This window comes from Chromobacterium sp. ATCC 53434, from assembly GCF_002848345.1.
In the GTDB taxonomy this organism is placed as follows: Bacteria; Pseudomonadota; Gammaproteobacteria; order Burkholderiales; family Chromobacteriaceae; genus Chromobacterium.
On record NZ_CP025429.1, the window covers coordinates 4798787 to 5026346 of the forward strand.

The window sequence follows — 227560 nt, forward strand, 5'->3', positions numbered from 1 at the left end:
ATCGTCAGCGCCTTTTCCGACGAGGCGGCCGGGCGCCGCTACTGGGAACTGCCCGGCTTCGCCCGCGTGCCCTGCGGCGGCACCCATCTGAGGCGCAGCGGCGAGGTGGGGCGGATCGCCCTGAAGCGCCGCAACGTCGGCAAGGGCAAGGAGCGGGTGGAAATCTATTTACTGGATCAATGATGCTGTATGACCTGGCCGCAGTCGGCGCCGCCGGCTGCTGGGCGCTGGGCGGCTTGCTCGGCGCCTCGCCTTCCCGCCATTTCGGTCCCTTCGCCTTCACCCGGCTGCGGCTGACGCTGCTGACCGCGGTGCTCGGCGGCGTCAGCCTGTTGTTCGGCGGCTGGCATTCGATCAGCGCGGCCAGTCTGGGGCCGGCGCTGCTGTCCGGGCTGACCGGCATCTTCCTCGGCGACACGGTGATGTTCGCGTCGATGAACCGGCTGGGGCCGCGCCGCACCGGCTTGCTGTTCGCCACCCATTCGGTGTTCTCGGTGCTGTTGGGCGTGTTGCTGTTGTCGGAGCGCTTGAGCGCCGGCGCGATGCTGGGCAGCCTGCTGGTGTTCGGCGGCGTACTGCTGGCGGTGGCCTTCGGCCGGCGCGAGGTGGACGCCCATGTGTGGGAGCGCAACGACAAGCTGGCGTCCGGCGCCGCGCTCGGTCTCGCCGCCGCGCTGTGCCAGGCTTTGGGTACCTTCTTCGCCAAGCCGGCGATGGCGGCCGGCCTGGAGCCGGTGACCGCCTCGGCGCTGCGGATGGGCGTCAGTTGCGGCGCCCACTACCTGCTGTGGTTCAGCGGCTGGAAACTGGCGCAGAGCCGCGGCCCGTACACGCCGCGGATGCTGGGCCAGACCGCGCTGAACGGCCTGGTGGCGCTGGGCCTTGGCATGACGCTGATCATGCTGGCCTTGCAGCGCGCGAACGTCGCGACGGTGGGCATCCTGTCCGCGCTGAGCCCGGTGCTGATCCTGCCGATGCTGTGGGTGGTCCTGCGCCGCCCGCCGCCGCCGCTGGCCTGGCTGGGCGCGGCGGTCAGCTGCGCCGGCACCGCGCTGGTGGTGCTGCGCTGAGTCATGTAAAAACCGCGCCGATGGGCGCGGTTTCACGTGGAACGTTGATCGTTGTTAATTGGTAGTTCCAGTCGATGGGGGGGGGGCGGTGGTCTGCTGGCGCGGGGATATTGTCTTGTCCTTGCCACTCCAGATAGGCGCACCAATCGCGATTGGAGGTATCCTGTGGGACGAACAGATTCTGTTCGATCAGTTTCACACCATTTTGGGTCAGTTGGTACATGATTGATTTCTCCCGCTGTATTTAGAGTTCGGCATCCGCAGACCAGCTGTATTGCCAAAGCGTGGTTCCTACGGCTGGACTATCCGTGATGATCATGCCCAACGCATTGGTATCGCACTCCACTGCAATGACCTTCAATGGCGATAGTTCACCGGAATTCTCGATAAAACCTTGATCGCCGGTACTGGGGCGATAAATCGTGATGGAGGGCATGGCTCTCTTGGTGACTTTGAAAGTGGTGCCGGGAAACCAAATCAAACCAGGGTGTGAGCACACATTGGAATTGCCTCCATTGATATAAACAGTACCGGGTGCTTTTCCGATTGGATAGGATGTTTCATAGTAACGTTGGCAGAGTGACAAGTCGGTGTAATAAGGACGTGTTTCGAATTCGCTGGCTATCGTTCCCTTTTCCACTTGCACATCGCTAATGATGAAGCTGAAGAAGGGGCTGTTGCTATTAATCCGGCAGTCAAATACCGTACAGAAAGCTCATGCCGCGTAGCGGATTTTTTCATGCCGGAAGTACGACCGGATTCTGGCCGGCTGCTTCTGCAATGAGCGTAAATGGGACAGCACTTTCCCTTGAAGTTGACCGTCTGATCGAACCGGCTCACCTGCGCTCATTCTGGCCTTCAGGTCGCCGTTCAAGTATTCATCCGGGTTCAGTTCCGGTGAGTAGCTGGGCAGGAAGAACAACTCAATCGCCTTCTTGTTCTCTTCCTCCTCCAACCATGCTTGCACCAGCTTGCTGTGATGCACGCGCAAGTTGTCGAGGATCAAGAACACCTTCTTGCCGCCAGCATCACGGATCAGCCGCATCAGAAACTTGATCAGCACCCGGGCCGTCAAGGTCTCCCGGTACAGCATGAAGCGCATCTTGCCTTGGTTGGTAATGGCCGAAATCAAGTTGATGCGCGCTCTTTTCGATTGGGATAACACCAGAACTGGGGTTTGGCCTTTTGGGGCGTAGCCACGCGGAAAGTGCTCAACACTCGACACCGCCGATTCGTCGCCCCAGCTGATTTCAGCCATTTCCGCTTTGGCACGCGCGACGATAGCCGGGTATTCCTCCTTGAGCCATTTCTCGACTGCTGCCGGTCGCTGCTCATAAGCGCGTTTGAGCGGGCGCTGCGGCGTAAAGCCCCAGCGGGCCAAGTACAGACGGACAGTACGGATCGGCAGATCGATCAGAAACATCTGCTTGATTACAGCCTTGACCGCCTGAGCACTCCACAGGGCAAACCTCAGCTTCATCTGGTCTGGCGTGCGATCCACGATGTCCTGCTTGATCCGGGCTTCCTGCGCCTCGGTCAGCCGACGGCCGGTGCCTTCGGCGCGACCGCGCTTCTGTTCTTTGAATCCCTGCGCACCTAGTGCTGCCTCACGCACCACCCAGGCGGAAATGGTGGGGCGGCGCAGCCCGAGTTCTTCGGCAATACTGGCTTGAGACCGGCCTCGCTTGTACATCCGGATAGCGGTACGCCTCAGCTGCTCACGGGCGGCCAGTTCAAGCTTGCGCACATCGATTTTTTCCATGCCGGAAGTATACAATCTGTACGGATTATTACTGCCGAATTAATAGCCTGCTTTGGTGCAATTTTTAGCCCAACCATTGTTGGCGAGCATCGTTGAATTGATATTCGAGAGGAAGCCGTAGCTGGTGCAGTTCTTGCTGTAGCCATGTCCGCACACATCACGCCACCCCATTCGGCTTGATACCCAATGTCAACATTGCTTGCCTTGCTGCGCCTGCCCTGTGGCAGACTGGTGCGAGGAGTGGCACCGCCGCTCCAGCACACTCCGCCATATTGCGCATGGAAGCCAACGTCTGCCTGGTCCACAACTGTGCCGTCGCAGCCGATATACGCATTACGTACGCTGAAGCAACCCTTGTTTACATTGGAAATGCGGCTATCAACTGCCCAGACTTTGCCACCATCTTGGCAACCGAGGCCATAGGATGTGATCGGCCCCATGTCGGGATCGACAAAAGCCGGTGGTGTGGTCTGTACTATTTTGCCCAATCCGGTCAGCACGCACTTTTGCAATGAGACGTATGCTCCGCCGCTAATGATCGCTGCCCATCCCTTGCAATTCGAAATGCGAATCTGGTCAAAATTGGCACGGGCGTTTTGGTCCACCTCTAAACCGTTGCTGGCGCCTTCCAGCACAATGCTGCCGATTGTGGAGTAAACGACGGATCCTTCGTCGACCCGCAGGCAGCGGTAACTCCAATGGTTGGCATTGGCCTCGCCGACGATGTGAAAGCCGGAAAAGCTGACACCATGCACACGGGAAAAGACCACGCCGTAGCTAAGCTTCTTGCTGTCGGGTATCAGGATGATCTTGCATGCCGAAGGGTTGGCGACATTGCCCTGGATGCGGATGCGGCTGGCGAATGGTTGGTGGGTCAACGCAATGCCGCTGGTCGTGTACTGGCCGTCGGCCACCTGGATCAGCACGTCGGCCTGCAGCACCTTGCCGATCAGGCTGTTCCAGGCATCCTGGATATTGGCGAACGGTTGGCCGGGGCCGACCTGCAGCGTGGTATAGCCCTGTATTCCCCAGTCGCTGGTTTTCATCGCGTCGGCGATGCCGTAGCCGGTCAGCGTGGTGGCCTTGTCCGCCTTGCCGGCCAGCATCTTGGTGACCGATGCCGCGTAGCTGGCGTCGTTGCCCAGCGCCGCCGCCAGTTCCTGCAGCGTGTTCAGCGCGCCGGGCGCGCCGGCCACCAGATTGTTGACCGCGGTTTGCAGGTCGGTCTTGCTGGCGCCGTCGACGATGCCGTAGCCGGCCAGCGTGGTCGGCTTGTTGCTGCCGCCCCAGGCGATGTTCTGCACCGCCTGCTGCAACTGGTCCTTGCGCGAGGCATCCGGCGTCTGGCCGCTGTTCTTCAGCAGGGTCAGCACTTCCTGCTGCGTGGACTGCACGACGGTCTGCATGCCGTTCAGCCACTCAGAGGTGACTACCGTGCCGAGTTCGCCGGTATAGGGGTTGCCGTCGTGGAACAAGCCATCGGGGCTGTTGATTGGTTTGAGCTGGTCTTGCATGTGGGGTGCCTCCCGCTGGTAATGAGAAATCGGCCATTAGGCCGATGACAGATGTCGCTGATCTGGAATGACGGTGATTGTGCGGGAGCGCCTGTTTTGACGGCAGCGGACGCGTGTCAGTACTGACATGGCTGTCGGATGCCACGAAAAACCGCGCCGGAGCGCGGTTTTGTGCAGGCTGTCGGCCGGTTTACCGGGAGGGCGTTTCCCAGCGGATGGCCGAGAGCCGGGATGGCGCGTCCGGCGAGGCCAGGTCGACGGCGTCGAGCCTGTCCGCCAATGCCTGTTTGCGGCCGATGATCTTGCCGGCCTCGATGGCGTAGGCATCAGCCTTGGCGCGCACTCGGCCGGCCAGCTCCGTCACCGTCAGGCCGCGGGCCTGGGAGATGGCGCTCAGCAAGGGCGTGGACGCCGCCGGATTGGCCGCGATATCGCGTGCTTCGCGCTCCTGCTGCGGCCAGCTGTCCACTTCGCGTTCCGGGTAGGCCAGGCGCAGCGCGGCCAGTTCCTGGTCGCAGCCAGCGCGGATGGCGGCATGCCGGGCGGCTCGCAGCTGTTCCGGCGTCGCTTGCGGCGCGACATACGATTGCACGGCGCCGTCGCGCACCATCATCTCGCCCTGTGCTTGGGAGGTCCATTCGGCATCGCTGCACGAGTGCAGCAGGGCGGCGTCCGGCAGATTGCAGTTGTGGGCCTCGGTGTCTATCCATTGCAGGACGCGGCCGTCGACAGGGTTGAAATAGGCGAATTTGCTCATTATTTTCTCCTTACCATTCAATGAAGATCACGCCGGGGGCGCCGTTCGCGCCGGCGATGCCGCCGTCGACGCTGCCCGCGAAGCCGCCGCCGCCGCCGGAGCCGAAGCCGGAACCGTTTTGGGAGACGCCGCCAGCCCAGTACCACCAGCCTGTGCCGCCGCCGCCGCCGAACGGCGAATTGCCGCCCAGTCCGCCGGGGTAGCACATATTGGTCGTCGGTCCGCTCCAGCCTGTGGTGCCCGGTGCCATGCCCGGGCCGCCATTGCCCGGGCTGGCGCCATTCCCCCATGTCCCGTTGGTGTTGCCGGGGCCGCCGCCAGTGCCGCCAGGCAGATTCAAACCGATTTCGGCGATGGCGGTGGCGCCGCCATTGGTGCCGATGATGCCGGCGGAGCCGGTCGCGCCGTTGCCCGGGCCGCCCAGGCCGCCACTGCCTCCTCCGCCGATGACGATGTTGAGGATTTGTCCGGGTCTGACCGCGTAGTCCTGGCGCATGACATGATTGCCGGCGCCGCCGCCGCCGCCTGCCGCCATGACGCTGGCGCTGCTGGCGCCGCTGCCGCCGCCACCCCCGCCGCCGCCGCAGCCGGAGACATAGATGCGGGTTACGCCGTCGGGCACGGTGAACTGCCTGTTGCTGGTGAAGCGGGCCTGGCGTTGGAAATAACGGGCATCGCTTTGCGCTTTGGTCTGCGCGTCGCCGATGCCGTAGCCGGCCAGCGTGACGGCCTTGTCGGCTTTGTTCGACAGCTGCTTGGTGATAGTGGCGGCGTAGTTGGCATCGTTGCCCAATGCCGCCGCCAGTTCCTGCAGCGTGTTCAGCGCGCCGGGAGCGCCGGCCACCAGATTGCTGACGGCAGTTTGTAGATCGGTCTTGCTGGCGCCGTCGACGATGCCATAGCCGGCCAGCGTGGTGGGCTTGCTATTGCCGCCCCAGGCGATGTTCTGCACCGCCTGCAGCAATTGGTCCTGGCGTGTCGGGTCGGCTTTCTGGCCGCTGTTCGCGATCACCGACAGCATTTCCTGCTGGGTGGATTGCGTGGCGGATTGCAGGGTATTCAGCCAGTCGGCCGAGACGACAGTGCCCAGCTCGCCGGTGGCGGGGTTGCCGTCGTGAAACCGCTGGTCCGGCGTGGGCACGAGCTTGATGGGGTCTTGCATGAAGCGCTCCTGGGGGGATGACGAGAACTGCCGATCGACGATCAGCGTCGGGGAGGGGAAACGCGGGGGAGGCGCGTTCGGGGACGATTATGGCTGGTAGGCGAAGTAGACGAAGGTGTGGGCCGGCTTCAGATCGTTGAACAGTTCTTCCAGCTTGGGGTCGCCGAAAGTGGACAGGCGTTCGCCCGCCAGCGATTGGCCGGCGCGGAACTGGTAGGGGCGGACCTTGCTGCCGAACACCGTCACCAGCCACACCCAGGGAATGTCCGCGCTCCACAGTTGCTGGCCGGCGCGGTTGACGCCGGCGCGGAACGGCTGCGGCTCGGCGATCTGGATCTTGTAGCCCATGCCGGCCGCCAGCCGGGTGAAGTAGGGGATGGACAGGCCGCCGGTTTCGGCCAGCTTGGCCAGCACCGCCTGTTGGCGTTGCTGGTAGGGCGCGTCGGGCGGCGGCGTCAGGCCGCACACCCGTTCCCAGTCCGGCAGCAGGGCTTCGGCCTGCAAGGGCGTGACGGCGCCGGCCAGCTGGCGGGCCGAGTTCTGCGCGCGGTCCAGCGCCGCGCCCTCGCTGGCAAGCTCGGCTTGCAGCCGCGGGCCGTCCGGGCTGTAGCTGACCGGCGGCAGCAGCCGGGTCAGCAAGTCCTGATACGGTGGTTGTGGCGTCATTGCAGCGCCCTCATCGTCAGTTTGCCCAGCCGCAGCCATTCCACTTTGCTTTGATCGGATACCGGATCGATGTTGCCGGCGGGCGCGTTGAGCTGGCGGTCCTGCACGCCGGGCAGGTCGGAAATCAGCGCTTCGATCCGGCTCTTGACCAGCCGCTCGCCCGGCGCGAGGCCGGCGAAATAGGCCTGCAGCGTTTGCTGCAGCAACGGCGTGAAGGTGTCCGGGTTGGCGCCGCCCAGGTTCAGCGCGACGTCGATGTCGACTGGCCGCGGCGTCGGCGCCAGCACCAGGCAGCTCTTGGCGGTGATCGGGCGCAGGTCTTCGATGTGGCTCTGCACATTGCTGAGGATCTCCTGCGACGGCAGGTCGCCGTTGGCGGTGATCACCACGTCGACGGTGCCCAGGCCGCGGCGCAGCGGGTAGACGTAGGCGGCGGAGACGCCTTTCACTTCCATCGCCCAGCGGCGGTAGTCGTGCTTGTTGCCGCCGGCCGGCGGGCGGCGGATCAGTTCCAGCAGGCGGTCCAGCAAGGCAGCGTCGTCTTCGACGTCGACGCCGTTGCGCATGCTGAGCAGCAGCGCCTTGGCGGCTACGCCGGGCGGCGCCTGCATCAGTTCCACCGGCAGACTGTCCGGCTGGTTGGCGGCGGTGCCGGCCTGGCCGGCGAAGATGGGCAGCTCGGCCTGGCCGTTGGCGTCCAGCCTGGCCGCGTAGGGGCTGCCGTCGGGATTGGTGGCCGGCGTGGCGTACAACTGCTCGGCCACCCGCAGCTGTAGGCTGCCGGTGACGGTGGCGCCGGCGTTGCCGCTGATGCGCAATGTGCCGCTGGCGGCGGAGGCCGGCTTGCGCACGATGCCGCGCAGGCGGGCGTGCTGTTCCAGGTATTCGCTGTCGGCGGTGTCGGGGAAGATCTGGCGGGCGATCCAGCTCTGGTGCTGGTACAGGCCTTCCACCGCGCTGGCCACCGAGCTCGCGCGGACGAAGTAATCGCTGTCCGGCGCGATGTCGGCGTCGGCGCGCAGGTTCTGCAGGTCGCGCAGCAGCGCGTCGCGGATGCTGGCGAAATCGGGGGTGGGCAGGGGCATCAGGCTATCCTCACTTGATGTTGGAAATGGCGGATGTGGCCGCCGGTTTCGGCGACTTCGATGTTCAACAGCAGCCGGCCGGAGCCTTGCCGTTGCGACGACACCTGGACGCGGTTGGCGCGGCCGTCCTGCAACAGCGGCTGCAGCGCTTGTTCGGCGTATTGGCAGGCCAACAGGTCGATGCGCTTGCTGTCCTTGCTGCGGGACAATTCATGCAGGCGCGAGCCCAGCGTCGGGTCGGCCCACCAGCCGCCCAGCGGGGTCATCAGGCGCAGGTAGACGGCGTTGGCGATGGTGTCGGTGGAGGGGCCGGCGTAGTCGCCGGTGACGGGGTCCAGCAATGGGTCCATGGCGTTATTTTCCGGGTTTGGCGGTTGAGGGATCAGGGGACGGGAGTCAGGGGCCGCGCGGGGCGCGGCCTGGGCGGGATCAGCCCTTGGGCGGGCTGGTGACGCCGCCGGAGTCGCCGTTGTGGATGTGGCCCTGCAGGCTAATGCCGCCGGCCTTCACGTCGCCGCTGGCGCTGACGCTGCCGGTGACCTTGGCGCCGCCGCCGCCCTGGATGGCCAGGCCGCCATTGCCGCTGATCTGGCCCTGGGCGACGAACTGCGCGCTGGCGTTCAGCGTGGGCGTGGTGAAGCTGGCCTGTTCGCTGGCGTTGACCTGCCAGGTCTTGCAGTCAAGCAGGAAGGTGTCGCACTCGACGGCGATGATTTTGCCGCGTTTGAGCACGATTTTGCTGCCTTCGTCGCTGTATAGCGCTACTTCGCCGGCTTGCAGCGACTGCAGCCGGTAGCTGCCGTGCTCGGTGGCGATCACCACGCTGTGGCTGCTGCGGCCGCCCAATGGCAGCACCATGGCCATGCTGCCCGGCGGCGGGTTCGAGGTGTAGCCGTAATGCTGGAACAGCTCGGCGTCCTGCAGCCGCTCGCCGGCCAGCGCGTCGGCTTGGACGGCCTGCACGCCGCCATCGCTGTCGACGTGGGTCAGCACCGCGCGAAAGCCCTGGCGCACATTGCTGAAGGCGCGCCGTATCCGTTGATCTACTTCATGCCACATGTTTTTCTCCTTATTGCTTGCCGGCGCGCATCACCGGAATCCAGCACTTGTCTTCTTTCAGCGTCAGCCGGGTGACGCTGCCCTGGCCGCGGCCGCCTTCGAAGGTGCGAGCCATCAGGAAATAGGTGCCGTTGATGCCGTGCGGTTCGCTTTCCACCTCGATGCGCTGGCCCGGCGTCCACAGCTTGCCCTGGCTGTCGCGGTGGCCGGCCACGGTGGCGCTCAGCGTGTAGCCGGCCAGGCGGGCGTCGGCCAGCATCTTGTCGGCGCGGGCGGCCAGCTCGGCCGGGCTGGCGGCGTCCGGCTCCATCTGGATGTGCGGCTTGTGGTAGCAGACGTCGGAATCGAAGACCTGGTGTTTCATCGCGTGGCGGCCGGGCGTCAGCGACTGGCCGTGACCCTGGCCCAGCAGCGTCAGCTCGGAGTAGCGCTGCGCGTGGGAGCGGGTTTCGGCCAGGCTGATCACATTGTTGCCCTTGCCGTCGCGGCGCAGGATCAGCCGCGCGCCGGCCGGCCGGCTGTAGTCCGGGCCGCCGACCACCAGCGTGCCGTCCGGATCGAACCAGGCGGTCAGGCCGTTGGCCTGGGCGGCGCGGGTCAGCACGTCCCAGGCGCTGTTGCCGGGGTCGACATTGATCTTTTCGATCTGGCCCTTCGCCTTGGCGTCGACGCGGATATTGGCAATGCCCAGCGGTTTCACCACATTGTTCAGCACGTCCTGCAGCGTCATGCCCTTGCCGGTGAACAGCGGCGCGCTGCAATCGAGCAGCATGCCGGCCAGGTCGCGGCCGGACAGCGCCAGCTGGTGGTCGCCGGATGACACGCTGTGGCTGATGTCGTCGATGCGGCCCATCAGCACCGTTTCGTCGCCGACCCTCACCTTGATCATCGCGCCCGGTTCCACGTCGGGCGGGAAGACGCCGCCGGGCAGGCCCAGCGACACCTGCCAGGCGTCGGCGGCGACGACCAGGTCGGAGTCGATCGAATAATGGGTCCAGTCGCCGTGCTGACGGCCGCCTATCTGCAGGCTGACAGCGTGATTAGCGGGCGTAGCCATAGACCAGGGTCCCCGGAGTCAGATGGTTCGGTTGGGGCAATTGCGGATTCAGCCGCAACAGTTCGGCGGCGCGCTCGCTGTCGCTGTACCACAGGTGGGCCAGCTGGCGCAGATTGCAGGCGGATTCCACCTTGCGTTTCAGCAGCGGCGGGCGGGCGGCGATCAAGGCGGCGGCGCCCTGCTGTACTTGCAGGCCCAGTTCGCGCAGACCGTCCACCACCTTGTAGGCGTCCTCGGACGGCATGCCGGCGCGCCATTGGTCGATGGTGGTCTGCAGCGAGGCGCGCACATCGCCGGCGATCTGCTCCAGCGCCGGCGGCGTCAGCGTCGGCTTGGCCGACTCGCTGGCGAAGATGCCGGCGGCGGCGGAGGCGAGCTTGGTGGATACGTTCAGCTGCAGCAGCGCGTCGATGCGGCGCTGGTCGTCGCTCCACACCGACAGCGAGGCGCTGGCCGATACCGGCGTGATGCCCTGGCGCACCGCGTCCGGCAGGCCCTCAAGCCGGCGGCGCAGCGCCTTCCAGTCGGTCAGCGTGGCGGAGGCGCGTTCGGCGGCGGTTTTCAGCGCCGGCAGCGGGCCGAGGTCCACCTGCAGATCGAAGCGCCAGTCGGCGGCAGCGTCCACCAGTTGCTTGGCCTGGGCGACGAAGGCTTGCGGATAGGCGAGCAGGTCGGTCACCTGGGCCACCGCCTGGTTGGCCATCGCGGCCAGCTGCTTGACGGTGGCGGTCAGTTGCTGGCGCAGCGCGGCGACGCGGGCCAGCGCGCCTTTTGCGGCGGTCACCAGGCCCTGGGCCTTGGAAAAGGCCTCGCCGGCCGTCTGGCGCAGCTTGTCCACTTGGGACAAGATGGCGTCCACCTGCGGCAGCGTCTTCTTGGCGGCGAAGAACGGGTTGCCCGGCGTGGCTTCGATCCAGTTGATTTCCACGGTGCAGGAGTCGGACGAGTCGGCGTCGTGGCTGATCTGGTAATCCACCACCTGGGCCTGAGGCATGCTGCCGAAGACCGGATGGACCAGCTCGCCGGGGCCGGCGGCGTCCAGCGCGGCGACGAACTCGCGCAACCGGCGCTGGTAGTCCTGTCCCCAGAACATCGCCGACAGCGACACCTTGCGCGCCTTGCGGCCCAGGTCTTCGACATCGGCCCCGTCCTTGTACGGGTACTCGTGCATCGCCTGGTCGCGCTGCGCGCTGTCCACGCTCTTCAGGCAATCGAAGCGCACGCCGCGGAAGCTGGCATCCACCAGGGTGCCGGCGGACGAGCCGGCGAACACATTGAGGCTGAACATCAGCTCCTCCTTTGTTGTTTGCTGTTGGCGGCGTTGACGGCGGCGACGATGTTGCCGTTCTGCACGTCGACGACCACGCGGAGGGGTTGGTGAAGTTGGGTGACGGCTGCGGCGAACTGATTGACCAGCGCCTGCAATTGGGGCAGCAAGGCGGCGGCATTGTCGTTCTTGCCCTTGGCCGGTACCGGCGACGAAGGTGTCTGGGCGGCTTTACCGGCGATGACGGATGGTGCCGCTGGTGTTTTTGCCGCCGCTTTTGGACCGGGGCCGGTTCCTTGGGAGGGCTTGCCGTCAATTTTGTTTTCCAGCTTTGCCCCGGCCTTATCAGCCAGTTTTTCTCCCAGCAAGCCGCCCAGGGCGCGACCCGCCATGGCGCCCAACATGACGCCCACAGGGCCGCCGATTGCGCCGATGGTGCCGCCGATTGCCCCTCCGATCGCCGATCCGCCCAGATTCCCCAATTGGCCGCCGACGGCGCGTACCTTGTTGCCGATTGTCGACTTGGGGTCGGACAACACCTGATAGGCGCCGATAGCGCCGGCGGCGAGTCCCACAAGGCCGGAAGCCTTGCCGGCGATACGCAAGCCGCCTTTCAGAACGCCGCCCAGCGTGCTGCCCGTCTGCCTCAGCGCGCGGCCGCCTGAGCTGGCCATGCTGCGCAACTTGTTGGGCAGTCCTTTGCCGGATTGGGCGGTTTTCTGCAGCGTGTTCTTGGTTTTGGCGGCGAGCTGACTGAATAAGCCGGAGCTTTTCCCAGTCGAGCCTGCTCGACCTGGTCCAGAGGCGTATTGGCGCTCCAGGGACTTTTTAGGGGTAGCGCCGGATTTTTGCGATGCGTTTTTGCTTTTCGATGATCGATTCCCGCTTGCGCTCTTGCCCTGTTTGCCCCCGGATCTGGAGGGAAGGGACGGCGTGGATCCATCGGCGCCTTTGGCGATTTTGCCGGCGATGGCGACAACCCCTGCCAGCGCCGAGCCAAACGTCAGCAGGGCGGCGGCGCAATCCAGCAACGGCGAGACGATTTCGCTGTAGTTGGCTTTTTGGTCTCCCAGGACCTGACTGGCTCGTTTGTTCTGCTCGCTGTTCGCCAGCGCGCTTTGCTGGCTTTGATCCTTGAATTGGGCGCTTTCCCGCATCATCTGGACGTTGTTGTCGTAACGGGTCAGGTTTTCTTGGCTGACGCCGTTTTTCTCGACTTTTTTCAGCAGGTCCGGAAGCCACTTGTTCGCATCGTCCGGATGATAGTCCGCCGGTTTGGCGGCGGCTTCGGCCAAGGCCAGGCGCAGGTTCTTGTCGATCTTGCCGGCATCGGGTGCAGGCTGCGCCTGATCCTTGGCGTCTTTCTTGTCTTCCCCCTGTCCGACGGCGGCTTCCGCGAGCTTCTGCGCGCTGACGCCGAGCGCCTGCCCGCCGTTGACCAACTGCGGCAACAGTTTTTCGGCGTCGTTGAGTTTCACGCCGTTCTGCAACAGCGTGGTCAGCGCGGCGGCCGCGTCATCCCTGCCACCGCCAGCGGAAACGATGATCTTGTCCAATTGGGCCATGCCCTGTTTTCGCCCCGAGACATCGCGTTCGGGAAAGGCAAGATTGGCAAGCTGGCGCAGTTGATGATCGGCGGCATCGGCTTTGCGGGCCATGCTGACCATGCTGTCGCCGGCCTTCTTGACGTTTTCCGGTAGTTTGCCGAGCTGTTCCGCCGCGTCCTTGCTCGTTTCCCAGGCGCTTCCCTGTTCTTTTCCTGGCATCTCGTCTTCCTTTCAATCATGAAAAACAGGCGTCCCCGTCACCCCATCGAGGAGACGAGGGACGCCTGCATGCGGCTTGCGGCCTGCAGATAACCGTCCAGTTCAGACTCGGTCAGTTGGCTGATCTGGGGTTCAGTCAGTCCGTATTGGCCGAGAAGGAGGACGGCTTCGCGGTAGTCGGCGAGGCGCTTTTCGCGTTGATCCGCTTTTTTTTAAGCGCATTGCGCATGTCGATCAGCAGCTCGAAGTCATCGTCCACCAGGTTTTGCGACAGGAAGTCGGTGGTGATGGCTTCTACCGGCATGCCGCCCAGCTTGGTCAGGCAGCGCGCGGTGAGCGCCAGATTGAACAGCAGATTGGAGTCGGCGCCGACTTCGTCGATGGCGGCGATGCTGTCGGCAACCATCGGCAGGCGCAGGTCCACGTCGTAATGCATTTCGCCCTGATATTCCACGCCATAGCGCAGGCGTGCTTGCATGGCTTTCATCATTCCACCACCTTCCGCAGCGACATCAGCTTGATGTCACGGCGAGCTTCGTTTTCCACACCGTACTTCTCGCCGACTTCCAGCGTGAAGCAATCGAGGTAGCTGGTGCGCTTGCCGCCCGCGGCCAGCGGGAACTCGGTCAGCTTGGCGCCTTCGATCGCCTCCCAGTCCAGATCGCCGGTCAGCGGAATGGAGACGGTGACGGACAGGTCGTACTCGGTGATGCCGCGGGCGAAGCCCTTGGCGCGGCCGGTGGAGTTCATCGTCTTCACGACCTTGCGGCCGGTCTTGCTGCTGACGTTGAGGTCGATGACGTCGATTTCCTGGCCGTTCACTTCCAGGACGATGGAGCCTGCGTATTCTTTCAAAGCCATGAGACTTTCCTTTTCGATTCGGGATGGGGCGACCGGGCTACGGCCCGGCCGACTGGGATGTTGAAGAAAAGAAGGGAGGCGGAGCGGCCGCCGCGCGAAGCGGGATCAGCCGCCTTGCCGCGCGCGCTTACAGCAGCAGGTCGATGCGGCCGGCGAACACGTGCAGGCCGTTGACCACGTCCACCGGGATCTTGGCGTCCAGGCGGTTGGCGTCCTGCAGGTCGCGCTCGACGATCAGGCCGGCTTTGTTGGCTTCGACCTGCTCGATGATTTCCAGCTCTTCCAGCTTGTACAGCACGTCCAGCAGCTCGGAACGGACCTTGGACGGGGTGCGGTCGGACAGCTTTTCGCGCGGGAAGCGCAGCGCGATGCGTTCGCGGCAGGACTTGCGGACATAGTCCAGCGTGCGGATGGTGGTGATGTCCAGCAGCGACACGTCGTCCACGCCCTGGGCATCCTTGGTGTAGGTGCTGATCGCGCGGACGATCTGCACGCGGTTGCCGGCGGCCACTTCCAGCGGGGTCACGCCGTTGTACAGCGCGTTTTCCTGCTCGGTGCGGGTCGTGCGGGACGCCAGGTCCACCACGTCCAGGCCCGGCAGTTCCAGCGTGTTCAGCGGGCGGGCCGGATCTTCTTCGCTGGCGATCACGGCGGCGTAGGCGGCGGCGATGTCGCCGGACAGCTTGGCCGAGCCGCGGTACCAGGCGGCGGTGATGCGGCCGCTGTCCAGCTTGGCGGACAGCGCCGAGGCGTCGGCCAGCGCGCCGGTGGTGGCGATCACGCCGATGGCGCCGCGCTGTTCCAGCGGGCCGGAGACGAAGTCCAGGTGGGTGCGCAGCGCGGTCAGCGCGGCATCGTTGGTGAGCGGGCTGGCGATGATCTGATGACCGCCGCTGGCCACGGCGGCCAGTGCCGGCGCGATGTCCGGATCGCCGGCGCCGCCTTTCATCGGGGCGACGACGACGCCGAGGCCGGCGATCTGTTCCTGCGCCTTCAGCGCGATGCCGTTGCCGACGCTGCCTTTGTGGCGGGCGGTGACGGTCAGCACTTCCTTGGCTGCGGACGCGGTGACCGACAGGTCGGAGAGCTTGGCGAGGGCGGCCTGGGCGTTGGCGGAGATCTTGGTGGCGTCGTCGCCGGCGGCCACGGCCACATCGACGCGCACGGTGCCGATGAACAGGCTCAGTACGCCGGCGGCGGCGGCCGGGCCGCTGAAGGTGAAGGAACCGGCGGCGGCGGTGCCGGCGGCCGCGTCGTCCACGGCGATCACGGTCAGCTGCAGATAGGGGTTGGCGTTGATCGCGGCGCGGGCCATCAGGTGGGCGTTGGAGCCGCGGCCGAAGGCCTGGGCCGCCTGCTCGTCGCTGAATACGTCCAGCGCGGTCAGCGCCGGCTGGGCGGCGGTATCGGCCAGGCGCTGACCGATCATCAGCACGCGCTGCGGGTTGCCCGGCAAGGTGCGCACCGCCAGTTTGGTGTTGAATTCGAAATATTTGCCCGGTTTGCGGATCGAGGCCGGAATCTGGTCGAAGCTGATGTTGGCGCTAGCCATAAGGAAAGACTCCTGGTGTGGCGGTTGGAGAGGGGGCCGCGCCGGATGGCGCGGCGAGGGGAAAGCGTTTTACTTGGCGGACGGCGCCGGATTGGCGACGATGTCCTGGGCCTTGACGGCGGCGGAGCCGGCCAGGTTGTAGTTGAGCTGGGTGCTCTGCCAGGTCTTGGCCGGATCTTCCAGCCGGCCGCCGAAGGCGCGGAACAGCGCGTCGGGGTCGGCGTCGGCTTGCGGCGCCGGCCAGTGGCCGTTGTCCAGCGCCTCGTCCAGCCAGTAGGTGCTGAAGTCGCAGGCCACCAGGCTCCACGGCTGGCCATCGCGCGGCGCCTGGCCCAGCGGGCGGACTTTCTCCGGCAGCAGCGGATTGACCGCCAGGCCGAAATCCTGCGAGGCCAGCAGGCGGCGCGTCGCGTAGACCAGTTGCCAGACGCCGGCGCCGGCGTAGTTGGCGTCGGCCTGCAGCCGGTCGCCGACGATGACGGTGAACAGCGCGTTGGCTTTGTAGCGCAGCCGTTGGCTGGCTTGCGGCTGACTGGACGTGATGCCGCCGGCGACGGTCCACAGCGCCGGCAGCCTGGCCAGCGCCTGTGGATTGATGGTCGGGCTGGACTGGCCGGGCGTGAGCCGGCTGGCGTAGTCGCCGTGGGCCAGCTGCAGGCCGCACAGGGCGGTTTCGTCCAGATCCGCCGCCACTTCGCGCACCATCCGGCCCATGCCTTGGCGCAGGCGGTCGGCGATGGCGGTTTGCACGGAGATCAGCATGGACATGGTCATTCCTTGGAGCGGTGGAGAAGATGGGGTGATTGTGACGCCGGAGGGCGTGGCGGCTTAGCTGAGGGGTGTCAGTGCCGGATTGGGCTGGTCGAGGCGGCTGGGTTTGTCGCCGATGGCTTCGGTCGCCTTGATTTGCAGTTGGGTTTGATGCGCTGGATAGCCATGAGCATCCTTTGGCGCGAGGCGAGGAGGAACCGGCGAAACGTTCAGTGCACCATCCGTTTGAGCAGTTCGCCGGCCAACGTGACCAGCAGCGCGGACAGCGCGCCGGACAGCGCGCCGCTCTTGGCGGCCTGGACTTCGACGTCGCGCAGGCGGCCGTCCAGTTCTTCCAGCTTCTTGTCCTGTTTGGCGAGGTGGGCGACGATCATGTCAAGCTTGCCTTCTATGCGGCCCAGGGCCAGCAGGTTGTCGTGTTCCACGTGAAACCCTCACTTTTCGGTCAGTTGTTGGCACAGCACGCAACGGGTACAGCTGGGAATGGCCACGCGGCGGGAGTCGGGAATCGGATCGCCGCAGTCCTCGCAGTGGCTGAGGCCGCTTTGCTGCCATTGCTGGAAGTGGCGGGCCAGCGCCTGTTCGCGGAATTCGGTTTCCAGCTCGCTGGCGCGATCGAAGAAGTCGGTCATGGTGTGGGTTCCTGTGCGGGGTAGAGTTGTTTCAGGGCGACGAGACGCTGCTCCAGTTGCTGACACCAGGCGCCGTAGTCGGCGGCATGGGCGAGGAGGTCGGGCGCCGGTAGCCCGGCATCGGCGCCGGCGGCTTCGGCGGCAGCGCCAGCAGATAGGGGCTGGGCGCCGGGCAGCTCGGCGGAATAGCCGAGGAGCTGGCGGTAGAGGCGCAGGCTGTCAGGGCCAAGGCCAGTAAAGCGGTCGCCGTCGTGGCGTGTGGCATCGTCGATTCTCCGGGCTTGTTGGTTTTGCCATTGCTGCAGCGTCTGCTGCTGGACCAGCACGCGGCTTTCCAGCTGGTCGACGCGCTGCCGCCATGCTTGCTGGCTGGCCAGCGCGTCGGCCTGCTGCCGCTGGATTTCGATGGCGCGCGCGGTCTGCAACGCGCCGACGCGGGCCTGCAGCGCCGCCTGCCAGTAGCGCTCGCTTTGCGCGTGGCCGGCGGCATAGCCGGCGGCGGCTGTGACGACAGGCAGCAGCAGACAGGCGGTTAGCCGCAACGCGGGAAGGCTGATCATGGCTGGCTCCGGTTGCGATAGGCGGCGATCATCCGCAGCGAGGCGGAATAGCCGCCGACCACGCCCAGGTAGATCAGCCAGATGTCGGGCGTCAGGGTGCCGCGCCAGCCGTCGCGGATGAACATCGCGGTGGCGGCGGCGCAGGCCACGTTGGCCCACAGCCGGCTGTGGCTGAGGCGGCGGCTGTGCGGATTGCGCAGCAAGTCGGCGGGATGCATGTTCAGATCTCCAGCGGAAGTTGGAAGTGTGGGAGTTCGTGCGGCTGCGTTGCCGACCGGCCGTGCCAGCGTAGGCCGAGCGCTTCGGCGATTTCGCCCATCGCGTGCCAGTGGGGGTGTTCCGGATCGGTGACCGGTTTGCCGGCCAGCAGCGGCATCGCGTCGAAAGCGCGGGCTGCCGGGCTGCCATAGAGCATGGCGTTGTGGGCGGATTGGCCGGGGCGGGCATCGGTGGCGACGGCGCCGGGCTTGCCGCGGCCCAGCTGGTACAGCGCCTCCTGTTCTTCGGCCGAGCGCCAGGTGCAGAGGATCAGCGGGTCCAGGCCCTGGTCGCGGCAGCGGCGGAGAAAGGATTCGGCCAGCGGTTGCAGTTGCGGATGCAGATCGGAAATGGCGCGGCTGGCCATGCGGCGTTCTCCTGCGCGGGATGGAAGATCAGTGCACTTCGTTCGGCGCCGGCGGGGTTTTCAACACGCGCCAGATCATGCGATCGCTCAGGCGGTAGCGCATCGCCAGCAGGCCTACCGCCTCGTTGGCGCCCAGGCCTTCGATCAGCAACTCGTCGAAGTCGCGGATCAGCTGCTGATTGCGCGCCTGGCGCAGTGCCTGGCTGCAGCGCGGGATGTAGAGAATGTCGCCGCCGAAGTGGTGGGTCAGCTGTTCGGCCGCGTCCTGGCCGATGACTTCGACCAGCGCGGCGAAACGCAGCTGGCCGGCGCGGCTCTGGTTCTTGGAGAAGGGCAGCGTCGTGCCGCCCAGCGCCTGCACCAGTTGCAGCGTGCGCGGCATGCCGATCAGATTGGCCACCAGTTGCATGGTGGAGGGCAGGACGGGGAATTGCGCATTAGTGTTCATCACGGAGACTCCTGGGTTCCCAAATAGCCTTGGCAGACATCAAGTTCTAAATAAGTTATAATTCGCCAAAGCGGTTAGCGAGCAGCACGGTGGAAATTTTTGGAACTTTTTATATTTTCATTATGAATTTTAGTGCTAAATTGAGTAGTCCAACTAGATAGTAGAACTACTTATGCAGTTCGATTGCCATTCTATGCCTGTGTTTTGAACTTATCAAGCTAGCGGATGTCACTACCGATGTCAGTTGCAATCGCCGATATGACGAGAAAATGGTACTATCGACGGCCGCTGCAGCCGTACTTGCTTACTGAAGGAGTTCCAAATGGATGATTCTGTGCAGCATTCCGACTTCCGGCATCGCCTGGAACTGCTGATCGGTTCCGAAAAGCCTTATGCCTGGGCCGCGCGCATCGGCATCAACAAGGGCTCGTTCACCAATATGTGGTACAAGGGCGGCGTGCCAAGGACCGCGACCGCGCGCAAGATCGCCGACAGCTGCGGTTGCAGACTGGAATGGCTGTTGTACGGCGATGAGCCGGTATGGCTGGAGCCGGAAGACATCCACGCCGCGTCGCCGTCGAGTGCCGAGATGGATGCGCCGCTTGCCCCTCCGCTTCGGGCCGACGGCGACGACCATTTCGTACCGGCTGGCGTGCACGAGGAGTTCTGTTTCATACCGCGTTATAACTTGAAGGCGTCGGCCGGTTTTGGAACCAGCGCGAGCGCCGAGCAGCCGATGTTCTATATGGCGTTCCGCCGTTACTGGGTGAAGAACTATCTGAACGCGTCGCCGCGGGATCTGGCCGTGCTCAGCGTCAAGGGCGACAGCATGAGCGGCGTGCTGGAGGACAGGGACACCATTCTGGTCAACACCGCCGAGCGCAATCCGGGAGAGGGCCTGTTCGTGATCCGCATCGGCGACGATATTTTCGTCAAGCAGCTGCAGCGCCTGCCGGGCAGCGCGGTGCAGGTCAAAAGCGCCAATCCCTTGTATGAGACCTTTACCGTCGACCTGGTCCGGACCGCCGGCGAATTCGAGGTGATCGGGCGGGTGGTGTGGTTTGGCCGGCAGATCGCCTGAACGGGAACGTTTGGGCTGCGGTGTATACTAAGCAGCCAGACTTTCAGATATTCAGACAGGACAAGAAGCTATGCAGACCCACATCCGGACCAGCCTGACCGAAGCCAAGACCGCGCTCGACGCGCTGCTGGCGAACCCGCAGGGTCTGGCCGGCATCGAGGCGGCCGCCCAGACCATCATCGACGCGCTGGCGGCGGGCGGCAGGGTGTTCTCCTGCGGCAATGGCGGTTCGATGTGCGACGCGATGCATTTCGCCGAGGAGTTGACCGGCCGCTATCGCAACAACCGCCGCGGCATGGCGGCGATCGCGATCAGCGATCCCAGCCACATCAGCTGCGTCGGCAATGATTATGGCTATGACGAGATTTTCGCCCGCTACCTGGAAAGCCACGCCCGCGCCGGCGATGTGCTGCTGGGCCTGAGCACCAGCGGCAACAGCCGCAACATCATCCGCGCCGCGGAGACCGCGCGGGAAATGGGTGTCAAGGTGATCATCCTGACCGGTCGCGCCGGCACCAAGCTGGAGCCGCTGGCCGACGTCTACGTCAACACGCCGGGCGGCCAATACGCCGACCGCGTCCAGGAACTGCACATCAAGGTGCTGCACATCCTGATCGAACTGACCGAGCGCCATTTCTTCCCGGAAAACTACTGATCCGGTTTATGGTTTTTCGCGAGCAGAACGGCCCTTAGGGGCCGTTTTCCGTTGGCGCAGAGCCGGGAGGATGGTGCCGGCGTCGCGGGGCGCGCAGCCGTCCGGGAGCCGGTGGTGAGCCGGCTTCAGGCTCGATCATGCGCGGGGCGGCGCGCGTTCGCGAAGCTGACCGGCTTCAGCGCACCTGCGTCAGGCGGCGTTGAGAAAGGCGCCGATGCGGTGGTAGACCAGCGTGCAGACTTCCGGGACCAGCGCCTCCATGTTCAGGAAGGCGTGCATCTGGTCGTCCAGTCGCAGATGCTCGACCGCCACGCCTGCCGATTGCAGCCGGCCGGCGTAGAGCAGGCCTTCGTCGCGCAGCGGGTCCAGGCCAGCGGTGATCACCAGCGTGGCCGGCAGCCGCGGGCTGAAGTCCCAGTACAGCGGCGATGCCTCGCGGCGGTCCTCCGCGTGTTGGAAATATTGGTCGAAGTACCAGCTGGCGCGCGTGGCGGTCAGAAAATAGCCGTTGCCGTTTTCGGCCACCGACGGTTGGGTCAGCGTGTAGTCGACACAGGGATAGATCAGCACCTGGCGCATGATCGGCAATGAGGCGTCGTGCTGCGCCTTGCCGCTGACGCTGGCGCATAAAGCGCCGCCGGCCGAGTCGCCGGCCAGCGACAGCCGCTGCAAGTAGGGCAGCCGTCGTTCGTCCAGCGTTTTCCAGATTCCCTTCGCCACGCAAAAGGCGTCGTTGAGCCCGGCCGGATAGGGGTTCTCCGGTGCCAGCCGGTATTCGGCGGCCACCACGATGTGGCCGCTGGCCGCCGCCAGCCGGCGGTTGATGCCGTCGTAGACGCTGACGCCGCCGGCCATGTGGCCGCCGCCGTGCAGAAACACCAGTACCGGCAATGCCCGCGCCGGCGCCGGGTGATAAATACGTACCGGCACGCTGTAGTCGCGGCCGGGCACCAGGTCGTCGTTGACCCAGGCGATATCCGGACCCGGCGGCACCTGTTGGCGGCTCAGCTCAGCCAGCGCCTCGCGCGCGCCGATGGCGGTGGCCTTGTAGCCGGCATCGGCCTTCTGGCGGGCCGTGCGGTTGTACTCGTCCAGCCAGGGGCGCAGATTGGGGTGTAGCCTTTGCATGGTCTGTCTCTGTCGCTTGCCGTGCATCGTGATGATTTCAATCTATACCATTGACATTTCTTCGACAACGCCTCAGCCGAACAGCAGCTCGAGCAGGCCCGGTTTGCCGCGGCTGCGCAGCTGGCGGCTGTCGCGCAGCAACGACTCGATCAGCCTGTCGTCGGCGCGCGGCTGCCGCGCCTGCACCGGATCGCTGCGGCCGGTCGGGCTGAGCGACAGCGCGCCGGAGCCGCGGCTGAGTCGATAGCCGCCGGCGCAGCCGGGACAGAAGATGTCCTCGCCGTCCTCGGCGTCGCCGGGCACCGCGATGATGGGGCCGCAGCCTGGGCAGGATTGCATCGGCACGCCGGGCTGGCTGTGGCCCAGCACGTGGTCCAGCTTGCCGTTGTGGCCGAGCGCGATGAAGCGCTGCCCCAGCTCGCGGTCGAACTGGCTGCCCAGCCGGTCGCCGATGATGGCCAGCGCCTGGTCGCGCGGCATGCCCTGGCGGTACGGACGGGTGCTGGTCATCGCGTCGAAGGCGTCGGCGATGCCGACGACGCGCGCCGCCAGCGGGATGGCCTTGCCGGCCAGCCGCTGCGGATAGCCGTTGCCGTCCGGCGTCTCGTGGTGGCTCAGCACCGCGTCTATCACCAACTCGGCCAGCGGATGGTCGCGCAGCAGTTCGGCGCCGACGCGCGGGTGGGTCTTGATCACCGCGTACTCCTCGTCGCTGAGCTTGTCCGGCTTGTTCAGCACCGCGTCCGGCACGCCTATCTTGCCCAGATCGTGCAGAAAACCTCCCAGGGCGATTCTTTCCACCTCAGGCTGCGGCAGTTGCAGGTCTTCGGCCAACAGCTGGCTGTAGCGAGATACGCGCCATAAATGGCCGCCGGTATAGGCATCGCGGGCTTCCACCAGCATCGCCATCGTGTACAGGGTCTTCAGCAGGTCGCGGCTGGCTTGCATGGCGTCCTCGCGGCGGTCGGTGGGCAACACTTCACTATGGCATACGCGCCGGGCCGTGCCGGCGATGCTGCGCTGGCGATGGCGAGACAGTCATTCGAGCGTTTAATCTAATTTTTACCGTAACGTCATGATTTGCCATATACAAAATTCATATTCTCTTCCTAATGTAAACGAACACGTCATTACTAGGCGTGACGTCGTGTCATTACACACATCAAGGAGGAGAAAGAATGAAATCATGGTTGCTGTTGGGCCTCGCCCTGTCCTCGCTGGCCTATGCCGATGTCGGCCAGCCCGATCCGCGCTACGGCCACATCCTTTCGCCGTCCGGTCCGCTCAGCCGCGAAGCGCTGCTGAAGCAGGGCCTGCCCAAGGCCAAGCCTGCTACGGCGGCCACGGCGCGCATGGCCGCCGCCGCGACGCCCGGCGGCGCCACCTATACCTATCTGCGCTGTTACTACCGCACCGGCGCAGGCAATACCCAGCCGAGCACCGACTACGTGTGGGCGCTGGACCCGTCCAGCGGCGATTACTACCGCCTGAACGGCCATTGGTGGTCCAGCGGCGTTTTCGAATGGAAGAACATGTTTTACAGCGACGTGTCGCAGGACGCGTTGCGCGCGGCCTGCCAGAGCACGCTGACGGCCAAGGGCATCCAACAGCAGCCGGCGATGGTGTTCGCCGCCGACAACGCGATGTCGTACAACTACACGGTGTGGAGCAACGACGCCGCCGGCCAGGGACCGACGATCAACAAGATCATCGCTTTCGGCGACAGCCTGTCCGACAACCAGAACGTCTACAACGCCTCGCAATGGACGCTGCCGAACCGCAACAGCTGGTATATCGGCCATTTCAGCAATGGCCAGGTCTGGGTCGAATACCTGGCGTCGCGGCTGAAGCTGCCCTTGTACAACTGGGCGATCGGCGGCGCCGGCGTGTCGACGCAGAAACTGGTGATTCCGGGCGTGGTGCAGCAGGTGCAGTCGTGGCAGCAATACATGCAGCAGGCGCCTAACTACAATCCGGCCACCACCTTGTTCACGATGTGGATAGGCGGCAACGATCTGGTCAACTACGGCAGCACGCCGGACAAGGTCATCGCCGGCCAGCAGCAGGCGCTGAGCAATCTGCTCGGCGCCGGCGCCCGCAACATCCTGCTGTTGAAGCTGCCGGACGTGTCGCGCGCGCCGGTGTTCCAGCTGAGGAACGACGGCGCGACGGTGGCGGCGCAGGTGCAGGACTACAACCAGAAGCTTGACGCGCTGGCGGCCTCGCTGCGTCAGCAGTACGGCGCCAACATCCAGGTGTTCGACAGCTATGCGCTGTTCGGCGATGTGCTGAACAATCCGGCCAAGTATCAGGTCGGCAACACCACCCAGTCCTGCCTGAACATCAACACCGATTCGTCGCTGAACTATATGAAGAGCCAGTCGCCGCGTTCCAACTGCACCAACGCGGACAGCTTCGTGTTCTGGGACACGCTGCACCCGACCACCCACACCCATCTGCTGCTGGGCAACGCGGTGGCCGACTTCCTCGGCGCATCCGGCGCGATGCCGATGTTGAGGAGGGCGCGCTGACACGAGAACGGGCGGCGTTTGGCGTGCCGCCCGCCAGGGCTTACAATTCGGTTTTGATCCGGCCGCGGCGTTTCGCCGCGGCCCGGCCGAACCGTAATCGAAAGCCCCCATGTCCACCCTGACCGAACTCCTTCGCCGCGCCGACGCGGCGCGCGCCGCGCTGATCGAACGCCTGGCCGCCGAAGACACCAACTGTTACCGCCTGTTCCACGGCAGCGTGGAGGGCGTGTCCGGCCTCGCCATCGACCGTTATGGCGAACAGATCCTGGTGCAGACCTTCCACCAGCCGCTGACCGACGCCGAGCTGGAGGAAATCCGCGCGCATTACCGGCAGACGCTGCCGGAACTGGCCCTGGTGTACAACGACCGCAGCGAGGTGCATTCCCGCATCCGCAACGCCTTGCCGCTGGCTGAACAGGCGGTGGCGGAGCAGGACGTGGCCATTCGCGAGAACGGCGTGGCCTTCCATTACCAGGCGCGCCACAAGGGCCAGGACCCCTGGTTGTTCCTCGATCTGCGCGCCGCGCGCCGCCGCGTGATGCAGCTGGCCGAAGGCAAGAGCGTGCTCAATCTGTTCGCCTACACCTGCGGCGTCGGCGTGGCGGCGGCCAAGGGCGGCGCCAGCTTCGTGCTGAACGTCGACTTCGCCGAATCCAGCCTCAGCGTCGGCCGCGCCAACGCCAAGCTGAACCTGTTGGCCACCCGGCCGCGCTGCCTGCACAGCGATGTGTTCGCCGCCGTGCGCCAGCTGTCCGGCATCGGTCAGCCTGACCGCGTGCGCGGCAAGAAGATGCCGCCGTTTCCGAAGCTGGAGCCGCGCCAGTTCGATCTGGTGTTCCTGGATCCGCCGCGCTACTCGAAGAGCCTGTTCGGCGTGGTGGACCTGGTCAACGACTACCAGGCCTTGTTCAAGCCGGCGCTGCTCGCCACCGCGGCCGGCGGCATGCTGGTTTGTTGCAATAATGTTGCAGAAGTGGACGGTGAAGCCTGGCTGGAAAGTTTGAAGCGCAGCGCTGCCAAGGCCGGTCGCGAAGTGCGTTCCGCCGAGTGGATCGTACCCGACGAGGACTTCCCCAGCAGCGACGGCAAACCCCCGCTGAAGATTGTTCTGCTTAGTGTTTGAGACGCATTCTCAACAAAAAAGCCGCGACGAAGTCGCGGCTTTTTTCATGGTCGGCAGTAGGGGGATAGACATTGGATCTGGTTTAATTGTTTAAAATTAACAATTTATTTTAAATGTAAACGGCTGGTATTCTGTTTGACAGGAAGCCCTGGCCGGCGCGGAGCCTTAACCGCGACCGGATGGCAACGACGGGCATTCCACACATAACAAACAAGGTATCGGGTGAATACATGAAACAAACCATCGTTCTGTCCTTGCTGGCAGGCATGATGGCCTGCGCCCAGGCGCAGGCCCAGTCGGAGGCGCAGCCCAGCGACGAGCTGGACGGCGTGATTTCGGCCGGCAAACCGTTGTCCGAAAGCGAGACGCGCGCCGCTTCGGGCCAGGCCAAGCCGCAACCGGGCAGCGCCACTTACACCTATCTGCGCTGCTACTACCGCAAGAGTCCGGCGGCCAACCAGCCGCAAACCACCTATGTCTGGGCCACCGATCCGTCCAGCGGCGACTACTACCGGGTCAACGGCTACTGGTGGTCGGGCAGCTTCGTCGCGCTGAAGAACATGTTCTACAGCGACACCAGCCAGGACGCGTTGCGCTCGGTCTGCCAGCAGACGCTGGCGAAGCAGGGCATCAATCGCCCGCTGGCGCTGTTCGCCGCCGCCAACAACGCGATGTCGTACAACCATACGATCTGGACGCTGGACGGCGCCGGCCAGGGCAACGCGATCAATCGCATGGTGGTGTTCGGCGACAGCCTGTCCGACACCCAGAACATGTACGGCGCCTCGCAATGGCGGCTGCCGATCGCCAGCAGCTGGTATATCGGCCGCTTCAGCAACGGTCGGGTCTGGGTCGAGCACCTGGCCGATCAGCTGAAGCTGCCGCTGTACAACTGGGCGATAGGCGGTTCGGCCGCGGACAGCCACCTGGTGGTGCCGGGCCTGCTGCAGCAAGTGGATTCGTGGTCGCAGTACATGCAGAAGGCGCCGGGCTATCGCGCGGAGAACACCCTGTTCACGATGCTGATCGGCGGCAACGACCTGCTCAACTACGGCAGGGCCGTCGACCAGGTGATCGCCGATCAGGGCAAGGCGCTGGAGAAGGTGATCGCCGCCGGCGGCCGCAATATCGTGGTGCTGACCCTGCCCGATTTGTCGCGCACGCCGTCCGGCTCCGCCGGCGGCAAGGCGCCGCAACTGGCGCAGCAGGTCAAGGACTACAACGCCAAGCTGGCTACGCTGGTGTCCGGCCTGCAGCAGAAGCATGGCGCCGGGCTGAAGCTCAGGCTGTTCGACGCCTACGGCATGTTCAACGACTTGTTGAGCAATCCGGCCAAGTATCAGGTCAGCAACACCACGCAGCCGTGCCTGAACGTGGCGGCCAACGCCAGCCTGCCGTACGTCTTGCCGCAGACGCCGCGGCCTGAGTGTTCGAACGCCGACGCCTTCGTGTTCTGGGACAATCTGCACCCGACCACGCATACCCATCTGCTGCTGGGCCAGATGGTGGCCGACTTCCTGCGCAAGCAGGATCTGAACTTGTCGGCGCAGGCGCGCAAACGCTAAGCTTGACGCGAGCGGCGGCGAAGCCGCGATGATGGACGGAAAACGGGGCCCGGTCGGGCCCCGTCCGTTTGCGCGAAAGAGAGAATATGACCGAAATCCCGCCGGAGCGCGGCGCCCAGGCCGACAACAAGAAGGAAGCGATCCCGAACGGGAATCGCCTGCGTTGAATCTCCGCATCCGGCAGACGGGTGCTTATCGCTTCAGGAATTCCCCATGCCTCCCGCCGCATTCTGGCAGACGCCGCTGTTGCTGATTCTGTCCAATCTGTTCATGACTTTCGCCTGGTACGGCCATCTGAAGAATATGGCCGGCAGGCCGTGGTACCTCGCCGCGCTGCTCAGCTGGGGCATCGCCCTGTTCGAATACCTGCTGCAGGTGCCGGCCAACCGCATCGGCTACGGCCAGCTCAGCCTGTCCCAGCTGAAGATCATGCAGGAAGTGATCTCGCTGTCGGTATTCATCCCGTTCGCGATCTATTACATGGACCAGCCCTTCCGCTGGGACTACGTCTGGGCCGGCCTGTGCCTGGTCGGCGCGGTCTACTTCATGTTTCGCGGCTGATTACTGATTCGCGCGCACCCAGCGGTGCCACTGCGCGAACAGCTCCGGCGTGATCGCGGCCACCACCGAGCGTTTCCAGATCACGTCGTTCCAGTAATCGTCGGTGTTCAGGCTGGCCAGGCGGGCGCCGGCCTCCTCGGCGATGACGGCGCCGGCGGCATAGTCCCACAGCCGCTGGCCGCCGTGCAGATAGAGGTCGTAGCGGCCGGCGGCCAGGAAGCACCAGTCCAGCGTGCTGGAACCCATATTGCGCTGGCTGCCGCACGGCGCCACGCTGCCGATGCGGGCGGCCAGCTTGCCCGAGCGCAGGTATTTGACCTCGACGCTGGCGATGGCGTCGCCTATGCAGTTGTTGACGGTTTTCAGCGGCAGCCGCTGGCCGTTCAACCAGGCGCCCTGGCCGCGGCGGGCGTAGAACATCTCGTCCGACACCGGGTTGTAGATCACGCCCAGCTCGCTTCTGCCGTTCGCCATCAGGCCGACCGAGATCGCGAAATAGGGCAGGCCGTTGACGAAGTTGGTGGTGCCGTCTATCGGATCCACCACCCACAGGCCGTCGCGGTTGGCGTTCCACAGCGCGTCCTGCTCGTCGCGTTCCATTTCCTCGCCCAGCACCGGATGCGGCAGGATGTCCGGCAGGCTGCGCTGCAGCGCCTGCTGGCAGGCGAGATCGGCCTCGGTGAACAAGGTGCCGTCGTCCTTGCGGCTTTTGCCGACGCGCAGAAAGCGCGGCATCACCTCTTCGGCGGCCACGTCGCGTACCAGCTGCATCACCTGTTCGAGCACCTGCATCCTGTTTCTCCCTGTTTGCGCGGTTTCGGCGCGAAAGCGGTTTGCCGAATGGAGCAAACCTAGCAAAATACCGGTATCAACAGCGACTTTCAATATCCGATGCCAAGGTTTTATCTAGATGCCGAACTCGTGGTCGGCCAGCAACTGTCCCTGCCCGATGCTGTGGTGCGTCATATCCAAGTATTGCGGCTGAACGCCGGCGACGCCATCACCTTGTTCAATGGCCGCGGCGGCGAGTGGCAGGCTGCGCTCAGCGCGGTGATGAAGCGCGACGCCCACTGCGTGATCGAGCGCTTCGACGACGTTTCACGTGAAACGCCGTTGTGGCTGGGGCTGGCGCAGGGTATATCCAGCGGCGACAAGATGGAATTCACGCTGCAGAAGGGCGTGGAAATGGGCGTGGCGGTGTTTCAGCCCATCGCCGCCGGACGCTCGGTGGTCAAGCTCAGCGGCGAACGCGCCGACAAGCGGGTGGCGCGCTGGCAGGAGATCGTGGTCTCCGCCTGCGAACAGTGCGGCCGCAACACCGTGCCGCAGGTGCTGCCGATACTGACGTTGAACGAATGGCTGGCGCAGCGCCTGGAAGCCGACATCCGGCTGATCCTGTCGCCGCGCGGCGATAAGAGCTTGAGCGAACTGGCCGAACGGCCGGCGCGCAGCTGGCTGATGGCGGGGCCGGAGGGTGGCTTCTCCGCGCAGGAGGAGGACGCGGCCCTGGCCGCCGGCTGGACGCCGCTGAAGCTGGGACCGCGCATCCTGCGCACCGAAACGGCGGCGCTGGCAGCGGTGGCGGCGATGCAGGCGGTGTGGGGCGATTACAGGTAGGGTGCGTGTTGTGTGTACCGAGATGGCGGCGATGCGGACGGTATCAGCAGACAACCGTAGGGTGCGTCACCCCAACGGGGCGACGCACCGCCGATGTAGCCGTGGGCAAGTGATGGGTGCTCGATTGGAAACGCGGTGCGTCGCTGTTGCGGTGCGTCGCCCCTGCGGGGTGACGCACCCTACGAGTGGGGCCGCGCGTTGTGCGTGCCGAAATGGCGGCGATGCGGGCGGTATCAGCAGACAACCGTAGGGTGCGTCACCCCAACGGGGCGACGCACCGCCGATGTAGCCGTGGGCAGGCGATGGGTGCTCGATTGGAAACGCGGTGCGTCGTATTTGCGGTGCGTCGCCCCTGTGGGGTGACGCGCCCTACAGAAAGCGCAGCGGGTCGATGTGCCATTTCTCCGGCGACTCGTGCTTGACGATGCGGTCGCCGCCGCCGAAGCCCATCTTGCGCGACAGGTCTACGATTTCCGGCGGGATGTGGGTGTTGCTCTTGGTGCTGAAGAACACTTTCACCTTGGGCGAAACCAGGTTGTTGTCGTTCTGCTCGATCACCACGCCGAGCCGGCCGCTCTCCAGCCGCACCAGGGTGCCGATCGGATAGATGCCTATCACCCGCATGAAGGCCTGCACCAGTTCCGGGTTGAAGTGGAATTTCGACCACTCGTAAATCTTGCGCAGCGCGTCGGTCGGCGACATGCCCTGGTGATAGCAGCGTTCGGAGGTGAGGGCGTCGTAGACGTCGACGATGGCCGCCATCTGTCCCAGCTGTGAAATCTCCTCGCCCTTCAGCCCGGCCGGATAGCCGCTGCCGTCGTGGCGCTCGTGATGCTGGCCGGCCACCAGCACCGCCGTTTCCGAAATGCCCTTGGTGGCGTGCAGGATCTTCTGGCTTTCGACGACGTGGCACTTCATCACCTGGAATTCCTGCTCGGTCAGCTTGCCCGGCTTGTTGAGAATGTCGTCGGGCACCCGCATCTTGCCGATGTCGTGCAGCATGCCGCCGATGCCGGCGTGATGTATCACTTCCTTGCTCATGTTCAGCCCGTTGCAGAAACTGACCATCAACGCGCCTACGCTGACCGAATGCTGGAAGGTGTAGTTGTCCTTGTCCTTGATCCGGCACAGCGACAGCAGGGCGCCGCCGTTGCGTAGAATGGAACCGGTCAGTTTCTCCACCTGCGGCTCCATCTGTTCCAGCACCACCTGCTTGCCCAGCCTCACGTCCTGCAGCATGCCGCGCACGATCTGGTTGGCCTCGTTGTGGATCAACTGGGCGCGGCCGAATTCCTCGCTGGCCTCCACCTTGCGCTCCACGGTCCGGTTGCGGCTGGCGATCTCGATCAGTTCGCTCTCCAGCTGCTTGCGCACCTCGCCCTCGGTCGGCGCCGACGGCACATCCAGTCCCTTGCGGGTGTCGATATAGACTTCGTGGATGCCGGCGTCGATGATTTTCTGAATCTCGCCTTCCTTGCTGACAAGGAAACGGTTGACCAGAAAGGGATGGGACATCCAGTCGCAATTCAGATCGTGGATGTACATGCCGATCTTCAGATCATTGATATTGATGCACTTGATCATGGCCGGTGCTTCGGGCTGAGTTGCGGGTGAATGGGGAGGCCCTTTTCTACAAGCATCATCCGGCGAGCGGCGATTTGCAAGGACCGATCGCATGCGGAGCGGACATTCGGCCAGTGGGCGGCGGGCCGGAACCATGGGCCAGCCATCTTGTCGACTAGGGGGATATCAGGATATATTCCCGCAGTTTTGTTCGGGACAGCGGTAATGAAACAGATGGAACGACAGCGCAGCGGCATGGCCGGCACCCGTATGGGTGGCGCGGCGGCGTTCCCGTCCGTCGCCGTTCCCGACGTGCCCGCATTCCCGAAAAAAAAGCCCCTGCCGCCAGGGGCTTTTTTTTCGCCCGCAACCGCCAACACGAGGACAGCGACCATGGCCAATCCACTCTATCGGAAACACATCATCTCCATACCCGACTTCAGCCGCGAGGAACTGGAACTGGTGGTGGATACCGCCGCTCGCCTCAAGCAAAGCCCGCGCGGCGACCTGCTGAAGGACAAACTGGTCGCCAGCTGTTTCTTCGAGCCGTCCACCCGTACCCGGCTGTCGTTCGAAACCGCGGTGCAGCGCCTAGGCGGCAACATCATAGGCTTCGCCGACGGCGGCAATACCAGCGCGAAGAAGGGCGAGACGCTGGCCGACTCGATCAAGATCATCAGTTCCTACACCGACGCGGTTGTGATGCGCCATCCGAAGGAAGGCGCGGCGCGGCTGGCCAGCGAATTCTCGGCGGTGCCGGTGATCAACGGCGGCGACGGCTCCAATCAGCATCCGACCCAGACGCTGCTCGACCTGTTCACCATCCGCGAGACCCAGGGGCGCCTGGAGAATCTGACCGTCGCCTTCGCCGGCGATCTGAAGTACGGCCGCACCGTGCACTCGCTGGCGCAGGCCTTGTCGCTGTTCGGCGCGCGCTTCTACTTCGTCGCGCCGGAGGCGCTGGCGATGCCGGACTACATCTGCGAGGAGCTGGATGAGAAGGGCGTCTCGTACACGGTGGTCGACAGCCTGGAGGACGTGATTCCCGAGGTGGATGTCCTGTACATGACCCGGGTGCAGCGCGAGCGCTTCGACGAGGCCGAGTTCAAGAAGATCAGCGGCCAGTACGCGCTGCGCGCCGACATGCTGAAGCACGCCCGCCCGGGCATGAAGGTATTGCACCCGCTGCCGCGCGTCGACGAGATCGCCGCCGACGTCGACGCCACGCCGCACGCCTACTATTTCGAGCAGGCGAAGAACGGCGTCTACGCGCGCCAGGCGCTGCTGTCGCTGGTACTGAACGAGACCGTGTAATCAGGCAAGAAAAGGATAGAGACCATGCAATATACCCGCACCGTGGAAGCGCTGAAGCAAGGCACCGTGATCGACCACATCCCGGCCGGCCAGGGCGTGAAGATCCTGCGCCTGTTCAAGCTGGCAGAAAGCGGCGAGCGCGTCACCGTCGGCCTCAATCTGGTCAGCCGGCACATGGGCAACAAAGACCTGATCAAGGTGGAGAACGTGGCGCTGACCGAGGAGCAGGCCAACGAGCTGGCCCTGTTCGCGCCGAAAGCGACAGTCAATGTCATCGACAACTTCGAAGTGGTCAAAAAGCACAAATTGACCCTTCCGGACGCGGTCGAGGGCATTTTTTCCTGCCCTAATTCAAATTGCATTTCGCATAATGAGCCGGTGACAAGCTTTTTCTACGTGAAAACGCTGGCGCATGACACAAAAATGAAGTGCAAGTATTGCGAAAAGGTGTTCAGTAGAGATATTGTTGCAGAAGTGCGCTAAGTCGTACAAAGGGTGGGAATAGAGACATATCAAGAAAAACACTGCATTCGACAGTGGCAGTAACAAAACGGAGGAGCGCCGCAGGTGACTGCGGCGCTTTTCATTTGCTGCGAAGCCGCCGGAGCCATTCGCATTTTCTGAACCGCCTATCCCATGCATCCGCCGCCCACACGCCATTCCGCCCTGATCCATCTGCCGCTGGCCGCCTGTTGCGGCGTGCTGGGCGCCTTGCTGGTGCTGTGCTTCCAGACCGCGCTGCACGCGGCGGAGTCGTTGCTGGCGGGCCATGCCAGCGGCCTGGTGGAGATCGCCGGCCGGCTGGCGCCGTGGCAACGCGCGCTGATTCCGATAGTGGGCGGCCTGTTGGCCGGCGTGGCGCTGGAGCAGGGCCGTCGGCTGCTGCGCGGCGCCGCCGAGGGCGACTATCTGGAGGCGGTGCGCGTCGGCGACGGCCATCTCAGCCTGCGCCGCACGCTGGTCAACGGCCTGTCCTCGCTGATCACCGTCGCCAGCGGCGGTTCCATCGGCCGCGAGGGCGCAATGGTGGCGCTGTCGGCGCAGGGCGGTTCGCTGCTGACCCGCTTGTTACCGATGACGCTGCCGCGCCGGCGGCGGCTGGTGGCCTGCGGCATCGCCGCCGGCTGGGCCGCCGCCTACCACGCGCCATTGTCGGCGATCGCCTTCGTCTGCGAAGTGGTGTGGCGCCGGCCGGACTGGCGGGCGCTGCCGGCGCTGCTGCTGGCGGCCTTGACCGCCAGTCTCACCGTCGATCATCTATTCGGCCTCGCGCCCTTGTACCACCCTGCCGCGCTGGCCTCGCCCGATCATCTGGCGCTGGCCGGCTATTGCCTGCTGGCGTTGGTGCTGGGCGGCTGCTCGCCGCTGTTTCTCGGCCTGATGGAGTTGGGGCGGCACGCCTTCGGCCGACTGCCGCTGCGTCTGCCGTTCAGGATGGCGCTGGGGGGGGCGGTGGTCGGCGGCCTGGCCTGGTTCTGGCCGCAGATGTGGGGCAACGGCTATAGCACGGTGTCGTGGCTGCTGGTCAGCGAGCCGGCCTGGCAGCTGGTGCTGACGCTGCTGGTGTGCAAGCTGGTCGCCACCGCCGCGACCAGCGGTTCCGGCGCGGTAGGCGGCATTTTCACCCCGATGTTGTTCGCCGGCGCGGCCGGCGGCGCGCTGGCCGGTCAGCTGCTGAACCTGCTGTTGCCCGGCTGGCTGCCGGTCGGCGGGGCGGTGCTGGTGGGGATGGCGGCTTTCCTGGCGGCCACCGCGCGGGCGCCGTGGCTGGCGGTGCTGATGCTGATGGAGCTGACCGGCGCCTGGCGCATGCTGCTGCCGGTGGCGCTGGCGTCCTGGCTGGCGGCGCGCGTCGCCGCCAGGATGGGCGCGCGCGCCTTGTACCGGGACGAGTCGTAGAGCCGCTAACAAAACCTCGCAGCGTCCCTGAGCCAAGGCGCGCCGCCACAGGCAGCGCAGAGAGTACGACAGGGAGGCGCAACGCAGGATCAGGGGTTTTGTTAGCGGGTCTTAGGCCGCCGGGCCACCGCTGGCGCCGTCTATGAAGCGCTGCAGATAGATCAGGTCCAGCCAGCGGCCGAATTTGAAACCGACCTGGGGCAAGCGGCCGACCTGGACGAAGCCGAGCTTCTCGTGGAAGCGGACCGATCCCTCGTTGTCGGCGTCGACGGCGCCCAGCATCGTGTGCTTGCCCAGCGCCTGGGCGCGCGGAATCAGCGCCTGCACCAGCGCGGTGCCGATGCCCTTGCCGCGGGCGTCGGCGGTCAGATGCACGCTGTGTTCGACGGTGAAGCGGTAGCCGGGGCGGACGCGGAAGTCGCCGAAGCTGGAGAAGCCGAGCACGCGGCCGTTCTCCTCGGCCAGCAACACCGGGTAGCCGGCGGCGTCGCGGTCCTGGAACCATAGCGCGAACTCGCCCGGCGTCAGCGGATCGTCGTTGTAGACGGCGGTGGTGGTGGCGATCACTTCATTGTAGATATCGAGTATCGCGGCCAGGTCTTCCAGGGTGGCGTCACGAATCTGCATGTTCTGTCCTTGCTTGAGGTCGTTCGGGGCCTTGGAACAAGGCCTGAGCAATTAACGTACCAGTTTTCAACCGGTAGGAGCGGCTTTCTTGCGTGGACTGCGCTTCTTGCGCGGCGGCGCGGCGGCTTCCTCGGGCGCCGGCGGCGGCGTCTCGACCGGCGCGGGCGCTTCGGCCACGGCTGGTTCGCCGTCGTGGCGCAGCCGGATCTCGCTATGCAGCTTGGAGCCGTTGCGGCTCTCCTGCACCGTCAGGAATTCCAGCTTCTTCACCATTTGCGACAGCCGGCCGTGACCCCAGTTGCGCGGGTCGAACGACGGGTCGTTCTTGGCGAGATAGGAGCCCACCGCGGACAGCTCGGCCCAGCCGCTGTCGCGCGCCACCGCCTCGATCGCCGAGGTGAACATATCCTGCAGCGGGTGCTTTTCCTTATGCGGCGCGGCCTTGACGCGCGAGCGGCTGCTGCGGGTCTTGGGCTTGTCGGCTGTCGGCGCTTCCGGCCTGGGCTTGGCCGGCGGCGCCGGGCGCAGGATTTCGGTGAACACGAATTTGTCGCAGGCGGCGATGAACGGGCGGGGCGTCTTCGACTGCTCGCCCAGGCCGATGACGGTCAGGCCGCCTTCGCGCAGCCGGGTGGCCAGACGGGTGAAGTCGCTGTCCGACGAGACCAGGCAGAAACCGTCGAAATTGCCGGTGTACAGCAGGTCCATCGCGTCGATGATCAGCGCGGAGTCGGTGGAATTCTTGCCCTTGGTGTAGGCGAACTGCTGGATCGGCGAAATGGCGTATTGGTGCAGCACCTCTTTCCAGCCCTTCAGCTGGGTGGTGGTCCAGTCGCCGTAGGCGCGCTTGACGATGGCGGTGCCGTATTTGGCCACTTCGGCCAGCAGTTCTGCGATCAGCGCCGATTGGGCGTTGTCGGCGTCGATCAGGACCGCCAGTTTGCGGTTTTCCATTGATGCTTTCGTGAATGGAGACAGCACATGCTAAGCCGGGCTTTCCGGCGCTGTCAAAAAGGCGGCGTCGCGGGCGGACGTCCCGTCTGCAGCGCCTGCTCGACGATGCGGTCGATCTGGCCGCTGCGCTTCATCTCGGCCAGCGCCTGGTTCAGCTGCCGGATGAAGTCCTGCTTGTACGGGAAGCGGCCGCTGTCGCGGTCGGTGAAGCCGACAAATCCCTGCTCCTCGGACACGACGGCCGCCTCGACCAGCGTGCCCGGCGAATACAGGCCCTGCCACTGCAGGCGGGCCAGCTCTTGCCGGATCGCCAGCCTGTCGTTCAGATAGCAGTCCAGGTGGGCGCGGATCGCCTTCAGCAGATTGGTGCGGACGTCGGCCGCCTCTTCCAGCGCGATCCTGCCCTGGCCGACCCGCTGCCAGAACAGATCGCCGCCGGGCCGGAAACCGGCGTTGCTGCCGAAGCGCAGGCCGAGGTAATCGTCGGGCCAGCGCGGCCGCGGCTGCCGCATCACGGCGGCGCGGCAGTAGGCCACGACCTGTTCGTTCAGCATCGGCGCCGAATACGGCTGCATATAGGGGCGCTCGCGCGGCCGGTAGTACGGCGGCGACAGCGCCAGCGCGCGGCCGCTTTCCAGTTCAGCCAGCCCGCGTTTCCACGGCACCGGCCGCAGTTCTATCCGGTAATCGCGCAATTGCGTCGAGGCGGCGCGCAGGATGTCGTTGTAGATGCCGATCGCCTGGCCCGACGCCTCGTAGGAGTACGGCGGATAGCCGTTGTCGGTCAGGATGGTCACGGTCAGCGGCGCGGCGCCGCAGCAGGCGGGCAGCAGGGCGAGCAGCAGGCGGTAGGCGACGGATCGGCGGCGCATCATGGCATCGGCAACGGAGGGCGTGCTTCCGTTATAGCCATTGGCGCCGCCGCGAGGGGCATGTCTTCGGCATTGCCCGGCAAACGAGGCCGGGCGGCCGGAAGCTTACTTCTTGGCGATGCTCTTGCCGTAGGTCTCGGCGGCGGCCTGCATCTTCGGCAGCAGCGTCTTCTCGGCGCTCTTCAGCGTTTCGCCGGCGATGGCGTTGCCGATTTGCGGCTGCTGCTTCAGCAGTTTCTGGCCTGCCGGAGTCTTGTAGAAGGCGTTGATCTGTTTCAGTTCGTCGGCGCTGAACTGGGCGTTGAGATTCTTCACCACGGTCTGTTCGAACTGCTGTTTGACGGCGGCCGAGGCGAAGTAGTCGGTGGCCAGCTTGTGGATGCCGTCCATATAGCCCTTCAGGCCGGTCTGGGCCTTCTTCTGCTGGGCCGGCGTCAGCTGGATCTTGTTCTTGCCCAGGTAGTCCTGCAGCAGGATGGGGCCGCTGGCGGTCGTGCGGTCGACCAGCGCCGGCAGCATATTGTCGATATTCAGGGTGGCGGCCAGTTCCTTGGCCCCGGCGTCCTGGGCGGCGTCGGCATGCGCCAGCAACGGCAGCGACAGCATGGCGGCGAGCAGGCAGGCCTTGAGCGGGCGGGAAGCAAACATGGCAAATCCTTTGATCTGGTGAAAGATGTCGGTCCGGCAGTGTGACACCGCCCGCCGTCCAGGTCAAAGCGCCAGGCGCCTGTTTACAATCTTGTTCCAGCCAGGCCGGCCGCGCCTGTCAGCGGCTGCCCGATGGCGGCACCAGGCTTTGCCAGCCGTGGTAGTTGGCCAGATTGGCGCGGGTGACCAGCGCCACCGGCACCGTCACCAGCCGCTGGCCGCCGTCGCCGCGGCGCAGCCGCATGCCGAGCAGCACCGCCTCGCGGCCTATCAGGTACGGCGACTGGCTGGCCGAGGCGACGATGCGGCCGGGCAGCTTCAGCGCCCGCTCGATGTCGGGCGAGCCGTCCACCGCGCCGATCAGCACCTGCCGCAGTCCGGCCGCGTCCAGCGCCTTTTCGGTGCCCAGCGCCTGGCGGTCGTTGGTGGCGAACACCGCGTCGATGCGGGTGAAGCGCTGCAGATCCCGCTGCATCGCGCGCTGGCCGCCCAGACTGGAGCCGAGGCCGTTGGCGCCGTCGTTGATCGTCGTGATGCCGGGAAAGGTCGCCAGCGCGGCGCGGCAGCCGGCGATGCGTTCGCTGACCGAGGTGACCGGCGGTCCGCCCTGGATCAGCAGGCGGCCCTGGCCATGCAGGCGTTGCGCCAGATAGCGGCAGACGATCTCGCCGGCCTGACGGTTGTCCGATTTCACCGTGCCGTCGACATGGGGTGCATCGACGTCGACCGCCACCACGGTGATGCCGGCGGCGCGGGCGGCGCGGACCTGCGGCGCGATGGCGTGGCTGTCCACCGCCCCCAGCAGGATCAGGTCCACCTTCTGCGCGATCAATTCGCGCATCTGCCGCTGCTGCTGCGCCAGCGTGAAATTGGCCGACAGCGAGGTGACGCGCACCGCGGGATTGAGACTGTGGGCGGCTTGCACCGCGCCGCGCGCCAGCGCCTGGTAGAACGGGTTGTCCAGCGCGCCGACGGTGATGCCGATCCGCGCCGGTTCGGCCGCCTGGCACAGGCCGGCCAACAAATACAGGCAGGAAAACGGGACGAGGACGACGCGCATGGCGGGAGCCGGCGAGGGTGGCGACGCTTCCAGTCTAGACCATCGCGCCTCCCGGCTGCGATTCACGGTGGCGCTGGGCGCGCCAGGCCAGCTGGCGCAGCAGCGGCCAGCCTTCCTCCCATTGCTGGTGGCCGGAGTCGACATTGATGTGGCCGGCGTGTTGCAGCCAGGTGATCGGCGCCTGCCAGTAACCGGCCAGCCGCGCGGCGCGCGCGGTCTTGCAGAACGGATCGTTGCTGCTGGCGACGATCTTGGCCGGAAACGGCAGCGGTTTGCGCGGCACCGGCGCGAAATCCAGCAGCGCCGCCGGCGCGAAGGCGCGCTCGACATCGGCCGGCGCCACCAGCAAGGCGCCGGCGATGCGGTCAGGCTGGCGATCGGCGTAATGGGCGACGGCGATGCAGCCCAGGCTGTGGGCGATCACCAGGACCGGTTTGGCGCAGCGCGACAGCGCCGCATCCAGGCCGTCCAGCCAGTCGTCCAGCTGAGGCAGTTCCCAGTCGGCGTTGTCTACCCGGCGCGCGGCCAGCCTGCGCTGCCAGTGGCTCTGCCAATGGTGCGGGCCGGAGTTGTGCCAGCCGGGCTGGATGATCAGGTCGAACGGTTGCAGCGTGGCGAACATGGCGGGTTCCCGCGGATACGATGCCCTGACTGTAGCGCGCGCTGAATAGCGTTAAAAATAATATGGAATTGTTTTGTTATTCTTGCGAAGTATAAATGGCGGCGGCGCTCAGTCCGCGCCCTGCTCGCGCCAGTTCAGCCACAGTCTGAGATCGAATTCCAGCTGGTGGTAGTCCGGCTGCATGTGGAGGCACAACTGGTAGAAAGCCTTGTCGTGCTCGCGCTCGCGCAAATGGGCCAGCTCGTGCACCGCGATCATCTGCAAGAAAGGCTGCGGCAGTTCGCGGAACAGCGAGGCGATGCGGATTTCGCTCTTGCTTTTCAGCCGGCCGCCCTGGACCCGCGAAATGGTGGTGTTGGTGCCCAGCGTGCCCTTCAACGGGTGTTGGCGGCTGTCGTACAGCACTTTGGCCGGCAGCGGCGCGTTTTTCAGATGGCGTTGCTTCAGGGCGGCGACGAACTGGTACAGCGCCTTGTCGGTCTGCACGTCGTGGCCGTCCGGGTATTTGCCTTGCAGCCAGTGGCCGAGTTCGCCGGCATCGGACAGCGCCTGGGCCTCTTGGACCAGCGACGGCGGATACTGCAGCAGATATTTGAGAGCGGGCATGGCGTCATTGTAAGGGCGGCGGCGGCGGCCGGTGTTGCCGCCGCGCAAGCCGGCCGGTTTCACGTGGAACCTTGTCGGCGAGCGGAGTCTTTGCTGGATCTTGATGCCGGCGCAGGGAATCTTTAGCGGAAATTTAGCCGCGTCGGCCTAGCATGGGGACATGCCAAACATGTCGAGCGGAAAATGACCGTTCCCATCCGCACTTCGCTGCGCCGCAGTTGCCGCGAGGCCTCGGGCCTCGCCATCCTCAGCCGTTTGCCGGCGCCGCGCGCCAGCCACGCCGTCCGCCGCCGGCGACTGCCGCTGGCGCGGCCGTCTCCGCCGCCGTCAAGCGCGTGGCGGCGGCTGGCGGACTGGCTGGCACGTCACTTCAGCCGCAGCGGCGCGATCAGGATGTTCTGAGCGTCGTCGGCCAGCCACAGCTGGCCATCCTGTATCGTCGCGGTCAGCTGCATGCTGCGCTGGACGATGGCGGCCAGCGTCTGCAGCGCCTCGAAATCGATGCGATATACTTCCAGCTTGTCCAGGCGGGCGAGCTTGCCTTCGTTCTGGCTCCACCAGACTTCGCTGGCGCGGCCGCCGTAGCTGTACAGCACCGCGCGTTCGGAGCGGGAGCAGGCCTTCTTCAGCCGCTTTTCGTCCGGCTCGCCCAGGTCCACCCACAGCTCGATCTCGTCGGCGTAATTCTTCTGCCACAGTTCCGGCTCGTCGTCGGCGCTGAGGCCGCGGGTGAAGGCCAGCATTTCGCTGGCGTTGAGCGCGAAGGCGACGATGCGCAGCATCATCCGTTCCAGCGTTTCCGACGGGTGCTGGGCCAGCGTCAGCGCGTGGGTGGCGTAATAACCGCGATCCAGGTCGGACAGGGTCAGCGTGGCTTTGTAAATGGTGGCGTTCAGGGCCATGGCGGTCTTCGCTAATCGGGTTGCGCCCGGCGCGGGGCGCGGCGCGGGCGAGCCCGGATTCTAACCGCAGCGGCGGTTCAGGGCGAGGGCTGGCTGCTGCATTCCAGCGATTCGCCGCGCCAGTTGACGCTGGCGTCGCGGCCCTTGATCCAGAATTCGACGCCCTGGCCCTGGTAGCGGGCGCCGCTGCCGCTGATGCCCTGGTGGACGATCACCAGGGTGTTGCCGCGCTCCAGCTTGGCGGTGGCCGGATGGGTACGGTAAAAGGTGGCCAGGATGGTCGACGATGGCTGGCCGCGGCACAGATAGCGCAACGGCGTCAGCGACGACACCAGGTTCCACGCGGCCTGCAGTTGGGAGATGCGCAGGATGTAGGCGTCGCCGAGGCACATATGGGCGTCGTCGCCTTTCAGGCAGTCCTTCAGGCTTTTGACCCAACGCTTCTGTTCGGCGACCAGCTTGGCCTGGCCGCCGTTGCGCAGCTGTTCGGCCTGGCCCATCGCCTGGGCGTAGACCTTCTCCAGCCGGTTGTCGAGCCGGCTCAGGCTCTCGTCCTGGCAAACCATGCCCTCTATCGTGTTGGCCGGCTGATCGCAATTGAAGTCGGTGGCTGGCGGCGGCGCCGGCGTGGCCGCCGACTCGTCGGCCTGCGACGGCCGGCCGGGTCCGCCGGCGCTGTGGCCATGATCGGCCTTGGCGGCGGTGGCCAGGGCTGGGAGCAACAGCAGCAAGCCTATCAGCCTGCGCGCGGCTACGGACATATTCAATCCTTAAAAACGACTATCGTGTAAGCAGGCGGCCGGAGCCGCCCGGCCGGCGTCGACGGGGGCGGTGAGTTCCCATCCCCGGCGATTGCCTGTAAACTGCGGCGCTTCGCGCGAGTGCCAGTCCCGCGCGCCGCTCTCATTCTCGAGTTCAACTTTTTTTCTCGTCAGCCTGGATTGGTCGCAGTTCTGCGATGGGCCGTCGCAGGAGCATATTATGTCCGATCTTACCTTCGCCGACCTAGGCTTGGCCGACCCTTTGCTGCGCGCGGTGGCCGATACCGGTTATACCACGCCGACCCCAATTCAGGCGCAGGCGATTCCGCAGGTGCTGCAAGGCGGCGACCTGCTGGCCGCGGCCCAGACCGGCACCGGCAAGACCGCCGGTTTCACGCTGCCGCTGCTGCAACTGTTGATGCGCGCGCCCAGCCGCCAGCCGGGCCGTCCGCGCGCGCTGGTACTGACGCCGACCCGCGAATTGGCGGCCCAGGTGGAAGAGTCGGTACGTACTTATAGCAAATACCTGCCGCTGAAGTCGCTGGTGATGTTCGGCGGCGTCAACATCAATCCGCAGATCAAGGCGCTGCGCGCGCCGGTGGACATCCTGGTGGCGACGCCGGGCCGTCTGCTCGACCACGTCGGCCAGAAGACGGTGGATCTGTCCAGCGTCGAAATCCTGGTGCTGGACGAAGCCGACCGCATGCTGGACATGGGCTTCATCCACGACATCAAGAAGGTGTTGGCCAAGCTGCCGGCCAAGCGGCAGAACCTGTTGTTCTCGGCCACCTTCTCCGACGAGATCAAGACGCTGGCCGACAAGCTGCTGGACAATCCCAAGCTGGTGGAAGTGGCGCGACGCAACACCACCAACGAGCTGGTGAGCCAGAAAGTGCACCTGGTCGACCGCGACAGGAAGACCGATCTGCTGATCCACCTGATCCGCGAAAACAACTGGTTCCAGGTGCTGGTGTTCACCCGCACCAAGCACGGCGCCAACCGCCTGGCGGAGAAGCTGGACAAGATCGGCATCCCGGCCGCGGCCATCCACGGCAACAAGAGCCAGAACGCGCGGACCCGCGCTTTGGCCGACTTCAAGAGCGGCGAATTGCAGGTGCTGGTCGCCACCGACATCGCCGCGCGCGGCCTGGACATCGACCAGCTGCCGCACGTGGTCAATTTCGAATTGCCGAACGTGTCGGAAGACTACGTGCACCGCATCGGCCGCACCGGCCGCGCCGGCAGCCCGGGCGAGGCGCTGTCGCTGGTCTGCGTCGACGAATTCAGCTTCCTGCGCGACATCGAGAAACTGATCAAGATGTCGATCGAGCGCTTCACCGTGCCGGGTTTCGAGGCCGACCTCAACGTCAAGCCGGAACCGATCCCGATGGGCGGCGGCGCGCGCGGCCGCGGTCAGGGTCAGGGCCAGGGTCGTAGCCAGGGCCAGGGTCGCGGCCAGGGGCAGGGCCAGTCGCGCAACGCGCCGGCCAAGCCGCGCCATCAGACTGAAAGCAAGCCGGCCGGTCAAGGCCATCGCGGCGGTCCGCGCCAAGGGCAGGGCCAGGGTCAAGGCCAGTCGTCCGGCCAGGGCCGCCAGGACGGCAACCGTTCGGCCAAGCCGGCCGCGCCGCGCGCCGCGCTGTTCAACCCGCCGAAGAGCCGTTGATGCGCCGCGGGGCCGGATGTGAATTGCACCGGCCCCGATCACATTGAAGGACGCCGTTTTGCCGGTTATGCTCAGCACAAGACTGTCTGCAGCGCACAGAACAAAAGACGGCTTGCTGACTTTGCGGGAAACGGGAAAACAATGCGATACCACGGCTATCTGCTGGGTATCCTGAGCTGGGTCGCGCTGCTCGCGTCTCCGGTTGAGGCTGCCCCGCGCCTCAAGATCACGCTGTCGAATCAGGAATGGCCGCCGTATATGGGCCAGGATCTGCCGTACGACGGCATTTTGTCGCGGCTGGTGAAGGAAGCCTTCGCCCGCGGCGGCGTCGACGTCACCTATCGCTATTATCCGAACAACCGCACGCTGCAATCGGCCCGCAACGGGCAGGTGGACGGCAGTTTCGGCTGGGCGCCGACGCCGGAGCGCAAGCGCGACCTGCTGTACACGCAGCCGGTGCTGTCGGCGCGGATGGTGTTTTTCCAGCGCAAGGACCGCAAGCTGGAATGGAGCCGCTGGGCGGACCTGAAGGGCGCCCGCGTCGGCATCACCGTCGGCAATTTCTATTCCGACGAGTTCGACACCGAGGCCCACAGCGGCCTGATGGCGGTGGACAGCGCGCCGGACGACCTGATCAATCTGCGCAAGCTGCTGGCCGGCCGCATCGACCTGTTCCCGATTGACCAGGAAGTCGGCAAATACCTGATCGCCCACCATTTCAGCCCGGCCGTAGGCAGCCAGCTGGAGGCGCAGACCCGCTCGTTCTGGTCGGCGCCGCTGCATGTGGTGATCTGGCGCAAGCATGCGCGCGGCCCGGAACTGGTGGAGCGCTTCAACCGCGGCCTGAAGGTCTTGCAGGACAGCGGCGACTTCGACCGCTTGCTGCAGGAAACGCGCGAGGCCTGTCTCGCGCCCCGCAGCGTCTCGCCGTAGCGGCCGCTAACCGGCCAGCGCCGACAGCGCCTCGTCCAGCATTCTTTGCGATAGCGCCGGGTCGCTGACCGCCCGAGACAGCGTCAGCGCGCCCACCATCAACGCCAGCGCCACCGTCGGTCTCAAGCCCTTGCCGTCGCGGCGCCGGGCCTCTTCCAGCAGCGCCAGCAGCGGCAACAGGCCGTCGGAGAAGCGCTGCCGTACCGTCGGACCCTGGCGCGCCAATTCGCCGGCCAGCGCCGCCGCCACGCAGCCGGAATCGGGAAAGTCGCGATGGCCGGGGCTGAGATAGTCGCTGGCCAGCGTGGCGACGCAGGCGCCGTTGTCGGCCAGCGGCAGCTGTGTCCGCCAATGTCGGCGCATCTGCTCCAGCGCCTCGCCGCAAGCGGCGGCGACCAGCGCCTCCTTGCTGGGGAAATGGGCATAGAAACCGCCGTGGGTCAGGCCGAGATCGGCCATCAGATTGGCGATGCCGACATTGGCCAGCCCTTCGGCGCGAAAGCGCAGCGCGGCCATCGCGACGATGCGCCGGCGGGTCTGGGCCTTGTGCGAATCCGGATAGCGCATGGCTTTCCTTTCGACGGTGTCCGCTTTATATGATTGCCGTAATCCTAACAATATCAAGTTGAATCAGCGACATGTATAACGGTCGTGGCCATGATTTTGCAGTGCGGTCGCCGGCGGCCTGCGCTGACTCTCTGGACATGCCGCGGCCGATGCCGCCGGCCGACGATGGATTTGTCCGGCCGCTGCGGCTAATCTGGAATGCATCACGAATCGCCGGCCGCGCTTGCCGGTCTTTGGAATGGGGCGAGAGATGCCGTCTAGCACCGCTGCGTGGAGCAGCATCGGAGGATTCATCGGTCTGCAGGCCGGCGCGGCGCTGGTCTGCGCCGGCTGCGTGGCGGCTTTGCCGCCCGACTGGCTGCGGCCGGGCCTGCCTCTGCTCGGGCAGGCGGCGGCCTTGCTGGCCGGCGGGGCCTGGCTGGGCGGCCGTCGCCGCGAGGAGGCCCGCCTGCGGCGCGCCAACCGGGAACTGGCGGCGCGGATGGACGAACACAGCGGCCAGTTGGCCGAGAGCGAGGCCAGGCTGAGGCTGCTGGCCGATGCCGCGCCGTTTCCGCTGGCGATGAACCGTTTGGCCGGCGGCGAGCTGATCTATGCCAATGCCCGCGCCGAGCAGCTGTTCGCCACCCGGCTGCAGCCGGAGCGCGCGCTGCGGGTGCAGGACTTCTATGTCGATCCCGCCGAGCGCGAGGCGGTGTCGCAGTCGCTGCGCGCCGGCAAGCCGGTGCAGGACAGGGAGGTCAAGCTGAAAAGCGCGCAGGGGCGCGAGTTCTGGGCGCTGATCTCCTGCTCGGTGGTGAAGAACGAGCAGGTGTGGTACGTGATCAACGGCATCAACGACATCAGCGAGCGCAAGCGGCTGGAGCAGCGGCTGCACGACGCCAACGCCTCGCTGCGCCGCCATGTCGACGAGATCGAGCTGCTGCAGCAGGGCCTGCGCGAACAGGCGCTGCGCGATCCGCTGACCGGCCTGTTCAATCGCCGCCACCTGGACGAGATCCTGCCGCGGGTATTGGCGCACATGCTGGCGCTGCATCGCGGCGTGGCGGTGCTGATGGTGGACGCCGACCATTTCAAGCGCATCAACGACAGCTATGGCCACCGTTGCGGCGATGCCGTGCTGACGGCGCTGGGCGCCTATCTGAGCGACCACTTCCGCAGCGGCGACATCGTCTGCCGTTATGGCGGCGAGGAGTTTTTCGTCTTGCTGCCTGGCGCGTCGCTGGAGGCGGCGCACGCCAAGGCGGAGGGGCTGTGCCGGGCGGTGCGGACGATGCCTATCGACGCGCTGGGCCACTCCTTGTCGCTGACGCTGTCGATAGGGCTGGCGCTGAGCCCGCTGCACGGCGAAGACGCCGAAACCGTGGTGCGCGCCGCCGACGAGGCCTTGTACCGCGCCAAGCGGCAGGGGCGGGACCGGGTCTGCGTCGCCGATCAGTTTCAGCCGCTGCAGTCCTGAGCGCCTATGCGCGCTGCCGCAGGAACCAGGCTAGCGCCGCGAACAGCAGGGCGGCGATCAGCGTGTCCTCCACCCGTTCCAGCGCGCCGCGCGCCAGCTGATCCGGCGGCAGCAGCGACAGCACCAGCGCGGTGAGCAAGGCGACGAAGACGCGGAAGCTGTGCCGCATCGCGATCAGCACCGCCGTCTGCAGCAGCGCCAGCACCAGCACATGGACCAGCGGCGACGCGTCCAGCGCGCGCTGCGACCAGTACAGCGCGCCGCCCAGCAGCGCGCCGGCCAGCGTGCCTATCGTCCGTTCGCGGGCCAGCAGCAGCATTTGTTCCGGCGACGGGTCGGGGATGGCGACGGCGGCGATCGGCAGCCACCATGCGTGCGCGCCGCGCATCCAGCCGCTGGCCAGCCAGGCCAGCACGCCCCACGGCAGCAGGTGCCAGGCGTAGCGGCGCGCGTCGGCGGCACAGGCCGCCGGCAGCACGCGGAACCAGTCCTTCAGCCCCAGTCTGGCCAGCGCGCCGCCGTAGCCGGCGCCCAGCAGCATCCAGGCCGCCTCCTGCCATGGCGGAATCGCCGCCGCCGGCGTCATGTTTCCCAGCAGCAGCGCGAACAACCAGAATTGCACGCCCTTGTGCAGGCCGCGGCGCGCGCTCAGCGCCTGCAGCGCCAGAGCGGCCGCCAGCAGCGCCAGCATGAGAGCCGGGTGGCCGACGCACAGCCGGCCGGCCAGATAGAGTCCGGGGATGGCCAGCAGCGACAACGGCTGCAGCCGGCGCGCCAGCACCAGGCACAGCGCGCTGTAGTTGGCCGCCAGCGCGAACAGGAAGACGCCGGCGCCGTGCCCGGCCAGCGTCAGCGCCGCCGCCGGCGCGAACAGCAGCGCGCTGAACAGCGCCGCGCGCAGGATGCGCCGCCGCTGGTAGCGCACCCAGCCCAGGCTGTGCAGCGCGTATTTCTGGTACGGCATGCCGTCCCCTTCGTCGATCGGTCGTCCTGCTGACTATGGCGTCGCCCGCCGTCGCAGGCAAGCCGTCGGCGCGCGTGCTACCATCCGGCCATGGAACTCTATCGACTGTTGCAACAACAAGGCTTCGGCGGCCGCAAGGAGTGCCGCCAGCTGATCGAATACGGGCTGGTGGAAGTGGACGGCGAGGTGGTGGACGATTACCGGGCCCAGTTCGAGCTGGCCGGCATCTCCAGCCTGACGGTGGACGGCGAGCCGTGGCCGCTGGTGATCGGCCCGCTCTACCTCTTGCTGCACAAGCCGGCCAATTACGAGACCTCGCACAAGCCGCAGTGCCATCCCAGCATCTACCGGCTACTGCCGGACCAGTTCGCCAATCTGGACGTCAGCGCGGTGGGACGGCTGGATGTGGACACCACCGGGCTGATCCTGCTGTCCAACGACGGCCAGTTCATTCACGCGCTCAGTTCGCCGAAGAAGCTGGTGCCCAAGGTCTACCGCGTCACGCTGAAGCACGAGGCGACGCCGGAATTGATCGCCAAGCTGCAGAGCGGCGTCTATCTGAACGACGAGGCGCGCGAGTTCGCCGCCGACAGTGTGGAGCAGATCGACGCCCACACCATCGTGCTGACCATCACCGAGGGCAAGTACCATCAGGTGAAGCGCATGGTGGCGGCGGCCAGCAACCGGGTCGAGGCGCTGCACCGCGCAAGCCTGGGCGCGATCGCGCTTGGCGAGCTGCCGGTCGGCGAGTGGCGGCACCTGAGCGCCGAGGAGAAGGCCGCCTTCGGCTTCTGATCCGGGCGGGCAAGCACACGGAAGCGGCGGGGATCGATGATCCCCGCCGTTTTTCATTGTTCGGCGGTTTCCTCGGCCAGCGGCCGCGGCGCGTAACCCAGCGGCGGCGCCACGTGCGCCGATATGCCTTCGGCGTCCGGCGCGACATGCTCCGCCAGCTGGTGGCCGTCCGGATAGTCGCCGCCGTTCTGGCGGCGGAACGGAATCGGCGCCTCGTCGAACAGCCCGGCCAGCCGCTGCCGCCAGATGTCCAGCTGCCGTTCTATTTCTTCGCCGCCGAGACGGTTGACGCCGTATATCGCGTGAGTGGGCAGCACATCCATGCCGGGATAGAACAGGCAGCCATGGGTGACCGGGAACAGCAGCTCCTTCAGCGGGCCGTTGATGCCGCGAGGGCCGAAGTCGAGCTCTCCGCCGCCGGTCGTCGTCGCCAGCAAGGCGCGCTTGCCCTTCAGCAGGCCGTCGCCGTAGCGCAAGCGGTTGCCTTCGCCGCGGTAGCCGTAGCCGAAGCCGTAGGCGAACACCCGCTCGAACCAGCCTTTCAGGATGGCCGGCATGCCGTACCACCACAGCGGAAACAGGAAGATCACCGCGTCGGCGGCCAAGAGTTTGCGCTGCTCCTCCGCCACGTCGGGCGGCTGGCTGCCGTTGGCGTAGGCGTGGCCGGATTCGGCGATGAAGGACAGCCGCTTCGCATCGGCGCGGTCCGGGAAGTCGTCGGCGTCCAGCACCGCCTTCCAGCGCATGCCGTACAGGTCGGACTGCAGCACGGCGTGTCCTTGGAGCGTCAGCGCGTCGATGGCGGCATCGACCAGGCCGCGGGTCAGCGAGGTGGGTTCGGGCTGGGCGTAGACCAGCAGGACGGTACGGCTCATGGCGGCTCCGGAAGGGACGGATTGGGGTGGCGTCAGTGTGGATTGGTATGATAAATAAGTGAAATCGATAGATTTCTCACCAATTATTCATCACATGGATACCAGACGCCTCGATCTGAACCTGCTGCAAACGCTGGAAGCGCTGCTGGAGGAACGCAACGTCACTCGAGCCGCGGCGCGGCTGCACCTGAGCCAGCCAGCCGTCAGCGCCCAGCTGGCGAGGCTGCGCGATCTGTTCGGCGATCCGTTGCTGTTGCCGGCGCAGCGCGGCATGCGGCCGACCGCCAAGGCGGAACAGCTGCTGGCGCCGTTGCAGGCCTCGTTGCGGCAGGTGCGCGAAACGCTGTTGACGCATCAGGACTTCGACCCGGCGCAAGCCGCGATGACCTTGCAACTGGCGTGCACCGACTACACCCAGGCGGTGGCGGCGATTCCGCTGATCAAGCGTCTGCGCGAGGCGGCGCCGGGCATCCGGGTGGCGGTGCGCAATCTGGAGGCCGCCCGCCTGCAGCGCCAGATGGAGAGCGGCGAGGTGGATCTGGCCCTGGTCAGTCCCGATTGCGCGCCGTCCGGCCTGCATGCCCGCCCGCTGTTCGAAGACCGCTATGTGCTGATCAGCCGCCCGGATCATCCGGCCTGGCGGCAAGGCGTCACGCTGGCGTCTTATCTGGAGCAGGAGCATGTGGTGGTGTCGCTGGGCAGCGGCGATTTCAGCACGGCGGTGGACGTGGCGCTGGCCGAGCAGGGGGCGGCGCGGCGGGTGGCGTTGTCGGTGTCGTCCTTCTTGCTGGTGCCGGAGATCGTCTCACAGACCGATTTCATCGCGTTGATGCCGCAGCGGCTGGTGTCGTCGCGGCGCGTCGAGCTGGACGTGCGGCCATGCCCGTTTCCGGTGAGCGGCTTCGGCGTGGGGATGACGTGGCACCCGCGCAACCATGGCCATCCCGGACAGCGCTGGATACGCCGGCTGCTGGCCGACTTGATGGCGGGAACGGCTTGAACGCCGGTTGATGATCGCTTGCCGCTCCCGCCGCCGTCATTTCGCCGTCTTGCCCAGCCGCCGGTACAAGGTGGAGCGGCTGATGCCCAGCGCCCGCGCCGCGGCGCTGGCGTTGCCGCCGCAACGGCGCAGCAGCTCGGCGACGGCCTGATCCTCCACCATGTGCCCCTGCGCCGCCATGTCCTCGCGCAGCGAGGCGGGCAGATGCTCGAGGCCGAGCGCGGCGCCGTCGTCGGACAGCGCCAGCAAGGTGGACAGCAGATTGGACAGTTCGCGCAGATTGCCGGGCCAGCGATAGCCGCGGAAGGCCAGCGCCAGTTCCGGCGACAGCGCGATGCCGCGTTGGGCGGCGCCCATGCCGTCCAGCATCGTCTGGGCGATCGCCGCCACGTCGCCGCGCTCGCGCAGCGGCGGCAGTGTCAACGGATAGTGGCATAACCGGTAGTAGAGATCGGCGCGGAAGCTTCCGTCGGCGACGAGGCCGCGCAGCTCGCGGTGGGTGGCGCAGACCAGCCGGATGTCCAGCCGCTTGGCCGCCCCGCCGCCCAGCGGCGTCACCTCCCTCTCCTGCATGACCCTGAGCAGCCGGGCCTGCAGGCCGAGCGGCATGTCGCCGATCTCGTCCAGGAACAGCACGCCGCCGTCGGCCTCGCGCAGCCTGCCCTTGCTGCCGTGGCGGCTGGCGCCGGTGTAGGCGCCGGGCTGGTAGCCGAACAGCTCGGCCTCGATCAGTCCTTCCGGAATGGCGGCGCAGTTGACCGCGACGAAGGGGGCGGCGCGCCGGCTGCTGGCGGCGTGCAAGGCGCGCGCCAGCCTGTCTTTGCCGGTGCCGGTCTCGCCCAGCAGCAGTACCGGGATGTCGGCTTCCAGCAGTTTGACGGCGGTGGGGAACAGCGTTTCCGGCAGGCCGTCCGGCATCGGCGGCGTAGCGTCCGGCACCGACCTGCCGGCCTGCGCGACCGCGGCTGGGCGCCGTGGCGGCGGCCGCAGCCGGGCCGACAGCCGCCGCGCGCCGATTTCCAGCAGGCCGACGGCCTGGCCGTGGCGGCGCAGCCAGTGTTCCAGGCTCTGGCCGAACAGCGCGGCGAACTGACGCGCTTGCCAGCCATCCGGTTCCAGTCCGCACAGCGCGAGGCCGGCGCGGTTGGCGGCCAGCAGCCGGCCGTCGTCGTCGAAGGCCAGCCGGCAGGCGGCGGGACTGTCCAGCAGCCGCGGATCGTCGTGCAGATCGAAGCGCCAGCCGCGATGGGCGGCCGCTTCCAGCAGCTGCGCCTCGATCTGGCCGCGGGCGGCCAGCAGCGCTAGCCACTGCGCGTCGCCCAGCTTGCGGCCGGGGCCGCTGATGTCCAGCGCGCCCAGCAGTTGGCCCTGGGGGCCGAGCAGCGGGCTGGCGGCGCAGGACAGCGCGCGGTTGCGTTCCAGGTAGTGTTCGGCGCCGCGCACCCGCGCGCAGTCTGCGGCCGCCAGCGCGGTGCCTATCGCATTGGTGCCGCGCGCGGTCTCGCTCCAGTCCATGCCCGGCGCCAGCGCCAGCCGCTCGGCCTTGTCCAGGAAGGGAATGTCGCCGCTCTCGTCCAGAATCCATCCGCGCCGGTCGGCCACGATCAGCACCAGTCCGCTGGCCGACACGTGCTCGAACAGGCCGGCCAGCGCCGGCCGCGCCGCGCCCAGCCAGTCGGCGTTGGCCTCGCGCCTCTCCCGCAACTCACCGTCGGTCAGCCTTTCGCCGCCATGCCCGCCGACGGGCAGGCCCAGGCTGCGACAGCGTTGCCAGGAATGCAGGATGGACGGCGGCAAAGCCTGGCCGGGCAGCGGCTGGCCGGCGAAGAAGCGGCGCCGCAGTTCGTTCAGCGGCAGGCTGATGGTGGGACTCATGCGCCTCTCCAGCAGGCTGTGCCGCCGTCGCGCGACAGTTGTGCCAGCCTGAAACGGTTTCGGGAAGTCATGCGGCGATTATCTCCGCTTTTTCCCGACTGACAAGTGATTGATCCCATTCGAACTTTGTTGCGCCGCGCAAGAGGCGGCGTCCTTTCCCCGGCGCGTCAGGCGTGACGCGATGTTGCTATGCAATATGAATAATTCTGGCATGGCGCTTGCGGTAAGACATAGGACAGGGGGCAAGCCCCGCCAATCAGAGGAGAACGCGATGTCAAGCTTGAAGCCCGGATTTGAACTGAAGAGCCGCTACGCCAACTACATAGGCGGCCGCTGGGTGCCGCCGGTCAACGGCCGCTATTTCGAAAACGTCACGCCGATCACCGGCAAGCCGCTGTGCGAGATTCCGCGTTCGGACGAGCAGGACGTGGAGCTGGCGCTGGACGCCGCCCACGCGGCCCGTTACGCCTGGGGCCACACGCCGGTGACCGAGCGCGCCATCGTCCTGAACAAGATCGCCGAGCGGATGGAGGCCAATCTGGCCCTGCTGGCCGAGGTGGAGACCTGGGACAACGGCAAGCCCATCCGGGAAACCCGCGCCGCCGACATCCCGCTGGCGATCGATCACTTCCGCTACTTCGCCTCCTGCGTGCGCGCGCAGGAAGGCAGCCTTGGCGAGATCGACGCCAACACCATTTCCTACCATTTCCACGAGCCGCTGGGCGTGGTCGGCCAGATCATCCCGTGGAACTTCCCCATCCTGATGGCGGCGTGGAAGCTGGCGCCGGCGCTGGCCGCCGGCAACTGCGTGGTGTTGAAGCCGGCCGAGCAGACGCCGCTGTCCATCCTGGTGTTGATGGAGCTGATCGGCGATCTACTGCCGCCGGGCGTGCTCAATGTGGTCAACGGCTTCGGCGTCGAGGCCGGCAAGCCGCTGGCCAGCTCCAAGCGCATCGCCAAGATCGCCTTCACCGGCGAGACCGGCACCGGCCGGCTGATCATGCAGTACGCCAGCCAGAACCTGATCCCGGTGACGCTGGAGCTGGGCGGCAAGTCGCCGAACATCTTCTTCGGCGACGTCGCCGCGAAGGACGACGCCTTCCTCGACAAGGCGATCGAGGGTTTCGTCATGTTCGCGCTGAACCAGGGCGAGGTGTGCACCTGCCCCAGCCGCGCGCTGATCCACGAATCCATCTACGAGCGCTTCATGGAAAAGGCGCTGGCCCGCGTCGCCTGCATCAAGCAGGGCAATCCGCTGGACCCGGCGACGATGATAGGCGCGCAGGCGTCGCAGGAGCAGATGGACAAGATCCAGAGCTATCTGGCGATAGGCCGCGACGAAGGTGCCAAGGTGCTGGCCGGCGGCGCGCGCGCGCACCTGGACGGCGATCTGGCAGGCGGTTTCTACATCCAGCCCACCGTGTTCCACGGCCATAACAAGATGCGCATCTTCCAGGAGGAAATCTTCGGGCCGGTGGTGTCGGTGACCACGTTCAAGGACCGCGACGAGGCGCTGGCTATCGCCAACGACACCTTGTAGGGCCTGGGCGCCGGCGTGTGGACGCGCGACATGAACACCGCCTTCTTCATGGGCCGCCATATCGAAGCCGGCCGGGTGTGGACCAACTGCTACCACGCCTACCCGGCGCATGCGGCCTTCGGCGGCTACAAGCAGTCCGGCATCGGTCGGGAGACGCACAAGATGATGTTGGAGCATTACCAGCAAACCAAGAACCTGTTGGTCAGCTACGCTGAAGACAAGCTGGGATTCTTCTGATCGGCGGCCCGGCTGTGAAGAGCGCCCTGGGGGCAAATGGTCAACCGTATTTGACTATCGGGGTTTTGACGGTGATTTATTGATCCGGTCTGGGGTGTTGGCAAAATTATTATTTTTATAATGAAATACGTTATTTATTTACGTAAATTTAACCCTCTGCGACAGATGGACGGCGGTGGTATGCTGTTTGAGTTATAGGCCGGATCCGGCGGAGGGAGCATGCATTCAGACCAGGACATCCAGGGGCAGGGCGCCGAGCACGGCGATTATCGCGACGCGGTCTACGAACTGCCGGAGAGGGCGCTGGACCTGGCTTGGCTGCGCCGCTACCTGCCGTTGCAGTACGCCGGATGCCGGGCGCTGGAGCTTGGTTGCGGCAGCGGCTACTGGACGCAGTATCTGGCGCCGCTGGCCTCGCGCTATCTGGCGCTGGACCCGTCGCCCACCGCGCTCGAGCGGGCGAAATTGCGGCCCGGCGTCGAGCGGGTGGCGTTCCGGGCCGGCGGCGCCGAGGCGCTCCCGGCGGACGAACGCTTCGACGCGGTATTCGCCGGCCTCTACTTCTCGCACGTTCCCAAGCAGCATCGCGACGAGCTGCTGGCCCGGCTGCATGGCGGCCTGTCCGGCGGCGCGCGGGTGATCTTCATCGACAACAGCGAATTGCAGTGCCGCGAATATCCGCTGGTGGCGTACGACGATGCGGGCAACGGCTATCAGCAGCGGCCGACGGGCGACGGCGGCCAGCGCCGGGTGCTGAAGAACTTCCCGAACGAGACCGAGCTGCGGCTGTTGCTGGGCAGGCATGGCGTCGGCGAGATGGCCTTCCTGCGGCGCGAGCATTTCTGGTTGCTGGAATACCGCTTGCCGGACTGGCATTAGCGCGGTCGCGGTCGTTTTCCGGCGGCGGGCGCAAAAAAGGCCGGGCGAGGGCCCGGCCTTGACGGCGGAGTGAAGCGCGCGGCGCGTCTCAGGTTTCGACCAGTCGGTCCAAGCCCTGTTGCAGCCGCTGGCTGGCCTGCTCCGCCGCCTGCATCGCGGCGACGATGCCGGCCTCGTCCAGCTGGCCGCTGCGGCCGGCGGCGTGAACCGCCTCGTCCACCTGTCGCTGCAACAGGTCCAGCGGCGTGCGCAGCGAGTCCAGGCCGCTGCCGAACAGCTTGGCGCCGTCGCCGTCCATCCAGTCCGCCAGCGCCTGCGCCGGCGCTTGGGCCTGAGCCTCCTCGATCGCGTGGTAGGCGCTTTGCTTGTAGATCATGTGCCCGACCTTCTGCAGCGAGGTCTGGGATTTCTGCTGCACGTCGCTGACCTGCTGCAATACGTGGTCCGACTGCTCGGCCAGGCTGGAGAAGCGCTGGCGGAACGAATCCACCGAGGCCTGCACGTCGCCGGCCACGCTGCCGGCGGCGCTGGCCTGGGTCTGCATGTCGCCGATGCGGGCGGACAGCGACTCCAGCACGCCCTGTACCTGATTGGCGGTGCTCTTGCTGCGTTCGGCCAGCTTCCTGACCTCGTCGGCGACCACGGCGAAGCCGCGGCCGGTCTCGCCGGCGCGCGCCGCCTCGATCGCGGCGTTCAGGGCCAGTAGATTGGTCTGGTCGGCGATGGCGGAGATGTCGGCCAGAGAGCCTTCTATGCCTTGCCATTCCTGGGCCAGCATCTGGCTGGCGGTGTCCATGCTGGTCACGCTGCCGGCGATGGTGTCCAGGTGGCCGGACAGCTCGTTGGCGCTGTTCAGGCTGTCGCGCGCGCCGGCGGCGTTGTCGCGGGTGATGTGCGCGACGGCGTCCATCGCCTGGCTGATGGCGGACAGGTCGCGCTGGCTGCCGGCCAGATCCTGGCGCAGATGCGGGTTGTTCAGCGCCGCCAGTTGCGACGACAGCCGGTTGCGCCGCACGAAGCCGTCGTTGTCGGCCATGACCTGGATGGCGGTGTCGACGCTGCCCAGCGAGCTGGACAGGATGCCGGGCAGGCCCTGGCTCATCGGGCGGCGATTGAAGTTGTCGCGGCTGATCTCCTGGAAGCAGGTGTTGATTTCCTTGAAATAGGTTTCCACCAGATCGAGGAAGTCGTTCAGCTGCCAGGCCACCTGGCCGACTTCGCCCATTTCGCGGGTATTGGTGCTGCGATGGTGCAATTCGCCGCTGCAGGCCAGCGCCATCTGCTCGGTCAGCGTGTTCAGCAGCAGGAACATGCGGCTGCTCTTGCGCCACAGCCAGCCGGTCAGGCCCACGCTGCCCAGCAGCAGCAAGACGCTGACGGCGATTTGCGCCGCCGGCGGCATCAGGTAGTCGTCGACGATGGACAGCAGCACCAGCAGGTTGAAGCTGGCCAGCACCCAGACGAGGTGAGAGCGCAGGAAGGGGGTGGGTTTGCGCGGAGAGGTCATCCGGAGACTCCTTTGGCTCTGAGTACGTCGCGGTTCAGGTCCAGGATGAAATCCTGGTAAGCGCAGCCTTTTTCCGCCAGCAGCGCCAGCAGCCAGTCGCGCGAGGCGTCCGGCGCGGCGGCCTTGCCCTGGGCCGCCTCGATCTTGCGCATTTCGGCGTAGATCGGCTCGATGGCGGCGATGGCGGCGCGGCTGGGCGGTCGGCGCACCGAGTAATAGCCCTGCAGCTTGCCCCTCAGATCGTAGTCCGGCGTCACATTGGCCAGCACCCAGTAGTAGTTGCCGTCGGCGGTGGCGTTCTTCACCAGCGCGAAAAACTCCTGGCCGGCCTGCAGCGTCTGCCACATCAGCCGATAGGCGCCGCGAGGCATGTCGGGGTGGCGGATCAGATTGTGCGGTTTGCCCAGCAGCTGCTGCTCGGCGTAGCCGGCGATGCGCATGAACACGCGGTTGGCGTAGGTGATGTGGCCGGTCGGATCGGTCTTGGTCACGATCAGCTCGTGGGGGGCCAGCTGCACTTCGCGGCCCGGGCCCCGTCCCGTTGCGGTCTGTTCCATGGTTGGCGTCTCTATTGACCCTGCTTCTAACAGTATTGCTCGCAAATCGGCATTGTCATGTTCCTGGCATGACAGGGCAAGGATTTATTTTGTTTTGCTTAAAATAGTTCTGGTTTTATTTAAATGGTCTAATTGATGCCGAATGCAAAAACAGGGATGGCGGAACCATCCCTGTGCTTGGACGAAAACAGATTCTTTGCGCGGGTTCTTACAGCTTGAGAATCTGCCGCACCTGGGTGGCGCAGCCGCGCGCCTGGCGGCTGAGCTCGGCGAATTCCTGGCTGACGATGTCGTCGTGGCTCAGCCAGCGCACCTTGCGGCTCAGCCGGTACTGGTAGCGGATGCCGCCGGCGTCGGCGCGCTGGCTGAGATCCAGGTCGAACCAGCGCGAGCGCGCGTGGCAGCTCAGCGGCGGCTGGATGGCCTTGGCGCCTTTCAGCGTGACCGTGCGCTCCTGGATTTCCGGGTCGCCGAGGTAGACGTCGGCCTGGTTGTCGTTGCCGCGGTAGCTGTCGAAGTCGTTCCAGCGGCTTTCCAACTGCGGATCGTACAGGTAGAGGCCGGAGATTTTCTCCACCGCGCGCGCGTCCTGGCTGGCGATGCGCACCGGATAGCGCTCGGGTTGCAGGAAGCCGGTGGCGGCGCGTTCCACCTTGCAGTTCAGCGGCTGGCTGCCGACGCCGCGGCAGATGCTCTGGTCGGAGCTGCTGCTGCCCTGGTAGCGGTCCTGCATGGTCAGTTCGATCAATGGCCAGCCGGACAGCTCGCTGTCGCTGACGATGTCGGCGCTGCCGTCGCGGCGCAGCGTCTCCATCCGGCGGACGCGGCTGCTGACCGTCGGCGCCTGCAACGGGATGTTGTCGGCGCGGACTTGGCCGTCGGCGCCGATGCGGTAGGCGATGCGCTCCTGCAGGTCGGGCATGATGCGGTCGGCGGCGAAGAAGGGGTTGGTCGGGTCCAGCCACTCGGTTTTGCCGTCCACCGCGGCGCGCACGATCATGTGGTTGACGGTGCCGAGGCCGGGCAGCAACGGCGCCGGCGCGAAGTTGCCGCGGAATACCAGCACCGGCTCGGCGACGATGCCGGCGCGGCGCAGCATCGCGGTCAGCAAGGTGGCCAGATCCTTGCAGTCGCCGTAGCCGTGTTGCTCGATCTCGGCCAGCGTGAACGGCACCAGGCCGCGTTCGGCCAGCCGCTGGTCGTTCAGATAGCGGTAGCGGCTGTTGATGTGCTGCATGAAGGCCGCCACCTGCTCGGCGGCCGGCTTGCCCTGCTGGCGCGCGACTTCCGCGGCGGCGGCCGGCGGCAGCGGCGCCGCCAGAATCTGGTTGTAGCGTTCGGCGTAGACGCCGAAATGCTGTTGCGGCGAATCGCTGGTGGCGATGCTCAGCCGCGGCCAGCGCCGGATCGCGGCGTTGTTCCACTCATTGGTGAAGTTCAGGTAGCGCGTGCCCTGCTGTTCCACCGTTATGGCTTTGCCGTCGGCGGCGGCATGGACCCGGAAGCCCTCCATCGCCTCGCTGCGCCAGAGCAGCGGCCGCGGCGAGCTCAGTTCGAAACGGTAGCTGTCGTAGCGCACCGGTTCCGGATCGAAATCCAGCCGGTACAGCAATTCGCGGCTCAGCGGCGGCGCGGCGATGTGGTGGCGGACCTCGTAGCGGACCACGCTGCCGACCGCCAGTTCGGGAAAGGCGAGCCAGGTCTGCTTGTCGCGGCTGACGCCGGCGTAGGGATTGGGCGCGGCGCGGGTTTCCACCTGCGACTTGTCCAGCCGGATCACGCGGCCATCCTGCTGGCGCACCTCGCCGTCCAGCACTTCCAGGGTGTCGGTGTCCGGATAGGTGAAGTCTATCCGCGACAGATAGTCCTTGCCGGCCGGCTTCAGAATGGTGAACTGGTTGCGCGTGGTGCAATCCAGGCTGTTGTCGGCGTTGTGCTGGCAACGGATGCTGGATTGCAGCGCCAGCGGCGCTTCGGCAAGCGGTTGTCGGGAGGCGGAGGCGGCCTGGCCGGCGCAGGCGAGCGCGGCGGCCAGCGCCAATCGGGAAACGGTGGGACGCATTGTGTGGAGACCCTGGTGCGGCGGCCGCGCCAGGGGAGGCGGGCCGCCGGGTTGATCGGCGGCGAATGGCATCGATATTGCCATGGCGCGGGGCCGGGAGCCAAGCGGCGGCGGTCCCGGGAGGGATCAGGGCGCGGCGGTGACGAAGCCTATCTTGCCTACGCCGTTTTGTTGGGCGGCCGCCAGCGTCTTGGCCACCGTTTCGTAGCGTACCGCCTTGTCGGCCGACAGATGCAGCTCGACGTCCGGGTTGGCGGCGGCGGCGGCGGCGAAGCGTGCCGGCAGATCGGCCTCGGCCACCGGCTGGTCGTTCCAGAACAGCTTGCCGGCGGCGTCCACCGACAAGCGGATCTGCTCGGGCTTGGCCTGGTTCGCCGCCGCCTGGGCGCGCGGCAGATCGACCTGGACCGCATTGGTCAGCAGCGGGGTGGTGATGATGAAGACCACCAGCAGCACCAGCATCACGTCGACCAGCGGCGTGGTGTTGGGCTCGGCCATCGGCGCCGCGGGCCCCTGATTGAAACTACCGAAGGCCATGGCCGTCTCCGGACTGGGTCAGCAACTGGGCGTGCAGGTCGTGGGCGAAGTAATCCAGCTCCTGGGACATTACGCGCTGCGCGCGGGTCAGGGCGTTGTAGGCCAGCACCGCCGGAATCGCGGCGGCGAGGCCGGCGGCGGTGGCCACCAGGGCCTCGCCTATCGGGCCGGCGACCGCGCCTATGCTCATCTGGCCGGCCTGGCCGATATTGACCAGCGCGTGATAGATGCCCCATACGGTGCCGAACAGGCCGACGAAGGGCGCGGTGGAGCCTATCGAGGCCAGCACGGTCAGGCCAGCCTCCTGGCGCGCGTTCTCCTGCGCCAACACCTTGCGGATGGCTCGAGTCAGGAACTCGTCGATGCCGCAGGCCTGGCCCAGCGCGTGGCCGGCCTGACTCTGGTACTGCTTCAGCGCGGCGAGGCCGGCGCGAGCCAGATTGGCGACCTGGCCCTGGCTGCGCTGCAGGCTGGTCTCGGCCTGGCTCCAGTCGGCGGCGGCCCACAGCGTGGTTTCCGCCTCGCGGTTGGCGCGGCGCAGCAGCAGCGTCTGCGCGCCGCGGACGATGATCAGATACCAGGTCAGCACCGACATCAGGATCAGGATCACGAACACCGTGATCAGCACGGCGTCCCCTTGTTGAAATACGGTCAGTACGTTCATGTATTGGCAGACTTGAGTGAGAATTCTATGGGCACGATGAAGGGGTAGGCTATCGCTTCGCCGCCGCGCTTGGCCGGAATGAAGCGCCAGCGTTTGACGGCGGCCAGCGCCGCGCGGTCCAGTCGCGGGAAGCCGCTGCTGTCTTGCACCGACACCTCCTGCGGCGCGCCCTGGGCGCTGACGAGAACCCGCAGGCGCACGGTGCCTTCCTCGCCGCCCTCGCGCGACACCGTCGGGTAGCTTGGCTTCGGATTGTTCAGGTAGCCGCCGTTGACCTGGGGCTCGGTGAACGGTTGCTCGCGGCTGTCGGGCTTGCCGCCGCCGGCGGTTTTGGGCGCTTCGGCGGCGGGCGCCGGCGCGGCCGGAGCCGCCGCCACGCTGATCGCCTTGGCCGGGGCCGGCGCGTCGGACGGGGCCTTCACCGGCTGCAGGGCCGGTTTGGGCTGGACCACCGGCTTGCTTGGCGCAGGCTTTACCTGGGGTTTGACCTGCGGCTGCGGCTTGACCGGCTCGGGCGCGGGCGCGGCCTTGGGCGCGACGGCGGGCTTGTCGGCCGGCGCCAGCGAAATCATCTCCATCCGCAATTTTTGCGGCGGGATGATGGTCTGCTCGTGCGCGGACATGCCGTTCAACAGCGCCAGTGCCAGCGCATGAGCGGCCAGCACGCCGCCTATGGCGGAATATTGCAGGATGGGAGCCGGTTTCATTGTGCAAATGATAATACAAACAATTCTCATTTTCCAATCGAGCCTCATCCATGAGCCCGGCTTGCAATCGCCGTGATCGCCTGCATATTGTCGCCAGGGCCGGCACACCGCCGGCCGCCATTGATTGGAACACCAATATGCAGCAGTTCGACGGAACCACCATCGTGTCCGTCCGACGCGGCGAGCGCGTGGCGCTGGGCGGCGACGGGCAAGTGACGCTGGGCAATATCGTGATCAAGGCCACCGCGCGCAAGATACGCAAGCTGCACGGCGGCAAGGTGCTGGCAGGCTTCGCCGGCGGCACCGCCGACGCCTTCACGCTGATCGAGCGCTTCGAGGCCAAGCTGCAGAAGCACCAGGGCAATCTGCTGGTGTCGGCGGTGGAGCTGGCCAAGGACTGGCGCACCGATCGCATGCTGCGCCGGCTGGAGGCGATGCTGATCGTCGCCGACAAGGACCACACGCTGATCATCACCGGCAACGGCGATGTGCTGGAACCGGAGCAGGGCATCGCCGCCATCGGCTCCGGCGGCGCCTTCGCCCAGGCGGCGGCGCGCGCGCTGCTCGAGAACACCGACCTCGCGCCCGAAGCGATGGTGAAGAAATCGCTGGAGATCGCCGGCGACATCTGTATCTACACCAACCACAACCATCTGATCGAAACCCTGGGCCCGGACGACGAGGCCTGACCCCGAATGCAATGCCCGGCCGCCGCGGCCGGGCGGAGAATGTCATGACGCAAATGACCCCGCAGGAAATCGTCCACGAGCTGGACCAGCACATCATCGGCCAGCATCAGGCCAAGCGCGCCGTCGCCATCGCGCTGCGCAACCGTTGGCGTCGCCAGCAGGTGGCCGAGCCGCTGCGCAGCGAGATCACGCCGAAGAACATTCTGATGATAGGCCCCACCGGCGTCGGCAAGACCGAGATCGCCCGTCGCCTGGCCAAGCTGTCCGGCGCGCCGTTCGTCAAGGTGGAAGCCACCAAGTTCACCGAGGTCGGCTATGTCGGCCGCGATGTCGACACCATCATCCGCGACCTGGTGGACGTGGCGATCAAGGACAGCCGCGAGGCGGCGATCAAGCGCAATCGGGCGCGGGCCGAGGACGCCGCCGAGCAGCGCATCCTCGACGTGCTGTTGCCGCAGCCGCGCAAGTCGTCCGGTTTCTTCAGCGACGAGCCGGGGGGCGAGGAAAAGCCGGAAGACGGCGCCACCCGGCAGAAATTCCGCAAGATGCTGCGCGAGGGCAAGTTCGACGACAAGGAGATCGAACTGGAAATTGCGGCGCCGGCCGCCCAGATGAACGTGATGGCGCCGCCGGGCATGGAGGACTTCGCCAGCCAGCTGCAGGGCATGTTCCAGGGCCTGGGCAGCGGCAAGAAACAGACCGCCAAGCTGAAGGTGGCCGACGCCTTCAAGCAGCTGATCGACGAGGAGGCCGCCAAGCTGGTCAACGACGAAGAGCTGAAGGCCGAGGCGCTGAGGAATGTCGAGCAGAACGGCATCGTCTTCATCGATGAGATCGACAAGGTCACCAGCCGCGGCGAAGGCCAGAGCGGCGCCGATGTGTCGCGCGCCGGCGTGCAGCGCGACCTGCTGCCGCTGGTGGAGGGCACCACCGTGTCCACCAAGTACGGCATGGTGAAGACCGACCACATCCTGTTCATCGCCTCCGGCGCCTTCCAGCTGTCGAAACCGTCGGATCTGATCCCGGAGCTGCAGGGCCGGCTGCCTATCCGCGTCGAGCTGTCGCCGCTGTCGGTCAACGACTTCAAGGCCATCCTGACCAGCACCAATGCCTGCCTGACCCGGCAGTACCAGGCGCTGCTGGCCACCGAGAGCGTGGAGCTGGATTTTACCGAGTCCGGCATTCAGCGAATGGCCGAGATCGCCTGGCAGGTCAACGAGAAAACCGAGAACATCGGCGCGCGCCGTCTGTACACGGTGATGGAGAAGCTGCTGGAGGAGGTGGCGTTCGACGCCAAGTCCGGCCGCTGCGAGATCGACGGCGGCTATGTCGACAACAAGCTGGGCGAAGTGGCCGCACGCGAGGACCTGGCGCGTTACGTGCTTTAACGATCCTGGCGCTTACATATATATAAGGTATAAGAACGGCGGCCATCGGGGCCGCCGTTCCGTTTCATGTCGACTGTCCGAGCTTGCCGCCGGTCGGCGAGATTGGTTCGAACGCTTCCGGGTAGCGGTGCAGATACCAGTCTTTCACCTCGTCGTGGCTCAGGTGGAGGAAGTGGTTGACGCCCGGCAGCAGCAGCATCGGCACCACCGTCAGCAGGTGAAACACGGCGAAGAACAAATAGGCCGTGTCCAGCGACCAGTTGTGCAGCAGCACGCCAGCCAGCGCCGGCCCCAGCATGCCGCCGAGTTTGGCCACCAGCACATTGATCGCCGATACCCGGGCGCGGTAGGCCTCCGGCACCGCCAGCGTGCGGTGGGTCTGGCCGATCAGCATGGTGATGGACAGCAGCACGCCTTCGATGGCGAACATCGCCAGCAACAGATAAGGGTGATCCGTCAGCGCCACCACCAGGAATACCGCCGCCAGGGCGAATAGCGCCAGAGCGCGGGCGCGCGGCCGGCTACAGTGTTGCAGCAGCCTGTGGGTCAGCCACAGCGAGCCGATCAGCAGGCCGCCGCTGGCGGCGGCTTCGCAGGCGCCGAGCCAGAAAGCGGGCAGGCCGAGCTGATGCAGCTTGATCGGCAGCAGCGTCACCACCATGGGCATGTAGGCGGTCATCGTGATCAGCCCCCAGAATGCCCAGCTGCGCTCCAGCGGAATGCGCCAGCGGATGCGCAGGCCGACGCGGATCTGATCGATGAAGCTTTCCGCCTGGATATGCTCGCGGCTGCGCGATGGAATGCGGATGCGGGAGGCGCCGACCGAGGCGATGGCCAACAGCACGGCATAGCTGCCCAGCGCCAGCCAGGCCGGCATGAAGGCCATCAGGCTGCCGCCGATGACCGGGCCGATCAGGTTGCCCACCGATTGCGAGCTTTTCTGCAGCGACAGCGCGTCGGACAGCCGGTTGGCCGGCACCAGCTCGGACGCGATGCTCAGCATCGATGGAATCACGATGGCCCAGGCGAGCATCGCCATCGATTCGCTGGCGACGACCCAGGCCAGTTGATAGAAGTCGAACCAGGCCATCGTCGCCAGCGCCAGACCGGACAGCATCGCCAGCACAATGCCGCAGGCGATCACCCGGTTTTTCGGGAAGCGGTCGCCCAGCGGGGCGGTCAGCGGCAGCGCCACCAGCATCACCAGCGCGGTCAGCGTGCTGAACCAGGCCATATCGCTTGCGCCGCCCATCGTCACCACCCACCAGCTGATGCTGACATAACCGGCGCCCATCGCCAGGCCGCTCAGCACATCGCTCAGCATCAGCAGGCGGAACCCGGTGGGCAGGCCATGCATGCGTTGTTTAAGGGATGTGTTCATGAGGTGCTCCGGCGTGGGGAGGAGGGCATTTCATTCTAACCGTAAATGACATTGTCAAAAAGATATCTTTGAAAAAGTGCGGAAAATGCAGATTTGCATGAAAACAGTGCATATTTTGGAGATTTTCAAAAAAATCTCCGATAGAAATCGCTGCTCAAGCCTGCTTTTATGTGGAATCAGGAGAGGGAGCTGTAATTTATTAAAATCAAAATTCCTTTGTTTTCATTGATTTGTGTAATTGTGGATAGGAATCATCGTTTTTTCTCAAAAAACCTGTTGACCGAGGCTGAGCGCGTAGGTATAGTTCGTCTCCTCAGCTGACGCAGCGAACGAAACAGCGGAAACGAAACGGTTCCGGTGAAGACGACGCAGAGGTTGGCACTGCTCTTTAACAGAACGAATAACCGATAGGTGTAAGTGCTTGGCGAAAGCCGACACTTGCACTGCAAGAGACAAGAGATACTTGTTTATTTCTTTGAACTTGCGTGCCAGAAAATTGCTATGAGATTGAACTGAAGAGTTTGATCCTGGCTCAGATTGAACGCTGGCGGCATGCTTTACACATGCAAGTCGAACGGTAACAGGGTGCTTGCACCGCTGACGAGTGGCGAACGGGTGAGTAATGCATCGGAATGTACCGTGTAATGGGGGATAGCTCGGCGAAAGCCGGATTAATACCGCATACGCCCTGAGGGGGAAAGTGGGGGACCGTAAGGCCTCACGTTATACGAGCAGCCGATGTCTGATTAGCTAGTTGGGGAGGTAAGAGCTCACCAAGGCGACGATCAGTAGCGGGTCTGAGAGGATGATCCGCCACACTGGGACTGAGACACGGCCCAGACTCCTACGGGAGGCAGCAGTGGGGAATTTTGGACAATGGGCGCAAGCCTGATCCAGCCATGCCGCGTGTCTGAAGAAGGCCTTCGGGTTGTAAAGGACTTTTGTCAGGGAGGAAATCCCGCTGGTTAATACCTGGCGGGGATGACAGTACCTGAAGAATAAGCACCGGCTAACTACGTGCCAGCAGCCGCGGTAATACGTAGGGTGCAAGCGTTAATCGGAATTACTGGGCGTAAAGCGTGCGCAGGCGGTTGTGTAAGTCTGATGTGAAAGCCCCGGGCTCAACCTGGGAACGGCATTGGAGACTGCACGACTAGAGTGCGTCAGAGGGGGGTAGAATTCCACGTGTAGCAGTGAAATGCGTAGAGATGTGGAGGAATACCGATGGCGAAGGCAGCCCCCTGGGATGACACTGACGCTCATGCACGAAAGCGTGGGGAGCAAACAGGATTAGATACCCTGGTAGTCCACGCCCTAAACGATGTCAATTAGCTGTTGGGGGTTTGAATCCTTGGTAGCGTAGCTAACGCGTGAAATTGACCGCCTGGGGAGTACGGCCGCAAGGTTAAAACTCAAAGGAATTGACGGGGACCCGCACAAGCGGTGGATGATGTGGATTAATTCGATGCAACGCGAAAAACCTTACCTGCTCTTGACATGTAACGAACTTGGTAGAGATATCTTGGTGCCCGAAAGGGAGCGTTAACACAGGTGCTGCATGGCTGTCGTCAGCTCGTGTCGTGAGATGTTGGGTTAAGTCCCGCAACGAGCGCAACCCTTGTCATTAGTTGCCATCATTAAGTTGGGCACTCTAATGAGACTGCCGGTGACAAACCGGAGGAAGGTGGGGATGACGTCAAGTCCTCATGGCCCTTATGAGCAGGGCTTCACACGTCATACAATGGTCGGTACAGAGGGTTGCCAAGCCGCGAGGTGGAGCTAATCTCAGAAAACCGATCGTAGTCCGGATCGCACTCTGCAACTCGAGTGCGTGAAGTCGGAATCGCTAGTAATCGCAGATCAGCATGCTGCGGTGAATACGTTCCCGGGTCTTGTACACACCGCCCGTCACACCATGGGAGTGAGTTTCACCAGAAGTGGGTAGGCTAACCGTAAGGAGGCCGCTTACCACGGTGGGATTCATGACTGGGGTGAAGTCGTAACAAGGTAGCCGTAGGGGAACCTGCGGCTGGATCACCTCCTTTCTAGAGACTGGCGATTGCCAAGTACTTACAACCTATCGGTTATTTGATTTGAAGGGCATTGAGGTTGTGGATGCCACGATCTCATAAGTCAACTGGGTTTGTAGCTCAGCTGGTTAGAGCACTGTGTTGATAACGCAGGGGTCGTAGGTTCGAGTCCTACCAGACCCACCAGTTACACTCTGGGTGTTCTGATGAGCACTACGGAGAACCATTTTTGTTCCAGGCAAGGCGCGAAGAAGCGAAGTGTGCGAATGCACATGAGCGACTGAGCAACGCGGCATGGGACAAAAAGAGGGGGATTAGCTCAGTTGGGAGAGCACCTGCTTTGCAAGCAGGGGGTCGTCGGTTCGATCCCGTCATCCTCCACCACTTACGCCGCAAACAAAATCAAATTGAGAAGTTTGATTCTGTTTGCGTTGTAGAAACGCCCGATCTTTAACAAACTGAAGAAGCCGAATATATAAGACGGCGAAACAAACGATAGGAGTTAACTCTTCTGTTGAATGAATCGTCATCTTGGGTATTTGATTGTATCTAAGGCTGCGTCGCCATATCAAAAGGGGCGGTGCGGTCGTCGCACAAACACTCTCTGTTGTTTTAGTGATTTAGGTTACTGAAATGATAGGGTCAAGCGACTAAGTGCATCTGGTGGATGCCTTGGCGATCACAGGCGATGAAGGACGTGTAAGCCTGCGAAAAGCGCGGGGGAGCTGGCAATAGAGCTTTGATCCCGCGATATCCGAATGGGGAAACCCACCGCTTAGGCGGTATCCCTGACTGAATACATAGGTCAGTGGAAGCGAACCGAGTGAACTGAAACATCTAAGTAACTCGAGGAATAGAAATCAACCGAGATTCCGTAAGTAGTGGCGAGCGAACGCGGAACAGCCTGTACGTGTTATGGATTGTGTTAGTGGAAGGTTCATGGAAAGGACCGCCGTAGTGGGTGATAGCCCCGTACACGAAAACACATTCCAGGGACTAGGCGTACGAGAAGTAGGGCGGGACACGCGAAATCCTGTCTGAAGATGGGGGGACCATCCTCCAAGGCTAAATACTCGTGATCGACCGATAGTGAACCAGTACCGTGAGGGAAAGGCGAAAAGAACCCCGGGAGGGGAGTGAAATAGAACCTGAAACCGGATGCATACAAACAGTGGGAGCGGACTTGTTCCGTGACTGCGTACCTTTTGTATAATGGGTCAGCGACTTACGTTCAGTAGCAAGCTTAACCGAATAGGGGAGGCGTAGGGAAACCGAGTCCGAATAGGGCGATTTAGTTGCTGGGCGTAGACCCGAAACCGAGTGATCTATCCATGGCCAGGATGAAGGTGCGGTAACACGCACTGGAGGTCCGAACCCACTAGTGTTGCAAAACTAGGGGATGAGCTGTGGATAGGGGTGAAAGGCTAAACAAACTCGGAGATAGCTGGTTCTCCCCGAAAACTATTTAGGTAGTGCCTCATGTATCACTTCCGGGGGTAAAGCACTGTTATGGCTAGGGGGTCATTGCGATTTACCAAACCATGGCAAACTCTGAATACCGGAAAGTGCAATCATGGGAGACAGACGGTGGGTGCTAACGTCCATCGTCAAGAGGGAAACAACCCAGACCGCCAGCTAAGGTCCCAAATGATCAGTTAAGTGGTAAACGAAGTGGGAAGGCCCAGACAGCCAGGATGTTGGCTTAGAAGCAGCCATCATTTAAAGAAAGCGTAATAGCTCACTGGTCGAGTCGTCCTGCGCGGAAGATGTAACGGGGCTCAAACTGATAACCGAAGCTGCGGATGCACAGTTTACTGTGCGTGGTAGGGGAGCGTTCTGTAGGTCTGTGAAGGTGTCTCGTAAGGGATGCTGGAGATATCAGAAGTGCGAATGCTGACATGAGTAGCGATAAAGCGGGTGAAAAGCCCGCTCGCCGAAAGCCCAAGGTTTCCTACGCAACGTTCATCGGCGTAGGGTGAGTCGGCCCCTAAGGCGAGGCTGAAAAGCGTAGTCGATGGGAAACGGGTTAAAATTCCCGTACTTTTATGTAGTGCGATGTGGGGACGGAGAAGGTTAGGTCAGCAGACTGTTGGAATAGTCTGTTCAAGCCGGTAGGCTGGGGTGGTAGGCAAATCCGCCGCCCCTTAAGGCCGAGACGTGATAACGAGGGTCTACGGACCTGAAGTGACTGATACCACGCTTCCAGGAAAAGCCACTAAGCTTCAGCTACATAAGAACCGTACCGCAAACCGACACAGGTGGGCAGGATGAGAATTCTAAGGCGCTTGAGAGAACTCAGGAGAAGGAACTCGGCAAATTGATACCGTAACTTCGGGAGAAGGTATGCCTGTTGGGGTGTAGTGATTTACTCACGAAGCTCTGACAGGTCGCAGAGAATCGGTGGCTGCGACTGTTTAACAAAAACACAGCACTGTGCCAACACGAAAGTGGACGTATACGGTGTGACGCCTGCCCGGTGCCGGAAGGTTAAGTGATGGGGTGCAAGCTCTTGATCGAAGCCCCGGTAAACGGCGGCCGTAACTATAACGGTCCTAAGGTAGCGAAATTCCTTGTCGGGTAAGTTCCGACCCGCACGAATGGCGTAACGATGGCCACACTGTCTCCTCCTGAGACTCAGCGAAGTTGAAGTGTTTGTGAAGATGCAATCTCCCCGCTGCTAGACGGAAAGACCCCGTGAACCTTTACTGTAGCTTTGCATTGGACTTTGAACAGACTTGTGTAGGATAGGTGGGAGGCTTTGAAGCCAGGACGCTAGTTCTGGTGGAGCCGACCTTGAAATACCACCCTGGTGTGTTTGAGGTTCTAACCTTGGTCCGTGATCCGGATTGGGGACAGTGCATGGTAGGCAGTTTGACTGGGGCGGTCTCCTCCCAAAGTGTAACGGAGGAGTTCGAAGGTTACCTAGGTACGGTCGGAAATCGTGCTGATAGTGCAATGGCAAAAGGTAGCTTAACTGCGAGACCGACAAGTCGAGCAGGTGCGAAAGCAGGACATAGTGATCCGGTGGTTCTGTATGGAAGGGCCATCGCTCAACGGATAAAAGGTACTCCGGGGATAACAGGCTGATACCGCCCAAGAGTTCACATCGACGGCGGTGTTTGGCACCTCGATGTCGGCTCATCACATCCTGGGGCTGTAGCCGGTCCCAAGGGTATGGCTGTTCGCCATTTAAAGTGGTACGTGAGCTGGGTTCAAAACGTCGTGAGACAGTTTGGTCCCTATCTGCAGTGGGCGTTGGAAGTTTGACGGGGGCTGCTCCTAGTACGAGAGGACCGGAGTGGACGAACCTCTGGTGTACCGGTTGTCACGCCAGTGGCATCGCCGGGTAGCTAAGTTCGGAAGAGATAACCGCTGAAAGCATCTAAGCGGGAAACTTGCCTGAAGATGAGACTTCCCTGGAGGCTTGACCTCCCTGAAGAGTCGTTCGAGACCAGGACGTTGATAGGTCGGGTGTGGAAGCGCTGTGAGGCGTGAAGCTAACCGATACTAATTGCTCGTGAGGCTTGATCCTATCATTTGAGTGACTTAACTGCGTGCGAATCTGTGATTCGCTCAGCGATAAGCTAAGTGACGATGATGGAGTGTTGTGCGACACAATTAAATACCGAATATTCGAGGGTTGGTTTGAAACCGGCCCGGGCTTCTTGAGTTTGTACCAGTTTATGTCTGGTGGCCATAGCGAGGTGGTCCCACGCCTTCCCATCCCGAACAGGATCGTGAAACGCCTTAGCGCCGATGATAGTGTGGCATTCGCCATGTGAAAGTAGGACACCGCCAGACGCCCCATTAACAAAGCCCAGCTCAAACGAGCTGGGCTTTGTGCATGGCGCGCGCGACATGCACGACCCCGAAAACCAGCCCCGCCGGAGCAATCCGGCGGGGCTTTGTCGTTTCCGGACGGCCTGGATGCTTACAGGCCGACCCACTTGCCCTGCTTCAAGCGGTACAGCGACACGGTGGCGTTCTGGATGTCGCCCTTGGCGTCGAACTTCACCGGGCCGGTCACGCCCTGGTAGTCGGTCTTGGCGATTTCCGGCAGATACTTGGCCGGCTCGGCCGAGCCGGCGCGTTTCATCGCGGCGATCAGCACCTTGGCGGCGTCGTAGGTATACGGTGCGTAGGACTGGATGTCGGCCTGGAACTGTTGCTTGTACTTCTGGCTGAATTCGCCGTAGCCGGGCAGTTTTTCCTTCGGCGCGCCTGCGCTGGACGCGTAGCTGCCTTCGGCGCTGTCGCCGCCCAGCTTGGCGAATTCCGGCGTGTTGACGCCGTCGGCGCCCATGAAGGCGGCCTTGATGCCGAGCTTGGCCATCTGCTTGACCATCGGGCCGGCCTGGGCGTCCATGCCGCCGTAGAACAGCAGGTCGGGCTTCTCGCCCTTGACCGAGGTGAGCACCGCCATGAAGTCGGTGGCGGTGTTGGTGGTGAACTCGCGCTTGACCACCTTGGCGCCGGCCTGCTCGGCCGATTTGGCGAAATCGTCGGCCAGGCCCTGGCCGTAGGTGGTGCGGTCGTCGATGACGGCGACGCGTTTGGCGCCTAATTTCTCCACCGCGTACTTGGCCAGCGCCTGCCCCTGCTGCACATCGTTGGCGATCAGGCGGTAGGTGTTGTGATAGCCCTGCTGGGTGAACGATGGGCTGGTGACCGAGCCGGAAATCATCGGGATGCCGGCGTCGGAGTAGATGCGGGAGGCGGGGATGGCTGCGCCGGAGGTCAGATGGCCGACGATGCCGGCGACTTTGGCGTCCACCATGCGCTGGGCGACCTGGGTGGCGACCTTGGGATCGGCCTGGTCGTCTTCCGATACCACCTCGAAGGTGACCGGCTTGCCGTCCAGCACCAGTTTCTCGGCGTTGGCCTCCTGTACCGCCAGCTTGACGCCGTTGTCGGCGTCGCGCCCCCAGTGAGCGAAGGGACCGGTCAGCGGATTGGCGGTGCCGATCTTGACCACGATCGAGCCGGCGGCGGCCTGCTCCTGCTGCGGCGCCTGGCTGGCGGGTTTGTTACAGGCGGCGACGCCGGCCACCAAGGTGCACAGCAGCAGACTGTGTCGGGTTTTCATGATGAATCTCTCCTGATGCTCTTTGTTTATTTTGATATTGCGCCGCTAGGCGTGAGCTTACTGTGTCGGCCGATCATGCTTTTGTCAATCGGCGCGGCGGCAGGATCTGCCGCGGGAGAGCATTGCCGGATGGCTAAACGGCCTTGCGCGCGTTCTTGATGATCTTGTACACCCACTGCACCGAAATGCCGTGCTTCTGCGCCAGCGAGGCATGGTTGGCGCCGTTGAATTCCGCCAGGATCTGGCGGTCGCGTTCGGCCGACTTGCTGCTTCTGTCCAATGGGAAATAGACGTTCTGTCCGCCCCAGTGCTGGGCCATGCGGCGGGTGATCTCGTGGGCGATCTTTTCCGCTTGCCGGCTTTCGGTATTGGCCAGTTGTTGCAAGGCCGCCGTGATGTGGTCGGCCAGGTCGGCCAGCAGTTCCGGTCCCTTGCTGCGAAGTTGAGCCTGCATGCGCGCTCCCGCGTCGATTTTGTTCCGATGGGGGCATTGTTCCATTTCCCCGTCGCCGCGGCCGGATGACCGCTGTCAGCGCGATGTCAGTGCCGGATTTAGTAATAGCGGCTACAAGAAACCCCATCCCCCAATCCTGCATTCTCCGCATCGTCCGGTAAGCACTTTCGCTGGCCGGCGGTCCGGGCGCGGTTTTGGCGCGTCTCTTTTCTCCCCCTTGCTTGGAGCTTCGTCGTGGCAAGCACTTCCCAGATTGTCGGCGCGCTATTGGCGCGTCTGCGCGGCGCGGCGCCGCAACTGACCGTCGAGTATTACGCCGGCGCCGAGGACGACTATCCGCTGGCGCATCCACGGGGCGCGGCGCTGCTGTGCCTGCGCGGCAGCCAGTTCGGCCCGTTGCGGGACGGCTATGGCCAGGTGCGCACGCTGCAACTGGCGATCACGGTGCTGCTGAACCAGCGCGACGCCGGCCTGGGGGATTGCGACGCGCTGGACGCGATACGGCAGGCCTGCCTGGGCTTCGCCCTCCCGGATTGCCAGCCGGCGTGGCTGCTGTCGGAAACCTTCCTGGGTTACCGCGACGGCGTGGCCCGCTACGCGATCGCCTTGGCCACCGACACCCTGCAGGTGACGGCGGCCGACCCGGAACCTTTGATCGTGCTTAACGCAGTCTCATACGAGGAGCAACCATGAAGTATCTGTATTCCGGTCCGATCAGCGGCGTCACCCTGGGCGACGGCCAGGAAATCATGCTGTTTCCCGGCAAGGAAGTGGAGATGCCGGAACAACACAGCTACACCCGCACCCTGGTGGCGCTGGGCTATCTGAATGCGCAGCCCGCCGCCGAGGCAGTCCCTTCCCATACCGCTGAACAAGGAGAGTAAGCATGGCGGCAAACTATCTGCATGGCGTTGAAACGATCGAAGTCGAGCGCGGCCCGCGTCCGGTGCGCACCGTCAAGTCGGCGGTGATCGGCCTGATCGGCACCGCGCCGGCCGGCGCGGTCAACGCGACGACGCTGACTCTGTCGGAAAAGGACGCGGCGGCCTTCGGCCCGCAGTTGCCGGGCTTCACCATTCCGCAGGCGCTGACCGCGATCTACGATCACGGCGCCGGCACCGTCGTGGTGATCAATGTGTTGGATCCTGCCGTGCACAAGAGCTCGGTGGCGGCCGAAACCGCGGCCTTGGATCCGCTCACCGATTTCGTCCGCCTGAAGAACCCGGCCGTCGCCAATGTGGTGGTCAAGAGCGCGGATGGCAACACGAGCTATGTCGCCGACAAGGACTACGCGCTGGATGCGGCCTACGGCAAGATCACCCGCCTGAAGACCGGCGCCATCGCCATCGGCGCCGGCCTGAAGGTCAGCTACGACTACGCCGATCCGTCCAAGGTGACCGCCGCCGACATCATCGGCGCCGTCAACGCCGCCGGCAACCGCACCGGCATCAAGGCCTTGCAGGACACCTATAACAAGTTCGGCTTCTTCGCCAAACTGCTGATCGCCCCGGGCTTCTGCACCCAGAACACCGTGGCCGTGGAAATGGCGTCCATGGCCGACAAGCTGGACGCCATCGCCTACGTCGACGCGCCGATCGGCACCGCCTTCGCCGACGTTCTGGCAGGCCGCGGCCCGGCCGGCACCATCAACTTCAACACCTCCAGCGACCGCGTCCGCCTGTGCTACCCGAACGTGATGGTGGCCGACGGCAACGGCGGCCTGCGCTACGAGCCGCTGTCGTCCCGCGCCGCCGGCCTGCGCGCCAAGGTGGACAACAGCAAGGGCTTCTGGTGGTCCAGCTCCAACCAGGAACTGGCCGGCGTGGTCGGCGTCGAGCGTCAGCTGACCGCGATGATCGACGACCCGAACTGCGAAGTGAACCAGCTGAACGCCAGCGGCATCACCACCGTGTTCAACAGCTACGGCTCCGGCTTCCGCCTGTGGGGCAACCGCACCGCGGCCTGGCCGACCGTCAGCCACATGCGCAACTTCGAGAACGTGCGCCGCACCGGCGACGTGATCAACGAGTCGATCCGCTACTTCAGCCAGCAATTCATCGACATGCCGCTGAACCAGGCGACCATCGACGCGCTGGTGGAGTCGGTGAACGGCTACGGCCGCAAGCTGATCGGCGACGGCGCGCTGCTGGGCTTCAAGGCCTGGTTCGATCCGGCGCGCAATCCGCAGACCGAGCTGTCCGCCGGCCATCTGCTGATCAGCTACAAGTACACGGTGGCGCCGCCGCTGGAACGCCTGACCTTTGAAACCGAGATCACCTCGGAATACCTGCTCAGCCTGAAGGGAGGCAATTAATCATGGCCGGCAAGATTGAAATCAACCGCATCACCAACGCCAACATCTACATCAACGGCAACTCGCTCTTGGGCCGTGCCGAAGAGATCAAGCTGCCGGACGTGTCCGCCATCATGCAGGAGCACAAGGCGCTGGGCATGGTAGGCAAGATCGAGCTGCCGGCCGGCTTCGAGAAGCTGGAAGGCGAGATCAAATGGAACTCGCTGTACAAGGACGTGGCCAAGATCATCGCCAATCCGTTCCAGGCGGTGCAGCTGCAGGCCCGTTCCAGCATCGAGACCTACGGTTCGCAAGGCCGTCTGCAGCAGGTCAGCCTGGTCACCTTCCTGACCGTGATGTTCAAGAAGAACCCGCTGGGCACCTTCAAGCAGCATGAGAACGCCGACTTCAGCTCCGCCTTCACCGCCACCTACGTCAAGCAGGTGGTGGACGGCGAGGACATCCTGGAGCTGGACTACATGGCCAACATCTTCCGCGTAGGCGGCAGCGACATGCTGGAGCTGTATCGCCAGAACATCGGCGGCTGATCCCGGCGCGCCCGCGGGCCTGGCCCGCGGAGCCTGGGCGCGGCCGGCGGGGAGGGCGCCTCCCGACCCCGCCGGCCGTTTTTAAAGCGAATCGCTAAAGCGCTTTCGCATACCCCCGATGCCCACAGCCGGAAAATGACGGCATCACAACCCGCTTCAAGGAGCCATCATGCAGATCAAGCTGCAATACCCGTTCACCAACGCCGCCGGTCAACGCATCGAAGTGCTGGAAGTGTCGCGCCTGAAGCGCGCCGATCTGAAGGCCGCCAGCCATCACAGCCAGGACGACGCCGACCAGGAGGATTTCCTGTTCGCCCGCATGACCGGCCTGACGCTGGAAGACATCGATCAGCTGGACATCGCCGACAGCCGCGCGCTGGCCGACACCTTTCGTGAAATGGTCGGCGGATCCGACAACGCTTAAGTCCTTCGACGAGGTCCTGCTGACCGTGCTGGGCCTGCCGCCGTCGGAGATCGACGCGCTGGCGATGGACGACTACTGGTTCTGGTGCGAGGTCGCCGAGCGGGAAGTCCAACGCCGCGGCGAACGCCAGCAGCAATTGCTGGATGCCATCTAGGGCGGCTGTCCGGCCGCTTCCTGCCCGAATCTTTTCCTGATCGGCCGCCTCCCGCTTGCCGGGACGGGGCCGATCGCCCTTTCCATTCCCCAAACACAGGCAATCACCATGGTAAGCGAGTTTTTCATCGGCCTTAAGGTGGGCGCGACGCTGTCCGGGGTGTTCGACAACGCCTTCCGCTCGGCCCGCGCGGCAATGGACGATCTGCGCAAGTGCAGCCTGCGCTTGTCCGACGCGCAGAAAGACCTGGCCGGCAATGTCGAACGCACCCGCCGGGCCTATGCCGGCCTGGACCTGGCGCGGCTGGACAGCCAGCACCGCCGGCTGGAGTCCACGCTGGGGCGCTTGACCCGCCAGCACGAGGCTTGGCAGGCCAGCCTGCGCCGCGGCCAGGCGCTGAAAGCCACCCTGAACCTGCAACAGACCCGCCGGATCGAGATATTGACCTCGGTCCGGCTCAGCGCCGTCATCCGCCTGGTGGAGGAGAAGGTGGACCGGCAGCGGCGCGAGCACGACAAGGCCAGGCGCGACAGGCCGTCAGCCGACAGGAAACGGCCGGCCAAGCGCGGCGGCAAGGGCGGCGAGCGCAAAGGCGGCGACGGCGACGCCGCCGCTTCGGCCAAGCGGGGCGCGGCCGTCGCGAAAGCGAAGAGGAAGTCGGCCAAGGCGGCCGGCAAGTCCAAGCCCGGCAAGGCAGTCGCCGAGGCGAAGAGGAAATCGGCGAAGCCGGCGGCCAAATCTAAGCCCGGCAAGGCGGTCACCGAGGCGAAGAAGAAATCGGCGAAGCCGGCGGCCAAATCGAAGCCCGGCAAGGCAGTCGCCGAGGCGAAGAGGAAATCGGCGAAGCCGGCGGCCAAATCGAAGCCCGGCAAGGCAGTCGCCGAGGCGAAGAAGAAATCGACGAAGCCGGCGGCCAAATCGAAGCCCGGCAAGGTGGTCACCGCGGCGAAGAAGAAATCGGCGAAGCCGGCGGCCAAGTCGAAGCCGGGCAAGGCGGTCGCCGCGACGAAGAAGAAATCGGCCAAGCCAGCAGCCAAATCGAAGCCGGGCCAGGCCGTCGCCGGGGCCAAGCGGAAGTCGGCCAAGTCCGGCGCCTGGCTGGACAAGGCCATCAAGGCCACCGACAGGCTCAAGCGCGGCAGCGAGCTCGGCGGGAAGCTGAGCGGCGGCGCGGCCAAGGCGCTGCGCACCGATATCGGCCGCAAGCTGTACGAGAAGGCGCGCGCCAAGCTGAACCCGATGCTGGGCGACCGCCTGCCGGATACCGACCGGGCGCTGGAGCTGCTGGACAAGGGGACGGAGTACAGCGAGACGGCGTCGAAATACCTGGGCAAGACCGGCGCCGCGCTGAAGGCTTACCGGAATACCAAGGGCGGCGTCGTGAAGAAGCTGCTGGCGGCCGGCGCCGGCTTTCTGAAGGACGGCGACGACGAGAAGGACGGCGAATCGTCGCGCGCAGCGAAAGGGAAGAAGGCCGGCGCGAAGAAAGCCGCTGCGCGATCGGCGGTCAAGCCCGGCGCGGCGCTGAAGGAGGCGCGCGCGGCGGGCTCCATCGGCAAGACCTTGGGCGGCGCGCGCGGGCTGCTGAAGGGCGCCTTGCACAAGGCGGGAGCCGTCGGCGACGTGCTCAGCCTGGGCATGGATCTGGCGGCGATCCGGCAATCGAAGCTGGGCGCGCAGGCCAAGTCGGCGGCCTACGGCAAGGCGTTGGGCGGCGCCGCGGGTTCAGTCGCCGGCGGCGCGGCCGGCGCGGCGCTGGGCAGCCTGCTGGGGCCGGTCGGAACCCTGGTCGGCCAGCAGGCCGGCAGCTGGCTGGGGCAGAAGGGCGGCGAGTGGCTGGGCGAGAAGGCCGGCGCCTGGTGGGGACGCCGCGCCGCGCCGCCGAAGCCGGTGACCGCGCCCAAGCCGGTCGCCACCGCCAAGCCGACGCCGAAACCGGTTGCCAAACCGCAAGCCGCGGCAGCCCGCTCCGGCGAACAAGCCAGGCAGACCGAGCAGCTGCAGCGCATCCGGCAGGCGGCAGGCAAGACCTCGGCCAAGACCGCCGGTTCCGCCGCCGTGTTCAACATCACCTTCTCGCCGCAGATCACCGTTAACGGCGCCTCGTCCTCCGGCGTCAAGCAGCAGGTCCAGCAGGCGATGCAGCTGTCCTTCGCCGAGTTCGAGCGGCTGATGAAGCGCTACGAGGCCGACCGGCAGCGGCGCAGCTACGCGGCGCGGGCTTGAGGAGACGCATCGATGAAGAAAGGAGCAAACGATGTACGCGGTATTGGGTGATATCGAGTTCGATCTGATCAGCTATTTCGACGGTCTGGAACAGCGCGGCGGCAGCGATTACGCCGAGCACGCGCGGATAGGCGGCAAGCCGGTGCTGCAGTTCGTAGGCGACCGGCTGGACGAGGTTCGCATCGACCTGGTGCTGCACGCCGCCTATTGCCAGCCGGACGCCGAGCTGCAGCGGCTGCACGCCGCCCGGCAGACGCACCAGGCGCTGGCGCTGGTATTGGGTAACGGCGATCACAAGGGGCATTTCGTGATCACCGAATTGACCAGCACCGGCCGTCAGAGCGACCGCAGCGGCAGCCTGCTGGCGGTGGAGGCGCAGCTGTCGCTGCGCGAATTCCGCGGCCAGGCGGCGCCGGCGCCGAAGCCCGGCTTGTTGGGCAGCGTCAGCGGCCTGCCGCAGGCCAAGCTGCAGCAGTCGCTGGCCGGCGCCGGCTTCAAGCCGGACCTGTCCGGTCTCAGCAAGGCGCTGTCGCAGGCCAAGACCATGGCGGTCAAGGCGCGCCAGGTAGTCAACGACGTGCGCGAACTGAAGGACCTGGCGCGACGCGATCCGCTGTCGGCGCTGGGCCGGGTGCCCGGCGTGCTGGGCGACGTGCAGGCGGCGGTGCCCGGCATCGCCCAGGGCGTGGAGCGACTGAATCAGTTCATCCAGCCGTATTCGCGGCTGGCTGAGAGCATCAAGCCGCTGATCCCGCAGTTTCAGGCCATGGGCCGCCAGCTTGGCGCGCTGGCCGAGACGATGCAGGGCTGCACGCTGGACAACGTCGCCGACAAGCTGGGCAAGGCGGAGGCGACGGTCCGCGATATCGACAAAAACTGGCCGGCCCGCGACATCGAAATGGCGAAGCTGGCCGCCAAAGCGGTGTTGCGCCGCATTCTGGAGTGAACCATGTTTCTCAAGCATATCTGTCAGGAAGGCGAGCGTTGGGACCAGATCGCCTGGCGCTATTACGGCGACGTCGGCCAGATGGTGATGCTGATCGCCGCCAATCCGCAGGCGCCGATCAGCGAGACGCTGCCGGCCGGCACCCAACTGGCCATCCCACTGTTGGAAGCGCGCGACGAGACCGCGTTGGACGAGCTGCCGCCGTGGAGGCGCTCATGACCGACAGCCGCATCCAGGACGTGGCGGCGCCGGCCTTCGAGCTCAGCTACAACGGCAAGTCCATCACCGCCGACATCGCCCAGTACGCGCTCAACATCAGCTACACCGACCACCTGTCCGGCGAATCTGACGAGCTGGAGGTGGAGCTGGAGGACGGCGACGGCCGCTGGTTGAACGGCTGGTATCCGGACAAGGGCGCGACGCTGGACTTCAAGCTGGGCTATCGCGGCGCGGCGCTGGTGGCGCTGGGCAGCTTCGACGTGGACGAGGTCGACTACAGCGCGCCGCCGTCGGTGGTCCACATCCGCGCGCTGGCCACCGGCGTCCAGCATCCGCTGCGCACGCCGGAGGGCCGCGCCTACGACAAGCTGACGCTGCAGGCGCTGGCGCAGCGCATCGCCAAGCGTCACGGCATGAAGCTGGAGGGCAAGATCGAGGACGTCGCGATCGAGCGCCTGACCCAGTACCACGAGACCGATCTGCAATTCCTGCAGCGGGTGGCCGGCCATTACGGCTACGTCTGCAAGGTGATGGACAACAACCGCAAGCTGGTGTTCTGGAAGCGCGCCGACTTGGTGGCGTCGGCCAGCGTGCGGCAGTTCACGCCGGCCGACCTGATCGCCTGGCGCGCGCGCGACCAGTTGTCGCGGGTGCCCAGCGCGGTGGAGGTCAGCTATCACGATCCCCACAAGCGCAAGCTGCAGACGGCGCGGGCGGGAGCCGACGCGCGCGCCCCCGGCGGCAAGGCCAGCAGCGCCGACGTGGTCAGGCTCACCCGCAAGTCCGGCGGGCGCGAGCAGGCGGAATTGCAGGCCAAGGCCGAGATGGAGCGCCGCCAGCTGGCGCGCACCGAGATGAGCGTCACCGTGGACGGCTCGCCGCAGCTGGCCGCCGGCCGCAACGTCGAGCTGTTCGGTTTCGGCAAGCTGTCCGGCCGCTATCTGATCGAGCAGGCTCGCCATCGGCTGTCGCGGCAGGAGGGCTATATCTGCGAGCTGGAATTGAAGCGCGCGGCGCCTGCCGCGGCCAAGGAGAAGACATGAACGACGTTTCCCTGCCCGACGCGCTGGCCACGCTGAAGTTCGGCGGCGTGGCCGAACAAGACCCGGCCACCCAGCGGGTGCGGGTGCGGCTGCCCGAGCTGGGCCAGTTGCTGACCGCCTGGCTGCCGGTGCTCAGCCGCAAGAGCCTGAAGGACAAGGACTACTGGCTGCCGGATATCGGCGAGCAGGTGGCGGTGCTGATGGACGCCCGCGGCGAGGACGGCGTGGTGTTGGGCGCCATCTATTCCGAGGCCGACGCGGTGCCGGTGGCGAGCGCCGACAAGTGGCAGCGCCGTTTCGCCGATGGCGCGGTGCTGGAGTACGACCGGCAGCAGAACCAGCTGACCGTCAACGGCGGCGTCAAGCACGTGGTGGTGGACACCCAGGCCGACGTGCTGATCAAGGCGGCGTCCAGCATCACGATAGACGGCGGCCAGACCGTCACCGTCAAGGCCGGAAGCAAGGTCAGCATCAACGCTCCGGCCACCGAGATCAGCGGCACCTTGACGGTGCAGGGCGCGATCACCGGCAAGGGCGGCCTGACGGTGTCCGGCGGCGGCGGGGCCACGGTGAGCGGCAACGTCACCGTCAGCGGCGACGTCACCGCCAGCGGCAAGAGCCTGGTCGGCCACAACCACATGGGCGCCCACGGCCCGACCAGCCCGCCGCTCTGATCCGCGGCGCGGCCCTATTCCTGTTTTCACTGGAGACCATGATGAACAACGATTTCTTCACCCTGCTCACCGCCGTCGGCAAGGCCAAGCTGGCCGCGGCCGCCAGCGGCGGCGCGCCGCTGAAGCTCAGCCAGATGGCGGTGGGCGAGGGCGACAACGGCGCGTACTACTCGCCCAGCGAGAGCCAGACCGCGCTGAAGAGCGAGGCTTGGCGCGCCGGACTCAACCACCTGTCCACCGACCCGGCGAATCCGAACTGGATCGTCGCCGAGCTGGTGATCCCGGACCAGGTGGGCGGCTTCACCATCCGCGAGGTCGGCGTGTTCGACGCCGACGGCGCGCTGTTCGCGGTGGGCAAGTTTCCGGAGAGCTACAAGCCGGTGCTGGCCGACGGCGCCAACAAGCAGCTCTATGTGCGGATGATACTGGAGGTGTCCAACGCGGCGGCGGTGACGCTGATGGTGGACCCGAGCGTGGTGCTGGCCACCCGCGGCAGCGTCGACGCGCGCATCGCCGAGGAGCTGGCCAAGCTGGACGGCAAGCCGTCGGTCAAGGCCGCCACGACCGGCCCCATCGCGCTGACCGGCTTGCAGACGGTGGACGGCGTCGTGCTGCAGCTGGGCGACCGGGTGCTGGTCAAGAACCAGGCGGCCGGCGCCGACAACGGCATCTATGTGGCCGGCGTCGGCGGCTGGGCGCGCGCCGCCGACGCCAACATCAGCCTGGAAGTGACGCCGGGCCTGTTCGTCGCGGTGGAGCAGGGCACGGCCAACGGCGGCTCGCTGTGGCAGCTGACCACGCCGTCGCCGATCGTGCTGGGCACGACGGCGCTGGCCTTCACGCAGATCGCCGGCAATACCGGCGTGGCGGCCGGCACTTACCGCAGCGTCACCGTCAACGCCAGGGGGCAGGTGGTCGGCGGCAGCAATCCGACGACGGTCGACGATCTGGGCCTGGGCGCCGACCTGGCGCTGCCGCTGTCGTCGCTGCCGCTGCCGGTGGTGTCGACGACGGACAGCAACCGGCTGGCCGTGGCCGCGGCGGCGGTGGCCGGGCAGGGCGGCACGGTATCGGTGCCGGCCGGCGTGACGCTGAGCCTGGCCCAGGAAATCGCGGCGGGACAGAGCGGCCGGGTGCGGACCTTCGTCACCGCGGCCTGGACCAGCCCGGTATTGCCGGCCGGAGCCGAATACTATCTGCGCGGCCAGGTTGTCGGCGGCGCGCTGTCGCTGTACGTGCAGCGCGGCGCCTTGAGCGACGCGCGGCCGGATTCGCTGAAGGGCAACCCGTCCGCGGCCGGCGGCGGCGGCTTCTTCTCGACGGCGCTGGACATCTGCCTGGCCCGCATCGTTACCGGCGCGGCCGGCAGCGCGCCGACGGTGCAGCGCGTGATCAACCGCGGCCAGGACGCCTGGTCGGCGGTGGTGAACGGCAACGGCGCCGTCTACCTGCCGCTGGATCCCTTCGTCAAGACCGGCCGCATCTCCACTGGCATCGTCACGCCGCACGCGACGGCCATCTCTTTCATCGGACACGGCTCCGGCGGCTGGACCGGCAGCGGCTATTGGTACGCGGCGCCGAACCGGAGCGCGGCCACCTATTCTACCGGCGTGTCGCTGGGTTGGACGACCGGCAACCCCGTCATCATCACCTCGAGCAATGTGGTCGGCGATACCACGGCGTCGGTTTGCACCGGCATGTTCGACCACGTCGCCGGCAAGTCGATGTGGCAGGTGCTGCAACTGGAGCATCAGTTGGGAGACTCCGACGGCGTCAATGGCGACGAGCACCTGATGGGGATGGGAAACAAGAACATGCTGCAGGCCGATTACGACGCCGGCCTGGCCGTCAGCTTCTCCAATTGCGTCAATGCCGTGCTGACCTGGGAGGTCGTCCGATGAAAATGGTAGCCGATTTGTTGTCCTACGATGGCGAGCTGCGTCCGTTGCGTCCGTCCGCGTCGCATGCCTGGAATGGCGAGGCCTGGGTCGTCGACGACGCGCTGGTGAAGCAGCAACGGGAGCGGCTGGGGGCGGAGGCGTGCGATCGCATCGACGACGCCGCCGATTCCGCCAGCCGGCCTTACGCCGGCAACGAGCTGCGCGCATTGGAATACCGGCGCGCGGCCGCCGAGGCCCAGTCCTACAAGGACGGCGGCTACAAGGGCGACGCGCCGCCTATGGTGAAGGCCTGGGCCGACGCCAAGGACCTGTCCGGCAAGGACGCGGCCGACGGCATCCTGGCCAAGGCCGCGGCCGGCGACCAGGCCCTGGCCGCGATCCGCGCGCTGCGGCTGGCGGGCAAGGAGGCGGTGCGTCGCGCGGCCGACGCCGACGCCGTTCGCGCGGCGGCCGACGACGCGCTGGCCAGGCTCAGACAGGCGGCGCAATCGTCTGACGCGCAGACCGGGTCGGCCGGCGACGCCGGCGGCTTCTGGCGTTCCTCCCTGAAGCTGTTCTCGCGGGGCGCCTGATCCCCGGCAGGCGGCCGCGCGCCGCCGGCGTCCCCCTTCCTTTCCACGCCCGGTCGTTCCGGCCGGCGCGCCTTCCCCAAGACTATCCGATGACCGACATCACACCAAACGTGCTGGCCGGCGACAGGCGGCTGTCGCCGCTGGCCGAGCTGAGCCGGCGGCTGCAGCGCATCGATCTCGCGCCTTTCCTGGTCTATCTGGTCGACCAGGTCGGGGCCGATCTGCTGCCCTTGCTGGCCGAGCAGCTGCATGTGGCCGGCGACGAGGGCTGGCAGCTGGCCGGCGGCGAGGCGCAGCGGCGCGACCTGATCAAGCAGGCGATAGAACTGCACCGCTACAAGGGCACCCGCTGGGCGCTGCAACGCGTGCTGGCCACGCTGAACCTGAACGGCCGGATCAGCGAATGGTTCGAGTACCAGGGCCGGCCCTTCCATTTCAGGATCGATCTCGATCTGTCCGACCGCGGCCTGGATGAAGCCACCTACCGGGCGCTGCGGCAGATGCTGGACCAGTACCGCAACGCCCGTTCCCGGCTGGAAAGCCTGGACCTGAGGGTGGAGTTGCGTCAGCGCCTGCCGGTGCTGGCCGCCGTTTCCGCGGGCGGCGAGGTGGCCACCATCTATCCACAGGCGCGGCGCGAGCTGCGCCAGCAGAACCTGTTGCGCCTGGGCGCGGCTTGCGGCGGCGCCGAAACCGCCACCGTCCTGCCGTGGCAGCGCGGCCGGCTGGACGGCGGGGCGCCGCTGCGCTGGGGCATGGGCCTGCCGTGCCGGGAGTCCGTCACGCTGTATCCGCGCCCGATTCAACGCATTTCCTAAATCCCTTCAAAAGCCGCGTCCGCGGCGTTTCGAGATCATGACGACATGCTAAATCTAACCGACATCTCATCGCTGCACTGGCAGCCGGCGCTGCAGCCGCGCGACGGCAAGCCCGGCGCCAACGTCGCAGACATCGTGGAGAACCTGGACGACATCCACCAGGCGTTGCGAATCATCCTGGGGACGCCGAAGGGCAGCGATCCGCTGCGTCCGGAGTTCGGCAGCGACCTGTTCCGCTACCTGGACTACCCGGTGGACCGGGCCCGGCCGCATGTGGTGCGGGAGGCGGTGGCGGCGATCAGCCACCCGCTGTACGGCGAGCCGCGCATCCAGCTGCTGCGGGTGTTGTTCAGCATCGAGGCCGACGGCGGCGCGCATTTGTGCGCGCAATGGAAGCTGGCCGACGGCGTGATCCGCGAAACCGAACTCAGGCTGTAAGCCAATAGACAAGGACACGGCCATGCGCCCGAATCTTCCCGATCTGCCCGACTTGCCCATGGTCGACCCGGCCGCCGCCGCCAGCGCCATGGCCGACGCCTATCTGAAACTGGGCGGCCAGCAGCAATACCCGAAGCAGATGGAGCAGCTGCTGACCGAGATGCTGGCTAATCGCCAGCCGGGGCTCGCGGCGGCCGACCTGCCTAAATTCATCGGCGACGATCCCAAGATCATAGGCGCCGAGATGGCCGCCACTTACCAGAACATGGCCGGCAAGCGGCTGTATCCGGGTCAGGTCGAGCAGCTGCTGATCGATCTGTTCGCCTACCGCGAGAGCCTGGCGCGCGCGGCCTTCAACGACGCCGGTCGGCAGAACCTGGTGGCCTTCGCCCGCGCGCCGATGCTGGACTACCTGGGCGAACTGGTGGGCGTGGCGCGACAGCCGGCCCAGGCGGCGACGGCCCGGGTGACGCTGACCTTCCCGGCCTATGCCGACGGCGGCGCGAAGCAGGTGCTGCTGCCCGCCGGCGCCCGCATCGCCGGCAACGCCGCGGTGCAGTTCCAGACCTCGGCCCCGCTGGCGGTGAGCCTGACGGACAAGCCGCAGGCGCTGGTCTGCGACGTGGTGGCCACCGTGCCGGGCGAGGCCGGCAATCTGTTGCAGGCCGGCGATCTCAACCTGCTGCTGGACGACCCTGGCGTCATGGTGGGGGTGAGCGCAGCGGAGAAGCCCTGGGGCGGCGCGGAAGAGGAAGACGACGAGCGCCTGCGCCAGCGCATCCGGCTGGCGCCGGAGGCCTACTCCTGGGGTTCGGTCAACCGCTACCGGCTGGCGGCGATGACGGCGGCCACCGACGCGGCCGACGTCAGGGTGATTTCGCCGCGCCCGGACGGCACGGTGCAGGTGGTGGTGCTGGGGCGTGACGGCGCGCCGTCGGCGGAGACGCTGCGCCGTGTCCAGACGGCGCTGACGGACGACAAGGCCCGGATGATCAACGACCGGATCGAGGTGCTCCCGGCCGAGGTGATCGATTACGCGATCCGGCTGGAGATCGACGTGCTGAGCACCCGCATCCCGGACCTGGCGTGCCGGGTGGCGAAGGAGCGCTGCCAGGGCTTCGCGGCCAATCTCGCCCGCCGGCTCGGCGGGGACATCGTCCCGTCGCAGATCAAGACCGCGCTGCACGATATCGACGGCTTGTACGACGTGCGCGTGTTGGAGCCGGCCGACAAGCGGGTGCTGTCCTCGTCGCAGTGGCCGCGCTGCGTGGCGGTCGAGGTGACGCTGGGGAGGGTGGTGAGCGATGTCTGAGCTGCTGGTTCCCCTGCTGGCCAGCGACGCGCGCGGCCGAGCCTTCGACGCGCTGTCGGCGCGCAGCGCCGCCTTCGATCTGTCGCCGGTGCTGATCTATCTGATAGACCAGGCGCCGGCCGAGATCCTGCCGCTGCTGGCCGAGCAATTCAATGTGGTCGGCCCGTTGTGGGCCTACCTGCCCGACGAGGCGGCCAAGCGGCGGGCGATCAAGGAGTCGGCGGCCTGGCACCGGGCCAAGGGCTCGCCATGGTCGGTGGAGACGGCGCTGTCCTGGGCCGGTTACGCGGCCACGGTGGAGGACGCCACCGCGCCGGCCACCCGCTGGGCCGAATTCCAGCTGGAGCTGGGCGAGCCGGTGTCCGGCGACGCCTTGCAGACGGTGCTGGAGCTGACCCGCTTCGCCGCGCCGGCCCGCTCGCACCTGGCGCGCCTGTACGGCGGCTACGACCGCCGCCTGCTGCGGGCCTCGAGCGGCAGCCGCTGGTCGGACGCCTTTCTGTCCGACGACTCCGGCGTGTGGAGCGACGGCGCGCAGCTGAGTTTCGGCCGCCGGCGCCTGTTGTCCGCCGTCCGTCCGGAGACCGTTGTCGGCTTGGGGCGGTTGCGGCTGCACGCCTCGCGCACCTTGTATCCGGATGTGTTGCGCTACGGCACCGCCCATTTCGGCGACGCCCCGGTGCTCAACCATCCGGTGATGCGCAGCCGGCTGATCGGCCTCGGCAACGCCGAGGGCCTGCGCAACCCGGTCATCCTGGCCGGCAACCCGCCTTCGCCAAGCTGGCGCGGCGGCTGGGACGACAGGACGTGGGGGCGCTGGCTGCCGATGACGCCGCACCGGCGCATCGCCCGCGCCGCGCTGGTGTTGTCCGGCGACACGCGGCTCGGCGAGCCGAACACCCGCTTCGGCGGCTGGGCCGAAACCTCGTCCGGGCGCTTCTTCTGGTCCGATTCCGACTCCCGCTTGTCCGATTCCGATCCCGGCCGCTCGCGTCTGGTCATCGAGGCGGTGACGGTGGCCGTGCATGGCCTGTCCGTCGTCCGTCCCGACGACGGCGACGCGATGGGCGCGCGCACCGTCCGTTACTCGCTGCACGCCAGGGAGATCGACTGGCGCGGCGCGATCCGGATGGACGGCGGCCTGCGCTGGTCGGACCGGCCGCTGGCCGAGTCCACCGGCTGGCGCCTGGAATACCGGCTGAATACCGGCGACACCGCCGGCCTCGGCCCGCGCGCCGACCGTTACGGCTGGCTGGGCCGCTGGGACGACCGGCGCTGGCGCGGCGATCTCTCACTCACTCATCAAACCCTAACCACATGAGGAAAACTCCCTTATGGCAACCCTGACCCATAGCGGTCGCGCCGCGCTGGCCTCCGCGCTGGCCTCCCAGACCCTGCATTTCGCCTGGGGCATCGGCCAGGCGGCCTGGGACGACAAGCCCGTTCCCGAACCGATAGACGCCACCTCGCTGGTGTCGGAAGTGGGCCGCCGCCTGATCTCCGAGGTGCGCTTCGTCGCCGAGGATCCGGCCGGCGAAATCATCGTCCCCACCGGCCGCTACCGCGTTTCCACCGATCCGACGCGCCATCTGCTGCTGCGCATCGCCTTCGAGTTCGGCGACGCGCCGGCCTCGGTGATACGCGAAGTCGCCGTCTTCGCCGGCAGTAAGACCCAGCCGGACCTGCCGGCCGGCCAGCGCTACTTCACGCCGGAGCAGATCGCCGCGCCCGGCATCCTGGTCGCGCTGGAGCGCATCACCCCCATCCATCGTTCGCCGGCCACCCGCGAAACCTTCGAACACGTCATCTCCCTGTAAGGATTGCAGCCATGTCCAACATGCCAGACGGTTACTACAACCGTTTCGATCCGGCCAAGCATTTCGACGCCCACCTGTTCCGGGCGAGCTATGCGGTGCAAGCGGCCGAATTCAATGAAGTCCAGTCCAATCTGTCCGCCCGCATCCAGGGCGTGGCCGACGCGATGTTCCGCGACGGCAACGTGGTGCGCGACGCCCGCGTCGTTGTCCACGCCGACAGCGGCGAAGCGGTGTGCGAGGCCGGCGCCGTCTATCTGAAGGGCGCAGTGCGCGGCGTGGCGCCGAAGCAGCTGACGGTGCCGGTCGTCGGCGTGGTCGCCATCGGCCTGTATCTGCAGCAATCGGTGGTGACCGAGCTGGACGATCCCAGCCTGCGCGATCCGGCCGTCGGCGCGCGCAACTACCAGGAGGCCGGCGCCGCGCGGCTGAAGGTCGAGGCGGTGTGGGGCTTCGCCGGCGATGGCCAGAGCGGCGAGTTCTTCCCGGTCTATCAGGTGGAAAACGGCGTGCTGCGCGCCAAGGAGCCGCCGCCGCAGCTGGACGGCGTCACCCAGGCGCTGGCGCGCTACGACCGCGACAGCTCCGGCGGCTCCTATGTGGTGTCCGGCCTGGCCGTCGCCGCCGCCGCCGACCTGCCCGGCGGCGAGCAGGTCTACACCGTCAGCGAGGGCCGCGCCCGCGTCAACGGCTACGGCGTGGAATTGAACACCTCGCGGCGCCTGGTCTATCCGGCCGCCGCCGATCTGCGGCCGATAGACAGCGAGCCGCATACCAGCGCCAGCGCCGGCGCCCAGCGCATCAATGTCGATCGCGCGCCGATCGCCGTGATCAGCCAGGTGCGCATCACCAAGGAAGTCACCGTCACGCTGACCCACGGCGGCTATACCGGCGCCCAGGACCCGCTGCCGGACACTTCGGTGATCTCGGTGCTGGAAGTGAAGCAGGGCGGCACCGTCTACGCCGCCGGCACCGATTACAAGCTCAGCGCCGGCAAGCTGGACTGGAGCCTGCCGGGCAACGAGCCGGCGCCGGGCAGCACCTACACGGTCCGTTACCAGTTCATCGCCACGGCGCAGCCGACGCAATCGGACGCCACCGGCTTTACCGTCGAGGGCGCGGTGGTCGGCTCGCTGGTGCTGGTCAGCTATAGCCAGAAGCTGCCGCGCATCGACCGCCTGGCCATCGGCGCCGACGGCGAGCTGGTATGGATCAAGGGCGTCGCCGCCGACTGGAATCCGCAGCCGCCGGTGGTGCCGGCGTCCTTGCTGCCGCTGGCCTCCATCGTCCAGAGCTGGACCCGCGACCGCGCGGTCAGCAACGACGGTGTCCGGGTGGTGCCGATGTCCGACCTGGCCGGCCTGCAAGGCCGGCTGGACCGGATGGCCGAGCTGATCGCCCAGCAGCGGCTGACCTCGGACGCCCAGCTGCGCGAAGCCGGCGCCAAGAAGGGCCTGTTCGTCGATCCCTTCCTGTCCGACGGCATGCGCGACGCCGGCATCGCCCAGGGCGCCGCCATCGTCGGCGGCGAGCTGACCCTGCCTATCGCCGCCAGCGCGGCCGGCATGCCCAGCGACGTGGCCAACCGGACCAGCCTGGCCTTCAGCCTGGTGGCGGCGCTGGAACAGCCGATGCGCACCGGCAGCATGAAGATCAACCCCTATCTGGCCTTCGACCCGCTGCCGGCCGCGGTGACGCTGACGCCGGCGCTGGACCGCTGGACCGATTTGCAGACCAGCTGGGCCAGCCCGCTGACCGAGCGTCTGACCGTCGGCAGCGGCAACCGCTCCAGCGTCAGCCAGACCACCTCCGACATCTTGCTGTCCACCAGCCGCAAGCCGATCGAGACCCTGCGTTCCATCGAGGTGCGCTTCAGCCTGTCCGGTTTCGACCCCAACGAAGCCCTGTCCAGCCTCAAGTTCGACGGCATCAGCGTCGCGCCCGTCGCCCAGTAAGGAGAAACCATGCCCATCAATGCCAATAGCGCCGGCCTGCTCGCCGGCAAGTTCACCATCCCGCCCGGCGTGCCGGCCGGCGTCAAGCGCGTCGAGTTCGTCGGCGCCGGCGGCAGCCGCGGCGAGGCCGTCTTCGTCGGCCAGGGCGAATTGCAGACCGAGCTGCGCCGACAGATCACCCGCATCACCGAAACCCGCTGGCAGGTCGATCCGCTGGCGCAGACCTTCACGCTGAACGCTGACACCCAGCTGGGCGGCATCGAGCTGTGGTTCACCGCCAAGGGCGCCAGCCCGGTCGCGGTGCAGATCCGCGAAACCACCACCGGCGTGCCGTCCCGCTCGGTATTGGCCGAGGCCCATCTGCAGCCGGCCGACATCGTCCTCACCGGCCCCACCCGCATCCAGTTCGCCGCCCCGGTCAATCTGCAGGGCAGCATCGAGTACGCGCTGGTGGTGTTGTGCGACGACGCCGACGCCGCGCTGGCCATCGCCGAGCTGGGCAAGTGGGACAACAGCGCCAGCCGCTGGGTGACCAGCCAGCCCTACCAGGTCGGCGTGCTGCTGTCGTCCAGCAACGCCAGCAGCTGGACCGCGCACCAGGACCGCGACATGGCCTTCCGCCTGTTGGCCGCCAGCTACGCGGTGACCGCCAGGACCGTCGACCTGGGCAAGATCGACGTGAAGAACGCCACCGACCTGATGCTGCTGTCGCTGTCCGACAGCCCGTCGGCCGCCGCCCGCGTCGAATACAGCCTGGGCCTGCCGGATGGCAGCGCGGTGCAGGTTGCCGACGGCCAGCCGGTGCGCCTGCCGGCCCCGCTGAGCGGGCAGATCGGCGTCTCAGCCCGCCTGCTCGGCACCGAGAGCGCGTCGCCGGTGCTGTTCCCCGGCACCCAGCTGGTCAGCGGCCAGATCGCGCAAAGCGCCGACTACGTCAGCCGCGCGATTCCGGCCGGCAACAACGCCCGCGTGCGGGTGGTGTTCGACGCGCTGATTCCGGCCGGCGCCAGCGTGACGGCATCGGCCTCCGGCATAGACGACGGCGACGTCTTCCAGGCGGTGGCCTATCTGAGCAGCAAGCCGCTCGGCGATGGCTGGATGGAGATGACGCACGAGCTGGCGTCGATCAGCGAAGCGATGGTGCGGGTCAAGCTGAGCCTGGCCGGCAACAGCGCCGCCCGCCCGCGCGTGCGCAATCTGCGCGTGATCGTGCTGTAAGGGGGGGGGAGATGGACAATCAGACCCCCCATTTGAGCCTGCCCTTGCCGAATCCCGGCAACAGCCTGGCCGAGGACGTGCTGCGGATACGCGACGCCTTCACCGCGCTGGACCAGAAGATGGCCAGCCTGGACGCGCTGCTGTCCAGCGACGACCTGAACCTGGACACCGTCCAGGAGCTGGTGGCCGCCGTCAAGCGCGCCCGCGGCGACATCGACGCCGCCGCCGCCCAGTTTGTCGAACGCAAGGCCTTCGTCGACGCCCGGCTGTTAACCCTGACCGCGCTGGCCGGCGCCGGCCTGTAAAACCCGGAGGAACCATGTCTAAAGATTTACCGGAATACCGCGCGCAATACCTGGCGCGCATCAAGAGCCAGCTGCTCGGCGCCGATCTCGGCAACGCCGGTGCCACCGATCTGGTGATGCAGTCGGCGCTGCTCAGGGCGCACAGCCTGATCGCCAGTCTTGATCTGCAGGACATAGACTATCTGCGCGACATGAACGGCGCCGCGCTGGAAAGCTATCTGCAGCAGGCGGCCAACCGCGCGCGCTTCGAGCAGCAACTGGCCTCGGCCGGCGTGATGCCGACCATCGTCTCCAGCGCCGCTTTCATGACCGCCATTGCCGACAGCCCTACGGCGATGGCCGCGCTCGCCGGCAGCGCGCCGGCGATGACGGCCATCGTCGGCAATGCGCCGATCACCAATCTGTTGGCCGGCAATGCCACGGCGATGAAGGCGGTGGCCGCCAGCGCGGTGGCGATGTTTGCCGTGATCGCATCCCCGGCGGCGATGGCCGTCATGACGGCATCGTCGACGGCGATGGCGGCGATGGCATCGTCGCCGATCGGGATGTCCACCTTGTTGGCCAGCGCGTCCACGTGGGCCATCGTCGTGTCGTCGTCGATCGCTATGACGGCGGTGGCGGCGTCGTCGACGGCGATGGCCGCTTTGCTGGCAAACGCGGCTGCGTGGACGACAGTTTTGTCATCGTCGACAGCGATGGCTGTGGTGGTGGCATCGTCGACGGCGATGACGGCAGTGACGGCGTCGTCGACAGCGATGGCCGCGGTGATGGGCGCATCGGTGGCCATGGCGGCGGTGGTGGCGTCATCGACAGCGATGGCTGCGGTGCTGGTGTCTTCGGCGGCGATGACGGCGGTGGCGTCGTCGTCGACTGCCATGGCCGCGGTGGCGGCATCGCCGGTGGCGATGACGGCGGTAGCGGCCTCATTGGCGGGGATGTCTGTAGTGGCGGTGTCGCCGACTGCGCTGGCTGCGGTGACGTCGTCGTCGCTTGCCATGACGGCGGTGGCGGCATCGTCGACGGCGATGGCTGCGATGGTGGCGTCGTCGCAGGCTTGGACTGCGGTGACTTCGTCATCGGTAGCGATGACTGCGGTGGTGGCATCGTCGACCGCGACGACCGTGGTGATGGCATCGTCGGCTGCAATGACTGCGATAGCGGCATCGCCGGTGGCGATGAATGTGGTAACCGCATCGTCGGCCACGATGGCTGTGGTCGCCGCATCGGTGTCCGCGATGGTCACGTTGCTGAGCACCTCGGTTGCTCGAGGGGCCATCTGGAACAGCGCCATCGCGCTGACGGCAATCCAGAACGCGCCTGTGACGGTTCACGATGCGCTGCAGACCCACCCTCAAGTCACCATGATGAGCACAAACCCGTCCAATCTCACCGCTACCTTTGTTGCAGGCAAGAGCATGACTTTGCGGATGAGAAATGTCAGTGGCAACGATACAAACTCCATGCGTACCTTGGCCGGTGGCTCCGGCGCGGGCGACGATGTATTCACCACCACCACCACCTGGACGCCCCGAGTGCGGGCCTACAACAACCTGTGCCATTTCGCCTGGAGCAATAACTATCAGTTCCAGGCCTATGTGATGAACATGAACTAAGGTATGCCCGACATGCAAAAAGCAATCATCGATCTCAATCTGAACGCCATTGTCGGCATCGCCAACGCCGGCGCCACAGTGGAAAAGCACCAGATGCTGTTGGATCTGCCTGAGGACTTCCAGCCCGCCGACGTTGCTGAGTGGGCCTATGACGGTCATAGCCTGGTCCATGACCCCGCAGCTTTCTTGAAGCAGGCCAAGGTGGCCCGCAAGATCCGCATCAAGGAGGAGGCCCGCCGCCTGATCGCCGATACCGATTGGCGGTTGAACCGCGCCCGCGAGCGGGAGGCCGCAGGCTGGGGCACGCTGGCCGAGGTGGATGCGGAGCTGGCCGAGCGCGAGGCGATACGCCGTTCGTCGAACGCCGCCGAGCAGGCCGTCGACGCGCTGACCGACGCGGCCAGCGTGCAGGCCTACGCCTGGACGGTCGACGTTGCCGTCGCCGCGCCGCGCCGGATGACGCACAAGCAGTTCATGGCGCGCTTTTCCGACGCGGAGATACAGGGAATGCTCAAGGCCTTCGGCGACAATCCGGCGCTGCGTCCGTGGTGGGAGCGCTTCAGCCTGGCGCGCGACATCAGCCTAGATGACGCGGTCACCCAGAGCGGCGTTCAGGCGCTGGAGGCGGCCGGCCTGATAGCCAAGGGCAGGGCGGCCGAGGTGCTGGCCGGCGGCGCGGCGCACGGCTGATCGGGGTTGTTGGACATAGGCGCGCCGCCGGTGACGGGGCGCGCCGTTTTTTGTGGCCGGGCCATTGCTAAACCGGTTTAAAAGCCCCGTCGGCGGCGCCCTGGCACCATTAGGCCATGACACAGCCGGGCGGCATCCGATCGTTGCATGGGCAGCCGCGCATTCGGCTGCCGCCGGTATTGCTCTGCGTGGAGGCCGACGGTGCGATCCGCGAAACCGAATGGCGGCTGTGAGCCCGACAGACAAGGACAAGCGCAATGAACCAGACGACGACCGATCTTCCGAAGTTTATCGACGACGATCCGCAGCGGATCACCAGCGAGCTGATCGCCGCCTACCAGAACATGGCTGGCAAGACCTTGTATCCGGGCCAGGTGGAGCGCTTGCTGATCGACCTGATCGCCTACCGCGAGAGCGTGACCCGCGCGGCCTTCAACGACGCCGGCCGGCAAAACCTGGTGGCCTTCGCCCGCGCGCCGATGCTGGACTACCTCGGCGAGCTGGTCGGCGTTGTCCGGCTGCCGGCGCAGCCGGCGCGCAGCAAGGTCAGCTTCACTTTCCGGGCCGGCGCGTCGCAGCAGGTGATCATCAAGCCGCAGACCCTGGTGGCCGGCCGCGGCGACATCCAGTTCCAGACCACCGAGCAGGCGGTGGTCAACATCGCGCCGGACAAGGACGCGACGGTGGCGCTGGCCGTGGTGGCGGTGGAACCGGGCATGGACGGCAACGGCCAGGAGCCGGGCGCCATCAGCCATCTGGTCGACGATCTGGGCGTGACGGTGACGGTGGCCAATACCGAAATCAGCGCCGGCGGCGCCGACGCCGAGGACGACGAGCGGCTGCGCCAGCGCATCCGCCTGGCGCCGGAATCGTTCAGCGTGGCCGGCAGCGCCGCCGCCTACCGCCACCACGCCTTGCGCGCGCACCAGAGCATCGTCGACGTCGCGGTGGTCAGCGCCAACAACCCCGAGGCCGGTGGCAGGCCGGAGGACGTGCCGAAACCGGGCGAGGTGTGGCTGTATCCGCTGGTGGGCGACGGCCTGCCCGGCGCCGACCTGCTGAAAACGGTGGAGAACACCTGCAGCGCCGACCGGGTACGGCCGCTGACCGACAAGGTGACGGCGAAGTCGCCGGTGGAATTCCCCTATCAGCTTCTGGCCAGCCTGCAACTGTATGCCGGCTCCGACGCCAAAGAGGTGCAGCAGCGCGCGCAGGTTGCGCTGCAAGCCTACCTGCAGACGCAGCAGGCCAAGCTGGGCAACGATATCGTGCCGTCGCAGCTGGTGGCGGTGCTGTCGGTGCCGGGCGTCTACCAGGTGAATCTGCAACAACCGGTCGCGGTGCAGAAAGTGCCGTCCTACGGCTGGGCGCACTGCGTCAATGGCGTCACCGGCGTCGGCATAGACCAGGGCAGCCTCGACAATGGCTAGACTGGCGGCGAACTAATCTCCGTCGGGCGTCGCCTGACGCCTGACTGACCGTTTCCCGGCCTGCTCCAGCGACGCTGGCGGGCTTCCGCTCCCCCATCCCTGATCGTGGCGCCGCGGCCGAACCGGCCCGCCGCCTGTCCCGGCGTCAAAAGCGCGGCGCCGCTTCCCCAAGCCTTTACCGCCGTCCTCTTTTCCTTCCCATCAGATGGCCTGCGCCGTTCGGGCATCCGCCGGCCGGCGATCCGTCCGTCCTCATTCACGTTCCAGCACAAGGAGGTTCCCATGTATCTGCAAGCCGGCCTTGATCCGCGCCGACCGGCGGCGTCGGGCGGGCAGTCCCAGCCGGGAAGGAGGCGCGATGATTGACGCCGCCCCGTCCATTCTGGCGCGCGACAAGCGCTTCGGACCGTTGGCCGGACTCACCGAGCGCTTGCCGGATCTCGACCTGTCGGCCTTCCTGGTCTATCTGGTCGACACCGCGCAGCCGGCTCTGCTGCCGCTGCTGGCCGAGCAATTCCACATCGACGGCGAGGAAGGCTGGACGCTGGCCGAATCCGACGACGCCCGCCGCGCGCTGCTGCACAGCGCCAATGAATTGCACCGCTACAAAGGCACGCCGTGGGCGATACGCGAGGTGATTCGCCGGCTGGGCCTGGGCGAGGTCGAGCTGATCGAAGGCCTGGCCGGCCAGCGCCGCGACGGCGCGATCCGCCGCAACGGCTATTACGTGCACGGCGATCCGCAGGCCTGGTGCCGGTATCGGGTATTGCTGGGCCGGCCTATCACCAACGACCAGGCCGCCCAGCTGCGCCGGATGCTGGCGCTGTACGCGCCGGCGCGCTGCCAGCTGGCCGGCCTCGAATACCAGGCGGTGGCCAACCGCCACAACGGCGTCATCCGCCGCGACAAGCAATTCAACCGAGGGAGCGCCTGATGGCCAATCTGCAAGAAAAGCCCGTCTGGGAGACGGGGATCTATCAACTGGAAACCTCCGATCCGGTGCTGGCCGGCCCGGACGGCGTCGACAATCTGCAGGGCAGGCAGCTGGCCAACCGCACCGCCTATCTGAAACAGCAGGTGGACGGTTTGCTGACCGGTGCATCGGTTACGGCGTATGCGGCGCAACTGCGGGTGCCCCGCAATCTCGCGATGAGCGGCGATGGCAGTTGGAATGTGACCTTTGACGGCAGCGGCAACGTCAGCGCCTCGATGACGCTGGGCAACAGCGGCGTGACGGCGGGCAATTATGGTCAGGTGGCAGTGGATGCCAAGGGCCGCGTAACTGCGGCCCGAAGCATTGTTCAGGATGACTTGCCCTCGTTGGACTGGAGCAAGGTTGTAACCGGAAAGCCGACTACCCTGGCCGGCTATGGCATTGCCGATGGTGTCAGCAAGGGCGATTTGCAGAACGTGGTCAATGGTTTGGTGGCAGCGGCTCCAAATAGTCTGAATACGCTACAGGGGCTTGCTGCGGCCATAAACAATGATCCCAAATATTCGATGACGGTGGATGGAAAGCTGGCTGGTAAGGCAGACAAGGCGACGACATTCGCTGGCTATGGGATTACTGATGCGGTAGGTAAAGCCGATATTATTGCCGCGGCTCCACCGGGTTTGGTTGGCTATTTCATGGCAACATCTGTGCCAGCTGGGTGGTTGAAAGCCAATGGCGCGGCAATTTCACGCACAGCTTATGCCACATTGTTTTCGATCATTGGTGTCCAATTTGGCGCTGGTGATGGAAGCACCACATTTAACCTGCCGGATTTGCGTGGTGAGTTTCCTAGAGGATGGGATGATGGGAGAGGTATTGATAATGGGCGTGCTTTGGGGTCCGCTCAAGGGAGCCAAAACCTTTCGCATAATCATGGTGGCGGTACTGGTTCTGCTGGGGCGCATAATCATTCGGCGTGGACTGATGCTCAAGGCCAGCATCAACACTCCTCTGCATTTAGATATGGCTATAACCCAGGCTCTGTTTCTGGTTCGAATGGCGCAGAAGCTACGAATGCTGGTGGGGGTAATTATCCATTGACTGGTGAGGCTGGGAATCATGCGCATAATGTTGGAATTGGTACGTCTGCAGATCATTGGCATTCGATAAATTCAGACGGCGGGGCGGAAGCACGTCCGCGGAATATTGCATTACTTGCTTGTATCAAATTCTAAGTGAGATATAAATGGAAAAGGCCTACAGCTATCATCCTCTAACCGGAGAGTTTTTAAACGAGTTCTTTCCAGATTATTCGCCACTTGAGCCAGATGTTCCCTTGTTGCCACAGTTCAGTACATTGATTGCACCGCTTGTAGGGAAAATGCAAGAAGTGGTCATTTTTTCCAACAATCAATGGTTGACCAAACCAGACTGGCGCGCCGTGCCGCTGTGGAGCAAACGGACCGCGCAAGCGGTGGCACCGCGGATCGGCGACACGCCGGACAGCCTGGACGCGACCTTGCTGGCGCCGCCGGCCTATGCCGTCTGGAAGGACGAGGCCTGGAGCGTCGACCGGGACGCGGAGCGGGCCGCGCAACTGGCGGCAGCCCTGCGCTTGCAGCAGCAGAAGCTGTCCGCCGCCTATCAGGCGCGCCGGCCTCTGGAGGATGCCGCGGAGCTGGGCATCGCCAGCACGGCGGAGCAAAACAGCCTGGCCGACTGGAAACATTACTGCGTGGCGCTGGCGCGCGTGGCGCAGTTGCCGGCATGGCCGGTTCTGAGCGAGGCGGACTGGCCGAAGGCGCCGGTTTGAGCGAAGGCGTTTCCTAAACGGCTTTAAAAGTCCGGGGCGGGGCGGATTGGCATCATGACGTCTTGCCCGGACATGCTTCATTGCAAGATGGAGGCTCCGGCCGCGCATTGTCGCGGCCGGGGCGCATGCGGGCATAGGGAGGCCCGGACCGTCGGCAATCGCCGGCTCGTCAGCTTCCCATGGTCCGCCGCTCCCGCTTGGGACGGCGCAGCGCAACCGTCATTCAAGCGAGGGAAAAGATGGCCAATCTGCAGGAAACACCGTTCTGGGAAGCCGGCATCTATCAACTGGAAACTTCCGATCCGGTATTGGCTGGCCCGGACGGCATCGACAATCTGCAAGGCAAGCAGCTTGCCAATCGCACCGTGTTCCTGAAAAAGCAGATCGACGATCTGGTCTCCGGCGCCCAGACCGCCGAATTCGCCGATCGCCTGAAAACGCCCCGCAATATCGCGATGAGCGGTGACGGCAGCTGGAGCGTGGTTTTCGACGGCAGCGGCAACGCCGGCGCGGCGATGACGCTGCGGGACAGCGGCGTGGCGCCGGGCAGCTACGGCATGGTGACGGTCGATGCGAAGGGCCGCGTCACCGCGGCCCGGCAGATGAGCGGCGACGACGTCCCGGCGCACGACTGGAACAGGATCGTGTCCGGCAAGCCGACCACGCTGGCCGGCTACGGCATTGTCGACGGCGTCAGCAAGGGTGATTTGCAAAACGCCGTGAATGGTGTGGTCTCGGGCGCCCCGGCGAATTTGAATACCTTGCAGGAACTGGCGGCGGCGCTGAACAACGACCCAAAGTATGCCGGCACCGTCGACGGCAAGCTGGCCGCCAAGGCGGACAGAGCGGTGACGCTGGCCGGCTACGGGATCGTCGACGGCATCACTGTGGACCGCATGCCCAGGAAGAATCTGGTGCGCGACAGCGGCCGATTCATCCCGGTCGAGGCGGTTTACGATAACCCGACGGCGGCGATCTTCAGCAGCCAGTCGGCGATGGCTCCGCTGACCGCTCCCGATTATCAGCAGTCCGTGACGATCACGAATGCCGGGAAGTTCATTCACGACAACACTGCCAATGGCGGCGCAAAGGGCGAGTTGACGACCGTGGTCAAGGACCTGCTCGCCGCGCTGCCGACGCGCAGGAATTTCCGTTATGGCAGCGAGTTCTACATCGCCGAATTCAGTTGTGGAAGCTTGAACTACAGCCCCGACATCGTGGACGGTATCCGGCGCTGCGCCGCGGCGGCGTATGGCGTCGTGACCGAGGGCAATATCACTTTCATGGCGTGGCTGCGTTGCACGAGGGGCTCGATCCGGTTGGACGTCACCAGCCACAAGAACGGCAAGCCGGCGAGCAATCCCATCATCGTGCCCGCCGACGGCTGGGTGCATTGCGCGGGCATCGCCAACTGGGACGGGGGGTACTCGATCTCGCACATTCGCGCGGAGGACAATTCGGTTTTCCAGGTGGCGATGACGGCGGCGCTGTCGGGCAACCATCTGGGCTATGTCCATCAGGCGCCGATCTCCTTTTGATGCCGGCATAAAAAAGACCTGCCCCGTTTGGGGCAGGTCTTCTCACGGGAGCAAGGCGCTTACCGTTTCTCCGCTTCCCACCCGCCGCCCAGCGCCTTGTAGACGCTGATGGTGGCGTTCAGCTGATCCAGCCGGGCGCCGACCAGGTTCAGCTCGGCCTGGAAGCTGTTGCGCTGCGCGTCCAGCACGTCCAGGTAGCTGGCGTAGCCGTTGTCGTAGCGCAGGCCGGCCAGTTTCAGCGAGCGGTTCAGCGCGGTCAGCTGGGTGGTCTGCGCCTGCAGGATGTCGCGCGCCGCGCTATTGGCGGCGAGCGCGTCCAGCGCGTCCTTGAACGCCGACTGCACCGTCTTCTGGTACTGCGCCAGCGCCTGTTTCTGGCCGGCGCTGGCGGCGTCGACGCCGTAGCCGGTGGCGCCGAAGTTGAAGATGGGCGCCGCCAGATTGCCGGCGAAGCTCCAGGTGCGGGTCGGGCCGGTGAACAGGCTGTCCAGCGACAAGCTTTGCGAACCCAGCGCGCCGGTCAGGTTGATGCTGGGAAAGTAGGCCGCCTTGGCCACGCCGATGCGGGCGTTGGCGGCGATCAGCTGCTGCTCGCTGGAGGCGACGTCGGGACGGCGCTCCAGCAGGCTGGACGGCAGATCCGCCGGCACGCCCGGGGGGCTGGCCAGGCTGTTGATGTCCTTGCCGCGGTTGACGTTGCCGTCGGCCAGCTGTTTCGGGCTATGGCCCAAGAGCACGCCGAGCGCGGTTTCGGTCTGTTCCAGCGAGCGGGCGATCTGCGGGACGGAGGCGCGGGCCGAAGCGGCCTCGGCCTCGGCCTGGCGCTGGTCCAGCTCGGAGATCAGGCCGCCCTGAAAGCGCTTGATCTGCAGCTTCAGCGATTCGTCGCGGCTTTGCAGCGTGCGCTTGGCGATGTCCAGCTGGGCGTCCAGCGCCCGCATCTGGAAATAGGTCTGCGCCACTTGCGCCGCCAGCGCCAGCTGGGCGGCGTCGCGGTCGTAGCGGCTGGCCGCGTAGCCGGCGCGCGCCGCTTCGTTGCCGCGGCGCAGCTTGCCCCACAGGTCGATTTCCCACGCCGCGGTCAGATTGGCGGCGCGGACGTCGTTGACCAGCGGCGTGCCGGGGCTGGTCAGCGGCTGAGAGCTGCGGCCGCTCTGGTAACCGGCGTTGGCGCCGAGCGACGGCAGCAGCGCCGCGCGGGCGATGCCAGCCTGGGCGGCCGCCTGGTCGACGCGGGCCGCGGCGGCCTGCAGGTCGAAGTTGTTTTTGACGGCTTCCTCGATCAGCCGGTTCAACACCGGGTCGTCGAAGCGCTGCCACCAGTCGGCGTCCACCGCCGGCGCCTGGGCGCCGGCCTGGGCCTCGGGCAGCTCGACCTTGGGCCGGCTGTAGTCCGGCCCCACCGCGCAGGCCGACACGGCGAGCGCGACGGCGACGGGAATCAGGGCGCGCTTAAGCATCTGCGTTTCCTCCGGCCCCGGCGTTCTGCTGGGGCTTGTTCTGTTTGCCGATCTTCATGATCACGATGAAGAACAGCGGAATGAAGAAGGTGGCGATGAAGGTGGCGGCCAGCATGCCGCCGATCACGCCGGTACCGATCGAGTGACGGCTGGCGGAGCCGGCGCCGGTGGAGATGGCCAGCGGCACGCAGCCCAGAACGAAGGCCAGCGAGGTCATCACGATGGGGCGGAAGCGCAGGCGGGCGGCCTGCAGCGCGGCTTCCACCGCCTCCATGCCTTCCTCCATCTGCTGCACCGCGAACTCGACGATCAGGATCGCGTTCTTCGCCGACAGGCCGATCAGCGTCACCAGCGCCACCTGGAAGTAGACGTCGTTGGCCAGGCCGCGCAGCCAGTTGGCCATCAGCGCGCCGAACACGGCGAACGGCACCGCCATCAGCACCGAGATTGGCAGGCTCCAGCGTTCGTACTGCGCCGCCAGGATCAGGAACACCATGATCATGCCGAAGCCGAACACCAGGGCGGACGAGCCGCTGGTCGATTTTTCCTGGAAGGCGGAGCCGGTCCAGGCCAGGCTATAGCCCTCGGGCAGCGTTTCCTTGGCCACTTCCTCCAGCGCCGCCAGCGCCTGGCCCGAGCTGTAGCCCGGCGCCGGGCCGCCCACCAGCTTGGCCGCCGGGAACACATTGAAGCGTTCCAGCGTTTCCGGGCCGGTGGTTTGCTGGATGTTCACCAGCGCGGTCAGCGGGATCATCTGGCCGGTCTGCGAGCGCACGTAGACGTTGCGTAGATCGTCCACCTTGGTGCGGAACGGCGCCTCGGACTGCAGCTGCACGCGGAAGGTGCGGCCGAACTTGTTGAAGTCGTTGACGTACAGCGCGCCGAAGGTGCTCTGCATGGTATCGAATACGTTGTTGATCGGCACGCCCAGCGCCTTGGCCTTGTCACGGTCCAGCTTGACGAAGACCTGCGGCACGCTGGCGGAGAAGGTGGTTTGCACGCCCTTCAGCTCCGGACGCTTGGCGGCGGCAGCCACCATTTTCTTGGTGATGTCGCCGAGCTCGGCCGGGGTGCGGCCGGCGCGGTCCTGCACATAGGCTTCGAAGCCGCCGGTGTTGGACATGCCGGAGATCGGCGGCGGGTTGAAGGCCAGCACGATGCCGTCGCTGATGCCCATCGCGCCCTTGCCGAACACATCCTTCACCACCGCCATCGACGACAGCTCGGGCGACTTGCGCTCATCCCACGGCTTCAGCACGATGAAGGACACGCCGGCGTTGGTCTTGTTGCCGCCGGACAGAATGTCGAAGCCGGCGAAGGTCATCCGGTCCTTGACCGCCGGATTGCTGGCCATCATCGCGTCCAGCTTGTCCATGGTGGCGGCGGTGCGGGTCAGCGAGGCGCCGTCGGGCAGGAAGGCCGCGGCCAGGATGTAGCCCTGGTCCTCGTCCGGCGCCAGGCTGGACGGGATGATGCGGAACAGGCCGGCGGAGGCGGCGATCAGGCCGCCGAACAGCAGCACCGCCAGCAGCGCGCGCTTGTTGATGAAGGCCACGCCGCTGGTGTAGCGCTCGGTCAGGCGGTCGAACCAGTTGTTGAACCAAGTGAAGAAGCGGTTCGGGTGCTGATGCTCGGCCTTCAGGATCAGCGCGCACAACGCCGGGGTCAGCGTCAGCGCCACGATGCCGGAGATCACCACCGACACCGCGATGGTCATCGCGAATTGCTTGTACATCTGGCCGGCGATGCCGCCGAGGAAGGCCACCGGGATGAATACCGAGCACAGCACCAGCACGATGGCCACCAGCGCGCCGGACACTTCCTTCATCGCTTTCAGACTGGCCTCGCGCGGCGACAGCCCTTCCTGCGTCATCAAGCGCTCGACGTTCTCCAGCACCACGATGGCGTCGTCCACCACGATGCCGATGGCCAGCACCAGGCCGAACAGCGTCAGCGTGTTGATGGTGAAGCCGAAGGCGTACATGCCGGCGAAGGCGCCGACGATGGACACCGGCACCGCCAGGCACGGGATCAGCGTGGCGCGCCAGTTCTGCAGGAACAGGAACACCACCAGGAACACCAGCACCATCGCTTCGCCCAGCGTCTTGTATACCTCCTCGATCGATACTTCGACGAACTTGGTGGTGTCGTACGGGATGCCGTAGGACAGGCCGGTCGGGAAGCTCTTGGACAGGCGCAGCATCTCGGTTTCGACAGCCTGCGCGGTGGCCAGCTGGTTGGCGCCCGGCGCCAGGAAGATGCCGATCGGGATGGTGGCCTTGCCGTTGTGCTTGCCGTGGAAGTCGTAGGACAGCGCGCCCAGCTCGACGCGGGCGATGTCTTTCAGCTTCACCGCCGAGCCGTCAGGGTTGGCGCGGATGATGATGTTCTCGAACTCTTCCGGCTCGGACAGACGGCCCTGGGTGGTCACGGTGTAGGTGAAGTCCAGTTTCTGCGGCGTCGGCTCGGCGCCGAGCTTGCCGGCGGCGAACTGGGAGTTCTGCTCGCGGATGGCGGCGGCCACGTCGCTCGGCGTCAGCTTCAGCTGGGCCAGCTTGTCCGGCTTCAGCCAGATCCGCATCGAGTAGTCCTGGCCGGCGAAGTTGATCACGTCGCCCACGCCCGGCACCCGCTTCAGCTCGTCGACGACGTTCAACAGCGCGTAGTTGCTGATGAACAGCGTGTCGCGGCTGTTGTCCGGCGAGAACAGCGAGATCACCTGCAGAATGGTGGCGGACTTCTTGCGCACGTTGACGCCCTGGCGCCGCACCTCTTCCGGCAGCTGCGACAGCACCGACTGCACGCGGTTGTTGACGTTGATGGTCGCCTGGTCCGGATTGGTGCCGATCTTGAACGACACGCTCATCGACAGCGTGCCGTTGCTGGCGCTGTTCGACTGCACGTACAGCATGTCGTCGACGCCGTTGATCGCCTGTTCTAGCGGCGCGGCCACGGTGTTGGCGATCACTTCGGCGGAGGCGCCCGGATAGCTGGCGGTGACGTTCACCACCGGCGGCACGATTTCAGGGTACTGCTCGATCGGCAGCGCCTTGATGGCGGCCAGACCCGCCAGCATGATCACGATGGAGATCACGCTGGCGAAGATCGGTCGCCGTATGAAGAAAGCGGAAAACATGTGTCAGGTTCCCTCTGGGATCACTGCTTGGCTGCGGCGGCCGGCGCGCTGGCGTCGGCCTGGAACGGGTGCGGCTTGACGGCGGCGCCCGGACGCAGCTTGATGATGTTGTCGACGACGACCTGGTCGCCGGCCTTCAGCCCCTGCTCCACCAGCACGTCCATGCCGACCTCCTGCGAGGTGACGATGGGACGCGGCGCCACCTTGCCGTCGGCGCCGACGACCCAGACCATCTTGCCCTGCTGGCTGGTCAGCACCGCGCGTTGCGGCACGGTGATGGCGGCGGTGCGCACCGCGCCGTTCAGCTGCACGCGGACGAACTGGCCCGGCAGGATGCCGCCTTGCGGGTTGGCGAAGGTGGCGCGCGAGCGGATGGTGCCGGTGGTGGTGTCCACCAGGCTGTCGGTGAAGTTCAGGTGGCCGGTCTTGCCGTAGACGCTGTTGTCGGCCAGCTTCAGCTGCACTTCGAAACCGCCGCCGTTGGCCAGCTTCAGCTTGCCTTCGCGCTGCATCTTGCGCAGGTTCAGCATGTCGCCGTCGGACATGCTGAAGTTGACGTAGATCGGGTCCAGCTGCGAGATCTTGGTCAGCAGGCTGGCGTCGGCGCTGGTGGCCACCAGGCTGCCCTCGGAGCGGGCTTCCTGGCTGGTGATGCCGGAAATCGGCGCGGTGACGCGGGTGTAGCCCAGATTGATGCGGGCCTGTTCCACCTGCGCCTGGGCGGCGGCGACCTGGGCCTTGGCCGAGTTGTAGGCGGCCACGGCGTCGTCGCGGTCCTTCTGGCTGACGGCGTTTTCCTTGAACAGCGGCATGATGCGCTCGAAATCCTGCTTGGTGCGCGCCTGTTGCGCCTGCTGCACCTGCAGATTGGCCTGGGCCTGATCCAGCGCCGCCTTGAACGGCTCGGGGTCGATCTGGAACAGCAGGTCGCCGGCCTTGACCGGCTTGCCCTCGGTGTAGGAGCGTTTCTGCAGGATGCCGCCGACGCGGGCGCGCACCTCGACTTCGCGGGAGCCGGCCGCCTGGCCGACGAATTCGTACGACACCGGCACATTGGCCGGCTCGACCTTGATCACGGCCACCGGCACGGGCGGCATCGCGCCGCCGGCCTGGGCGTCGGGCTTCTGGCCGCAGGCCGCCAGGCTGGCGGCCACTACGCCCAGCAGCAAGCCGCGCGCGGCGCGCGGCAGGGTTGCAGTTGCTTGCATGGTATCGAGTCCTCGAAAGCAGAATCCGGAAGGAGTGGGATTTGTTTTTGATCAGTAAGGAGAATGGTCTGGATTGTCATATCTCCAATCTTCGGCATTTTACATACATGCGCGTCTGTATGTAAAATGAAGAAATGTCCGGCAATGTAAAAGCTCCGCGATATCGCCGGGCGATAAGCGTTAAAATTCATTAATTAGTACTAGTTCTAGCAAAGTATCCAGATATGGCACGGAAGACACGCGAAGAGGCGGAGCAGACGCGACAGCAACTGCTGGACGCCGCCGAGCGGCTGTTCAGCGAGCATGGAGTGTCGCGCACCACATTGGCGGATATCGCCGCCGCCGCCGGCCTGACCCGCGGCGCGGTGTACTGGCATTTCCAGAACAAGCTGGACCTGTACCGCGCGATGTTGGACCGGGTGTCGGCGCCGTTCGACGACATCCGCGAGCTGCTGCTGCTGGCCGCCGCCGCCGATCCGGCCCGCGCGCTGTGGGACCACAGCCACCGGTTGCTGGGGGTGATCGAGCACAATCCGCAGGTGCGCCGCATCCTGCTGATCCTGTTCATGCGCAGCGAACATGTCGGCGAACTGGCGCCGATACACGAGGAGTGCGTCGCGCACATGCACGAGGCGCGCGGAATGCTGAGCCAGGTGGTGAAGGCCGCCAAGGACAGGGGCCAGACCTACGACTGCATCGATCCGGACGAGGTGGCGGTGGCTTTGCAGTCGCTGCACGACGGCCTGATGAACCGCCTTCTGGTGGAAACGCCCTGTCCGGACGCCACCCATGCCGCCAGCCGGCTGTTGCAATATTTGTATCGCGGCATTTTCCTGCCGCCGGTAATGGAACAACTTACCACTTGCGGCTGAGCCGGCGCTATAATTGCGCTTTTTTCTCAAGCCACTAGCGCGCGATCCATCCGGACGGCGTCGCCTTGGTGGCCACATGGTTTTCATGTCCCACGCAATCGAAATCGAAGCCGTCAGCAAGCGCTACGGCCAGCTGCAGGCGCTGGATAAGGTGAGCTTCTCCGTGGCGCCGGGCGAGTTCTTCGCGCTGCTCGGTCCCAACGGCGCCGGCAAGACCACGCTGATCTCGGCGCTGGCCGGTCTGGCCCGCCCCGACAGCGGCAGCATCCGGGTGATGGGCCGCGACGTGGTGCGCGACTTCCGCGACGCGCGGCGCGCGCTCGGCGTGGTGCCGCAGGAGCTGGTGTTCGACCCCTTCCTGTCGGTGCGCGAGACGCTGCGCTTCCAGTCCGGCTACTTCGGCCTGTCCCGCAACGACGCCTGGATAGACGAATTGCTGTTCAAGCTGGGCCTGGCCGACAAGGCCGACAGCAATATGCGCGCGCTGTCCGGCGGCATGAAGCGGCGGGTGATGGTGGCGCAGGCGCTGGTGCACCGGCCGCCGGTCGTGGTGCTGGACGAACCCACCGCCGGCGTCGACGTCGAGCTGCGTCAGAGCCTGTGGACCTTCGTCCAGGAACTGAACCGCGCCGGCACCACCATCGTGCTGACCACCCACTACCTGGAAGAGGCGGAAGCCTTGTGCGGCCGCATCGCGATGCTGAAGAAGGGCAAGCTGTTGGCGCTGGAGAACAAGGACAAGCTGTTGGCGCACAGCGCGCGCCGCGAAGTGGCGGTCACGCTGTCCGGCCCGCTGCCGGCCAGCCTCGTGCCGCGCAAGCTGCGCGACGACGACGGCCGCGTGATGCTGGAGCTGGCCGACCTGTCCGAACTGGAGAGCGTGCTGGCGACGCTGCGCGAGGCCGGCGTCGAAGTGCGCGAACTGAATGTGGTGGAGGCCGACCTGGAAAGCGTCTTCGTCAAGATGATGAATGGAGGCGCCGCATGATCGGCTTCCTGACCCTGTTCAAGAAGGAACTGGTGCGCTTCTGGAAAGTGGCGTTCCAGACGGTGGCGGCGCCGGTGCTGACCGCGCTGATGTACCAGCTGATCTTCGCCCACGTGCTGTCCAAGCATGTCGAGGCCTATCCCGGCGTCGGCTACACCGCCTTCCTGATTCCCGGCCTGGCGATGATGTCGATGGCGCAGAACGCCTTCGCCAACAGCTCCAGCAGCCTGATCCAGTCCAAGATCACCGGCAATATCGTGTTCCTGCTGCTGCCGCCGCTGACCGCCGCGGAATTCTTCCTGGCCTATCTGCTGGCCTCGGTCGTGCGTGGCCTGGCCGTCGGCGCCGGCGTGCTGCTGGTGACCGGCTGGTTCGGCCTGCCGTTGCCGGCCCAGCCGTTGTGGGCCCTGGTTTTCGCCGTACTCGGCTGCGGCGTGCTGGGCGCGCTGGGCGTGATCGCCGGCATTTGGGCGGAAAAATTCGACCAGCTGGCCGCCTTCCAGAACTTCCTGATCATGCCGCTGACCTTCCTGTCCGGCGTGTTCTATTCCATCCACAGCCTGCCGCCGTTCTGGTACGCCGTTTCGCACGTCAACCCGGTGTTCTACATGATCGACGGCTTCCGCTACGGCTTCTTCGGCCAGGCCGACGTCAATCCCTGGCTGTCGGCCGGCGTGGTGGCCGGCAGCTTCGCGCTGCTGTGCGCGCTGGCGCTGGGGCTGATCCGCTCCGGCTACAAGCTGCGTCACTGAACCTTATTCGCTATTCGCACCGGACAATCAAGATGACTCCAGAGCAAGTCAAACAATATATCGAGGCCGGCCTCGACTGTACCCATCTGCATGTGGAAGGCGACGGCCACCACTTCTACGCCACCGTGGTGTCGGCCGCCTTCGAGGGCAAGCGCCTGATCGACCGCCATCGGATGGTTAAGGAAGTGATCGCCAGCCGTCTGGCCAGCAACGAAATCCACGCGCTCTCCATCGTCAAGGCGGCCACGCCGGACGAGTGGGCCAAACAGCAAGCCTGAAAGCATCACCATGGATAAACTGAAAATCGTAGGCAACGGTCCGCTGAACGGCGAGATCCGCGTTTCCGGCGCCAAGAACGCCGCGCTGCCGATACTGTGCGCCGGCCTGCTGACTGCCGACACCATGCGCTTCACCAATGTGCCGATGCTGCGCGACATCGCCACCACGCAGAAGCTGCTGCAGGGCATGGGCGTGCGGGTGATGACCGACAATGTGCACGAGGTGGAGATCACCGCCTCGCAGCTGGACAGCCTGGTGGCGCCGTACGATCTGGTGAAGACCATGCGCGCGTCCATCCTGGTGCTGGGCCCGACGCTGGCGCGCTTCGGCGAGGCCACGGTGTCGCTGCCCGGCGGCTGCGCGATCGGCAGCCGTCCGGTCGACCAGCACATCAAGGGCCTGGTGGCGATGGGCGCCGAGGTGTCCATCGAGCACGGCTACGTCAAGGCGCGCGCCAAACGCCTGCGCGGCGCCCGCGTGGTGATGGACATGGTGACCGTCGGCGGCACCGAGAACCTGCTGATGGCCGCTACGCTGGCCGAAGGCACCACCATTCTGGAAAACGCCGCGCGCGAGCCGGAAGTGACCGATCTGGCCAACTGTCTGGTGGCGATGGGCGCCAAGATCAGCGGCATCGGCAGCGACCGCCTGGTGATCGAGGGCGTGGAAAAACTGCACGGCGCCGAGTATTCGGTGATGCCGGACCGCATCGAGGCCGGCACCTTCCTGGTGGCCGGCGCGATGACGCGCGGCCACATCGTGCTGCGAAACGCCGCGCCGAAGAGCATGGAGGCGGTGCTGGACAAGCTGGCCGAGACCGGCGCGCTGATCGAGTGCGGCGACGACTGGATCTCGCTGGACATGAAGCAGCGCCCGAAGGCCGTCAACTTCCGCACGCTGCCGTACCCGGCGTTCCCGACCGACATGCAGGCGCAGCTGATGACGCTGAACTGCGTGGCCGAGGGCGCCGGCGTGGTGACCGAGACCATCTTCGAAAACCGCTTCATGCACGTGCCGGAACTGAACCGCATGGGCGCCAACATCGAAGTGGAAGGCAATACTGCCATCATCAAGGGCGTGGATAAGCTGTCCGGCGCCACCGTGATGGCCACCGATCTGCGCGCGTCCGCCAGTCTGGTGATCGCCGGCCTGGTGGCCGAGGGCGAAACCATCGTTGACCGCATCTACCACCTGGACCGCGGCTACGAGCACATCGAGAAGAAGCTGGGCGCCGTCGGCGCGCTGATCGAACGCATCGGCTGATCCGGCCTCACGCCAGTCCAGACGCCGCGTCCTTTCGGACGCGGCGTTTTTCATCCGTCCACCGGCTTGCTAGTGTCATTTTTCATCTCGCGGCGGCGGAGAACAGCGGACAATATCGCAATCGGCCCATTCCCCAGGAGAGAGAGCATGCTGTCGGACACCCCCTATCGCATTCTGTCCATAGACGGCGGCGGCCTGCGCGGCATCATCGCCCTGGTGGTGCTGGAGCGGCTGGACCAGGCCGCGCCCGGCTGGCGCGACGGCGTCCACATGCACGCGGGCACGTCGACCGGCGCCTTGATCGCGCTGGGCCTGGCCCGGGGCCTGACGCCCGGCCAGCTGCTCGAGCGCTACCGCGAACAGGGACCCAGGCTGTTTTCCCGCAGCCTGGGATGGCGGCTGAAAACGCTGAACGGCCTGATCGGTCCGCGCTACGACGGCGCGAAGCGGGAGCAGGTCTGTCGGGACGATCTGGGAGAGGAGAGCACGCTGGCCTCGCTGTTGCGCGACGGCGGCCGCCGCGGCCACGTGCTGGTGCCGGCCTTCAATCTGGACGGCGATCCCCGCTTGCCCGAGGGCCTGCGGCGCTGGAAGCCCAAGGTCTACCACAATCTGCCGACGCTGGACGGCAGCGACGACGGCGCGGAGCTGTCCTGGCGGGTGGCGATGCGCAGCTCGGCGGCGCCGACTTACTTCTCCTCTTTCGACGGCTTCGTCGACGGCGGCGTGTTCGCCAACAATCCGGCGATGTGCGCGCTGGGGCAGACGCGCGACGCGAGGCTGCGGACGCCGATTCCGCCGGAATCGGTGGCGATGCTGTCGCTGGGCACCGGCGTCAACGCCATCCATCTGGCCGGCGACGCCGACTGGGGCTATTGGCAATGGGGCCGGGACATCGTCGAATTGCTGATGGACGGCGTCAACGACGTGGCGGACTTTCAGGCGCGGCAGCTGCTGGGGGAGCGGCGCTATCTGCGGGTGTCCACCTTGCTGGATCAGCCGGTCTCGCTGGACGATGTCGGCCAGATGGCGCGGCTGGAGCGGATAGCCGCTCAGATCGACCTGAGCGAGGCGATCGGCTTCGTCGATGGCTGGCGATTCGCCGCGACCGCGTTGCCGGGCGGCGGAGAGGCCGTCGGTCTCGCCTGATCCCTTAGAACCTGTTCGCGATCTTTTTCCAAGCAGCGCAGCCCAGCCTGGCTGCCCTTCGGGGCCGTTTGCCGGCGCATGGCTTTGTCAAACGCCCCTTGCAGTGAACGACACTGGGGCGGGCTGCTTTCCGCACCCTGCATCCGACAAAAAATGGCCGCTGCCGGAAAAAGATCGTGAACAGGTTCTTATTGGCCCGGCCGGGCGGCGGCGTAGGCCGGCGAGCCGCGCACGATGGCGACGGCCTGCCAGATTTTCTGCGCCAGCGCCGGGTCGCGCTGATAAAAGGCGTGCGAGAAGATCAGATAGTATGGTTTGACCGCCAGCGGCGGCTCCAGCTTGTCCAGCCGGCCCTGCAGCGCCGGCTCGGCGGCGATGGCATCGTCGGCGGACCGGCTCTGCAGCGCGGCGCCGTCGACGCGGCCCAGCAAGACCTTGTGCAGGATGACCGATACATTGTGCGAGCTGCTGTCCACCGCCAGGCCGAGTTGCTGTAGCTGGGCGATCACCGAAAACCCGGCCTGGGCGGCGATGCCCTTGCCGGCGCCGACGACGCGGCGGCCATCCCAGCCAAGGCCGCCGTCCTTGACGCGGTACAGGCTGTAACTGTCGGTCAGCATGCGCAGCGCGACGTCGGCCTGGTCGTTCTTCATCGGAAACACGCCCAGTTCCATTCGCTGCGGCGTGAAGCTGATCTTGTACAGGCCATCTATCCGACCCGACTTCACTTCCGACATGCAGCGCACCCATGGCAGCGCTTCGCTTTGTATGACGATGCCGAGGCGCCGCGAAACCATGGCCATCATGATCTGGCTGAGGCCCCGTCCGTTTTCCAGCAGCCACGGATAGGACGGCGCGTCCTCGTGGCAGAGGCGGACGACGCGGGGCTGGGCGGCGGCCTGGCACAGCCACAGGCAGGCGCATAGTCCGGACAGTGCTCGGATCATCGATGGCGGCGTCTGGCAATGAAGTTGTCATCAGTATAGGAGGGACGGAAAAAAAGGCGGCCCAAGGCCGCCTTCGCTTATCGCCGGCGCCGCCGGGCGCGGCTCAGGCCTTTTTGACGAATTCCGATTTCAGGCTCATCGCGCCGATGCCGTCTATCTTGCAATCGATGTCGTGGTCGCCGTCCACCAGGCGGATATTCTTCACCTTGGTGCCAACCTTGACCACCAGCGACGAGCCCTTGACCTTCAGGTCCTTGATCACGGTGACGCTGTCGCCGTCCTGCAGCGTGTTGCCGACGGCGTCGCGCACCACGCGCTGCTCCTCCGCCGGCGCGGCGGCATCGCCCGACCATTCGTGCGCGCACTCCGGGCAGACCAGCATCGCGCCGTCCTGATAGGTGTATTCGGATCCGCATTGCGGGCAGGCGGGCAATTGACTCATGGTGTTTCCTGACGAATTGAAAATGAAAACGGCCGCCTGGCTGCGCTTGGCGCCGGGCGGCGGGGGTATTGTAACCCTACTCGCGCCAGGGCCGCTGGCCCGCGAATGGCTTAAGCGGGATTCGGCGCGCGCGGCAAAAAAATGGCGCGCCTCCCGAGGGAGGCGCGCCTGTCGGTTTGCGCAGCCGCTTTATTGCGCGACCGAAGCGCCGGTTTCCATGCTGGCCGGCGCGGAGGCCGCGGCCTTGCGCTCGGCCGCCGGAGCGGAGCTGTCGCCGCCGGGGCTGCTCATCAGCTCGTCCAGGTTCAGATTGTCGGTCGGCTGGGTCGGGTCCGGCTGGCCCAGCTGTTTGGCGCGGTACTGCATATAGATGTCGCGGGTGTAGCTGTAGCGATCCACCGCGGCGGTATCGAGCAGACTGTCGGCGCCGGTGCCCAGCAGCTTGGCGCGGGTGTTGACGCCGTACAGGCCGTAGAACACGATGGCGCCGTTGCGGTCGTGATGATAGATGGCCTTTTCCGGACCCGGCATCGCCAGCGAGGCGGCGAGGCCGGTACCGTCGCGCACCGTGGACGGGCCGAAGAACGGCACCACGAAGTAGTCGCTGTTCTTCCAGCCCCAGGAGGCCAGCGTGTCGCCCAGCGTGGTCTTGTTGTTCTTCAGGCCGGCCTGGTCGGCGATGTCGATCAGGCCGAACAAGCCGAAGCTGGTGTTCATCGCCACACGCATGAAGTCGTTGGCGGCTTTTTCCGGCTCGGCGCGCATCAGGTTGAAGGCGAAGCTGTAGACATCCTTCAGATTGTCGAAGAAGTTGCCGACGCCGGTGCGCACAGGGGACGGCACCACGGTCTGGTAGCCCTGGGCCAGCGGCTTCAGCACCCACTGGTCGGCCTTGTCGTTGACCTTGAACATCGCGCGGTTGTACGGCTCGTACGGGTCGTAGGCTGTGGTCGGGTTGCTGGCGCAGCCGGCCAGCAGCAGCACGGCCATCGCGGCTAGAAATTTGGCTCGCATATCATTCTCCGGACAGCAGCGGTCCCAGGTCGTACAGGCCGGCCAGCGCGGCCAGCTCCGCCGGCACGCCGGCCAGCGTAAGCCGGTGCCCGGCGGCCCGGGCGGCGCGGCGCGCCGCCAGCAGCAGCGCCAGCGCGGCCGAGTCGGCGGCTTCCACGCCGGACAGGTCCAGCCGCAGCGGGCCTTGCGCGGCCAGCTGGGTCAGCGGGCGCGCCAGCGCCGCGCTGCTGTTCATGTCGATGCGGCCCAGCAGGCTGGCCGCGCCGGGTGCGGTGGTTTTCAGCATCAGCCCTTGCCCTTGGCGGCCGGCGCCGGGGAGGCGTTCTTGTCCTGCAGCAGCTTGATCAGGCCATCGACGCCGTTCTTGCGGATTTCCTCGTTGAAGCTGTTGCGGTACACGGTCACCAGGCTGGCGCCTTCGACGCTGACGTTGTAGATTTTCCAACCCTTGTCGCCCTTGTACAGCACGTAGTCGACCGACACCGGATTGGTGTTGCCCGGCAGGGTGACGCCGGACTTGACGGTGACGTCGCGGCCGTTGGCGCCGGCCACCGGGGTCGGTTGAACGTTCACCTGGGCGGTCTTGAACCGGATCATCGTCGACGAATAGGTGCGCACCAGCAGCGTCTGGAATTGCTGGGTCAGCTCGTTGCGCTGCTCCGGCGTCGCCTGGCGCCAGCCCAGGCCCACCGCCAGCGCGGTCATGCGCGGGAAGTCGAACAGCGGCACGGCGATGGTTTCGGCCTGCTGGCGCACCTGCTTGGTGTTCTTGCCGTTGTCCTGTTTCAGGACGTCCAGCACCTGACGGGAGCCGTCCTTGATCAGATCGACCGGATTATCGCCGGCGGCCAGCGCCTGGGTGGAGGACAGGCCCAGCATCAGGCAGAACAGGGTGAGCAGTTTCTTCATTTCTATGATTCCAATTCACAAGTCGGGCGGCTGCTTGCCGCATGGAGGGTTGGCCCCGTTTGCGACGCTTATTTGCTTGCGTCTTTGCCGGTGAAACCGGTCATGAACTTGCCGATCAGCTGCTCCAGCACCATCGCCGACGAGGTGATGGTGATGGTGCCGCCGGCCGCCAGATTGGTCTCCGAGCCGCCTTGCTGCAGGCCGATGTATTGCTCGCCCAACAGGCCGGAGGTCAGGATGGACGCGCTGACGTCGTCGCTGAGCTGGTACTGCTTGTCGATATTCATCGCGACGCGGGCGCGGTAGGTTTTCGGGTCCAGGCGGATGTCGGCGACGCGGCCGACCAGCACGCCGGCTTCCTTGACCGGCGCCTTCGCCTTCAGGCCGCCGACATTGTCGAAATCGGCGTAGACGACATAGGTCTGCGACGCGCTCTGCGGCGTCAGATTGGCCACTTTCAGCGACAGGAAGGCGACGGCGGCGATGCCCAGGGCGACAAAGATGCCGACCCACAAATCAATGGTAGAGCGTTTCATTCGGTTTTTTCCTAGAACATGAAGGCGGTCAGCACGAAGTCCAGCGCCAGAATCGCCAGCGCCGAGGTGACCACGGTGCGGGTGGTGGCGGCCGACACGCCGGCGGCGGTCGGCGTGGCGTCGTAGCCTTCGAACACGGCGATCAGGGTGACGGCGACGCCGAACACCAGGCTCTTGACGATGCCGTTGATCACGTCGTAGTGCAGATCGACATTGCCCTGCATCTGCGACCAGAAGGTCCCGGCGTCCAGGCCTATCATCACGACGCCGACCAGATAGCCGCCGAACACGCCGACGACGTTGAACAGCGCGGCCAGTATCGGCATCGAGATCACGCCTGCCCAGAAGCGCGGCGCGATGACGCGGGCGATCGGATCGACCGCCATCACGCTCATCGCGTCCAGCTGCTCGGTGGTCTTCATCAGGCCGATCTCGGCGGTCATCGCGCTGCCGGCGCGGCTGGCGAACAGCAGCGCCGCCAGCACCGGACCCAGCTCGCGCAGCAGCGCCAGCGCCACCATCGCGCCCAGCGCGTCGGCCGAGCCGAACTTGACCAGCGTGGTGTAGCCCTGCAGGCCCAGCACCATGCCGACGAACAGGCCGGAGACGACGATGATGATCAGCGACATCACGCCGGCGAAGTACATCTCGCGTATTGTCAGCTGCAGTCTGAGCAGGCTCTGGCCACTGTTGGCCAGGATGGCCAGCAGGAAGCGGCTGGCGAAGCCCAGCCGCCAGACGGCGTTGATGGTGGCGTGGCCGAGGCGGCGTAGCGGCGAGGTGATCAGGTCAAGCATGCGCGCCTCCTTGCAGGCCGAGGTCGTCGGCCAGCGTGGTCGCGGCCGGATAACTGTAATGCACCGGGCCGTCGGCCTCGCCGTTGATGAACTGGCGCACCCACGGCGAGTCGGACTGGCGAACCTCGTCCGGCGAACCCTGGGCGATCACCTGGCCGCCGGCGAGGAAGAGCACGTGGTCGACGATTTCCAGCGATTTGTGCACGTCGTGGGTGACCATCACCGCGGTGGTGCCGAGCGCGTCGTTCAGTTTCTTGATCAGCAGCGCGATCACGCCGAGCGAGATCGGGTCCAGGCCGGTGAACGGCTCGTCGTACAGCATCAGCTGCGGATCGAGCGCGATCGCGCGCGCCAGTGCGACCCGGCGCGCCATGCCGCCGGACAGTTCGGCCGGCATCAGCTGCTGGGTGCCGCGCAGGCCCACCGTCTCGAGCTTCATCGCGACCAGGTCGCGGATCATGTCTTCCGGCAGCCGGGTATGCTCGCGCAAGGGGAAGGCGACGTTGTCGGCGACGTTGAGGTCGGTGAACAGCGCGCCGAACTGGAACAGCATGCCCATGCGGCGGCGGTGCTGGTACAGCTCGGTCTTGCTCATCCGGCCGAGATCCTTGCCGTCTATCAGCACTTGTCCGGACTGGGGACGGATCTGGCCGGAGATCAGCCGCAGCAGGGTGGTCTTGCCGCTGCCGCTGCCGCCCATGACGGCCACCAGCTTGCCTCGCGGCACGCCGAGGGTGAGATTTTTCAGGATGGGTCGATCGCCGTAGGCGAAATCGACGTTCCTGAATTCGATGAAATTGTCTGAGGACACGAACATTCCAAACGGCTTGCAGGGGGATTCCATTGTCGGACTCCGGTGAGACGGCGAAATTTCACCGAGTTCACCGTCGCGGCGGAGCGGAGCCGTGGCTGCGGTGAGGAGGCGCCGCGATGGTCGAGACGGCGGCGCGTTCCGGTCTCGGATAGCTGGATTTTATAGCGTCGGGGATATTCCGCCAAATCTCGCTATGTTACGGCGTGCAAAATGGCCCATTATTTATGATAATGGCATTAAATAACGGTAGGAGTGTTGCCATAATGGCACACCGGCCGCGACGAAGCCCGTCGTCGCGGCCGGCGCGGCGCTTACACGCCGCGCAGCAGTTCGTTGATGCTGGTCTTGCTGCGGGTCTGCGCGTCCACCTTCTTGACGATGACGGCGCAGTACAGGCTGTGGCTGCCGTCCTTGGACGGCAGGTTGCCGGATACCACCACCGAGCCCGGCGGCACGCGGCCGTACATCACGTCGCCGGTTTCGCGGTCGTAGATCTTGGTCGACTGGCCGATGTAGACGCCCATCGAGATCACCGAGCCCTCGCCGACGATCACGCCCTCGACGATTTCCGAGCGCGCGCCGATGAAGCAATTGTCCTCGATGATGGTCGGGTTGGCCTGCAGCGGCTCCAGCACGCCGCCGATGCCGACGCCGCCGGACAGGTGCACGTTCTTGCCGATCTGGGCGCAGGAGCCGACGGTGGCCCAGGTGTCCACCATCGCGCCTTCGTCGACGTAGGCGCCGATATTGACATAGGACGGCATCAGCACGGTGTTCTTGGCGATGAAGCTGCCCTTGCGCGCGACCGCGCCCGGCACCACGCGGAAGCCGGCTTCCTGGAAGCGGGCCGGCGACCAGTCGGCGAACTTGGTGTCCACCTTGTCGAAGTAGCGGTTGACGCCGTCGTCCTGCACCGCGTTGTCGCGGATGCGGAACGACAGCAGCACGGCCTTCTTCACCCACTGGTTGACCACCCAGTCGCCGTCCTGTTTCTCGGCGACGCGCAGGCGGCCGGCGTCCAGCTCGGCGATGACCTGCTCGATCGCGGCCTTCAGTTCCGGCGACACGGTGGCGGGGGTGATTTCGGCGCGGTTCTCGAACGCCTGTTCGATCAGGCTTTGGATCGGATGCATTTGGTTCAGTCCTTTGGCAATGTGAATCGAAGTCGTCATCTAATATTCAGTTCGGTCAGGGCGGTTTGGCGTTGGCGGCAGAATTCTACAATTCTTTCGGCGGCGGCCACGCATTCGGCCGCCTCCGCCACCAGCGCGATGCGGATGTAGCCGCGGCCGGGATTGGCGCCGCCGGCGTCGCGGGCGAGGAAGCTGCCCGGCAGCACCGTCACGTGCCGCGCGGCGAACAACTCGCGGGCGAAGGCCACGTCGTCGCCGTCCGGCACCTTGGCCCACAAGTAGAAGCCGGCGTCCGGCATCGCGACGTCCAGCACCGGCGACAGCAGCGGCAGCACTGCGGCGAATTTGGCGGCGTAGGCGGCCCGGTTGGCCTCGACATGGGCCTCGTCGGCCCAGGCGGCCTGGCTCGCCGCCTGCACCGTCAGGCTCATCGCGCTGCCGTGGTAGGTGCGGTACAGCAGGAAGTCCTTCAGCACCGCGGCGTCGCCGGCGACGAAGCCGGAGCGCATGCCGGGCACATTGGAGCGCTTGGACAGGCTGGTCAGCATCACTAGCCGGTCGAGGCCCCGGCCGAGCGCGCGGGCGGCGGACAGGCCGCCCAGCGGCGGCGCGTCGAAATAGATTTCGGAATAGCATTCGTCGCTGGCGATGACGAAGCCGTGGCGGTCCGACAGCGCGAACAGTTTCTCCCAGTCCGCCAGACCCATCACCGAGCCGGTCGGGTTGCCCGGGCTGCAGACGATGACCAGTTGCGCGCGGCGCCAGACTTCATCGGGCACCGCGTCCCAGTCCGGCTGGAAGCCGCGGCCGGCTTCGCAGTTGACGTAGTGGGGCTCGGCGCCGGCCAGCAGTGCCGCGCCCTCGTAAATCTGGTAAAAGGGATTCGGGGACACCACCACCGGGCGCTCGGCGGCGTCGGGGTCGATCAGGCACTGCGTCAGCGAGAACAGCGCCTCGCGGCTGCCGTTGACCGGCAGCACCTCGCGTTCCGGATCCAGCGGCACGCCGTAGCGGCGCTCGGCCCAGTCGGCGCAGGCGCGGCGCAATGCCAGCGTGCCCTGCGTCGCCGGATAGCCGGACAGGCCGGCGAGATTGTCGCACAGCGCCTGCTTCACCCGCTCCGGCGCCGGATGCTTGGGTTCGCCCATCGCCAGGCTGATGTGGGGCAGCGCGGCCGGCGGCGCGGCGTCGGCCAGCAGGGCGGCCAGGCGCTGGAACGGATACGGGTGCAACTGGGTCAGGCGCGGATTCAACGCGGCGTCTCCATTGATCAATCACAATCGACCATCTTAAAACAGCCATGGCACCTGTAAAACAAAAAATCGTCGCCACCTCCGGCATCCTGACCACCGCGCTGGTGTGGGGGCTGATGTGGTACCCGTTCCGCAGCCTCAACAGCCAGGGCGTCAGCGTGGCGATGGCCTCGCTGGCCACCTATCTGGTCACCATCGCGGTGGGGCTGGCGGTGTTCTTCAATCTGTATCGCCGCCAGTTCCGTTTCGAGCCGGTGCTGTTGCTGCTGACGCTGGTGTTCGGCTGGTGCAATTTCAGTTACACGCTGGCGGTGGCCGAAGGGCAGGTGATGCGGGTGCTGCTGCTGTTCTATCTGTCGCCGCTGTGGACGGTGCTGCTGTCGCGGCTGCTGTTGCACGAGCGGCTGACCCGCAGCGGCTGGCTGGTGGTGGGGCTGTCGCTGCTGGGCTGCTTCGTCTTCATCTACCGGCCGGGACTGTTCAGCGGCGGCCTGCCGCTGACGCACCGCTACGAATGGCTGGCGCTGTCCGGCGGCATGGCCTTCGCCTTCGGCAATGTGATCAGCCGCCGGGCGCACGCGATTCCGGTGCCGGTGAAGTCGGCGTCGATCTGGTTCGGCGTCGCCTTGATCGGCGCGTTCAGCCTGTTCCAGAGCGGCGAATTGCACAAGATGCTGACCATCCCGGCCGACAGCTGGCTGGTGCTGGCCATCCTCGGCGTGGTGCTGTTGTGCACCAGCGTGGTGTCGCAGCACGGCTTGTCCATCCTGCCGGCGACGCAGGCGATGACGCTGATGCTGATGGAGCTGGTGTTCGCCGCGATTTCCGCCTATCTGCTGGCCGGCGAGGCGATGACGGCGCAGGAATGCCTGGGCGGTGCCTTGATCGCCGGCGCCAGCCTGCTGTCCGGCCAGATGACGCAGCCGGCGCAGCCGAAGCCGCAACCGATACCGTAAAGATTCAGGAAGCAAGATGCAGATCAGACCGATGCAGCCGCAGGATTTCGCGGCATTCTGGCCGGTGTTCCGCGCGGTGGTGTCCGCCCGCGAGACCTATGCCTTCGACCCGGACATGGACGAGCAGGCGGCGTACAGGCTGTGGTGCGAGGCGCCATTGGAAACCTGGCTGGCCGAGGACGGCGGCGAGCTGCTGGGCAGTTATTTCCTCAAGGCCAACGCCGCCGGACCCGGCGGCCACGTCGGCAATTGCGGCTATATGGTGGCCGAGGCGGCGCGCGGCCGCGGCGTGGCCCGCGCGTTGTGCGAGCACTCGCAGCTTCGGGCGCGAGAGCGCGGCTTCCTGGCCTTGCAGTTCAACAGCGTGGTGGCCACCAACGAGGCGGCGGTGGCGCTGTGGCGGAAACTGGGCTTCGACGTCGTCGGCCGGCTGCCGCGCGCCTACAGCCACGCGGTCCACGGACTGGTGGACTGCCTGGTGATGTACAAATGGCTGGGCGAGGCGGACACGCCGGCGATGCCGGAGCCGGTCAAGCTGATAGGCCGCAAGAATATCGAGGCGACGGTGTCGCGGCGGCGCAGGCGGGACTGAAGGGCAAGGCCCGCCCCGCGGCGGCGGGGCGGGAGAGGACGGCTTACAGGCTGTTCAGATACTGTTGCAGCGCCTTGATATTGCTGTCGTAGGCGGACGGGGTGCCGAGCTCCACGCCGCCGCTGCGCACATAGTAGGCGAACGGCACGCCGCGGGTGGCGAAGAAGGGCAGGAAATCGTCCGGCTGCAAGGTGCTGCCGTTCAGCCCTATCGCCCAGTTATTGGCCTTGTAGCGGTTCAGCTGCTCGATCGCGCCGTGGACGGCGATGCCCTCCGAGCTGCGGATCAGCGCGATGTAGTGGTTCAGCGTGTCGATGTCGGCTTGGTAGGCCGACGGCTCGCCGACGCTGACGCCCTGGGCGCGGACGTAGTAGGAGAACGGCAGCTGGCGCTCGTTGAAGAAGGCCAGGAAGCCGTCGGGCGCCAGATCGTCGCCGTTCAGGCCTATCGCCCAGTTTTTCGACTGGTAGTCCTTCAGCTGCTTGATGGTGCCGTTGACGGCCTCGATCTCTTGCTTGGCCGGAACATTCACTGCGGTGCTGTGTGCCATGTCGGGACTCCTGCTGTGGGTTGGTCAACAGCAGAAGGCGAGAGGGGGGAGCGGCGTGTCCATCGCGGGTCTCCGTTGCCGCCGGGAGGCGGGAATGAGACTAGCCTATCGCTGGCCGCCGAAGACCGGTACTGGGCGATGGTACGGCGGCCGATTGGCTGGAAATGGCCTATAAATGCAGGTATATCGCGACGTTTCTCTGCAAGATTTCGAATTTATAAATCCGATTCCGCGATAAGGCCCGGCCGCCGCTCAATAATGCGGCGGGATGTCGTCGCGCGGCGAGCCGCCGGGGCCGTCGTCCGGTTGCGCGCTTCTGAACTGCTGGTACAGCAGGCGGATCTGCTGTTGCAGCAGGTCGATCTCCCTTTGCTGGCGCGCGACGGTGTCGTTCAGCGCGTCCAGCAGTTCGTCCTGGAAGGCGAGGCGCACTTCCAGCGCCTCGACGCGGTTTTCGGTATCGGTATTCATGCCGGCCATTCTACAACACCATCGCCGCGATCCAGCCGGCCGTCATCAGCGGCAGATTGAAATGCAGGAAGGTCGGGATCACCGTGTCGCGCAGGTGGTCGTGCTGGCCGTCCAGGTTCAGGCCTGAGGTCGGGCCCATCGTCGAGTCCGACGCCGGCGAGCCGGCGTCGCCCAGGGCGCCCGCGGTGCCGATGATGGAGACGGTGGCCAGCGGCGAGAAGCCCAGGTGCGCGCACAGCGGCACGTAGATGGCGGTGAGGATGGGCACGGTGGAGAACGACGAGCCTATGCCCAGCGTCACCGTCATGCCTATGGCCAGCATCGCCAGCGCCGCCAGCGGTTTCTGGCCGTCGAACATCGCCGCGCCGGCCTTGACCAGCGGCGCGATCTCGCCGGTGGCGCGCAGCACCTCGGCGAAGCCCTGGGCGGTGATCATCGTGAAGCCCACCATCGCCATCATCTTCATGCCCTCGTTGAACACGCCGTCTGCGTCCTTCCACTTCACCACGCCGGCGGCGAGGAAGAGCAGGAAGCCGGACAGCGCGCCCATGATCATCGAGTCGGTGTACAGCTGCACCGAAAACGCGGCGACGATGGCGGCGAAGGCGGTGGCCAGCGATTTGCGGCTGACGCGGGCGCGGGTGCGCTCGGCGTTTTCGATCTTGCCCAGCGAATAGCGGCGCGGCTTGCGATAACTGACGAACACCGCCGACAGCAGGCCGACCACCATGCCCAGCGCCGGGATCGCCATCGCGCGCATCACATTGATGCCCGAGATGTCCATGCCGGCCTTGGCGGCGTTGCCGAGCAGGATCTGCTTCAGATAGATGTCGCCGAAACCGACCGGGAACACCATATACGGCGTCACCAGGCCGAAGGTGATCACGCAGGCCACCAGCCGGCGGTCCAGCTGCAGCCGCGCCATCACGTAGAGCAGCGGCGGGATCAGCATCGGGATGAAGGCGATGTGTATCGGCACCAGGTTCTGGCTGGCGACGCTGACGCAGCCCAGCAGCACGATCAGCGTCCATTTCAGCTTGCGGTGGGCGCTGGCGTGTTCCAGCTTCTGCACCGCCAGATCGGCCATCGCGTGCGGCAGGCCGGATTTGGCGATGGCGACGGCGAAGGCGCCCAACAGGGCGTAGGACAGCGCGACCGAGGCGCCGCCGGTGATGCCCTGATTGAAGGCGGCGAGGGTGGCGGGCAGCGACAGGCCGCCGGCGAGGCCGCCAACCAGGGCGCCGATCAGCAGGCTGATGACGACATGGGTGCGCAGCAGGGTCAGGGTGAGCATGGCGCCCACGGCTAGTACAACGGCATTCATTTGTATAGACAAATCAGTTACTTATGCGCGCTAGCGCGGGCCGGGCAGGGTAGCCGTTTTTGCCGTCGCTGTCGAGGATGGGCGACAATACCGCCGTTTTTATATCAAAAAGAAATAGCAATAAAATTTCATATTCCTATGGGAAATTAAGAGCAGCCTTTACAGTCAAGTCATCAGCTGAATCCGCGCGACACGCAAGGAGGCAAGATGGAAGCGCTGCTGGTAGGGGCCGACAGCCTGGGCAATATCCCGGAAGTCCTGCGACAGTACGACATCCGCATCGCCCGCCACATCTGCGGCCGCAATGTCGCGCATCAGCGCCGGGTGCCGCTGCCCGGCCGGCCGGACCTGTTGATCCTGCTGACCGATTTCCTCGGCCACAACGTGATGCGGCATTACCGCGACCGCGCCGCCGCGCTGGGCATCCCGGTGCTGGCCTGCCGCCGTTCCGCCACCGCCGTCGAGCAACGCCTGCTTCACCACGGCTGGAGGCCGCTGTCATGATCTTTTCCGGCAATGAAAACTGGCTGGCCTGGCTGTTGGGCCGCACCGCGCTGCAGGCGCCGCCGCGGATCGACTGGCTGCGCGTCCGCCGCGCCGCGAAGCCGCCGGTGGCCTGAGTCCCGCGCTTCTGCGAAACTCCGCCTCGTCGACCGCGTCCAAGCGGTCTGTCCGGCTTGCGCCGGCGTTTGGTGATCCGACAGGGGGAGTCTTGATGTTTTCCGTTGAATTCAAGGTGCGCGACTACGAGTGCGACATGCAGGGCATCGTCAACAACGGCGTGTATTTCAATTATCTGGAACATGCCCGGCACGAGTTCCTGCTGGCGAAAGGCATAGATTTCGCCGAGCTGGCGCGCGACAAGATCCACCTGGTGGTGGTGCGCTCCGAGATGGACTACAAGGCCTCGCTGACCAGCGGCGACCAGTTCGTCGTCACCGTCGCCTTCGAGCCGGTGTCGCGCGCGCGCTTCGGTTTCCGCCAGATGGTGATACGCCAGTCCGACGGCAAGGTGGCGCTGGAGGGGCTGGTGATAGGCACCGCCCTGAACGAGCGCGGCCGCCCGTCGATACCGGAAGGTTTCGTGGACAGGCTGACCGCCTGAGTCTGCCGTCGCGTCTATTCCGTCAGCGTTTCCGGCCGGATGCCCCACTGCTCGCGCAGGAAGGTTTGCCCGGCCGGCGTGAGGCGCAGCGCGCGGCCATCCCGCCGCCGCTCCACCCAGTTCCGTTGCAGGAATTCCCGGCACAGCGCCGCGCCGAGCGCGCCGGCCAGGTGCGGCCGCCGTTCGCTCCAGTCTAGACAAGCCCGCGCCAGCGGCCGCTTGCCGCCGGTCGGCGCCTCAACCGCCAGCGTCGCGGCGAACCAGTCGCGGCCCGCTTCCGTCACCGCGAATTGTCTTTCCTCGTCCAGCAATAGCAGACCGTCCGCCAGCATCGCGTCGGCGATGGCGATGCCCAGCCTGCCCGCCAGATGGTCGTAGCAGGTGCGCGCCAGCCGCAATTCCGGCGCCACCCGGCTGGCCGCGCGCGGCCGGGCCAGATCGTGGCCGTGGGCCGCCGCGCTCAGCGCTTCCAGCGCCTGGGCGATCGCGGCGTTGGCCAGCAGGTAGTAGCGGTGGCGGCCATGCCGCTCCACCTTGACCGCGCCGCCTTGCAGCAGCTTGGCCAGATGGTTGCTGGCGGCCTGCGCGCTGAGGCCGGCGTGCTGAGCCAGCTCGCTGGCCGGATAGCTGCGGCCGTCCAGCATCAACAGCAGCATCAGGGCGCGGCCGGGGTCGGCCAGCAGGCTGGCCAGGCGGCTGATGTCGGGAAGATGGGCGGCGGTCATGGTTCACTCCAGCGTGAAACATAGTGGCGGATGCCTGGCTACGATACGGTTATCCGAACGACATGCCAAGGAGTTTCGCCATGAGGGCCTTGCTGGATTATCTGAACACTTGCTGCCTGAGCGAGTCGCAGCTGCTGTTCCGCTGCGGCCTGACGCCCGAGCGGCTGGAGGCGCTGCAGCGGGAGGGGCGCGCGCCGCTGCCTTCCTATCGATTGCGCTGCGCCGGCGCCGTCACGTCCTTTTTCGGTGAGCACGCGCTGGAAGGCGAGCTCGCCTGGTATCCGCAGGCGATGGCCGAGTGGCTGATCGCGGCCGAACATGCCGACGCGGCGGCGCTGCGCGCGCATTTCGAGCGGCGCTACCGGGCGGAGCTGGCGCGTCTGACGGAACAGGGGCTGGCCGTGGAGCCGGCAGGCGGTCTGGACGAGGAATGGGCGCATTTCCTGGCCGGCACTTACGGCGTCTGCACCCGTCACGGCCGGGTCGAGCAGATCGCAGCCAAGGGCGCGATGGTGGCCCTGATAGACCGGCTGACGGAACGCCAGGCCCGCGTTTCGCTGCCGGCGCCGGAGTTGGCCCTGCTGCGCCGGGCGGTCGATCTGCTGGACGAGGTGGAGGCATGGTTCGCGCCGCACGAGCGCGCGGCCAGTTCCCGCGCGCGCTGCGTCGACGGCGTGCGGCGGCGATATCTGGGAGGCGGGGCGTGAGCGCCTGGCCGGAGCACGCGCTGGCCGCCGCCGGCCATCGCGATCCCTATCCTTATTACCGGGCGTTGGCGCGGGACGGCTGGCGTCGCGACGAGAAGCTGGGGCTGTGGCTGGCCGCTTCGCGCCAGGCGGTGAGCGCGGTGCTGGGCAGCCCCGTCTGCCGGGTGCGGCCGGCGCGGGAGCCGGCGCCGGCGGCCATCGCCGCATCGCCGTTGGGCGAGGTTTTCGGCCGCTGGCCGCGGATGAGCGACGGCGAGGCGCACGCCCGCCTGCGGGCGGCGGTGGCGGCGAGTCTGGCGGCCTTGTCTTTGGACGAGGCGGGGGAGACGGCGCGGCGGCTGGCGCGGACTTTCCTGGCGGCCGGCCCGGTAGACGGCCACCGGCTGGACGGCCTGGTCGATTTTCTGCCGGTCGCCGCGCTGGCTTCGTTGCTGAGCTGGCCGGAAGCGGCGCTGGCGGACGCGGCCGAAGGGATCGCGCGGGTGTGCCGGGCCCTGGCGGCCGACGCCGACGATGCGGCGCGGGAGCGAGGCGTGGACGCCTGCCAGGCATTGATGGCGGCGCTGACCGGCTTGCCGGCGACCGGCTGGCTCGGGCGCTGGCGCGCCGAGTTCGCCGGTCTGGACGACGCCAGCCTGCACGCCAATCTGCTCGGCATCCTGTTTCAGGGCCGAGACGCCGGCGCCGGGCTGCTGTCGGCCGGCATCGCCTGGCGTTGCCGGGGCGAGTGGAACCATGGCTATCCCGCCGAGTGGCGCGCGCGGCTGCGGCAAGACCCGGTGCTGCACCACACCCGGCGCTTTGTCGAAGAGGACACGGTGCTGGCCGGCCAGGTTTTGCGGGCCGGCGATCAAGTGCTGGTCCTGCTGGCCGCCGCCTCGCACGACCCGGCTGGGCCGGACGAGGCGATGGACTTCGGCCGCGGCCGGCATGCCTGCCCGGGCGAGGCGCTGGCCCTGGCCATCGCCGGCGGCGCCTTGAGCGTATTGGAGGAGTGCCGTCCGGATTGGCGGGCGCTGGGCGGCGGCATCGCCTTCCGCGGCCCGCCCAATGTCAGAATGCGCCGCTTCGGCGCCGGAGAATGAATATGATCGCGGTGATTTTCGAGGTGACGCTGGCCGATGGCGGTCGCGAGGCTTATCTGCAATGGGCGGCCAGGCTGGCGGACGAGTTGCCGAAGATCGACGGCTTCGTGTCGATAGCGCGTTTCCAGAGCCTGGCGCGGCCGGACGCCTTGCTGTCGCTGTCGTTCTGGCGCGACGAGGCGGCGGTGGCGGCCTGGCGCAATCTGGAGTCGCACCGGATGGCGCAGCAGGCCGGGAGGGGAGGGCTGTTCGCCGACTATCGGCTGCGGGTGGCGGAGGTCTTGCGCGACTACGGCATGGGCGAGCGGGAACAGGCGCCGGACGACAGCCGCGAGGCGCACTCAGCCTGAGAGCAGGGCCTTGATCACATAGAGGTCGAAGCGGGTGGACTTGCCGTCCAGCACCGCCGAAGGCTTCACGCCGGCGATGGCCGCGCCCAGGCGCGGCCGTTTCACCACCACCCGCACCCTGGCGGCGGCGATCGCGGCGGCCAGCAGCTCGGCGCTGTCCATATCGTCGCCTATCACATGCTGGAAGGCCTGCATGTCTTTCTTGGCGGCGGCGGATTTCTTGTCGGTGTCGGGGAACATCGGGTCGACGAAGACCACGTCGGGGCGCTGCTCGTCGGCGAGGCCGGCCAGCCACTCGCGCGAGTTGGCGTGCACCAGCGTCATCCGCGCGGCGATGTCGCGGGTGGCTTCGTCGCGCTCCGCCCGCTCCAGCGCGTCGGCCAGCAGCGCCGCCGCCACCGGCGAGCGTTCCACCATCGTTACCCGGCAGCCCAGTGTGGCCAGCACGAAACTGTCGCGGCCCAGGCCGGCGGTGGCGTCGACCACGTGCGGCAGATCCTTCGCGCCCTTCAATCCCACCGCCTTGGCCACCGGCTGGCCTCGGCCGCCGCCCTGTTCGCGACGGTGGCGCGCGGCGCCCTCGACGAATTCGGCGTAGACCGCGCCGTGTTTGCCGGTGGTCAGCAGCGCCAGCCGCTCGCCGTTCAGCTCCAGCCAGTAGCCGTTCGTCGGCTGCTGCCGGATCAGCGGCAGGGCGAAGCGTTCGCTCAGGCGGCGGGCGGTATCGAGGCGGGCGGGTTCGGCGCAGTAAAGCGGAGTGGCGGTCATGGGCGGTCCTTGCAAGCTGTTGCGCACGATACGGGATGCGCCGCCGCGCCGCAAGCCGGCGCCGTCTTCGGCAGCGATTACGTAGTTTTATCTAAAAACCATTTACCTATGTGACATGTTCTTATGCCGCTGATTAGTCTATCCATTTAATTGGATCGTCTTCGTGATGTCGCTGTCGGCAGCGGCCGGAGGCTGGCGGGAGAGCAGCATGAAGTGGTGGAAATCGACGGGCCGGAAAACGGCCGGGCAGGCCGCGCGTCCGGCCGGACGTTTGTTGTTGCAGGCGCTGGAACCGCGGATGATGTTCGACGGCGCGGTGGCCGCCTCCGCCGTTCATGCGGAACAGCATGTCGGCGTGATGCATCACGTCGCGGACGCCGTCGCGCAGCAGCGGCATGGCGAGGCCAGTCCCGCCGCCGCCAACGCGGGCAATGCGGCCAACGCCGCCGCCCACCTTCCGCCGGCCATGGTCAGCGACGCGCTGCGGGCGATCGCGCCGCGCATCGGCGCGACCGCCGCGCCGCAGGTGGTCTTCGTCGAATCCAACGTCGTCAATTACCAGAGCCTGATCTCCCAGCTACCGGCCAACTACCAGGTGGTGATTCTGGACAGCAGCAAGGATGGCCTGGCGCAGATCGCGCAGTGGGCGCAAACCCATAGCGGCTACGACGCCATCCACATCATCTCGCACGGCCAGGAAAACGATCTGCAGCTGGGCACCACCCAGCTGACCACCGCGAACGTCGCCAGCTATCAGGCCGAACTGGCGACGATAGGCCAGGCGCTGCGTCCCGGCGGAGACATCCTGCTGTATGGCTGCGACGTGGCCGAGGGCAGCGACGGCGCCGCGCTGGTCAACGCCATCGCGCGGGAAAGCGGCCGGGTGACCGCCGGCTCCACCGACGCCACCGGCGCCGCCAGCCTGGGTGGCGACTGGACGCTGGAGTACGCCACCGGCAAGCTGCACGCGGCGACGCTGGATCTGCCGGGCTATGTCGGCCTGCTGACGCAGCCGACCAGCGGCACCACCACCTTCGACAACCTGGACGGCGCGGTCTACAACCCGTCTGGCAGCACGGACACGGCAACCAACCTGAACGGTTGGAATTTCGTCATGCAGCTGGGCCAGACCAATAACGGCAACCAGTCCATCATCGTCGAGAAGCCCAGCACCGCGGAAACCGTCGACGGCTATTCCGACGGCACCATCCCCATCACCTATCTGAGCGTCAAGCCGAACGACGGCAGCCTGTTCACGCTCAATTCCATCGGCGTGGTGCTCAACGGCTACGACTCCGGCACCACCGGCGGCAGCGTCCAGCTGGTCGGCTATCTGAACGGTTCGGCGGTGTCCGGCGCGGTATTGAGCCAGAGCGTCGGCGATGTGTTGCAGGGCGGCGGCACGCTGGTGACCTTCAATGTCTCCGGCAACAGCGCCTTCCAGGGCATAGACTCGTTCCGGCTGTTGGCGGCCTCCGGCCACAACATCACCGGCATGATAGGGGCGGGCAGCATCAATGCCACCAACTTCCATTTCCCGGGACCGACGCTGACCGCCAGCGGCGGCAGCAGCGCCTACAGCTCCGGCAACGGCAACGCGGTGGCGGTGGACAGCGGCATCACGCTCAGCGACACCGCGGCCTCGACGCAGACCAGCGCGACGGTGTCCATCACCGGCAACTTCCACAGCAGCGAGGACGCGCTGGCGTTCAGCAACACCAACTCCACCACCTACGGCAACATCGTCGCCAGCTACAACAGCGGCACCGGGGTGCTGACGCTGAGCTCCAGCGGCTCCACCGCCACCAACGCCCAGTGGCAGTCGGCGCTGGAGGCGGTGACCTATCGGGACACTTCGCTGTCGCCCAACACCAGTACCCGCACCCTCAGCTTCGCCATCACCGACGCCAGCAGCAACACCAGCTCGACGGTCACCAAGACCGTCACCGTGGCCGCCGACGCGGCGCCGGTGATCGGCAACCTCAACGGCGACAGCAACACCTATTACGCCGGCAGCGGCGCGGTGAGCCTGGACACCGGCACCGCCGCCACCGTCAGCGACAGCGATACTTCGAATTTCAACGGCGGCAACCTGACGGTGCACATCTCCGCCAACGGCCATAGCGGCGAGGACGTGCTCGGCATCAGCACCGCCGGCACCGTCACGCTCAGCAACGGCACCAATTCCGGCAGCACGGTGTCGGTGGGCGGCGTGGCGGTCGGCACCATAGACAGCAGCGGGGTGGGCAGCGGCGGCCAGGACCTGATCGTCGATTTCAACAGCAACGCCACCGCCTCCAGGGTGGGCACGCTGGTCAACGCGCTGACTTTCAACGACACCGCCGGCACGCCCAACACCGCCACCCGCACCGTGCAGGTGACGGTCAACGACGGCCGCGGCGGCACCAGCAGCGCCGCCAGCGTGACGATGGCGATCAGCAACGCGGCGCTGCTGACCGCCAGCAGCGGCAGCGCGGCCTTCACCGCCGGCGACAACGCCACGTCGACGCCGGTGGCGGTGGACGGCGGCATCGCCATCGTCGACAACGCCAGCAGCACGCTGGCCAGCGGCACGGTGTCCATCACCGGCAACTTCCACAGCGGCGAAGACGTGCTGGCCTTCAGCAACACCAACGCCACCACCTACGGCAACATCGTCGCCAGCTACAACAGCGGCACCGGGGTGCTGACGCTGACGTCCAGCGGCGGGACGGCCACCATCGCGCAATGGCAGGCGGCGCTGCGGGCGGTGACCTACACCGACAGCGCGGTGACGCCGAACAGCTCCACCCGCACCGTCAGCTTCCAGGTGGCGGACGGCAGCAGCAACACCAGCAGCGCGGCGACGCGGACGGTGACGGTGGCCGACACCGATCAGACGCCGATCGCCACCGCCAGCAGCGGCAGCGCGGCCTTCACCGCCGGCGACAACGCCACGTCGACGCCGGTGGCGGTGGACGGCGGCATCACCGTGTCCGACCTCGACAACACCACGCTGGCCAGCGGCACGGTATCCATCACCGGCAATTTCCACAGCGGCGAGGACGTGCTGGCCTTCAGCAACACCAGCGTGTCCACCTACGGCAATATCGTCGCCAGCTACAACAGCGGCACCGGCGTGCTGACGCTGACGTCCAGCGGCGGGACCGCCACTGTCGCGCAATGGCAGGCGGCGATGCGGGCGGTGACTTACACCGACAGCGCGGTGACGCCGAACAGCGCCACCCGCACCATCAGCTTCGTCGTCAACGACGGCACCAAGAACAGCGCGGCGGCGACGCGGACGGTGACGGTGGCCGCCACCGATCAGACGCCTGTCGCCACCGCCAGCGGCGGCAGCGCGGCCTTCACCGCCGGCAACAACACGACGTCGACGCCGGTGGCGGTGGACGGCGGCATCACCGTGTCCGACCTCGACAACGCGACGCTGGCGTCGGCGACGGTATCGATCACCGGCAACTTCCAAAGCGGCGAGGACGTGCTGGCCTTCAGCAACACCAACGCCACCACCTACGGCAATATCGTCGCCAGCTACAACAGCGGCACCGGGGTGCTGACGCTGACGTCCAGCGGCGCGACGGCCACGCTGGCGCAATGGCAGGCGGCCTTGCGCGCAACGACTTACACCGACAGCGCGATCACGCCGAATAACGCGACCCGCACCATCAGCTTCGTCGTCAACGACGGCACCAAGAACAGCGCGGCGGCGACGCGGACGGTGACGGTGACCGACACCGACCAGACGCCCGTCGCCACCGTGTCCGGCGCCAACGGCAGCTATGTCTTGAGCGGCACGCCGACGCCGGTGGCGGTGGATTCCGGCATCACCGTGTCCGACCGCGACAACGCGACGCTGGCCTCGGCGACGGTGTCCATCACCGGCAATTTCCATAGCGGCGAGGACGTGCTGGCCTTCAGCAACACCAGTTCCAGCAGCTTCGGCAACATCGTCGCCAGCTACAACAGCGGCACCGGGGTGCTGACGCTGACGTCCAGCGGCGCGACGGCCACCGTCGCGCAATGGCAGGCCGCCTTGCAGGCGGTGACGTATAACGACACGGCCGGTTCGCCGAATACCGCCACCCGCGTCATCAGCTTCGTCGTCAACGACGGCACGGTGAACAGTTCCGCCGTCACCCGCAACATCGCCATCCAGCTGCCGACGCCGACGGTGGCCGGCCTGACGGCGGGCACCGACACCGGCAGCAGCAGCTCGGACGGCATCACCGGCGACAACACGCCGACGGTGACCGGCACCGCCATCGCCAGCAGCACCGTCACGGTCTATGTGGACGGCGTCAGCGTCGGCACCACCACCGCCGACGGCAGCGGCGCGTGGAGCTACAACTTCGTCTCCAGCCTGGTCGACGGCAGCCACGCGATCACCGCGATGGCGAGCAGCGGCGGCGTCAACAGCGGCGTGTCCTCCGGCTACACCGTCGTCATCGACACCTCGGCGCCGGCGGCGCCGACCGGCGTCGCGCTGACTTCGGCGACCGACACCGGCTCCAGCCACAGCGACGGCGTCACCGGCGACAACACGCCGACGGTGCAGGGCACGGCCGAGGCGAACAGCACGGTGACGGTCTACATCGACGGCACGGCGGTCGGCACGACCACCGCCGACGGCAGCGGCGCGTGGAGCTACAACATCGTCGGCAGCCTGGCCGACGGCAGCCACAGCATACGGGCGACGGCGACCGACGCCGCCGGCAACGTCGGCAGCCAGTCGACGGTGTACAACATCACCGTGGACACCGCGGCGCCGTCGGCGCCGGCCGGCGTGACGCTGAGCGCGGCCAGCGACACCGGCACCAGCCACAGCGACGGCGTCACCGACAACAACCAGCCGACGGTGCAAGGCACGGCCGAGGCGAACAGCACGGTGACGGTCTACATCGACGGCGCGGCGGTCGGCACCGCCACCGCCGACGGCAGCGGCGCCTGGAGCTACAACCTGGCGAGCCCGCTGGCCGACGGCAGCCACAGCATACGGGCGACGGCGACCGACGCCGCCGGCAACGCCAGCGGCCAGTCGACCGCGTACGGCATCGTCATCGACACGACGGCGCCGGCGGCGCCGACCGGCCTGGCGCTGAGCGCGGCCAGCGACACCGGGTCCAGCCACAGCGACGGCATCACCGACAACAACCAGCCGACGGTGCAGGGCTCGGCCGAGGCGGGCAGCACGGTGACCGTCTACGTCGACGGCGCGGCGGTCGGCACCGCCACCGCCAACGGCAGCGGCGCCTGGAGTTACAACCTGACGAGTCCGCTGGCCGACGGCAACCACAGCATACGGGCGACGGCGACCGACGCCGCCGGCAATATCAGCGGCCAGTCGGGCGGCTACAACATCACCATCGCCACCGCGGCGCCGGCGGCGCCGACCGGGCTGGCGCTGAGCGCGGCGACCGACACCGGCGCCAGCCACAGCGACGGCGTCACCGACAACAACAAGCCGACGGTCACCGGCAGCGCCGCGGCCGGCAGCACGGTGACGGTCTATGTCGACGGCGCGGCGGCCGGCACGGCGACAGCCGACGGCAGCGGCGCGTGGAGCTACAGCCTGGCGAGCCCGCTGGCCGACGGCAACCACAGCATACGGGCGACGGCGACCGACGTGGCCGGCAATATCGGCGGCCAGTCGGCCGGCTACAACATCACCGTCGACACCGCGGCGCCTCAGGTGCAGAGCTTTGCCGCCAACGGCCCGTTGAACACCTCGGCCGGCACCCTCAGCTACCAGCTGGTGTTCAGCAAGCCGGTGGCCTCGCTGAGCACCGCCGACCTGAGCCTGGCCGCCACAGGCGGCGCCCAGGGCGCGATCGCCGGCGTTACCCGGCTGAGCGCCACCACCTATGCGATCCAGCTGGCCGGCGTCGGCGGCGGCGGCAGCCTGACGCTGTCGATCAATAGCGGAGCCGTCAGCGACATCGCCGGCAATGCGCTGAGCGGCAACGTCGCCGCGCCGGCCTACCCGCTGTCGGCGACGACGACCGTGGCGCCGGTCAACAATGTGCCGCCCCCGGCGCCTGCGGCGGCGCCGTCGCCCGCCGCCGCCGTCGCTCAGCTGCCGCCGATCGCGCCCAATATCGTGCTGGCGGCGGTCAGCGGCAATCCGGTCAGCCTGACCGGCAACGGCGGCGGCGCCAATCCGCTCTCCGGCAATCCGGCGCAGGACGCCCTGGCCGTCACGGGCCGCTTCGGCAACGCCGATACGGCGGGGACGCCGACCTTCGGCAGCCGGCTCGGCAATGTCGGCGGCAGCGCGCCCGGCTATGTCAGCAATACCAGCGTCAATCCGACGGTGACGCTGCAGGTGAATCCGGACCTGGGCGTGCGTCCGTTGGCGGCCGGCCAGTCATTCAGCATCGCGCTGCCGCCGGCCACCATCATCACCCGCGAGGCCTCGGCCAATCTCAGCATCACCGTGCGCCAGAGCAACGGCCAGCCGTTGCCGCCCTGGTTGAAGTTCGATCCGGCGACCGGCCGCTTCACCGGGCAGGCGCCGGCCGGCTGGAACAAGCCGATCTCCATCGAAATCCGGGTGCAGGACAAGAGCGGCCACCATGGCAACAGCCACATCCAGCTCAATTTCGGCCAGAAGCAGGCGACGACGCCGGCCCGCAAGGCGCCGGCGGTCGGCAAGCTGGCGCTGAGCCGGCAGTTCGAACATCACGGCCAGGGCGGCTTTCTGCAGCGGCTGGCGGCGCTTTTGGGGGACGACAAGCCGGCGTAGCCTCGCGGGCCGCGACAACAGCAATAGCGACGGCCCTGGTAAACCGACAATGCTCAAGGGGGCAGCGACATGCAATCCGATTCTCAGGCAAGACCGCGTTCTGGCGGGTTCCGGCTGATTCCGCTGGCGGGGGCGCTGCTGCTCGCCGGCTGCGCGGTGACGCCGCAGCCGCTGAGCCTGTCCGAGCGGCAGGCCCAGCTCGCCGCCGACCGCCAGGCGATGTTCGGCAGCCAGGAGGCGCTGAGCGCGCCGGTGACGCTGCAGGAGGCGATGGCGCGCGCGCTGAAGTACAACCTCGACTACCGGCTGAAGCTGATGGAGGAGGCGATGGCGCAGCGCCAGCTGGATCTGTCCAGCCTGGACATGCTGCCCAAGCTGGCGCTGGCCGCCGGCTACACCACCCGCAGCAAGGACAACGCGTCGTCGTCGCAGAACGTCGCCACCGGCGAGCAATCGCTGGTGCCGTCTATCTCCACCGAGAAGCGCGACCGTACCGCCGACCTCAATCTGAGCTGGAACGTGCTGGATTTCGGCGTCAGCTACTTCTCGGCCAAGCAGCAGGCCGACCGGGTGCTGATCCTGCAGCAGCGCAAGCGCAAGGTGGCGCAGCAACTGATGCAGCAGGTGCGCGAGGCCTGGTGGCAGGCCGCCGGCGCCCAGCAGCTGCAGGGCCGCGTCGACGCGCTGCTGAAGGACGCGCAGTCGGCGCTGGAGGACGCCCGCCAGGTGGAGCAGCAGAAGCTGCGCGCGCCGCTGGACGCGCTGAACTATCGCCGCCAGCTGCTGGACGTGATCCGGCAGATGACGGCGGTGCGCAGCGCGCTGAGCCAGGCCAAGCCGCGGCTGGCCGCCATCATGAACGTGTCGCCGGGCCAGGACTTCCAGGTGGCGCAGCCTGCCGGCATGCCGGTGCCCGCGCTGGGCGTCGATGTCGACCGGATGGAGGAGATGGCGCTGCTGAACCGGCCTGAGATGGTTGAGGCGCAGTACAGCCAGCGCATCAGCGCGCTGGAGACGCGCAAGGCCATCGCCAAGCTGCTGCCGGGCCTGGAGTTCAGCGTGGGCCAGCACTACGACAGCAACAAATTCCTGGTCAACAACGCCTGGAGCGACGCGGGCCTGCGCATCAGCTGGAACCTGCTCAATCTGTTCAGCGCCGGGCCGATCACCCGCGCCGCCGACGCGCAGAAACAGGTGGATCAGGCGCAGCGGCTGGCGCTGAACATGGCGGTGCTGACCCAGGTGCACGTCGCCTATCTGGATTTCCAGGGCAAGGCGAAGCAATACGCGCTGGAGCACGAGCTGAACGACGTGGACCAGTCCATCTACGTGCAGACGCGCAACGCGGTCGACAGCGGCGCCTCGGCGCGGCTGCAGGGCATATTGGCCGACGCCAACGCGGTGTTCTCCTCGCTGAGGCTCTACCAGTCCTACGGCGATCTGCAGAACGCCTACGGCCAGATGGGCGCCAGCCTGGGGCTGGACCCGCTGCCGACGGCCACCGCCGGCTATGACCTGGCGTCGCTGAGCCAGGCCTTCCAGGGCGCCGAAAACCGGTGGCAGGGCACGGTGTCGGGCGGGGGCAGGCCATGAGGGCCGCCTGGCTGGTGTGGGGCGCCTGCCTGCCGCTGGCCGTCCAGGCCGCGCCGTCGCCGGGATCGTCGGTCAACGCCGCCGACGGCCGCATCCGCGTGCAGCTGGTCGCGCGCCACGCGGTGACCCTGTCCAGCGAGATTCCGGCCAAGATCTCGGCGATGCCGGTGGTCGAGGGCGGCGGTTTCCGCCGCGGCCAGCTGCTGGTCGCCTTCGATTGCAGCAGCTACCGCGCGCAGCTGCGCAAGGCCCAGGCCTCGCTGGAGGCGGCGAGCCAGCTGCTGAAGGTCAACAACCAGCTGGCCAAGTACAACTCGGTCGGCACGCTGGAGCTGACCCAGGCCCAGGGCAAGGCCAAGGAGGCGGCGGCCGACGCCAGCTACGCCCAGACGCTGGTATCCAAGTGCGACATCGTCGCGCCGTTCGACGGCCGCGTCGCCAAGCGCAGCGCCGCGGTCCACCAATATGTGAATCCGGGCAATCCGATTCTCGACATCGTCGATTCCGACTCGCTGGAGCTGCGCATGCTGGTGCCGTCGAAATGGCTGGCGACGCTGAAGCCGGGCGGCCGCTTCACGGTGGCGGTCGACGAGCTGGGCGCCAGCTTTCCGGCGAAGATAGAGCGGCTGGGCGCGCAGATCGATCCGGTCAGCCAGTCGATACTGGCGATAGGCGCGATAGACGGCAAGGCCGACAAGCTCCTGCCCGGCATGAGCGGCTGGGCCAGCTTCAAATAGGCGATGGGACACGCCGACCGCAGCCGGGAGCTCGCCACGCTGCTGCAGCTGTTGCGGCAGGCGCGCGAGGCCGACGGCGCCGCCCGCCTGGGCTTCGTCATGGTCAACGACAGCCTGCAGCTGCTGCCCTACCGCCAGGCGGCGTTCTGGCGCGAGGGCCTGCATCGCCACGTCGCCGCATTGTCCGGCCTGGCCGAGCCCGACCCCACCGCGCCGTATCTGCAATGGCTGGCGGCGCTGTTCCGCCACCTGGAGCCGGCGGCTGCCGGCGCCGCCAGCCTGCCTTGCGCCGCTGCCGACCTGCCGGAGCCATTGTCCGGTGAATGGGGGCAATGGCTGCCCGAGCACGGCCTGTGGCTGAGGCTGGGCGAGCATGGCGCGCTGCTGCTGGCGCGCGATCTGCCGTGGAGCGAATACGAGGTCCGTCTGGCCGAGGAGATGGCGCACGGCTACGGCCACGCGCTGCGCCAGTACGCGCCGCGGCGCGATGGGAGGACGCTGGCGCGCGACTGGCTGCGCGCCGGCTCGCGCCGGCGGCGCCTGTTGCTGGCGCTGTTGCTGCTGGCCTGCTTCCCGGTCCGGCTCAGCGTGCTGGCGCGCGCCGAGGTGGTGCCCGGCGACCCGATGCTGCTGCGGGCGCCGGTGGCCGGCGTGATAGACAAGGTCTCGGTGCTGCCGAACCAGCCGGTCAAGCGCGGCGCGGCGCTGTTCGACCTGGACGCCACCGTGCTGTCCGGCCAGTTCGCGCTGGCCAGGGAGGAGGCGCTGGCGGCCGAGGAAAGCTTCCGCGCCAGCGCCCAGCTGGCGGTCACCGACGACAAGGGCAAGCTGGCGCTGGCCGGCGACAAGGCCAGGCTGGAGGAGAAGGACATCAGCGCCGATTTCGCCGGCCGCGAGCTGAAGCGCCTGCATGTGACGGCGCCCGCCGACGGCGTGGTGGTGTTCTCCGACCGCAACGACTGGCAGGGCAAGGCGGTGGCGCAGGGCGAGCGGGTGATGACGCTGGCCGACCCGGCCCGGGTCGAACTGGCGGCCTGGCTGCCGGCGGCCGAGGCGATAGACCTGCGGCCCGGCGGCCAGGTGACGCTGTATCCGAACGCCTCGCCGTTCCGCTCCTACGACGCGACGCTGCTGCGGGTGGCCTACAAGGCCGAGGTCGGCGAGGGCAATCTGCTGGCCTACCGGCTGCAGGCGCGTTTCGACGCCGGCCAGCGGCTGCCGCTGCTGGGGCAGATGGGAACGGCGCGGGTGTACGGCGACTGGGTGCCGCTATCGTATTACGCGTTGCGGCGGCCGCTGACCGCGGCGCGGCAATGGCTGGGCTGGTAAGCGCGATGGACGAGCGCGCGCTGCCGCCGCTGCGCCAGGAGCTGACGCTGCACGCCGGCCCGGCGCAGGCCGACGGCTCGCCCAGCTGGATGCTGCACGACCCGGCCGCCAACCGCTTCTACCAGCTGGGCTGGGCCGGCTTCGAGCTGCTGTCGCGCTGGCGGCTCGGCGACGCCGAGGCGCTGCTGGCGGCGGTCAACGCCGAAACCACCTTGCGGCTGGGCCGCGACGATCTGGATCAGCTGCTGCTGTTCCTGCGGCAGCACCAGCTGCTGCTGGTCGTCGACAGCGAATGGCTGTGGCGGATGCGCGAGGCCGGCCGGCCCAGCCACGCGATGTGGCTGCTGAAGAACTACCTGTTCTTCCGCATTCCGCTGCTCCGGCCCGAGGCCTGGCTGAACCGGCTGCTGCCCTGGCTGGCGCCGCTGTTCCGTCCCGGATTCTGGTGGGTGATGGCCGGCGTCGCGCTGCTCGGCCTGGCGCTGGCGTCGCGGCGCTGGGACGCGTTCACCCACACCTTTTCCGGCTACGGCGGCTGGGGCGCGGCGCTGGGCATCGCCGCCTCGCTGAGCCTGGCCAAGATGCTGCACGAGCTGGGCCACGCGCTGACCGCCCGCCACTTCGGCTGCCGGGTGCCGGCGATGGGCGTGGCCTTCCTGGTGATGGTGCCGGTGCTGTACACCGATACCAGCGACGCCTGGAAGCTGGCTTCGCGGCGGCAGCGGCTGCTGATAGGCGCCGCCGGCATGCTGGCCGAGCTGACGCTGGCGGCCTGGGCCACGCTGGCCTGGTGCTTTCTGCCGGACGGCCCGCTGCGCGCCGGCGCCTTTCTGCTGGCCACGACCACCTGGCTGGCGACGCTGGCGATCAATTCCAGCCCCTTCATGCGCTTCGACGGCTATTTCCTGCTGGCCGACTGGCTGGGCGTGCCCAATCTGCACGCCCGCGCGTTCGCGCTGGCGCGCTGGCGGCTGCGTCGCTGGCTGCTGGGCCTGGACGACGCGGTGCCGGAACCGTTCCCGCCGGCGCGCCGGCGCGGCCTGATCCTGTTCGCCTGGGCCACCTGGCTGTACCGGCTGGTGCTGTTCACTTCGATCGCGCTGCTGGTCTACCACCTGTTCTTCAAGGCGCTGGGCCTGCTGCTGCTGATGGTGGAGCTAGGCTGGTTCGTTGTCCGGCCCATCGTCGCCGAACTGGCGGTCTGGTGGCGCCGTCGCGCCGACCTGCGCTGGCGGGCGGAAACCCGCCGCAGCGCGGCGCTGCTGGCCTTGCTGGCGCTGTTTCTGGCCCTGCCGTGGCAGACGCAGGTGTCGAGCCCGGCGGTGATGGGCGCGGCGCAGTCGCAGGGCCTGTACGCGCCGGAGCCGGCCGAGGTGGCGCAGGTGTCGGTGCGCGACGGCCAGCGCGTGGCCGCCGGACAGCTGCTGGCGCGGCTGGCGTCGCCGGAGCTGGAGCTGCAGCTGGCCGAGGCGCGCGCCATCGAGCGCAGTCTGGCCTGGCAGGTGGCGCAGCAGCCGTTCAACGGCGAATTGCAACGGCAGGGTCCGGCCTTGCGGCAGCAATGGCAGGCGGCGCGGCAGCAGGTCGACGGGCTGTCGCGCCAGATGGACCGGCTGAGCCTGGTCGCGCCGTTCGCCGGCCGGGCGGCCGACGTCAGCGACGCGCTCAGACCCGGCACCGCGGTGACGCAGGGCGAGCGGCTGCTGCAGATCGTGGGGCCGGCCGGCATGCGCGGCGAAGCCTATGTCGACGAGGACGGCCTCGCCGGCCTCCGCCGCGGCGGCGGCGCTGTCTTCGTGCCGGACAGCGGCGAGACTTGGGCGATATCGTGCCGGCTGGGGCCGATAGACAGGCTGAACCAGGCCACGCTGGAACAGCCGCTGCTGGCCTCCGTCTATGGCGGGCCGATTCCTGTCGAACAGCGCGAGCGCGGACTGGTGCCGCTGGGCGCGGTTTTCCGGGTCCGGCTCGAGCAATGCGGGCCGCGGACGGCGCCGCTGCGGGAAATGCCGGGCCGGGCGCGTCTGAGCGGCGAGCGCCACAGCCTGCTCCAACTCGGCTGGCGGCGGCTGGCGGCGGCGGTGGAGCGCGAAGCCGGCTTGTGAGCCGCATCCGATTTCCGATACAGAAAGGAAGGCCAGATGTCCGCAGAACTGAATTTCGCCTCGCTGTTGCACGGTTTGTCGCTGCGTCCGGCCCATCCGGCCGACGCGCCCTGCATCGAGCGGATCTACCGCAGCGCCCGGCCCGATCTGCAGCGGATAGACGGCGACGCCGAGCTGATCGCGTCGGTGCAGCGCCAGCAGCAACGGGTGCTGGAGCTGGGCACCGGGCAGAATTTTCCCAACGCGATGCATTTCATCGTCGAGCAGGCCGGCGGCGCCGTCGGCGCGGTGATGGTCGACTTCGGCCACAACGAGGTGCGCATCATCTTCCTGGCGATGCTGCCCGAGGCTCGCGGCCGCGGTTACGGCAAGGCGGTGCTGCAAGGCCTGCAGCAGGCGGCGAGGCAGGTCGGCGCGCCGCTGGCCGCTGTGGTGTGGCATGACAACGCCGAGGCGCGCAAGCTGTATCGCGAACTCGGCTTCGTGCAAGAGGAGGCGGGCGCGATGGCGGACAAGATGGTGTGGTATCCGTCGGCCCGCAACATCATGGTCGGCGCAGGTTGAAGAGGGTGGGCATCAGTTGAACGGCAGCTGGAAATAGCAGTAGCGCCGGTCGCGCCCCATCGCGCCGGTGCGGCTGATCCAGACATTCTCCAGCGTGCGGGCCGGCAGGTCGTTGGTGGCCGGCAGCCGCAGCGTGCCGACGGCGTCCACCAGCTCGGTGGCGGCGGTGGCCACCAGCTCCACGACGAAAGGCGTGCGCTCGGAGGCCTCCCGGCCCGGCACCTGGGACAGCGGCTTCTGCCGTATCGCCTGCACTTGCAGTTCCACCTCCGGCCACGGCTGCGCGCAGAAATGGCAGCAGTGCCCGAGCAGCGGAGCGAAGTCTTCGCTGCGCAGCGTATCCAGCATGGTGTTTCCCCCTTGGATCGCAAGTTCGGCGGAGCGGCCGCGCTCCGCCGACGATTTATGTTTATTGACGGGTCGGGAACAGGCCCTGCACGGCGATACAGAAGTTCAGCGCCAGGAAGGGGTTGAGCACGCTGACCGGGGTGCTGCCGCCGGCCGTGTCGGTGTTGCCGCTCAGGCCCAGGCCCTTGACGGTGATCGGGCTTTCCAGTTGCTGGCTCCAGATGGTGGCGAGGCCGGTGCCGCCGCCGGAGGCGCCCAGATAGGGATTGTTGGTGCTGGGCGAGCTGGACGGGGTCGACGGATTCGGCACCGAGGAGGCCTGGAAGCTGACGCTGACCGCCGAGGTGCCGTGCGCGTGCAGCGGCATGTTGGCGGTCAGCAAGCCGACGGTCTGCTGGCCGCCGAAATTGCCGATGGCGTACGACGGCAGGTTGTACGATGGCTGGGCCGGCCCGATGCTGATCGGCATCCGACCGCACAGATTGGGCAGCTGGAAGTTGGTGCTGCCGTTGCCGCCGTAATGGTTGCCGATCACGGCGAACAGCGCCTGATTCTGGGTGACCTGCAGCGTCTGGCCCTGGCATTGTGCCCAGTCCATCGGGGGATAGTCGAAGGCGAAGGGGATGATACTGCCGATATAAGCTTCCACGTTTGCTCCTTCCGTCACGATGAGCCCGTCGGCAGGAGCCGGCGGGAGTGAAACGCCGTCGAGTGACATAGGTTCAGCTTATACGGCTTTGAATTCAATCCGATCGCCGTTTGATCCGGCTGGTAGTTCCACTTAGAGCCTGTTGACGATCTTTTTGCGAGCGTCTCGGGGCCGTTTTCTGCCGGATGCAGGGCGCGGAAAACGGCTCGCCGCAGTGTCGCTCACTGTAAGAGACGTTTGACAAAGCCATGCGCCGGCAGAAAGCGGCCGATGCCGGAAAAGATCGTGAACAGGCTCTGTAGTCTGGCTGGGGAGGAACCCGATGAACGACGAGACAGTCGAGCTTGGCCGCGCGGCGGCGCGGAGACGCCGATGGCGGCGCTGATCGCCTGGGTGGCCGGCATCGTTTGCTGCGCCTTCGTGGCCGACTTGCCCGATCTGCGCTGGTACGGGCTGCTGCCGGGCGGCTTGGCCGCGATGCGTTGGCCGTTGCGCCACCATCCGGCGTGGCGGGCCGTTTTGCATGCGGCGCTGGCCTTGTCGCTGGGTTTCGGCTACGCGGCCTGGCGCGCCGAGCGGCGGCTGGCGCAGGAATTGCCGACCGCCTGGCAGCAGAAGCCGGTCGAATTCGTCGCCACCGTGCGCGGCTTGCCGGCGCCGGGGGAATTCGGCGTGCGGCTGGCGCTGGAGGTGGAGCAGGTGCTGACGCCGGGCGCGGCGCTGCCGGAGCGGGTCCAGCTCAACGATTACCGGCGCCAGGACTGGCCGCCGGGCAGCCGCTGGCGGCTGACGGCGCGTTTCAAGCCGCGGCGCGGCAGCGCCAACGCCTTCGGTTTCGACGCCGAGCAATGGCTGTGGTCGGAAGGACTGCTGGCCAGCGGCTCGGCCGGCAAGGGGAGGCAGCGGCTGGAAGACCGCCGGGATCTGATGGCCTGGGTGGACGGCTGGCGCGAGCGCCAGGCGGCGCGCATCGAGGCCGCGCTGGGCGTAGGCCGCGAATCGGCGCTGGTGGCGGCGCTGACCGTCGGCGCGCAGCAACGGGTGGCGCGCGCCGACTGGCAGTTGTTCTCGGCCACCGGCCTGACCCATATCGTGTCGATTTCCGGCCTGCACATCACGATGCTGGCCGGCATGGTGGCCTGGTGTTGCGCCCGCCTGTTGCGACGCTGGCCGCTGCTGCGCTCGCCCAGGGTGGCGACGGCGGCGCTGGCCCTGCTGGCGGCCGGCGCCTACGCCCTGCTGGCCGGCTTCACCGTGCCGACTCAGCGCACGCTGTTCATGCTGGCGGTGGGCAGCGCCTGCCTGTTGTGGCGGCGGCAGCTGTCGGCGTTCCAGGCCTGGTGGCTGGCCCTGGCGCTGGTTTTGCTGATCGACCCGTTCTCGGTGTTGACCCCTGGTCTGTGGCTGTCCTTCGGCCTGGTGGCGGCCTTGATGCTGACGACGCTGGCGCGGCGGCGGCCGCCGTCGTCATGGCGGGCGGTCCTGGCCGGGCAGTGGGCGGCCGGCGTGGCCAGTCTGGTGCCGTTGGCGGCGCTGTTCGGCGGTTTTCCGCTGTTGTCGCCGCTGGCCAACGCGCTGGCCATTCCCTTTGTGTCGATGCTGTTGACGCCGTGCGCGCTGCTGGCGGTGGCGCTGCCCTGGGATGTGCTGCTGCCGCTGGCCGGCTGGCTGGCGCGGTTGTTCTACCTGGGCGTCGAATGGCTGGCGCGGGGACCGGCCTGGCATGTCGCCGGCGCGCCGTGGCCGTTGCTGGCGCTGGCGGCGGCCGGCTCGCTGTGGCTGATCGCGCCGCGGGGCGTGCCCGGCCGGGCGCTGGGGGCCCTGCTGCTGTTGCCGGTTCTGGCCTACCGGCCGCCGGGGCCGGCGCCGGGCGCCTTCCAGGCGACGGTGCTGGATGCCGGGCAGGGCTTGTCGCTACTGGTGCGCACCGCCGATCACGCGCTGTTGTTCGACACCGGCGACGGGGATGCCGGCCGGGTGGTGTTGCCGCAGTTGCGCGGGCTGGGCATCGACCGGCTGGACACGCTGCTGCTGTCGCACCACGACAGCGACCATGACGGCGCGGCGGCCGGCGTGCTGAGCGCGCTGCCGGTGGAGCGGCTGCTGGCCGGACAGCCGGCAACGCTGCCGGGGTGGCCGGCGCGGCTATGCCGTCAGGGCGACGGCTGGAGCTGGGACGGCGTCCGTTTCGACATCGTCGGGCCGGATCCTGCGCTGACCGGCGGCGGCGACAATGCCCGCAGCTGCGTGCTCAGGGTGGCGGGCGCCCACCGGGCGCTGCTGGTCGGCGGCGACGCGCCGCAACGGCAGGAGGACGGTCTGGCGGAACGGTACGGCGAACGGCTGCGTAGCGATGTGCTGATCGTCGGCCATCACGGCAGCCGCACGTCGAGCAGCGAGGCCTGGCTGGCTGCGGTCCAGCCGAGCGTCGCGGTGGTCAGCGCCGGTTTTCTGAACCGCTACCGGCATCCGCACCGAGAGACGCTGGAGCGGCTGAGACGACAGGGCGCGGCGGTGTTGCGCACCGATCTGGACGGCGCGCTGACGCTGGATTTCGGCCGCGAGCTGGGCTGGCGCTGCTGGCGGGGGCAACAGCCGCGCTACTGGCGCGCGCGCGGACCATGCGGCGAGTACGCGGTCAGCGCTGACTGACGCGCGCGATCACGCGGGTGCCGCCGTTTTCATAGTGCAGGCTGTCGAAGGACAGCTTGCGCGCGATCAGGATGCCGCGGCCGTGGCTGTTCATCAACGAGGCCGGCTCGGCGTTCTGGTAGTACTCCCAGTCGAAGCCGTTGCCCATGTCCTCGACGACGAACTGCAGCTGGTCGCCGTCCAGCTGGAATTCCACCGTCACCATCCGTTCGCTGTATTCCGGCGCCTGCAGCCTGCGCTCCAGCTCCTGCTCCCAGTCGCCGCTGGCGATCAGCTGGCTTTTCTGCTCGTAGCTGATGTCGAGGTTGCCGTGCTCGATGGCGTTGACCAGCAGTTCGAACAGGCCGGTGGCCACCCGCTCCGGCTGGCCGCTGGTCTTGGCCAGCAGCGCGGTGATCGATTGGGCCTCGCGGTGGGTGCGGCAGCGGAAGCGGGCGCCGTGAAGGTGGCGCAGCGCGTCGACATGCAGATTGGCCAGCTCGCGGAAATGCACGTAGCGGTCCCAGTGACCGACGGCGGCGCCGACGATGGCCAGCAGCATGTCGCGCGAGAACGGCTTGGTCAGATAGTAGAAGGCGCCGGCCGCCAGGCCCTCCTGCACGCTGGAGGCGGCGCCCATCGCCGTCTGCATGATCACCGGCAGGAATTCCAGCCGCGGCTCCGCCTTGATCTTCTTCAGCACGTCGAAGCCGCTCATGCCGGGCATCATCTTGTCCAGCAGGATGGTGGAGAACTGCTCGCCTTCCAGTTGCAGGATGTCCCAGGCGACTTCGCCGTTTTCCGCCAGATGGATTTCGTATCCCGCGTCTTCCAGCAGCTCGGACATCAGCTCCAGATTGAACGGTTCGTCGTCAACGAGCAAGAGTTTGTGAGGCATCGGAGCTTCCCTCCTCTAGGTTTCGCTGAAAGTGGCGCGGGATGCCGAAGGTGAAGATCGCGCCGCCGTCAGGGCGATTGCCGGCGCTGATGCGGCCGCCGTGGGCGTGAACGATCTCGCGGCTGATCGCGAGCCCCAGCCCGGTGCCGCCGGCGCCGGTCTTGGTGGTGCTGCTCTGGATGAACTTGTCGAAGATGGTCTCCAACTCCTTGTCCGGAATGCCGGGACCGGCGTCTTCCACGCTGACCCAGGCCCATTCCTGTCCGTCCTCTTCTGACAGTCTAGCCTGTACTTCGATACTGGAGCCGGCCGGACTGAACTTGACGGCATTGGACAGCAGATTCCGTATCACCTGGCCGATGCGGAAAGGATCGATGTCGGCCGTCAGCAATTCCGGCGCGCACTCGACGCGGATGCGGATCTGGTTGCGCGAGGCCATCGGCGTCATTTCGTCACAGGCTTCGCGCAGGCACTGGGTCAGACTGCCGCGGCTGATGGTGTATTCCATCCGGCCCACTTCCATCTTGGCCATGTCCAGCAGGTCGTTCAACAGCGTCAGCAGCCGGCTGCCGCTGGTGTTGATGCGGGTGAAGTACTGCTCCAGCTTGGTCTCGCCTATGCCCTGCGCGCGCAGCTGGCCCATTTCGGTGAAGCCGAGGATGGCGTGCAGCGGGGTGCGCAGCTCATGCGACATATTGGCCAGGAATTCGGTCTTGGCGCGGCTGGTTTCCTCGGCCAGTATCTTGGCGTGGCGCAGCGTCTCCTCCACGGTGCGCTGGGCCGAAATATCCTGGTAGACCCAGATGGTGCCGAGTTTGGGCACCGACGGATTGACGGCGCGGCCGTGCAGCCGGCACCAGAACAACTGGCCCTTGCCGGTGCGCAGCTTCAGCTCGCTCTGTACCACCTTGCCGTCGTTCAGCAGGCTGTACAGCACCTTGCCGGTGCGCTCCCATTGCTCCGGATTTTCGAAATACGGCTGCGTCGGCGTGCCGACCAGATCCTGGCCCTGTTGCTGGAACAACTCGAGAAAGGCGTGGTTGACCTGGCGCAGATGGCGATCGACGATATAGGCCATCGCCAGCGGGCTGGCGTCCAGCAGCGCCGCCAGCTGCCGGCTCTGCACCTCCACCTGTTCGGCCAGGCTGTTCTTCAGCCGGATCAGCGCCTCCTCCTGCTCCTTGCGCAAGGAGATGTCGCGGCATACCGCGACGTAGAACCAGTCGTCCGGCATCACCACCCGGCTCAGCGACAGCTCCACCGGCAACTGCTGCTCGTCGCTGCGCAGCAGCGCCGCCTCGAACGGCCGGCCTTCGTGCTGGCGCGCCATCTGCTCGAACGACCGTTCGGGCGCCGCTTGGTACAGCGCCGGAAACAACACGCCCACCGGCAGGTTCTCCAGCGATTGTGCGCTTTGCTCGACCAGCCGGGCCGCCGCCGGATTGGCCTGCAGGATGTGGCCGCCGCGGTCTATCAGGATGATGGCGTCGGAGCTGGCCTGCAGGATGGCGCGCTGGCGCGCCTCGCTCTGCGCCAGCGCCTGCTCCGACTGCACCCGGTCGCTGATCTGCTCATGCAAGGAGTGGTTGTTCTGCTCCAGCAGTACCTGCTGTTGCTGCAGCTGCTCGCCCAGGCGGCGGTTTTGCCGCATCTGGCGCTGCGCCATCGCCAGCAGCAACAGCAGCGTGGCGGCGGTGGCGGCGAGGACGGCCCAGGCGGCGCTGTCCAGCCGGGGGCGTATCGGCGCCAGCGAATAGGCGCCCAGCAGCAACTCGTTGCCGCCTACCGTGGCGTGGCGCGAGAATATCGGCGGCTCGGTCGGCGTCGGCCGGCCCGGCACCGAGTCCAGCAGTGGAATATCGGGCTGGTTCTTGCTCCAGATCAGCAGCCGTACGTGGTGCAGCGGGTTGTCGGCGAGCAGGTCGTTGCCTATCGGCTGCACCAGCTTGTCCTGGCGCAGGTTCAGCAATAGCAGCGTGTGGTCGTCGCCCAGCCGGGTGATCACGTCCAGCCTGCTGGAGCCGGGGCCGGAGGGACGGCTTGGCAGCAGCATCGGCTGATCGCTGCGGCGCGCCAGGTCCAGCAGCCATTTGGAATCGCCTTGATGGCTGAGGTCCAAGCCCTGCGGCAGCGCGTTGGCGTCGTCGGGCAGGTAGCTGGCCACCGGATAGTATTGCAGCTGCACCGGGCAGGAGACCAGGTGCTGGTTCTTCAGGACGCGGATGCTGGTGGCGATGCGGTTTTCGAACGCTTCGCGCTGGTTCTGCTCGACCAGCGCCACGGTGCCGATGCCGGCGAACACGCTGTCGTCGCGGACCACGCGTCGCGCCAGTTCGGACAGGCCGCGGGATTGCAGGCCGCCGGCCAGCTGTTGCGCCATGATGCGGGTGTGCTCCAGCGAGTCCTCCAGCTGCAGCACCACCAGATCGGTGCCGAGGGCCCCCCAGTGCTGCTGCTGCCGCACGCGCTCGGCGCGGTCGTGCTCCAGCAGCAACCAGTATTCGGTCAGCAGCAGGGCGAGGCATAGCAGCCCGCCCAGCAGCAGCGAGGTGAGGCGGTTCAACCTCGGCATTGGGTTCCTCGTCAGCGCTCGCTCAACTCTTGATACAAGGCCTCGAATTCACGCGACAGCTTGTGGCGCGGGTCCAGATAGATCATCGGCCGCGCGGCCTGGTGGGATTCTCGGATCTTGACCGATGCCGACAGCGGCGAGGAAAGCACCGGCAGCCCCTCCGCCTTCAACTCGTCCACCAGTTTCACCGGCAGGCTGGCGCGGGGCTGGTACTGGTTGACCACGATGCCCTCGATGAACAGCTCGGGATTGTGGTCGGAGCGGATTTCGTCGGCGCTCTCCTTCAGGTTATAGAGCGCGTGCCGGGAGAACGCATCGCAATCGAACGGAATCAGGCAACGGTCGGCGGCGATCAGCGCCGAGCGGGTGTAGAAGTTCAGCGCCGGCGGGGTATCAATCCAGATTTCGTCGTAGTCGGGCGCCAGCTGATCCAGCGCTTCCTTCAGCTTGAACATCTTGTAGCGCGATTCCAGCTTGCTCATCAGTTCGGCCAGATCCGGATGCGAGGCCAGCAGCGACAGGCCGTCTATGCCGGTGTCGCGGACGAAATCGCCCGGTTCCTTGGCGAATAGCGAGATATTCAGCATCTGCTGGAACAGGTCGGAGACGCCGGGCCCGGGTTCCCGCGCCGCCTCGCCCAGCAGGTATTGGCTGGCGTTGCCTTGAGGGTCCAGATCGATCAGCAGCACGCGGCGTCCGCGCTTCGCGGCCACGGCGGCCAGATTGACGGCGATGGTGGACTTGCCCACACCGCCTTTCTGATTGAATACCACGCGTCGGATCGTCATCGCAGACTCCTATTGGGTTGGCGGCGCGGCGGTTGGACTCAAGTTGTTGGCAATCCGCCGCGCCTGGTCGGCACGGCGCGGAAAACGGCTTCGGAATGCACGTTCACCATTCGTAAACTTCGCTTCCCCGGCCGTTTTCACCTGGTCTGGCCCTCGCTCGCGATTGCAGACAGGCTCTTAGAAACCGGGCTGTCCCTTGCAGACCAGCAGCATCTGCTGATAGCTGGCCGAGTGCTGCACGACCGGCATCGATTTTATTTGATTGTCATTATAGGTGAAGCTGGCGATCTGCCGTCCGTTTTCATCGAACAGCGTCATGTCCAGCAGTCGGAAGGTATGCTGGGCGCAGTCGATCTGCCAGGTGTTCAGCGAGACCTTGTGGCGCGGCGTGGTCAGGAAGTTTTCCTTCTTCATGTTGAAGATGGTCTTGCGGTCGCGGAAGGAGGTCAGCGATCCCTGGCGCTTGATCGACAGCAGGTCCAGCTCGTTGAGGATGTTGCCGTTGGGCGAGACGCCCAGGTTCTGCCAGTCGGCGCTGGCCGGCGCCGGTTGCGGCGCGACGGGGGTGACGGTCTGTGCCGGCGAGGTCGAGCGCGGCGTGGCGGCGCAGCCGGCCAGCAACAGGACCAGCAGGGAGAGGGGGTGAATGCGCATATCGATCTCCAGAATTTCCCGCCAGTGTCGCATAGCGAAGGCTTGGCGGAAACGGCAGCGGGCCGGTTTCCAGTCTTTTATCCGGTCTGGAGCAGGCGCTTGCGCAGTTGCAGCATGATTTTGTGAAACGCACGGAACTTTATCGCCTGAGGGCCGGTCTCTCACAGTGCGAGAGCATTTTTCCTCTTCGTTTCACATTGTCTCCATCCAACTTGTGGCCGCCTTCCCTGGCGGCCTCTTTTTTTGTCCCCCGCGTGCAGCCGCCGTACAATGACGTTTTTTCCGCTCTCCCGGTTCCCGGCATGCAAGACGCTGTCTCCATTCTCAATCATATTTTCGGCTACCCGGAATTTCGCGGGCAGCAGCAGGAGATCGTCGAACAGCTAGCCCACGGCGGCCACGCGCTGGTGCTGATGCCCACCGGCGGCGGCAAGAGCCTGTGCTATCAGATCCCGGCGCTGCTGCGCGACGGCATCGCCATCGTGGTGTCGCCGCTGATCGCGCTGATGCAGGACCAGGTGGCCACGCTGCAGGAACTGGGCGTCGCGGCGGCCTGCCTGAATTCCGCCACTCCGCCGGACGAGGCGCGCGATATCTCGCGCCAGGCGCGCGCCGGCACGCTGGACCTGCTCTACGTGGCGCCGGAGCGGCTGTTGACGCCGCGTTTCCAGGAGTTCATGGCCAGCCTGAAGATCGCCTTGTTCGCGATCGACGAGGCGCACTGCGTCAGCCACTGGGGCCACGACTTCCGGCCGGAATACCAGCAGCTGGGCATGCTGGCCGAGCAGTTCCCGCAGGTGCCGCGGATCGCGCTGACCGCCACCGCCGACGAGCAGACCCGGCTCGACATCATTCATTACCTGAAGCTGTCCGAGGCGCGGGTCTTCCTGTCCAGCTTCGACCGACCCAACCTGTTCTACCAGGTGGTGGAAAAGCACAACGCCAAGAAGCAGCTGCTGGATTTCATCCGCCAGGAGCATCAGGGCGCCACCGGCATCGTCTATTGCCTGTCGCGCAAGCGGGTGGAGGACACCGCCCAGTGGCTGAGGGAGAACGGCATCGAGGCGTTGGCCTATCACGCCGGCCTGAGTCACGCCGAGCGCGAAGCCAACCAGCGCTTGTTTCTGCGCGAGGATGGCATCGTGATGGTGGCCACCGTCGCCTTCGGCATGGGCATAGACAAGCCGGACGTGCGCTTCGTCGCCCATATCGACATGCCCAAGAGCCCGGAGAACTTCTATCAGGAATCCGGCCGCGCCGGCCGCGACGGCCTGCCGTCGGCCAGCTGGCTGTGCTACGGTCTCAACGACGTGGTGCAACTGCGGCAGATGATAGAAGGCGGCGAGATGGCCGAGCTGCAGAAGCAGGTGGAATTGAGCAAGCTGGACGCGATGCTGGCCTTCTGCGAAACGGCGGGCTGCCGCCGTCAGCACATCCTCGCGCATTTCGGCGAGGAAAGCCGCCCTTGCGGCCATTGCGACAACTGCCTGCATCCGCCGATCACCTACGACGCCACCGAGCCGGTGCGCAAGCTGCTGTCCTGCATCTATAGAGTGGGGCAGCGTTTCCCGACCGGCCACGTCATCGACGTGCTGCTCGGGCGGCAGAATCCCAGCATCGGCCATCACCGCCACGACCAGCTCAGCACCTACGGCATCGGCAAGGACATGAACCAGCGCTGGTGGCGCTCCATCGTCCGCCAGCTGGTGGCGCGCCAGCTGGTGCAGGTGGATATCGCGCGCGGCCAGTCGCTGGTGTTGACCGACGCCTGCCGGCCGCTGCTGAAGGGCGAGCAAAGCATTTATCTGCGTCCGCTGGCCGATGAGAAGAAATCGCGAGGCAGCGGCGGCGCCGACCGCTGGCTGCGCACCGAGCGGGAAGAGCGGCTGTGGCAGGCGCTGCGGCGCTGGCGCCGCCAGGTGGCCGACGAGCACAATGTGCCGGCCTACGCGGTATTCTCCGACCGCACGCTGCGCGACCTGGTCGAGAAGCGTCCGGACAGCCTGCCTGGCCTGCAGCGCATCTATGGCCTTGGCGAATTGAAGCTGGCCCGTTACGGCGAGGCCTTGCTGCGCTGCCTCGGAGAAGCCCAGGACTGAGCGCGGCGGCGTCTTGTTGCGCCATGAATGACCAAATTCTTATACAATAGGTCGCATATTTATAAGTTTTGGAGAAGTGCATGGCTGTGAATCTGAATCCGCCGCAGGCCAGCCTGCTGCCGCCGGTCGCCGGCGTCGACTTGCTGGTCGCCGAGGCCGGCATCAAGACCCCGGGCCGCAAGGACCTGCTGGTGTTGAAGCTGGACAAGGGCAACACCGTGGCCGGCGTATTCACCCGCAATCGTTTCTGCGCGGCGCCGGTTCAACTGTGTCGGGAACACCTGGCCGCCGGCGTGCAGATTCGCGCCCTGGTGGTCAACACCGGCAATGCTAACGCCGGCACCGGTGTCGATGGCCGCGAACGGGCGCTGCGGGTTTGCCGGGAGGTCGCCGGGCGCGAGCAGCTGGAGGTCGAGCAGGTGCTGCCGTTCTCCACCGGCGTGATTCTGGAGCCGCTGCCGGCCGACAAGATCGTCGGCGCGCTGCCCGCGCTGCGACAGGCCGACTGGGCCGAGGCCGCCGAGGCCATCATGACCACCGACACGCTGGCCAAGGCCGCCAGCCGCACGGTGCTGATCGACGGCAAGCCGGTCACCGTCACCGGCATCGCCAAGGGCTCGGGCATGATCCACCCCAATATGGCCACCATGCTCGGCTTCGTCGCCACCGACGCCGCCGTGACCCGTCCGCTGCTGGACCAGCTGGTCAAAGAAGTGGCCGACCAATCATTCAACAGCATCACCGTCGACGGCGACACCTCCACCAACGACAGCTTCATCCTGATTTCCACCGGCAAGAGCGAGGCCGGTCTGATCGATTCCGTCGAGCAAGCGGCTTATCCGGTTCTGAGGCAGGCGTTGCTGGATGTCGCGATCGAGCTGGCGCAGGCCATCGTCCGCGACGGCGAGGGCGCCACCAAATTCATCACCGTCGAGGTGAACGGTGGCCGTTCGACGGCCGAGTGCAAGGACGTCGCCTACGCGATCGCCCGCTCGCCGCTGGTGAAGACCGCCTTCTTCGCTTCCGATCCGAATCTGGGCCGCTTGCTCGCCGCCATCGGTTACGCCGGCGTCGCCGACCTGGATGTCGATCGTCTGTCTCTCTATCTGGATGATGTGCTGGTGGCCCGCGACGGCGGTCGCGATCCGGATTACCGCGAGGAGATGGGGCAGCAGGTGATGAACCGCAGCGAGATCACCGTCAGGGTGGAGTTGGGGCGAGGCGCCGCCAGCGCCAAAGTCTGGACCTGCGACTTCTCCTATGAATATGTGCGCATCAACGCCGACTACCGCAGCTGAGCCGATTCGACGAGCCAGATAAGTTTGGAAAAAGCGCTTTATAGAGAAAAGCCCCGGGATTTCGGGGCTTTTTTCATTTTTCCGATAGGAGAAATCGGCGGAGGAGGCCAGCCTGGATAGGTGATCGGCACAGCAGGACCAAAGTCGTATTTCATAAATCTATTTCATATCAATGGTTTGTTGATTGTTTTGCGAAAATCTTCGCTTTTTCTCAAAAAACCTGTTGACCGAGGCTGAGCGCGTAGGTATAGTTCGTCTCCTCAGCTGACGCAGCGAACGAAACAGCGGAAACGAAACGGTTCCGGTGAAGACGACGCAGCGGCCAGCACTGCTCTTTAACAGAACGAATAACCGATAGGTGTAAGTGCTTGGCGAAAGCCGACACTTGCACTGCAAGAGACAAGAGATACTTGTTTATTTCTTTGAACTTGCGTGCCAGAAAATTGCTATGAGATTGAACTGAAGAGTTTGATCCTGGCTCAGATTGAACGCTGGCGGCATGCTTTACACATGCAAGTCGAACGGTAACAGGGTGCTTGCACCGCTGACGAGTGGCGAACGGGTGAGTAATGCATCGGAATGTACCGTGTAATGGGGGATAGCTCGGCGAAAGCCGGATTAATACCGCATACGCCCTGAGGGGGAAAGTGGGGGACCGTAAGGCCTCACGTTATACGAGCAGCCGATGTCTGATTAGCTAGTTGGGGAGGTAAGAGCTCACCAAGGCGACGATCAGTAGCGGGTCTGAGAGGATGATCCGCCACACTGGGACTGAGACACGGCCCAGACTCCTACGGGAGGCAGCAGTGGGGAATTTTGGACAATGGGCGCAAGCCTGATCCAGCCATGCCGCGTGTCTGAAGAAGGCCTTCGGGTTGTAAAGGACTTTTGTCAGGGAGGAAATCCCGCTGGTTAATACCTGGCGGGGATGACAGTACCTGAAGAATAAGCACCGGCTAACTACGTGCCAGCAGCCGCGGTAATACGTAGGGTGCAAGCGTTAATCGGAATTACTGGGCGTAAAGCGTGCGCAGGCGGTTGTGTAAGTCTGATGTGAAAGCCCCGGGCTCAACCTGGGAACGGCATTGGAGACTGCACGACTAGAGTGCGTCAGAGGGGGGTAGAATTCCACGTGTAGCAGTGAAATGCGTAGAGATGTGGAGGAATACCGATGGCGAAGGCAGCCCCCTGGGATGACACTGACGCTCATGCACGAAAGCGTGGGGAGCAAACAGGATTAGATACCCTGGTAGTCCACGCCCTAAACGATGTCAATTAGCTGTTGGGGGTTTGAATCCTTGGTAGCGTAGCTAACGCGTGAAATTGACCGCCTGGGGAGTACGGCCGCAAGGTTAAAACTCAAAGGAATTGACGGGGACCCGCACAAGCGGTGGATGATGTGGATTAATTCGATGCAACGCGAAAAACCTTACCTGCTCTTGACATGTACGGAACTTGCCAGAGATGGCTTGGTGCCCGAAAGGGAGCCGTAACACAGGTGCTGCATGGCTGTCGTCAGCTCGTGTCGTGAGATGTTGGGTTAAGTCCCGCAACGAGCGCAACCCTTGTCATTAGTTGCCATCATTAAGTTGGGCACTCTAATGAGACTGCCGGTGACAAACCGGAGGAAGGTGGGGATGACGTCAAGTCCTCATGGCCCTTATGAGCAGGGCTTCACACGTCATACAATGGTCGGTACAGAGGGTTGCCAAGCCGCGAGGTGGAGCTAATCTCAGAAAACCGATCGTAGTCCGGATCGCACTCTGCAACTCGAGTGCGTGAAGTCGGAATCGCTAGTAATCGCAGATCAGCATGCTGCGGTGAATACGTTCCCGGGTCTTGTACACACCGCCCGTCACACCATGGGAGTGAGTTTCACCAGAAGTGGGTAGGCTAACCGTAAGGAGGCCGCTTACCACGGTGGGATTCATGACTGGGGTGAAGTCGTAACAAGGTAGCCGTAGGGGAACCTGCGGCTGGATCACCTCCTTTCTAGAGACTGGCGATTGCCAAGTACTTACAACCTATCGGTTATTCAAGTTAAGGGCATTTTCGATGAAAATCTGCGCAGCTCTGCGTTGAAAGCCTCCTCGTGTACTCGATGTACACGTCGTCAGCTTTCGCCTTGATCTGCTTGATTTTGATCGAAAAGGATGTGGTATCAAACGACTACTGGGTTTGTAGCTCAGCTGGTTAGAGCACTGTGTTGATAACGCAGGGGTCGTAGGTTCGAGTCCTACCAGACCCACCAGTATTTTTTGGGTCAGGCAAGGCGCGAAGAAGCGAAGTGTGCTCATGCACATGAGCGACTGAGCAACGCAGCATCACCCAAAAAGAGGGGGATTAGCTCAGTTGGGAGAGCACCTGCTTTGCAAGCAGGGGGTCGTCGGTTCGATCCCGTCATCCTCCACCACTCACGCCGCAAACAAAATCAAATTGAAAAGTTTGATTCTGTTTGCGTTGTAGAAACGCCCGATCTTTAACAAACTGAAGAAGCCGAATATATAAGACGGCGAAACAAACAATAGGAGTTAACTCTTCTGTTGAATGAATCGTCATCTTGGGTATTTGATTGTATCTAAGGCTGCGTCGCCATATCAAAAGGGGCGGTGCAGTCGTCGCACAAACACTCTCTGTTGTTTTAGTGATTTAGGTTACTGAAATGATAGGGTCAAGCGACTAAGTGCATCTGGTGGATGCCTTGGCGATCACAGGCGATGAAGGACGTGTAAGCCTGCGAAAAGCGCGGGGGAGCTGGCAATAGAGCTTTGATCCCGCGATATCCGAATGGGGAAACCCACCGCTTAGGCGGTATCCCTGACTGAATACATAGGTCAGTGGAAGCGAACCGAGTGAACTGAAACATCTAAGTAACTCGAGGAATAGAAATCAACCGAGATTCCGTAAGTAGTGGCGAGCGAACGCGGAACAGCCTGTACGTGTTATGGATTGTGTTAGTGGAAGGTTCATGGAAAGGACCGCCGTAGTGGGTGATAGCCCCGTACACGAAAACACATTCCAGGGACTAGGCGTACGAGAAGTAGGGCGGGACACGCGAAATCCTGTCTGAAGATGGGGGGACCATCCTCCAAGGCTAAATACTCGTGATCGACCGATAGTGAACCAGTACCGTGAGGGAAAGGCGAAAAGAACCCCGGGAGGGGAGTGAAATAGAACCTGAAACCGGATGCATACAAACAGTGGGAGCGGACTTGTTCCGTGACTGCGTACCTTTTGTATAATGGGTCAGCGACTTACGTTCAGTAGCAAGCTTAACCGAATAGGGGAGGCGTAGGGAAACCGAGTCCGAATAGGGCGATTTAGTTGCTGGGCGTAGACCCGAAACCGAGTGATCTATCCATGGCCAGGATGAAGGTGCGGTAACACGCACTGGAGGTCCGAACCCACTAGTGTTGCAAAACTAGGGGATGAGCTGTGGATAGGGGTGAAAGGCTAAACAAACTCGGAGATAGCTGGTTCTCCCCGAAAACTATTTAGGTAGTGCCTCATGTATCACTTCCGGGGGTAAAGCACTGTTATGGCTAGGGGGTCATTGCGATTTACCAAACCATGGCAAACTCTGAATACCGGAAAGTGCAATCATGGGAGACAGACGGTGGGTGCTAACGTCCATCGTCAAGAGGGAAACAACCCAGACCGCCAGCTAAGGTCCCAAATGATCAGTTAAGTGGTAAACGAAGTGGGAAGGCCCAGACAGCCAGGATGTTGGCTTAGAAGCAGCCATCATTTAAAGAAAGCGTAATAGCTCACTGGTCGAGTCGTCCTGCGCGGAAGATGTAACGGGGCTCAAACTGATAACCGAAGCTGCGGATGCACAGTTTACTGTGCGTGGTAGGGGAGCGTTCTGTAGGTCTGTGAAGGTGTCTCGTAAGGGATGCTGGAGATATCAGAAGTGCGAATGCTGACATGAGTAGCGATAAAGCGGGTGAAAAGCCCGCTCGCCGAAAGCCCAAGGTTTCCTACGCAACGTTCATCGGCGTAGGGTGAGTCGGCCCCTAAGGCGAGGCTGAAAAGCGTAGTCGATGGGAAACGGGTTAAAATTCCCGTACTTTTATGTAGTGCGATGTGGGGACGGAGAAGGTTAGGTCAGCAGACTGTTGGAATAGTCTGTTCAAGCCGGTAGGCTGGGGTGGTAGGCAAATCCGCCGCCCCTTAAGGCCGAGACGTGATAACGAGGGTCTACGGACCTGAAGTGACTGATACCACGCTTCCAGGAAAAGCCACTAAGCTTCAGCTACATAAGAACCGTACCGCAAACCGACACAGGTGGGCAGGATGAGAATTCTAAGGCGCTTGAGAGAACTCAGGAGAAGGAACTCGGCAAATTGATACCGTAACTTCGGGAGAAGGTATGCCTGTTGAGGTGTAGTGATTTACTCACGAAGCTTTGACAGGTCGCAGAGAATCGGTGGCTGCGACTGTTTAACAAAAACACAGCACTGTGCCAACACGAAAGTGGACGTATACGGTGTGACGCCTGCCCGGTGCCGGAAGGTTAAGTGATGGGGTGCAAGCTCTTGATCGAAGCCCCGGTAAACGGCGGCCGTAACTATAACGGTCCTAAGGTAGCGAAATTCCTTGTCGGGTAAGTTCCGACCCGCACGAATGGCGTAACGATGGCCACACTGTCTCCTCCTGAGACTCAGCGAAGTTGAAGTGTTTGTGAAGATGCAATCTCCCCGCTGCTAGACGGAAAGACCCCGTGAACCTTTACTGTAGCTTTGCATTGGACTTTGAACAGACTTGTGTAGGATAGGTGGGAGGCTTTGAAGCCAGGACGCTAGTTCTGGTGGAGCCGACCTTGAAATACCACCCTGGTGTGTTTGAGGTTCTAACCTTGGTCCGTGATCCGGATTGGGGACAGTGCATGGTAGGCAGTTTGACTGGGGCGGTCTCCTCCCAAAGTGTAACGGAGGAGTTCGAAGGTTACCTAGGTACGGTCGGAAATCGTGCTGATAGTGCAATGGCAAAAGGTAGCTTAACTGCGAGACCGACAAGTCGAGCAGGTGCGAAAGCAGGACATAGTGATCCGGTGGTTCTGTATGGAAGGGCCATCGCTCAACGGATAAAAGGTACTCCGGGGATAACAGGCTGATACCGCCCAAGAGTTCACATCGACGGCGGTGTTTGGCACCTCGATGTCGGCTCATCACATCCTGGGGCTGTAGCCGGTCCCAAGGGTATGGCTGTTCGCCATTTAAAGTGGTACGTGAGCTGGGTTCAAAACGTCGTGAGACAGTTTGGTCCCTATCTGCAGTGGGCGTTGGAAGTTTGACGGGGGCTGCTCCTAGTACGAGAGGACCGGAGTGGACGAACCTCTGGTGTACCGGTTGTCACGCCAGTGGCATCGCCGGGTAGCTAAGTTCGGAAGAGATAACCGCTGAAAGCATCTAAGCGGGAAACTCGCCTGAAGATGAGACTTCCCTGGAGGCTTGACCTCCCTGAAGAGTCGTTCGAGACCAGGACGTTGATAGGTCGGGTGTGGAAGCGCTGTGAGGCGTGAAGCTAACCGATACTAATTGCTCGTGAGGCTTGATCCTATCATTTGAGTGACTTGGAGAACCAGGTGACGATGATGGAGTGTTGTGCGACACAATTAAATACCGAATATTCGAGGGTTGGTTTGAAACCGGCCCAGGCTTCTTGAGTTTGTACCAGTTTATGTCTGGTGGCCATAGCGAGGTGGTCCCACGCCTTCCCATCCCGAACAGGATCGTGAAACGCCTTAGCGCCGATGATAGTGTGGCATTCGCCATGTGAAAGTAGGACACCGCCAGACGCCCGATAAGCGAAACCCCAGCTCGATGAGCTGGGGTTTTTGCGTTGTGCGGCCGAAACGCACGACCCCGAAAAACAGCCCCGCCGGAGCAATCCGGCGGGGCTGTTTTGCGTCGATCCGGCCGTTTGTCGTCGCTTAGGCTACTTCCGTCGGCCGCTCCATCGTGGATGACTGACCATACCCTATGCTGATGGTAATGGTTGACAGCCATTCTCATAACGTTTGGGAGGCCGGGAAATGGACGGGAAGCGGGGGGCGCGCGGCTTTACCATGCTGGAGATCCTGATCTCGTTGCTGGTGCTGGCGATGGGCGTGCTGGCGGCGATCGCGGTGATGCTGAACGCCGAGCGGGCCAGCGGCTCCAGCTATATCCGCCAGATGGCGAACCAGTACGCCTACGACATGGTGGACAGGATGCGGGCCAACCCGGCCCAGGTCAGCGCCGGCTCCTACGATGTCGCCTCCGGCGTCAGTCCGTCTACCTTCCAGAGCAATTGCGTGTCCAGCGCCTGCACCGCGTCGGCGATGGCCGGCTACGACAAATACCAGTGGCTGAGCGATCTGCAGAACAATCTGCCTAGCGGCACCGGCAGCATCTATCCGCCGACCGGCGGGGCCAGCACCGAGCGCGTGGTTCAAGTGTGGTGGAGCGACGGCAACGCCGCCAGCGGCGGCACGGTGCAGACCCAAATCGTGAGGACCATCATGTGAAGCCGCGCGCGCAGACCGGTTTTTCCCTCGTCGAGTTGATGGTGGCGATCACCATCGGCTTGTTGCTGCTGACTTCGCTGGTCAGCGTGATGGTGGCGGGGCGCAAGGACTATTCGACCAATTCCGGCCAGGGGCAGTTGCAGAACGCCGGCACCACGGTCTCCAGCCTGATCGGGCAGACGGCCCGAGGCTCCGGTTTCTTCGGCTGTTCCGGCGCGACGACTTCCAACGCCCTGGTCAGCGCCACCGGCCTGTTGGCCAATTTCAACACGCCGGTGACCGGTTACGACGCGGTGCTGGCGTCGTCGACGCTGACGATTTCGGCGCTGAACGGCAGCAACGACAGCACCTTGACCGATTGGAGTCCGACGCTGGACTCCAGTCTGCAGGGCAAGGTGGCCAAGGGTAGCGACGTGCTGGTTTTCAGCGGCCAGACCAACGGCACGGTGCCGCTGTGGGTCAATGTCTACGCGTCGGCCGGCGCCACGGCCTTGAAGACCCAGTCGGCGTCCGGCGTGGCGACCAACAATCTGTTGGCGGTCTCCAATTGCGGCCATTCGTCGATCATGAAGGTCAGCAGCGTAGGCACCGCCAGCGGCGGCAATGTGATCAATCTTTCCCAGGCGCTGGACAGCGATTACCCGGTCGGTTCGGTGGCGTCGCCGTTGTCGCAGACCGCCTATTTCGTCGGCCAGGCCTCCGGCGCGCAAAGCGCGCTGTACCAGGCGGTTTACGACGGAACGACTTCCAGTTGGCAGACGACGCCCATCGTGCCCGGCATCGACGCCTTGCAGGTGTGGTACGGCATAGGCAGCACGCCGGGCGTGACCACCCAGTATCTGACGGCCAATCAGGTGAGCAACTGGAGCCAGGTCAACAGCCTGCGGCTGGCGGTGTTGCTGGAGGGGCCGAAAGGCTCGGGGCCAACCACGCCGTCCGGACGCAGTACTTGCGTCAATCAGACGCAGTGGACGCTGCTGGGCGCCACCGTTACCGTGCCGTGCGACGCCCGGCTGCGCCATGTCTACACGATGACGGTCGCATTGAGGAATGCCGGCTTATGAACCCGAACCGCTTTTCCCGCCGGGGCCGCGCGTCGCAACGCGGCATTGTGCTGATCGTCGCGCTGATCTTCATGCTGGTGGTGATGATTCTGGGCCTTGCCGGCAGCACGCAGTCGCTGACCCAGCTGCATCTGGCCAGCAACAACGTGCAGTACCAGAACAATCTCCAGTTGGCGGAGGGCACGCTGCGGCAGGCGTATTCGGCGATGCTGCAGGGCACGTTCGCCAGTCAGACCTATACCACGTCCGGCAGCAACGGCTACTACCAGTTCAATGCCAGCAGCCTGCCGATCTGGCAGCAGAATCTGAATACCTCGTCGTTCTGGACCGATAGCACCAAATCGATTCCCGGCTACACCGGCACGCCGCCCAGTTCCAGCGTCACCAGCAGCTATGTGGTGGAGAGCATGCCGGCCGCGTGCCGCGCCGGCGCCAGTTGCGGCAACCGCGGCATCTACGGCCAGGTGGCCGGCGGCAACAACTACCGGGTGACGGCCCGGGTCGTGACTTCCACCGGCGCCAGTCCGGTGGTGGTGCAGGCGATTTTCACGCAGTGAGGCGGATATGGCGAAGCAGACAAAATTGATGCGCATCGTCGGCAGCATTGCGCTGCTGACCGGGCTGGCCTTGGCGGCCTTCTGGGTGCGCGGCGCCGGCTCCACCGCCACGCTGGCGATTTCGCAGGTGCCGCTGACCATCACCACGCCGGCGCGGCCGCAGGTGGTGATCGCGGTGACCAATTCCCAGTCGATGGACGGCAGCACCATCACTTATTGCAACGGTACCGGCAACAGCAACGCCAATTGCAGCAATGGCTTCTCCACCACCTATACCGGCCGCGGCGGCGCCCTGATGACCGGCTCCGGCGCGGTGTCGGGGCTGACCGGCTCGTCGTCGCCGACCAACTACCCGGTGCCGTCCGGCTTCACGCCGCCGATCAGCGGCGGCGCGGCCGGCAGCTCGCAGCCGTATACGTCCACGGTGTCGCTTGGCCGGCTGGGCGACAACAGCCCGTCGCGGCTCAACGTCGCCAAGGCGGGGATCCTGTCCATTCTGAACACCTATCTGGCGACCACCGACTTCGCGCTGCTGTCCTACCAGGTGAGCAATCCCACCTTGAACACCACCTGGGTTTACTACATGTCGCCGCCGCTGGGCTTCGGCTTCACCGCCACGCCGTTCGCCAACAGCTATGTCGACAGCGTGATCAACCCTTGCTACAACTATCTGTCGCTGGGCATCTTGTTTTCGACGATCAAGGTCAATTGCGCGGCGATGGCGCTGGGCATGGGGATCAGCGGCGTCACGATGAGCCTGGCGCCGTACATGACGGTGGCGGCCACCAGCGACGACGCCAGCATCAACGACGTGCTGTACAGCACGTCCAATCAGGCACCGATCTTCCTGACCTACGGCATCGTCAGCCCGTCCAACCCGTATACCTACTATACGCTGAACAATTACAAGAGCGGCTCGGTCAGCGTGTCGTACAGCGCGGTGGCGCCTGGCGGCTTGTTCAATTACTGGGCGACTTCGCCGACCAATGCCGGCTATGTGCCGTACTCGCCCGGGGTGATGTATGTGCAGCGGGGCTGGGGCTATAGCGGATCGCAATCGTATAGCGCGGCCAAGAGCAATGTGGCGATGACCAGCCTAGGCTCGACGCCGTCCAGCTCGGCGATCACCACCTCTTACAACACCTTCTCGCCGTATCTGCAGCCGGAAACCAATTCCGCCAGCACGACGGAGATCAAGTCGTCGGCCGGGCAGTCGCCGATCTACGCGCTGTTGAAGACGGCGCAGACCTCGTTCACCAGCAGCTCGTCCAGCAGCGGCTGCACTTCGCAGAAATACGTGGTGTTGGTCACCGACGGCCTGCCGACGCAGGACAAGAGCGGCAATCTGTGGCCGCCGGTCGGTTCCGCCGCCGCCGCCGGCTATGGCGTCACCGCCAGTTTCAACGCCGACGGCTCGCTGAATACCAGCGGCACCAACAGCCAGGCGCTGCTGGACACGATCACGCAGATCCAGACGCTGGCCAGCAGCGGCATCAAGACCTATGTGATCGGCCTGGGCGCCGGGGTGGCGCCGGCGGAGAATCCGACCGCCGCCAAGGCGCTGACGGCGATGGCGGTGGCCGGTGGCACCGGCAGCTATTACCCGGCGGTGAACGCGGGCGCGTTCAGCACCGCGCTCGGCGCCATCTTGGTGCAAATCCAGAAGGGCAGCTACGACCAGGCCTCGGTGGCGCTGAACAGCGCCACGCTCAGCACCGGCTCGCAGGCCTTTCTGGCCAGCTTCAATCCCAGCGACACGCCGAACAGCGACTGGACCGGCAATCTGTCGGCCTATTCACTGGGTTCTAGCGGTTCGCTGAATGTCGGCACCAGCGCCTTGTGGCAGGCCCAGACCCAGGTCGACACCTTCTCCAGCGGCAGCGCCTGGCAGAACAGCCGGCTGATCGCCACCTGGGACGGCGTCAACAAGAAGGGCGTGCCGTTCGAGTGGCCGGCCTCGGTGACGGCCAGCGGCATCAACAGCGTGCAGCAGGCCCAGTTGCAGCCGACCGATCTGAAGGGCAGCCTGCGGCTGAACTACCTGCGCGGAGACAAATCGCAGGAGGTGCAGAACGGCGGCGGCTTCCGCAACCGCAGTCATCTGCTCGGCGACATCATAGACAGCTCGCCGATCTACGTCGCCAAGCCCAACGGGCCGTATGTCGACAGCAGCTACCAGACCTTCATCAACAACAACGCCAGCCGCACGCCGATCCTGTACGTCGGCGCCAACGACGGCATGCTGCACGCGTTCAACGCCACCACCGGCAACGAACAGTTCGCCTTCGTGCCCAACGGCGTGTTCTCCAATCTGTATCAATTGACCGCGACGAGCTACAACAACAACCACATGTATTTCGTCGACGGCACGCCGCAGGTCGGCGACGTGATGTTCAGCGACAATAGCTGGCATACCATCGTCACCGGCGGCCTCGGCGGCGGCGGCCAGACGGTTTACGGGCTGGACGTCACCACGCCGTCCAACCTGACCACCGAGGCGGCGGTGGCCAGCTCCGTGCTGTGGGAGTTCAGCGACAGCGGCATGGGCTATAGCTACGGCCGGCCGACCATCGCCCGCATCAACGCCTCGCCCGGCTTCGCGGTGTTTTTCGGCAACGGCTACGCCAGCAGCCTCAATCACGCTATCTTCTACGCGGTGAATCCGCAGACCGGCGCCACGCTGGCCAAGATAGACCTGTGCACGGTGGTCGCCAGCGCCTGCAGCAGCAGCGCGCCGCAGGGTCTGTCCGGCGTGGTGGCGATCAATAGCAGCGGCAACGCCAGCGCGGCGGTCGACACCGTCTATGCCGGCGATCTGCAGGGCAATATGTGGGTGATCAACATCAGCAACGCCAATCCGGCCAACTGGTCGGCGCGGCTGCTGTTCTCGGCGACCGACAGCAGCGGCAACCGCCAGCCGATCACGTCGGCGCCGGCGGTGACGCTGAACCCGAACTTCCCCAAGCAGAAGGGCGTGATGGTGTTCTTCGGCACCGGCCAGCTGCTGACCCAGTCCGATCTGACCAATACCAACACCCAGGCCTTCTACGGCGTTTACGACAATATGACCGTCAGCGGTCTGACGCCGTCCAATCTGCTGGCGCAGACCGAGACCGCGGTGACGACGTCGCAGTCGGGCTTCTCGACGACCACGGTCACGTCCACCACGTATAACTGGCAGAGTCCGAACCCGCCGCTGAGCTGCGTCGTCGGCAGCACCTGCCCGACGCTGTACGGCTGGTATTACACGCTGGGCTTCGCCGGCAGCGGCGCGCGGGCGCTGACCGATCCGCAGTTGTTCGCCGGCAATGTGGTGTACACCACTTTCACGCCGTCGTCGACGCCGTGCACCTCGGGCGGGACGTCCTTCCTGATGTCGTCTAACTACATCACCGGCGCGCCGCCGACGCAGCCCTTCCTCGACGCCAATGGCGACGGCATCGTCAACAGCCTGGATGTGTACAACCAGTTGCCGGTGTCCGGCGTGCAGCTGGGCAGTTTCTTCGCGTCGACGCCGGCCTTCGTCACCTCCAACCAGGGTGGCTACAGCGCCAGCATCCTGGTCGGCGGCGGCAATAGTTCGAGCAACGGCAATTGCGCCAACGGCCAGCTCAGCTGCACCACCAGCAGTCCGTCGCAACAATTCTATTCCTGGAGCGGCTGGTGGCAGATACAGTAGGCGTCAAACAAGAAAGGAATCGACATGCGGGGCATGAGCCTGGTGGAGTTGATGATCACGTTGGCGATAGTCGCCATCCTGGCGTCGATCGCCTATCCGGTATATTCCAACTATGTGCAGCGATCGCGCCGCAGCGACGCCTGGCAGGCGCTGACGGCGGCGCAAGCGCAGATGGAGCAGTGCTACGCGCAGTATTTCGCCTATAACAACGCGGCCTGCGCCGTGGCGACGACCTCGCCCAACGGCTACTACCAGGTGCAGATAGGCTCGGCCACCACCGCCAGCGGCTATGTGCTGACCGCCACGCCGGTGACGACCGGCCTGCAGGCCAACGACACCACCTGCAGCAGCCTCAACGTCACCAATAGCGGCGCCAAGAGTTCCGCCAACTCGCAGGGCACCGATACCAGCAACACCTGCTGGCCGCACTGAGGGGGACGCATGCGAGCAAGGGGGAGCGGCTTCACGATGATAGAGATGATGGTCACCATCGCGGTGCTGGCCATCCTGCTCACCGTCGGCCTGCCGGCCTGGCAGACCTTCGTCCAGAACGAGCGGCTGAACGCCATCCGCGACAATATGATCAGCGCGCTGGGCCAGGCGCGCGGCACCGCGGTCAACGACGACAGCGTGGTCACCGTCTGCCCGTACAGCGCGGCTTCCGGCGGCAGCTGCGGCAGCAGCTGGAGCGCCGGCTGGATCATCATCGAGACGCTGGGCTCGTCGTCGACGGTGCTGGCGCGGCAGACGCTGTCCTACACCGGCGCGCCGACGATAGGCAGCCTGGCCACCGGCAGCGCCAGCGGCACGATAGCCAGCGTCAGCTTCAATCCGCGGCCGCCGTATGTCGCCGCCGCGCAGAGCGGCGATTTCCGCATTTGCGACAACCGCGGCGCCAGTTACGCGCTGTCGTTCAATCTGCAGACCACCGGCTATGCCCAGGCGGCCGCCAGCACCGGCTACACGCTGGCCGGCGCGGCGCTCAGCTGCCCGTGAGTTGCCGGGCTTGGGCAGGCGCCGGTGACGGTGGTATGCTTCGCGACTCATCCCGTTTTGATCGCGCCGCGCGGCCGCCATCGCTGCCGCCGTCCGCGCTGGTTTCTGCGCAAGGAAAAGCATGACCTACCCGTCGCCGTCGTTTGAAGACAAGATTTGCCTGCCCGAGCAGCTGGCCGAGCGCCTGGCGGCCCTGCCGCGGCCTCTGGTGTTCACCAACGGCTGTTTCGACATCCTGCATCGCGGCCACGTCACCTATCTGGCCCAGGCGCGCGCGCTCGGCGCCAGCCTGGTGCTGGGCCTCAATACCGACGCGTCGGTCAAGCGCCAGGGCAAGGGCGACGACCGCCCGATCAATAATGAAATGAACAGGGCGGCGGTGCTGGCGGCGCTGGAATGCGTCAGCCTGGTCACCTGGTTCGACGCCGACACGCCGGCCGAGCTGATCGCGCTGATCCAGCCCGACGTGCTGGTCAAGGGCGGAGACTGGACCGTGGACAAGATCGTCGGCAGCGCGGAAACGCTGGCGCGCGGTGGCCAGGTGCACTCGATCCCGTTCCTGTTCGACACCTCGACGACCAAGACGCTGCAGAAAATCCGCGCGGCCGAGAGCAAGGCGTGAGCGAACACGCGTTCGCGGTGCTGCACCACCTGTCCGACGGCCGCTTTCATTCCGGCGAGGATATCGCCAGGGCTTTGGGCTGTTCGCGCACGCTGGTGTGGCAGGCGGTGCACGCGATCGAGGCGGAGTTCGGACTTCAGGTGTTCAGCGTGCGCGGCCAGGGTTACCGGCTGGCGCGGCCGTTCGGCTGGCTGGACGTCGTCGCGATCCGCGCCGGCCTGTCGCCGGCGGCGGCCGAGGCGTTCACGCTGGCGGTGGCCGAGCGTACCGACTCCACCAATAGCCAGCTGATGGCGCGCGCCGGCAACGGCGGCCTGCACGGCCTGGTGCTGGCCTGCGAGCAGCAGACCGCCGGCCGCGGCCGGCTGGGCCGGCGCTGGCAGGCGCGGCTGGGATCGGGTCTGACCTTCTCGCTGTTGTGGCGCTTCGAGCGCGGCGTGGCCGAGCTGGCCGGCCTGTCGCTGACGGTCGGCGCGGCGCTGGCGCGCGCTTTGCGCGGGCTGGGCGCGCCGGTGGAATTGAAGTGGCCGAACGATGTGCTGCTGGACCGTCGCAAGTTGGCCGGCATCCTGATCGAGCTGTCCGGCGACGCGCTGGGGCCGGCGACGGTGGTGATAGGCATAGGCCTCAACGTCACCGATCCGGGCGATGTCGACCAGCCGGTGGCCACGCTGGAGCAGGCCGGCGTCGCGCCGGACCGCAACCGGGTGATGGCGGCATTGCTCAACGAGCTGGAGCCGGCGCTGGCGGCGTTCGACCGCGACGGTTTCGCGCCGCTGCGCGACGAATGGTGGCAACTGGCCGCCCATCGCGGCTCGCCGGTGCGGCTCAGCTTCTCGCATGGCGAGCCGGTGGACGGCATCGCGTGCGGCGTGGCCGACAACGGCGCGCTGCAGGTGGAGACGGCGACCGGCATGCGCACCTTTCATGTCGGCGAAGTCAGTCTGAGAGCCTATTCATGATTTTTTTCCGGCATCGACCGTTTTCTGCTGGACGCAGGGCGCGCGAATGAAATTGCTGATAGACGCCGGCAACAGCCGGGTGAAATGGGCGGTATACCAGGACGCCGACTGCGTGTCGCGCGGCGCCGCCGAGCATCACGAGCTGGCCGACCTGGCCGAAGTCTGGCGCGCGTTGCCGCTGGAGGGCGCCTGGCTGTCGTCGGTGGCGAGGCGCGAGGTGGTCGACGCCTTGACCGCGGCCGCGCCGTGTCCGCTGCACCGGGTCTATGCCGAGAGCCGCTTCGGCGACGTGTGTAACCATTATCGCAACACCGCCGAGCAAGGCGCCGACCGCTGGCTGGCGGTGCTGGCTGCGCGCGAGATCTGCCGCGACGACGTCGTCGTCGCCTGCGCCGGCACCGCGCTGACGGTGGAGACGCTGACCGCCGAGGGCGACTATCTGGGCGGGCTGATCCTGCCCGGCCACGGCCTGATGCTGCAAAGCCTGGCGCAGGGCACCGCCAATCTGGACCGACAGGCCGGCGCCATCGTCGATTTTCCGCAAGGCACGCAGGACGCGCTGGCCAGCGGCGCGATGGCGGCGCTGACCGGGGCGATAGAAGGGCAGCGGCGACGCCTGGCCGACCGTACCGGCCGCGCGCCGGCCACGGTGATTCTGACTGGCGGCGACGCCGCCCGCATCGCGCCTTGGCTCGCGGCGCCGTTGCAGATCGTGGATAATCTGGTCCTCATGGGTCTACTCAAGGTGGCGAACGCGTGATGAAGTGGTTTGTGGCGCTGGTGATCGTGCTGAATCTGGTGGTGGCGATGTATGGCTCGTTGAAGCAGCGGCCGCCGCTGGACGTGCATGCCCAGGAAGTCAGTCCGGGGCAGGTGAAACTGTTGCCGGCCAACTGGACGCCGGACGCGTCGGCGCCCAAGGCGCAGGCCAGCGCGCCCGTCGCCAAGCCGGCCGCCTCGGCGCCGGCGGCCAAGACCGTCGCCAGCGCGGCCAAGGCCCAGCTTCCGGCCAAGCCGGCGGCCAAGGCCGAGGCGTCGAAACCGTCCGCCAAGGCCAAGCCGGCGCCGCAGGACAAGCCGGCCGCGGCCGCTGTCGAGCCGGCCAAGCTGGCCTGCTACCGCTGGGGCGGTTTGAACGACAGCCTGCTGGCGCGGGTCAGGGGCGGGGTGCCGACGCTGAAGCTGAAGCCGGCCCAGATGTCGGAGGACAGCAAGCAGGAGAGCAAGGGGTCCGGCCGTCTGTGGGTCTATTATCCGCCGCTGGCCACCCAGGCCGAAACCAAGACGCTGTCGGCCGAGTTGAAGGACAAGGGCTTCGACAACTACATCGTCAGCAGCGACGAGTTCAAGGGCAATCTGTCGCTGGGGCTGTTCGGCAAGGAAGACGCCGCCAAGACGCTGGTGGCGCGCCTGAAGGCCGCCGGCTACGACAAGGCGGTGATCAAGTCCAAGGACCAGCCGTCGCACCAGACCACGCTGACCTTCAAGGATCTGGACGCGGCGCAGGCCGAGCATCTGAGGGCGTTGCAGAAGCGGCTGACGCCGGGCATCGCGCTGAAGGGCTGCTGAGCGCGGCGGCGAAGCTTGATCCGGCGGCTTGCCAAGCGGGCATGTCGCAGCGCAGTATCGACAACGGCGACGACAGGTCGCCGTTTTGCTTGCCAGGCTTCCGATGACCCGACACGCCCACATCACCCGCCTGCTGGACCGCGGCCGCTTCAACGACAGGGTATTGCGCCAGCTGGGCTGGGCGATGGCCTTCATCGCCGGCGCGATCAACGCCGGCGGCTTTCTGGCGGTGCACCGCTACACCTCGCACGTGTCCGGCGTGGTTTCCGGCATGGCCGACGCCTGGGCCACCGGCGAGATCCGGCTGGCGCTGTCGCTGCTGGTGATGCTGTGCTGTTTCGTCGTCGGCGCGATGCACAGCACCTGGCTGATCCTGTGGGCGCGGCGGCAGCGGCTGCGCGGCGGCTACGGCGTGTCGATGATGGAGGAAGCGTTGCTGCTGCTGGTGTTCGGCCTGCTGGGCGCCGGATTGTCCTTGCACAAGGGCCTGTTCACGCCGCCGACGGTGATGCTGCTGTGCTTCATCATGGGCATGCACAACACCATCGTCACCAAGCTGTCCGGCGGCCTGTTGCGCAGCACCCACATGACCGGCATCGCCACCGATCTCGGCATCGAGCTGGCCAAGATGAGCTACTACAACCGCGAGCGCCACTCCCGGGTGGCCGCGGTGCGCGCCAACGGCAAGAAATTCCGCGTCTACGCGCTGATCTTGCTGGCCTTCTTCGTCGGCGGCGTGGTCGGCGCGCTGGGCTTCAAGCACCTGGGTTTCGGCTTCACGCTGCCCTTGGCGCTGTTTCTGTTTCTGCTGGGTCTCAGGCCTGCCTGGTACGACGTCAGGCTGCGCTGGCGCTGGTGGCGCGGCCGCCGGGCGTCGCGGCGCGCGCGCCATCGGCAGCTGGCGTCTTGAGGCCGCGATTTCCGCCATTCGGCCCGCCGTTTTTAGTCTTTACTTGGACGTATCGCGCCATCGCGGCACACTGCGGGTTTTCCGCGCCACGGGGCGCGGCAGCCTCAAGCCGTCGGCTGTGCACGATGGACGGCAGAAGGGCATAGGCGACGCGCCGGTCTACGTGACCTTCGACATCGACTGTCTGAACCCGTCCGCGGCGCCGCTCCCCGGCAAGGGCGCGGCGTTTTTCATTCCGCGATCGACGCGCTTCAGATCCAGGCCGGAACCGGTAGCAACAACAGGCCCAGCATCGTGATCTCGCACAGCTCGACGCCGGCGCCCAGGCAGTCGCCGGTCATGCCGCCGAGGCGGCGCTTCAGGAAGGCCCGCCAGGCCAGGCCGGCCAGCGGGGCCAGCAGCAGCGCCGGGGCCAGCCAGGCCGACAGCGCCAGCAGCGCGACCAGGTTCAGCGCCATGCCGGCCCGGTCGCGGCTCCAGGCGAAGCGCTCGCCGCTGCCCGGCGCGATGGCCGGCAGCGTCGCCGACCAGACGACGGCGAAGGCGCGCGCCCAGGCCGGCACCAGCAGCAGCGCCCAGGCCGGGCCGCCCTGGCGTGCGAGCAGCATCAGCAGCACCAGCTTGCAGGCGACGGCCAGAATCAGCGCCAGCACGCCGAAGCTGCCCAGGTGCGGGTCCTTCAGCACCTCGAAAAAGCGTTCGCGCGAACGGTGGGACGCGCCCAGCGCGTCGGCCAGATCGGCCAGGCCGTCCAGGTGCAGGCCGCCGGTGACGCCGACCCAGACCAGCAGCGCCAGCAGCGCCGCCAGCCACGGGTCGACCAGGCCGCCCAGCCGCAGCGCCGCCAGCAGCAGCGCGCCGACGATGAGGCCGACGGCGGGAAACCAGCGCGCGCTGGCCGCCAGCCACTCGGGCCGGAAATCGGCCAGCTGCGGCGTCGGCAGCCGGGTCAGGAACTGCACCGCCAGTATCAGTCCGCGCATGAGGACTCCAGCCGCAGCAAATAGGGCGGGTGACCCTCCAGCATCGACAGCTGGACGAAGCCGCCGCGCTGCACCGTCATCAGCTTGGCCACCGCGAACTCAGTGCCGAACAGCTCCGCCATCAGCACCGTGATCACGCCGCCGTGCGTCACCAGCAGCCGGTGGCTGCCGCGCGCCTCGGTCATCCAGTCGGCCAGGCCGGCCAACACCCGGGTGCGGAACTGCTCGAAACTCTCGCCGCCGGGCGGGCTGAGCCGGCCCTCGGCCAGCTCGCCGCCCCAGCCGGGGTGGGTCTGCTCGAGTTCGGCCAGCGGCTGGCCGTCCCAGTGGCCGAAATCCATTTCGGCGAAGCGCGGGTCCACTTTCAGCGTCAGCGAACCGGACAGCGCCTGCTTGACGGCGAACTCGCGGCAACGCTGCAGCGGCGAGCTGGCGATGCTGGTGACCGGCGCGAGATTGCTGATCCGCTGCCAGCTGCGGGCCAGCTGCTGGTGTCCGAGCTCGGTCAGCGGCAGGTCGGTCAGGCCGATCAGCCGGCCGTCGTGCTCGATGTCGCCGTGCCGCAGCAGCGTCAGGGTATAGGGGTTCATGCCGACTTGCCGCTGATGCCGGCTTGTTCGAAGGTGGCCATGCCGTTGTGCAATTGTACCGCCAACCGCAGCAGCGGCACGCAGACGGCGGCGCCGGAGCCTTCGCCGAGGCGCATGCCCAAGTCCAGCAGCGGCCGCAGCCGCAGCGCTTCCAGCGCCAGATCGTGGCCGGTTTCGGCCGAACGGTGGCTGGCCAGCAGCCAGTCGTGCAGCGACGGTTCGATGCTCTGGGCGCACAGCGCGGCGGCGCTGGCGATGAAGCCGTCCACCAGCGACGGCACGCCGAGGCGGGCGCCCTCCAGATAGAAGCCGGCCATCGCGGCGATTTCCAGGCCGCCCAGTTCGGCCAAGGTGTCCTGGCCGCTGAGGTTTTCCCAGGCCACCCGCGCCAGCGCGGTCTTGACCGCGCGCAGTTTGTTGGCCAGGCCGGCGTCGTCGATGCCGGTGCCGCGGCCGACCGCCTGCTCCGGCGCCGCGCCGCTCAGCCGGCAGATCAGCGCCGCCGACGCGGTGGTGTTGCCTATGCCCATGTCGCCGGCGATCAACAGATTGGCGCCGGCTTCCACCGCGCGGCGGGCGGCGGCGCGGCCGGCCTCCAGCGCGGCCTCGGCCTCGTCGGGGCTCATCGCCGACTGGCGCGCCAGATTCTGGCTGCCGGGGCGGACCTTGGCGTGGACGATGGGCAGCGCCGACACGTCGCCGGCGACGCCGACGTCGACCACCTCCAGCCGCGCGTCCAGCGCGCGCGCCAGCACGCAGATGGCGGCGCCGCCGTTGGCGAAATTGCGCACCATCTCGGTGGTGACCGCCGACGGAAACGCCGATACGCCCTCGGCGGTGACGCCGTGGTCGCCGGCGAAGACGGTGATGGCCGGACGCAGTTCTTCCGGGCAGGCGCGACCCTGCCAGGCGGCGAAGCGGCAGGCCAGCTCCTCCAGCTGCCCCAGGCTGCCGGGCGGCTTGGTGAGGACGGCTTGTCGGGCGCGGGCGGCGTCGCGGGCGGAAAGATCCAGTGGCTTGCTGCTGTTCATGGTTTGGGCCTGCTTAGGGATGGACGCGAGTCCGGGAATAGAGGGGCTGCGCTGTTCGCAACAGGATCTTGAACAGGCTCTAAGCATATTACCGCTTGACCGGTGCCGCCAAAAGTCCGGCAAGGTATAATCGCCGCCTTGCAGGTGTCCGTCTTGCGCTGCCAAGCGCATCCGGATCAAACGGGAAGCCGGTGAAGCCGGCGCTGCCCCCGCAACGGTAAGGCCTGGCGCGCACGCGCCCAGGCGGCGCATGGCCACTGTCCAACGATGGGAAGGCGCGCCGCCGGCAAGGCCGAGCCCGGAGACCGGCCTGCATGCCCCGGCCGGAAGCCGTGGACCACTGGAGAATCGCGGGGAGGCGATCCGACAGACGATCCGGTTCTGCCGCGACCTGTTTATGCATGTCCTCTTCGCACTTCGACGATGCCCGCTTGCGGGAGAAATCCAATCATTGGAGTGTGTTTCATGTTCAAGCCCCAAATCTGCGCGCTGGCCGTCGCCCTGGCCTGCGCCGCCGCCCACGCCGACAACGCGCCGCAAACCGCTGGCGACCCGGTGATCGTGACGGCGAGCCGTATCCCGCAGAAAGTCTCGTCGCTGCCGGCCAACGTCAGCGTGATCACCGCCGCAGACATCGCCAACAGCACGGCGACGACGGTGCAGGATGTATTGTCGGCTTATGCCGGCATTCATGTTTTCAACAGCTCAGGCTCGGCCAACAGCGCGATGGTCGATCTGCGCGGTTTCGGCATGAGCGGCAACAGCAACACCTTGATCCTGGTCGACGGGGTGCGCCAGAACACCAACGATCTGGCGGCGGTGAATCTCGGCTCGGTGGCGCTGTCCAGCGTTGAGCGCATCGAAGTGGTGCGCGGACTCGGCGGCGTCGCTTACGGCGGCGGGGCCACCGGCGGCGTGATCAACATCATCACCAAGTCCGGCGCGGCCAGCGGCGCCAGTGGCAGCGTCACGCTGACCGGCGGCAGCTACGATTTGCGTCAGCTGGACGCCGATCTGCACGCGGCCAATCAGTTCGTCGCGCTGGACGGCTATATCCAGTCGATGAAGACCGGCAATTACCGGCAGAACAATGCCGAGCGCAACGACAACGCCGGCTTCACGCTGACCTTCAAGCACGATGGCGGCGACATCAAACTGTTCGCCAAGACCGCCAATCAGGGCCTGCGCCTGCCGGGGCCTATCATCATGGACCCGGCCAACGGCCTGAATCCGCTGGCGACCTACCCGGTCGGCACGCTGACGCCCAACAGCTATGCCTCCACCGACACCACCAGCGGTGGCGTCTCGCTGAACCAGGAGCTGGGGGCGGGTACGCTGTACGCCGACTTGTCGCGCCGGCACAAGGATGCCGATTCCTGCGCTCAGTTCGTCGGCAGTTCCGGTTGCTCGCTGGACCAGCGCAGCCTGGACGAGAATACGGCCAGCGTCCGTTACGAGCTGCCCATCGGCAAGCATAAACTGAGCTTCGGCGGCGACTGGCTGGACAGCTCGATGAGCGTGCTGAACTCGCTGAACAACGAGCAGACCTCGCAGCGCCACGTCGCTTATTTCGTCGACGGCCAGTTCGCCTTGTGGCAGGGCGCCACACTGTCGGCGGGTGGCCGCCAGCAGTTGGTGGACGACAAGGTCAACGCCACTGTCGGCGGCGCCAATCTGTCGACGATAGACACCAGTCTGCATGCCTGGTCGTTGGGCCTGAAGCAGGCGTTCGGCGGCGGCTGGAGCGCCTATGTCCGTGCCGGACAAAGCTTCCGCCTGGGCAATGCCGACGAAGTGACCTATACCAACGGCCTGCCGCTGCAGCCGCAGCAGTCGCACGACAAGGAAGTGGGCGTGGAATGGGCGGGCGAGCGCGCGCACGCCAAGCTGGCTGTGTTCCGCAACGATCTGAGCAACGAGATCGCCTACAATCCGTTTGCCGGCCTGGGCGGCGCCAATGCCAACCTGCCAGCCACCCGTCATCAGGGTGTGGAGCTGGAGGGCGGCTTGAAAGTGACATCGACGGTCGACCTGAACGGCAATCTGAGCTGGACCGAGGCGACTTATCGCGCCGGCGCCGGATTGGCCGGCAAAACCATTCCGATGGTGCCCAGGTTGATGGCCAACGCGGCCGCCAGCTGGCGCTATTACGAGGGCGGCAAGCTGGCGTTGTCGGCGCAATACGTGTCGGAGCAGTATTTCGACAACGACCAGAGCAACAGCTTCGGCAGCAAGCTGCCGGGCTATATGGTGGTGGACGCCAAGCTGACCCAGGATTTCGGCAAGCACGTGACGGTGGCGCTGAGCGCCAACAATCTGTTTGACCGACATTACGCGAGCTATGGCGGCACCTGGTACAGCAGCCCGACCGCCTACTCGCTGTATCCGGCGAACGGGCGCAATTACCAGGCCGCCGTGACCTACAAGTTCTGAGCGATATGCCCCATCTGATCACCGGCGGCGCCCGCAGCGGCAAGAGCCGCCATGCCGAGGAATTGGCCGGCCGCCATAGCGGGCCGGTCTGTTATCTGGCCACCGCCGAGGTGCGCGACGCCGAGTTCGCGCGCCGGGTCGAACGCCACCGCGCGCAGCGGCCGCCGCACTGGGACGTGGCCGAGGCCGGGCGGGGCCTGGCCGCGGCCATCGCCGCGCGCGACGCCGCCGACGGCCTGCTGCTGATCGACTGCCTGGGCATGTGGCTGATGCGTTTCTTCGGCGAGGCCGGTTTCGACGAGGCGGGCTACGCCGCCGAGCGCGACGCGCTGCTGGCGGCGCTGGAGCGCGCCGTCGGCGAGGTACTGCTGGTCAGCAACGAGGTCGGCTGGGGCGTGGTGGCGGCCGACGTCGAAACCCGCCGCTTCGTCGACGAGCTGGGCCGGCTCAATCAGCTGATCGCCGCCCGTTGCGGGCGGGTGACGCTGGTGGCCTGCGGCCTGCCGCTGGCCTTGAAGGGGATGGCGTGAGGCCGGCGCTGGCGGGCCTGTGCCTGCTGCTGGCCGCGTTGGCGGCGCGCGCCGCCGTCAGCGTCGAGGACGGTCGCGGCCAGACGGTGACGCTGGCGCAGCCGGCGCGGCGCATCGTCAGCCTGGTGCCGCACGCGACCGAGCTGCTGTTCGCCGCCGGCGCCGGCGGCAAGGTGGTGGCCACCGTCGATTACAGCGATCACCCGGACGCGGCGAAGAAGCTGCCGCGCGTCGGCGGTTTCACCGGTTTTAGCCTGGAGGCGGTGTTGCGACAGAAGCCCGACCTGGTGGTGGCCTGGCAGGACGGCGGCACGCCGCGCGAACTGGAGCGGCTGAGGCGGCTGGGCGTGCCGGTTTTCGTCAGCCATCCGCTGCTGCCGGACGACGTCGCGAAGGAAATCGCGCTGCTCGGCAAGCTGGCCGGAACCGACGCCGAGGCGGCGCGCGCGGCCGCGGCTTACCGCCAGCGGCTGGCGGCGTTGAAGCAGCGCTATGGCGACAGGCCGGCGGTGCGAGTGTTCTACCAACTGAGCCAGGCGCCGATCTTCACCGTCAGCGCCAACAGCTATATCGATTCGCTGATCCGGCTGTGCGGCGGCGTCAATGTGTTCGCCGGCCTGTCGCAGCCGGCGCCGCAGGTTTCGATCGCCGCCGTGGTGGCGGCGCGGCCGCAGGCCATCGTCGCCGGCGACGACGCCACGCTGGCGATGTGGCGCGGCTGGCGCGAGATGCCGGCGGTGGCCGGCGGCGCGCTGCTGGCGCTGCCGGGCGACGCCGTCAGCATCCCCGGGCCGCGGCTGGCCGACGGCGCCGAGCAGCTGTGTACCCGGCTGGAGACAGCGCGGCGACGGCTGGGTTTGACGACCAAGTAGCCGCCCGTTATCCTCGCCGCCATGGACAATGAACTGGAATACCTCGAATCCCGCGTCGCGGCGCTGATCGTCCGCATCCGGGAACTGGAAACCCAGAACGGCCGCTTCGCCGAGGCGCTGTCCGAAGCGCTGAAGGAAAACGCCGAACTGAATTTCCGCGTCAACGAAACCCGCAGCCGGGTGGCGGCCCTGGTCGCGCGTCTGCCGGCGCCGCCGGAGGATGAGCAATGAGCGACGTGGTTCAGGTCGACATCGAACTGTTGGGCCGTCAATTCACCATCGGCACGCCGGCCGACGAGCAGGAGACGCTGCGCGAGGCGGTGCGGCTGCTGGAGGGCAAGGTCAACGCGATCCAGCAGAACGGCAAGGTGATGGATACCGACAAGATCGCCATCATGGCCGCGCTGAACATCGCCCACGATCTGTTGAAGACCAAGGTCGGAGAGGGCTTGGAGATGGCGGCGTTTCAGCGTAAAATACGAAACATGAGCGAAGCCGCCGACGAGGCGCTTCGCCAGAACCAACAGCCGCTGTTCTGAACGGCGGCAAGCACAGGTCAGTTTACCCCCTGCGGTGTTCGCGAAGGCACACAATTCCTTTGTACCAATGCGTTCGCTTTTGGCTGCCAGCGTGAGACACGGGCGAGCCGCGTCCCTTGTGGATGCGCCCGAAGTGTCTGGCAGGCGGCCCCTCCTGGAAACAGGGTACAAGCGAATTTAGCCCGAACGGCACTCGCGGGGGTTCCCCCTTCATCATGACCGCATCCTCCCCCGCAATCGACAAGACGACGCTGCGACGCCAGCTTCGCCGCGCCCGCATCGCGTTGACGCCGGCCTATCGCGCCGCGGCCGCCTGCGCCGTCGCGCGCCATGCCTCGCGTTTGCTGAAGCGCGGCAAACGCGTCGGCGGCTATGTCGCCGCCGGTTCGGAGCTGGATCTGTCCGATTTGCTGAACGCGGCGCTACGGCGCAACGTGGCGGTGTTCCTGCCGCAGATTCCGCGACGCGGCCGCCGGCTGTGGTTCACCGGGCTGGACGGCGGCGACCGCTGGTATCTGCATCCGCGCTACCGCATTCTGGAATACGCTGGCGCCCGGTTGCGCGCCGAGCGTCTGGACGTATTGTTCGTGCCCTTGCTGGGTATAGATCGGGACGGTTTCCGGATGGGGCAGGGCGGCGGTTTCTACGACAGCACGCTGGCCTTTCGCCGCCGGCATGCGCTGAGCGGCAAGCCGCTGCTGGTCGGCGTGGCCTTCGATTGCCAGCTGGTGGACGCGGTGCCGCGCGAGGCGTGGGACGTCAGGCTGGACTGGCTGTTGACCGAGTCCGGCCTGAGGCGGCTGCCGCTGCGGAGGCCGGGCGCATGATATTGCTGCTGTTGTTGCCGCTGCTGATCGCCTGCCTGCTGGGCCGTCTGGCCTGGTGGTGGTGGCTGCCCTACGCCTTGATGGCCGCGCCGACGCTATTGGCCTACTGGCTGGACAAGCGCGCGGCGCTGCGCGGCCGCTGGCGCGTTCCGGAAGCCCGATTGCAACTGCTGCACCTGGCCGGCGGCTGGCCCGCCGCCTGGCTGGCCCAGCGGGCCTTCCGCCACAAGACCCGCAAGCAGCCCTTCCTGGCTCTGTACTGGCTCAGCGCGCTGGCCAATATCGTGTTGCCGCTGGGCTGGCTGTGGATGGCCGGTCGTTAGCGCCAGCCGCGGCGCGGACCGTAGTCGTAGTAATACACCGGGGCCACCGGCACCACCGCCGCCGGGCGCACCACCACCGGGCCCGGCGCGACGCCGTACGGCGGGGCCACCACGCAGCCGGCCAGGCTGCCGACCGCGACGACGGCCAGAATCCATTGTTTCATTTTCGTGCTCCTGTGACACCGGACAGCTGCCTGTCCCGTTACCGCCAGCATACGAAGCAATCTTTCCAGTAAGATTGAGCAAGTCTTTTCCCATCCACTCAGCGATTAACAGATATTGCCCATGCGCTACTGGCTGATGAAGTCCGAACCCGAAGAAGCCTCGATAGACCATCTGGCCGCCGAACCCGCGCGGCTGTTCGAATGGACCGGCGTGCGCAACTACCAGGCGCGAAATTTCATGCGCGACGACATGCGTCCCGGCGATCTGTTGCTGTTCTGGCACTCGTCTTGCCCCGAACCCGGCATCGCCGGCATCGCCGAAGTGGCGTCCGCCGCGCACCCGGACTCCAGCCAGTTCGATCCGGCCAGCCCCTACCATGATCCGAAGTCCGATCCGACCAATCCGCGCTGGCAGTGCGTGGACGTGCGCTTTGTCGAGAAGACGCGGCTGCTGCCGCCGGCCGAGCTGCGCGAACACCCGCCGCTGGAAGGCATGACGGTGCTCAAACGCGGCAACCGCTTGTCGATCACGCCGGTGGCGGCGGACGAGTGGGCGTACTTGATGGATTTGCTGGGCGTGCGTCATCGACGCTGACGCTTGGCGAGCGGATATTCCTGTGTAATATTTTGGCGTTTCCATTCCGAGAGGCGCCATGTCTACCATCGAACCGCGCAATCAGCGCGTAGACTGCCTGCGCGGCGTAGCCATCGGCAGCGTGTTGCTGCTGCATTTCTCCTTGGCCTATGGCATCAAGGACAGTCTCTTGGGCAGCTTGCTGTCGGCGCGGCTGCTGGGCGCGCTGGCGCGCAACGGCAACTACGGCGTGACGATGTTCTTCGTCGTCTCCGGTTTTCTGATCGTGTCGCAGTCGCTGCGGCGCTGGGGCAGCCTGCCGGCCATCGACATCCGCTCTTTCTACGTGCAGCGCTTCGCCCGCATCATGCCCTTGCTGCTGCCGACGCTGGCGCTCATCGTCGCGCTGGGCAGCCTGGGCCTGCCCCATTTCAGCAATACCGACGGCGGCCACCATTTGCCGGCCTCGTATTTTCTGGTGGCGGCCGGTTCGGTGCTGACCTTCTGGCACAACTTGTTGATGCAGTCGGTGGGCTATTTCAACTATTGCCTGAACATCTATTGGTCGCTGTCGGTGGAGGAGGTGTTCTACCTGGCGTTGCCGTTGCTGAGCCTGGCGCTGAGGCGGACTTGGCTGTTGCTTGCGGTTTGCCTGCTGCTGATCGTCGCCGGTCCGTGCTACCGGGCGGCGCATCCTGACAATGAAATCGACTATCTCTACGGTTACCTGGCCTGCTTCGACGCCATCGCCATCGGCTGCTTGAGCGCCCTGGCGGCGGGCCGCGTCGCGCCTGTCGGCAGCCGGGCCCGGCTGCTGCGCTGGACGAGCTTGCTGGCGCTGGGTGGGGTCTATCTGCAGGGCATCGCCGGCAACCAGGTGTTCGGCTTCAGCTGCGTTGCGCTGGCATGCGGCCTGTTTCTGTTGGGGGCGGCGCGCGCGCCGGACTTGAACGGCTGGCGCGAGCGGATCACGCGCCCGCTGCGCTGGCTGGGGCGGCACAGCTATGAGCTGTATTTGCTGCACATCGTCGTGTTGGCGGGACTGCGCGATCTGCTGCCGCGCGATGCGGTCGGCTATTGGCAGCGCTTGCCGCTGCTGTGCGTTTTCGTGGCCGCGTCGGCGCTGCTGGCCCATTTGGCCGCCCGTTACTGGTCGGAGCCGTGCAACCGGGCGATCCGCCGGCGCTGGCTGCGCCGAGCTGACGAGCGGAGTCGGCGGCCCAGTGCGGGGCGGCGGGATTCTCTGGCATGATGGCAGCCGATATCGGCGAAGGGGATGGCCATGTTGTCGTATGAATTGTTGGCCGCGCTGCTGGCCTGCGGCGCCGTCGCCGGCTTCATGGCCGGCCTCTTGGGCGTAGGCGGCGGCCTGATCATCGTGCCGGTGCTGGGCTGGGCGCTGACGGCGGCGCGGCTGGGCGGCGAGCATGCGCAGCATCTGGCGGTCGGCACCTCGCTGGCGGTGATGGTGTTCACCAGCCTGTCCAGCGTGCGCGCCCATCACAAGAAGGGCGCGGTGGACTGGCGCATCGTGCGCGGCATGGCGCCGGCGATGGTGGTGGGCACCTTGCTGGGCAGCCTGGTCGCCGGCTGGATTTCCGGCGCCGTGCTGCGCTGGTTCTTCGTCGCCTACGCCTACGCGGTGGCGGCGCAGATGCTGATCGGACGCCAGCCGCAGGGCGGACGGGGGATGCCCGGCTGGAGCGGACAGGGCGCCGCCGGCGGCGCCATCGGCATGATTTCCAGCTGGGTGGGCATAGGCGGCGGCTCGATGAGCGTGCCCTTCATGAGCTGGTGCAATGTGCCGGTGCACACGGCGATAGGCACCAGCGCGGCGCTGGGCTGGCCTATCGCCATTTCCGGGGCCGCTGGCTATCTGATCAGCGGCTGGGGCGCGGCCGGTCTGCCGTGGGGCAGCGCCGGCTTCGTCCATCTGCCGTCCATGCTGGCGCTGATGCTGATGACGGTGCTGTTCGCGCCGCTGGGCGCGCGGGCCGCGCACAGGCTGCCGGTTCCCCGCCTGAAGAAGGTGTTCGCGCTGCTGATGGCGACGATGGCCAGCGAAATGCTGTACCGACTGCTGTGAACGCCTTGTTTTTGTGCGGAAATTAGACACTCTGTCCACTTTTCGGCATGTCCTTTCCCCCGCTTTTGCCGATATAATCGAGCGATTCGTTTTCTGAAATAGCAAAGACCCCGGACATGCAAGAACACTACTCCCCGCGCGAGCTGGAAGGCGCCGCGCAGCAGAAATGGCAGAGAACCGCCGCCTTCAAGGCCGTGGAAGACGCTTCCCGCCCCAAGTACTACGCGCTGTCGATGTTCCCGTATCCGTCCGGCAAGCTGCACATGGGCCATGTGCGCAACTACACCATCACCGACGTGCTGGCCCGCTTCAAGCGCCTGCAGGGTTTCAATGTGCTGCAGCCGATGGGCTGGGACGCCTTCGGCCTGCCGGCCGAGAACGCGGCGATGAAGAACGGCGGCGCGCCGGCCGCCTGGACCTACGCCAACATCGAGTACATGAAGACGCAGCTGGATAGCCTGGGCTTCGCTCTGGACTGGGAGCGCGAGCTGGCCACCTGCAAGCCGGACTACTACCGCTGGGAGCAGTGGCTGTTCACCCGCCTGTTCGAGAAGGGCGTGATCTACAAGAAGAACGGCGTGGTCAATTGGGACCCGGTGGACCAGACCGTACTGGCCAACGAGCAGGTGGTCGACGGCCGCGGCTGGCGCTCCGGCGCGCTGGTGGAAAAGCGCGAAATCCCGATGTACTACTTCCGCATCACCGACTACGCCGAGCAGCTGTTGGCCGACCTGGACAAGCTTGACGGCTGGCCGGAGCAGGTCAAGACCATGCAGCGCAACTGGATAGGCAAGAGCTACGGTTCCGACGTGGTCTTCCCGTACGACGAGGCCAGCATCGGCCACGCCGGCGAATTGAAGGTCTACACCACCCGCCCGGACACGCTGATGGGCGCGACCTATGTCGCCGTCGCCGCCGAGCACCCGCTGGCCACCCAGGCCGCGACCGGCAACGCCGAGCTGCAGGCCTTCATCGCCGAGTGCAAATCCGGCTCCGTCGCCGAGGCCGACGTCGCCAAGATGGAAAAGAAGGGCATGCCGACCGGTCTGTCCGTCATCCACCCGCTGACCGGCGACAAGTTGCCGGTATGGGTGGCCAACTATGTGCTGTGGGGCTACGGCGAAGGCGCGGTGATGGCCGTGCCGGCGCACGACGAGCGCGATTTCGAGTTCGCCAACAAATACGCGCTGCCGATCAAGCAAGTGATCGCGCCGGTGTCCGGCGACGGCGCGTACGACGCCGCCAACTGGCAGGAGTGGTACGGCCTCAAGGACGACACCGTGACGACGGTCAACTCCGGCAAGTACGACGGTCTCGGCTACCAGGCCGCTTTCGACGCCATCATCGGCGATCTGCAGGCCAAGAGCCAGGGTCAGAAGAAGACCCAGTACCGGCTGCGCGACTGGGGCATTTCCCGCCAGCGCTACTGGGGCTGCCCGATCCCGATCATCCACTGCCCGAGCTGCGGCGACGTGCCGGTGCCGGAAAAAGACCTGCCGGTCACGCTGCCGGAAAACGTGATTCCGGACGGCGCCGGTTCCCCGCTGGCCAAGATGCCGGAATTCTACGAAACGTCCTGCCCGAAGTGCGGCGGCGCGGCCAAGCGCGAAACCGACACCATGGACACCTTCGTCGAGTCCAGTTGGTACTACGCCCGCTACGCCTCGCCGAAGTGCGACACCGCGATGGTGGACAAGAAGGCCGCTGATTACTGGCTGCAGGTCGACCAGTACGTCGGCGGCATCGAGCACGCCATCCTGCACCTGCTGTACGCGCGCTTCTTCCACAAGCTGATGCGCGACGAGGGCCTGGTGTCGTCGGACGAGCCGTTCAAGAGCCTGCTGACCCAGGGCATGGTGGTGTGCGAGACCTTCTACCGCGACCTGCCGAACGGCACCAAGGACTGGATCGCGCCGCAGGACGTCATTCTGGAGCGCGACGCCAAGGGCAAGATCCTGTCGGCGACGCACCGCGTCGACGGCCAGCCGGTGGTGATCGGCGGCATCGAGAAGATGTCCAAGTCCAAGAACAACGGCGTCGATCCGCAGGAGTTCATCGAGAAATACGGCGCCGACACCGCGCGCCTGTTCATGATGTTCGCCGCGCCGCCGGAGCAGAGCCTGGAATGGTCGGACGCCGGCGTCGAAGGCGCCTTCCGCTTCCTGAAGCGGCTGTGGAAGTCCGCGCGCGAGCATGTCGAGGCCGGCGTTACGGCTCCGTACGCCGCCGGCGAATTGAACGCCAGCCAGAAGGAGTTGCGCTTCAAGCTGCACGGCACCATCCAGAAGGTCGCCGACGACTACGGCCGCCGCCAGCAATTCAATACCGCGATCGCCGCGGTGATGGAGCTCTTGAACGCCTATGACAAGGCCGATACCTCGGGCGAGACCGGCCGCGCCGTCGCGCAGGAAGTGCTGGAAGCCGCCGTGCTGCTGTTGTCGCCCATCGTGCCGCACGTCTGCGACGGCGTCTGGTCCGAGCTGAAGCCGGGCACCGAGCTGTTGGCGCAGGCCTGGCCGAAGGTGGACGAGAGCGCGCTGGTGAAGAGCGAGATCGAATTGATGGTGCAGGTAGCCGGCAAGCTGCGCGGCAGCGTGACGGTGGCCGCCGACGCCGCCAAGGACGTGATCGAGGCCGCCGCGCTGGCGCACGAAAACGTGCGGAAGTTCATGGAAGGCAAGCCGGCGAAGAAGATCATCGTCGTGCCGGGCCGTCTCGTGAACATCGTAGTCTGATCCTGATGACCATCGCGGCGCGGCGGGACGCGAGTCTTGCCGCGCCGTTTTGCCTGGCGGCTCATCCGCCATGGGGGATGCAATGAAACACTCTCTGAGATTCGCGCTGCTGGCTGGTTTCGTCTTGCTGCTGACCGCCTGCGGCTTCCATCTGCGCGGCCTCGGCGGCGCGATCAAGCCGCTGCCGTTCTCCACCTTGTTCGTCGAGGCCGGCACCAACGCCATCGCTCCGGATCTGGGCATCGTGCTGGCGCGCCAGCCCAAGCTGACGCTGACCGATACGCCGAAGAACGCGCAGGCGGTGCTGAGCGTGGTCAATGAAAACCAGGCCAAGGACATTCTGACCATCAATGTCGGCGGCAAGATCAACGAATACCAGCTGACCTATACCGCTGTGGTGCGGGTGGTGATAGGCGGCGTGCCGATCGAGCCGGACATGACGGTGACAGTGCGCCGGACGATGAACTACTCCGACAACGCCATTCTCGGCAAGCAGCAGGAAGAGGATCTGCTGTGGGCCGATGCCCGCCGCGACGCCGCCGAGCAGATCGTGCGCCGGCTGGCCTATCTGCCGGTGCCGACCGCCTCGCCGGCCGGACCGCAGAGTGTGAAGCCCGCCAATGCCGACCTTAAGCCCTGACGCCTTGAATGCGGCGCTGGCCAGGACGCTGGCGCCGATCTATGTGGTGCATGGCGAGGAGGCGCTGCTGGCGCTGGAGGCGGCCGACGCCATCCGCGCCGCGGCCCGCGATGCCGGCTATCTGGAGCGCGAGGTGCTGATGGTGGAGGCCGGCTTCGACTGGTCGCAGCTGAGCGATTCGATGAGCAGCGTGTCCTTGTTCGCCTCGTTGAAGCTGCTGGAAATCCGCATTCCCGGCGGCAAGCCGGGCGCCGAGGGCGGCGAGGCGCTGCAGCGGCTCGCCGCCGCGCCGCCGCAGGACACGGTGACGCTGATCACCTTGCCCAAGCTGGACAGGACGCAGCAGCAGAGCAAGTGGTTCACCGCGCTGGACAAGGCGGCGCAGACGGTGGAGGCGCGGCCGGTGTCGCGCGCCGAGCTGCCGGGCTGGATCGCGCGTCGGCTGAAGGCGCAGGGCCAGCAGTTGGGGCAGCAGGCGCTGGTGTTCTTCGCCGAGCGGGTCGAGGGCAATCTGCTGGCCGCGCGCCAGGAAGTGGACAAGCTGGCGCTGCTGTACCCGAAGGGCGAGCTGAGTCTGGCCGATCTGCAGGCCGCGGTGGCCAATGTCGCCCGTTTCGACGTGTTCCAGCTGTCCGAATCCTGGCTGGCCGGCGACACGCCGCGGCTGACGCGGATGTTGGATGGTTTGCTGGCCGAGGGCGAGGCGCCGGTGCTGGTGTTGTGGTCGCTGGCCGAGGACGTGCGCATGCTGCTGAAGCTCAGGCAGGGCTTGAAGGATGGCCGCCAGCTGCGCGACATGGCGCGCGAGCTGAAGCTGTGGGGCGAGAAGCAGAAGCTGGCCGAGCCGGCGCTGCGCCGCATCGGTCCGCGCAAGCTGATGGCGGCGCTGTCCGAGTGCGCGCGCGTCGATCGCCAGATCAAGGGCGTCGAGCCGGGCGAGCCGTGGCAGACGATGCGGGCGCTGGCGGTATCGCTGGCCGCCTGATCAAGCCGATTGTCCCGACGGGCCGCGCAAGCGGCCCGTTTGCATTTGGCATGAGCGATGGAGCTTGCTACGCTCGCCGATTTGAGCGCGGGAGAGAATGATGGGCGAGCGAAGCAGGGAGGCAGGGCATTATGGTCTGTACGATCTGGCCGAACTGCCGGCCGAAATGCTGCCGCAGGCGGCGCGGCTGTATGCCGGCCAGGGCTGGGGCGACGCGGCGTCTTTCGATCTGCCGGCGATGGCCGCGGCCTTCCGCGCCGGTCTCGGCGTATGCGCGGTGGCCGATGGCGAGCTGCTGGGGTGGGCGCGCGGCTTCAGCGACGGCTGGCCGAGATCATCGTCCGCCGCGACCGCGAGGGGCGCGGCATGGGCAGCGCGCTGGCGCGCGAGTTCATCGCCCGCTGCGGCGCCGGCCATGTCTATTGCGAGGCGCTGGCCGGGCGGGAGCCGTTTTTCGAGAAACTGGGATTCCAGGCCCGGCCGCGCTTGAGCGCGATGTCCTGGCGTCGGTAACGGCGCGCTGTGGGTAATTGTGGAAATCCGCCCTTGCTGTGGATAAGCGGCGGCGGGCGGAAACAGGCCGTGGGCCGCCGTATTTCTTGCTAGGCTGAGAAAAGCGTTTCCGGCGAAGGCGAGGTGGGATATGGACGGTCTGAGCGCGTGGGCCCGCGGCCGCGTCCATTACGGCTGGATCGCCGTCGCCGTCACCTTTCTGGTGATGTTGATCACCGCGGCGATCCGCTCGGCGCCCAGCGTGATGATGGTGCCGCTGGAGCATGAGTTCGGCTGGAGCCGGTCAGCCATCTCGCTGGCCCTGGCCATCAATCTGGCCCTGTTCGGCTTGATGGGGCCGTTCGCGGCGGCGGCGATGCTGCGCTTCGGTCTGAGGCGCACGGTGATCGCGGCGCTGGTCGTGCTGGCCGGCGGCGTCGCCCTGTCCGGCCTGATGCGCAGCAACTGGCAGCTGCAACTGCTGTGGGGATGGCTGGTCGGCTGCGCCACCGGGGCCACCGCGATGACGCTGGGCGCCTCGGTGGTCAACCGCTGGTTCGTCCGCCACCGCGGGCTGGCGATGGGCATCCTGACCGCCAGCTCGGCCACCGGCCAGCTGGTGTTCCTGCCGCTGATGGCCTGGCTGACCGAGCATCATGGCTGGCGCGGCACGGTGTGGCTGCTGGCCGGCTGCGCGGCCGTCATCGCGCCGCTGGTGTGGCTGCTGCTGCCGGAGCGACCGGCCAGTCTGGGGCTGAAGCCCTTGGGCGAGCCCGACGACGCGCCGGCGGTGGTTCCGCCGCGCCACCATCCGGTGCGCATCGCCTGGGACGCGCTGAGGCTGGCCTCGCGTTCGCGCGACTTCTGGTTGTTGTTCGCCAGTTTCTTCATCTGCGGCGCCAGCACCAACGGCTATATCGGCACCCACTTCATCGCGATGTGCGGCGACTACGGCCTGACGTCGGTGCGCGGCGCCGGCCTGCTGGCGGTGATGGGCATGTTCGACTTGCTGGGAACCACCCTGTCGGGCTGGCTGTCGGACCGCTTTTCGGCGCAGTCCCTGCTTTTTTGCTATTACGGTTTGCGGGGACTGGCCTTGCTGTACTTGCCGCACGCTTTCGGTTTCGCCTATTTTTACGGTTTGCCGCTGTTCGCGTTGTTCTACGGCCTGGACTGGGTGGCGACGGTGCCGCCGACCTTGAAGTTGACGGCTGAGGCCTTCGGCAGCGAGCGGGCCGCGGTGGTGTTCGGCTGGATCGTGGCCGGACACCAGTTGGGGGCGGCGTTCGCGGCGCTGGGCGCCGGCTTGCTGCGCAACAGCCTGGGCAGTTATGTCGTCGCGACGATGTGCGCCGGCGCCTTGTGCCTGTTGGCCTCGGTCCTGGTGCTGCGCATCGGGCGGCAGCGCGCGCAGCTGGTTTGAAAACAAGATGGAGAGACGGGTTTTCCGGTAGCAGGTATCTGATGTGGGTCCGATCCGCCGAGTGGCGCTCGGAGAAAGGCAGTCTGGCTTCACGTGGCAAGGGGGGGCGTCGGCGCGCCGGCGCAGCGTGTGCTTGAGTGATAAAACATCGGGAGGGGCTATGGGTTCCTGGTATGTCAGGGCGTGGGCGTTCGCGGCCATTGCCAGCGGCATCGGACATTTGCTGGCGCCGCAGTTGATGGCGGCCGGCACGGTCTGGGCGCTGTCGGTGGGTTGGCAGGCTGAAATCGCGATTTTCGATCTGGTTCTGGCGACGTATTTATTGTGCCGCCTGCATGCCGAGCCGGCATCGGCGCGCCAGTTGGTGGCCTTGTTGTGCGGCCTGTCCTTATTGTTGGGCCTCAATCATCTGCAGGGCGGTTTGCAGGGACATTGGGGTTTTCTGCATGTGGCGGGGGTGTTGGCCAACGGCCTGTCGGTGCTGGCGGGCGCCAGCCTGTTGTGGCCGTTGCGTCGGGCCAATCTCGAGCCGGAGTTGCGCAAACGCTTGCTGTAGGCGGGGAACCGGCGGCATGACGATCGCCCGGCGCATTTGCGCCGGGCGATCGTTTTTGGACTCGGACCGGGACCTGTGCCGGCTATTCGCGGTGGTAGGGGTGGTTGTTCAGTATCGAGTAGGCGCGGTAGATCTGTTCGGCCAGCATCACCCTCACCATGCCGTGAGGCAGCGTCATCGCCGACAGCTGCAACAGCACATCGGCGCGCTGCTTCAATTCCGGCGCCAGGCCGTCGGCGCCGCCGATGACGAAGGCGACGTCGTCGCCGCCGGCCATCCATTCCTTCAGGCCTTCGGCCAGTCTGACCGAGGTCCAGTTCTTGCCGCGCTCGTCCATCACCACCAGCCGCGTGCGCGGCGGGATGGCGGCGATCAGCCGCTCGTGCTCGGCGGCGATGCCCTTCTCGGCGGTGACGCCGCCGCCGCGCTTCTCCGGCTTGATCTCCTTGAGCTCGAGCGCGATGTCGCGGCCGAAGCGTTTGGCGTAGTCGGAATAGGCCTCGTCGACCCAGCGCGGCATCTTGGTGCCGACGGCGAATATGGTGATCTTCATGGCGACAGCGTGGAGAATGAGAAAAGGGCGGGAAGAACCCGCCCTTCGTTGGTCAGCTTAGACCGCCGACCACGGCTTGGCGGCGCCGAGCGCGAAGCTGGGCTTCTGGCCGCCCCACAGCGCCTCGATGTCGTAGTAGTCGCGAACGGCCGGCAGCATCACATGCACCACCACGTCGCCGGCGTCGACCAGCACCCATTCGCCGCTTTCGTGGCCTTCGCTGCCGACGATGTCCACGCCGGCTTCCTTCAGTTTGACCTGCACGCTGTTGGCCAGCGCCTTCACCTGGCGGTTGGAGTCGCCGGTGGCGACGATCATGCGCTGGAACAGCGAGGTCAGATTGCTGGTGTCCAGCTCGATGATGTCCTTGCCCTTGACGTCTTCCAGGGCCTCGACAGCCAGTTTGCTGATTTCTTGAATTTCCATGGTTCCTTTTTCCTGTGCCGGTACATAGCAGGCACAGGAGCCGGCAAGAGGTACCAAAAAGAGCGGGTAGGGGGTGCCCTACCGGTATAGCCGTTGCCGGCGGATGTAAGCCAACACGGCGGGATCGATCAGGCCCTCCACCGGCTCGTCGGCGGCCAGCAGCGCCCTCAGGCGGGTGGCGGACAGATCGAGCGGCGGCAGGGCCAGGGGGCGGATTGTACCGGAAGCCGTTCGATTTGAAAAATCAGAGACTTGGCGGGCGTGCCATTCACGTCGCACCGCAGGCGGCAAGGCGGCCGGATCGAAGCCCGGGCGCAGCGCGACGGCGAGGTTGGCCAGCGAGAACAGTCGTCGCCAATCCTTCCACGACGCCAGCCCGGCCAAGGCGTCGCCGCCGACCAGAAACCACAGCTCGGCGGTTTCGCCGAGTTCGGCGCGCAGCTCGCTCAGCGTGTCGACGGTATAGGCCGGCCGATCGCGCAGGACTTCGCGCGCGTCCACCGTCAGCCCGGCGTCGCCGGCGACGGCCAGTCGCGCCATTTCCAGTCTTTGGGCGGCGCTGGCGGCCGGCCGCTGGTCGCGGTGGTACGGCTGTCCGGCCGGAATCAGCCTCACCTGGTCCAGCGCCAGTTCGGCGGCGAAGGCGCGCGCCATCCGCAGATGGGCGTGGTGTATCGGATCGAAGGTGCCGCCGAACGCGCCGACGCGGACGCTCATGTGTTCTGGTTGTCGTCGCCGTTGCCGTTGACGATCACTTCCAGCCGGCCGGTGGACGGATGGATGACCAGGCCGTGCACCGGAATGTCTTTCGGCATCAGCGGGTGGTTGCGTATGGTCTGCACCGAGTGGCGCACGCTGTCGGTGACGTTGTCGAAGCCCTTCAGCCAGGTGTCCAGGTCGATGCCGGCCGCGCGCAGCGTGGCGATGGTGTCCTCGGTGACGCCACGCTCCTGAGCGTGGGCCAGCACCTTGTTCGGGTCGATCGCGCGCATGCCGCAATCGTGGTGGGCCACTACGCAGATTTCCTCGGCGCGCAACTCGTATACCGCGACGATCAGGCTGCGCATCACCGAACCCCACGGGTGGGTGATCAGCGCGCCGGCGTTCTTGATCAGCTTGGCGTCGCCGTTCTTCAGGCCCATGGCTTTCGGCAGCAGTTCCACCAGCCGCGCGTCCATGCAGGCGAGGATGGCCAGCCCCTTGCCGGGGAATTTGTCGGTCTTGAATTGCTCGTACTCGCGGTTTTCGACGAAGGCGCGGTTGTGGTCGAGCAGGGTATTCAGTCGGTCCATGTGTGCGGTTTCCTGTGCGGATATCGGGACGGATTCACCTGTGCGTCCGGCGGGCGCACAGGTGAATTCGCTCTGGATGTTTTACTCTATTCCGGGCGGCATGCTACCACCAGTCGCGGGGCGGAGGAACAGCCGCCGATAGCCGCATGGACGATGCAGTTTGGGGCGAAGCGGTATTTTTCAATCTTACCGCAGTCCGGGCTGGATGGTCCGCCTGCTTTCAGTGGCGCCCCCGCCACATCACCGCCAGCTGCACCAGCACCGCCAGCAGCAGCGCCGCGGCGAAGGCCGCGACGGTCGGCAGCGCCGCCAGCGCCCAGGCCAGGCAAAGACAGAAGGCGACGAAGGAGTAGAAGCCGCGCACCATACCGCGCAGCAGCCGTATCGCGGCGGCGTTGCCGGAGCTGGTGTGGGTGAATACCGCCATCACGCTGCCCAGCACCGGAAACACCGCCAGCAGGCCGCTGAGCGCCGGACCCAGCCGTTGCGACACGCTGGTGATGGCCAGCACCAGCAGCGCGCCGACCAGCATCCGCGGCGCCGGACCGGCCGCGCGCGGCGGCGCGGCTTCCGCCTGAGGCGGCGGCGGCGGGAACAGACGGCTGGCCACGGTCAGGAAGGCCAGTCCGAAACCGGCGCCCAGCCATGGCGGCGGCGCCGCGGCATGGCCCAGCGCCACCGCGGCGGCATAGCCGGCCAGACCCGCGGCCAGACAGGCCGGCCAGCGCCAGCGCAGCGCCGCCCAGCCGTAGGCGATGCCGAAGGCGATATTGGCGCTGGTGCCCAGCGCCGACGCCAGCGCCGCCTGGCGCGTGAAGGCCGGGCCCTGTTCCAGCACCAGGATCAGCAAGATGGACCCGGTGATCACCGGGAAGCCGGCCAAGGCGCCGGCCACGCCCGGTCCCCATTTTTTGGCGGCGGCGCTGATCAGCCAGATCAGCGTCGGCACCAGCAGCAATTTCAGCAGCAGTAGCATCTAGCGTCCTACCAGCGCGACAGATGGTCTTCGGCGACGCCGGCCAGCGCTGTCACGCGATGGGACCGGCCGCTGGCCGGATCGGTCAGCGCGCCGTCGAAGCGGCCTATCGGCTGCACGTAGCGGCTGGCGGCGATGATCAGATTCTTGTCTTCGCGCCGGGCGCCCTCCGGCGAGAACGTCAGGTCGACCAGACCGTCGGCGCTGCGGATGCGCCACGGCGCCAGTGGATCGTCGGCGTCGTAGTCGAAGGCGGCGGCGCCGACGGCGAACAGCCGGCCGTCCAGCCAGACGGCGTTCTCGGCGTCGCCCATATAGCCTTGTTGCAGATTGAAGCCCAGGCCGCGGTCATGGGCGCTGGCCCACAGCCAGCGCGTCTGGCGCGCCAGCAGGCCGTTGGAATGGTCCAGCGAGGCCACCGCGCCGGCGAGGTCGAAACGACCGGTCGCGCAGCGCGCCTCGCCTTCGACCGGCAGCCCGCCGCTCTTGTGGGTGCTGTGCGCCAGGTAGTTGGCCGGCGCGATCGCCGCCAGCACCGGCGGCATCGCCGCCAGATCCACGGTCGCGTCCAGCTGCAGTTCGCGGCTGGCCAGCGTCAGCCGCAGCGCGTCGCCGCCGCGCGCGAAGCGCAGATCGACGCCGCCGAAGCGGAAACGGGCATCGCCGAAGGCCTGCTCGGCCACCGCGACGCCCAGGCCCGGCACGCCGTTGGCGCTGGCGGCGGCCGCCACCCGGCCGGTGCGGCGGTCGAACAGATAGGCGAAGGCGGTGCCGTTCCAGCCGACGTCGACGACGGCCGCGCCGATCAGGAAATCGGCGGCGGCGATGGCGATGTACTGCCAGCGCTTGTGATGCAGCCGGCGGGTCAGCCGTTGCAGCGGCGTCAGCGCCAGCGCGCGCCAGTCGGCTTCGGGCACGATGCCCTGGTAGGCGCCGAAGGCGGCGGCGCCGGCTGCGGTGGTCAGGCGGGAGGGGGCGGGCGGCAGGCTGTGCATGGCGGCGTCGTGTTCCGGGTTCCGGGCATCGACGAGTCTAGCTGGAATCCGGACGTCATGACAGCGGGCAACAAACGTTTAGCGATGGGCGGAGCTGTGCGCATGCAACTTTGCCGCGAAGGCGGCTATCATAAGCCCCATGATGAAACGCCGCCTGTTGTCCGCGCTGCTGGCCGCCATGCTGGCGCAGCCGCTGTTCGTCCGCGCCGATCTGCCCGACCTCGGCGAGATTTCCGACGCGTCCCTGTCGCCGTCCGACGAGGCCCGCATCGGCCGCGACGCGCTGCGCGCGATGCGCGAGGCCGGCGACGTGCTGGACGACGCCGAGATCAGCGCTTACCTCAACGATATCGGCGGGCGGCTGGCGGCCGTCGCCGCCGTGCCCGGCGTCCATTTCACCTATTTCTGCGTCGGCGACACCGGCATCAACGCTTTCGCGATGCCGGGCGGCTACGTCGGCGTCAACATCGGCCTGATTCTGGCCACCCAGAACGAGGGCGAGCTGGCCGCGGTGCTCGGCCACGAAACCGCCCACGTCGCCCAGCGCCACATCGCGCGGATGCAGGCCGCCAGCAGCGCGACCAATCCGCTGCTGCTGTTGGGCACCATCGTCGCCGCCGCGCTGGCGGCCAAGGCCGGCAGCGGCGAAGGCGCGATGGGCGCGGTGTCGGCCGGCATGGGTCTGTCGATTTCGCGCCAGCTGGCGTTCTCGCGCGATTTCGAGCGCGAGGCCGACCGCGTCGGCATGCAGTACATGGCCGGGGCCGGCTTCGACGTCCGTTACATGTCCTCCTTCTTCCAGCGGCTGGAACAGGCCGGCCGCTACAGCGACACCATGGCCTACGCCTTCCTGCGCACCCACCCGGTGACGGTGGAGCGGATCAGCGAGGCGCAGAACCGCGCGCTGGACTATCCGGTGCGGATGCGCGCCGACAGCGTCGACTATTTGCTGGTGCGCGAGAAGCTGAGGGTGCTGACGATGACGCCGGAAGAGGCGGTCTCCTATTACAACAGCACGCTGGCGCGCGGCCTCTACCTGAACGAGGGCGCGCACTGGTACGGACTGGCGCGCGCCAGGCTGGCGCAGCACGATCGCGCCGGCGCCGCCGAGGCGCTGGCCAAGGCCCGCGCCAAGCTGCCGGATGATCCGATGCTGTACGGCCTGGACGTGGAGATCGCCCGCGACGGCCGTGACTGGGCCGCCGCCGCGCGCGCCGCGCGTGCCGGCCTGGCCGTCTTCCCGCGCAACGCGGCGCTGCAGCTGGCCCGGATAGACGTGGCGCTGGACAGCGACGATCGCAAGGAGGCGCAGGCGCTGCTGCGCCAGCAGCTGAACGACAGGCAGGACGATCCGGCCCTGTACCGGCGCGAGGCCAGGTTGTATGCCGACAAGGATCCGCTGCGCTACCACGCGGCGCTGGGCAACGCGTTCTATTACGAACAGCGCTATTCGTCGGCGTTGGAGCAGTACCAGCTGGCCAGCAAGGCCAAGGGCGATGATTTCTATCTGCGCTCGATGCTGGAGGCCAGGCTGCGCGAGGTGGAGCGCTTGGCCAAGGACGAACGCAAGGCTGCGCGGAATTGAAACAATTGTTTCAAGTTCGCACTTTCTATCGCAAAAAAACAACATGACGCGGCGCAGCATCGGTTTTTTTCGCACCTTCCCGCTGTCTTAGGCCCAGACGGCTATTCCTTTGCGAATCCTTCCAGTCGTACACTGGCTGGGTCGCATTGCGCTTATTCGAAAATGAACATTTTTATTTGCGAATCTGTTCGTTTATAATCGCAAATCAAATAATTGGCTCGCATTAGAGCCGATAGAGCATAAACGCGGGGCCGGCCAAGCAGATGCGGTCCCCGATGTCACCCGCTGTGAGGACCAGAGATGGCTGCAACTTTCCCTGACGATATCGATCCGTTGGAAACCCAGGAGTGGACTGAAGCGCTGGAATCGGTGCTGGACAACGAAGGCGCAGAACGCGCGCACTTCCTGCTGGAAACCATGGTCGAGCGCACCCGCCGTCGCGGTGCCCACCTGCCGTTTGACGCCACCACCGCGTACCAGAACACCATCCCGGTCGGCAAGGAAGCCAAGTCGCCGGGCAACCACGAGATGGAACACCGCATCCGCTCGATCAACCGCTGGAACGCCGCCGCCATGGTGCTGCGCGCCGGCAAGAAGGATCTGGAGCTGGGCGGCCACATCGCCTCCTTCCAATCGTCCGCCACGCTGTACGACGTCGGTTTCAACCATTTCTGGCGCGCCCAGAACGAAAACCAGGACGGCGACCTGATCTACTTCCAGGGCCACATCGCCCCGGGCGTGTATTCCCGCGCCTTCATGGAAGGCCGCCTGTCCGCCGACCAGATGGACAACTTCCGCCAGGAAGTGGACGGCCAGGGCCTGTCCTCCTATCCGCACCCGTGGCTGATGAAGGACTTCTGGCAGTTCCCGACCGTATCGATGGGCCTGGGCCCGCTGATGGCCATCTACCAGGCCCGCTTCCTGAAGTACCTGGAAAGCCGCGGCCTGGCCAAGACCATGGGCCGCAAGGTGTGGTGCTTCTGCGGCGACGGCGAGATGGACGAGCCGGAATCGCTGGGCGCGATCGCCATGGCCGCCCGCGAAGGCCTGGACAACCTGGTGTTCGTGATCAACTGCAACCTGCAGCGTCTGGACGGTCCGGTGCGCGGCAACGGCAAGATCATCCAGGAACTGGAAGGCGATTTCCGCGGTTCCGGCTGGAACGTGCTGAAAGTGATCTGGGGTTCCCGTTGGGACCCGCTGCTGGCGATGGACAGCAAGGGCCTGCTGAAGAAGCGCATGGACGAGTGCGTGGACGGCGATTACCAGACCTTCAAGTCCAAGGACGGCGCTTACGTTCGCGAGCATTTCTTCGGCAAGTACCCGGAACTGCGCGAAATGGTGGCCAATATGTCCGACGAAGAGGTGTGGAACCTCAATCGCGGCGGCCATGACCCGCACAAGGTGTACGCGGCCTACCACGAGGCCAGCTACAACGCCAACGGCCGTCCGACCGTGATCCTGGCCAAGACCATCAAGGGTTACGGCATGGGCGCGTCCGGCGAAGCCAAGAACATCGCGCACCAGGCCAAGAAGATGGACCTGGACTCCCTGCGCAACTTCCGCGACCGCTTCGGCATCCCGGTGTCCGACGCCGATCTGCCGAATGTGCCGTACTACCTGCCGGCCGAAGACAGTCCGGAAATGAAGTACATGCGCGAACGCCGCGCGGCGCTGGGCGGCTACCTGCCGGCCCGCAATCCGGTCAACCACCCGCTGGCGGTACCGGAACTGTCCGCCTTCGACGCGCAGTTGCAAGCGTCGGGCGACCGCGAGTTCTCCACCACGATGGCCTTCGTCCGCATGCTGGGCACCATCATGAAGGACAAGAACATCGGCAAGCGCGTGGTGCCTATCGTGCCGGACGAGTCCCGCACCTTCGGCATGGAAGGCATGTTCCGCCAGTACGGCATCTGGTCCACCCAGGGTCAGAACTACGTGCCGCAGGACCATGACCAGCTGATGTTCTACAAGGAATCCAAGGACGGCCAGATCCTGCAGGAAGGCATCAACGAGCCGGGCGCGATGGCCGACTGGATCGCCGCGGCGACCAGCTACGCCAACAGCAGCCAGCCGATGATTCCGTTCTACATCTACTACTCGATGTTCGGCTTCCAGCGCATCGGCGACCTGGCCTGGGCTGCCGGCGACATGCGCGCCCGCGGCTTCCTGCTGGGCGGCACCGCCGGCCGCACCACGCTGAACGGCGAAGGCCTGCAGCACGAAGACGGCCATAGCCACATCCAGGCCGGCCTGATCCCGAACTGCATCAGCTACGACCCGACCTTCGCCTACGAGCTGGCCGTGATCGTGCAGGACGGCATGCGCCGCATGTACGCCGAGCAGCAAGACGTCTTCTACTACCTGACTCTGATGAACGAAAACTACGTTCACCCGGCGATGCCGGCAGGCGCGGAAGAGGGCATCCTGAAGGGCATGTATCTGCTGCAGGACGGCGGCGACGCCAAGGTGAAGGTGCAGCTGATGGGCTCCGGCACCATCCTGCGCGAAGTGATGGCCGCGGCCGATCTGCTGAAGGCCGACTTCGGCATCGGCGCCGACATCTGGAGCGTGACCTCCTTCAACCAGCTGCGCCGCGACGGCATGGAAGCCGAGCGCCACAATCTGCTGAACCCGACCGCCGAGGCCCAGTCCTCCTACGTCGAGCAGCAGCTGGCCGGCCGCAACGGCCCGGTGATCGCCGCGACCGACTACATCCGCAACTACGCCGACCAGATCCGCGCCTACGTGCCGGGCCGCTACGTCGTGCTGGGCACCGACGGCTTCGGCCGCTCGGACAGCCGCGCCAACCTGCGCTCCTTCTTCGAGGTGGATCGCTACCACGTGGCGCTGGCGGCCCTGTCCGCTCTGGCCCGCGACGGCAAGATCGACGGCGCCAAGGTGGCAGAGGCCATCGCCAAGTACGGCATCAAGACTGACAAGCTGCCGAGCTGGAAGGTGTAATTCCAGGATGGAAGCCCCGGCTGCGGCCGGGGTCTTCCGTCTTTGCAAGGCAAGCGAATCTGTAGCGGATATCCGGCGGAACGCCCCGAGAGGGGCTTCCGCCCTACGAATGGAAAGCTCATGAGCAATCTGATCGAACTGAAAGTGCCCGACATCGGCGGTCACAACAACGTAGACATCATCGAAGTATTCATCGCCCCGGGCCAGACCGTGTCCGTGGACGACTCCCTGATCACGCTGGAAACCGACAAGGCGACGATGGAAGTGCCGGCCGAAGCCGCCGGCGTGGTCAAGGAAGTCAAAGCCGTCGTCGGCGGCAAGATTTCCGAAGGCGACGTGATCGCCATCATCGAAGTGGGCGCCGCCGCGTCCGCGCCGGCTCCCGCGGCCGCACCGGCCGCAGCCCCGGCTTCGGTCGCAGCCGCTCCCGCTCCCGCAGCCGCGCCGGCAGCGCCTGCCGCCCCGGCGGCTTCGGGCCGCAGCGAAATCCGCGTGCCGGATATCGGCGGCCACAACGGCGTCGACGTGATCGAAGTGACTGTCAAAGTGGGCGATGAAATCGCCGTCGACGACAGCCTGATCACGCTGGAAACCGACAAGGCCACGATGGAAGTGCCGGCCACCGCCGCCGGCCGTGTGGTGGAAGTGAAGATCAAGGTCGGCGACAAGGTCGGCGAAGGCGACCTGATCGTCGTCGTCGAGGGCGCAGTCGCCGCGTCCGCCCCGGCAGCCGCTGCGCCGGCTCCGGCAGCAGCCCCGGCCGCTCCGGCCCCGGTCGCCGCCGCGCCTGCAGCCGCTCCGGCCGTGGCGCCGGTAGCCGCAGCCGTGTCCGCCGCCATCGACGAGGCGGCCTTCTCCAAGGCCCACGCCGGTCCGTCCGTGCGCCGTCTGGCGCGCGAACTGGGCGTGGACCTGGGCAAGGTGAAGGGCAACGGCCGCAAGGGCCGCGTCACCGAAGACGACGTCAAGGCCTTCGTCAAGGGTGTGATGCAGAACCCGGCTATTCTGGCCCCGGCCGCCGCGCCGGCGGGCTCCGGCGTCGGTCTGGACCTGCTGCCGTGGCCGAAGGTGGACTTCGCCAAGTTCGGTCCGATCGAAACCAAGCCGCTGTCCCGCATCCAGAAGATTTCCGGCGCCAACCTGTCGCGCAACTGGGTGATGATCCCGCACGTCACGTTCAACGACGAGTGCGACATCACCGAGCTGGAAGACTTCCGCAAGACCGTGGGCAAGGAATGGGAAAAGTCCGGCCTGAAGATCAGCCCGCTGGCCTTCATCATCAAGGCCGCCGCCGAAGCGCTGAAGGCCTTCCCGAACTTCAACAGCTCGCTGGACGGCGACAACCTGGTGCTGAAGCAGTACTACCACATCGGCTTCGCCGCCGACACGCCTAACGGCCTGGTCGTGCCGGTGATCAAGGACGCGGACAAGAAGGGCCTGCGCCAGATCGCCCAGGAACTGACCGACCTGTCCAAGCTGGCCCGCGAAGGCAAGCTGAAGCCGACCGACATGCAAGGCGCGACCTTCACCATCTCGTCGCTGGGCGGCATCGGCGGCACCAGCTTCACGCCTATCGTCAACGCGCCGGAAGTGGCCATCCTCGGCGTCTGCAAATCGCAGATCAAGCCGGTGTGGAACGGTTCGGAATTCCAGCCGCGCCTGATGTGCCCGCTGAGCCTGTCCTTCGATCACCGCGTGATCGACGGCGCGGCCGCCGCGCGCTTCACCGTGCACCTGGGCAAGCTGCTGACCGACGTGCGCCGTCTGATCCTGTAACGGCTGGGCGGAAGCCTCGGCTTGGCCGGGGCGTTCCACCTTTTTGCCGCAGGATGCGGGGGGACGTTCCACCCTGCAGAATCAGCCAGACTCGAGGCGGCCGGCTTTGCGCCGGCCTCCCAACATTGCGGATGGAAAACCATGAGCAATCTGATCGAATTGAAAGTCCCGGACATCGGCGGCCACAACAATGTGGATGTGATCGAAGTGTTCGTCAAACCGGGCGACGTGATTGAAAAAGAAGCCAGCCTGATCACGCTGGAAACCGACAAGGCCACGATGGAAGTGCCGGCCGAAGCCGCCGGCACCGTCAAGGAAGTGCGCGTCGCCGTCGGCGGCAAAGTGTCCGAGGGCGACGTGGTCGTCATCCTGGAAGCCGCCGGCGCAGCCGCCGCGGCTCCGGCCGCCCCGAAGCCGGTGGAAACCACCGGCGTCGCCTCCGCCACCACCCAGGCCGGCTTCGCGCCGCAAGCCGCTCCGGTCGCCGCTTCCCATAGCGGCGGCGCGGACGTGGAATGCGACGTGATGGTGCTGGGCGGCGGCCCCGGCGGTTACTCCGCCGCCTTCCGCGCGGCCGACCTGGGCCTGAAAGTGGTCATCGTCGAGCGTTACGCCACTCTGGGCGGCGTGTGCCTGAACGTGGGCTGCATCCCGTCCAAGGCGCTGCTGCACAATGCCGCGGTGATCGACGAAGTGAGCCACCTGGCCGCCAACGGCATCAAGTTCGGCAAGCCGGAAGTGGACATCGACATGCTGCGCGGCTACAAGGAAAAGGTCATCGCCAAGCTGACCGGCGGCCTGGGCGGCATGGCCAAGGCGCGCAAGGTGGAGATCGTGCGCGGCAACGGCCACTTCATCGACCCGCACCACATCGAAGTCTTGGTGACCACCGGCCAGGGCCGCGAAGAGTCCGGCGAGAAGAAGATCGTCAAGTTCAAGAACGCCATCATCGCCGCCGGCTCCCGCGTGGTGAAGCTGCCGTTCATCCCGAACGACCCGCGCGTGGTGGACTCCACCGGCGCGCTGGAGCTGAAGGGCGTGGCCAAGCGCATGCTGATCATCGGCGGCGGCATCATCGGCCTGGAAATGGGCACCGTCTACTCCACGCTGGGCGCGCGTCTGGACGTGGTGGAAATGCTGGACGGCCTGATGCAGGGCGCCGACCGCGACCTGGTCAAGGTATGGCAGAAGTGGAACGCCCACCGCTTCGACAACATCATGCTGAACACCAAGACCGTGGCCGTGGAGCCGAAGGAAGACGGCGTGTGGGTGACTTTCGAAGGCGAGCAGGCCCCGAAGGAAGCGCAACGCTACGACCTGGTGCTGTACGCGACCGGCCGCGCGCCGAACGGCAAGCTGATCGGCGCGGAAAACGCCGGCATCGCCGTGACCGACCGCGGTTTCATCCAGGTGGACAAGCAGCAGCGCACCAACGTGCCGCACATCTTCGCCATCGGCGACATCGTCGGCCAGCCGATGCTGGCGCACAAGGGCGTGCATGAAGGCCATGTGGCGGCGGAAAACTGCGCAGGCCAGAAGGCCTACTTCGACGCCCGCGTGATTCCGGGCGTGGCCTACACCGATCCGGAAGTGGCCTGGGTCGGCGTGACCGAGGACGAAGCCAAGAAGCAAGGCCTGAAGATCGAGAAGGGCGTGTTCCCGTGGGCCGCCTCCGGCCGCGCCATCGCCAACGGTCGCGACGAAGGCTTCACCAAGCTGATCTTCGACGCGGAAAGCCACCAGATCATCGGCGGCGGCATCGTCGGCCCGCACGCCGGCGACATGATAGGCGAGGTGTGCCTGGCGATCGAGATGGGTTGCGACGCGACCGACATCGGCAAGACCATCCACCCGCACCCGACGATGGGCGAGTCTATCGGCATGGCGGCGGAAGTGGCGCACGGTACTTGCACCGATCTGCCGCCGCAGCGCAAGAAGTAAGTCGGTTTGATCGGCGGTCTGCATGGATCACCGCCAGACGAAGAAAGGGCAAGCCTCGGGGCTTGCCCTTTTTATTTTGGCTGGGTGATATGGTAATTGGATTTCGTAGGGGGGAGGCCTGCATTGCGGGCGTGCCGCTTGTGTCGCTGTGGGTAGGGTGCGTCACCCCGCAGGGGCGACACACTATGTGGGATGGTTTTGTGTCCGCTTCGCGGACGGATTTTTGGTACCGGCTCCGCCGTCGGGCGGGAAGGGGCTGCGCGGCCAGCCCCCTTTCGACAAACCTTGGAAATGGCTTCGGAGCCAGCTTGCGTTGATGGGGATTGGAGAGTGTCGGTCCGGTCCCACTCGTAGGGTGCGTCACCCCGAAGGGGCGACGCACCACTGCCCATACCAATTTATGCGCCATTGACCGGTGGGATGAACGGTGCGTCGCCCCTTCGGGGTGACGCACCCTACGCGCTGGCGATCGAGATGGGTTGCGCGCGACCGACATCGGCAAGACCATACACCCGTATCCGACGATGGGCGAGTTCATCGGCATGGCGGCGGAAGTGGCGCACGGTACCTGCACCGACCTGCCGCCGCAGCGCAAGAAGTAAGCTTGATTTGATCGGCGGTCTTATCGATTGCCGTCAGATGAAGAAAGGGCAAGCCTCGGGGCTTGCCCTTTTGTTTGCAATAAATGTTATGCTGATGGAATTCTTGGGCGGCGTTGTACTTACCGGTAGAACTGTTTTATCTACCACTATGCTTGATAAGGCCCGATGAATTGAATCAGCCATTTTTATATTATGAAAATGATTGATCTTTTTTGGTTGAGCTTCTTTTTTTATTCGGAGCTTTAATCAATTTTTAATCTATAAATATGCCTGCCTTATATGTCCTGTTTGAGGTGGAAAAATAGCGGTAGGCTTTAATATTTCGTGGTGAGTCATGAAGAAAATTATTTGGATGGCAGTATTGTCGTTTTCTTTGGTTGGATGTGCTTCAACTCAAAAATTGACCGATGTAGATAGAAAAGGCATTAAAGCAGTGCAGGTAAACCCAGATATGCCCAAGGCTGCTCAGTTTTACTATATGGGGCCAGGCATGGCTATGGCAGGCGGCCTTCTTGGTCCAATAGGAGTTTTCCTTAGCGCGGATGATAATAAGTCAGAAGCTGTAAAAGTTGCAACGGCAATCGACAAAAGTAAGTTGGATGTGTACAGAATTACCTATGAAGAATTATCCTCTGCGCTTGAAAAATCTGGAAAATTGCCTTTGTCAAAAGATAGCAATCCTGACGCAACTAAGCTAAATATTTATGTTTTCCAAATTGGATTTAGTATTCCGAATGGATTTAGTTCTAAGTTGGTTCCTCTTTTGGGTGTTCGGGCAAGCTTGGTCGATTCATCCAATCGAGTGCTTTGGACTGATGTTGAAAGAACCATGACATTGGGAAATCCATCGGATGGCCATACCATTGACGAGTTATTGAATGATCCAAATCTGATAGAGCAGGAAATGCGTTTGGCGGCGAAGGACGTCGCAGCAGGCTTGATCAAGGATCTTTAGTTCTTTTATTTCTCGAGAGAGTCCGCGCTGGGTAGTGGCGCTAGATTACGAGCGCCACAACAAGCAGCGTTGGCCGCATGGCAAGCTGGTCGCAGAGCCGGGCAGGATGCTGGTGAACAATACCGATCTGGTCAAACTGACAGCCGCCTGCCATTTGCGGCTGTCTGAACGGATGAGCCGGATTGCCGGCTGAGCGCAAAGCGGGTTTGATGACGCGGGGCATGCTGATGGCTGCCCTGTTTTCTTTGGCGCTGGAGTGTGGCTGAGCGGCTGGTTCCGCCGGCCGTCTAGCGCCCCTCCGTTCCGCAAGCGGGCGGCTCCACGCCCACCACCCGGTCCCGCCCGCCGTTTTTGGCCTGGTACAGCGCCTTGTCCGCTCGCGCCAGCGTATTGTGTATCCGCTCGCCTTCCACCCACACGGTGACGCCGACGGAGAAGGTTTGTTGATCGGGCAGATTGCCGCGCAGCGATTCGATGCGGGCGGCGGCCTGGGCCAGGTCGCAGTTCATCAGCGCCAGCACGAATTCCTCGCCGCCGAAGCGGGCGAACAGATCCGATTGCCGCATCCGCGAACGGATCAGCACCGCCACCTCGCGCAGCAGCCGGTCTCCCTCCGGATGGCCATAGGTGTCGTTGAACTGCTTGAAGTGATCCAGATCGAACAGCGCCACCGCGATCGGTTGGCGATAGCGTTTGGCGGTGGCCAGCATCATTTCTATCTGGACGTCCCAGGTGCGGCGGTTGGGCAGCTGAGTCAGCTCGTCGGTGCCGGCCAGCTGTTCCAGCTTCTGCATCAGCCCGCGCATCTGGCTCAGCCACTTGTGCAGCAGCCGAACCAGCAGGATGGCCATCGCGCTGGCGATGATCCACATCACCAGCATCATCCAGCGGGCGACGATGCCGTAGGAGTTGGACTGCGCCACTTTTTTCATCAGGTCCAGCGTGATGGACACCGCCAGCGCGTTGGTGTTCTGCGAGATGTGGTTGAAGATACGGATTTCCTCGCCCATCACCAGGTCCGAGGCCTTGCGGTGCCCGGCGGCGTCCGGCCTGCGGTACATGGCGATGATCCTGCGGTCCAGGGCCATGAAATGGTCGAAGTCCTGCTGCACGCTTTTGAGCTGGCGGCGCTGGTCGGCGCTCAGCGGCATCACGCGCAGCTTGGCGATGTCCTGGTTGAAGTTGTCGGCCGAGTGCAAGAATTCCGCCCGGCTGGCCGCGTCGTCCCTGCTCGCGCCGTCTATGTCGCGGATGATGTCGAAGGCGTAGCCGGTTTGCCAGCCGTTCAGGTCGGCCGCGTCGAACTTGACCTCCATCGCCGCCTGGGCGATGGCGATGTATTCGACGATTTCCGCCCGGCCGTCCTCCTCCATTTTCTCGATATAGAAGGACAAGACCGGCAGCAGGCCCATGCATAGCAGGATGGGGGCGGCCACCATGATGGCCTTCAGCATGATGCCTTTGTCGCTTCTATCGGGCATGGGCGCCTCGCCGGGATTCTGCAGGGGGATCGCAAGCGTGGTGAGCGGAGGCGACCTTGCTTCAAGATAGATGGTTTTGATGCGAACAAATACGTAGCCGTTGCGGACTGCTTTCCTGGACGTGTATTTGTCTGAGCGGAAAATGTCAATGGCATAATGCGGTTTTTGTCCGAGAGCGGATTCTCCGTTCTCGGCCTTGCCGGAAAGGCTTGCCGCATGCAGATTCGACCGATTCAAGCCGGCGACTTCGCCGCGCTTTCCGCGCAGATGGACGATTGGTGGGGCGGCCGCCCGGTCCGCCACCTGCTGCATCGTATCTATTTCGATCATTTCCGCACCACCTGCTTCGCGGCGGTGGAGGGGGAGGAGGTGGTCGGCTTCCTGATCGGCTTCCGCTCCCAATCCCAGCCGGAGCAGGCTTACATCCATCTGGTCGGCGTGTCGCCGCTGGCGCGCGGCCGCGAGGTTGGGCGCGGCCTGTACCGCCGTTTTTTCGAGACGGTCGGCGCCTTCGGTTGTGTCGAGGTGCGCGCGATCACCTCGCCTGGCAATGCTGGCTCCATCGCTTTCCACCGGCGGATGGGTTTCGAGTTGTTGGCGGGGGAGGGCGTGGAGGACGGCGTGCCCGTCGTTTACGACTACAGCGGCCCAGGCCAGCACCGGGTGTGGTTCCGCCTGCGGCTGGCGCAGGCGCTTGCTTGAGGCACATGGGCGCAGACGTTCAGGCCGATTGGGTTTCGCCTTGCAGCCTGCGCGCCGGCTCGGTGCGGTGCAGATGCACCGCATAGGTGTCCCAAGGCAGTTCGGCGTTCAATGGTTGGCGCGCGGCGGCCTGGGTCAGCAGCCGGCCGACCTCGCCGCGGTGGTAGCCGCCGTGGGTGACGATGTGGGCCAGCATCTCCTCGCGCGTCATATAGCCGTCGTCGCCGTCGGTGAAGGCGAACGGTATCGATTGCGCCAGCGCGGCCGGCGTGATGGCGGCGGCGTAGTCCCGGTACCAGCAATCCAGCGCCGCCATTTCCCGGCGCAATTCGGCCGGCTCCGGGGTGCCGGGCGTGTTGTCGGCGGCGTAGCCGTGCCGGATGCCTTGCAGATGGGCGGCGAAGATCTGGTTGACCACCAGGCAGTGGTTCATCAGCCGCAGCGTCAGCCGGCGCTCCTCGGCGTGGCGCTCGGGGTCGAGTCCGCCTATGGCCGCCAGCATCTCCTCGTTGGCCCAGGCCTGGTAGTGGAACATCCGCGACAGTAGTTGGTTTGCGCCCATGGTATCCGCCTCTCCATTCATGCTATCTAGACATGGTTGAATTGTTTTCCGAGGAGGCCATTGTGTCCACTCGCATTCCCGGCGCCGCGGCGGCGATGCGCAAAGCCCCGCGGCAGGCGCGTTCCCGCGCGATGGTGGACGCGATCGTCGAGGCCGGCGCTCGCGTTCTGGACGCCCGCGGCTGGGCCGGCTTCACGACAAACGAGGTGGCCGGGGTCGCCGGCGTCAGCATCGGTTCGCTATACCAATACTTTCCCGACAAGACCGCGCTGGTCGACGCGATACGGCGGCGGCACTTCGACGCGGTGCTGGAGACGCTGCGGCTTGTCGCCGGCGGCGAGGCCGGACCGGAGGCGCTGGTGGACGGGATGATCGCGATCCATCGCGACTATCCGGCCTTGCACCGGGTGTTGCTCGAGTTGCCCGATCCCTATGCCGGCGAGGCCGATCGCAAAGCGTTCCAGGACCGGTACCTGCGGCTGTACGGCGCCATCGTCGAGCGTCATCGCGGTCCGGATGACGGCGACGGAGTCGCCGCGCACACGCTGTCGTCGGCGATGGAGGGCGTGATCCACCACGCCGCGCGGCGCGGCCTGCTGGCGGCACCCGGTTTGAGGCGCGAGCTGCTCGCCCTGGTGTGCGCCTATCTGGGCGGCGCCGCGCCTGCCGCCGGTCCTGGGCCTGCTTGAGATCGGCAGCAGCAATGCCTGCCGGGCTGCTTTAGCGGGCGCCGCCGCCGCATCATCGGAAGCGCGTGCTCGCCGGCGCCGAGTCGTGATTTCAATGGCATAATCCCGCTTTTGCCGAAAGTGTCCGATGTCCCGATTCGAGCTGGTGGTTTTCGATTGCGACGGCGTGCTGGTGGACAGCGAGCGCATCACCAACGCCGTCTTCGCGCGGATGCTGAACGAGCTTGGCCTGCCGGTGACGCTGGACGACATGTTCGAGCGCTTCGTCGGCCTGTCGATGGCGCAGTGCCTGCGGCAGATCGCCGAAATGCTGGGCGAGGCGCCGCCGGCGGCGTTCGAGGCTGATTACCGCCGGCGCTGCCATATGGCGCTGGAGTCTGAATTGAAGGCGGTGCCGGGCGTGCCGGCCATGCTGGACGCGCTGCCGCTGCCCTATTGCGTCGCCTCCAACGGCGGCCACGACAAGATGTGTGCGACGCTGGGGCTGACCGGGCTGTTGCCGTGCTGCGGCGGCCGGCTGTTCAGCGCGGCGGATGTGGCCGCGCCGAAGCCGGCGCCGGATGTGTTCCTGCACGCGGCGCGCAGCCTGGGCGCCGATCCCGCCCGCTGCCTGGTGATCGAGGACACGCCGACCGGCGTGCGCGCCGGGGTCGCCGCCGGCATGACGGTGTGGGGCTACGCGGCGCTGACGCCGGCGGCGCGCTTGCTGGAGGCCGGCGCGGAGCGGGTGTTCGACGACATGGCCGATCTGCCGGCGCGGCTGCGCGGGGCGCCTTGCCGATAATCTGATCGACGGCGGCGAACTATCGGCATGGCTGCCTTGTCACAAGTCCCTTGTGCCACACGCGTTTGCCGTCGCCAGCCAGGGCGACTTCCGTTACCATGCAGCATTCCCCCACGAATCGGATCATGCCAAGCGTTTCCTCCATGCCGTCGCGTCCGTCCGCGTTTTGCCGCCGCTCCGCCTGGAGCCTGCGGCTGTTGGCGTTGACCGGCTGCCTGCTGGCTGCGCAGGCGCGCGCCGGCCTGAACTACACGGTGGAGATAGTCGCGCCGTCCGCGCTGGCGCAGCTGCTGTACAACAATCTGGAGCTGGTCAGCGAGCAGAACGACCCCGACATCGACCAGGGCTGGCTGGACAGCATGATCAAGAGCGTGCCCGACGACGCGCGCAAGCTGCTGGAGACCGAGGGCTATTTCAACGCCAAGGTGGAGGCGGCCGAGGATGCCGGCCACCGGGTGCGCATCGTGGTGAAGCCGGGCGAACCGGTGCTGATCGACGACGTCGTCATCCGGCTGAACGGCGACATCCGCCAGGAAGCCGACTACCAGCAGCGGCTGGCCCAGGTGCTGGAGGCGTGGTCGCTGCCGATGGGCGCGCCGTACCGGCAGGAGGATTGGGACGTCAGCAAGCGCGTGGTGCTGCGCAAGGTGCAGGCCGACCGCTTTCCCAGGGCGCGCATCGCCAACAGCGAGGCGCGCATCGATCCGGCCAGCGGCCGGGCGACGCTGGAGGTGACGGTGGACAGCGGCCCGCTGATCCGTTTCGGCAAGGTCACCGTCAACGGCCTGAAGCGCTATCCGGAAAAGCTGGCGTTGGGCATGGCCGATTTCAATCCGGGCTCGCCGTATCAGCAGGACAAGCTGCTGGCTTATCAGTCGGCGCTGGACCAGTCGCCGCAATTCTCGTCGGTCATCGTCAGTGCCGATTTCGAGCATATCGCCGACAACCGCGTGCCGGTGACGGTGGACGTGGTGGAACTGCCGAAGAAGAAGCTGGAACTCGGCCTGATCTACGATTCCGAGGTCGGACCCGGCATTCGCGTCGGCTACGATCATTACAATCTGTTCCAGCAGGGCTGGACCGGCTCGGCGCTGGTGGACTGGAAGCGCGAGCAGCAGACGGTCAGCTTCGGCCTGGGCTTCCCGCGCGGCACCGACGGCTATTCCCACTCGATCACCAGCTCCTTCAAGTCGGAAACGGTGCAGGGTCTGAAAACCAATACCGTCGACGCCGGCGTCTGGCGCATCCGCAGCCGCGGCAATATCGAGGCGCGGATGGGGGTGGAGTTCCTGAAGGAAAGCGAGGAGGCTGGCGGCGTCATCTCGCGCGACACCCATGTCACCCAGCTGGTGTACGGCTGGACCCAGCGCGCCGTCGACGACGCGATGCGGCCGCGCAACGGCTATCTGCTGGACGGCCAGCTGTCCGGCTCGCTGGGCGCGCTGGCCTCGTCCACGTCTATGGTGCGCGCCTACGGCCGCGCGGTCGGCTACTGGTCGCCGTATCCGAAGTACGGCACCCTGGTGGCCCGGCTGGAGCTGGGCCAGGTCTGGGCGCGCGACGGCGCCGAAGTGCCGACCGCGCTGCTGTTCCGCGCCGGCGGCGCCAATAGCGTCCGCGGCTACGATTACCAGAGCCTGGGCCTGCCCGGCCCGAACGGCTCGGTGCTGGGCGGCCGCGTCGTGGCCACCGGCAGCGTCGAGTACCAGATCCCGATCAAGCCGGACTGGTATTTCGCGCTGTTTACCGACATGGGCAACGCCGCCGACAGCTGGAAGGGTTTCCAGGCCATGCACGGCAACGGCGTGGGCGTGCGCTGGATGAGTCCGGTGGCGCCGTTGTCATTCGATATCGCCAAGGCTGACAGCGACGGCAAGATCCGTTGGAACCTCAGCCTGGGCCTGGCTTTCTAGACCGCTGTCCAATCATGAGCGAAGACCTGAAACCGATTCCCGACCACCCGACGCCCGAGCAGGCGCCGCCGCCGCCGCCGCGTCGCCGCTGGCGGCGCGTCCTCGCCGCGCTGGCCCTGGTCCTGGCCTTGCTGCTGGCGGCGCTGGGCTGGCTGGTCGCCAGTTCGGCCGGCTTCGCCTGGGCGGTCAAGACGGCGGCCGAGTTCAGCGGCGGACGGCTGGCCGTCGGCGCCGTCGACGGATCGCTGTGGCGCGGTTTCGTCTTGCGCGACATCCGCGTGCGCGGCGGCGCCGACGATGTGGACGTCGAATCGCTGGGACTGGCCTGGCGGCCGGCGGCGCTGTGGCGCGGCGAGCTGGCGATAGACCGCCTGGCCTTCGGCCATGTGCGGGTGCTGAGCCGGCCGCAGCCGGAGTCGCCGAGCGCGCCGCCGCAGGCGCCGGCCTCGCTGGCCTTGCCGCTGAAGGTCAGCGTCGGCGAATTGTCGCTGGCCAGCCTGATGCTGGAGCCGGCCCATCTCAGCCTGTATCGTCTCAGCGCCGGCTACCGCTACGACGGCGCCAGCCACCGCGTTGAGCTGCGGCGGCTGGACACGCCGTGGGGCGGCGCGCGCGCGGGCTTGAGCCTGGCCGCGGCGTCGCCGTTCGCCTTGTCCGGCCAGCTGATGGCCAGCGGCGAATTGGAGCAGGTGGCGGTGAAGGCCAGGCTGGATCTGAGCGGCAATCTGTTGAAGCCGGCCTTCGCCGGCCAGATGGACGGCCAGGGCCTCAGCGTCGATCTGGCCGGCGCGCTCAGGCCGTTCGAGGCCAGCGCCTTCAACCGGCTGGCGCGGCTGGACGCCCGCGTCGGCAACATCAATCCGCAGGCCATCCTGCCCGGCTGGCCCAAGGGGCGGTTGAGCTTCGCGGTGTTCGCCGAGCCGGACGCCGGCCAGCGCATCAAGGGCGGCCTGACCCTGGTCAATACCGAGCCGGGGCCGCTGTCGGCGCATAAGCTGCCGCTGTCGCTGCTGGTCGGCCAGTTCCGCAGCGACGGCCAGGCGCTGGAGCTGTACGACAGTCGCGCCGAGCTGGCCGGCGGCCACATCGGCCTCTCCGGCGAATTGACGCCGAGTCGCGTCAAGCTGGCGCTGGACCTGGGCCAACTGGCCTTGCGCCAGCTGCACGCCGAGGCGCCGGACGACGTCGTCGGCGGCCATGTCGGCATAGATGGATCGCTGGCCGAGCCGCGTTTTTCCGCCCAGCTGAAGGGCAAGCTGCTGCAGGCCGACGCGCAGGCCGAGCTGGTCGGTGGCAAGCAGTCGGCGCTGCTGTTGAAGAAGCTGGAGCTGTCGGCCGGCGGCGGCGCCGTCAGCGTCAACGGCAAGCTTGGCCTGGCCGGCCGGCAGTTGTTCGAATTGAACGGCAAGCTCAGTCGCGCCGATCCGTCGCGGCTGCGCGACAACCTGCCGAAGGGCGATCTGAACGCGACGCTGAAAATGGCCGGCCAGCTGGCCGAGCCGATGGAGGTCGGCGCCAAGCTGCAGTTCGCGCCCAGCCGCCTGTCCGGCGCGCCGCTGTCCGGCAACGCCAATGTGCTGCTGGACGCCAGACGGTTGAAGCAGTTGATGCTGGACCTGAAGCTGGCCGACAACCGTCTGCAGGCCAGCGGCAGCTACGGCGTCGCCGGCGACAAGTTGAAGCTGGCGATCAACGCGCCCAATCTGGCCTTGCTGGGGCCCGGCTTCGCCGGCGCCGTGCACGGTCAGGGCGAGTTGGCCGGCGTGCCGGCGGCGCCGCTGCTGGACGCCAAGCTGCAAGCCGACCGTTTGCGGCTGCCGGGCGGCGTGGCGCTGCAGTCTCTGCAGTTCGCCGGCAATATCAAGGCCGACCAGGCCAGCCCGTTCCGGCTCAGCCTGGACGTGGCGGCGCTGCAGGCCGGCGGCCTACGCGCCGAGCAGCTGCATGCCAGCGCCGGGGGCACCCGCGCCCGGCACGAGCTGCAGCTGGACGGCCGCTTCCACTTGAACGAGCAGAGCTACCGGCTGCAACTGGCCGCCGCCGGCGGCCTGACGCCGAACAAGGGCTGGCAGGGCAATGTGCGGCAGCTGGAGTTGTCCGGCAAGCCGGCGCTGAGCCTGTTGGCGCCGGCGGCGCTGGCGATAGGCGCCGACGGCCAGCTGAAGCTGGGCGCGACCCGGCTGGCGCTGTTGGGCGGAAGTCTGAATCTGGACGATCTGACGCGGCAGGCCGGCGGCGCGTTCAGCAGCCGCGGCAACGCCCGCGGCCTGAAGCTGGCCGAGCTGGGGCCGTGGCTGAAGCTGCCGGTCGAGCAAAATCTGCAGTTCGACGCCGACTGGAGCCTGAGTCCGGCCGGCAGCGGACAGCTGGCGGTATGGCGCAGCGGCGGCGATGTGCAACTGCCGCTGGAAAACGGACGCCGCGCGATGCTGGGGCTGAAGACGGCGCGGGTCGAGTTGCGGCTGGACGGTCGGCAGCTGGCCTTCGACGTCAATCTGGACAGCCGCTTCGCCCAGGCCCAGGGCCAGGGCAGCCTGCCGTGGAACGGCGGCCATATCGACGGCCGCACGCCGCTGGCGGGCAGCCTGCGCGCCAGCCTACCCGCCTTGTCCACCTTCGCCGAGCTGGCCGGCCCGGGCCTGGAGCTGGGCGGCCAGTTGTCGGCCAACCTGGAACTCAGCGGACCGTTGGCGGCGCCGCAGGCCCTGGGCCAGATTCGCGGCGCGCAATTGAAGCTGGCCGATCGCCGCACCGGCATCACGCTGGCCGACGGCAGTCTGGCGGCGCGGATAGACGGCCGTCGGCTGACTTTGCAGCAACTGCGTTTCGTCAGCGGCCAGGGCGAGGTCAACGCCAGCGGCTCGCTCGATCTCAGCGGCATCCAGCCGGACGCCCGCGTCACGGTGGCCCTGCAGCGTTTCAGCGTGTTCGACCGGCCCAACCGCCGGCTGGTGGTGTCCGGCCAGAGCGAGCTCGCCTTCGTCGGCGGCAAGCTGTCGCTGAGCGGGCGCATCCGCGCCGATCAGGGGCGCGTCGGCCTGCCGAAGCAGGGGGCGCCGGATCTGGGCTCCGACGTGGTGGTGGTCGGTCGGCCGGCGACCGAGCCGTCGGCGTTCGCCAGCATGCCGCTGACGGTGGCGCTGGACCTCGATCTGGGCGAGCGCTTCCGCTTCTCCGGCCAGGGCCTTAACGTCGAGTTGTCCGGCCTGGTCCATGTCAGCGCCAATCCGGGCGAGGCGCCGGCGGCCAAGGGCCAGGTCAAGGTGGAGCGCGGCCGTTACAAGGCCTACGGCCAGGATCTGGACATCACCTTCGGCGCCATCACCTTCAACGGCCCGCTCGACAATCCGCTGCTGAACGTGCAGGCCAAGCGCCGGCTGTCCCCGGTCGGCGCCGGCGTGGAGGTCAGCGGTTCTGTGGCCGCGCCCAAGGTCAGGCTGATCACCGACGAGCCGATGTCGGACAAGGACAAGCTGGCCTGGCTGGTGCTGGGCCGGCCGGCCAGCGGCGACCGCGACAACAGCGATCTGGCGGCCTCGGCCGGCATGATGCTGGCCGGCTCCTTGAACGACCACCTAGGTCTATTCGACGATCTGGGCGTGTCCAGCCGCAAGGAGAGGACGCTGGCCAACGGCACCGTTAGCCCGGCCGAGCAGGTGGTGACGGTGGGGCGCCAGCTGACGCGCGAGCTCTACCTCGGCTACGAGTACGGCATCACCAGCGCCGATCAGGCGGTCAAGCTCGCCTATCAGCTGTCCAAGGGCTGGTCGGTGATTCTGCGCGCCGGCACCGCGATGTCGGCCGAGTCGCGCTACACGCTGCGTTTCGATTGAGCGTCGTCGGCGGCCGTCCCGACGGGGATGGCCGCGTTGCCGGCCTCGCCTCGCCAAATTGCTATGTTTGTATAGCTATGTAATAATAGCAATATGAACGAGACGATTTCCACCGTCGAGGCCACCCGGCTGCGACAACAACTGATGACCATGGTGCGCCGGCTGCGCCGTCAGGCCAGCCAGGACACGCTGCCGTTCGGCCTGCTGGCGGTGTTGGGCGCGATAGACCGCGCCGGCGGCGACATCACGCCGACCGAATTGGCGCGCAAGGAGAATATGCGCTCCTCCAACCTGGCCAGCGCGCTGCGCGAACTGGCCGAAGCCGGACTGATACGCCGCAGCGCCGATCCGCGCGACGGCCGCCGCGTCCGCGTCGGCCTGACCGAGGCCGGCCAGGGCGTGTTGCGCCGCAATCGCCAGCTGCGCGACGGCTGGCTGCAGCGCGGCCTGCAGGGGCTGAGCGCCGACGAGCGCGCCGCGCTGCTGCTGGCCGGCGACGTGCTGGAGCGGCTGGCCGCCATGGAACTGAGTCTCGCCCCCCATCCGCCGGTAAAGGAACACATATGAAAACCGCATTGCTGACGCTGGACTACATCAACGACATCGTCGCGCCGCAAGGCCGCATCGCCCGCTGCGCCGGCCACGTCGCCGCGCGCGGCGCGCTGGCCGCCGCCAACCGCGGCATCGCGCTGGCGCGCGAGCGGCAGTGGCTGGTGATACACGTCAAGGTGGGTTTCTCGCCGTCCTATGTCGAAATGCCGCAAGGCTCGCCGATTTTCAGCCGCGCCGGCCAGTTCCAGGCGCTGAACCTGCAGGGCGAGGGCACGGCCTTCCATCCCGAGCTGGATGTGCGCGCCGAGGACGCCGTGGTGGTCAAGCACCGCGTCAGTCCGTTCTACGCCACCGCGCTGGAGGCGGTGCTGCGCGCGCACGGCATCGAGCGGCTGGTGGTCGCCGGCGTCAGCAGCACCTGGGCGGTGCAGGCGGCGGCGCGCGACGCGCACGACCGCGACTACCGGGTGGCGGTGTTGGAGCCGGCCTGCGCGGCCGCCGACGAGGACGAGCACCGCGCGTCGATGCGGCAACTGGCGGCGATCGCCGACATCGTGTCGCAGGAGCAACTGGAAGCGCTGTGATGGCGATGCTGCGCCGCTTGTGGGCCGAGCACTGCGACGCCTACCTGGCCGCCCGGGTGTCGGCGCTGATCGCGCCGGCGTTGCTGGCGGCGCTGGCCGGCGGCGGCGAAGCGGCCTTGCAGGGCGGCATGCTGGCGGTGTGTTGCCTGATGGCGATGGAGCGCGGCCGGCTGGGTCGCCGCGCCGCCGCGCTCCAGGCCGGGCTGGCGCTGGCGGGTTGCCTGGCGCTGGCCTGGCTGTGGCGCTGGCCGGCGGTATTCGCGCTGGCCTGCGGCGCGGCCGCCGAGATCGGCGGCCGGATGGGCGCGCGGCGGGCGCGTTGGCGCTCCGCCGCCAATTTCACTTTCATTCCCGCCCTCTACCTTGGTTGCGAGGCCGCGCAGTCCGGCGGTTCTGGCGCGGCCGAGTTGTGGCCGGCCATGCCGTGGCTGGCGGCCGGCGCGCTGGCCGCCTGGCTGCTGCACGCATTGGCCGGACGTTGCGCGCCGCCGCAGGACAAGCCGGGTGCGGCGCCGCGTGCCGGCGTCGCCTTCGCCTGCGTCGGCCTGCTGGCCTGGCTGGCCGCGCACTTCCAGCTGCCCTGCGGCCAATGGCTGGTCTGGTCCGGGGCCAGCGTCTGCGTCGGCGGCCTGTCCGCGATACGCGACAAATGCTGGCAGCGCTGCAGCGGCGCCCTGCTGGGCGTGCCGGCCGGCATGCTGCTGGCGCTCGCGCTGCAGCCTTCTCCCGAATCCTCGATGTCGCTGGGCGCGGCGGCGATGCTGACGCTGGCGCTGTTCCGCGCCTATAGACCGGGCTTCGCCGCGCGCAGCGCGCTGGCGGCCGCCCATCTGAGTCTGATCGGCGGCGTGGCGGCGTGGCGTCTGTTCGATGTCGGCCTGGCGGCGGCGCTGGTGCTGGCGACGCTGGCCGCCGGCCAGTGGCTGGCGGCGCGCTAGCCGGAGCAGAGGGCGCTCAGGCCGGCTCTGACTGCTGTTGCTCCAGTCGCCGCGTCATCATGTCCTCGGCCAGCGGCGATCCCAGCAGATAACCCTGCATCGCTTCGCAGCCCAGGCCTTTCAGGAAGCGCTGCTGGCTTTCGCTCTCGACGCCCTCGGCCAGCGTTTCCATGCCCAGCGCGCCGGCCAGATGGACGATGGCGCTGACGATGGCGGCGTTCTCCTCGTCGCCGGGCAGGTCGCTGATGAAGGAGCGGTCTATCTTCACCGTGTCCGGCGCGAAGCGCTTCAGGTAGGCCAGGCTGGAATAGCCGGTACCGAAGTCGTCGACCGACAGCCTGACGCCCATCGCCTTGATCACCGCCAGCTGGCGCGAGGCGAGGTCGGCGTCTGACATCAGCGTGCTCTCGGTCACTTCCAGCTCCAGGCAGTGGCCGGGCAGCGCGTGCTTCTGCAGCGCGTCGCGGACGTCGTCGATGAAGTCGTGGCGCATCAGCTGGTGGGCGGAGACGTTGACCGCGACGCGGATCGGCCCGAGGCCGGCCCGCAGCCAGCGGCTGGCCTGCTCGCAGGCCTGGTTCAGCACCCAGCGGCCCAGCGGCACGATCAGGCCGGTATCCTCGGCCACCGGGATGAAGCGGCCGGGCATGATCAGGCCCTCGTCCGGATCGCGCCAGCGCAGCAGCGCTTCGCAGCCCAGCAAGCGCTGTCCGGCCATGTCGTATTGCGGCTGGTAGACCAGGTACAGCTGCTCTTGCTCCATCGCCCGGCGCAGCCGGTTTTCCATCAGCAGCCGCTCCGCCACCTGGGCGTTCATTTCGCGGGCGTAGAAGCGGAAGGTGTTCCGGCCGTGCGCCTTGGCGTGGTACATCGCCAGATCGGCGTTCATCAGCAGGGTCTGAATGTCGCTGCCGTCGTCCGGCATCAGGCTGATGCCTATGCTGCAGCCGACCACCAGCGCATGCTCGCCGATCTGGAACGGCTGCTGCATCGTGCGCAATATGCGCTCGGCGATCTGCGCCGCTTCGCCCGGCTGGTTGATCGCCGGCAGGATCAGCACGAATTCGTCGCCGCCGGTGCGGCCTACGGTGTCCAGGCCGCGCACCGAGCCGGCCAGCCGGCGCGCCACTTCTTTCAGCAGCTCGTCGCCGGCGCTGTGGCCCAGCGTGTCGTTGATGTTCTTGAAATGGTCCAGGTCGACGAAGAGCACCGCCAGCTGATTGTGCTGCAGCTCGGCCTGGCGTATCGCCTGGTGCAGCCTGTCGTTGACCAGCACGCGGTTCGGCAGGTCGGTCAGCGCGTCGTATTCGGCCATGTGCTGGACCCGCGCCTCCTGTTCCTTGCGCTCGGAGATGTCGGTGAACAGCGCGACGAAGTGGCTGACCGCGCCCTGGGCGTCCTGCAGCACGCTGATATTGACCCAGCACGGGAAGTGCTCGCCGTTCTTGCGCTGGTTCCAGATCTCGCCGGACCACTGGCCGCGCTGGCCAAGCGCCAGCCACATCTGTTGGAAGAAGGCCGGATCGTGGCGGCCGGAGAACAGCAGCGACGGCTTGCGCCCCAGCACCTCGCCCTCGGCATAGCCGGTGATGTGGCAGAAGGCGCGGTTGACGGTCAGGATGCGGTTGTCCGGATCGGAGATCAGGATGGCCTCGTTGCTGGATTCGAAGACCTGGGCCGCCAGCCGCAGCTGGCGCTCGGTCTGGCGGCGGCCGCTGATGTCGCGCGCGGTCGCGCACAGATAGCGCTCGCCCTCGTACTGCAGCTGGTTGACGGTGACTTCCAGGTAGCGCTCGGCCTCGGCCTCGCCGTGGCGGGTCTCGAAGGTCAGCGGAAAGGCGCCGGGCGGATGGAGGAAGAGCCGCGGCGCCAGCCCGGGCAACTGCCGCAGCGCCAGATTGCAATACACCGTCTCGCCGCGGCGGTTCTGCAGCGCCACCATGTCGGTGGCGTTGTCGATCATGAAGTGGCTGAGCTTCAACTCGCGCGCCTGTTCCTTCAGCGACAGATGGCTCTGCGCCAGATCGTGCTGATAGCGCCTGACCAGCGCGCCGACCCAGCGGACGAAATACCAGCAGAACAGTCCGGCGCACAGCATCGCCACCAGCGTCATGCCCAGCGTGGTGACGATGCGTTCCGCCAACCGGCCGCGCAGCCGCTGCGCGGCGCGCAGGCCGTCGTCCTGTATCGCCTGCACCCGCAGGCTGGTGACCAGGGTCCAGTCCCAGCCCGGCAGCTGCCTGGCGTAGGCGAGGTAGGTTTCGGCGGGCAGGCCGGTCTCGTCCTGGCGGGCGTACTCGACGAAGCCGCCGCGCCGTCCCTGCTGGATCAGTTGCAGCATGCGCGCGCGTTCGGCCGCCGGCAGCGCGCGGTAGGAGCGGCCCACCAGCGACGGCCGGCCCGGCGACAGCCGGATGATGCCCTGGCGGTCTATGATGGTCATCTCGCCGCCGCCCGGCGACAGCCGCATCCGCGCCAGCGTGTCCAGTCCCTGTTGCTGCAGCGCGGCCTCGACGTTGCTGATGTATTCGCCGCTGCCTATCAGCCAGCGGTAATGGGGGAAGCGGCGGGCATAGGTGATCTTGTCGTCCATCTGCGCGCTGCCGGGCAGATACCAGCGATAGGAGGAGAAGCCGCGGCCGTCGGGGCCGGCCACCGAGTCGAGCAGGTTCTGCATGATGCGGCGGCCGCGGTCGTCGCGGTTGTCCAGCAGCGACCGGCCTTCGCGCTCAGGCGCGGTCGGCAGCAGCACGCAGCGGCCGTCCAGCGTGTCGATGAAGAAGTAGCCGCGGCCATCGAAATAGCGCAGCGGACGCAAGGCTTCGGCGATCAGCCGCTGCGTCCGCGCAGGGCCCAGCCGCGCATGCTCGCGGCGCCAGATGGCGTCGGCCAGGCTCCAGGCCTGGTCCACCTGCTCGCGCAGCTGGTGGCGCATGGTATCGTTGGTGCGCTCGCGCAAGGCCGCCAGCAGCAGCGCGGCGTGGTCGGTGTAGCCTTGCAGGTTGTCGCGCGCGCGCGCGGCGGCTTCCTGCTCGATGTTTTGTCGTCCCGACTGGAAGTCGTGCCAGCTCATCATCAGGAAATAGCTGGCCAGCGTGAGGGCCAGCGCAAACACGATGGCCAGGGTGCCGAACAGTTGCAAGCGCGACAGCCTGGCTTGGTTCAACTCCATCACGGTCTCGGGACTTCGAAAAGGGATGGCCAGTATACGGGATTATCCTGAATGTCATGAAAAATTGTCGGGCGAGCTGATCGAATTTCCGTTAAAATCGCGCCCGGAAGTCAGTCAGACAATCGCCGCGCCCGCGAGGGCGGGGAGGAAAGTCCGGGCTCCGCAGAGCAGGATGCCGGCTAACGGCCGGGCGCCGAGAGGCGACGGAAAGTGGAACAGAGAGCGGAACCGCCGATGGCCGGACCGGAGGACCGAAAGGTCGGACGGTCTTCATTCAGACAGGGCAACCTGGCTGGACGGCACAGGCAAGGGTGAAAAGGTGTACCGGGAGGCGAGAGCCGGCCTGGACGAGCGGGGCGACCCGCTCGCGGTAAGAGCGCACCGCGGACGTGGCGACACGGACGGCAGGCTAAACCCCATCCGGAGCAAGACCAAATAGGGGGGCGCCAACGTGGCTCGCGTTGTCCCCGGGTAGGTTGCTTGAGCCTGTCGGTAACGGCAGGCCTAGAGGAATGATTGTCCAACGACAGAACCCGGCTTATCGACTGACTTCCACCTCTCCCAGCCGATTATTTTCGGCTATCGATGCTGCCTAAAAAATAAGCAAAAATTTTTCCCGTTCGCGGCGAATCGCTATACAATACCGACCCTTCCCAGTCATTACCTGTAATTTATTTGTCATGCAGATAGGACCGTACCAACTGAAAAACCGGCTGATCGTGGCACCGATGGCCGGGGTGACGGACAGGCCGTTCCGCATGCTGTGCAAACGGCTGGGGGCCGGGATGGCGGTGTCGGAGATGATCACCGCCAACAAGGCGCTGTGGACCACGACCAAGACGCTGCGCCGGGCCGATCACGAGGGCGAGGTCGAACCGATCGTCGTGCAGATCGCCGGCGGCGAGCCGTCCATGCTGGCCGAGGCGGCCAGGCTCAATGTCGAGCACGGCGCGCAGATCATAGACATCAATATGGGGTGTCCGGCGAAGAAGGTATGCAATGTGGCGGCCGGCTCGGCGCTGTTGCGTGACCTGGACAACGTCGGCCGCATCCTGGAAGCGGTGGTGAAGGCCGTCGATGTGCCGGTGACCTTGAAGACCCGCACCGGCTGGAGCCGCGAGCTGAAGACGGCGCTGACGGTGGCGAAGATGGCCGAGGAGGCCGGCATCGCCGCGCTGGCGCTGCATGGCCGCACCCGCGAGGACATGTACCGCGGCGAGGCCGAGTACGACACGATACGCGCGGTCAAGCAGGCGGTGTCCATCCCGGTGGTGGCCAATGGCGACATCGATTCACCGGCCAAGGCGCGCCGCGTCCTGGAGTACACCGGCGCCGACGCCATCATGATAGGCCGCGCGGCGCAGGGCCGGCCGTGGATCTTCCGCGAGATCCAGCACTATCTGGAGACCGGCGAGGAGCTGCCGCCGCCGACCGTCGGCGAGATCCGCGAATTGATGCTGGGCCATCTGGACGAGTTGTACCATTTCTACGGCGAGTATTCGGGCTGTCGCATCGCCCGCAAGCACATCGCCTGGTATACGAAGGGGCTGGCCGGCGGCAACGCCTTCCGCCAGCAGATGTACCGGCTGGAAAGCACCGACGAGCAGCGCCGGGCGGTCGGCGAGTATTTCGGTCGGCTGGGCGGGATGGACGATCGTCTAAGCTACGTAGTCGAGGATGAGGACAGGATGGATCGCGGCGGCGAAGCCGGCGCGGAGGGAGAGGCGGGCTGCGGCTGACGCGCGCCGGCTTTCCGGGGACCCAAGATATCTGGACACCAAATAACAATATGCAAAACAACGATCACATCTCGCACTCGGTGCGGCTGGCGATGGAGCAGTATTTCCGCGACCTGGACGGCGAGGCGCCGTCGGCGATCTACGACATGGTGCTCGCCTGTGTCGAGAAGCCGCTGCTGGAGGTGGTGCTGATACACACGCAGGGAAACCAGACCAGGGCGGCGGAGTTGCTGGGATTGAACCGCAACACGCTGCGCAAGAAGATGAAGTCGTATGATTTGATTTGAAGATAACCGGCCACACCGTAACAGGGTGGCCGGTTTTTTTTGTGTTTATCCATAGTCAAAGCGGTAGAGAACATGACCAAGATCGAACGAGCGCTGATCAGCGTGTCCGACAAGAGCGGCGTGCTGGAATTCGCCAGGGAGCTGTCGGCCCTCGGCGTGCACATCCTGTCCACCGGCGGCACCGCCAAGCTGTTGCTGGACGCCGGCCTGCCGGTCACCGAAGTGTCCGACTACACCGGTTTCCCGGAAATGTTGGACGGCCGCGTCAAGACGCTGCACCCGAAAGTGCACGGCGGCATTCTCGGCCGCCGCGATCTGCCGGAACATGTGGCGACGATGGCCGAGCACGGCATCGGCAACATCGACCTGGTTTGCGTCAACCTCTATCCGTTCGAGGCCACCGTCGCCAATCCCGACTGCGCGCTGGAAGACGCGATCGAGAACATCGACATCGGCGGCCCGACCATGGTGCGTTCCGCCGCCAAGAACTGGGCGCACGTCGCCATCGTCACCGACAGCGCCGACTACCCGGCGCTGTCGGCCGAGTTGAAGGCCAACGGCGGCCGGCTTGCCAAGACCACCCGCTTCGAGCTGGCCAAGAAGGCCTTCACCCACACCGCCGCCTACGACGGCGCGATCTCCAACTATCTGACCAGTCTGGCCGACGGCGTCGTGGCCGGCAAGCCGGAACGCGTCGCCTTCCCGAACCGCCTGAACGCCCAGTTCGTTAAGGTGCAGGACATGCGCTACGGCGAGAACCCGCACCAGGCCGCCGCCTTCTACCGCGACCTCGATCCGGCCGCCGGCAGCATCGCCCACTACCGGCAGCTGCAGGGCAAGGAGCTGTCCTACAACAATATCGCCGACGCCGACGCCGCCTGGGAGGCGGTGAAGACCTTCGAGCAGACCGCCTGCGTCATCGTCAAGCACGCCAATCCGTGCGGCGTGGCCGTCGGTGCGGACACGCTGTCGGCGTACCGGCTGGCTTTCGCCACCGACACCACCAGCGCCTTCGGCGGCATCATCGCCTTCAACCGCCCGGTGGACGCGGCTACGGTGGAAGCCGTGACCGGCCAGTTCCTGGAAGTGCTGATCGCTCCGGCCTTCAGCGACGAGGCCAAGGCGCTGATCGCGGCGAAGAAGAACGTCCGCGTGCTGGAGATTCCGCTGCAGGCCGGCGCCAACCGCTTCGAGCTGAAGCGCGTCGGCGGCGGCGTGCTGGTGCAGACGCCGGACATCCGCAATGTCGGCGCCGACGAGCTGCGCGTGGTCAGCAAGCGCCAGCCGACGCCGCAGGAAATGTCGGACCTGTTGTTCGCCTGGCGCGTGGCCAAGTTCGTCAAGTCGAACGCCATCGTGTTCTGCAAGGATGGCCAGACCGCCGGCATCGGCGCCGGCCAGATGAGCCGCGTCGACTCCACCCGCATCGCCGCGCGCAAGGCGCAGGACGCCGGGCTAGGCCTGGCCGGCGCGGTGGCGGCGTCGGACGCCTTCTTCCCGTTCCGCGACGGCATAGACGTGATCGCCGAGCAGGGCATCAAGGCCATCATCCAGCCGGGCGGCTCGATGCGCGACGAGGAAGTCTTCGCCGCCGCCGACGAGCACGGCATCGCGTTGGTGTTGACCGGCGTGCGCCATTTCCGCCACTGAGCGGGCCTTGATTCGCCGCTGCGCCGCCGGCGCGGCGGTAATGAAACCGACTTGGCGCTATGCTATTCAAGTAAGCGCCAACCGACGGCGGCGGCCCAGCGGGTCCCGTCCGTCCAGAATAGGATAAGAACCCGATGAAAGTTCTCGTGATCGGCTCCGGCGGCCGCGAGCACGCGCTGGCCTGGCGCATCGCCAAATCGAAGCGCGTGTCCAAGGTATTTGTCGCGCCGGGCAACGCCGGAACCGCGCTGGACGCGAACCTGAGCAATATCGCCGCCAACGGCGTGGCCGAATGGCTGGCCTTCGCCAGGGAAGAGAAGATAGACCTGACCGTCGTCGGCCCCGAGGCCCCGTTGGCCGCCGGCGTCGTCGACGCTTTCCGCGACGAGGGCCTGAAAGTGTTCGGCCCGACGCGCTATTGCGCGCAGCTGGAGAGCTCCAAGGACTTCGCCAAGGCCTTCATGCAGCGCCACGGCATCCCGACCGCCGGCTACCAGACCTTCACCGACGCCGTCGCCGCGCATGTCTATGTCGACGGCAAGGGCGCGCCCATCGTGATCAAGGCCGACGGTCTGGCCGCCGGCAAGGGCGTGGTGGTGGCGATGACGCTGGACGAGGCGCATGCCGCCATCGACGACATGCTGCTCGGCAACAAGATGGGCGAGGCCGGCAGCCGTGTCGTGATCGAGGATTTCCTCGTCGGCGAGGAGGCCAGCTTCATCGTGATGGTCGACGGCGAGCACGTGCTGCCGATGGCCACCAGCCAGGACCACAAGCGGCTGCTGGACCATGACCAGGGGCCGAATACCGGCGGCATGGGCGCCTACAGCCCGGCGCCGGTGGTGACGCCGGCGGTGCACAACCGCGTGATGCGCGAAATCATCCAGCCGGTGGTGCAGGGCATGAAGAAGGACGGCCATCCGTATACCGGCTTCCTGTACGCCGGCCTGATGATAGACGACGACGGGCACCCGAAGGTGATCGAGTTCAACTGCCGCTTCGGCGATCCGGAAACCCAGCCCATCATGGCGCGGCTGAAGACCGATTTCACCGTGCTGCTGGAGGCCGGCGTCAACGCCCGGCTCGACAAGGTGGAGGCCGAGTGGGACCGCCGCGTGGCGCTGGGCGTGGTGCTGGCCGCCGCCGGTTATCCGGACGCGCCGAGAAAGGGCGACGTCGTGCACGGCATTCCGGCCGAGAGCGAGGACGGCATCGTCTTCCATGCCGGCACGGTCCTGGACGAGCAACAGCAGCTGCGCAGCAGCGGCGGCCGCGTTCTGTGCGCGGTGGGGCTGGGCGACAGCGTCAGGATGGCGCAGGGCAAGGCCTACCAGCTGGCCGACGCCATCGAGTTCGCCGGCAAGCAGTATCGCCGCGACATCGGCGCGCGCGCGATAGGCCGCAAGCACTGAAGCGGAACCCGCTTCTGGACGGAACGGCGCCGGCGGCGCCGTTTTGCTTTGGACAGGCTTTTCCCGCCGCCCCTACAATGTGGCCATCAAGCGACGACAGAACGGGAAAGCGCGATGATTCTGGTAACGGGCGGCGCCGGCTATATCGGCAGCCACACTTGCGTGAAATTGTTGGAGGCCGGCCATGAGCTGGTGGTGCTGGACAATCTGTGCAACAGCAAGGAAGAGGCGCTGCGCCGGGTGCAGAAGCTGGCCGGCAGAGCGCTGACTTTCATCAACGGCGACATCCGCGACGAGGCGGCGCTGGACCAGGCCTTCGGTCATCCGATCCAGTCCGTGATCCATTTCGCCGGCCTGAAGGCTGTCGGCGAGTCGGTGGCCAAGCCGCTGGAATACTACGAGAACAATGTCGGCGGCACGCTGGCCTTGCTGCGCGCGATGAAGCGGCACGGCGTGTCGCGGCTGGTGTTCAGCTCGTCCGCCACCGTCTACGGCCATCCTGCGACGACGCCGATCACCGAGGACTTTCCGCTGTCGGCCACCAATCCGTACGGACGCAGCAAGCTGATGGTCGAGGACATGCTGCGCGATTTCGCCAAGGCGGAGCCGGACTGGCGCATCGCGCTGCTGCGCTATTTCAACCCGATAGGCGCGCATGAAAGCGGCGACATCGGCGAAGACCCGAACGGCATGCCCAACAATCTGATGCCTTTCATCACCCAGGTGGCCAGCGGCCAGCGGCCCTGCCTGCAGGTGTTCGGCGACGACTATCCGACGCACGACGGCACCGGCGTGCGCGACTACATCCATGTCGAGGATCTGGCCGCCGGCCATCTGAAGGCGGTGGAGGCGCTGGCGCGGCGGGCCGGCCTGCTGACGGCGAATCTGGGCACCGGCAACGGCTATTCGGTGCTGGACATGGTGAAGACTTTCGAGCGGGTCAACCAGGTGGCGGTGCCGCATCAGATCGTCGCGCGCCGTCCCGGCGATGTCGCCGAGTGCTGGGCAGATCCGGCCGAGGCCGAGCGGCTGCTGGGCTGGACCGCCCGGAAGGATCTGGAGGACATGTGCCGCGACAGCTGGCGCTGGCAGCGGCGGAATCCGGCCGGTTACCCATGAGCGCGGGCCGGCGCGATCTTTATGAAAAATTGACGCGGCGGGGCGTTTTTTCTGCGGGAGCTTGATGCCGGCGACGCTACAGTGCGGAGTGTGGGGCGATTTCCCAAGCCGATCTGGAGCGATGAAGCCATGTCCGCATTGATGACTGATCAAGGCCTGCCGGCCGATCCGGAGCCTGGAAGCCGCAGCCGGCTGCTGCGCTTCCTGACCCACGAGAAACGTTGCTGGCGCCGCCTGGCCTACTGGTTGAAGCGGTTCGGAGTCGACGCCGGCGCGCCGCCGCGTTGCTATGCCTGGCGTCCGGCGCCGGAAGATCCGCCGGAAGACCACGAAGACCTGCTGTTGCATTGATTGCCGTTCGACGCCGGAGTCGGACGAACTTCCATCCCCGATTCCGGTTCCCCGCCTTCCCCGCCTCGCGCCGTTGCCGCTACAATGGCCGCTTCCCTTTATTCTGAAGAGTTGGCCGATTCATCATGAAGTCCGGTTCCGGTCCGTTGCCGCGGCTGCCTGGCAGCCGCCTGCAGCAGCGGGCCCGCAAACAGCTGCGCGTCGGCGGCGTCATCGCCTATGCCACCGAATCCTGCTACGGCCTGGGTTGTCGTCCGCTGGACAGCCACGCGATACGGCGGGTGCTGGCGATCAAGGCGCGGCCCAATCACAAGGGACTGATCGTCATCGCCGCCGATTTCGCGCAGATCCGTCATCTGGTCAAGCCGCTGTCCGCGGCGCAGCGCGCGGAACTGGCGCGCTACTGGCCTGGTCCATATACCTTTTTGCTGCCGGCGTCGCGGCGGGTGCCGCCGGCCCTGCGCGGCCGGCACAGCAAGATCGCGGTGCGGGTGACGGCGCACGGCGAGGCGGCGGCCCTGTGCCGGGCGCTCGGCACCGCGCTGGTGTCCACCTCGGCCAACCGCGCCGGGCAGAAGTCGCTGAAGACCGCGCGGGCCTGTCATCAGGCTTTCGACAACAAGGTGTTGACCTTGCCCGGCCGCATCGGCAAACGGCGCAAGCCGTCGACCATCATCGATCTGGAAAGCGGCCGCGTTTTGCGCTAGGCCGCATGTGAACCCGAGGAAAAAGACGTGCAACAGATTTCTTTCATCAGCCTGATCCTGAACGCCAGCCTGATGGTGCAGCTGGTGATGGCCGGACTGGCGCTGACCTCCCTGCTGTCGTGGGCGCTGATCTTCAACAAGGTGGCGGTGCTGCGTTCGGCCAAGCGCCACAGCGAGGAGTTCGAGCGCAACTTCTGGGGCGGCGCCGATCTGAACCGGCTGTACGAGGACGTCTGCCGCCGCAGCGACACCGCCGGCATGGAGCGCATCTTCCAGTCCGGCTTCGCCGAATTCTTGAAGCTGCGCGGCCGCAACGGCGCCGAACTGTCCGACATCATGGACGGCTCGCGCCGCGCGATGCGGGCGGCGGCGCAGCGCGAGCTGGACGCGCTGGACAGCCACACCTCCTTCCTGGCCACGGTCGGCTCGGTCAGCCCCTATATCGGCCTGTTCGGCACGGTATGGGGCATCATGCACGCCTTCATCGGTCTCGGAAACGCCGGCCAGGCGACGCTGAGCACGGTGGCGCCCGGCATCGCCGAGGCGCTGGTGGCCACCGCCATCGGCCTGTTCGCGGCGATTCCGGCGGTCGTCGCCTACAACCGCTTCGCGACCGACGTCGACCGTCTGGCCACGCGCTTCGACACCTATATGGAAGAGTTCTCCAACATCCTGCAGCGGCTGGTGACGCGTTAAGACACTTGCCGTTTCGGCTTGCATACGGCATGGTTCCGGTTCGTACTCTACGGACTGAGCCATGCCTTTTTCACGTCTCGCGCCGCTGACGCTGGCCGCCTTTCTCGCCCTTTATTTCGTCTGGGGCTCCACCTATCTGGTCATCCGCATCGGCGTCGAGTCCTGGCCGCCGCTGTTGATGGCGGGCATCCGTTTCCTGCTGGCCGGCAGCCTGATGCTGGCCTACCTCGCGTGGCGGCGCACGCCGTGGCCGAACGCGCGTCAGCTGGGCGGCGCGGCGTTGCTGGGCGTGCTGATGCCGGCGATAGGCAATGGTCTGGTGACGATGGCCGAGCGCGAAGTGTCGTCCGGCGTGGCGGCGCTGGTGATCGCAACGGTGCCGCTGTTCACGCTGTTGTTCGCCCGCTTGTTCGGCCACAAGTCGCGGCCGCTGGAATGGGCCGGCATGGCGCTGGGGGTGGTCGGCATCGTGTTGCTGAACCTGGGTTCCAGTCTGCGCGCCAGCCCGACGGGCGCGTTGCTGTTGCTGCTGGCCTCGGCCGGCTGGGCGCTGGGCTCGGCCTGGAGCAAGAGGCTGCCCCAGCCGTCCGGCGCGATGGGCAGCGCCTGGACCATGATCTTCGGCGGTCTGGCGCTGGTCGCATCAAGCTGGGTGGTGGGGGAGCGGCTGGCGGCATGGCCAGGCGCCGAGGGCTGGGCCGCGCTGCTGTATCTGACGGTGTTCGGCTCGATGATAGCTTACAGCGCCTATCTCTATCTGCTGAAAACGGTGTCGGCGGCGGCGGCGACCAGTTACGCCTACGTCAATCCGGTAATCGCGGTGCTGCTGGGCGCGGTGTTTCTGGGCGAGCAGGTCGGCGTGCACGAAATGCTGGCCATGGTGATCATCGTCACGGCGGTGGTGCTGATCAGCTGGCGGCGCTGATCGCGAAAAACGCCGCAGAGCGGCGTTTTTCCGACGGTGTGAACGAGGATCAGACCGGCTGCCACAGCGAAGGCTGGCTGGACGGCGTCCAGCCGGCGCCGGCCCAGGCGGTGTGCGGCTGCAGGCAGCGGTACTGCCGGCCCTGGTAGCTGACCACCTGGCCCTGGCTGTATTTGCCGCCTTCCTTCCAGGCGTCGCCGACCGGCGGCGTCGTGCCGCCGTCGCCCTTCTTCAGGTCTATCGTGTAGTGGTAGCCCTTGTAGCTGTCGTTCAGATAGACGCGGTTGGCGGTGGCGTCGCGGACCGGCGCGATGGCGACGGCGCGCTGCTGCTGGCTCATCACGCCGATGCGGATGGACTTGGACGCGGCGTTGACCTTGACCGCCAGCTCGTACGGCCAGTTGGCGGCCTGGCCGGCGACGGCGTTCAGCGCGACGCTGTGCTTCTCGGCGTCGCGGCCCTGGCTGTCGAACACGCGCAGCGTGGCGCTGCTGCCGGCCGGCAGGTTTTCGTGCGCGGCGACGTTGCCTATCTCCTTCCACGGATTGGCCGCCGGCGGCGGTTCCGGCGGGGTGGTGCCGTTGCCGAAGCGGACGTCGGAGCACGAGTAGAACGCTTCCTCGCTGTCGGCGCGCTTCCAGACATTGAAGATGATGTGCTGACCGGTCTTGCCGGTCGGCAGCTTCATCGTCATGTGGTAGCGCTTGTTGGCGTCCATCTGCGGATTGCCGTTGACGGTGCCGAACAGCTCCAGGTCGGACCACTTCAGCGGCATCGTCGGATTCCAGCCGTTGCGGGTGACGTAGAACTTGAAGTATTTGGTGGCGTGCGGCGCGGTGGCGTTGTAGATGAATTCGAAATTACCGTTGGCGTCCGGCACGATGCTGGTCGTGCGCCAGTCGCCGCGGGCCAGGTTGAAACCCTTGAACTCCGCCTTGCCGCCGCCGCACAGCGCGCCGTCCGGCACGACCGCCTGGTGGTTGTCGCCGGAGGGATTCTGGTTGATGCCGTTCCAGTCGTACATCGCTTGGGTGCCGCCCACGCGTTTGGCTTCTTGGCAGGCGGCCGTCTTCGGCGCCTCCGGTCCTTCCTGGAAGCAGCTGTAGACGCGGTTGATCGGAACCTCCATCGTGCCGTGAGCCCATAGCGGGGCGCTCAGGCAGCTCAGAGTCAGGGTGATGGGAAGACGCCAATGCCGTTTCATGCGGACTCCTCTCTGCTAGTGGTATGCAAGCGCATCGTCATTGGCCGAAATGGCCAATGATTTAAAATCCGATCAGCATTTTAAATTTAAGTTTATTGGCCGGTATTAATACCACTTTGATTCCAGGGTTGATTGTTGCAAAAAAAAGCATCGGTTTGACCTGTCCGCTCGGCCGTGCCGGATCTGGGTATTCCACCGGCTGGATGGTTTGCCGCGAGAGGGAATTGGTATTGATGTGGTTTTGATGCGGGACGACGGCGTGCCGCCCCGCGACGAGGCGTCGGACGGGGCGGGGTTCGGGCTGGGGGGAGGGCGCTACTTCGCGCCGGCAGGGGAGGCGGGGGCGCCGTCCCGATTCACGTCGATGGCATAGCCGTAGCCCTTGTAGCCGTCGTTCAGGTAGACGCGGTTGGCGGTGGCGCTGCGCACCGGCGTGATGTGCACGATGCGTTGCCGCTGGCTGATCACGCCGATGCGGATGGCCTTGGAGGCGGCGTTGACCTTTTGCGCCAGCCGGTACGGCCAGTTGGCCTCCAGGCCGGCGGCGGCGTTCAGGTCGACGTGGTGCCGCTCGGCGTCGTGGCCCCGGCTGTCGAACACGCGCAGCGTGACGCGGCTGCCGGCCGGCAGGTTCTCGTGCGCGATGATGTCGCCGATTTCCCGCCAGGGATTGCTCAGCGGCAGTCCGGCATCGTTGCTGAAGCGGACATCGGAGCAGGAATAGAACGCCTCTTCGCTATCGGACCGCTTCCAGACGACGAAGATGATGTGCTGGCCGGTCTTGTCGGTCGGCAGTTTCATCATCATGTGGTAACGCCTGTAGGCGTCCAGCGGCGGGTTGCCGTTATACGTGCCGAACAGCTGCAGGTCCGACCACTTCAGCGGCATCGTCGGATTCCAGCCGTTGCGGGTGACGTAGAACCTGAAGTACTTGGTGGCGTGCGGGGCGGTGGCCTTGTAGACGAACTCGTATTCGCCGGCGGCGTCCGGCACGATGGGCGTGCTGCGCCAGTCGCTGCGCGTCAGGTTGAAGCCCTTGTACTCGGCCTTGCCGCCGCCGCACAGCGTGCCGTCCGGCACCGCCGCCTGGTGCTTGTCGCCGTAAGGGGTCTGGTTGATGGCGTTCCAGTCGTACATGGCCTGGGCGCCGCCGATGCGCCTGGCTTCCTGGCAGGCGGCCGTCTTCGGCGCTTCCGGACCCTCCAGGTAGCAGTTGTAGACGCGGTTGACCGGGACCTCCATCGTGCCGTGGGCCCACAGCGGCGCGCTCAGGCAGCTCAAGGTCATGGTGAGGGGAAGATGCCAATGCCGTTTCATGATCACTCCTTCGTCGCTGGATACCAATGCGCCGTCATCGGTCGGGATCGACGGCCTCCTGTCGCGCTGATGATCTGGAGTCCGGTCCTTTTCTGTCCTTCCGTCTTCCCTTCCGCCGTGGCGGGCGCGTCAGGCCGTTTCTTGCGCCGTTACTGAAGCCTTGATCTGCTTTTGATCGCGTCTCGCGCATCCGCGCAATTTTCCGAATATTCCTAGCCGGCCTGCGCTGGCGAAATGTTCTGACCGGGTTTGTCTCTTTGTTGCCATGCGCAATGCGTGAACTGCCGGCAGGACGATAATTGGTATTGACGTGGTATTAATGTGGTATTACCGTTTGGCTTGTAGCGTAAGCATTACGATGCAAGCTGTCCCGCCGCCGGATGCCGGCGATGCCGGACTCGGCTTACACTGCGGTTTTCAGACCACTTGCAGACGATCATGGAAAACCGCTGGCAAGCATTGAAACCCGATGAAAACCTGAGCACGCCGCTCTATCTGCAGCTGTCCCGCAAGCTGGCCGACGCGATCAACGCCGGCTGGTGGCAGGCGGACGAGGCGCTGCCGTCGGAGCGCACGTTTTCGGAGGAACTGGGCATTTCGCGGGTGACCGCGCGCAAGGCGATGGATGTGCTGCTGGAGCAGGGCATGATCCGCCGGCGCCAGGGTTCAGGCACCTTCATCACGCCCAGGCTGGAGCAGCCGCTGTCGCGACTGACCGGCTTCACCGAGCAGCTGAGGCTGCGCGGCTTCGTGCCGTCGTCGGTGTGGCTGGAGCGCGGCGTTTTTCCGCCGAGCAACGAGGAAGTGATCAAGCTGGGGCTGTCGCCGACCTCGATGGTGGCGCGGCTGAAGCGCCAGCGCCTCGCCGACGGCGTGGTGATGGCGATAGAGATGAGCACGCTGCCGGTCGCCTACCTGCCCGACCCGCAGACGGTGGGCACGTCGCTGTACGCCCATCTGGACGCGGCGGGGCATTCGGTGGTGCGGGCCTTGCAGCATATCCGGGCGGTGAACGCCTCGGGCGACGTCGCCACGCTTGCCGGCATCCGGCCGGGCGAGGCGATGCTGCTGATCACCCGCATCGGCTTCAACGCCGACAACGCGGCGATCGAGCTGACCGATACGTATTGCCGCAACGACTATTACGATTTTGTAGCCGAACTGAAACGATGACCCAGACCCAGACCTTGCAGGGCCGCATCCTGACCGCCTCCGGCTGGATGGATGGCGCCGTGCGCCTGGCGGCCGACGGCCGCATCGCAGCGATAGACGCCCGGCTGGCGTCGGGCCGACAGCCCGAACGCTATATCGTGCCCGGCTTCATCGATCTGCACGTGCACGGCGGCGGCGGCGTGGACATCATGGAAGGCGGCGATGCCGTTTCCCATGTCGCCCGCCTGCACGCGCGCTTCGGCACCACGTCCTTGCTCGCCACCACGATGACCGCGCCGCTGGAGGAAATCTCCCGCGTGCTGGCGGACATCGGCCGTTGCGGCAAGGAGCGCGCGCCGGCCGGCGCCCGCGTGCTCGGCGTGCACCTGGAAGGTCCGTACATCAACCCCGGCAAGCTCGGCGCCCAGCCGGACGACGCCTGTCGGGCGGCGATGGCGCAGATAGACGGCTACCGCGCGCTGGCGCCGATCTCGCTGATCACCTTGGCGCCGGAAATTCCGGGCCACCTCGACATCATCCGCGAACTCAGCGGACAGGGCGTCCGGATGCAGATGGGCCATACCCTCGGCAGCTATGAGGAGGCGGTGGCCGCGCTGGAGCAGGGCGCGTCCGGCTTCACCCACCTGTTCAACGCGATGACCGGCCTGCACCACCGCCAGCCGGGCGTCGTCGGCGCGGCGCTGGCGCATGCCGAATATGCCGAGCTGATCCCCGATCTGCTCCATGTCCATCCCGGCGCCATCCGCACCGCGCTGCGCGCGATTCCGCGCCTCTATTGCGTCACCGACTCCACCGCCGCCGCCGGCATGCCGGACGGCGAGTACAAGCTGGGCTCGCACTCGGTGACCAAGTGCATGGGCGGCGTCAGGCTGGCCGACGGCACGCTGGCCGGCAGCACGCTGACGATGGATCAGGCGCTGCGCAATCTGGTGAAGATAGGCCTGCCGCTGGCCGACGCCTCGCACCGCGTGTCGCTGTATCCGGCCGATTATCTGGGCCTCGCGGACCGCGGCCGGCTGGCCGAGGG

General features: G+C 66.1%; 214 protein-coding genes, 4 tRNA genes, 6 rRNA genes, 2 other RNA genes, 1 pseudogene and 1 riboswitch (2 of these 228 cut by a window edge). Of the genes and pseudogenes, 137 read left to right on the plus strand and 90 right to left on the minus strand.

Annotated elements, in window-relative coordinates:
• Together CXB49_RS21415 and CXB49_RS21420 are read left to right on the plus strand one after the other, a co-directional pair.
• Positions 1–183: the 3' end of an alanyl-tRNA editing protein gene (locus CXB49_RS21415; RefSeq protein WP_101710250.1), read on the plus strand. Its footprint begins 462 nt before the window's first position; only the last 183 of its 645 coding nucleotides appear in the window; its start codon lies beyond the left edge, outside the window; the stop codon is at positions 181–183.
• A complete protein-coding gene (locus CXB49_RS21420; protein WP_233492882.1) occupies positions 183–1070 on the plus strand; it encodes a DMT family transporter in 888 nt (295 codons plus the stop codon). The genes CXB49_RS21415 and CXB49_RS21420 overlap by 1 nt, the downstream gene beginning before the upstream one ends.
• 1 nt (position 1071) lies before the next feature.
• Here CXB49_RS21420 and CXB49_RS23795 read toward each other — a convergent pair whose 3' ends face one another.
• The 23 genes from CXB49_RS23795 to CXB49_RS21525 all read right to left on the minus strand — a co-directional run bounded on the left by CXB49_RS23795 (position 1072) and on the right by CXB49_RS21525 (position 18614).
• On the minus strand, positions 1072–1293 hold the full coding sequence (locus CXB49_RS23795) for a hypothetical protein (protein ID WP_158300994.1): 222 nt from the start codon (positions 1291–1293) through the stop codon (positions 1072–1074).
• 21 nt (positions 1294–1314) lie between these two features.
• Positions 1315–1716: a hypothetical protein gene (locus CXB49_RS23800; RefSeq protein WP_233492883.1), complete on the minus strand. Its 402-nt coding sequence runs from the start codon at positions 1714–1716 to the stop codon at positions 1315–1317.
• A 69-nt stretch (positions 1717–1785) separates the two neighbouring features.
• Positions 1786–2832, minus strand: a complete 1047-nt coding sequence (locus CXB49_RS21425) for an IS630 family transposase (RefSeq protein WP_101706528.1) — start codon at positions 2830–2832, stop codon at positions 1786–1788.
• Positions 2781–4346 (minus strand): hypothetical protein, encoded by a 1566-nt coding sequence (locus tag CXB49_RS23995; RefSeq protein WP_199406733.1) that lies wholly within the window; start codon positions 4344–4346, stop codon positions 2781–2783. The genes CXB49_RS21425 and CXB49_RS23995 overlap by 52 nt, the downstream gene beginning before the upstream one ends.
• Positions 4347–4536: 190 nt before the next feature.
• Positions 4537–5103 (minus strand): hypothetical protein, encoded by a 567-nt coding sequence (locus tag CXB49_RS21435; RefSeq protein WP_101710252.1) that lies wholly within the window; start codon positions 5101–5103, stop codon positions 4537–4539.
• Between the two features lie 10 nt (positions 5104–5113).
• A complete protein-coding gene (locus CXB49_RS21440) occupies positions 5114–6265 on the minus strand; it encodes a hypothetical protein (RefSeq protein WP_101710253.1) in 1152 nt (383 codons plus the stop codon).
• A gap of 87 nt (positions 6266–6352) precedes the next feature.
• Positions 6353–6931: a YmfQ family protein gene (locus CXB49_RS21445; RefSeq protein WP_101710254.1), complete on the minus strand. Its 579-nt coding sequence runs from the start codon at positions 6929–6931 to the stop codon at positions 6353–6355.
• The gene (locus tag CXB49_RS21450) at positions 6928–8016 is read right to left on the minus strand and encodes a baseplate J/gp47 family protein (RefSeq protein ID WP_233492884.1); all 1089 of its coding nucleotides are present in this window, start codon (positions 8014–8016) and stop codon (positions 6928–6930) included. Before CXB49_RS21450 ends, CXB49_RS21445 begins: the two co-directional genes overlap by 4 nt.
• Positions 8016–8366, minus strand: a complete 351-nt coding sequence (locus CXB49_RS21455; protein WP_101710256.1) for a phage GP46 family protein — start codon at positions 8364–8366, stop codon at positions 8016–8018. The genes CXB49_RS21450 and CXB49_RS21455 overlap by 1 nt, the downstream gene beginning before the upstream one ends.
• Before the next feature lie 79 nt (positions 8367–8445).
• Positions 8446–9075 carry a phage baseplate assembly protein V gene (locus CXB49_RS21460; protein WP_101710257.1) on the minus strand — a complete coding sequence of 210 codons (630 nt, stop codon included), beginning with the start codon at positions 9073–9075 and terminating at the stop codon, positions 8446–8448.
• Between the two features lie 10 nt (positions 9076–9085).
• The gene (locus CXB49_RS21465) at positions 9086–10132 is read right to left on the minus strand and encodes a phage baseplate assembly protein (RefSeq protein WP_233492885.1); all 1047 of its coding nucleotides are present in this window, start codon (positions 10130–10132) and stop codon (positions 9086–9088) included.
• The gene (locus CXB49_RS21470; RefSeq protein WP_101710258.1) at positions 10116–11420 is read right to left on the minus strand and encodes a DNA circularization protein; all 1305 of its coding nucleotides are present in this window, start codon (positions 11418–11420) and stop codon (positions 10116–10118) included. The genes CXB49_RS21465 and CXB49_RS21470 overlap by 17 nt, the downstream gene beginning before the upstream one ends.
• The gene (locus CXB49_RS21475; RefSeq protein ID WP_101710259.1) at positions 11420–13165 is read right to left on the minus strand and encodes a hypothetical protein; all 1746 of its coding nucleotides are present in this window, start codon (positions 13163–13165) and stop codon (positions 11420–11422) included. Before CXB49_RS21475 ends, CXB49_RS21470 begins: the two co-directional genes overlap by 1 nt.
• Positions 13166–13301: 136 nt before the next feature.
• On the minus strand, positions 13302–13643 hold the full coding sequence (locus CXB49_RS21480; protein WP_158300996.1) for a hypothetical protein: 342 nt from the start codon (positions 13641–13643) through the stop codon (positions 13302–13304).
• A gap of 8 nt (positions 13644–13651) precedes the next feature.
• Positions 13652–14026 (minus strand): phage tail protein, encoded by a 375-nt coding sequence (locus CXB49_RS21485; RefSeq protein WP_101710261.1) that lies wholly within the window; start codon positions 14024–14026, stop codon positions 13652–13654.
• Positions 14027–14153: 127 nt separating this feature from the next.
• Positions 14154–15578 carry a phage tail sheath subtilisin-like domain-containing protein gene (locus CXB49_RS21490; protein WP_101710262.1) on the minus strand — a complete coding sequence of 475 codons (1425 nt, stop codon included), beginning with the start codon at positions 15576–15578 and terminating at the stop codon, positions 14154–14156.
• Positions 15579–15647: 69 nt separating this feature from the next.
• Positions 15648–16346 (minus strand): DUF1834 family protein, encoded by a 699-nt coding sequence (locus tag CXB49_RS21495; protein WP_158300997.1) that lies wholly within the window; start codon positions 16344–16346, stop codon positions 15648–15650.
• Positions 16347–16558: 212 nt separating this feature from the next.
• On the minus strand, positions 16559–16774 hold the full coding sequence (locus tag CXB49_RS21500; protein ID WP_101710264.1) for a hypothetical protein: 216 nt from the start codon (positions 16772–16774) through the stop codon (positions 16559–16561).
• Positions 16775–16783: 9 nt separating this feature from the next.
• Positions 16784–16981 (minus strand): TraR/DksA family transcriptional regulator, encoded by a 198-nt coding sequence (locus CXB49_RS21505; RefSeq protein ID WP_101710265.1) that lies wholly within the window; start codon positions 16979–16981, stop codon positions 16784–16786.
• Positions 16978–17541: a hypothetical protein gene (locus tag CXB49_RS21510; RefSeq protein WP_101710266.1), complete on the minus strand. Its 564-nt coding sequence runs from the start codon at positions 17539–17541 to the stop codon at positions 16978–16980. The genes CXB49_RS21505 and CXB49_RS21510 overlap by 4 nt, the downstream gene beginning before the upstream one ends.
• Complete coding sequence (locus CXB49_RS21515; protein WP_101710267.1) at positions 17538–17759, minus strand: hypothetical protein; 222 nt, start codon at positions 17757–17759, stop codon at positions 17538–17540. The genes CXB49_RS21510 and CXB49_RS21515 overlap by 4 nt, the downstream gene beginning before the upstream one ends.
• Positions 17760–17761: 2 nt before the next feature.
• Complete coding sequence (locus tag CXB49_RS21520) at positions 17762–18166, minus strand: M15 family metallopeptidase (RefSeq protein WP_101710268.1); 405 nt, start codon at positions 18164–18166, stop codon at positions 17762–17764.
• 28 nt (positions 18167–18194) lie between these two features.
• A complete protein-coding gene (locus CXB49_RS21525) occupies positions 18195–18614 on the minus strand; it encodes a Mor transcription activator family protein (RefSeq protein ID WP_101710269.1) in 420 nt (139 codons plus the stop codon).
• Positions 18615–18936: 322 nt separating this feature from the next.
• On the opposite strand from CXB49_RS21525, the gene CXB49_RS21530 reads away from it, so the two are divergent.
• Both CXB49_RS21530 and gmhA read left to right on the plus strand, forming a co-directional pair.
• On the plus strand, positions 18937–19695 hold the full coding sequence (locus CXB49_RS21530) for a helix-turn-helix transcriptional regulator (RefSeq protein ID WP_101710270.1): 759 nt from the start codon (positions 18937–18939) through the stop codon (positions 19693–19695).
• Positions 19696–19765: 70 nt separating this feature from the next.
• Positions 19766–20350, plus strand: a complete 585-nt coding sequence (gene gmhA / locus CXB49_RS21535; RefSeq protein ID WP_101710271.1) for a D-sedoheptulose 7-phosphate isomerase — start codon at positions 19766–19768, stop codon at positions 20348–20350.
• A gap of 189 nt (positions 20351–20539) precedes the next feature.
• On the opposite strand, the gene CXB49_RS21540 is transcribed toward gmhA, so the two are convergent.
• Positions 20540–21478: an alpha/beta hydrolase gene (locus CXB49_RS21540; protein WP_101710807.1), complete on the minus strand. Its 939-nt coding sequence runs from the start codon at positions 21476–21478 to the stop codon at positions 20540–20542.
• Positions 21479–21550: 72 nt separating this feature from the next.
• Complete coding sequence (locus CXB49_RS21545; RefSeq protein ID WP_101710808.1) at positions 21551–22426, minus strand: HD domain-containing phosphohydrolase; 876 nt, start codon at positions 22424–22426, stop codon at positions 21551–21553.
• A gap of 230 nt (positions 22427–22656) precedes the next feature.
• Here CXB49_RS21545 and CXB49_RS21550 point away from each other — a divergent pair, with 230 nt between their 5' ends.
• The 4 genes from CXB49_RS21550 (at position 22657) to CXB49_RS21565 (ending at position 27258) form a co-directional block, all read left to right on the plus strand.
• On the plus strand, positions 22657–24009 hold the full coding sequence (locus tag CXB49_RS21550) for an SGNH/GDSL hydrolase family protein (protein WP_101710272.1): 1353 nt from the start codon (positions 22657–22659) through the stop codon (positions 24007–24009).
• A 109-nt stretch (positions 24010–24118) separates the two neighbouring features.
• Positions 24119–25132, plus strand: coding sequence for a class I SAM-dependent rRNA methyltransferase (locus tag CXB49_RS21555; protein ID WP_101710273.1), 1014 nt, complete (start codon positions 24119–24121; stop codon positions 25130–25132).
• Between the two features lie 230 nt (positions 25133–25362).
• On the plus strand, positions 25363–26697 hold the full coding sequence (locus tag CXB49_RS21560) for an SGNH/GDSL hydrolase family protein (protein ID WP_233492886.1): 1335 nt from the start codon (positions 25363–25365) through the stop codon (positions 26695–26697).
• Positions 26698–26910: 213 nt separating this feature from the next.
• Positions 26911–27258 carry a DMT family protein gene (locus tag CXB49_RS21565; RefSeq protein ID WP_101710274.1) on the plus strand — a complete coding sequence of 116 codons (348 nt, stop codon included), beginning with the start codon at positions 26911–26913 and terminating at the stop codon, positions 27256–27258.
• Here the strand turns inward: CXB49_RS21565 and CXB49_RS21570 are convergent, their stop codons facing one another.
• Positions 27259–28044 carry an inositol monophosphatase family protein gene (locus tag CXB49_RS21570; RefSeq protein WP_199406916.1) on the minus strand — a complete coding sequence of 262 codons (786 nt, stop codon included), beginning with the start codon at positions 28042–28044 and terminating at the stop codon, positions 27259–27261. It abuts the gene before it with no gap.
• 105 nt (positions 28045–28149) lie between these two features.
• Between CXB49_RS21570 and CXB49_RS21575 the strand changes: the two genes are divergently transcribed.
• Positions 28150–28875, plus strand: coding sequence for a 16S rRNA (uracil(1498)-N(3))-methyltransferase (locus CXB49_RS21575; RefSeq protein ID WP_101710276.1), 726 nt, complete (start codon positions 28150–28152; stop codon positions 28873–28875).
• Positions 28876–29244: 369 nt separating this feature from the next.
• Here CXB49_RS21575 and CXB49_RS21580 read toward each other — a convergent pair whose 3' ends face one another.
• The gene (locus CXB49_RS21580) at positions 29245–30459 is read right to left on the minus strand and encodes an HD-GYP domain-containing protein (RefSeq protein WP_101710277.1); all 1215 of its coding nucleotides are present in this window, start codon (positions 30457–30459) and stop codon (positions 29245–29247) included.
• A 372-nt stretch (positions 30460–30831) separates the two neighbouring features.
• Here CXB49_RS21580 and pyrB point away from each other — a divergent pair, with 372 nt between their 5' ends.
• From pyrB to CXB49_RS21600, 3 genes are all read left to right on the plus strand, one after another.
• Entirely contained in the window at positions 30832–31752 is a 921-nt protein-coding gene (gene pyrB / locus CXB49_RS21590) for an aspartate carbamoyltransferase (protein ID WP_101710279.1), read from the plus strand.
• A gap of 24 nt (positions 31753–31776) precedes the next feature.
• Positions 31777–32235, plus strand: coding sequence for an aspartate carbamoyltransferase regulatory subunit (gene pyrI / locus CXB49_RS21595; RefSeq protein WP_101710280.1), 459 nt, complete (start codon positions 31777–31779; stop codon positions 32233–32235).
• Positions 32236–32388: 153 nt separating this feature from the next.
• The gene (locus CXB49_RS21600; RefSeq protein WP_101710281.1) at positions 32389–33651 is read left to right on the plus strand and encodes a chloride channel protein; all 1263 of its coding nucleotides are present in this window, start codon (positions 32389–32391) and stop codon (positions 33649–33651) included.
• Between the two features lie 111 nt (positions 33652–33762).
• Here CXB49_RS21600 and CXB49_RS21605 read toward each other — a convergent pair whose 3' ends face one another.
• From CXB49_RS21605 to CXB49_RS21635, 7 genes are all read right to left on the minus strand, one after another.
• Positions 33763–34278, minus strand: coding sequence for a GNAT family N-acetyltransferase (locus tag CXB49_RS21605; RefSeq protein ID WP_101710282.1), 516 nt, complete (start codon positions 34276–34278; stop codon positions 33763–33765).
• A 66-nt stretch (positions 34279–34344) separates the two neighbouring features.
• Positions 34345–35232: an NYN domain-containing protein gene (locus CXB49_RS21610; protein WP_101710283.1), complete on the minus strand. Its 888-nt coding sequence runs from the start codon at positions 35230–35232 to the stop codon at positions 34345–34347.
• Between the two features lie 53 nt (positions 35233–35285).
• Complete coding sequence (locus tag CXB49_RS21615) at positions 35286–36107, minus strand: ABC transporter substrate-binding protein (protein WP_101710284.1); 822 nt, start codon at positions 36105–36107, stop codon at positions 35286–35288.
• 102 nt (positions 36108–36209) lie between these two features.
• On the minus strand, positions 36210–36752 hold the full coding sequence (locus CXB49_RS21620) for a DUF2059 domain-containing protein (protein ID WP_101710285.1): 543 nt from the start codon (positions 36750–36752) through the stop codon (positions 36210–36212).
• 118 nt (positions 36753–36870) lie between these two features.
• Positions 36871–37812 carry a substrate-binding domain-containing protein gene (locus CXB49_RS21625; RefSeq protein ID WP_158300999.1) on the minus strand — a complete coding sequence of 314 codons (942 nt, stop codon included), beginning with the start codon at positions 37810–37812 and terminating at the stop codon, positions 36871–36873.
• Between the two features lie 34 nt (positions 37813–37846).
• The gene (locus tag CXB49_RS21630) at positions 37847–38434 is read right to left on the minus strand and encodes an alpha/beta hydrolase (RefSeq protein ID WP_101710287.1); all 588 of its coding nucleotides are present in this window, start codon (positions 38432–38434) and stop codon (positions 37847–37849) included.
• Positions 38435–38542: 108 nt separating this feature from the next.
• Positions 38543–39040: a YgjP-like metallopeptidase domain-containing protein gene (locus CXB49_RS21635; RefSeq protein ID WP_101710810.1), complete on the minus strand. Its 498-nt coding sequence runs from the start codon at positions 39038–39040 to the stop codon at positions 38543–38545.
• Between the two features lie 183 nt (positions 39041–39223).
• Between CXB49_RS21635 and CXB49_RS21640 the strand changes: the two genes are divergently transcribed.
• Positions 39224–39442, plus strand: coding sequence for a hypothetical protein (locus CXB49_RS21640; RefSeq protein ID WP_101710288.1), 219 nt, complete (start codon positions 39224–39226; stop codon positions 39440–39442).
• Here the strand turns inward: CXB49_RS21640 and CXB49_RS21645 are convergent.
• Both CXB49_RS21645 and CXB49_RS21650 read right to left on the minus strand, forming a co-directional pair.
• A complete protein-coding gene (locus CXB49_RS21645; protein ID WP_101710289.1) occupies positions 39406–39942 on the minus strand; it encodes a YaeQ family protein in 537 nt (178 codons plus the stop codon). The genes CXB49_RS21640 and CXB49_RS21645 overlap by 37 nt on opposite strands.
• Before the next feature lie 77 nt (positions 39943–40019).
• Positions 40020–40703, minus strand: a complete 684-nt coding sequence (locus CXB49_RS21650) for an MliC family protein (protein WP_101710290.1) — start codon at positions 40701–40703, stop codon at positions 40020–40022.
• A gap of 220 nt (positions 40704–40923) precedes the next feature.
• Here CXB49_RS21650 and CXB49_RS21655 point away from each other — a divergent pair, with 220 nt between their 5' ends.
• Together CXB49_RS21655 and CXB49_RS21660 are read left to right on the plus strand one after the other, a co-directional pair.
• Positions 40924–42369, plus strand: coding sequence for a DEAD/DEAH box helicase (locus CXB49_RS21655; RefSeq protein WP_101710291.1), 1446 nt, complete (start codon positions 40924–40926; stop codon positions 42367–42369).
• A 141-nt stretch (positions 42370–42510) separates the two neighbouring features.
• A complete protein-coding gene (locus tag CXB49_RS21660) occupies positions 42511–43302 on the plus strand; it encodes an ABC transporter substrate-binding protein (protein ID WP_101710292.1) in 792 nt (263 codons plus the stop codon).
• 6 nt (positions 43303–43308) lie between these two features.
• On the opposite strand, the gene CXB49_RS21665 is transcribed toward CXB49_RS21660, so the two are convergent.
• Positions 43309–43869, minus strand: a complete 561-nt coding sequence (locus CXB49_RS21665) for a TetR/AcrR family transcriptional regulator (protein WP_101710293.1) — start codon at positions 43867–43869, stop codon at positions 43309–43311.
• 250 nt (positions 43870–44119) lie between these two features.
• Between CXB49_RS21665 and CXB49_RS21670 the strand changes: the two genes are divergently transcribed.
• Entirely contained in the window at positions 44120–45328 is a 1209-nt protein-coding gene (locus CXB49_RS21670) for a sensor domain-containing diguanylate cyclase (RefSeq protein WP_158301000.1), read from the plus strand.
• A 4-nt stretch (positions 45329–45332) separates the two neighbouring features.
• On the opposite strand, the gene CXB49_RS21675 is transcribed toward CXB49_RS21670, so the two are convergent.
• Positions 45333–46292, minus strand: coding sequence for an FUSC family protein (locus CXB49_RS21675; RefSeq protein ID WP_101710295.1), 960 nt, complete (start codon positions 46290–46292; stop codon positions 45333–45335).
• 90 nt (positions 46293–46382) lie between these two features.
• Here CXB49_RS21675 and CXB49_RS21680 point away from each other — a divergent pair, with 90 nt between their 5' ends.
• Positions 46383–47087, plus strand: coding sequence for a pseudouridine synthase (locus tag CXB49_RS21680; RefSeq protein ID WP_101710296.1), 705 nt, complete (start codon positions 46383–46385; stop codon positions 47085–47087).
• A gap of 53 nt (positions 47088–47140) precedes the next feature.
• Here CXB49_RS21680 and CXB49_RS21685 read toward each other — a convergent pair whose 3' ends face one another.
• A complete protein-coding gene (locus CXB49_RS21685; protein ID WP_101710297.1) occupies positions 47141–47962 on the minus strand; it encodes an NAD(P)H-dependent oxidoreductase in 822 nt (273 codons plus the stop codon).
• 94 nt (positions 47963–48056) lie between these two features.
• Between CXB49_RS21685 and CXB49_RS21690 the strand changes: the two genes are divergently transcribed.
• Positions 48057–48962, plus strand: coding sequence for a LysR family transcriptional regulator (locus CXB49_RS21690; RefSeq protein WP_101710298.1), 906 nt, complete (start codon positions 48057–48059; stop codon positions 48960–48962).
• A 36-nt stretch (positions 48963–48998) separates the two neighbouring features.
• Here CXB49_RS21690 and CXB49_RS21695 read toward each other — a convergent pair whose 3' ends face one another.
• The gene (locus CXB49_RS21695) at positions 48999–50837 is read right to left on the minus strand and encodes a sigma-54-dependent Fis family transcriptional regulator (RefSeq protein ID WP_233492887.1); all 1839 of its coding nucleotides are present in this window, start codon (positions 50835–50837) and stop codon (positions 48999–49001) included.
• A gap of 271 nt (positions 50838–51108) precedes the next feature.
• Between CXB49_RS21695 and adh the strand changes: the two are divergent.
• A pseudogene (adh, locus tag CXB49_RS21700) lies at positions 51109–52614 on the plus strand (aldehyde dehydrogenase).
• Positions 52615–52833: 219 nt separating this feature from the next.
• Entirely contained in the window at positions 52834–53493 is a 660-nt protein-coding gene (locus tag CXB49_RS21705) for a bifunctional 2-polyprenyl-6-hydroxyphenol methylase/3-demethylubiquinol 3-O-methyltransferase UbiG (protein WP_101710299.1), read from the plus strand.
• Between the two features lie 88 nt (positions 53494–53581).
• On the opposite strand, the gene CXB49_RS21710 is transcribed toward CXB49_RS21705, so the two are convergent.
• The 6 genes from CXB49_RS21710 to CXB49_RS21735 form a co-directional block, all read right to left on the minus strand.
• Entirely contained in the window at positions 53582–55000 is a 1419-nt protein-coding gene (locus CXB49_RS21710; RefSeq protein WP_101710300.1) for a methyl-accepting chemotaxis protein, read from the minus strand.
• On the minus strand, positions 54997–55557 hold the full coding sequence (locus CXB49_RS21715) for a PAS domain-containing protein (protein ID WP_101710301.1): 561 nt from the start codon (positions 55555–55557) through the stop codon (positions 54997–54999). The genes CXB49_RS21710 and CXB49_RS21715 overlap by 4 nt, the downstream gene beginning before the upstream one ends.
• A gap of 208 nt (positions 55558–55765) precedes the next feature.
• Positions 55766–57619 (minus strand): DUF3857 and transglutaminase domain-containing protein, encoded by a 1854-nt coding sequence (locus tag CXB49_RS21720; protein ID WP_158301001.1) that lies wholly within the window; start codon positions 57617–57619, stop codon positions 55766–55768.
• 126 nt (positions 57620–57745) lie between these two features.
• On the minus strand, positions 57746–58156 hold the full coding sequence (locus CXB49_RS21725) for a biopolymer transporter ExbD (protein WP_101710303.1): 411 nt from the start codon (positions 58154–58156) through the stop codon (positions 57746–57748).
• Positions 58143–58820 (minus strand): MotA/TolQ/ExbB proton channel family protein, encoded by a 678-nt coding sequence (locus tag CXB49_RS21730; protein ID WP_101710304.1) that lies wholly within the window; start codon positions 58818–58820, stop codon positions 58143–58145. The genes CXB49_RS21725 and CXB49_RS21730 overlap by 14 nt, the downstream gene beginning before the upstream one ends.
• Positions 58817–59527 (minus strand): energy transducer TonB, encoded by a 711-nt coding sequence (locus CXB49_RS21735; protein WP_101710305.1) that lies wholly within the window; start codon positions 59525–59527, stop codon positions 58817–58819. Before CXB49_RS21735 ends, CXB49_RS21730 begins: the two co-directional genes overlap by 4 nt.
• Positions 59528–59664: 137 nt before the next feature.
• Here CXB49_RS21735 and hslV point away from each other — a divergent pair, with 137 nt between their 5' ends.
• Together hslV and hslU are read left to right on the plus strand one after the other, a co-directional pair.
• Positions 59665–60216 (plus strand): ATP-dependent protease subunit HslV, encoded by a 552-nt coding sequence (gene hslV, locus CXB49_RS21740; protein WP_101710306.1) that lies wholly within the window; start codon positions 59665–59667, stop codon positions 60214–60216.
• 44 nt (positions 60217–60260) lie between these two features.
• A complete protein-coding gene (gene hslU, locus CXB49_RS21745) occupies positions 60261–61604 on the plus strand; it encodes an ATP-dependent protease ATPase subunit HslU (protein WP_101710307.1) in 1344 nt (447 codons plus the stop codon).
• A gap of 64 nt (positions 61605–61668) precedes the next feature.
• Here hslU and CXB49_RS21750 read toward each other — a convergent pair whose 3' ends face one another.
• A complete protein-coding gene (locus CXB49_RS21750; protein ID WP_101710308.1) occupies positions 61669–62985 on the minus strand; it encodes an MFS transporter in 1317 nt (438 codons plus the stop codon).
• A gap of 509 nt (positions 62986–63494) precedes the next feature.
• Between CXB49_RS21750 and CXB49_RS21755 the strand changes: the two genes are divergently transcribed.
• The 5 genes from CXB49_RS21755 (at position 63495) to rrf (CXB49_RS21775) (ending at position 68816) form a co-directional block, all read left to right on the plus strand.
• A 16S ribosomal RNA gene (locus tag CXB49_RS21755) occupies positions 63495–65030 on the plus strand.
• Between the two features lie 94 nt (positions 65031–65124).
• Positions 65125–65201: transfer RNA gene (locus CXB49_RS21760), tRNA-Ile, on the plus strand.
• Positions 65202–65323: 122 nt separating this feature from the next.
• Positions 65324–65399: transfer RNA gene (locus CXB49_RS21765), tRNA-Ala, on the plus strand.
• A gap of 256 nt (positions 65400–65655) precedes the next feature.
• Positions 65656–68547 (plus strand): 23S ribosomal RNA (locus tag CXB49_RS21770).
• 154 nt (positions 68548–68701) lie between these two features.
• Positions 68702–68816, plus strand: a 5S ribosomal RNA gene (gene rrf / locus CXB49_RS21775).
• Together the 16S, 23S and 5S rRNA genes with 2 tRNA genes alongside form the textbook arrangement of a ribosomal RNA operon.
• A gap of 130 nt (positions 68817–68946) precedes the next feature.
• On the opposite strand, the gene CXB49_RS21780 is transcribed toward rrf (CXB49_RS21775), so the two are convergent.
• Together CXB49_RS21780 and CXB49_RS21785 are read right to left on the minus strand one after the other, a co-directional pair.
• Positions 68947–70101: a branched-chain amino acid ABC transporter substrate-binding protein gene (locus CXB49_RS21780; protein WP_101710309.1), complete on the minus strand. Its 1155-nt coding sequence runs from the start codon at positions 70099–70101 to the stop codon at positions 68947–68949.
• Between the two features lie 133 nt (positions 70102–70234).
• Positions 70235–70555 (minus strand): Mor transcription activator family protein, encoded by a 321-nt coding sequence (locus tag CXB49_RS21785; protein WP_101710310.1) that lies wholly within the window; start codon positions 70553–70555, stop codon positions 70235–70237.
• A gap of 234 nt (positions 70556–70789) precedes the next feature.
• Here CXB49_RS21785 and CXB49_RS21790 point away from each other — a divergent pair, with 234 nt between their 5' ends.
• The 21 genes from CXB49_RS21790 (at position 70790) to CXB49_RS21890 (ending at position 89415) form a co-directional block, all read left to right on the plus strand.
• On the plus strand, positions 70790–71248 hold the full coding sequence (locus tag CXB49_RS21790) for a Gp37 family protein (protein ID WP_101710311.1): 459 nt from the start codon (positions 70790–70792) through the stop codon (positions 71246–71248).
• Positions 71245–71439, plus strand: coding sequence for a hypothetical protein (locus CXB49_RS21795; RefSeq protein WP_101710312.1), 195 nt, complete (start codon positions 71245–71247; stop codon positions 71437–71439). The genes CXB49_RS21790 and CXB49_RS21795 overlap by 4 nt, the downstream gene beginning before the upstream one ends.
• Before the next feature lie 2 nt (positions 71440–71441).
• Entirely contained in the window at positions 71442–72869 is a 1428-nt protein-coding gene (locus CXB49_RS21800; protein ID WP_101710313.1) for a phage tail sheath subtilisin-like domain-containing protein, read from the plus strand.
• Positions 72870–72871: 2 nt separating this feature from the next.
• Positions 72872–73396, plus strand: a complete 525-nt coding sequence (locus CXB49_RS21805) for a phage major tail tube protein (RefSeq protein ID WP_046159141.1) — start codon at positions 72872–72874, stop codon at positions 73394–73396.
• Between the two features lie 169 nt (positions 73397–73565).
• Positions 73566–73820: a phage tail assembly protein gene (locus CXB49_RS21810; RefSeq protein ID WP_101710314.1), complete on the plus strand. Its 255-nt coding sequence runs from the start codon at positions 73566–73568 to the stop codon at positions 73818–73820.
• Positions 73789–73974 carry a hypothetical protein gene (locus tag CXB49_RS21815; protein WP_101710315.1) on the plus strand — a complete coding sequence of 62 codons (186 nt, stop codon included), beginning with the start codon at positions 73789–73791 and terminating at the stop codon, positions 73972–73974. The genes CXB49_RS21810 and CXB49_RS21815 overlap by 32 nt, the downstream gene beginning before the upstream one ends.
• 108 nt (positions 73975–74082) lie before the next feature.
• Positions 74083–76200: a hypothetical protein gene (locus tag CXB49_RS21820; RefSeq protein ID WP_101710316.1), complete on the plus strand. Its 2118-nt coding sequence runs from the start codon at positions 74083–74085 to the stop codon at positions 76198–76200.
• Positions 76201–76231: 31 nt separating this feature from the next.
• On the plus strand, positions 76232–77146 hold the full coding sequence (locus CXB49_RS24000; RefSeq protein ID WP_199406734.1) for a phage tail protein: 915 nt from the start codon (positions 76232–76234) through the stop codon (positions 77144–77146).
• A gap of 3 nt (positions 77147–77149) precedes the next feature.
• Entirely contained in the window at positions 77150–77365 is a 216-nt protein-coding gene (locus CXB49_RS21830; RefSeq protein ID WP_101710317.1) for a tail protein X, read from the plus strand.
• Positions 77362–78408, plus strand: a complete 1047-nt coding sequence (locus CXB49_RS21835; protein WP_233492888.1) for a phage late control D family protein — start codon at positions 77362–77364, stop codon at positions 78406–78408. The genes CXB49_RS21830 and CXB49_RS21835 overlap by 4 nt, the downstream gene beginning before the upstream one ends.
• Positions 78405–79082, plus strand: a complete 678-nt coding sequence (locus CXB49_RS21840; protein WP_233492889.1) for a phage baseplate assembly protein V — start codon at positions 78405–78407, stop codon at positions 79080–79082. The genes CXB49_RS21835 and CXB49_RS21840 overlap by 4 nt, the downstream gene beginning before the upstream one ends.
• A gap of 41 nt (positions 79083–79123) precedes the next feature.
• A complete protein-coding gene (locus CXB49_RS21845) occupies positions 79124–80983 on the plus strand; it encodes a phage tail protein (protein ID WP_101710319.1) in 1860 nt (619 codons plus the stop codon).
• Positions 80980–81555 (plus strand): phage tail protein, encoded by a 576-nt coding sequence (locus tag CXB49_RS21850; protein WP_158301002.1) that lies wholly within the window; start codon positions 80980–80982, stop codon positions 81553–81555. Before CXB49_RS21845 ends, CXB49_RS21850 begins: the two co-directional genes overlap by 4 nt.
• A gap of 89 nt (positions 81556–81644) precedes the next feature.
• Positions 81645–82373, plus strand: coding sequence for a phage tail protein I (locus tag CXB49_RS21855; RefSeq protein WP_101710321.1), 729 nt, complete (start codon positions 81645–81647; stop codon positions 82371–82373).
• Positions 82374–82418: 45 nt separating this feature from the next.
• On the plus strand, positions 82419–82811 hold the full coding sequence (locus tag CXB49_RS21860) for a GPW/gp25 family protein (RefSeq protein ID WP_101710322.1): 393 nt from the start codon (positions 82419–82421) through the stop codon (positions 82809–82811).
• Between the two features lie 22 nt (positions 82812–82833).
• Positions 82834–84123, plus strand: a complete 1290-nt coding sequence (locus CXB49_RS21865) for a baseplate J/gp47 family protein (protein ID WP_101710323.1) — start codon at positions 82834–82836, stop codon at positions 84121–84123.
• Positions 84116–85444: a phage tail protein gene (locus CXB49_RS21870; RefSeq protein ID WP_101710324.1), complete on the plus strand. Its 1329-nt coding sequence runs from the start codon at positions 84116–84118 to the stop codon at positions 85442–85444. The genes CXB49_RS21865 and CXB49_RS21870 overlap by 8 nt, the downstream gene beginning before the upstream one ends.
• 13 nt (positions 85445–85457) lie before the next feature.
• A complete protein-coding gene (locus tag CXB49_RS21875) occupies positions 85458–85940 on the plus strand; it encodes a hypothetical protein (RefSeq protein ID WP_101710325.1) in 483 nt (160 codons plus the stop codon).
• An 11-nt stretch (positions 85941–85951) separates the two neighbouring features.
• Positions 85952–87892, plus strand: coding sequence for a DUF4815 domain-containing protein (locus CXB49_RS21880; RefSeq protein ID WP_101710326.1), 1941 nt, complete (start codon positions 85952–85954; stop codon positions 87890–87892).
• A gap of 9 nt (positions 87893–87901) precedes the next feature.
• Entirely contained in the window at positions 87902–89110 is a 1209-nt protein-coding gene (locus CXB49_RS21885; protein ID WP_101710327.1) for a hypothetical protein, read from the plus strand.
• An 11-nt stretch (positions 89111–89121) separates the two neighbouring features.
• The gene (locus CXB49_RS21890) at positions 89122–89415 is read left to right on the plus strand and encodes a hypothetical protein (protein ID WP_101710328.1); all 294 of its coding nucleotides are present in this window, start codon (positions 89122–89124) and stop codon (positions 89413–89415) included.
• Positions 89416–89441: 26 nt separating this feature from the next.
• Here CXB49_RS21890 and CXB49_RS21895 read toward each other — a convergent pair whose 3' ends face one another.
• Together CXB49_RS21895 and CXB49_RS24310 are read right to left on the minus strand one after the other, a co-directional pair.
• Positions 89442–89672, minus strand: a complete 231-nt coding sequence (locus CXB49_RS21895) for a hypothetical protein (RefSeq protein ID WP_101710329.1) — start codon at positions 89670–89672, stop codon at positions 89442–89444.
• Positions 89630–90658, minus strand: a complete 1029-nt coding sequence (locus CXB49_RS24310) for a hypothetical protein (protein ID WP_158301003.1) — start codon at positions 90656–90658, stop codon at positions 89630–89632. The genes CXB49_RS21895 and CXB49_RS24310 overlap by 43 nt, the downstream gene beginning before the upstream one ends.
• Here CXB49_RS24310 and CXB49_RS23805 point away from each other — a divergent pair.
• From CXB49_RS23805 to CXB49_RS24005, 7 genes are all read left to right on the plus strand, one after another.
• Positions 90651–91028, plus strand: coding sequence for a hypothetical protein (locus CXB49_RS23805; RefSeq protein WP_158301004.1), 378 nt, complete (start codon positions 90651–90653; stop codon positions 91026–91028). The genes CXB49_RS24310 and CXB49_RS23805 overlap by 8 nt on opposite strands.
• Positions 91029–91040: 12 nt before the next feature.
• On the plus strand, positions 91041–91718 hold the full coding sequence (locus tag CXB49_RS21905) for a hypothetical protein (RefSeq protein ID WP_101710813.1): 678 nt from the start codon (positions 91041–91043) through the stop codon (positions 91716–91718).
• Between the two features lie 257 nt (positions 91719–91975).
• Positions 91976–93148: a baseplate J/gp47 family protein gene (locus tag CXB49_RS21910; RefSeq protein WP_101710331.1), complete on the plus strand. Its 1173-nt coding sequence runs from the start codon at positions 91976–91978 to the stop codon at positions 93146–93148.
• Between the two features lie 358 nt (positions 93149–93506).
• Positions 93507–94082: a phage tail protein gene (locus CXB49_RS21915; RefSeq protein WP_101710332.1), complete on the plus strand. Its 576-nt coding sequence runs from the start codon at positions 93507–93509 to the stop codon at positions 94080–94082.
• Positions 94082–95317, plus strand: coding sequence for a tail fiber protein (locus CXB49_RS21920; RefSeq protein WP_101710333.1), 1236 nt, complete (start codon positions 94082–94084; stop codon positions 95315–95317). The genes CXB49_RS21915 and CXB49_RS21920 overlap by 1 nt, the downstream gene beginning before the upstream one ends.
• 11 nt (positions 95318–95328) lie before the next feature.
• On the plus strand, positions 95329–95895 hold the full coding sequence (locus CXB49_RS21925) for a tail fiber assembly protein (RefSeq protein WP_101710334.1): 567 nt from the start codon (positions 95329–95331) through the stop codon (positions 95893–95895).
• A gap of 239 nt (positions 95896–96134) precedes the next feature.
• Complete coding sequence (locus tag CXB49_RS24005) at positions 96135–97433, plus strand: hypothetical protein (RefSeq protein WP_199406735.1); 1299 nt, start codon at positions 96135–96137, stop codon at positions 97431–97433.
• Between the two features lie 59 nt (positions 97434–97492).
• On the opposite strand, the gene CXB49_RS21935 is transcribed toward CXB49_RS24005, so the two are convergent.
• Genes CXB49_RS21935 through CXB49_RS21945 form a run of 3 tightly spaced genes read right to left on the minus strand, consistent with a single transcriptional unit; the run spans position 97493 to position 103237 of the window.
• On the minus strand, positions 97493–98893 hold the full coding sequence (locus tag CXB49_RS21935) for an efflux transporter outer membrane subunit (RefSeq protein WP_101710335.1): 1401 nt from the start codon (positions 98891–98893) through the stop codon (positions 97493–97495).
• Positions 98886–102029, minus strand: a complete 3144-nt coding sequence (locus CXB49_RS21940) for an efflux RND transporter permease subunit (RefSeq protein WP_101710336.1) — start codon at positions 102027–102029, stop codon at positions 98886–98888. The genes CXB49_RS21935 and CXB49_RS21940 overlap by 8 nt, the downstream gene beginning before the upstream one ends.
• A 20-nt stretch (positions 102030–102049) precedes the next feature.
• Positions 102050–103237, minus strand: coding sequence for an efflux RND transporter periplasmic adaptor subunit (locus CXB49_RS21945; RefSeq protein ID WP_101710337.1), 1188 nt, complete (start codon positions 103235–103237; stop codon positions 102050–102052).
• A 224-nt stretch (positions 103238–103461) separates the two neighbouring features.
• Here CXB49_RS21945 and CXB49_RS21950 point away from each other — a divergent pair, with 224 nt between their 5' ends.
• From CXB49_RS21950 to CXB49_RS21975, 6 genes are all read left to right on the plus strand, one after another.
• Positions 103462–104109: a TetR family transcriptional regulator gene (locus tag CXB49_RS21950; RefSeq protein WP_101710338.1), complete on the plus strand. Its 648-nt coding sequence runs from the start codon at positions 103462–103464 to the stop codon at positions 104107–104109.
• 85 nt (positions 104110–104194) lie between these two features.
• A complete protein-coding gene (locus CXB49_RS21955; RefSeq protein ID WP_101710814.1) occupies positions 104195–105097 on the plus strand; it encodes an ABC transporter ATP-binding protein in 903 nt (300 codons plus the stop codon).
• Positions 105094–105849, plus strand: a complete 756-nt coding sequence (locus CXB49_RS21960) for an ABC transporter permease (RefSeq protein WP_101710339.1) — start codon at positions 105094–105096, stop codon at positions 105847–105849. The genes CXB49_RS21955 and CXB49_RS21960 overlap by 4 nt, the downstream gene beginning before the upstream one ends.
• Positions 105850–105881: 32 nt before the next feature.
• Entirely contained in the window at positions 105882–106127 is a 246-nt protein-coding gene (locus CXB49_RS21965; protein WP_101710340.1) for a BolA family protein, read from the plus strand.
• A gap of 10 nt (positions 106128–106137) precedes the next feature.
• On the plus strand, positions 106138–107391 hold the full coding sequence (gene murA, locus CXB49_RS21970) for a UDP-N-acetylglucosamine 1-carboxyvinyltransferase (RefSeq protein WP_101710341.1): 1254 nt from the start codon (positions 106138–106140) through the stop codon (positions 107389–107391).
• A gap of 147 nt (positions 107392–107538) precedes the next feature.
• Positions 107539–108540, plus strand: coding sequence for a patatin-like phospholipase family protein (locus CXB49_RS21975; RefSeq protein ID WP_101710342.1), 1002 nt, complete (start codon positions 107539–107541; stop codon positions 108538–108540).
• 188 nt (positions 108541–108728) lie between these two features.
• Here CXB49_RS21975 and CXB49_RS21980 read toward each other — a convergent pair whose 3' ends face one another.
• The 10 genes from CXB49_RS21980 to dapC form a co-directional block, all read right to left on the minus strand.
• Positions 108729–109487 carry an ABC transporter substrate-binding protein gene (locus tag CXB49_RS21980; protein ID WP_101710343.1) on the minus strand — a complete coding sequence of 253 codons (759 nt, stop codon included), beginning with the start codon at positions 109485–109487 and terminating at the stop codon, positions 108729–108731.
• A 103-nt stretch (positions 109488–109590) separates the two neighbouring features.
• Positions 109591–109929 carry a zinc ribbon domain-containing protein YjdM gene (locus CXB49_RS21985; protein ID WP_101710344.1) on the minus strand — a complete coding sequence of 113 codons (339 nt, stop codon included), beginning with the start codon at positions 109927–109929 and terminating at the stop codon, positions 109591–109593.
• A gap of 189 nt (positions 109930–110118) precedes the next feature.
• Entirely contained in the window at positions 110119–110943 is an 825-nt protein-coding gene (locus CXB49_RS21990) for a VacJ family lipoprotein (RefSeq protein ID WP_101710345.1), read from the minus strand.
• 1 nt (position 110944) lies between these two features.
• Positions 110945–111229 carry an STAS domain-containing protein gene (locus CXB49_RS21995; protein WP_101710346.1) on the minus strand — a complete coding sequence of 95 codons (285 nt, stop codon included), beginning with the start codon at positions 111227–111229 and terminating at the stop codon, positions 110945–110947.
• Complete coding sequence (locus CXB49_RS22000) at positions 111229–111852, minus strand: phospholipid-binding protein MlaC (protein WP_101710347.1); 624 nt, start codon at positions 111850–111852, stop codon at positions 111229–111231. Before CXB49_RS22000 ends, CXB49_RS21995 begins: the two co-directional genes overlap by 1 nt.
• A gap of 68 nt (positions 111853–111920) precedes the next feature.
• Complete coding sequence (gene mlaD / locus CXB49_RS22005; RefSeq protein WP_101710348.1) at positions 111921–112388, minus strand: outer membrane lipid asymmetry maintenance protein MlaD; 468 nt, start codon at positions 112386–112388, stop codon at positions 111921–111923.
• Positions 112389–112399: 11 nt separating this feature from the next.
• The gene (gene mlaE, locus CXB49_RS22010; protein ID WP_101710349.1) at positions 112400–113185 is read right to left on the minus strand and encodes a lipid asymmetry maintenance ABC transporter permease subunit MlaE; all 786 of its coding nucleotides are present in this window, start codon (positions 113183–113185) and stop codon (positions 112400–112402) included.
• Entirely contained in the window at positions 113178–113996 is an 819-nt protein-coding gene (locus CXB49_RS22015) for an ABC transporter ATP-binding protein (RefSeq protein ID WP_199406736.1), read from the minus strand. The genes mlaE and CXB49_RS22015 overlap by 8 nt, the downstream gene beginning before the upstream one ends.
• Positions 113997–114310: 314 nt before the next feature.
• The gene (gene dapD, locus CXB49_RS22020) at positions 114311–115132 is read right to left on the minus strand and encodes a 2,3,4,5-tetrahydropyridine-2,6-dicarboxylate N-succinyltransferase (RefSeq protein WP_101710815.1); all 822 of its coding nucleotides are present in this window, start codon (positions 115130–115132) and stop codon (positions 114311–114313) included.
• A gap of 35 nt (positions 115133–115167) precedes the next feature.
• Positions 115168–116385, minus strand: a complete 1218-nt coding sequence (gene dapC, locus CXB49_RS22025; protein WP_101710351.1) for a succinyldiaminopimelate transaminase — start codon at positions 116383–116385, stop codon at positions 115168–115170.
• 47 nt (positions 116386–116432) lie between these two features.
• Here dapC and CXB49_RS22030 point away from each other — a divergent pair, with 47 nt between their 5' ends.
• The gene (locus CXB49_RS22030) at positions 116433–117341 is read left to right on the plus strand and encodes a DMT family transporter (protein ID WP_101710352.1); all 909 of its coding nucleotides are present in this window, start codon (positions 116433–116435) and stop codon (positions 117339–117341) included.
• 16 nt (positions 117342–117357) lie between these two features.
• On the plus strand, positions 117358–117933 hold the full coding sequence (locus CXB49_RS22035) for a GNAT family N-acetyltransferase (protein WP_233492890.1): 576 nt from the start codon (positions 117358–117360) through the stop codon (positions 117931–117933).
• 43 nt (positions 117934–117976) lie between these two features.
• Here CXB49_RS22035 and CXB49_RS22040 read toward each other — a convergent pair whose 3' ends face one another.
• From CXB49_RS22040 to CXB49_RS22050, 3 genes are all read right to left on the minus strand, one after another.
• Positions 117977–118483, minus strand: coding sequence for a hypothetical protein (locus CXB49_RS22040; protein ID WP_101710353.1), 507 nt, complete (start codon positions 118481–118483; stop codon positions 117977–117979).
• 252 nt (positions 118484–118735) lie between these two features.
• Positions 118736–118954: a SlyX family protein gene (locus CXB49_RS22045; protein ID WP_369826514.1), complete on the minus strand. Its 219-nt coding sequence runs from the start codon at positions 118952–118954 to the stop codon at positions 118736–118738.
• 10 nt (positions 118955–118964) lie between these two features.
• Complete coding sequence (locus CXB49_RS22050; RefSeq protein ID WP_101710355.1) at positions 118965–120278, minus strand: Na+/H+ antiporter family protein; 1314 nt, start codon at positions 120276–120278, stop codon at positions 118965–118967.
• Positions 120279–120485: 207 nt separating this feature from the next.
• Between CXB49_RS22050 and CXB49_RS22055 the strand changes: the two genes are divergently transcribed.
• Both CXB49_RS22055 and CXB49_RS22060 read left to right on the plus strand, forming a co-directional pair.
• Positions 120486–120782, plus strand: coding sequence for a DUF2325 domain-containing protein (locus tag CXB49_RS22055; protein ID WP_101710356.1), 297 nt, complete (start codon positions 120486–120488; stop codon positions 120780–120782).
• A 211-nt stretch (positions 120783–120993) separates the two neighbouring features.
• Positions 120994–121383 (plus strand): thioesterase family protein, encoded by a 390-nt coding sequence (locus CXB49_RS22060; protein ID WP_101710357.1) that lies wholly within the window; start codon positions 120994–120996, stop codon positions 121381–121383.
• Between the two features lie 14 nt (positions 121384–121397).
• On the opposite strand, the gene CXB49_RS22065 is transcribed toward CXB49_RS22060, so the two are convergent.
• Positions 121398–122108, minus strand: a complete 711-nt coding sequence (locus CXB49_RS22065) for a helix-turn-helix transcriptional regulator (RefSeq protein WP_101710358.1) — start codon at positions 122106–122108, stop codon at positions 121398–121400.
• A gap of 80 nt (positions 122109–122188) precedes the next feature.
• Here CXB49_RS22065 and CXB49_RS22070 point away from each other — a divergent pair, with 80 nt between their 5' ends.
• Genes CXB49_RS22070 through CXB49_RS22080 form a run of 3 tightly spaced genes read left to right on the plus strand, consistent with a single transcriptional unit; the run spans position 122189 to position 124250 of the window.
• A complete protein-coding gene (locus CXB49_RS22070) occupies positions 122189–122815 on the plus strand; it encodes a DUF6058 family natural product biosynthesis protein (protein WP_101710359.1) in 627 nt (208 codons plus the stop codon).
• A complete protein-coding gene (locus CXB49_RS22075; protein WP_101710360.1) occupies positions 122812–123900 on the plus strand; it encodes a cytochrome in 1089 nt (362 codons plus the stop codon). The genes CXB49_RS22070 and CXB49_RS22075 overlap by 4 nt, the downstream gene beginning before the upstream one ends.
• A 2-nt stretch (positions 123901–123902) precedes the next feature.
• Positions 123903–124250, plus strand: a complete 348-nt coding sequence (locus CXB49_RS22080) for an antibiotic biosynthesis monooxygenase (RefSeq protein ID WP_101710361.1) — start codon at positions 123903–123905, stop codon at positions 124248–124250.
• Here CXB49_RS22080 and CXB49_RS22085 read toward each other — a convergent pair.
• Entirely contained in the window at positions 124242–125018 is a 777-nt protein-coding gene (locus CXB49_RS22085; RefSeq protein ID WP_101710362.1) for a class I SAM-dependent methyltransferase, read from the minus strand. The two genes, CXB49_RS22080 and CXB49_RS22085, sit on opposite strands and share 9 nt — an antisense overlap.
• A gap of 208 nt (positions 125019–125226) precedes the next feature.
• On the opposite strand from CXB49_RS22085, the gene CXB49_RS24380 reads away from it, so the two are divergent.
• From CXB49_RS24380 to CXB49_RS22115, 6 genes are all read left to right on the plus strand, one after another.
• The gene (locus tag CXB49_RS24380) at positions 125227–131760 is read left to right on the plus strand and encodes an Ig-like domain-containing protein (RefSeq protein WP_101710817.1); all 6534 of its coding nucleotides are present in this window, start codon (positions 125227–125229) and stop codon (positions 131758–131760) included.
• A 69-nt stretch (positions 131761–131829) separates the two neighbouring features.
• Positions 131830–133353, plus strand: a complete 1524-nt coding sequence (locus tag CXB49_RS22095) for a TolC family protein (RefSeq protein WP_101710363.1) — start codon at positions 131830–131832, stop codon at positions 133351–133353.
• Entirely contained in the window at positions 133350–134090 is a 741-nt protein-coding gene (locus CXB49_RS22100; RefSeq protein WP_101710364.1) for an efflux RND transporter periplasmic adaptor subunit, read from the plus strand. The genes CXB49_RS22095 and CXB49_RS22100 overlap by 4 nt, the downstream gene beginning before the upstream one ends.
• Positions 134091–134093: 3 nt before the next feature.
• Entirely contained in the window at positions 134094–135419 is a 1326-nt protein-coding gene (locus CXB49_RS22105; protein ID WP_101710365.1) for an efflux RND transporter periplasmic adaptor subunit, read from the plus strand.
• Entirely contained in the window at positions 135404–137524 is a 2121-nt protein-coding gene (locus CXB49_RS22110; protein ID WP_233492891.1) for an HlyD family efflux transporter periplasmic adaptor subunit, read from the plus strand. Before CXB49_RS22105 ends, CXB49_RS22110 begins: the two co-directional genes overlap by 16 nt.
• Positions 137525–137560: 36 nt before the next feature.
• On the plus strand, positions 137561–138088 hold the full coding sequence (locus CXB49_RS22115; RefSeq protein ID WP_101710366.1) for a GNAT family N-acetyltransferase: 528 nt from the start codon (positions 137561–137563) through the stop codon (positions 138086–138088).
• Positions 138089–138100: 12 nt separating this feature from the next.
• Here the strand turns inward: CXB49_RS22115 and CXB49_RS22120 are convergent, their stop codons facing one another.
• Positions 138101–138436, minus strand: a complete 336-nt coding sequence (locus tag CXB49_RS22120; protein WP_101710367.1) for a hypothetical protein — start codon at positions 138434–138436, stop codon at positions 138101–138103.
• A gap of 61 nt (positions 138437–138497) precedes the next feature.
• Complete coding sequence (locus tag CXB49_RS22125) at positions 138498–139085, minus strand: phage tail protein (protein ID WP_101710368.1); 588 nt, start codon at positions 139083–139085, stop codon at positions 138498–138500.
• 372 nt (positions 139086–139457) lie between these two features.
• Between CXB49_RS22125 and CXB49_RS22130 the strand changes: the two genes are divergently transcribed.
• Positions 139458–141737: a DNA internalization-related competence protein ComEC/Rec2 gene (locus CXB49_RS22130; RefSeq protein ID WP_101710369.1), complete on the plus strand. Its 2280-nt coding sequence runs from the start codon at positions 139458–139460 to the stop codon at positions 141735–141737.
• Here CXB49_RS22130 and CXB49_RS22135 read toward each other — a convergent pair.
• The 4 genes from CXB49_RS22135 to CXB49_RS22150 all read right to left on the minus strand — a co-directional run bounded on the left by CXB49_RS22135 (position 141724) and on the right by CXB49_RS22150 (position 146628).
• The gene (locus tag CXB49_RS22135; protein ID WP_101710370.1) at positions 141724–142614 is read right to left on the minus strand and encodes a response regulator; all 891 of its coding nucleotides are present in this window, start codon (positions 142612–142614) and stop codon (positions 141724–141726) included. The two genes, CXB49_RS22130 and CXB49_RS22135, sit on opposite strands and share 14 nt — an antisense overlap.
• Positions 142589–145186: an ATP-binding protein gene (locus CXB49_RS22140; RefSeq protein ID WP_101710371.1), complete on the minus strand. Its 2598-nt coding sequence runs from the start codon at positions 145184–145186 to the stop codon at positions 142589–142591. Before CXB49_RS22140 ends, CXB49_RS22135 begins: the two co-directional genes overlap by 26 nt.
• An 11-nt stretch (positions 145187–145197) precedes the next feature.
• Positions 145198–145968 (minus strand): ParA family protein, encoded by a 771-nt coding sequence (locus CXB49_RS22145; RefSeq protein WP_369826586.1) that lies wholly within the window; start codon positions 145966–145968, stop codon positions 145198–145200.
• 183 nt (positions 145969–146151) lie between these two features.
• On the minus strand, positions 146152–146628 hold the full coding sequence (locus CXB49_RS22150; RefSeq protein ID WP_233492892.1) for a surface-adhesin E family protein: 477 nt from the start codon (positions 146626–146628) through the stop codon (positions 146152–146154).
• Positions 146629–146930: 302 nt separating this feature from the next.
• Between CXB49_RS22150 and recQ the strand changes: the two genes are divergently transcribed.
• From recQ to CXB49_RS22240, 18 genes are all read left to right on the plus strand, one after another.
• On the plus strand, positions 146931–148727 hold the full coding sequence (gene recQ, locus CXB49_RS22155) for a DNA helicase RecQ (RefSeq protein WP_101710373.1): 1797 nt from the start codon (positions 146931–146933) through the stop codon (positions 148725–148727).
• Between the two features lie 80 nt (positions 148728–148807).
• On the plus strand, positions 148808–150025 hold the full coding sequence (gene argJ, locus CXB49_RS22160; RefSeq protein WP_101710374.1) for a bifunctional glutamate N-acetyltransferase/amino-acid acetyltransferase ArgJ: 1218 nt from the start codon (positions 148808–148810) through the stop codon (positions 150023–150025).
• 456 nt (positions 150026–150481) lie between these two features.
• A 16S ribosomal RNA gene (locus tag CXB49_RS22165) occupies positions 150482–152017 on the plus strand.
• 182 nt (positions 152018–152199) lie between these two features.
• Positions 152200–152276, plus strand: a tRNA-Ile gene (locus CXB49_RS22170).
• Between the two features lie 86 nt (positions 152277–152362).
• Positions 152363–152438: transfer RNA gene (locus CXB49_RS22175), tRNA-Ala, on the plus strand.
• Positions 152439–152694: 256 nt separating this feature from the next.
• Positions 152695–155586: ribosomal RNA gene (locus tag CXB49_RS22180) — 23S ribosomal RNA — on the plus strand.
• Positions 155587–155710: 124 nt separating this feature from the next.
• Positions 155711–155825, plus strand: a 5S ribosomal RNA gene (rrf, locus tag CXB49_RS22185).
• A gap of 237 nt (positions 155826–156062) precedes the next feature.
• Positions 156063–156536 carry a type IV pilus modification protein PilV gene (pilV, locus tag CXB49_RS22190; RefSeq protein WP_101710375.1) on the plus strand — a complete coding sequence of 158 codons (474 nt, stop codon included), beginning with the start codon at positions 156063–156065 and terminating at the stop codon, positions 156534–156536.
• On the plus strand, positions 156533–157600 hold the full coding sequence (locus CXB49_RS22195; RefSeq protein WP_158301005.1) for a PilW family protein: 1068 nt from the start codon (positions 156533–156535) through the stop codon (positions 157598–157600). The genes pilV and CXB49_RS22195 overlap by 4 nt, the downstream gene beginning before the upstream one ends.
• On the plus strand, positions 157597–158157 hold the full coding sequence (locus tag CXB49_RS22200) for a PilX N-terminal domain-containing pilus assembly protein (protein ID WP_101710377.1): 561 nt from the start codon (positions 157597–157599) through the stop codon (positions 158155–158157). Before CXB49_RS22195 ends, CXB49_RS22200 begins: the two co-directional genes overlap by 4 nt.
• A 7-nt stretch (positions 158158–158164) precedes the next feature.
• Entirely contained in the window at positions 158165–161836 is a 3672-nt protein-coding gene (locus CXB49_RS22205) for a pilus assembly protein (protein WP_101710378.1), read from the plus strand.
• 24 nt (positions 161837–161860) lie between these two features.
• Positions 161861–162268 (plus strand): type IV pilin protein, encoded by a 408-nt coding sequence (locus CXB49_RS22210; protein WP_101710379.1) that lies wholly within the window; start codon positions 161861–161863, stop codon positions 162266–162268.
• A 9-nt stretch (positions 162269–162277) separates the two neighbouring features.
• A complete protein-coding gene (locus CXB49_RS22215) occupies positions 162278–162832 on the plus strand; it encodes a GspH/FimT family pseudopilin (protein ID WP_101710820.1) in 555 nt (184 codons plus the stop codon).
• A gap of 121 nt (positions 162833–162953) precedes the next feature.
• Complete coding sequence (rfaE2, locus tag CXB49_RS22220) at positions 162954–163454, plus strand: D-glycero-beta-D-manno-heptose 1-phosphate adenylyltransferase (RefSeq protein WP_101710380.1); 501 nt, start codon at positions 162954–162956, stop codon at positions 163452–163454.
• Entirely contained in the window at positions 163451–164416 is a 966-nt protein-coding gene (locus CXB49_RS22225) for a biotin--[acetyl-CoA-carboxylase] ligase (protein WP_101710381.1), read from the plus strand. The genes rfaE2 and CXB49_RS22225 overlap by 4 nt, the downstream gene beginning before the upstream one ends.
• Before the next feature lie 46 nt (positions 164417–164462).
• Positions 164463–165176, plus strand: a complete 714-nt coding sequence (locus CXB49_RS22230) for a type III pantothenate kinase (protein ID WP_101710382.1) — start codon at positions 164463–164465, stop codon at positions 165174–165176.
• On the plus strand, positions 165176–165985 hold the full coding sequence (locus tag CXB49_RS22235) for an SPOR domain-containing protein (RefSeq protein WP_101710383.1): 810 nt from the start codon (positions 165176–165178) through the stop codon (positions 165983–165985). The genes CXB49_RS22230 and CXB49_RS22235 overlap by 1 nt, the downstream gene beginning before the upstream one ends.
• Positions 165986–166088: 103 nt before the next feature.
• Positions 166089–166895, plus strand: coding sequence for a YoaK family protein (locus tag CXB49_RS22240; protein ID WP_199406738.1), 807 nt, complete (start codon positions 166089–166091; stop codon positions 166893–166895).
• Between the two features lie 251 nt (positions 166896–167146).
• Here CXB49_RS22240 and cobS read toward each other — a convergent pair whose 3' ends face one another.
• Genes cobS through cobT form a run of 3 tightly spaced genes read right to left on the minus strand, consistent with a single transcriptional unit; the run spans position 167147 to position 169499 of the window.
• On the minus strand, positions 167147–167878 hold the full coding sequence (gene cobS, locus CXB49_RS22250) for an adenosylcobinamide-GDP ribazoletransferase (RefSeq protein WP_101710386.1): 732 nt from the start codon (positions 167876–167878) through the stop codon (positions 167147–167149).
• A complete protein-coding gene (locus CXB49_RS22255; protein WP_101710387.1) occupies positions 167866–168468 on the minus strand; it encodes a histidine phosphatase family protein in 603 nt (200 codons plus the stop codon). Before CXB49_RS22255 ends, cobS begins: the two co-directional genes overlap by 13 nt.
• Positions 168465–169499 (minus strand): nicotinate-nucleotide--dimethylbenzimidazole phosphoribosyltransferase, encoded by a 1035-nt coding sequence (cobT, locus tag CXB49_RS22260; RefSeq protein WP_101710388.1) that lies wholly within the window; start codon positions 169497–169499, stop codon positions 168465–168467. The genes CXB49_RS22255 and cobT overlap by 4 nt, the downstream gene beginning before the upstream one ends.
• A gap of 125 nt (positions 169500–169624) precedes the next feature.
• A riboswitch (cobalamin riboswitch) is annotated at positions 169625–169828 on the plus strand.
• A gap of 136 nt (positions 169829–169964) precedes the next feature.
• Here cobT and CXB49_RS22265 point away from each other — a divergent pair.
• The 8 genes from CXB49_RS22265 (at position 169965) to CXB49_RS22300 (ending at position 175023) form a co-directional block, all read left to right on the plus strand.
• Positions 169965–171932: a TonB-dependent receptor gene (locus CXB49_RS22265; protein WP_158301006.1), complete on the plus strand. Its 1968-nt coding sequence runs from the start codon at positions 169965–169967 to the stop codon at positions 171930–171932.
• A 5-nt stretch (positions 171933–171937) separates the two neighbouring features.
• Positions 171938–172462 (plus strand): bifunctional adenosylcobinamide kinase/adenosylcobinamide-phosphate guanylyltransferase, encoded by a 525-nt coding sequence (gene cobU / locus CXB49_RS22270; protein ID WP_101710390.1) that lies wholly within the window; start codon positions 171938–171940, stop codon positions 172460–172462.
• Positions 172459–173334 carry a cobalamin-binding protein gene (locus CXB49_RS22275; protein ID WP_101710391.1) on the plus strand — a complete coding sequence of 292 codons (876 nt, stop codon included), beginning with the start codon at positions 172459–172461 and terminating at the stop codon, positions 173332–173334. Before cobU ends, CXB49_RS22275 begins: the two co-directional genes overlap by 4 nt.
• 21 nt (positions 173335–173355) lie before the next feature.
• Positions 173356–173565 (plus strand): hypothetical protein, encoded by a 210-nt coding sequence (locus CXB49_RS22280; RefSeq protein ID WP_101710392.1) that lies wholly within the window; start codon positions 173356–173358, stop codon positions 173563–173565.
• Positions 173562–173873, plus strand: coding sequence for a cell division protein ZapA (locus CXB49_RS22285; RefSeq protein WP_101710393.1), 312 nt, complete (start codon positions 173562–173564; stop codon positions 173871–173873). Before CXB49_RS22280 ends, CXB49_RS22285 begins: the two co-directional genes overlap by 4 nt.
• Positions 173874–173896: 23 nt before the next feature.
• A non-coding RNA gene (gene ssrS, locus CXB49_RS22290) (6S RNA) lies at positions 173897–174079 on the plus strand.
• A gap of 9 nt (positions 174080–174088) precedes the next feature.
• Positions 174089–174700: a 5-formyltetrahydrofolate cyclo-ligase gene (locus CXB49_RS22295; protein ID WP_101710394.1), complete on the plus strand. Its 612-nt coding sequence runs from the start codon at positions 174089–174091 to the stop codon at positions 174698–174700.
• Positions 174697–175023: a DUF1294 domain-containing protein gene (locus CXB49_RS22300; RefSeq protein WP_101710395.1), complete on the plus strand. Its 327-nt coding sequence runs from the start codon at positions 174697–174699 to the stop codon at positions 175021–175023. Before CXB49_RS22295 ends, CXB49_RS22300 begins: the two co-directional genes overlap by 4 nt.
• On the opposite strand, the gene CXB49_RS23810 is transcribed toward CXB49_RS22300, so the two are convergent.
• Positions 175020–175187: a hypothetical protein gene (locus tag CXB49_RS23810; RefSeq protein ID WP_158301007.1), complete on the minus strand. Its 168-nt coding sequence runs from the start codon at positions 175185–175187 to the stop codon at positions 175020–175022. The two genes, CXB49_RS22300 and CXB49_RS23810, sit on opposite strands and share 4 nt — an antisense overlap.
• A gap of 121 nt (positions 175188–175308) precedes the next feature.
• Here CXB49_RS23810 and CXB49_RS22305 point away from each other — a divergent pair, with 121 nt between their 5' ends.
• The 9 genes from CXB49_RS22305 (at position 175309) to CXB49_RS22345 (ending at position 184678) form a co-directional block, all read left to right on the plus strand.
• Entirely contained in the window at positions 175309–175782 is a 474-nt protein-coding gene (locus CXB49_RS22305) for an EVE domain-containing protein (RefSeq protein ID WP_101710396.1), read from the plus strand.
• 58 nt (positions 175783–175840) lie between these two features.
• Positions 175841–177013, plus strand: a complete 1173-nt coding sequence (locus CXB49_RS22310; RefSeq protein ID WP_101710397.1) for an acyltransferase — start codon at positions 175841–175843, stop codon at positions 177011–177013.
• A 30-nt stretch (positions 177014–177043) separates the two neighbouring features.
• Positions 177044–177847 carry a sulfite exporter TauE/SafE family protein gene (locus tag CXB49_RS22315; protein WP_101710821.1) on the plus strand — a complete coding sequence of 268 codons (804 nt, stop codon included), beginning with the start codon at positions 177044–177046 and terminating at the stop codon, positions 177845–177847.
• Positions 177848–177963: 116 nt separating this feature from the next.
• Complete coding sequence (gene leuS, locus CXB49_RS22320) at positions 177964–180582, plus strand: leucine--tRNA ligase (RefSeq protein ID WP_101710398.1); 2619 nt, start codon at positions 177964–177966, stop codon at positions 180580–180582.
• Between the two features lie 82 nt (positions 180583–180664).
• Positions 180665–181222: an LPS assembly lipoprotein LptE gene (lptE, locus tag CXB49_RS22325; protein WP_101710822.1), complete on the plus strand. Its 558-nt coding sequence runs from the start codon at positions 180665–180667 to the stop codon at positions 181220–181222.
• A complete protein-coding gene (gene holA, locus CXB49_RS22330; protein WP_101710399.1) occupies positions 181203–182207 on the plus strand; it encodes a DNA polymerase III subunit delta in 1005 nt (334 codons plus the stop codon). The genes lptE and holA overlap by 20 nt, the downstream gene beginning before the upstream one ends.
• A 300-nt stretch (positions 182208–182507) precedes the next feature.
• Positions 182508–182720, plus strand: coding sequence for a GNAT family N-acetyltransferase (locus CXB49_RS22335; protein ID WP_101710400.1), 213 nt, complete (start codon positions 182508–182510; stop codon positions 182718–182720).
• Positions 182721–182850: 130 nt separating this feature from the next.
• Complete coding sequence (locus tag CXB49_RS22340) at positions 182851–184122, plus strand: MFS transporter (RefSeq protein ID WP_101710401.1); 1272 nt, start codon at positions 182851–182853, stop codon at positions 184120–184122.
• 160 nt (positions 184123–184282) lie between these two features.
• Positions 184283–184678, plus strand: a complete 396-nt coding sequence (locus tag CXB49_RS22345) for a hypothetical protein (RefSeq protein WP_101710402.1) — start codon at positions 184283–184285, stop codon at positions 184676–184678.
• Between the two features lie 82 nt (positions 184679–184760).
• Here the strand turns inward: CXB49_RS22345 and rlmH are convergent, their stop codons facing one another.
• The 6 genes from rlmH to CXB49_RS22375 all read right to left on the minus strand — a co-directional run bounded on the left by rlmH (position 184761) and on the right by CXB49_RS22375 (position 188920).
• Positions 184761–185231, minus strand: coding sequence for a 23S rRNA (pseudouridine(1915)-N(3))-methyltransferase RlmH (rlmH, locus tag CXB49_RS22350; protein WP_101710403.1), 471 nt, complete (start codon positions 185229–185231; stop codon positions 184761–184763).
• 57 nt (positions 185232–185288) lie between these two features.
• The gene (gene rsfS / locus CXB49_RS22355) at positions 185289–185657 is read right to left on the minus strand and encodes a ribosome silencing factor (RefSeq protein ID WP_101710404.1); all 369 of its coding nucleotides are present in this window, start codon (positions 185655–185657) and stop codon (positions 185289–185291) included.
• Positions 185658–185735: 78 nt separating this feature from the next.
• A complete protein-coding gene (gene nadD / locus CXB49_RS22360; RefSeq protein ID WP_101710405.1) occupies positions 185736–186374 on the minus strand; it encodes a nicotinate-nucleotide adenylyltransferase in 639 nt (212 codons plus the stop codon).
• Entirely contained in the window at positions 186371–186949 is a 579-nt protein-coding gene (locus tag CXB49_RS22365) for a carbonic anhydrase (RefSeq protein ID WP_101710406.1), read from the minus strand. Before CXB49_RS22365 ends, nadD begins: the two co-directional genes overlap by 4 nt.
• 220 nt (positions 186950–187169) lie before the next feature.
• On the minus strand, positions 187170–187925 hold the full coding sequence (locus CXB49_RS22370; RefSeq protein WP_101710407.1) for a hypothetical protein: 756 nt from the start codon (positions 187923–187925) through the stop codon (positions 187170–187172).
• 8 nt (positions 187926–187933) lie between these two features.
• Entirely contained in the window at positions 187934–188920 is a 987-nt protein-coding gene (locus tag CXB49_RS22375) for a DUF2804 domain-containing protein (protein WP_101710408.1), read from the minus strand.
• A gap of 139 nt (positions 188921–189059) precedes the next feature.
• Here CXB49_RS22375 and CXB49_RS22380 point away from each other — a divergent pair, with 139 nt between their 5' ends.
• From CXB49_RS22380 to CXB49_RS23820, 7 genes are all read left to right on the plus strand, one after another.
• Positions 189060–190505, plus strand: a complete 1446-nt coding sequence (locus tag CXB49_RS22380; protein ID WP_233492893.1) for a M48 family metalloprotease — start codon at positions 189060–189062, stop codon at positions 190503–190505.
• Between the two features lie 300 nt (positions 190506–190805).
• Positions 190806–193469 carry a pyruvate dehydrogenase (acetyl-transferring), homodimeric type gene (gene aceE / locus CXB49_RS22385; protein ID WP_101710409.1) on the plus strand — a complete coding sequence of 888 codons (2664 nt, stop codon included), beginning with the start codon at positions 190806–190808 and terminating at the stop codon, positions 193467–193469.
• Between the two features lie 120 nt (positions 193470–193589).
• Positions 193590–195245 (plus strand): dihydrolipoyllysine-residue acetyltransferase, encoded by a 1656-nt coding sequence (aceF, locus tag CXB49_RS22390; RefSeq protein ID WP_101710410.1) that lies wholly within the window; start codon positions 193590–193592, stop codon positions 195243–195245.
• 141 nt (positions 195246–195386) lie between these two features.
• Entirely contained in the window at positions 195387–197186 is a 1800-nt protein-coding gene (gene lpdA, locus CXB49_RS22395; protein ID WP_101710411.1) for a dihydrolipoyl dehydrogenase, read from the plus strand.
• 479 nt (positions 197187–197665) lie between these two features.
• On the plus strand, positions 197666–197788 hold the full coding sequence (locus CXB49_RS24315) for a hypothetical protein (protein ID WP_255409582.1): 123 nt from the start codon (positions 197666–197668) through the stop codon (positions 197786–197788).
• Positions 197789–198122: 334 nt separating this feature from the next.
• The gene (locus CXB49_RS23815) at positions 198123–198743 is read left to right on the plus strand and encodes a hypothetical protein (RefSeq protein WP_158301008.1); all 621 of its coding nucleotides are present in this window, start codon (positions 198123–198125) and stop codon (positions 198741–198743) included.
• Between the two features lie 34 nt (positions 198744–198777).
• Complete coding sequence (locus tag CXB49_RS23820; protein WP_158301009.1) at positions 198778–198936, plus strand: hypothetical protein; 159 nt, start codon at positions 198778–198780, stop codon at positions 198934–198936.
• A 94-nt stretch (positions 198937–199030) separates the two neighbouring features.
• Here CXB49_RS23820 and CXB49_RS22400 read toward each other — a convergent pair whose 3' ends face one another.
• The gene (locus CXB49_RS22400; protein WP_158301010.1) at positions 199031–200224 is read right to left on the minus strand and encodes a GGDEF domain-containing protein; all 1194 of its coding nucleotides are present in this window, start codon (positions 200222–200224) and stop codon (positions 199031–199033) included.
• A 216-nt stretch (positions 200225–200440) separates the two neighbouring features.
• Here CXB49_RS22400 and CXB49_RS22405 point away from each other — a divergent pair, with 216 nt between their 5' ends.
• A complete protein-coding gene (locus CXB49_RS22405) occupies positions 200441–200926 on the plus strand; it encodes a GNAT family N-acetyltransferase (protein ID WP_101710824.1) in 486 nt (161 codons plus the stop codon).
• A gap of 19 nt (positions 200927–200945) precedes the next feature.
• Here the strand turns inward: CXB49_RS22405 and CXB49_RS22410 are convergent, their stop codons facing one another.
• Complete coding sequence (locus CXB49_RS22410) at positions 200946–201488, minus strand: DinB family protein (protein ID WP_101710413.1); 543 nt, start codon at positions 201486–201488, stop codon at positions 200946–200948.
• A gap of 62 nt (positions 201489–201550) precedes the next feature.
• Here CXB49_RS22410 and CXB49_RS22415 point away from each other — a divergent pair, with 62 nt between their 5' ends.
• The 7 genes from CXB49_RS22415 (at position 201551) to CXB49_RS22445 (ending at position 210781) form a co-directional block, all read left to right on the plus strand.
• Positions 201551–202177 (plus strand): TetR/AcrR family transcriptional regulator, encoded by a 627-nt coding sequence (locus CXB49_RS22415; RefSeq protein WP_101710825.1) that lies wholly within the window; start codon positions 201551–201553, stop codon positions 202175–202177.
• 127 nt (positions 202178–202304) lie between these two features.
• Positions 202305–202961, plus strand: coding sequence for an HAD family phosphatase (locus CXB49_RS22420; RefSeq protein WP_101710414.1), 657 nt, complete (start codon positions 202305–202307; stop codon positions 202959–202961).
• A gap of 125 nt (positions 202962–203086) precedes the next feature.
• Complete coding sequence (locus CXB49_RS22425) at positions 203087–204874, plus strand: autotransporter assembly complex family protein (protein WP_233492894.1); 1788 nt, start codon at positions 203087–203089, stop codon at positions 204872–204874.
• 14 nt (positions 204875–204888) lie between these two features.
• Positions 204889–208707: a translocation/assembly module TamB domain-containing protein gene (locus tag CXB49_RS22430; protein WP_101710415.1), complete on the plus strand. Its 3819-nt coding sequence runs from the start codon at positions 204889–204891 to the stop codon at positions 208705–208707.
• Positions 208708–208800: 93 nt separating this feature from the next.
• A complete protein-coding gene (locus CXB49_RS22435; protein ID WP_101710416.1) occupies positions 208801–209274 on the plus strand; it encodes a MarR family winged helix-turn-helix transcriptional regulator in 474 nt (157 codons plus the stop codon).
• Positions 209271–209843 carry a cysteine hydrolase family protein gene (locus CXB49_RS22440; protein WP_101710417.1) on the plus strand — a complete coding sequence of 191 codons (573 nt, stop codon included), beginning with the start codon at positions 209271–209273 and terminating at the stop codon, positions 209841–209843. Before CXB49_RS22435 ends, CXB49_RS22440 begins: the two co-directional genes overlap by 4 nt.
• Complete coding sequence (locus CXB49_RS22445) at positions 209843–210781, plus strand: FUSC family protein (protein ID WP_101710418.1); 939 nt, start codon at positions 209843–209845, stop codon at positions 210779–210781. The genes CXB49_RS22440 and CXB49_RS22445 overlap by 1 nt, the downstream gene beginning before the upstream one ends.
• A gap of 16 nt (positions 210782–210797) precedes the next feature.
• Here CXB49_RS22445 and CXB49_RS22450 read toward each other — a convergent pair whose 3' ends face one another.
• Positions 210798–213953 (minus strand): EAL domain-containing protein, encoded by a 3156-nt coding sequence (locus CXB49_RS22450; RefSeq protein ID WP_101710419.1) that lies wholly within the window; start codon positions 213951–213953, stop codon positions 210798–210800.
• A gap of 106 nt (positions 213954–214059) precedes the next feature.
• Between CXB49_RS22450 and rnpB the strand changes: the two genes are divergently transcribed.
• The 10 genes from rnpB to yedA all read left to right on the plus strand — a co-directional run bounded on the left by rnpB (position 214060) and on the right by yedA (position 222839).
• An RNA gene (gene rnpB, locus CXB49_RS22455) (RNase P RNA component class A) lies at positions 214060–214510 on the plus strand.
• A 123-nt stretch (positions 214511–214633) separates the two neighbouring features.
• The gene (gene dusB / locus CXB49_RS22460; RefSeq protein WP_101710420.1) at positions 214634–215692 is read left to right on the plus strand and encodes a tRNA dihydrouridine synthase DusB; all 1059 of its coding nucleotides are present in this window, start codon (positions 214634–214636) and stop codon (positions 215690–215692) included.
• Between the two features lie 50 nt (positions 215693–215742).
• Complete coding sequence (locus tag CXB49_RS22465; RefSeq protein ID WP_101710421.1) at positions 215743–215979, plus strand: helix-turn-helix domain-containing protein; 237 nt, start codon at positions 215743–215745, stop codon at positions 215977–215979.
• Between the two features lie 72 nt (positions 215980–216051).
• Positions 216052–217629 carry a bifunctional phosphoribosylaminoimidazolecarboxamide formyltransferase/IMP cyclohydrolase gene (purH, locus tag CXB49_RS22470; protein ID WP_101710422.1) on the plus strand — a complete coding sequence of 526 codons (1578 nt, stop codon included), beginning with the start codon at positions 216052–216054 and terminating at the stop codon, positions 217627–217629.
• Between the two features lie 134 nt (positions 217630–217763).
• Positions 217764–219041, plus strand: coding sequence for a phosphoribosylamine--glycine ligase (gene purD, locus CXB49_RS22475; RefSeq protein WP_101710423.1), 1278 nt, complete (start codon positions 217764–217766; stop codon positions 219039–219041).
• A 114-nt stretch (positions 219042–219155) separates the two neighbouring features.
• Complete coding sequence (gene galE, locus CXB49_RS22480) at positions 219156–220160, plus strand: UDP-glucose 4-epimerase GalE (protein WP_101710424.1); 1005 nt, start codon at positions 219156–219158, stop codon at positions 220158–220160.
• A gap of 129 nt (positions 220161–220289) precedes the next feature.
• Positions 220290–220511: a hypothetical protein gene (locus CXB49_RS22485; RefSeq protein WP_101710425.1), complete on the plus strand. Its 222-nt coding sequence runs from the start codon at positions 220290–220292 to the stop codon at positions 220509–220511.
• Between the two features lie 125 nt (positions 220512–220636).
• On the plus strand, positions 220637–221218 hold the full coding sequence (locus CXB49_RS22490) for an L-threonylcarbamoyladenylate synthase (RefSeq protein ID WP_199406739.1): 582 nt from the start codon (positions 220637–220639) through the stop codon (positions 221216–221218).
• A gap of 36 nt (positions 221219–221254) precedes the next feature.
• Entirely contained in the window at positions 221255–221914 is a 660-nt protein-coding gene (gene tolQ / locus CXB49_RS22495; RefSeq protein WP_369826587.1) for a protein TolQ, read from the plus strand.
• Between the two features lie 61 nt (positions 221915–221975).
• The gene (yedA, locus tag CXB49_RS22500; protein WP_101710427.1) at positions 221976–222839 is read left to right on the plus strand and encodes a drug/metabolite exporter YedA; all 864 of its coding nucleotides are present in this window, start codon (positions 221976–221978) and stop codon (positions 222837–222839) included.
• A gap of 49 nt (positions 222840–222888) precedes the next feature.
• On the opposite strand, the gene CXB49_RS22505 is transcribed toward yedA, so the two are convergent.
• Complete coding sequence (locus CXB49_RS22505; protein ID WP_101710428.1) at positions 222889–224043, minus strand: lytic polysaccharide monooxygenase; 1155 nt, start codon at positions 224041–224043, stop codon at positions 222889–222891.
• 315 nt (positions 224044–224358) lie between these two features.
• The gene (locus tag CXB49_RS22510) at positions 224359–225360 is read right to left on the minus strand and encodes a lytic polysaccharide monooxygenase (protein ID WP_101710429.1); all 1002 of its coding nucleotides are present in this window, start codon (positions 225358–225360) and stop codon (positions 224359–224361) included.
• A 438-nt stretch (positions 225361–225798) separates the two neighbouring features.
• On the opposite strand from CXB49_RS22510, the gene CXB49_RS22515 reads away from it, so the two are divergent.
• Positions 225799–226533: a GntR family transcriptional regulator gene (locus tag CXB49_RS22515; RefSeq protein WP_101710828.1), complete on the plus strand. Its 735-nt coding sequence runs from the start codon at positions 225799–225801 to the stop codon at positions 226531–226533.
• On the plus strand, positions 226530–227560 hold the 5' portion of the coding sequence (gene nagA / locus CXB49_RS22520) for an N-acetylglucosamine-6-phosphate deacetylase (protein ID WP_101710430.1). The gene runs 91 nt beyond the window's last position; only the first 1031 of its 1122 coding nucleotides appear in the window; it begins with the start codon at positions 226530–226532; the stop codon falls past the right edge of the window. The genes CXB49_RS22515 and nagA overlap by 4 nt, the downstream gene beginning before the upstream one ends.

Coding starts and splice junctions, on each gene's coding strand:
- CXB49_RS21420 (WP_233492882.1), top strand. CDS start 183: ATGCTGTATGACCTGGCCGCAGTCGGCGCCGCCGGCTGCTGGGCGCTG.
- CXB49_RS23795 (WP_158300994.1), bottom strand. CDS start 1,293: ATGTACCAACTGACCCAAAATGGTGTGAAACTGATCGAACAGAATCTG.
- CXB49_RS21425 (WP_101706528.1), bottom strand. CDS start 2,832: ATGGAAAAAATCGATGTGCGCAAGCTTGAACTGGCCGCCCGTGAGCAG.
- CXB49_RS23995 (WP_199406733.1), bottom strand. CDS start 4,346: ATGCAAGACCAGCTCAAACCAATCAACAGCCCCGATGGCTTGTTCCAC.
- CXB49_RS21435 (WP_101710252.1), bottom strand. CDS start 5,103: ATGAGCAAATTCGCCTATTTCAACCCTGTCGACGGCCGCGTCCTGCAA.
- CXB49_RS21440 (WP_101710253.1), bottom strand. CDS start 6,265: ATGCAAGACCCCATCAAGCTCGTGCCCACGCCGGACCAGCGGTTTCAC.
- CXB49_RS21445 (WP_101710254.1), bottom strand. CDS start 6,931: ATGACGCCACAACCACCGTATCAGGACTTGCTGACCCGGCTGCTGCCG.
- CXB49_RS21450 (WP_233492884.1), bottom strand. CDS start 8,016: ATGCCCCTGCCCACCCCCGATTTCGCCAGCATCCGCGACGCGCTGCTG.
- CXB49_RS21455 (WP_101710256.1), bottom strand. CDS start 8,366: ATGGACCCATTGCTGGACCCCGTCACCGGCGACTACGCCGGCCCCTCC.
- CXB49_RS21460 (WP_101710257.1), bottom strand. CDS start 9,075: ATGTGGCATGAAGTAGATCAACGGATACGGCGCGCCTTCAGCAATGTG.
- CXB49_RS21465 (WP_233492885.1), bottom strand. CDS start 10,132: ATGGCTACGCCCGCTAATCACGCTGTCAGCCTGCAGATAGGCGGCCGT.
- CXB49_RS21470 (WP_101710258.1), bottom strand. CDS start 11,420: ATGTTCAGCCTCAATGTGTTCGCCGGCTCGTCCGCCGGCACCCTGGTG.
- CXB49_RS21475 (WP_101710259.1), bottom strand. CDS start 13,165: ATGCCAGGAAAAGAACAGGGAAGCGCCTGGGAAACGAGCAAGGACGCG.
- CXB49_RS21480 (WP_158300996.1), bottom strand. CDS start 13,643: ATGCAAGCACGCCTGCGCTATGGCGTGGAATATCAGGGCGAAATGCAT.
- CXB49_RS21485 (WP_101710261.1), bottom strand. CDS start 14,026: ATGGCTTTGAAAGAATACGCAGGCTCCATCGTCCTGGAAGTGAACGGC.
- CXB49_RS21490 (WP_101710262.1), bottom strand. CDS start 15,578: ATGGCTAGCGCCAACATCAGCTTCGACCAGATTCCGGCCTCGATCCGC.
- CXB49_RS21495 (WP_158300997.1), bottom strand. CDS start 16,346: ATGTCCATGCTGATCTCCGTGCAAACCGCCATCGCCGACCGCCTGCGC.
- CXB49_RS21505 (WP_101710265.1), bottom strand. CDS start 16,981: ATGACCGACTTCTTCGATCGCGCCAGCGAGCTGGAAACCGAATTCCGC.
- CXB49_RS21510 (WP_101710266.1), bottom strand. CDS start 17,541: ATGATCAGCCTTCCCGCGTTGCGGCTAACCGCCTGTCTGCTGCTGCCT.
- CXB49_RS21515 (WP_101710267.1), bottom strand. CDS start 17,759: ATGCATCCCGCCGACTTGCTGCGCAATCCGCACAGCCGCCGCCTCAGC.
- CXB49_RS21520 (WP_101710268.1), bottom strand. CDS start 18,166: ATGGCCAGCCGCGCCATTTCCGATCTGCATCCGCAACTGCAACCGCTG.
- CXB49_RS21525 (WP_101710269.1), bottom strand. CDS start 18,614: ATGAACACTAATGCGCAATTCCCCGTCCTGCCCTCCACCATGCAACTG.
- CXB49_RS21530 (WP_101710270.1), top strand. CDS start 18,937: ATGGATGATTCTGTGCAGCATTCCGACTTCCGGCATCGCCTGGAACTG.
- gmhA (WP_101710271.1), top strand. CDS start 19,766: ATGCAGACCCACATCCGGACCAGCCTGACCGAAGCCAAGACCGCGCTC.
- CXB49_RS21540 (WP_101710807.1), bottom strand. CDS start 21,478: ATGCAAAGGCTACACCCCAATCTGCGCCCCTGGCTGGACGAGTACAAC.
- CXB49_RS21545 (WP_101710808.1), bottom strand. CDS start 22,426: ATGCAAGCCAGCCGCGACCTGCTGAAGACCCTGTACACGATGGCGATG.
- CXB49_RS21550 (WP_101710272.1), top strand. CDS start 22,657: ATGAAATCATGGTTGCTGTTGGGCCTCGCCCTGTCCTCGCTGGCCTAT.
- CXB49_RS21555 (WP_101710273.1), top strand. CDS start 24,119: ATGTCCACCCTGACCGAACTCCTTCGCCGCGCCGACGCGGCGCGCGCC.
- CXB49_RS21560 (WP_233492886.1), top strand. CDS start 25,363: ATGAAACAAACCATCGTTCTGTCCTTGCTGGCAGGCATGATGGCCTGC.
- CXB49_RS21565 (WP_101710274.1), top strand. CDS start 26,911: ATGCCTCCCGCCGCATTCTGGCAGACGCCGCTGTTGCTGATTCTGTCC.
- CXB49_RS21575 (WP_101710276.1), top strand. CDS start 28,150: ATGCCAAGGTTTTATCTAGATGCCGAACTCGTGGTCGGCCAGCAACTG.
- CXB49_RS21580 (WP_101710277.1), bottom strand. CDS start 30,459: ATGATCAAGTGCATCAATATCAATGATCTGAAGATCGGCATGTACATC.
- pyrB (WP_101710279.1), top strand. CDS start 30,832: ATGGCCAATCCACTCTATCGGAAACACATCATCTCCATACCCGACTTC.
- pyrI (WP_101710280.1), top strand. CDS start 31,777: ATGCAATATACCCGCACCGTGGAAGCGCTGAAGCAAGGCACCGTGATC.
- CXB49_RS21600 (WP_101710281.1), top strand. CDS start 32,389: ATGCATCCGCCGCCCACACGCCATTCCGCCCTGATCCATCTGCCGCTG.
- CXB49_RS21605 (WP_101710282.1), bottom strand. CDS start 34,278: ATGCAGATTCGTGACGCCACCCTGGAAGACCTGGCCGCGATACTCGAT.
- CXB49_RS21610 (WP_101710283.1), bottom strand. CDS start 35,232: ATGGAAAACCGCAAACTGGCGGTCCTGATCGACGCCGACAACGCCCAA.
- CXB49_RS21615 (WP_101710284.1), bottom strand. CDS start 36,107: ATGATGCGCCGCCGATCCGTCGCCTACCGCCTGCTGCTCGCCCTGCTG.
- CXB49_RS21620 (WP_101710285.1), bottom strand. CDS start 36,752: ATGTTTGCTTCCCGCCCGCTCAAGGCCTGCCTGCTCGCCGCCATGCTG.
- CXB49_RS21625 (WP_158300999.1), bottom strand. CDS start 37,812: ATGCGCGTCGTCCTCGTCCCGTTTTCCTGCCTGTATTTGTTGGCCGGC.
- CXB49_RS21630 (WP_101710287.1), bottom strand. CDS start 38,434: ATGTTCGCCACGCTGCAACCGTTCGACCTGATCATCCAGCCCGGCTGG.
- CXB49_RS21635 (WP_101710810.1), bottom strand. CDS start 39,040: ATGCCCGCTCTCAAATATCTGCTGCAGTATCCGCCGTCGCTGGTCCAA.
- CXB49_RS21640 (WP_101710288.1), top strand. CDS start 39,224: ATGACCGTTCCCATCCGCACTTCGCTGCGCCGCAGTTGCCGCGAGGCC.
- CXB49_RS21645 (WP_101710289.1), bottom strand. CDS start 39,942: ATGGCCCTGAACGCCACCATTTACAAAGCCACGCTGACCCTGTCCGAC.
- CXB49_RS21650 (WP_101710290.1), bottom strand. CDS start 40,703: ATGTCCGTAGCCGCGCGCAGGCTGATAGGCTTGCTGCTGTTGCTCCCA.
- CXB49_RS21655 (WP_101710291.1), top strand. CDS start 40,924: ATGTCCGATCTTACCTTCGCCGACCTAGGCTTGGCCGACCCTTTGCTG.
- CXB49_RS21660 (WP_101710292.1), top strand. CDS start 42,511: ATGCGATACCACGGCTATCTGCTGGGTATCCTGAGCTGGGTCGCGCTG.
- CXB49_RS21665 (WP_101710293.1), bottom strand. CDS start 43,869: ATGCGCTATCCGGATTCGCACAAGGCCCAGACCCGCCGGCGCATCGTC.
- CXB49_RS21670 (WP_158301000.1), top strand. CDS start 44,120: ATGCCGTCTAGCACCGCTGCGTGGAGCAGCATCGGAGGATTCATCGGT.
- CXB49_RS21675 (WP_101710295.1), bottom strand. CDS start 46,292: ATGCCGTACCAGAAATACGCGCTGCACAGCCTGGGCTGGGTGCGCTAC.
- CXB49_RS21680 (WP_101710296.1), top strand. CDS start 46,383: ATGGAACTCTATCGACTGTTGCAACAACAAGGCTTCGGCGGCCGCAAG.
- CXB49_RS21685 (WP_101710297.1), bottom strand. CDS start 47,962: ATGAGCCGTACCGTCCTGCTGGTCTACGCCCAGCCCGAACCCACCTCG.
- CXB49_RS21690 (WP_101710298.1), top strand. CDS start 48,057: ATGGATACCAGACGCCTCGATCTGAACCTGCTGCAAACGCTGGAAGCG.
- CXB49_RS21695 (WP_233492887.1), bottom strand. CDS start 50,837: ATGAGTCCCACCATCAGCCTGCCGCTGAACGAACTGCGGCGCCGCTTC.
- CXB49_RS21705 (WP_101710299.1), top strand. CDS start 52,834: ATGCATTCAGACCAGGACATCCAGGGGCAGGGCGCCGAGCACGGCGAT.
- CXB49_RS21710 (WP_101710300.1), bottom strand. CDS start 55,000: ATGACCTCTCCGCGCAAACCCACCCCCTTCCTGCGCTCTCACCTCGTC.
- CXB49_RS21715 (WP_101710301.1), bottom strand. CDS start 55,557: ATGGAACAGACCGCAACGGGACGGGGCCCGGGCCGCGAAGTGCAGCTG.
- CXB49_RS21720 (WP_158301001.1), bottom strand. CDS start 57,619: ATGCGTCCCACCGTTTCCCGATTGGCGCTGGCCGCCGCGCTCGCCTGC.
- CXB49_RS21725 (WP_101710303.1), bottom strand. CDS start 58,156: ATGGCCTTCGGTAGTTTCAATCAGGGGCCCGCGGCGCCGATGGCCGAG.
- CXB49_RS21730 (WP_101710304.1), bottom strand. CDS start 58,820: ATGAACGTACTGACCGTATTTCAACAAGGGGACGCCGTGCTGATCACG.
- CXB49_RS21735 (WP_101710305.1), bottom strand. CDS start 59,527: ATGAAACCGGCTCCCATCCTGCAATATTCCGCCATAGGCGGCGTGCTG.
- hslV (WP_101710306.1), top strand. CDS start 59,665: ATGCAGCAGTTCGACGGAACCACCATCGTGTCCGTCCGACGCGGCGAG.
- hslU (WP_101710307.1), top strand. CDS start 60,261: ATGACGCAAATGACCCCGCAGGAAATCGTCCACGAGCTGGACCAGCAC.
- CXB49_RS21750 (WP_101710308.1), bottom strand. CDS start 62,985: ATGAACACATCCCTTAAACAACGCATGCATGGCCTGCCCACCGGGTTC.
- CXB49_RS21780 (WP_101710309.1), bottom strand. CDS start 70,101: ATGAAAACCCGACACAGTCTGCTGCTGTGCACCTTGGTGGCCGGCGTC.
- CXB49_RS21785 (WP_101710310.1), bottom strand. CDS start 70,555: ATGCAGGCTCAACTTCGCAGCAAGGGACCGGAACTGCTGGCCGACCTG.
- CXB49_RS21795 (WP_101710312.1), top strand. CDS start 71,245: ATGAAGTATCTGTATTCCGGTCCGATCAGCGGCGTCACCCTGGGCGAC.
- CXB49_RS21800 (WP_101710313.1), top strand. CDS start 71,442: ATGGCGGCAAACTATCTGCATGGCGTTGAAACGATCGAAGTCGAGCGC.
- CXB49_RS21805 (WP_046159141.1), top strand. CDS start 72,872: ATGGCCGGCAAGATTGAAATCAACCGCATCACCAACGCCAACATCTAC.
- CXB49_RS21810 (WP_101710314.1), top strand. CDS start 73,566: ATGCAGATCAAGCTGCAATACCCGTTCACCAACGCCGCCGGTCAACGC.
- CXB49_RS21820 (WP_101710316.1), top strand. CDS start 74,083: ATGGTAAGCGAGTTTTTCATCGGCCTTAAGGTGGGCGCGACGCTGTCC.
- CXB49_RS24000 (WP_199406734.1), top strand. CDS start 76,232: ATGTACGCGGTATTGGGTGATATCGAGTTCGATCTGATCAGCTATTTC.
- CXB49_RS21830 (WP_101710317.1), top strand. CDS start 77,150: ATGTTTCTCAAGCATATCTGTCAGGAAGGCGAGCGTTGGGACCAGATC.
- CXB49_RS21835 (WP_233492888.1), top strand. CDS start 77,362: ATGACCGACAGCCGCATCCAGGACGTGGCGGCGCCGGCCTTCGAGCTC.
- CXB49_RS21840 (WP_233492889.1), top strand. CDS start 78,405: ATGAACGACGTTTCCCTGCCCGACGCGCTGGCCACGCTGAAGTTCGGC.
- CXB49_RS21845 (WP_101710319.1), top strand. CDS start 79,124: ATGAACAACGATTTCTTCACCCTGCTCACCGCCGTCGGCAAGGCCAAG.
- CXB49_RS21850 (WP_158301002.1), top strand. CDS start 80,980: ATGAAAATGGTAGCCGATTTGTTGTCCTACGATGGCGAGCTGCGTCCG.
- CXB49_RS21855 (WP_101710321.1), top strand. CDS start 81,645: ATGACCGACATCACACCAAACGTGCTGGCCGGCGACAGGCGGCTGTCG.
- CXB49_RS21860 (WP_101710322.1), top strand. CDS start 82,419: ATGCTAAATCTAACCGACATCTCATCGCTGCACTGGCAGCCGGCGCTG.
- CXB49_RS21865 (WP_101710323.1), top strand. CDS start 82,834: ATGCGCCCGAATCTTCCCGATCTGCCCGACTTGCCCATGGTCGACCCG.
- CXB49_RS21870 (WP_101710324.1), top strand. CDS start 84,116: ATGTCTGAGCTGCTGGTTCCCCTGCTGGCCAGCGACGCGCGCGGCCGA.
- CXB49_RS21875 (WP_101710325.1), top strand. CDS start 85,458: ATGGCAACCCTGACCCATAGCGGTCGCGCCGCGCTGGCCTCCGCGCTG.
- CXB49_RS21880 (WP_101710326.1), top strand. CDS start 85,952: ATGTCCAACATGCCAGACGGTTACTACAACCGTTTCGATCCGGCCAAG.
- CXB49_RS21885 (WP_101710327.1), top strand. CDS start 87,902: ATGCCCATCAATGCCAATAGCGCCGGCCTGCTCGCCGGCAAGTTCACC.
- CXB49_RS21890 (WP_101710328.1), top strand. CDS start 89,122: ATGGACAATCAGACCCCCCATTTGAGCCTGCCCTTGCCGAATCCCGGC.
- CXB49_RS23805 (WP_158301004.1), top strand. CDS start 90,651: ATGGTCACGTTGCTGAGCACCTCGGTTGCTCGAGGGGCCATCTGGAAC.
- CXB49_RS21905 (WP_101710813.1), top strand. CDS start 91,041: ATGCAAAAAGCAATCATCGATCTCAATCTGAACGCCATTGTCGGCATC.
- CXB49_RS21910 (WP_101710331.1), top strand. CDS start 91,976: ATGAACCAGACGACGACCGATCTTCCGAAGTTTATCGACGACGATCCG.
- CXB49_RS21915 (WP_101710332.1), top strand. CDS start 93,507: ATGATTGACGCCGCCCCGTCCATTCTGGCGCGCGACAAGCGCTTCGGA.
- CXB49_RS21920 (WP_101710333.1), top strand. CDS start 94,082: ATGGCCAATCTGCAAGAAAAGCCCGTCTGGGAGACGGGGATCTATCAA.
- CXB49_RS21925 (WP_101710334.1), top strand. CDS start 95,329: ATGGAAAAGGCCTACAGCTATCATCCTCTAACCGGAGAGTTTTTAAAC.
- CXB49_RS24005 (WP_199406735.1), top strand. CDS start 96,135: ATGGCCAATCTGCAGGAAACACCGTTCTGGGAAGCCGGCATCTATCAA.
- CXB49_RS21935 (WP_101710335.1), bottom strand. CDS start 98,893: ATGCTTAAGCGCGCCCTGATTCCCGTCGCCGTCGCGCTCGCCGTGTCG.
- CXB49_RS21940 (WP_101710336.1), bottom strand. CDS start 102,029: ATGTTTTCCGCTTTCTTCATACGGCGACCGATCTTCGCCAGCGTGATC.
- CXB49_RS21945 (WP_101710337.1), bottom strand. CDS start 103,237: ATGCAAGCAACTGCAACCCTGCCGCGCGCCGCGCGCGGCTTGCTGCTG.
- CXB49_RS21950 (WP_101710338.1), top strand. CDS start 103,462: ATGGCACGGAAGACACGCGAAGAGGCGGAGCAGACGCGACAGCAACTG.
- CXB49_RS21955 (WP_101710814.1), top strand. CDS start 104,195: ATGTCCCACGCAATCGAAATCGAAGCCGTCAGCAAGCGCTACGGCCAG.
- CXB49_RS21960 (WP_101710339.1), top strand. CDS start 105,094: ATGATCGGCTTCCTGACCCTGTTCAAGAAGGAACTGGTGCGCTTCTGG.
- CXB49_RS21965 (WP_101710340.1), top strand. CDS start 105,882: ATGACTCCAGAGCAAGTCAAACAATATATCGAGGCCGGCCTCGACTGT.
- murA (WP_101710341.1), top strand. CDS start 106,138: ATGGATAAACTGAAAATCGTAGGCAACGGTCCGCTGAACGGCGAGATC.
- CXB49_RS21975 (WP_101710342.1), top strand. CDS start 107,539: ATGCTGTCGGACACCCCCTATCGCATTCTGTCCATAGACGGCGGCGGC.
- CXB49_RS21980 (WP_101710343.1), bottom strand. CDS start 109,487: ATGATCCGAGCACTGTCCGGACTATGCGCCTGCCTGTGGCTGTGCCAG.
- CXB49_RS21985 (WP_101710344.1), bottom strand. CDS start 109,929: ATGAGTCAATTGCCCGCCTGCCCGCAATGCGGATCCGAATACACCTAT.
- CXB49_RS21990 (WP_101710345.1), bottom strand. CDS start 110,943: ATGCGAGCCAAATTTCTAGCCGCGATGGCCGTGCTGCTGCTGGCCGGC.
- CXB49_RS21995 (WP_101710346.1), bottom strand. CDS start 111,229: ATGCTGAAAACCACCGCACCCGGCGCGGCCAGCCTGCTGGGCCGCATC.
- CXB49_RS22000 (WP_101710347.1), bottom strand. CDS start 111,852: ATGAAGAAACTGCTCACCCTGTTCTGCCTGATGCTGGGCCTGTCCTCC.
- mlaD (WP_101710348.1), bottom strand. CDS start 112,388: ATGAAACGCTCTACCATTGATTTGTGGGTCGGCATCTTTGTCGCCCTG.
- mlaE (WP_101710349.1), bottom strand. CDS start 113,185: ATGCTTGACCTGATCACCTCGCCGCTACGCCGCCTCGGCCACGCCACC.
- dapD (WP_101710815.1), bottom strand. CDS start 115,132: ATGCATCCGATCCAAAGCCTGATCGAACAGGCGTTCGAGAACCGCGCC.
- CXB49_RS22030 (WP_101710352.1), top strand. CDS start 116,433: ATGGCACCTGTAAAACAAAAAATCGTCGCCACCTCCGGCATCCTGACC.
- CXB49_RS22035 (WP_233492890.1), top strand. CDS start 117,358: ATGCAGATCAGACCGATGCAGCCGCAGGATTTCGCGGCATTCTGGCCG.
- CXB49_RS22040 (WP_101710353.1), bottom strand. CDS start 118,483: ATGGCACACAGCACCGCAGTGAATGTTCCGGCCAAGCAAGAGATCGAG.
- CXB49_RS22045 (WP_369826514.1), bottom strand. CDS start 118,954: ATGAATACCGATACCGAAAACCGCGTCGAGGCGCTGGAAGTGCGCCTC.
- CXB49_RS22050 (WP_101710355.1), bottom strand. CDS start 120,278: ATGAATGCCGTTGTACTAGCCGTGGGCGCCATGCTCACCCTGACCCTG.
- CXB49_RS22055 (WP_101710356.1), top strand. CDS start 120,486: ATGGAAGCGCTGCTGGTAGGGGCCGACAGCCTGGGCAATATCCCGGAA.
- CXB49_RS22060 (WP_101710357.1), top strand. CDS start 120,994: ATGTTTTCCGTTGAATTCAAGGTGCGCGACTACGAGTGCGACATGCAG.
- CXB49_RS22065 (WP_101710358.1), bottom strand. CDS start 122,108: ATGACCGCCGCCCATCTTCCCGACATCAGCCGCCTGGCCAGCCTGCTG.
- CXB49_RS22070 (WP_101710359.1), top strand. CDS start 122,189: ATGAGGGCCTTGCTGGATTATCTGAACACTTGCTGCCTGAGCGAGTCG.
- CXB49_RS22080 (WP_101710361.1), top strand. CDS start 123,903: ATGATCGCGGTGATTTTCGAGGTGACGCTGGCCGATGGCGGTCGCGAG.
- CXB49_RS22085 (WP_101710362.1), bottom strand. CDS start 125,018: ATGACCGCCACTCCGCTTTACTGCGCCGAACCCGCCCGCCTCGATACC.
- CXB49_RS24380 (WP_101710817.1), top strand. CDS start 125,227: ATGAAGTGGTGGAAATCGACGGGCCGGAAAACGGCCGGGCAGGCCGCG.
- CXB49_RS22095 (WP_101710363.1), top strand. CDS start 131,830: ATGCAATCCGATTCTCAGGCAAGACCGCGTTCTGGCGGGTTCCGGCTG.
- CXB49_RS22100 (WP_101710364.1), top strand. CDS start 133,350: ATGAGGGCCGCCTGGCTGGTGTGGGGCGCCTGCCTGCCGCTGGCCGTC.
- CXB49_RS22105 (WP_101710365.1), top strand. CDS start 134,094: ATGGGACACGCCGACCGCAGCCGGGAGCTCGCCACGCTGCTGCAGCTG.
- CXB49_RS22110 (WP_233492891.1), top strand. CDS start 135,404: ATGGCTGGGCTGGTAAGCGCGATGGACGAGCGCGCGCTGCCGCCGCTG.
- CXB49_RS22115 (WP_101710366.1), top strand. CDS start 137,561: ATGTCCGCAGAACTGAATTTCGCCTCGCTGTTGCACGGTTTGTCGCTG.
- CXB49_RS22120 (WP_101710367.1), bottom strand. CDS start 138,436: ATGCTGGATACGCTGCGCAGCGAAGACTTCGCTCCGCTGCTCGGGCAC.
- CXB49_RS22130 (WP_101710369.1), top strand. CDS start 139,458: ATGGCGGCGCTGATCGCCTGGGTGGCCGGCATCGTTTGCTGCGCCTTC.
- CXB49_RS22135 (WP_101710370.1), bottom strand. CDS start 142,614: ATGCCTCACAAACTCTTGCTCGTTGACGACGAACCGTTCAATCTGGAG.
- CXB49_RS22140 (WP_101710371.1), bottom strand. CDS start 145,186: ATGCCGAGGTTGAACCGCCTCACCTCGCTGCTGCTGGGCGGGCTGCTA.
- CXB49_RS22150 (WP_233492892.1), bottom strand. CDS start 146,628: ATGCGCATTCACCCCCTCTCCCTGCTGGTCCTGTTGCTGGCCGGCTGC.
- recQ (WP_101710373.1), top strand. CDS start 146,931: ATGCAAGACGCTGTCTCCATTCTCAATCATATTTTCGGCTACCCGGAA.
- argJ (WP_101710374.1), top strand. CDS start 148,808: ATGGCTGTGAATCTGAATCCGCCGCAGGCCAGCCTGCTGCCGCCGGTC.
- pilV (WP_101710375.1), top strand. CDS start 156,063: ATGGACGGGAAGCGGGGGGCGCGCGGCTTTACCATGCTGGAGATCCTG.
- CXB49_RS22200 (WP_101710377.1), top strand. CDS start 157,597: ATGAACCCGAACCGCTTTTCCCGCCGGGGCCGCGCGTCGCAACGCGGC.
- CXB49_RS22205 (WP_101710378.1), top strand. CDS start 158,165: ATGGCGAAGCAGACAAAATTGATGCGCATCGTCGGCAGCATTGCGCTG.
- CXB49_RS22210 (WP_101710379.1), top strand. CDS start 161,861: ATGCGGGGCATGAGCCTGGTGGAGTTGATGATCACGTTGGCGATAGTC.
- CXB49_RS22215 (WP_101710820.1), top strand. CDS start 162,278: ATGCGAGCAAGGGGGAGCGGCTTCACGATGATAGAGATGATGGTCACC.
- rfaE2 (WP_101710380.1), top strand. CDS start 162,954: ATGACCTACCCGTCGCCGTCGTTTGAAGACAAGATTTGCCTGCCCGAG.
- CXB49_RS22230 (WP_101710382.1), top strand. CDS start 164,463: ATGAAATTGCTGATAGACGCCGGCAACAGCCGGGTGAAATGGGCGGTA.
- CXB49_RS22235 (WP_101710383.1), top strand. CDS start 165,176: ATGAAGTGGTTTGTGGCGCTGGTGATCGTGCTGAATCTGGTGGTGGCG.
- CXB49_RS22240 (WP_199406738.1), top strand. CDS start 166,089: ATGACCCGACACGCCCACATCACCCGCCTGCTGGACCGCGGCCGCTTC.
- cobS (WP_101710386.1), bottom strand. CDS start 167,878: ATGCGCGGACTGATACTGGCGGTGCAGTTCCTGACCCGGCTGCCGACG.
- CXB49_RS22255 (WP_101710387.1), bottom strand. CDS start 168,468: ATGAACCCCTATACCCTGACGCTGCTGCGGCACGGCGACATCGAGCAC.
- cobT (WP_101710388.1), bottom strand. CDS start 169,499: ATGAACAGCAGCAAGCCACTGGATCTTTCCGCCCGCGACGCCGCCCGC.
- CXB49_RS22265 (WP_158301006.1), top strand. CDS start 169,965: ATGTTCAAGCCCCAAATCTGCGCGCTGGCCGTCGCCCTGGCCTGCGCC.
- cobU (WP_101710390.1), top strand. CDS start 171,938: ATGCCCCATCTGATCACCGGCGGCGCCCGCAGCGGCAAGAGCCGCCAT.
- CXB49_RS22280 (WP_101710392.1), top strand. CDS start 173,356: ATGGACAATGAACTGGAATACCTCGAATCCCGCGTCGCGGCGCTGATC.
- CXB49_RS22285 (WP_101710393.1), top strand. CDS start 173,562: ATGAGCGACGTGGTTCAGGTCGACATCGAACTGTTGGGCCGTCAATTC.
- CXB49_RS22295 (WP_101710394.1), top strand. CDS start 174,089: ATGACCGCATCCTCCCCCGCAATCGACAAGACGACGCTGCGACGCCAG.
- CXB49_RS22300 (WP_101710395.1), top strand. CDS start 174,697: ATGATATTGCTGCTGTTGTTGCCGCTGCTGATCGCCTGCCTGCTGGGC.
- CXB49_RS23810 (WP_158301007.1), bottom strand. CDS start 175,187: ATGAAACAATGGATTCTGGCCGTCGTCGCGGTCGGCAGCCTGGCCGGC.
- CXB49_RS22305 (WP_101710396.1), top strand. CDS start 175,309: ATGCGCTACTGGCTGATGAAGTCCGAACCCGAAGAAGCCTCGATAGAC.
- CXB49_RS22310 (WP_101710397.1), top strand. CDS start 175,841: ATGTCTACCATCGAACCGCGCAATCAGCGCGTAGACTGCCTGCGCGGC.
- CXB49_RS22315 (WP_101710821.1), top strand. CDS start 177,044: ATGTTGTCGTATGAATTGTTGGCCGCGCTGCTGGCCTGCGGCGCCGTC.
- leuS (WP_101710398.1), top strand. CDS start 177,964: ATGCAAGAACACTACTCCCCGCGCGAGCTGGAAGGCGCCGCGCAGCAG.
- lptE (WP_101710822.1), top strand. CDS start 180,665: ATGAAACACTCTCTGAGATTCGCGCTGCTGGCTGGTTTCGTCTTGCTG.
- holA (WP_101710399.1), top strand. CDS start 181,203: ATGCCGACCTTAAGCCCTGACGCCTTGAATGCGGCGCTGGCCAGGACG.
- CXB49_RS22340 (WP_101710401.1), top strand. CDS start 182,851: ATGGACGGTCTGAGCGCGTGGGCCCGCGGCCGCGTCCATTACGGCTGG.
- CXB49_RS22345 (WP_101710402.1), top strand. CDS start 184,283: ATGGGTTCCTGGTATGTCAGGGCGTGGGCGTTCGCGGCCATTGCCAGC.
- rlmH (WP_101710403.1), bottom strand. CDS start 185,231: ATGAAGATCACCATATTCGCCGTCGGCACCAAGATGCCGCGCTGGGTC.
- rsfS (WP_101710404.1), bottom strand. CDS start 185,657: ATGGAAATTCAAGAAATCAGCAAACTGGCTGTCGAGGCCCTGGAAGAC.
- nadD (WP_101710405.1), bottom strand. CDS start 186,374: ATGAGCGTCCGCGTCGGCGCGTTCGGCGGCACCTTCGATCCGATACAC.
- CXB49_RS22365 (WP_101710406.1), bottom strand. CDS start 186,949: ATGGACCGACTGAATACCCTGCTCGACCACAACCGCGCCTTCGTCGAA.
- CXB49_RS22370 (WP_101710407.1), bottom strand. CDS start 187,925: ATGCTACTGCTGCTGAAATTGCTGCTGGTGCCGACGCTGATCTGGCTG.
- CXB49_RS22375 (WP_101710408.1), bottom strand. CDS start 188,920: ATGCACAGCCTGCCGCCCGCCCCCTCCCGCCTGACCACCGCAGCCGGC.
- CXB49_RS22380 (WP_233492893.1), top strand. CDS start 189,060: ATGATGAAACGCCGCCTGTTGTCCGCGCTGCTGGCCGCCATGCTGGCG.
- aceE (WP_101710409.1), top strand. CDS start 190,806: ATGGCTGCAACTTTCCCTGACGATATCGATCCGTTGGAAACCCAGGAG.
- aceF (WP_101710410.1), top strand. CDS start 193,590: ATGAGCAATCTGATCGAACTGAAAGTGCCCGACATCGGCGGTCACAAC.
- lpdA (WP_101710411.1), top strand. CDS start 195,387: ATGAGCAATCTGATCGAATTGAAAGTCCCGGACATCGGCGGCCACAAC.
- CXB49_RS23815 (WP_158301008.1), top strand. CDS start 198,123: ATGAAGAAAATTATTTGGATGGCAGTATTGTCGTTTTCTTTGGTTGGA.
- CXB49_RS22400 (WP_158301010.1), bottom strand. CDS start 200,224: ATGCCCGATAGAAGCGACAAAGGCATCATGCTGAAGGCCATCATGGTG.
- CXB49_RS22405 (WP_101710824.1), top strand. CDS start 200,441: ATGCAGATTCGACCGATTCAAGCCGGCGACTTCGCCGCGCTTTCCGCG.
- CXB49_RS22410 (WP_101710413.1), bottom strand. CDS start 201,488: ATGGGCGCAAACCAACTACTGTCGCGGATGTTCCACTACCAGGCCTGG.
- CXB49_RS22420 (WP_101710414.1), top strand. CDS start 202,305: ATGTCCCGATTCGAGCTGGTGGTTTTCGATTGCGACGGCGTGCTGGTG.
- CXB49_RS22425 (WP_233492894.1), top strand. CDS start 203,087: ATGCCAAGCGTTTCCTCCATGCCGTCGCGTCCGTCCGCGTTTTGCCGC.
- CXB49_RS22430 (WP_101710415.1), top strand. CDS start 204,889: ATGAGCGAAGACCTGAAACCGATTCCCGACCACCCGACGCCCGAGCAG.
- CXB49_RS22435 (WP_101710416.1), top strand. CDS start 208,801: ATGAACGAGACGATTTCCACCGTCGAGGCCACCCGGCTGCGACAACAA.
- CXB49_RS22440 (WP_101710417.1), top strand. CDS start 209,271: ATGAAAACCGCATTGCTGACGCTGGACTACATCAACGACATCGTCGCG.
- CXB49_RS22445 (WP_101710418.1), top strand. CDS start 209,843: ATGGCGATGCTGCGCCGCTTGTGGGCCGAGCACTGCGACGCCTACCTG.
- CXB49_RS22450 (WP_101710419.1), bottom strand. CDS start 213,953: ATGGAGTTGAACCAAGCCAGGCTGTCGCGCTTGCAACTGTTCGGCACC.
- dusB (WP_101710420.1), top strand. CDS start 214,634: ATGCAGATAGGACCGTACCAACTGAAAAACCGGCTGATCGTGGCACCG.
- CXB49_RS22465 (WP_101710421.1), top strand. CDS start 215,743: ATGCAAAACAACGATCACATCTCGCACTCGGTGCGGCTGGCGATGGAG.
- purH (WP_101710422.1), top strand. CDS start 216,052: ATGACCAAGATCGAACGAGCGCTGATCAGCGTGTCCGACAAGAGCGGC.
- purD (WP_101710423.1), top strand. CDS start 217,764: ATGAAAGTTCTCGTGATCGGCTCCGGCGGCCGCGAGCACGCGCTGGCC.
- galE (WP_101710424.1), top strand. CDS start 219,156: ATGATTCTGGTAACGGGCGGCGCCGGCTATATCGGCAGCCACACTTGC.
- CXB49_RS22485 (WP_101710425.1), top strand. CDS start 220,290: ATGTCCGCATTGATGACTGATCAAGGCCTGCCGGCCGATCCGGAGCCT.
- CXB49_RS22490 (WP_199406739.1), top strand. CDS start 220,637: ATGAAGTCCGGTTCCGGTCCGTTGCCGCGGCTGCCTGGCAGCCGCCTG.
- yedA (WP_101710427.1), top strand. CDS start 221,976: ATGCCTTTTTCACGTCTCGCGCCGCTGACGCTGGCCGCCTTTCTCGCC.
- CXB49_RS22505 (WP_101710428.1), bottom strand. CDS start 224,043: ATGAAACGGCATTGGCGTCTTCCCATCACCCTGACTCTGAGCTGCCTG.
- CXB49_RS22510 (WP_101710429.1), bottom strand. CDS start 225,360: ATGAAACGGCATTGGCATCTTCCCCTCACCATGACCTTGAGCTGCCTG.
- CXB49_RS22515 (WP_101710828.1), top strand. CDS start 225,799: ATGGAAAACCGCTGGCAAGCATTGAAACCCGATGAAAACCTGAGCACG.